Raw genomic sequence first — 230,686 nt, forward strand, 5'->3', positions numbered from 1 at the left:
TGAAAACACGTACCAGTCGATATTCAAATTGTGCTCAATGCGCAAATGATAATAATCTACAATTTTAGGTAAAGTTTTCTTTACGTAATCCAAGTACTTTGTGTCTTCCGTAATGAGGTAGAGCATCGCTACTTGTGATATTTTACTCACTATCACACTGTTGTCAAAAGGAGTTGTTACCAAAGGATTGTCAAAGTGAAAAGGTTCTGTTATGAACTTATCCATATCCTTTTTAGTCTGATTAAAATACTCTAAGTTAGAGGTTTGTGCTCGATTCTTGATTGCGGGTATGTCCTCTTTGGTAAGGAATAGACGCGGGTGTTCTGGGCGAATTTGCCCGATAATATGTTCAGGGACAGTGGGTTCACTATCTTTTCGGCAAGATACCATAGTGAACATACACAACGCTAAAAAAACTACTTTTTTCATAATGATTATTATTTCTTTCTAAAGCTACGAAATTACAACATAATTTGAAAATTAGCAAAGTTTTCTATCTAACAACTACTTTCAGAATTCTTTGAGTGTTTTCAGTAATTTTAAAGCGCTCATCCAAACGCTTGCCTATAACCCATACAATGTCTTCTCCACTGCACAATAACCATTGGTTTTCACGTGCTACCTGACTGTATTTTTCATCGATAAAAAACTTGCTGAGTTTCTTCTTTACTCCCAAACCTATGGGATAGAAAAAGTCACCCGCTTGTTTTTGTCGGAGGGTGAGGGGAGCGGTGAGTTTATCGGCATCGATAAAAGCAATATTGGGGTCACCTTTGGTGATGTGGAATGGGGGAGTGAGTTCCTCATAAGTAAGTGTAGGGGGAAGACTTTCAGCAGTGAGTTCTTTTAGCCAAGCACCTTTACTATCTTTTACGAGAGAGTGAGTAGCCGAAAGGAGTTGTTTGCCCGCTTCGGCATTGAAGAGGAGATTTTTTAGGTCTTTTACATTGCCAAAACCATAAGGATAGAAGAGTTTGTGAAGCACCAAATCAATTTCGGGGGCTGTTTGTAGTTTTTTGGTATTTACAAATATAGGTTGAGAACCTTCTAAACAAGATTTTCTCCATTCTTCTATATAAAAGTCAATAAATCGCGCCGATTGATGTAAATATTCCTGCGTTTGGTTGAAATTCTCTAAATAATTAGGGTGTACCGCCGCCATTTGTGGGATAATCTCGTGCCGAATGACATTGCGTACATATTTATTGCTCGCATTACTGCTGTCCTCACGCCATTGTAGTCGATGTGCTTCAGCATAATCGTATATCTGTTGGCGTGACCATTGCAGTAGCGGACGCACAATTTTATCGGTTTGCTGCGGGATGCCCAACAGTCCGTCCAAGCCACTGCCACGAGAGAGGTTTATCAAAAAAGTTTCGAGGTTATCGTTTGCGTGATGTGCCGTAGCAAGGGCATCACAATGATGTGTTTCCAAAAGCTCATAAAACCATTCATAACGCAACTCACGGGCAGCCAATTGGGTGTTGAGTTGGTGTGCTATGGCGTACTGATGAGTGTCAAAACGCTTTACTTCCAGCGGGATGCCGAGCGTTTTAGCAAAGTCGTGCACAAAAGCCTCATCGCCGTCGCTTTCCTCCCCACGCAGTTGGAAATTGCAGTGGGCTAATAATAATTCAGTACTGTGAGAATGTAGCAAATGCGTGAGTACCACGCTGTCAATACCGCCACTAATAGCGAGGAGTATTTTTTTATTTTTTAGCTGATTTAGGGTGTTCATAGGGTAGTTTTATCAACATTAGTTTCTTCCACCACTGTTGCCAATCCTTTTTAGTGGGGTTTTCTGCTAAGGGTACAATATCTCCGAAAAAAAACTTTACATTTTTCATTTTCATTTTAGCTAAATCTGAAAGTGCAATCATATCAAGCTCTTCTTCAGTTCTTTCAGTGTCATCGGTGAGATAAAGTCTTCGAGTGCGGGTGATAGGTACTTTCTTGTCATTGTCTAAAGCTTCAATCCACTCAGGAAGATCGCGAAAATCATAGTCATTTCTTTCAAAATTCTCTACTGAAAAAACTTCTACTTGTTTGATTTTATTCATTGTTGAAAGAGGTAAGTTTTGAGGATAAGTAGAAGACTTTTGATCACAAGAAGCCTTTTTGCTGTAGTAGCAATCAGGCAGATTAGGGATAGGAAGCAATTCTAAAGTGATGGGAGTGTTGTATATAAAGGTGATTTCTCTATCAAAAAAAGGATAAATCAAAATAACTTTTGCGCCTAATTTTTTAGCATCTTTATCAGAAAGTTTTAAGAAATACATTCGGTCAAATAGCATTCCCTCAGGAAAGTATATGTCTCCTTTTTCCAATACAAAAAGTGTTTTTCGCAATTGCTTAGAAGGTTCTTTTGTAATAAAATCTTCTTTAAATTCTCCAGTAACAGTAATAGATTTTTGAGCTGATACACTGAGTGTTAGAATGCTACAGAGTATTAAGACGATGTTTTTCATATACAACTCACAATTAAATTCATTAACTTATCTCTTACCTCTTAACTAACTCCAAATCTCGCACTGGTATTCAATTTTCCTATCAAACTTTTTGCTACCTCACAAGGATACGCTTTTTTTCTATATTGGCGAATAGGCTGTATCCCCACAATGCTATTGGTAAAGAAAAGCTCATCGGCTTTTTGGAGTTCAAAAGGCGAAATAGAAGTCTCTACCACCTCGTAATCTTTGGTTTTACCAAGGGTTTTGATGAGCATCTTGCGGGTGATACCATTGAGAGCGCCATCGGTGAGAGCAGGGGTTTTGAGGGTATTGCCATTTACTACAAACAAATTGCCGTCGAGCATTCCTGCAATACTCTTGTTGCTATTGAGCAAGATACAATTATGATAGTCATTTTCGTCGGCAAAAATGCGCCCCAATACATTTGCGTTGCGGTTGAGGTGATTTACATTAGCAAGCAAGTCGGGTTGTACGAAGAAATCTTTGAAGAGTTCTACCTCGTAGGGTTCTTCATTTAGTACGTAGAAAGGGTTTTCAATAACTTTGGTTTCAATGAGATAGTCAATTTCATTAGAAGTTCCCTCTTTGCGGAAGATGCTCAATCGCACTTTTGCAGGTTTGGATTCTATACCATTGGCTTTGATGAGGTTGAGTATTTCTTCTTCGAGGAATTCCATAGCAAAGCTCATTGGGATATTCATACGCAAAATGCGCATTCCGGCCATTAGTCGGAGGTAGTGTTCTTCCCAAAAGATGAGTTTTTGGTAGCTGTATTTACAAATGTCGTACACGCCGTCGCCATAGCGAAAAGCGCGGTTGTGGATGGTGAGAATAGGGTCATTCTCACCGATAGTATTACCGTTATAATTGATCTTCATTGTTATTTGTTACTAATACCTAACACTTGAAAGCTAATATCTAAACAGCTCCTATTTTAGCTTTGAGGTCAGTTATTTGCATTAACCATAATTGTTTAGCTTCTTCAATTTCATCGGAGGGAGCGAAATCGGTAATGGCGAGAGAAACCTCTTGAGTGAGATCGTTCACTCTAATTCTAATTTCAAAATAAGTAGCAGCCTCTTCATCTTCTTTCCAATGAAAGCGGATGTGGTCATCTAATTTTTGGCGTAGTAGTTGGGCAGTTTCTTCAATGCCATTCCACACAAAAGTATAGGTATCCTCGTTAGCACGGACATCATCGGCATACCACGATGCGAGTCCGGCGGGGGTAGCAATATACTGGTAAATCAGTTGAGGAGAGGCATTTACAGTCACTTCCAATTGATATTTTTCTTTTGTTTGCATAGATGATAGCAGTTTATTGGGCGCAAAGTACAACATTTTTTTGAAATAGCAAAATTTAGAAAGAGTTAGTTGTTAGAAGTCAAATTATAACACTAAAAGTTTTTACTCTCTTTTAACACTTGTTATGAATGTAATATTTTTATTCTCAGTCACTAATATTTAAAAGAATTACGACGAATAACAGAAGCGAAAAAACTTTAAAAAAACAGGAGTTTTTAGACTTTAAAAGTAGATTGTAAAAATGTTAAATATTTAAAAATGAATATAAAAATTTAATTTGGAAAAAAAATTCACAAAAAGATTTGTGTTCTATCAAAAAAGTTATACTTTTGCGCCCGCTTATTATGTTTTATATCCAACAACAATATTTTCAATAACATATCAATATCTCTATTAAATAGAAATTAATAAAACCAATGGATCGACAAATGATGTCAAAAATCTTTTTTAAGTGGGTAATGTTTACCCTTTTAATTCTTCCAATAGTAGTAACAGGGCAGGTTATCAGTGGGATTATTCCTCAGAGCCCTGTACATTTTGCTAATAATGCTGATTTTTCGGTAGGTACACTCACTATTACTTTCAATATGCCTGCAGGTAAAACTACAGGTGAGTTGGAGGTAAGACTTGCAGCTGGTATTGAGTATATCTCTGGTTCTGTGGCGGCTACGGGGGGCACTATAGCTCTCAAAGCGGGCTCTACTAATGCCAATAAACCAGTGTTTACTATCAATGCTGCTGGTGGAGCTACTGTAGTAGTAAGCTTAAAGCGTAAGGCTACTAAAGCTGTGCTTACTAATTCTGAACTTGCTACAGGTTTGTTTGATGAAGCTGTGCTTACCATTGGTGGTGTCTCTACTAATCCACCCGCTAAAAATACACAAGGTTACAATTTACCACGTCCTACCCTTACAGTACAACAACCTGAAGGAACACAAGGGAATGCGGCGGGAACACACAACAAAGAATATGAAATTCAAAATACAGGGAATGGAATAGTGCGTGATGTGTACTTTTCTATTGCTTATCCCTCAGGAGTAACAGGCAATTCGGTAGCCTATAAAATAGGAAGTGGTACTTATACTGCACTCACTCAGGTAGGTACGGTACCTATTGGTTTCCCTAATGCAGGCAAACCCTTGTACAAAGCACCTGCGGTACATTTGGCTAAAGGGCAAAGTGTGAAGATACGCGAAAACTATACCGTTACAGGTTGTACCAGTGGGCGACAAATAATGTACTACGCCTATTGGGGTGTAGCCTCTAATAACCTCTTTGAGAGTAGTCCAGTAGCCAGTAAAACCCTTAATATCGATTCAGGTAAGCCGTTAATTGATTTAGATAGAAATAATTCTAACAACACCTATTTTACTTGGGGCGATGGGCTTTCAGGCAATAAATTAGGTACTTATACGGTTAGATATCATAACATAGGTACAGGTTTGAACCCTACCGCTTCTAAGATTAGAATTAAACTTTTTGAACGACATATAGGTGTTTTTCGTTCGCATAAACCTACTAACTTCCGCTTAGTATATACTGATGGAGGAGTGGAAAAAGAGATTCCCATTCCTGCGACAGCTATTAGTCAACCGGTTGCTAATCAAGCAATAACTATCAGTTTTGACAATATGCCTGAACTATTGGCTACTCACACTACTTATGGCAGCAAAAATATAGGTTTTACTGATGAAGATGGCGATGGCTATCGCGATGAATTAAAAAAGAGTGCAGGCTTTACTCTTCGTTTTGACTATGTAAAGAATAACGGTATTACTTGTTTATCTTCAGGTTTTAAAGAATTCCTTATCAACCCAAGTTCTGAAATGTACTGTGAAAATGTTTGTGGCGTCCCTGGAGATAATGGGGGTGCCTATCTGCACGAACAGACTTTTGAACGTTTTGTAAATGGAGTGTCTGACGGGTCTTATTTTCCTAAGCAATTGGTAGAAAATGTATCTAAACAAGGTTATCTTATAGCCAACTTCAATGTTTCGGGCTACACCCATAACCAACGCCTTAAAGGAGGTGCTTCTCTTCAAAATCCTCGTTTGTATAAATATAAAATAAAACTACCTTCTGGAATAGAACTTAAAAATGTGAAGTTTCACAAAGGATTTAAATACGGTACAGCTACCGAAGCACCCACCTCTTTAGGTAATGTGCCAGCAGGAGGAGAACTTACTTATACTACAACTACTACAGCTTATGGTTATATCACTTTTGATATACTACTAACTAACTGTTCGGGTACCAATGCTAGTATAGATTATAGTGTTTCGTATTTAGATAAAAATGGGGCTACCAATACCTATTCTGAAATACCTTATGTATGTAATAGTACGGTGATTAATACCGTTTGTACTACTTCTTGTACGGTAGATGGCCCTACGATGCTTAGCACTAAGATAGAACGTGCTGATAACTCTTACGGTTGGAAAAATTATACAATGGCAGTACGCCAAACTCGCGACCAAGTGTCAGAACTACAACGCCAGCGTGCACTGTATTTAGACGATATAGAAGTGATTTCTACCGGTAAAGAGCTAAACGTACCGACTAACAACCTTTATTATCACGCTTCTTTTTCAAAACGACCAGGGTTAAAACCTAAATCAATTGTCTTTACAATGGGTACCCATTCGGTTACTTTAGCGGGTACTACTGCCGTTAAAACAACGGTAGGCGATAGAGATAATTTCCGCTGGGATCTCACTTCGGCACTACCTACAGGAGGTATCCCTGCTAACGGTACTTTTACGGTAGTAGCTACCTATCAGGTTACTAATAATAGCGATACCGATAGAGCTAGTTCTCACGACATAGAATCAGGTGGTGAAAACTTCTTCTATCGCTTAGATAATCCAGCTACCGATACCGCCCTTAACGCACAAGGCTATCATATAGCCCAAAAACACTGTGGGGTAAACCTATATGCTACTTTCTTTTACGCCAACTTGTGGAGCCACCTCAATACTAACACCTATTATGTAGATGGTTGTACCCCAGCAGCTATAGGAGCAAGTAACCAAGTGTTTGCAGGACGTCGGTTTGATTCAGGAGGTAACTATTTCCTCGATGAGTTTCGTCCGTCACGTTTGATAAAAAAACTGACCTTTAAGATACCGAGTTCAATGAATTACGTAGCTAATCCAACCTATGTATACCGACAAAAGTATGGTACAGAATCATCACCTATTCCTTTTGTCCTTACTTTGGTGTCAGATGACGGTACCTATAAAACCTATACCTATATAAACCCTGCTAAAGGACAGCCAGGGCACTTACCTGCGGGTGAAATATCAGTAGAAAACTTCTACGATAGCTATATCAAAACTGCCTTACAAGCTACCTGCAAAACAAAAGTGTGGGATAACTTTACAAAATCAAAAGCTAATAATATGCTGGTGAAATCGGAAATACAATACGAAGATTTCTACTATCATTACGCCGCACAAGGAGGCTCTGATGTCAGAACCTATGCAATGCCTGAAGGACAAACAGCTGTATTCCACCGCTATAAACCTGATGTAACTCTTACCACTCTTACCCCACTAACGGTAAAAGTGAACAAGCGCGAACAAGATCTGCGTTTTAGCTTGGCAAACTCTACCCAATCTGATGCGCCTTATAGCTGGGTGTCTATTCCTGATGTCACAGGGGTAGAGATACTTTCGCTTACCGAAATAGATAACGTAGGGGCTCACGTGCGCACCTATACTGCCCAAACTAGCATTTCGGGCGAAAAGATGTTCTTCTTAAACCAAGGAGGTGCACCTGGTACGATTGCTAAAAATGCCACTCGTTATTTTAAGGTAAATTACAAGATTACCAACTGCAATGCCAACTACGCGCTAAAAGTATACGCGGGTTGGAATTGTAACGAAAACCCTATTGGTGGCTATAAAAGTACTTGTAGCGATAAATCTATCACCTATAATATTTCGATAGCTAAAAGCAAAAAAGAAATAGCAGCCGACCCATCTAACCCTGGTTATCACGATCCTAACAAAGTAGGTAGTATTTCTATGTGTGCTAAAACACCTTATAGTTATATTATCAATAGTGCCGATGAAGGAGATATTTATGATGCTAAATTGGTAGTTACACAAGCAGCTGGTATTACTTTCCACGATATAGAAGTGGAATATCCGCTTGGTAGTGGTGTTAAATATAATACTACTACCCCTGTAAATGGTAAAAAAATAGGACATACTATCACAGGTAGTAAACATACCTTTGATATTAGCGCCATCTTGCCAGGAGGTAGCTTGCCAGGGTCACTATCAGAGCCAACAATAGCTGCTAATCGTCAGCTCAAACTTACCTTTAAGGTAATGCCTGATTGTGATTTCTCAGCTGGTTCTTCTTTTGATATTGATATTGAAGGCAATGACCTCTGTAGCAACCCTGCTTCTGGCGATAAAAGCCGTGCTATCATTGCGGGTATCGCTGGCGTAAATGTTAATAAATATAATATTACCCTTGATCCTCTTACCTATGTAAGTGGTAATGGAACCCAATGCGATTCGGGGGTAGTTTATAAAACAAGGGTAACAGTAAACAGTAGCGACCCAACTTTTGCAATGGGTAGTAACGCCCGTTTGAGATTTACCATCCCTGAAGGCTATGAGTTAGCACCTTCTTATTTAAATAGCTTTAATAGAACACCTTACGGGCCTGGAGCACATTGGTCTAATCCTGTCAGAAAACAAGCTGAAGAACGCACTTTAGCCAGTGGTAGTGAATTGGTATTAGATATTCCTGCTGGAATGTCAAACGGACAGTTCTTTGAGTTGAGTATTAAGATAGTACAAAAAACTAATACACTTATAGATTGTGGTACTCCTAAAATCCTAAAAGCATTCACTACCGATACGGTTACAGGCGTAACTTGTAGTCTTTTATCACCTCCAAGTACTTGTCCTGCACTAACGGTAGGAACTTCGCTCGAAAGAACAATACAAGTGAAGAGTGACCGTCCTGAGTTGTCGTTTAAAGATATAAGCACCTCTTCAGTGATACAAGGAGGTAAGGAAAAACTTACTATCAAATATAAGATAACCAATGCAGCTACCGCTTCAGCTACACTTACTGCGCGTCCTGTAGTGGCAAGCCTTTATTACGATGCTAATAACAACGGTCAGGTAGATAGCGGCGACACTAAGCTCACTACCTATACCGCTACCGAAACTTTGAACAAAGGAGTTACTTCACCTGAAAGAAGTTTTGACTATTTAGCAGACCAAAATAAAGTATGTCGCTTGCTCTTGGTACTCAAAAATGAAGATAATGTATGCCTCTGCGGTGATGTAGCTACTAAAGTAACGGCTCCTACCGAGATTAACGGATTGGTGAATAGCCTTACTACTTGTGCTACCGATAGTGTAACCTTCCAATATAGTACACAAGCACCTGCTTATGCGGGCTACGAGTGGAAGGCGGTAAGTCCAGCAAATGCATTGGGCTACTTAAATAACATCAATACGCCTACCCCTACCTTTGCTTATACGGGAACTCCACTTAGCAGTGCGCTAACCGTTACTTATAACTTAGTAGTAAAACGCACCAACGGTTGCGAAGCTACTCAAACGGTAACGGTATTGGTGAAAGCGGTACCTGCACCTGTGCTTACTGTATCACCTACCTTAGTAGTAAGTTGTAAGGCTTCTAATGTAACCACTGCTATCAGCAATTGGTTGCAACAAGCAGCTACAGCTACTGTTAGTGCACCTTGTGCTACCATCGCGACCCTTACTCATAACTATGAGAGTGTGAAACCTGCCAACCTTTGCGAGGCTACTGTTGTAACAGTTACCTATACCGCTAAAGATAATTTTGGCAATACCACTACTAAAACCACTACAATTACTATTGTAAGTGTAGAGGCTAATAGTGAAACAATTACAGTAACTCACGGAGCTATGGCTACCACCACTACCCAAACGGTACTCACTAACGACAAGGCAAACACGCGCTCTGCTACTACAAGTACGGTCAGCTTAACGGTTACTACCCCTGCAGTAGGGGCAACCGGCAGTGCTACACCTACGCTCAATAGCAATGGTACTATTACTGTACCAGCAGGTACTAAGTCGGGTACTTATCAAATAGGTTACCGTATTTGTACTACGCTTGCAGCAGTTACCGCTTGTGATACAGCTACTGCTACTATCGTAGTAGGTACTCCAACGATTACCGCATCACCAGATACCTTTACCTTAACTACGGGTACCAGCACCAAGTCAGTAATTGACAACGACCATATCGGCACCGCTACCACTACAACCCACACGGTAACTATAGGTGTAGTCACCCCTGCAACGCCAAAAGCCTCCGGCACCGCTACACCAACGCTTGACACCCATACAGGTAAGATTACTGTGCCTAACAACACTCCAGCAGGTACATATACGATTGTATATCAAATTTGTGAGAAGTTGAACCCAGGTAATTGCAGCAGTGCCACAGCAGTAGTAACAGTAGCAACTCCAACGATTACCGCATCACCAGATACCTTTACTTTAACTACAGGTACCAGCACCAAGTCAGTAATTGATAACGACCATATTGGCACCGCTACCACTACAACTCACACGGTAACTATAGGTGTAGTCACCCCTGCAACGCCAAAAGCCCCCGGCACCGCTACGCCAACGCTTGACACCCATACAGGTAAGATTACCGTGCCTAACAACACTCCAGCAGGTACATATACGATTGTATATCAAATTTGTGAGAAGCTGAACCCAGGTAATTGCAGCAGTGCCACAGCAGTAGTAACGGTAGCAACTCCAACGATTACCGCATCACCAGATACCTTTACCTTAACTACAGGTACCAGCACCAAGTCAGTAATTGATAACGACCATATTGGCACCGCTACCACTACAACCCACACTGTAACTATAGGTGTAGTCACCCCTGCAACGCCAAAAGCCCCCGGCACCGCTACGCCAACACTTGACACCCATACAGGTAAGATTACCGTGCCTAACAACACTCCAGCAGGTACATATACGATTGTATACCAAATCTGTGAGAAGTTGAACCCAAGTAATTGCAGCAGTGCCACAGCAGTAGTAACGGTAGCAACTCCAACGATTACCGCATCACCAGATACCTTTACTTTAACTACAGGTACCAGCACCAAGTCAGTAATTGATAACGACCATATCGGCACCGCTACCACTACAACCCACACGGTAACTATAGGAGTAGTCACCCCTGCAACGCCAAAAGCCCCAGGCACCGCTACGCCAACACTTGATACCCATACAGGTAAGATTACCGTGCCTAACAACACTCCAGCAGGTACATATACGATTGTATACCAAATCTGTGAGAAGTTGAACCCAGGTAATTGCAGCAGTGCCACAGCAGTAGTAACAGTAGCAACTCCAACGATTACCGCATCACCAGATACCTTTACCTTAACTACGGGTACCAGCACCAAGTCAGTAATTGATAACGACCATATCGGCACCGCTACCACTACGACCCACACGGTAACCATAGGTGTAGTCACCCCTGCAACGCCAAAAGCCCCCGGCACCGCTACGCCAACACTTGATACCCATACAGGTAAGATTACCGTGCCTAACAACACTCCAGCAGGTACATATACGATTGTATACCAAATCTGTGAGAAGTTGAACCCAGGTAATTGCAGCAGTGCCACAGCAGTAGTAACGGTAGCAACTCCAACGATTACCGCATCAGCAGATACCTTTACTTTAACTACGGGTACCAGCACCAAGTCAGTAATTGATAACGACCATATCGGCACCGCTACCACTACAACCCACACGGTAACTATAGGTGTAGTCACCCCTGCAACGCCAAAAGCCCCCGGCACCGCTACGCCAACACTCGACCCGCATACAGGTAAGATTACCGTGCCTAACAACACTCCAGCAGGTACATATACGATTGTATACCAAATTTGTGAGAAGTTGAACCCAGGTAATTGCAGCAGTGCCACAGCAACTACAGTAGTTCACAGAACGCCAGCGCTAATTCCAGCAGCTGCAAATGATGAGGCAACAACCCCTATTAACACCCCTATTGTAATAGATGTGTTGCACAACGATACCCCTCACGGTACGGTTACCCCTCATATTACAACTATACCAACAAAAGGCACAGCTGTAGTAAATCACGACAATACAGTAACATATACTCCAAATACTAATTTTGTAGGTATAGATACCTTTGTGTATGAAATCTGTAATACCGATGGAGTATGTGTGAGCGCTACTGTAACCGTAAAAGTGACTAACGGTTTAACCATTTATAATGCTATAAGTATCAGTGGAAATTCTCAAAATGATCACTTCCACATCGGTGGTATTGAAAACTATCCTAATAATACAGTACGTATTTTCAACCGTTGGGGCGTAAAAGTATTTGATACAGAAGGTTACGACAATGTGCGCAATGTATTCAAAGGCTTCTCTAATGGTAGAGTAACGGTAGAAGGTAGTGAAAATCTTCCACAAGGTACTTACTATTATATCATCGAATATATAGATGAAAATGGTCAAAAAGAATCTAAAGTAGGTTGGTTATACCTCAAGAAATAGAAATTAGAAATTAAAAAATAGAAAATAGTAGTTGGTTATCAAAAAAACTAACTACTATTTTTTATTAACAAATCAACTAATTGACTAATTGACAAATTATTTGTACCTTTGCCCCAAGATTAATGAACCTTATAAAAACAAATAAAAAAATGAAACCTTATCTGTATCTTTTGCTATTCTTGCCTTTAGCAATTTTCTCTCAAAACCTCCCTTATGAAACACCTGCTTTCAAAGCAATTGAAAAAAAATTCAAAATCGAAAAACGTCAAGTTTATTGGGACTTCTATAATACACAAACTGTACAAGGCGACTCTCTGTATCAGCTCATCACCTTTCCAATTGTTAAAAGAGAACAGGGCGCTGTAAAAATAGATTTATATGTGATAAACTACCATACAGCTAAACAGAAAATAAAATCCTATTACAAAGGTGAAAACCAATGGTCTATAGCCGAAGACAACGCTTTGAGAGGCTTGGAAATAGTACCCCACCCCCAACAACTGAATACTAAAACTCCCGCTTACCAACTCAGAGCTTTCTTTTCTAATAGTGTGCGCTATAACCCTACCGGACGAGAAGAGCTACTTTGGTTGATACCCAAAGGTAAAAAACTTCATAACATATTTACAGCCAATGTAATGACTTATTCAGGAAAGATAGAAGGTGGTGAACTTAGTGCGGGGCACATCCCTTGTAATGGCTCTAAAGAAGAAACTACCAGCCATTTTAGCATTCTACCTCATAAGGTATACGGTTTTTTTGCCCTGATGGAACACCGTACTACCAATCAAATACATATCGTTCCCGATGCCGAAGGTTTTTGCAATGAAGAACTCTCCGCCAAGCAAGAAACTATGATAGAATGGCAATACAACAAAAAAGAAAAACACTACAAGCCTATTAACGAATTGGCAAATTAACAAATTATTACTAACTTTGCACGCTCAAAAAAGACTTACATCATTATGCCACGCATTTACTATAGAGAAAAGAAACTACACGATGTACCCCTGAAAAACGAGGTCATTACAGTCGAATTATTTGATAAAATTATAGCACTCAGCGCCTTCATTCCCGAAGATGCGCTCCAAATTTTTGAGCTCCCTCAAAAAAAATCTACCTTTGCTTTTTGGAATAACAACAAACCTTTTAAACACGCTGTGGTTTGGAATACCGAAAAGCCTCATACTACCTATGAATACGGCGATTTCTACCTCCCTAAAGCTATCGTTTTCTTCGATGTGAAAGATGCCTATTTCCCCTCCGATTACTACTTTATAGTAAATATCAACGGACAGTTAGAACTCGGCTATAGCCGCGCTGGCGCAAGTACCGCTTGGTATGAACAACCCCAATTGTGGCATAAGGTTACCAACCCTAAAATCATTAAACGATTTGAAAAAAGCATTCAAGCTCTTTACAACTATTTAACAAAAAATCAATAATGGGTTTTGTCGCTACTATCCCTTTTTGGGCACTCTGCATAGCAACGGGTTGCTATTTTTTCAATAGAAAACCCGATAACAACTTGCACTATAGCAGTCCGCGTTATATGCCCGAAAAACGGAAGCTGTACATCGCTAAATTAAAGAAATACGTAGGGGTAGTATCAGTATCCATAGGGCTATTGTTTTGCCTAATTTTTTGCCCTTTTCTACTTTTTGAGTTGTTGGATATGCCTCATTCTTTTTATGAAAATTTACTTCTCTATACCCAGCAGCATCCTTTTATAATCTACCCTACTGCAGCAGGATTTTTAGGATGGTGTATAGCCTTATATTTTCACGATAGTCGAAATATTAAATACTTACAAAAGCTATTAGAAGAAATGAGTGATGCTGATTACGAGCGTTTTACCCAAATGATGCAGTTGATAAACTTCGCTCAACGCTATTCTCCTTTTGTAGTGATTTGCCAAGAGAAAGCCTACTTTATGTCGAATCTTAGTGAGGGAATTCCGCTGACAGATATAGTGCATTTAGAATGGAAATGTCGGCAAGAACACCACAGTCGTTCAAAAAAAGGTAATAGACTAATAGAAGAAGCCTATATCTACACCCGCCAGCAACCCAATACCCCCATCACTGTAACGATGCCCAAAAGCCAATACCGCTTCTTAGAGTGCGCTTACCGCGAGGTAAATTGTTAATTATTAATTGTTAATTGTCAATTGTTTTGTACCTTTGCCGCCTGAAATTATAGGCAATCAAAAATGGTTGGCAAATTTTTTGTTGCTACACTGATAATCACTCTTTTTTAGAGTATGTTGTAGGGGCGTTTTGCAAACGCCTACCTCAATAAAACTTTTTGAACACTCCCATTACCAAATCGACAAATTTACAAATCGACAAATGTTTACAACTGAATATGATGTGATAGTAGTAGGCGCAGGGCACGCAGGTGCCGAAGCTGCTGCTGCCGCCGCCAATATGGGCGCACAAACCCTCCTTATTACTATGAACCTCCAACATATAGCCCAAATGAGCTGCAACCCCGCTGTGGGAGGCATCGCCAAAGGACAAATAGTGCGTGAAATCGATGCGCTAGGCGGCTATATGGGTATTATTACCGATAAAACGGCTATCCAATTTAAGATGCTCAACCAGTCCAAAGGGCCTGCAATGTGGAGTCCGCGCGCACAATCCGATCGTATGCGCTTTTCCGAAGCTTGGCGCTTACAGCTCGAAAGTCTCCCTACTCTCGATTTCTTCCAAGGTATGGTAAACGACCTGCTTATCGAAAAGGATAGGGTAGTGGGGGTACGCACCTCTTTAGGGGTTACTATCAAAGCCAAAAGTGTGGTGCTCACCAATGGTACTTTCCTCAATGGGGTGATGCACATAGGGCTCAAACAGTTCGGCGGCGGTCGTGTAGGCGAGCCTGCTGCTCACGGACTTACCGAATGTCTCGTGCAACACGGTTTTGAGGCTGGTCGTATGAAAACCGGTACACCACCTCGTGTAGATGCTCGTTCTCTCGATTTCAGCAAGATGGTTCCTCAACCAGGTGACGAGCATCCTCAAAAATTCTCTTTTTCCTCTGAAACAAAACCTCTTGCCGTGCAAAAAGATTGTTATATGACCTACACCAGCGAGCGCGTACACAATATCCTTCGTACGGGCTTTGACCGCTCGCCTATGTTTCAAGGAATTATACACGGCGTAGGCCCTCGTTATTGTCCTTCAATCGAAGATAAAATCAACCGTTTTGCCGATAAAGAGCGTCACCAGCTGTTTGTAGAACCCGAAGGCTGGCATACGGTCGAAATGTATGTCAATGGTTTTTCAACCTCTTTGCCAGAAGAAGTGCAATATGCTGCCCTTAGTCAGGTGGCTGGTTTTGAGAAAGTGAAATTCCTCCGCCCTGGTTATGCCATTGAATACGACTATTTCCCACCTACCCAACTCAAACATACACTCGAAACAAAACTGATAGAAAACTTATACTTCGCCGGACAAATCAACGGAACTACAGGCTATGAGGAAGCTGCTGCTCAAGGATTGATGGCAGGCGTGAATGCTGTATTAAAAGTGCGCGAACGCGAACCTTTTATACTAAAACGCGACGAGGCTTATATAGGAGTTCTCATCGACGACCTTATCACCAAAGGCACCGAAGAACCTTATCGTATGTTCACCTCACGTGCCGAATACCGCACCCTCCTCCGTCAGGATAATGCCGATAGCCGCCTTACTCCTCTGGGATATGAAATAGGCACCGTAAGTGAAGAGCGTTACCGCGCTTGGGAAACCAAAAATCGCAAAGTAAACGACTTTATTACCTATATAAAGGAATTGAGCGTTACCCCCGACGAAGTGAATCCTATTCTCGAAAAATACGATTCATCACCAATGAAACAAGGTGATAAACTCCAAAAAGTACTCTCACGCCCCGATGTAACACTCGCCGATTTTGAGTCTATAGATCGCATCGCAAGTTATATAAAGGAAAATAACCTTAATGAAGAAGAAAAGACTTGTGCTGAAGTAGAAGTCAAATACGCAGGTTATATAGAGAAAGAACGCAATAACGCCGATAAACTGAACCGCTTAGAGAGCGTGCGTATTCCCGATAATTTTGATTACGATAAAATTATCTCCCTCTCTTTTGAAGGACGTGAAAAACTAAAGAAAATACGCCCTGCAACCCTTTCTCAAGCCTCTCGTATCAGCGGTGTTTCTCCCGCCGATATTAGTATCCTATTGATATATATGGGAAGATAAAGTATTGCTAATTTAGGATTATTCAAAATAATTTTCGTACCTTTGCCTCCGTTATTCTAAAAACAGAGATACGATAATGTTTTTATCACCTAAAAATATCACCTTTTTATTAGCGTCATTTTTTGCAACTCAACTCTTTTCTCAACCTGTAGATGAAGAAGTTACGCAACTCAGTGAGGTTGTGCTCACAGGGCAATCACCTATCAAGCAAGTGCAAAAAGCAGCTTACAACGTGGTTGCTATCGAAGCCCAACAGCTCCGCAATCTCAACAGCAATGCTGCCGATATGCTTGCTCGTGTATCGGGGGTGAAGATGCGCGAAACTGGTGGGGTTGGGGCTGAGACAGCAATCAATCTCAATGGCTTTACCGGTCGTCACGTGCGTATCTTTATCGATGGGGTACCTATGAACGAAGCGAATGCCTCTTTTCGCATTAACAATATTCCCGCTGAACTTATCGAACGTATCGAAATTTACAAAGGTGTGGTGCCTGTTACTTTTGGTGCCGATGCTCTTGGGGGCGCTATCAATGTAGTAACGCGCAAAAGCCGATACAACTACGGCAATCTTTCCTATACTTTTGGTTCTTTCAACACCCATAAAAGTACCTTAAACCTCGGGCAATTCCTCACCGATAACATCAGTGTAGAACTCAATGCTTACCAAAATTACTCCGATAACAGCTATAAAGTATTTACTGAATATCTCGACCTCCAAACAGGCTCTTACTCTAAAGAAAAACGTTGGTTCAAACGCTTTCACGACCGTTATCACAACGAGGCTATCATAGGTCGTGTGAATATCTTCGATGAAAAATGGGCTGATAAACTTTCTTTTGCACTTAATTATAGTCAAGAGAATAAACAACTCCAAAACGCCAACCTAATGCAAAAAGTCTTTGGAGGTAAGTACCGCAAATCTCATAACTATTCATCTTCAGTAGAATATGAGAAAAAGAATATCCTCAACGGTCTCTCTTTCTTCCTTACAGGGCGTTATGATTTTACCACCACTCAGAATGTAGATGAAGAAGCTCGCCGTTATAGCTGGACGGGTGAGTATGAACCAATGGTTACTCGTGGTGAATCACAACTTCAGAATACTATTTTTGAAGGTAAAACGGGGTACATCACTTCACACATAGACTATCAACTCAATGAAAAACACTCTTTTCAACTCACACACACCTTCAGTAATTACACTCGGCGTAACAAAAATATGCTCATTACCAACTATACCCTCGATTCCGATTTTATGAGGCGTGTCAATAAGAAAAATATCTCTGGATTATCATATAAGTTCACCCCCTCAGAACGTTGGAATATATTAGCTTTCGGTAAATATTACAATACAGCTGTAACAGGTCCAGTGATTGTTACTGGATATGGAAGTCGCGCGGTATATGAAGAAGAAACTCATCACACTCAGGCTTGGGGTTATGGTGGGGCGACTACTTATCAGCTCTTAAAGCCTTTACAAGTCAAACTCTCTTATGAAAAGAGCTTCCGTCTACCTACTGATACCGAACTCTTTGGCGATGGCGATTTAGAGATTGGTAACTATAAACTCAAACCCGAAAATAGCGATAACCTGAATGTAAATCTCTCTTATCAACCTGCGTTCAAAGTACATTCATTCTTAGTAGAAGTGGGTTTTGCCTATCGTTATATCAAAGATTATATCATCAGAAGTATTATCAGTGCAGGAGCTAATGAAGGCTCCGCAGGAAGCCGAAATCACGGTAAGGTACTCAATATGGGAGTCGATGCTACCCTGCGCTATTTCTTCTATAAAGATGCATTTTCAGTAGGTGGCAACTTGTCTTATATGAACTTGCGCAACAAAGAAGAATTTACTGAAACAGGTCGCCCTTCTGCTATCTATAACGACCGTTTGCCCAATATGCCTTATCTATTTGGCAACGCCGATGCTACTTGTAATATAGAAAGCCTGATTGCTAAACGCGACAGACTATCACTAAACTATAATCTCTTTTTCACCGAAGAGTTTTTTACCTCGTGGCAAAGCGAAGGAACAAAAATTAAAGTCCCTCGCCAACTTTCTCACGACGTGAGTCTTACCTACTACACCCCTAACAAACGGTTAAGTCTTTCCGTAGAAGCCAAAAATATCACCGATGAATTGTTGTACGATAACTACAGCCTCCAAAAAGCCGGTCGCGCTTTCTATGCCAAACTCTCCTACCGATTCTACTAACCCCTAATTTCTAACAACTAATTTCTAAATATATGTATATCAATTTTCAAACATTCAAAAAAACGCTACTTGTAGGCTCATTAGTTAGCTTCGTAGCCCTTACGTCTTGCAAAAAAGACGATAATACTCCAGTTCCTCCTCCTTCTGCCGAGGGAGCTAACTTCTTCATCGATGCTGGAGGTGATCAAAATAAAACTCGTTATCTATTGGTCGCTAAAAACGTAGAAAATGGTGAACTCCCTCTTTCTGCTAACCAAGAACAATTCAAAGAAGCTAATGGCTATTTCTGGCAGTTCAACAAGAACACAGCAGTAGGTCTATCCTATGGCTTTAAAGGAGCTGGTATCGGTATTTCTTACGAAAAAACAGCTCAAGGTGTAAAACATCTTACTGATTTTGACGTAGCCGAACGTGCCACCACTTTCGGTTTCTTCAGTGATTATTGGATAACTGTAGTAGGCGGACAAGAATACGAAGGCAAAAAGGACGGCGCAACCTTCAACTTCCGCAATGCCAACAATTATACCAAAGCTTTTACCAAAACTATCCATACAGCAAATCTCCTTCCTGAGATGAACACCTCCTCTTCTACTCAAGAAATCGTGTCGTTTGCTGGTATCTTAGACAATGGTAACGGTGAGTTCTTCAGCGGTATGATAGTTTCTGATTACAAAGATGTGCAAGTAGCTCAAGGTTCAAGCACTGGTAAAATCCACAATCCCGATGTGGTATATGTAGGGGTACTCGATAAAGACTTGAACCTCAAACGTAGCTATAAAAGCGATAAGCTCAGCTATAGCGCAGGTCGTTTCAAATCTCAATATTTGTTAGAAATGGGTAAAGCCGATAATGGCGATGTATATGTATTTTCAGGAGCAATTGCTAAGAATCCTCCTAAAGTAAAAGCCCCTCAAACTCCCGATGTTGCTTCAACAAAACCTGCAGGTGCTTTGCGTATCAAACAAGGTGCTACCGACTTTGATAGTTCTTACTTCTTTGATATTTCAGCAGTATCCGGTAACGGAATCTTTCGTCGTGTATGGCATATCACCGGTAATAAGTTCTTGCTTGAGTTCTTTAATGATGCTTCAAAAGCTGCCCTCAATGGAGTAGATGTAAACCGCTTTGCTATTGTAGATATGGAAGCTAAATCTTTCAACTGGGTAACCGGACTGCCAGCTCTCTCTGATTTTGCCAATATGACGTCAAACCCCGTAGAACTTACTGTCTATAATGGTAAAGTCTATCTACCAGTAAATGTAAAAAACAGTGACCCTGCTATCTATGTAATTAATCCTGCTACCAATGTAGCCACCAAAGGTCTCACTGTAAAAGGAGCTTCTTTCATCAACGCTATCGGTCACTTCAAATAATAAAACAAAAAGGTGCTTGGAAAACAATCTCTCTAAGCACCTTTTCTATTTTCACTTTTCACTTTTTACTTTCTTCAGCCATTTCTCGGTATTTCTCAAATACTTCTCACTCGGCACAAACTTATAATGTAACCTTTTAGAAAGCGCCTCATACCGCTGCTGGATAACTGCTGGATTCTCCTCAATATCGTTGCGGTCGATGAACATCTCTGCAAAAAGCCTCCGCATCAAATCCATATTTCCTACCACTTGTATTGTGCCGTGATTCTCGTTGGGATATTCAACAAAATAAGTCTCCAAATTCTTAAAAGCTCCCTTTGCAGCCATTGCCTGTACCGCCTCTATCGCCTCCCGATGCCTACTGCGTCCATTGTTGCGCACCTTCTTCCCCGAATACGATAAATAAAAAATCCGATGTTTAAAATCCTTTCCTTTATTCGCTTCAAACAACCGCTCTCCATCGTTTTTCCTCCACCACAAACTTGGGTCGTGTGCAATATAAGCATTAAATAGCTCTGTATGTTTGTTAAGAGCTGAAACCACCGCCAATCCACTTAATGAGTGACCCACTAAAATGCGAAAATCACTACATCTGTATTGCTTTTTAACCAAAGGAATAAGCTCATCAGCCATAAACTGCCAAAAACGGTCACTATCGCTCCCAAAATCCCTTTCGCGCTGTGTGTTTTCAATTCCAATGACAATCATTTCAGGTACATTAGGAATCCCTTGAGCCAGTTTTTCCATCAAAGTACTAAAATAATTAAAATTCGTCTCCCCATCCAGCAGATACACCACCGGATAATCCGTTGCTTTCAAGGTAGAATCATAATATGAATCAGGCAAATACACACTTATAGAGCGTGTTTCACCTAATGTTTTAGAAGAAACCAATAGTCGTTCACCTATACAAATAGAATTCTGCCCTTGAACAAAAGAGCAAGCTAATAGCCAAAATATAAAAACTCTTTTCATTATTGATTTATATAAATATAGGTGCAAAGATATTAAAAAATATCAATTACTCAATTATTCACTCCCCAAAACTCCCCCCCAAAAAAAAGAACTCCACCACTTCCATCACCACCAAATCCCATCACCCCCCTCTCTTTCTCTAAATCCCATAGCTCCCACCGCCTCCCACAACTCCCATCACTCACATCCCCCGAAAAAACTCTCACCCCTCCCATTCCCTCCGAGTTTCTCCCAGTCCCTCCGAGTTTCTCTCTCACCGCTCCCACCCCATCCTCGCCCGCACAGCTCGCACCCCTCCGACACCTCGGAGTCTCACCGAGATTCTCTTTCAAATCTCTATTGATTCTCAATCACTTAAAAAATAAATTAAAAAAATCATAAAAAAAGTTCACAAAAAATTTGCTAGTTTAAAAAAACGCCGTACCTTTGCACCCGCAAATGAGACAAAACACGGTCTCAAACTAAGAAACAACACGTACATTGACATAATGTTGTACAGCACAAAAAAGATTTAAAGAATCGAGTGAAACCTGAAGTCAATTCGTAGGGGCGTATGCTATACGCCCGCTACAAAAAAACAAATCGGTTAAAGAAATAAAAGAATTTAACGATGAAGAGTTTGATCCTGGCTCAGGATGAACGCTAGCGGCAGGCCTAACACATGCAAGTCGAGGGAGAAGCCTTCGGGCTGAAACCGGCGCACGGGTGCGTAACGCGTATACAATCTGCCTTTTATCCGGGGGATAGCCCGAAGAAATTTGGATTAATACCCTATGGTATAAGAGCACGGCATCGTGCACTTATTAAAGCTACGGCGGTAAAAGATGAGTATGCGTTCTATTAGCTAGTTGGAGAGGTAACGGCTCCCCAAGGCGACGATAGATAGGGGTTCTGAGAGGGATGTCCCCCACACTGGTACTGAGATACGGACCAGACTCCTACGGGAGGCAGCAGTGAGGAATATTGGACAATGGTCGGAAGACTGATCCAGCCATGCCGCGTGCAGGATGACGGCCTTATGGGTTGTAAACTGCTTTTGTAAGGGAAGAATAAGGAGTACGTGTACTTTGATGACGGTACCTTACGAATAAGCATCGGCTAACTCCGTGCCAGCAGCCGCGGTAATACGGAGGATGCGAGCGTTATCCGGAATCATTGGGTTTAAAGGGTCCGTAGGCGGGCTAATAAGTCAGGGGTGAAATCGTTCAGCTCAACTGAGCAACTGCCTTTGAAACTGTTAGTCTTGAATAGTTGTGAAGTAGTTGGAATGTGTAGTGTAGCGGTGAAATGCTTAGAGATTACACAGAACACCGATAGCGAAGGCATATTACTAACAATTGATTGACGCTGATGGACGAAAGCGTGGGGAGCGAACAGGATTAGATACCCTGGTAGTCCACGCTGTAAACGATGGATACTAGCTGTTTGGACGCGAGTTTGAGTGGCTAAGCGAAAGTGATAAGTATCCCACCTGGGGAGTACGTTCGCAAGAATGAAACTCAAAGGAATTGACGGGGGCCCGCACAAGCGGTGGAGCATGTGGTTTAATTCGATGATACGCGAGGAACCTTACCAAGGTTTAAATGGAGACTGACAGGGGTAGAGATACCTTTTTCTTCGGACAGTTTTCAAGGTGCTGCATGGTTGTCGTCAGCTCGTGCCGTGAGGTGTCAGGTTAAGTCCTATAACGAGCGCAACCCCTGCCATTAGTTGCTAACGAGTAAGGTCGAGCCCTCTAATGGGACTGCCGGTGCAAACCGTGAGGAAGGTGGGGATGACGTCAAATCATCACGGCCCTTACATCTTGGGCTACACACGTGCTACAATGGCCGTTACAGAGAGCAGCCACTGCGTGAGCAGGCGCGAATCTATAAAGACGGTCACAGTTCGGATCGGAGTCTGCAACTCGACTCCGTGAAGCTGGAATCGCTAGTAATCGGATATCAGCCATGATCCGGTGAATACGTTCCCGGGCCTTGTACACACCGCCCGTCAAGCCATGGAAGCTGGGAGTACCTGAAGACGGTCACCGCAAGGAGCTGTTTAGGGTAAAACTAGTGACTGGGGCTAAGTCGTAACAAGGTAGCCGTACCGGAAGGTGCGGCTGGAACACCTCCTTTCTAGAGAAAACCGAAATTTAAAGACAAAAGGAAGAATATTAATTGTTAATTATTAATTATTAATTGATTCTTTAAATCTTGCTGACAACAAAATAAAATTTGCAAATTTGCTAATTTACAAATTTGCTAATTAGAACAAAGTCTCATAGCTCAGCTGGTTAGAGCGCTACACTGATAATGTAGAGGTCGGCAGTTCGAGTCTGCCTGGGACTACAAGCTAAAGAAGGAAATTCTAGGAGCTGAAGAGAGACGAATAGCGTAAATCGTAATTCGTAATTCGTAACTCGTCATTAAGCACGGGGAATTAGCTCAGCTGGCTAGAGCACCTGCCTTGCACGCAGGGGGTCAAGGGTTCGAATCCCTTATTCTCCACAACAAACGTACATTGACATATTGGGATAAAAAGCATAAGAGATCAATAATAGATTATTGATAATCTAACGAAAAATATTAAAAAGAATCAAAGAGAACGAGGTATTTATTTAATTGATAATAGATAATTGTTAATTGAATAAAACTACAAGCGCGAAAAGTTATGTAAGGGCGTATGGGGGATGCCTAGGCTCTCAGAGGCGAAGAAGGACGTGATAAGCTGCGAAAAGTTGCGTGTATTGGCACATACGAGATGATACGCAAATATCCGAATGGGGCAACCCAGTACATTGAAGATGTACTACACCGTAAAGGTGAGCAAACCCGCTGAACTGAAACATCTTAGTAGGCGGAGGAGAAGAAAACAAAAGTGATTCCCAAAGTAGTGGCGAGCGAAATGGGAACAGCCCAAACCCGTATTGTTACGGCAATGCGGGGGTAGTAGGACCCTGATATAGGTTGTAGAGCTGGATTAGAAGTGTTTGGAAAGACACACCATAGAGAGTGAAAGTCTCGTATAGGCACAGCGATATAAACCTTAAGGGAATCCTGAGTAGGTCGGGGCACGTGGAACCTTGACTGAATCGGCCGGGACCATCCGGTAAGGCTAAATACTCCTGAGAGACCGATAGTGAACTAGTACCGTGAGGGAAAGGTGAAAAGAACCGTGAATAACGGAGTGAAATAGCCCCTGAAACCATACGCTTACAAGCGGTTGGAGCAGCTACGGCTGTGACAGCGTGCCTTTTGCATAATGAGCCTACGAGTTACTGTTACCAGCGAGGATAAGTATTTCAGATACGAATCCGCATCGAAAGAGAGTCTGAAAAGGGCGCAAATAGTTGGTAGTAGTAGACGCGAAACCTGGTGATCTACCCTTGGGCAGGTTGAAGCGCTGGTAACACAGCGTGGAGGACCGAACTGGTTGTCGTTGAAAAGACTTCGGATGACCTGAGGGTAGGGGTGAAAGGCCAATCAAACTGGGAAATAGCTCGTACTCCCCGAAATGCATTTAGGTGCAGCGTTGGTGTGAGTTTAATAGAGGTAGAGCTACTGATTGGATGCGGGGGTTTCATCGCCTACCAATTCCTGACAAACTCCGAATGCTATTAAATGCTCATCAGCAGTGAGGGTATGGGTGCTAAGGTCCATATCCTAAAGGGAAAGAACCCGGACCATCAGCTAAGGTCCCCAAATATATGCTAAGTTGACCAAACGCGGTCTGACTGCACTGACAGCTAGGATGTTGGCTTGGAAGCAGCCATACATTTAAAGAGTGCGTAACAGCTCACTAGTCGAGCGGTTGGGCATGGATAATAAACGGGCATAAGCATATTACCGAAGCTATGGGGTTATTACTAAGTAATATACCGGTAGGGGAGCATTCTATAGGCGTGGAAGCTAAAGGCGTGAGCCATAGTGGAGCTGATAGAAAAGAAAATGTAGGCATAAGTAACGATAAGGCAGGCGAGAAACCTGCCCGCCGAAAGATCAAGGTTTCCTCAGCTATGCTAATCAGCTGAGGGTTAGTCGGGGACTAACGCGCACCCGAGCAGGGGAAGTGGATGTACAACAGGTTAATATTCCTGTACCATTAATCTAATAAAAGTGACGGAACGAGATAACTACCGCGTACTGACGGAATAGTACGTTAAAGGAGCAGTTATAGCTTTAATAGTACACTGAAGCTTCGGCCGAGGTGATAGAGTGGTGACAACGTTTCCAAGAAAAGCGAAGATTAATGCCCGTACCGTAAACCGACACAGGTGATTGGGATGAGAATTCTAAGGCGCTCGAGAGATTCATGGCTAAGGAACTAGGCAAAATAGACCTGTAACTTCGGGAGAAAGGTCGCCTATCTAGCGATAGGCCGCAGTGAAAAGGTCCAAGCGACTGTTTATCAAAAACACAGGACTCTGCAAAATCGAAAGATGAAGTATAGGGTCTGACACCTGCCCGGTGCTGGAAGGTTAAGAGGAGAGCTTAGCGTAAGCGAAGGTTTGAATTGAAGCCCCAGTAAACGGCGGCCGTAACTATAACGGTCCTAAGGTAGCGAAATTCCTTGTCGGGTAAGTTCCGACCTGCACGAATGGTGTAACGATTTGGACACTGTCTCGGCCATGAGCTCGGTGAAATTGTAGTATCGGTGAAGATGCCGATTACCCGCAGTGGGACGAAAAGACCCTGTGCACCTTTACTATATCTTCGTATTGGTCTTGGATAAGTGATGCGTAGGATAGGTGGGAGACTAAGAAGCGGCTATTCCGGTAGTTGTGGAGTCATTGTTGAAATACCACCCTTTGCTTATCTGAGGTCTAACCCTGCAGAGTGCAGGGGACAATTCGTGGAGGGTAGTTTGACTGGGGTGGTCGCCTCCAAAAGAGTAACGGAGGCTTCTAAAGGTTCCCTCAGCACGCTTGGTAACCGTGCGAAGAGTGCAATGGCATAAGGGAGCTTGACTGAGAGACCCACAAGTCGATCAGGTACGAAAGTAGAGCATAGTGATCCGGTGGTTCCGTATGGAAGGGCCATCGCTCAAAGGATAAAAGGTACGCCGGGGATAACAGGCTGATCTCCCCCAAGAGCTCACATCGACGGGGGGGTTTGGCACCTCGATGTCGGCTCGTCACATCCTGGGGCTGGAGAAGGTCCCAAGGGTTGGGCTGTTCGCCCATTAAAGTGGCACGCGAGCTGGGTTCAGAACGTCGTGAGACAGTTCGGTCTCTATCTACTGTGGGCGTTAGAAATTTGCGTGGATCTGACTCTAGTACGAGAGGACCGAGTTGGACGCACCACTGGTGTATCTGTTGTCTTGCCAAGGGCATAGCAGAGTAGCTAAGTGCGGATGGGATAAGTGCTGAAGGCATATAAGTACGAAACCCGCCACAAGATGAGATTTCTTTTAAGGGTCGTGGGAGATGACCACGTTGATAGGTTACAGGTGTAAAGGTGGTAACATCATAGCCGAGTAATACTAATCACCCGTAGACTTTTCGCGCGTAGAGATTCTTTTTTACAAAAATGTTAGTCACAACAATTGTTAATTATTAATTGTCAATTGTCAATTGAAAAAATATGTTTTTTATCCCTATATGTTAAAAATATAAGGTTACAGGTATTAGGTTATAGGCATCAGGGATTACCCTGAAACCTACCCCCTAACCCCTGACACCTAAAAAGTTTAAGGTGGTTATAGTCAAAGGTCTCACCTCTTACCATTCCGAACAGAGCAGTTAAACCTTTTAGCGCAGATGGTACTACGGTCACGTGGGAGAGTATGTCGCCGCCTTCTTACAAAGAGCAATTCTGATAAAGAGTTGCTCTTTTTTTATTTCATACCTACCTAACCCTACCCTCGCACCCCCTCCGATTCCCCCCGAGATGCTCTGAGATTCTCCCATCATTCCCACCAATCGCCCGTGAAAATCATAAAAAAATTTTACGCTTATATTTGTGTAGTATTTTTCTTTTTTGTACTTTTGCCCTATAAACTAAAAAAAGAAACAATGAGAAAAATTTTAACTACTTTAGCGGTAATTGCTCTTACTCTTGCAAGTTGTAGCAAAGAGAAAGAAAATTGTAATTGTAATAATGGTGGAACTACTACCCCAACAACTACTATCAAACCTAACCAGATAATGTTAGGTTATCCTAAAGACTTTAAAAAGTTTAATATTACTGAAACTATTCCTAATAATTACTCTTTTTACAATGACGAAGGATGTGCCATTGCCAATATTCCTTCTTCACTAGAATTTGCTAATAAACACTTGAATGCCTTTTTTGAAAAATTTACAATTGTAGATAGTGAAGGCTTTGAAATTACTCATACTGAAGATGGCCATCCTTTTGTTAATGAAAAAATGCGAAAATGGACTCTACAAAAACCTTATGAAATTGAACCTATTTGTACAGGGACAGACTCACCAACATATTCTTATTACGAACTTTATGGTTTGTATGAGAAAGAGAATATTGTAGTGTTTTATAAGGCTAAACCATTTAAGGTTTTTGGAATTTATAGAGGAGGTGAATTTGAATATGATGCAATTAATTTTTATAAATTTCCGAACAAAGAAATTTATAGGAATTACGTAAATATGCTTAAGAATATTTATACTAATAATTTTGAAAAATATGCCTTTTATGAATTACCAGTGCAACCGTTTCCTCTTATCTATTGTGGTAATGTCAGTAGGATACCTTCTGCATTAGGAGATAGAGGAATTCCTTCTTTTATTCCTAAAACTATTGAACATGAAAAAGTGACTAAAAAGAAAAAAGACGGATTTCTTGATCTTCCTTTTAATTATTATAACTCTCACAAGTCAATGAGAGAGCTTAATCAGCAATATGCAAGAGCTTGGATCGGGAAATATCGTTTTGAGATTTATTATAAGTCTGAATATACAGATGTTGGAGATTTTGCGATAGAGCCTTTTTATTTTTTAAGAGAAGAATGGGGGCAGAGGTTACTAAGTATTAAAATAGGAGGGAAAAGGTGTTTTAATCATACAGAACTATCTGCTTTGATTATTAAACCTATGCCTGAACATAGAGCTATTGCTTTTTATAGATTTGAAACCTTAGAAGCTTTTCTGTTATTTCCTAATGATCAGTCATACAATGAATATATGGCTATGTTAAAAGATATTTTTAATACTCCAGAAGCACAGGAAAGTATCTTTCTAAATTTTTAGAGAGCCCTCTATAGTTAAAATAGAAAAGACTTTGATAAAGCTGAGGCTTTGTCAAGGTCTTTTTTGTGCTTGAATGTGTAAAATAATATCAATTTAATTTACGATTTCATTTAGCAGTATATTTTGTGAAATCTATCAATGAGAGTTTTAAATTTATAAGATTTGTGAGAGAAGCCTATCATAATAACTTGGGTTAAAATATATTTTTTTAATTATTAGATTTCTTTTTCTTATCAAAGCTATACTTTTTCTTTATAATAATTAATCTTGAAGATTTTCTATTTTTAACGTCCTTTTATAAAATAATAAAAAATTTTTACGCTTATATTTGTGTAGTATTTTTCTTTTTTGTAATTTTGCGCAATGTATAGTGCTTTGTAAGCACATTTCTTATAGCAATGTTTTTTTTAATTTTTAAATGAAATGAAAGTAAAAAGTTTTTTTAAATACCTTGTGTTGTTTTTCTTTCTCTTCTCTGGAGCACAGGAGCTATATGCTCAAATACAGGGTAGGTTTAAATATGCAAGAAGGCAATTTGGGAATGCTTGCATTGCCCCTGGTTATAATAATTGGAGTGTGAATTTTTATTGGGATCCTCCTTTACCTAATGCCAATAATGTGTTTTATATAGAGTTGTCAGATGCTAATGGAAGTTTTGATAACCCTATTATTCTGAAAACAATAACAGGTCAAAATTCTAAATTTGATTTTAAAGCTCCACAAACTAGTTTTTCTTTTCCCGCTAATACTTCTGGTTCAAATTTTAAGATAAGAGTAAGAAGTACCAGCCCTGCTGCAGAAATAATTGCACTCAACAGAGATGCTACCGTTGGGACAGAAAGTTTTAAAGCCATTTGGTTGGAAGTTAATCGTGTAACTGTTGCTCCTCAAAATGTAACACTTTGCCCTGGTCATACTCAAGAATTAAAAGTGATAGCTCTTAATGATGGGCTACCAGTGTCCAATTATCGTTATGTATGGGGTAAAAGGGTAGGTTCCCAACGTATTCCTATCCAAAGAGATGCAGGCCCTACCTTTACAGTCTCTGAACCAGGTGAGTACTATGCAGCTATAGATTATAAAACAGATTGTCCTCATAGTGCTTACTCTCCTTCTATTGAAGTAAGAATGTCTGGAAGCCAATCCGTTACACTCACTTCCTCAGCTTCCGAAATATGCGAAAGCGAATCCTTTACCCTTACAGCTACTCCCGCCAATCCTTCCGCTAAGTTTATTTGGTATCGTGATAATACCAAACTAACTGAAACCCAAGGAGTGAATACCTATACTGTTCCCGTTGGGCAAAACCTCGCTGGTAACTACTACGTACAAGTAGGGAGTGGCGGTAGTTGTGATGTACAATCTAACCGAGTAACGATCAAGCGAAAAGATAATATCACTGCATCTATCAGTACCACGGGAGGCACTGTGCTAATGCCAGGTAAAAACCGTGTTTTTACTGTGAGCACCACCGCCCAAAGTCCTCAGTACAAATGGTTCAAAGATGGTGCAGAAATTACAGGTGAAACAGCAGCTACCTATACTGCTAATACTGCGGGCACCTATAAAGCCCAAGTAGTGCAAACCGCTGGCTGTGCCGCTACTGTTACTACTAACGAGATTACTCTTAAAGCCCCCGATAGCTTTAAAGTGGCAATCAAAACCAAAAACGCTTTTCAACCCTGTACTACCAACGCCGTTACTTTGGCAATCGATAAAATTACTGCCGTTGCTGGGGGTACCGAACTCACTGTCGACCCTTCCGATTATACCACTTTCTCCTTCCAGTGGCAAGCCAATCTCTCAGGTACTTATCAAGATTTAGCAGGAAAAACCCAAAGCGAACTGCCTTTGAATAGCGCCTTAGAAAACGGTAAATACAAACTGAAAGTTACTGCTACAGGCTTCTCTATCCCCGATTCTAACGAATTAGACATCCGGCTACAAGATGCCAATGCCCTAAAAATTAACGGTGGCAACAATTCATTGGAATTCTGCGATGGCGTCGCAACCCTCACCATTACTACGGGTGCTTCTGCTTCAGCCACCTACACTTGGTTTAAGGACAACGTGAAGGTCGCCGAAGGAGTAGGCAAAACCGAATATGCTGCCGAGGGCTCTGGCGTATACTATGCTACTGTAGGAGCAAGCTCTGGAGGATGCCCAGCTACCTCTAATTCCGTAGTGGTAAAGAAAACTACTATCACAGCCCGTTGGGCAGATGATATCAACACCCGTGAAATTTACTATCACGGCAAAACAAATGTCTTGCAAGTCTCTCATAATATGACTTCTCCTACTATCGAATGGAGCAAAAATGGTACAGTACTTTCTGGCGAAACAGGTACCCAACTCACCATCTCATCGGCTCCTACTTCAGTAGATATCTATACCGTAAAACTCACCGATAACGGCAATTGCGGCACTGTAAAAACCCTCGATCCTGTCTATTTCGAAACCATTGCCGATATCACCGAAGTGAAAGTAGGTACACTCGCTATCTCCTCTACCGATTGCGAAACCCGCTCTCAAACTACCCTCGAAGTACAAAAAATAAAAGTAAAACTGAGTAGTAGCGGACAAGAAGTGGAAGTGAAACGCGCCGACTATCGTTATTTCAATTTCCAATGGTCGAAAGATGGTAACGATATCTTAGGCGAAACACGTCACCAATTGATAGTATTGCGCGCTGGTAATTCCGAATCAGCTAAATATGCTGTAAAGGTTACTTACAACACCAGCATCATCAAAACCTCTGCTGAGCGCGCTATCGCCTTTACACCCATCCCCGATTTCGAGATTTCATCAGCCGATGGCGCCAAAGGAACTGTTTATCTTTGTCAAGGTGGTTCGGTTACCCTAACCGTCGCCGCCGATAGTTTCGACCCCAATGCTACCCTTGCCGATAGCTTTTCTTACAAATGGTACAAAGTAACCAGTGCTAACTATACGAACGACACACCGCTGGGCAGTGAAGCCCCTACCGCAAGTGTAGATGCTATAGGAGAGTACTATTTAGAAATTAACAATGGCGGTTGCCCTAAACGCGCTCATATAAAAGTAGAAAACTACCGCTTAGGCCTCTTTGAACTCGGCTTTAAAGGAAGCGATAACAACAGTACAATTTCTAAAATAGGACAAAACAATTCCCCTAAAATAAAAATAAGTGCTCAAGTAGGCGAACATATTGTAGTACTTAAAAAAACAAATACTAACAACGAAATAGAAATCGCAGGAGGTAACTTCGTATGGGTGAAAGATGATGGCACCGAAAAATATGGCACATCACTTGATATCACTTCCGAAGATATGGCAGGTAATTACACTCTAAAAGAAATATCTTGCCCCGCTATAGGCGAAAATGCCATAAGTTTCCAATTGGATATTTATAAAGTAGATAAAGTACCGAACATTGTAACCCCTAATGGCGACCATTTCAACGATACTTGGGAAATCCCAGCTAAATATACTAGCCCCAATGTGAAAGTAACCATCTATACAGTCGAAGGTAAAGAAGAATATTCCGGCACTAATTACAAAAATCAGTGGCCTTCAGCTAATTCTAATGCTTTTAAAGACCTTGGCAAACGTGCTCTTATCTATATCTACACTATAAAAGGTGAATATACCGAAAATGGTCAAACAAAAAGCGTAGATTTGAAAGGTACAATTACCATACTAAAATAAAAACGAACAATGAAAAGTAGATTACATATACTCATTATAGCGTTTGTGCTTGCTGCCTACTACAGTTGGGCTCAAGGCGATGGTAATTATTTGCCCTATGAAATGCCTGGACATACAGCCGTAAAGTACAACACTTATCTAATGAACCCCGCATTTCCTATCTTTAGCAAAAACGAATCCCAAATCACCTTCTTCCATCGCAACCAATGGATGGGCTTTAAGGACGATAAATTCAATACCTTTGGTCTTTCTTATGGCAAAAAATGGGGCGGTGATGCAGGTCGAAAAAAAGATTATTACGACGGAAATAATATGGCTCACGGAATGGTCTTCCAGCGTAATGTGAGCTTCTTCTCCAATGTAGGTGTCTTAGGAAACTACGTACACCAAGTTGAAATCTCAAGAGATAACTATTTGCGCTTGGGCTTGAATGTGGTCTTCGCTCGCAGCAGTATCGATAAAAACAAAGTGCGTTCAAACGTACAAGACCCCTTAGTTGAAAATGCCAAACCTACCAGTATCATCAACCTCCAACCTGGGGTAGATGTAAACTTTGGCTATTGGCACGTCGGGCTTACCGCCGAAAACCTCTTAGACTATTCTTTCTCAGCAGGTGAAATGGCTGTGCCTTTCAACGAAAAATCGCTCACCGCTCACGTGATGTACCGCAAAGAGCTACAAAGCAGAAGCGACTTTTTAGAAGATGGATTTTTCAGCGTAATGGCTAAAGGCAAAAAAACAAAAGATAACTTCCAATTTGGAGGCCATCTAATGCTCGATGTAAATATGGGCTGGGCGTATGCTGGTTATGACCAAAAATACGGCGTTTTTGGAGGAATAGGCTTCAATGTAAGCAACCATTTTAGCATTGGCTTTGGTTACGAACAGAGTATAGCCAACTATGTAGCCGAACAAGGTGGTAGTTACGATGTGCTACTCTCTTATCAATTCGGAGGTAAACATCATATCAAAAAACCAAAACAACCACCAGTTGTAAAAACTCCACCAGTAGTAAAACCACCTGAACCTAAGGTGGTAACACCTACCGTTACAGTTACTCAAACACCTACTACGCCACCTCCTCCTAAGCCTAAAACTCCTATGGATGACTTAAACAAACGTATCAAAGTAGTAGAGGACGATATTGATAATATTCCTCCAGGATACTATGTAATCCTTGGTGTATACAATAGCCCAGGGGGTGCTTACAGAATGACTAATGAAATCAGACAAAAGTTAGAAGTAGAGGTAGCTACCTTTATGCACCCTAATAACAATTTAACCTACATCTATGCCGATAAACCTTACGAAACACGAGGTGAAGCAGGCGAACGCCTTATCAACATACTCCGCCGCCCAGAGTTTAAAAACTCCAAAGCGTGGATACTAAAAGTAGGTAACCAATAAAGTATTTTTATAAAGACTGTTCAAAATAGTAACTACAAAATAACTCTTTTTTGAACAGTCTTTTATTTTTTAAAAAGAAAACAAGATGAAAAAATTAATTCTTTGCTTGATAGCACTTTTAGCTTTACAGTCCTGTGCTACTATCGATCACCAACGCACAACACGTTCACACGCAAAAAAAACTGCCCCTAAAGCAACAACCAATATAAAAACAGGCGTTTATAAAACCGACGTCACTGCAACCTATTACCACGACAAATTCAACGGCAAAAAAACAGCCAGCGGTGCCGTATTTAGTAATAGTAAGCTCACTACTGCACACCCCTCTTTGCCTTTTGGCACCCAACTAAAGGTTACCAATCGCGCAAATGGCAAATCTGTAGTCGTGACCGTTACCGATAGAGGCCCCTTTACCAAAGGTCGCGAACTCGACCTCACCAAACGCGCCTTTATGGAAATCACCGATAACAAAAACAAAGGATTGATTCAAGTAGATATAGAAATCCTAAAATAAAAACAATAAGCCAATTTGCTAATTCTCTAATTTGCCAATTTGCTAATTCTCTAATTTGCTAATTTGCTAATTTGCTAATTATATACTACCTTTGCCCCCATTATGAAAATACTTTATTTACACGGGCTTGATAGCTTTTTACAAGATGATAGGCGCGCTGTGCTTTCCCCTTATGGTGAAATCTTCGCCCCTACCATCAACTATCGTAACGCCCCTAACCTCTTTGATGAACTGCAAACCCAATACTCCTCTGCCGATGTACTCATCGGGTCAAGTTTGGGCGGACTCGTAGTTTATTACCTCGCTCAAAAATTAGGCAAACCTTGCTTGTTGTTCAACCCTGCGCTTACTCACCGTCACGAATTACCTTTCAACACCCAGCCTAACTCTAATTATACCGCTTATATGCAGGTAGTTATAGGCTTGCAGGACACCGTGATTGCCCCGTGGGAATCGCTTGCCGTACTCCGTGACGATATGCGCAGCCTGCCAAATGTTACCATCCATCTGCTCAACACTATGGAACACTCTTACCCCATAGAAATTTTCGAGAATGAAGTAAAACACTTTTTTGTTAATTGTAAATTGTTAATTGATTAAATATGTTCCCACTCAGAAGAAACCGCCGTTTGCGCGTAAGCGATACAATACGTAGTTTAGTAAAAGAAACTATCGTTACCCCCGATGATTTCCTCGTACCCCTCTTTGTAGTCGAAGGTACAGGTGTAAAAGAAGAAATTGCCTCTATGCCAGGTTATTATCGCTATAGCCTCGACCTCTTGGCAAAAGAAGTAAAAGAACTTTGGAGCTTAGGTCTCAAATCAGTTTTACTATTTGTAAAAGTCCCCGATAACCTCAAAGACAACAAAGGCACTGAAGCTGCCAACCCTAACGGTTTGATGCAACGCGCTATCAAAACCGTGAAAGAAGCAACTCCTAATATGCTTGTAATGACCGATGTAGCCCTCGACCCTTATTCTATCTATGGGCACGATGGCATTGTAGAAAATGGCAAGATTGTAAACGATGCTACGGTTGATGCCCTTTGTCGTATGGCTCTCTCACACGCCGAGGCTGGTGCCGATTTCATAGCCCCCAGCGATATGATGGACGGCCGCATTGTCGCATTGCGCGAAACCCTTGAGGATAATAGTTTTGAACACGTAGGAATAATGTCGTACAGCGCCAAATACGCCTCAGCTTTTTACGGCCCTTTCCGTGATGCCCTCGACAGTGCACCTGTAGATCAACAGGATATCCCTAAAGATAAAAAAACTTATCAAATGGACTATCACAACCGCCTCGAAGCCTTACGCGAAACCCGTATGGATATAGAAGAAGGCGCTGATATTGTAATGGTAAAACCAGGACTTTGCTATTTAGATATCGTGCGCGAGGTGAAGAATATGAGCGAAGTACCCGTAGCGGTATACCAAGTATCAGGTGAATACGCAATGCTCAAAGCCGCTGCTGCCAAGGGGTGGCTCGACCACGATGCCGTGATGATCGAACAAATCGTGAGTATCAAACGCGCTGGTGCCGACATTATCGCAAGCTATTTTGCAAAAGAAGTTGTAAAACTCTTGTAAAAATAAAATTGTCTTCGTGTCACTACACTTTGTCAAAGTCCAAGGACTTTGACAAAGTCTATTATATTGCAAACGCCTAAACAAAAGATTTTCTATGAAAAAACACTTTTTAATATTCACAACTTTAACACTCCTAACCGCTTGTGGTGGCGGCACTAATAACAATAATAATAGCAACGATACCACCACCCCCGAAACTACTGCGCCTCAGGCAACCACTACAGCCACTCCTGAACCCGATTTTCCCGATTGGCAAAACCAAAAAGGGGTAAAACCCATCACCCTCAACCCGCCTTTAGCCGATACCCCCGATGCGGCAATGGCTGCCAAAGGTGAAGAAACTTTTAACAATCTTTGTGTTGCCTGCCACCGCCCTAAAAAACGCTTGATAGGCCCCGCAATGATTGGCGTAATGGAACGCCGTACCCCTGAGTGGCTGATGAATATGATTCTCTACCCCGATGCAATGGAAAAACAAGACCCTATCGCTAAAAAATTAGTAGAAGAGTACCAAAGCCTAATGCTCAACCAAAACCTCACCCAGCAACAAGCCCGAGAAGTGCTTGAGTATTTGAGAACAATAAAGTAAATCCCAAATTTGCTAATTACCAAATTTGCAAATTCGCTAATTAATCCGTACCTTTGTAGCTTGAAAATATTATTTATATATACAATATATGAAAACCATAGACAATTTTAACTTTGCAGGCAAGAAAGCCTTGATTCGTGTGGACTTCAATGTACCATTAGACGAAAATTTTAAAGTAACCGATAACACTCGTATTGAGGCAGCTAAACCTACTATCGAGAAAATCCTTAAGGACGGTGGAACCGCTGTTTTGATGAGTCACTTAGGTCGCCCAAAAGGTGAACGCAACGATAAGTATTCTCTCCGCCATATCGTTAGTGAAGTAGAAAAAGTATTAGGCAAAAAAGTAATCTTTGTAAACGATTGCGTAGGCGAAGTAGCCGAAAAAGCTGTAGCTGCAGCTCCTGCGGGTAGTGTAGTGCTCCTTGAAAACTTGCGATTCCACAACGAAGAAGAAAAAGGCGACGAAAACTTCTCTAAACAATTGGCTAAACTCGGCGATATCTACGTGAACGACGCTTTTGGTACTGCTCACCGCGCCCACGCTTCTACTACTATTGTAGCTAAATTCTTCCCTAACAACAAATGCTTTGGTTACCTCCTCGCTAAAGAAATTGAAAGTATCGACAAAGTGATGAGATCAGGTGAAAAACCTGTAACAGCTATACTCGGCGGTTCTAAAGTTTCCTCTAAAATCACTATCATCGAAAATATTTTAGGAAAAGTAAACCACCTTATCATCGGTGGAGGTATGGCATATACTTTTATCAAAGCACAAGGCGGTAAAGTAGGAAACTCTATCTGTGAAGACGATAAACTCGACCTCGCTCTTGATATCCTTGCTAAAGCTAAAGCTAAAGGCGTAGAAGTTCACTTGCCTATCGATGTGGTAGCTGCCGACGCTTTCGACAACAACGCTAAAACCCAAATAGTACCTGTAAATGCTGTTCCCGATGGTTGGGAAGGTCTCGATGCAGGCCCTAAAACACTCGAAAATATCAAATCGGTATTGCTCGCTTCTAAAACTATCTTGTGGAATGGCCCTATAGGGGTGTTTGAAATGCCTAACTTTGCCAAAGGTACTATCGCTGTAGGTGATTATGTTGCCGAAGCTACTAAAAAAGGTGCTTTCTCACTCGTAGGAGGTGGCGACTCGGTAGCTGCTGTTAAACAATTTGGCTTTGAAAACAAAGTGAGCTATGTTTCTACCGGTGGTGGCGCTATGCTCGAAAGCCTCGAAGGATTGGTACTCCCTGGTATCGCTGCTATCAATGAATAGACGATAAACAATTAGGTGAAAAATGACCTTATTTGTTGAACATATCAATTTGCAACAATTCTCCACACCCATAAGTGTGGAGAATTATTGTATATTTATGTTTGAAGGATCAGGCTCTTTTACAGTAGATGCTACTCCGTATACTTATAAGGGTTTCACCTTGCTTTTTCTCTCTCCTTTTCAGCACTTTCAGTGGCAAGAAGCAAGCATTACAACCGCCGAACTCTTGCAATTTCACGGTGATTTCTATTGTATAGAATACCACAAAAAAGAAGTCGCTTGCAATGGTTTCCTCTTTAATGCACTGTTTTTACAACCTCACATTGCTGTGGGAGAAGCTACTTTTGTAGAAGTAAAAAATCTATTTAGAAATATAACTGCTGAACTTACCGAAAATAATCCTTTTTCAGAAGCGGTATTGCGCTCTTATCTTCAGCTTATTTTAGCCCTTTCCAGCAAGGAAAAGAGCCTATTACTCACTGATACTCCTCCACAAACCGACCATACTTTAGCAACCGACTTCCAAGAACTTTTAGAAAAACACTTCCTTAGTGAGCGCAACCTCTCTTTCTATGCCGAGGCGCTTTCCCTCACCCCCGATGCTTTTAGCAAAAAACTCAAAAAACTCATCGGGAAAACACCTTCTAAACTCCTCCAAGACCGATTGGTGTTAGAAGCTAAAAAACAACTGCACCTCACGCATAAGTCTATCAAAGAAATAGCCTTTGATTTGAATTTTGAAGACGAATTTTACTTCAGTAGATTCTTCAAAAAAAACGTGGGACTCTCGCCTAAACACTTCCGCGAAAGCGTAGGTATTTCAATAGTTGCCAACGAAACACACTAAAATGTCTATGCAATCACCTTTTTTATCCATTTGTATTTGCTAAAAAAGACGTAATTTTGCACCCTGAAATTTAATACAAATTACTATGCAAAAGTTATTATCATTTTTAGCAGGAAGCGAACGTTGTTTCGTGAATTTTATCAGGGTTGCTATCTTCATCGTAATGGCGTGGATAGGAGGCTTGAAAGTATGTCAGTATGAAGCCGATGGCATTGTACCTTTCGTGACTAACAGTCCGTTTATGAGTTTTTTCTATGCTAATTCAGGTAAAACCGCAATCGATGAGAACGGTGTTACAGGTGAAGCTAACAAAGGCAAAGAAGTAGCACAATACAAATTGCACAAAAACCCCGAAGGTAAGATGGTGAAAGCCAATATCGAATGGCATAAAGAGAACAATACTTATACTTTCTCTTATGGTTTAGGGGCTTTCATTTGCTTGATAGGTTTACTTACCCTTTTAGGTATTTGGTCACCTAAAATAGGGGTGATAGGAGGTTTACTCACTTTTGGTATGAGCATTGTTACACTTTCTTTCCTCATCACTACCCCCGAGGTGTATGTACCTAATTTAGGTGGTGATATGCCTACTCCAGCTTATGGTTTCCCTTACTTATCGGGAGCTGGACGCTTGGTATTGAAAGATATTATAATGTCGGCAGGCGGTTTGATCGCCGCTTCCGAAGCTGCAAGACGAATTTTAGCAGCTAAGAAATAAGAAATAAAAAGTAAGAAAAAAAGGCAACTGTAAATCTTCTCAGTTGCCTTTTTTTTTGGTATTGCTACACTTTGTTAAAACTTATACGACATTATTCTGTATATTTTTTGATAAGACGAATCATCAGGTTGCTGAGTTTTTCGACTTGATACTCCCCTACACTGGGTTCCAAATGGGCGTTACCTATACCGCTGTCGTCGGTGATAAATACATAGGTGCCATTGGTATACATTGCCATAAAGCGCATTAAGAACTCGGTGGGTTTATCGATACCGCTAGCCACGATGGGGATGAGCTTGATACCTTTCTCGGCAGCGGTTTTTACAGAGGCTTGTACGCTTTTGAGTACCTTATCTTCGTGATGTGGAGGGGCATCGAGTACTAAAAAGGCAATACGTGTGCGTGCCTCGGCGTCCCATTGGAGTTTGTTGAGCTCATTGAGGGCGGTATGCACGGCTTCGGGGAAGTCGCCTCCACCATCAGCTTTTTGGCTATTAATAAACTGAATGGTTTTATTGATATCCTTAGTAAAATCGGAGTGTTTGACTACATAGTCGTCACCTTCGTCGCGGTAAAATACGGTGCCAGTACTGATTTTTAGGTTTTTATTACCTTCTTCAACTTTACTAATTACGTTCTTCAAGTCCATTTTTAGGAACTCTAACTCATCACTCATTGAGCCCGTAGCATCCACCATAAAGGCAATTTGTACTTCGTTTGAAGTTTTTTCTGTGTTGTTTTTAAGGGCAATACGATTGAGGGTCGTTTCGCTAATTGGATTTTCAGTGCTTATCCATTCGTTATTGACTTTTAGGCGCAAATGCTCGGTGTTAAGCTCTTTTTCTTTTTGGAAGGCACTCACCCATAGTTCAGCTTTACCCGTGTTATCGGTTTTAGCTGTCCATAGCAGGGTATTGTTACGATAGAGCGCAACGCTGGCGTTTACAACAGGTTTGCTATTAGCGGTTAGAAGCACAGCAATGCGGTGATTGGTGTACATTTGCCAGTATTCGGGGAAAGAAGCAAATTCATTTTTATTGAGCGTTTTTTGATAGAAATCCCAACTATTAAGGTCGTTCCATTCACCAGCAGTTACCAAACCAGACTGCGGTTGAGGGTCGCTTTCAGGGCGACATTTAGGGTGCTTAGGTTCAGTGCGTTTTGCTGGTTTGCTGGTTGCTACATCTTTTGCTACCGACATTTTAGCTGACATTGTACTTTCGTCATTTCTGATAACATCGACTGTTGTTTTAGAATGTTTTCTCTTAGTGCTCTTTTCGCCGTAGCCAACTACGGCTATCTCGGCTAATTCGCCACTACTTTCTTCTCGGTAATCGCCGGAAGAGCTTTCATCTCGGTATTCGGTGATACCTCCATAATCGCCTGTGCTACTTCCGCGATCAGCGGGTTTGTAAGCTTTTCGGTCGCCACAAGCGCATACGAGTAGGACAAGGCACAATAACAAAAAATAAGATAGGTTTTTCATTTTGGAATATAGTTTTTGTGTTTCTAAAAGAAAACATACGAAAATAATGCCAAATGTTTAATAGTTAAGAGAGTGTCCGAAAAGTTTTGTTTTTTATTGATTACACACTTCGAACTAAATACAAAAGAATTTTACCATTTATCTTCTTAAAAATATATGTAATGGTATAGCCTCCTATAACATCATTTTCTAAAAAACCAATATCTATTTGGAAAGAATTTTCTGATAAAAAGGAAAAATCAATATTTGTAGTTTTTTCCTTATTCCACCAACTAAAAATCCTATTTTCAATAATATTCTTTGTATCCAACTTTTGGAAAAGCAAAATATACTTCTTAGTGAATAATTTATCAAAGATTTTTATAAAATCTTCTTTTCCAATAGGTTTGTCTTTTGTCGTAAAACCTTCTTCATAAACTTTATCGCCATATATCATCTCATAAAGAGGACCTTCATCTTCAAGTGGATAATTTATCATATTGTTGGCGATTTTCGCTATTTGTTTTTCAAACTATTGCAAGAACAAGTGAAGACTAAAATGAGTATTAATTTAAGTAATATTCTTTTCATAATTAGCTACGCAAAAATCACAAACACAATTCATTAGAAAGGAAAATAAACTTTTGTTTTTTATACTTCCACTTAATTTTATCTTTCTTCTTGCTCTGCTTCATTTTTATGGAAGAGACTAAAGAGTCATCGTATATATATTTCTTTTTTACATCTATCTTTTTTAAATTACAATCAAAATTCTCTACAGAATAGTAATACAATCTTGTAAAAGAGAGCGGTAGAAAAATGTCTAATTTATATAGCTTATTATTTTTGTAATATCTAATAAAATTGAAATTATCGGCTTCATTCAAAGATTTCAAACCTTGCTGAAAATACAGTGTATAAAAACAATGCTTCTCTACGATTACTTTATAAAAACCATTTAGTGGTTGGTTCGTCTGTTTTGAAATATATTTCTTAATCAAATCATACCCCCCTCGGACGTCTTGATGATTATAGACTTGTTTTTTTACAATTTCTATGTCAGATTGATTTATAGTAATCGTATCTTTTTGTGAATATACAAGATGAGTCAAGAGTAAAACGCATATTGCTATAAAATATCTTATTCCCATTCTTCTTCTATATTTAACTTGAGTTTGACGTAAGTAATTATTTAACAATCAGTAAAATATTTTTAAACTCCCACAAAGCCAGCGAGTTGGCGCAGCTGGGTATGTGAAACACGAATTTTCACGAAATTGAGACACTTTTTAGGATTATTGTTAGTTATAGGACGAGGCAGACTTGGCTGACCTGCAATGGTATATTGCTAATTTATAATTGTAAATTAGGGTACTATTATAATAAAAGTTTTTTATTTCTTTACTTCTACACCATTTTTGTAATAGACTTTATCAATAACTCGTTCTTCTTGTCCTTTTTCATTGATGATTTTCAAATCTATATCTTCTATTGTCCAGAGTCCGTGTTTCTCACCGTGTTTGTATCTTCCTTTTGCTACATTACTAAATACTCGTTCTTCCCACAGACCTATTTTTTTATCATTTTTATAATGACCTTTTGACACTTTTTCTTCTTCTTTTATATGCCAATACCCATTTCTTTTTCCTTTTTTATAATATCCTTTCCTTACAAAGGAATGGTTGTCTGTTTCGAGATAAAAACCATCTAATAATTCATTTTTATAATTTTCTACCTTTACTAAATCTAATCCGCTAAGGCATTTTTCAAATGTGAGCACTTCTGTTTTATTACCCATAAATCTCTTAATCCAAATGTAGTTTACGTCTTGATGTATTGATTTGACAGTATATTGATTTTTTCTTATAGGTTCTTCTGCTGAAACACGTAGGTACTCATCTTTAAAATCCTGAGAGAAAAGGTTTAGAGTAAAAAGGAGAAAAAGTATTTTAAATATTTTATTTTTCATTGTGATAAAGTTTTATTTCTTCTTGCATTTTTAACCATTGCCATTTCCAAAAAGATTTTTGAGGCGCTCCTGCATTTGTAGATTCCATAAAATTATCTGTTTGAAAAGGTTTAAATACATGCTTAGGCAATGTGTTTAATTCTCTCTTTTTTATATCTAAAAATTGCTTTATTGGGTATATTCTTCCTCCATAATTAATTTCTTTTGGTGGATTATTTTTATATTTATTAAGAGTTTCTTTTATATTTTTTTCATTTTCTTTACCTTGAAAAGATGAATGAAATAAACCTAAAACATGCCCCAATTCATGTGCTATTGTTAATGAATTTGTAAGTGAAGTTGGTATAATAAAAACATAGTGAGTATCTAAAGGAAATACTTTAGCATGACCTTCTGTTATATCATTTTCATTTATTGCACTTAAAAGAATTACAATACCTTTAAAACCTTTAAAATATTTGTTAAACACCTCTTCGTCAAAATTTTTTAACGCTCGAACTATAGATATTTCTCCCATCTCATCTTGATGAAAAGAAAGCACTCCCTTTTTCTTAAATTCATCTATATCTATAACCACTTCTTTTATAGGTAGAAATTTTAAATGAATTAAAGGTTGATTATAATATTTATTTTGTAGTTCTTTTTTAAGTATTTCAATATTAGAAGGCGATAATTTTCTAGAAGCCTCTTCATTATCTCCTTTATTACCTTTATTTGTAATTATTTTTACAAGCTGTATTGGTAGGTGGTAATTTCCGTTATTCTTTATAATATTAAGCTTCCCTACTTCTATATTATTTTTATCTATGGCAGTAATACATATATCCCTTTCTAAAGGTTCTTTACAAATAACCTCAATAGTTGTGTTTTTATTTATTTCAGATACTTTAATTTTATTAGGGTTAAAAATAACACCTGCTTTTGAAGGAATTTCTATGTAATCATCATCTTGTATTTGATAATTATTTAATTTTTCTACTTCTATTTTTAGCTTTACCTTTTGTTTTAGTTCAGATTTTTCTTGTTCAGGAAATATACTCAGCCAAGGAACGAAATATTCTTTGTTTTTTGATAATTCTACTTTTTCATTTTTCTCACAATCATAATATTCTTTTTTCAATTTTTCGTAATCACTGTCAATTACAGTGTTATCGTGGTAATTATCACGCATCCAATCAAAACCAAATTCTCCATAATAGTCTTCTGGTCTTCTGAAGTGGATAAGGTAATCAGGTTCTTTTTCTTCATTAGGATTGTAAACCCATAGTCTGGCTATGGATTGTTGTCCTGTTTCTTTTAGTGTTATTCTTATCCCTGCCATAGTTTAGTTGTTTTTTTGTTCTATTATTTTTAGTTTGATGTGCTCTATTTCATTGTTTTGAAAAATGTATCCTTTGAGTATGTCGTCTTCTAAACGTTCACCCTTGTATTCAAAATCTATTTCATTATCGGTTAGGTCTAAATCAGCTTCTTTTTCTGCAAGATTTATACCTTCTACTACTAAGTAGACTTCTTGCCCTATGTTACCTTTTTCTATGATGTCTCCATTGAGGTCGGTATAGTAAGTTTTTTTGATTTTAGAGGCATTTTCATCTTCTTCTTTCTGTTCTACTTTCCATTCTACTTGTACTTGGTTATCCTGTACAATACCTTTTAGTTCGGTTAGCATAGAGCTGCCGCCGTCTTGTTCGGGTGTGTGGACTTTTACGGTTACTTCTTCGCCATTGGGGATGTTACGGGTGTCGGCAACTAAGGTTACTACTTTTTCTATTTTACTATTACGAATGATTTGTTCTTCTTTTACCCATTGCAGATTGTAAACTGCGGGTTCACCCTCAGCTCCTGCTTCTAAAACTGAAGTATTTTTGCTAATAATCACTGCTCCTGGTACGCCTGCGGGTATCGTGCCGCCGTGTGCTGTAGGAGAGCCTTGTAGGGCTATAGGTACACCGTTGATGGTAGCGGTGGGACAGCCTTGTAAAATCACATCTTGTCCTCCTGCAGCACATATACATTTATCTCCTTGCAAAGCTATAGGAATGCCGTTGAGTGTTGCAGTAGAGCACCCTGGACCAATGATAGGTCCTCCTACGTGGGGTGTGTTGCCCGTGGTCATTGGGCAAGTGTGCATTGTATTGATGGTTACTATTTGTCGTTCGTCCATAATAAGTTAAAAGAAGATAGATAGTTAAAAAACAACTCCAAAAGTACATTTTTTTTCAATTTACCAAAATTTGGTGATGAAAATTGTGTTTTGCTAATTCACTAACATAAGTATTACCTATTTAATGTGAGTTCGAGGTAAGGAAAATATGATTAATTACTTATTAGTCAAATAAATAGACAACTTTGTTGTAAAAGTCTCAAAGCCTGCGAGGGCTCACAGCTGGATATGTGAACACGAATCACACAGATTTAACACGGATTACAATATAAATGTAAATCGGTGTTTTGTTATATAAAACTGACGTTAAATTACAGATTTACAGAAAAATAATACAATTTATTAGCTTACGCGACAAAGATATAAAAAATTTATTAAAATCCAAAAAGTTTGTTGTAGAGGCTGTTTGTTTTTTTGATAGCCTTTGCCAAAGGTGCGAACCGCACGGGCGATTGAGGACTTTGGCAAAGTGTACTGATTTTCTTCTTACCTCTTATCTCTTACCTCTTGTTGAAGATTGATAAGGTTTATTTTCTTCTTTTTGTTTTGTTGTTTTTGATATTCGTCAAACTGCATTAACAGGTTATTGTTAGCCCTGATAAGCGCATTGGTTTCGAGCAAAATACTGAAGTACAATTTGGTGGTTTTATGACTGGTTTCAGTCGTACGAATACGGTCGATTTGCTTTTGAACCATTTTAGAGACTTCATCTTTCAGCACTTTGCAATCTTCAAAGATGATGTGTAACTTGTTATAGTCTGAACCTTTAAATATTTCGGCTTCTGCTCTAAACACTTCTTCCATCTTGTCGGAAATGTATTTTAAATCTCTCAGCTGGTTGAACTTGAGGTTCTTGTGGTTGTTATTCACGTGCTCATAGCTGTTGAGGGTAATAGCGGTGAGACACTGTGCCATATCCTGCAAGTAATCCAAAATGAGAATGTAGAACTTGCTGGAGGCTACTGAGCTCTCATTCAGTGATTTGATAAAGTAATATACATTGCCTTTTAATTCGTCGAGTTCTTTTTCGAGTTTTTTAGCGTTCTTCTTGTTTTTGGTGAGTTTGCTCAAATCTTGTGTACCGAGGTTTTTCACCACCTTGCTATAGAGCTCATCAATGCGGTAAATCGTTTCGGATACATAGTTAGAGCTTTCTTTTATCACTCCACCGATAGTCGCCAAGTCGGCGCGTTCAAAGCGTTTGCCTTGGGCTTTAGCTTTCTGCTTGTTGCGGTAAATCACGGCATTGCGGATGAGCACGAAGCCTACCACCATAATCATCACGATAAGACCAATTACACTGCCATAATACAGCACGCCAGCCACAATAAAAGCACCGATAAAAGCCACAATAGCAGTTAAGAACCAACCGCCAATTACGTTTAGCACCCCAGCCACACGATATACAGCACTGTCGCGCCCCCAAGCCCTATCGGCGAGAGAGGAACCCATTGCCACCATAAAGGTTACATAAGTGGTAGAGAGCGGTAATTTGAACGACGTACCAAAGGCAATCAAACTACTCGATACCACAAGGTTGATTGCAGCGCGCACAAGGTCGAAAGCGGGAAGGTCTTCTTCTTTTACATTAGGGTCGCGTTCAGGTTTTTCAAAACGGTGATCTATTTTACTGCTGAGCGATTTAGGCATTATAAATTCCACCGCATTGGCGCAAATCACGGTAATACGCACCAAAAAGCGCGAGAGGAAATTAGAAGAGAATTTTTCTTCACCGCCTTCATTTTGGCGGGAGAGGTTCACCCCTGTATCAATCACGTGGCGTGCTTTTTTGGAGAACCAAAGGGTGAGAATCATCACAAAGCCTGTGAGCAGCAATAGGAATGTAGGGGTACTCATTTCGCTATCGGCTAAACCCTTCATCAGCAGGCTGTCGTGAGCCATTCCTGAGTTGTGCCATATTCCGTAGGATTGATAAGCAGCCATAGGCACCCCGATAAAGTTCACCAAGTCGTTGCCCGCAAAAGCCATTGCCAAAGCAAAAGTACCACTGAGGATAATTACCCTGAAAATGTTTACTTTCATACGGATAAGCATCTGTGAAAGCACCGAATAGAAAATAAAACAGCCAAAGAGCAGTAGTACAATATTTGTATCTATCCACGCAATGGCTTCTTTAGGGATGAAAGCGACGTCCTTGAGACCTTTAAAGATAATGAAATAGGAGAGCCCCGTGAGCGACAAGCCGCCAAATACGCCTCCTACGTATTTTATATTGTCTTGATATTTAAATGAAAAGACCAATCGAGCTAAGTATTGTACGATAGCTCCCACTGTAAAAGCGATAGCTACCGAGGTAAAAATACCCGCAATCACCTTGCCTACCTCTCCTTTGTTGATATAGTCGAAAGCAGTAGTTAGTGGAGCGCCACTCATAAAAGTTTTGATGGTAGCCACACACATTGCTGCTCCGAGGAGTTCAAAAACCACAGAAACGGTAGTGGAAGTGGGCAAGCCGATAGAGTTGAAAAGGTCGAAGAGGAGAATATCGGCGAGGATAACCGACATAAAGATAATCATTACCTCATCAAAGTAGAAGAGCTGGGGGTTGAAGATGCCTTTTCGGGCAATTTCCATCATTCCACTGGAGAAGATAGCACCGATGGCTACCCCCACGCTGGCGACTATCATAATAGTGCGGATAGTAGCCACTTTAGAGCCAACGGCTGAGTTGAGAAAGTTGGCTGCATCGTTGCTTACGCCCACTACTAAATCGATAATAGCGAGCACTAAAAACACGAACAGCATAAAAATGTAAACCTGTTCCATAACACTTATACTGGTTTGAGGGGACAAAGGTAGTGTATAATTAGCAAATTAACAAATTAGCAAATTAGAAAATTGGCAAACACTTTCTGTTATATTTTAGTAGAACCGAAAAATATTACTACCTTTGTATTTTCAAATAACTAAAAACTCGTAAAAACATTTTGTAATTATGGATTATCTTACTGCTAAATGCATCCATATCATCTTTGTAGTGAGCTACTTCGCTGGACTTTTCTATATGGTGCGCCTTTTTATCTACCACACCGAAGCCTTGGAAAAAGAAGAGCCTGAACGTTCTATTCTTCACAAGCAATTCAGCTTTATGGAAGAGCGCTTGTGGAACATCATCACTGTTCCCGCCCTTATACTAATGACTACCACCGGACTTTATATGCTCTATGACGGTGGAGAATGGACATTTATGAGACAAGGCTGGATGCACGTCAAACTGCTGTTTATCGCCTTTTTGCTATGGTATCACTACTATTCGTGGCGCATAATGAAACGTTTGCAAGCAGGGCAGGCAACCCTCACTTCTGTGCAATTGCGAATGCTCAATGAGGTGGCGACTATTATTCTATTTGTTGTGGTTTTTGCTGTTGTCCTCAAAGGTGTTTTTGTTGCCTATTGGTATGCCTCTTTGTTAGCTTTCGTTGCGATGGGTGTACTGATTATGTTGGTAGTAAAATTAGTGAATAAAGGGAAAAATTAGCAAATGAGATGACTATACAACAGCTTAGAAATACTCCTATAGCAGCACTTCCTACACTGGCACAACAAATCCGTGAGCGCATTATAGAGGTTATCGCTACAAGGGGCGGACATTTAGGTGCGAGTCTCGGGGTGGTGGAACTCACTATCGCACTGCACTATGTGTTCAACACCCCCGACGATGTATTAGTATGGGATGTGGGACACCAATGTTACGCCCATAAAATCCTCACGGGTAGAGATGCCGCTTTTGCACACATACGCGAACGGGGCGGCATCAGTGGGTTCCCTAAACGCTCAGAAAGTGAATACGATGCTTTCGGCACGGGACACTCGTCTACCTCGCTTTCGGCGGTTTTGGGTATGGCAATGGCATCGGCTTTGGAGGGGAATACCCAGCGCCAGCACATAGCTGTGATAGGCGATGCTTCAATTGTGAGCGGTATGGCTTTTGAGGCGCTGAACTACGCCGGCACTACCGATGCTAATATGCTTATTATCCTCAACGACAACGCTATGGCTATCGACCCTACCGTGGGGGCTCTCAAAAATTATTTCGAGCAGTTACGCCAAAGAAAAGGTGCTGATGAAACTTTCTTCAACGATTTAAACATCACTTACAAAGGTACGGTAGATGGGCATAATCTCCCTGAATTGCTCAGATCTCTTGAAGCAGAAAAAAATGAGAGAGGCGTGCGACTCTTGCACGTGCTTACCACCAAAGGCAAGGGATTTGCTAAAGCTGAAGCTCAACAAGTGAGTTACCATTCGCCCGCCCTATTTGATAAAATTACGGGAGAACCGCTGCCCGAAAACCGATCTCTACCTGCGAAATACCAAGAGGTGGTAGGGCAGACCCTCACCCAGCTTGCCGCACTCAACCCTAAAATTATAGCCATTACCCCTGCAATGAGTAGCGGTAGCGGACTTACAGCTATGCACCAATCTTTCCCCCATAGAGTGTTTGATGTAGGTATTGCCGAACAACACGCTGTAACCTTTGCAGCAGGTTGGGCTGCGCGCGGTTTTATCCCTTATTGTGTGATTTATTCCACTTTCTTGCAACGCGCCTACGACCAACTCATTCACGATGTAGCTCTACAAAATCTCCCCGTGGTATTCTGCATCGACCGCGCGGGACTTGTAGGTGAAGATGGTGCTACCCATCACGGGGTGTTTGATATGGCATTTTTGCGTCCCATTCCTAACCTCATTATCGCCTCACCGCGCAATGCTACCGAGTTGCGCCACCTGCTTTATACCGCCCAGCAACCATTAGAACATCCTATTGCCATTCGCTATCCGCGCGGTAGATGTAATGAAAAACATTGGCAACAACCTTTTCAGGCATTGCCTATTGGCAAGGGCGAGCAGCTAAAAGAAGGTAGCGAAATAGCGGTACTTACCATTGGTGCTATCGCCGAAGAGGTTGCCGAGCAAATCCAAAAGAGTACTACAGCTGAAAAATACGCTCATTACGATATGCGTTTTCTCAAACCTTTAGATGAGGAAATGCTGCATCACATCTTCCAAAAATACAAGAAAATTATCACCGTAGAAGAAGGAGTTACAGGTGGTCTTGGCAGTGCTATAGCCGAATTTGCTACGCAACACAATTATACTATCCCTTTGAAAATCATCACACTTCCTAATGAGTTTATGGGGGTAATGAGCCGATTTACCGATTTGTCAATTGGCTAATTGCCAAATAATCCCTACCTTTGCACCCCGAATCATTTAGCATCACTTTTAGTATGAAAAAACTTATTATCGCACTCCTTCTTTGCAGTGTTACAACGTGGGGACAAGTGCGCAAGGCTAAGGCTTTTCAAGCCGATGTAAAAAGCGATACCATCAGGGTAATTGAAGACCCCGAAGCTCTTAAATTTACCTTCAACCGATACCAACAAGCACAACAAAAATGGTTTAAATTCAACCAAGTAGGGTTGAATATGAGCGAGGTAGCTTTCTCCAATTGGAATGCAGGGGGGGAATCCTCAATTTCGGGTATTATGAATGCCAAATTCCGCCGCCGTTATACAGAACGCACTTTCTTTTGGGATAATGAACTCGAAATCAACTATGGTATCAATGCCCAAAAAGGACGCGAAGTGCGCAAAACAGATGATAAGTTGTCGCTCATTTCTTCATTTGGCTATCGCGGCGACTCTCAGTCGTTTTGGTATTACACCGCACGTTATCAGTTTTTATCGCAAATCAGCAATGGGTATAACTATCCCGATTTAGAAAAACCTATCTCTAAATTCTTAGCGCCAGCTTACATTACCTTCGGTTTGGGAGCTGAATACGCACCTGCTAAAATCAATTTCAACCTCTTTCTTTCACCTATTACCCTCAAAACTACTGCTGTATTCAATCAGCGTTTAGCCGATGACGGTGCTTTTGGGGTAGAAAAAGCCCAGCGCGCCCCCGATGGTACTATCCTCAAGAAAGGAAAACGCACGCATAATGAGCTCGGTTTTTCAGTATCAGGGCGTTGGGATAAAAAGATAATGGAAAATATGATGCTCAACACCACCTTTAACTTCTATGGCGACTATCTCAGAAACTTTGGGAATATAGATGTGGATTGGGAAACCAACCTCAACCTAAAGGTGAATAGCTATGTACAAGCGCGTATAGGGGTGCATATCAAATACGACGACGATGTGAAATTCTATTCGTACACTGCTCCTAATGGAGAAAAACACAACTATGGAGCACGCACTCAGCTCAAACAAATTTTGGGAGTAGGGGTATTATATACTTTTTAAGCGATGTTTTTAGAAAATACAGTAAACAACAACGAAAAAGCGGGTTGGATAGAAGTGATTTGTGGGTCGATGTTCTCGGGTAAAACCGAAGAACTGATTCGCCGATTGCGCCGTGCTCAATTTGCTAAACAGAAGGTAGAAATCTTCAAACCTGCCTTCGATACTCGCTATGACGATAACAATATCGTGTCACACAACGCCAATGAAATCCCCTCAACTCCTGTGGAAGCCGCTTCTAGTATTATGCTCTTAGCCGATGGTTGTGATGTGGTGGGCATAGACGAAGCACAATTCTTTGACGATGAAATCGTGAATGTGTGCAACGAACTCGCCAATCGCGGTATGCGTGTGATTGTAGCGGGACTCGATATGGACTACAAGGGCAGACCTTTTGGCCCTATGCCTTTTTTGATGGCAACTGCCGAATATGTTACCAAGGTGCACGCCGTTTGTACCCGCACAGGCAACCTCGCCAACTACAGTTTTCGCAAAGTCGCTAACGACCAACAGAGAATGCTGGGTGAAGCCGATAGTTATGAACCTTTGAGTCGCGCAGCTTTCTATAAAGCGATGAAGTCAGGGGGGAGTAAAAAATAGAGTTTAGATGATTTGTTGGAATAAAAAATTGTATCTTTGTAAAAAAAATAATAGAATTATGAGTATTGCAGTATTAACACAGAATCCAAACATTCAGTTTATAACCGATAGTAATGGAAGAACAGTATCAGCCATAGTTCCTATAAATGAATATAATACTATGTTGAAAATCATAAAACAATATGATTCCGATGATGAGTTTACAGAAGAAGAACTAAAAAGAATAGCTTTATCACATCAGCAAGCTAAAGAAGGAAAAATGGTAAAGAGTGAAGAAGTTTTTAAAATGCTAAGGGCTGAGTATGGAAATTAATTGGACTAATGAGGCTATTGAAAGCTTTAGAGATACACTTCGCTATTGGAGTAAACGAAATTGTAATAACGATTATTCCAATAAAATTATTGATGAGGTAGAAAAAACAGAAGTTTTTCTAAAAGAAAATCCTATGTTACTTTCAAAATTTGTAGAAGAAGTTAAATTATATAAAATACTAATTATGAAAGGGAAGTTTGCTTTGTATTATGATTTTATAGAAGAAGAAAATCTAATTGTAATAATTTTTTTTAGAAGCACCAAGCAAAAACCTTTAGAGTAGTTTTTTTAGTTGCAAAATGAAAATGATTACGGCAGAATTTAGCTAATCACTACAATGTAAGTGCCCATTCGTTAACTCACAGCATTAACACTCCTGATATAAAGAAGTTCTTTTAAAAATAGTAGATTAACAAAATAATTTTATGACCGAATCCTTATTTTTTACTTGTGAAGAAATAGACCTCAACCCTCGTGCATCTTGGGCAGAGCTTTTGCAAATAACTTTTGTAAATAAGGAGCAATATTTTTCTATAAGTAGATTAGCTTATGAAGAAGAACTCTATTTTGAATACAATGAGCAAACTCACTACATTTATGCCTTGTGCCAAGATGTAGAGTTTAATTTGAAAGCCAATGTCTTGCATATTCATATCACAAAACCCCTAAAAAGTAATTGCCCTTTCAGTATTACAATACAATTACCTTCTTTTTCTGTTGATTTAGAAGAAGTGTTACAAGAATTAAAAAAGAAAGTCCGATAAAAGAATTATCGGACTTCTTCATTAACCAACCAAAACTTTAAATTATGAAAACTATTATTTGAAGTTTACAATGAGCTACCACCCTCATTGCGATGCAAAGGTACGAATAAAACAGTACCTGTCAAGCGTATTTTTAAGTTTAACAAAAGTTTAATATAAAAGGGGCTTATAGCGCCCCTTTTTAGCGTAATTTTAATACTTAAAGCACTTATTTTTTTAAGATTTTGTTTACCATTTTTATTCGGCATTACGTGCTTCAATCCACTTGCGGGCATTGATAAAGGCCTCTAACCAAGGACTAACCGCTGTTTTTTCACTCGGATAGTATGCCCATTGCCAAGGGAAAACTGAACGCTCTATGTGAGGCATCGTTACCAAATGGCGCCCTGTTTTGTCGCATAACATAGCCGTGTTGTAATCAGAACCGTTAGGATTGGCAGGGTACTCCTGATAAGCGTATTTACCTACGATATTGTACTGATTTTCTGCCAATGGTAAGTGGAATTTTCCTTCGCCGTGTGATATCCATACCCCTAAAGTACTACCTGCAAGGGTGGAGAGCATCACCGAGTTGTTCTCTGGAATGGTAACCGATACAAAGCCACTTTCGTGCTTGCCACTATCGTTATGCCACATTTTTCCGTGCTCTGCGTGCTCAGGGTTGATGACTTCTAATTCCATAAACAACTGACAGCCATTGCAGATACCTACTGAAAGGGTATCGGGACGAGCAAAGAAGTTATCCAATGCTTTTTTAGCCTGCTCGTTGTAGAGCAAAGCCCCTGCCCAACCTTTGGCACTGCCTAACACATCGGAGTTTGAGAAACCACCTACAGCCCCTATAAATTGTACATCTTCTAAGGTTTCACGTCCGCTGATAAGGTCGGTGGTATGCACGTCTTTCACATCAAAGCCTGCTAAGTATAGGGCATTTGCCATTTCGCGCTCGGAGTTGCTACCCTTTTCGCGTATCACTGCCGCTATAGGGCGTTTGCCTGCGGGGCGTGCGGGTTTTTCGCCTGTGAAATGCGCTGGGAAAGTGTATTGTAGAGGCTGTTCGGAGTAGTTTTGATAACGCTCGGTCGCCTTGTCATTTTTCGTTTGTTGTTTGTCTAACAAATAAGAAGTGAGATACCACACATCGCGCAATTCGGGGATGTTGAAATGGTACGATTTTCCGAAATGGTGAATAGTAAGTTCTTGAGAAGTAGTTACTTCGCCTATATTAGCCCATTCTAAGAAGTGTTCTTCTAAAGTAGCTTCAACACTGCTATCGGCTTGTATTACTACCCCTGCGTTTTCGGCAAAGAGGGTTTTGATAAGGTCTTCACCGAAAAAGAGCTCGCTGAGATCAATATTTGCTCCTAAGCCGTTTTCGGTAAAACACATTTCTAAGAGCGTTGTGATAAGTCCGCCGCTACCAATGTCGTGTCCTGCTTGTATTTTACCTTCTTTTATCAGTTCTTGGAGTGCATTAAAGGCGTCTTTAAAGTAGGTAGCATCTTTGATGGTAGGGGCTTCCTCGCCTATACGGTTGAGGATTTGGGCAAAAGCTGAACCTCCTAATTTAAAACTATCGTCTGAAAAGTTGATATAGTAAATATTACCTCCGTTCTTTTTGAACACAGGCTCTACTACTTTTTGCACGTCAGTACAATGGGCAGCCGCCGAAATAATCACCGTACCTGGGGCAATCACATCACCACCTTCGGGGTATTTTTGTTTCATCGATAGGGAATCTTTACCAGTAGGGATATTGATACCCAATTCAATCGCAAAATTAGAAGCTGCTTCTACGGCTTCGTACAAACGCGCGTCTTCTCCTTTATTACGGCACGCCCACATCCAGTTGGCGGATAGCGATACACTTTGCAAGCCGTCTTTTAGTGGCGCCCAAACAATGTTAGTCAGTGCTTCGGCAATAGCATTGCGACTACCTGCAGTAGGGCTGATGAGTGCCGTAAGAGGCGAATGACCAATACTGGTAGCGATTCCTTCTTTGCCATTATAGTCCAAAGCCATCACCCCAACGTTGTTCAAAGGGAGTTGTAGTGCGCCTGCACATTGTTGTTTGGCGACTTTGCCCCCTACACAACGGTCTACCTTATTAGTAAGCCAGTCTTTACAAGCCACACTTTCTAATTGCAGTACTTGTACCAAATAGTTCTGTAACTGACTTGCATAGTAGTGTAACTCTTCGTAGTTAGTAACTACTGTTTCATCGGTCATTACAGTTTTTGGCGAACTGCCAAAGAGCGCGCTGAGGTCTAAATCCATTGGGTGGGTACCTTTCTTTGCGGAGGTAATGCTGAAATGCTTGTCATCAGTAACTACACCCACCTCGTACATAGGCGCACGCTCGCGGTCGGCAATGGTTTTTAGTTTGGCAATAGCCTTTTCGGGCAATACTAATCCCATACGCTCTTGTGATTCATTACCTATAATTTCCTTGTCCGATAGGGTAGGGTCGCCTACGGGTAGTTTGTCTAAGTCGATTTTACCACCGGTTTCTTCTATGAGTTCCGATAAGCAGTTGAGGTGTCCGCCAGCCCCGTGGTCGTGTATAGAAACGATAGGATTCTCGTCCGATTCTACCATTGCGCGAATCGCGTTGGCAGCGCGTTTTTGCATCTCGGGGTTAGAACGCTGTACGGCATTGAGCTCGATACCTGCGCCAAAAGCGCCAGTATTGGCAGATGATACGGCAGCACCTCCCATACCGATGCGGTAGTTTTCACCGCCTAAGATAACGATTTTATCGCCTTCCTTGGGGGTGTGTTTTATAGCTTGTGAGGCTTTGGCATAACCCACACCTCCTGCTTGCATAATCACTTTGTCAAAGCCTAATTTGCGTCCGCCTTCTTCGTGTTCAAAGGTGAAAAGCGAACCCGTAATGAGCGGTTGCCCGAATTTATTACCAAAATCACTTGCCCCATTAGAGGCTTTGATGAGGATATCCATTGGCGTTTGGTACAACCATTGGCGTTCTGCCATTCCTTTTTCCCAAGGGCGGTCTTCTTCTAATCGGGGGTAAGCCGTCATATATACCGCCGTACCTGCCAAAGGCAAAGAACCTTGTCCGCCCGCGAGACGGTCGCGTATTTCACCTCCCGAACCTGTAGCCGCCCCGTTGAAAGGCTCTACCGTAGTGGGGAAGTTGTGGGTTTCGGCTTTGAGTGAGAGCACTGCCTCAAAAGGTTTTATCTCGTAGAAATCGGGTTTATCAGCACTTTTAGGTGCGAACTGGTCGACGGTAGCCCCTTTGATGAAAGCTACATTGTCCTTATAAGCCGAAACAATGCTATTAGGGTGTTCTTGTGATGTCTTTTTAATGAGTTTGAAGAGGGTAGAAGGTTTTTCCTCACCGTCGATAACAAAAGTGCCGTTGAAGATTTTATGGCGGCAGTGTTCGGAGTTGATTTGCGAGAAGCCAAACACTTCCGAGTCGGTGAGTTTGCGCCCGAGTTGTTGAGAGAGATTTTGCAGATAGGCAACTTCTTCGGCGCTTAGCGCAAGTCCCTCTTGTTGGTTATACGCCTCGATATCATCAATTTCGAGTGTTGTTTGCGGTTGAATGTTGATAGTAAAGCTCTCTTGAGTAAGCCCGTTGTATCGCTCAAAGAGCATAGGGTCGAAAGGCGTATTGGGGTCGGTTACCTCGTGAAACTCCTCGATGCGGGTAATCCCGTGAATATCCATATTTTGGGTGATTTCCACCGCATTGGTACTCCAAGGGGTAATCATCGCCGCGCGGGGTCCGATGAAAGTACCGCTAAGGGTAGGGGAGGGGAGTTGCTGGGCATTGCCAAACAGCCATTTCAGTTTGTTGAGGTCGGTCTCAGTAAGGGCAACTTCGGTAGCTACCACATAGATAGTGTTTTTGGGGTTTTTAAAGAAAAGAAGCATCTTTTTCAATTAAGAATTGACAATTAATAATTCACAATTAACCTATTCTTCATCTAATAAGTCACAAAACATTAAGCGGGTATATAATTTTCGTGGATTGGTCTTTCTTTCGGAACGTTCATTTTCGTCTTTAGGAGGCTTAGTGTAAAGATCCTCATCTATTTCGTGTGGAAATAGAGTTTTAAAGCTATTTCTTTTATAAAAATGTAAAATATTAGGTTCATTTTTGGCGTCTACTATGGCAAATCGACAACCTGTTTTGTTTTCATCATTTAAGAACCACATTTTAATAAAATCTAACACTTCTGAACCTATCCCTTTATTTGAGAATTTGGAAGCAACTGCTAAACGACCTATGAGTACACCTGGGTAACGTGTAAGCATTTTTTCGCGATGCGTAATTCCCCACATTGCGTTAGGTAAATCGTAAATGCGAATACTATCATTTGATACGGTAAAACAAGCTACAATTTGCTTTGTGTTTTCTCTCAGTCTAAAACAATAAGTCTTACCCATTTTATATTGAGTATAGGCGATAGCTTCATTTTGAAAAAAGTCGTCCATATCATCATCACCACAAATAAAAGGGTAACTTTCAGATAAAATGTTATCAGTTAAAACTTCAAGAATACAATTTTCTTCAAGAAATGTCATTATTTATTGAAAATAGGAGATTTACTCAAAATGTTTTGCATCGCTTTATAGCGAGGGTCGGTAGTAATATCTTTTTTGGTACGCAAATCATATTTACGTTCACTCTCTTCCGCCATTTTGCGAAAGCGACGTGCTTCTTTACCATATAATGTGGGTATTGCTTTGATTTCTAATGCCATAATATTATTTTTTTAATCAACTTAGCCAAAATCTTAACCTTTGGTTAAGTGTAGAGATACATCAATATTGGCACAAAGGTATAAACTTTTTTTCAATTGGCAATAAAAACAAAAAACTCCCTCTTATTTTTTCAGATAAGAAGGAGTTTGTATTTTTTACATTTTAGATTTTTCTCCCTTGTACGCGACTTTACCATCAATGGAAAGTTCTTGCGTTTTAGGGTTATAAGCGTATTTACTATTTTTGTAAGTGCCGTCTTTCTGTTGTTTTAAGAGAGGATTGGTCTTTTCTGTAGTGATGAATAACTCTACTTGGCTGTTGTCATCGGCTTTGCTCACAATAAAGGCACTGATTACGGCCACTTCTTCCTTCTCTTCCACAGGATTGAGGCGTGTACCTACTTCAAATACTTGTATACAGTCTTGCAGGAGCTCGCTCCACGATTGTCCTGCACTGCCTATACAGCCGTGAGTGTCTCTATTACCTCCTACGGGTGGCATCTCTTCTGTAGCAGAAGGTGCTACCTCGGTGGTTTCTGTTTGGGTAGTTTGCATTGAATTGGTGTTGTTGCAAGCTACCATTGCTATTGCCATTACGGCTACGATACTTAATTTTTTCATTTTTTTTAATGATTAAAGATTAGACAAAGGTATAAAATAATTAGCAAATTAGCAAATTAATACCCGTAGCGGTCGCCCCATAGTTTTTTGAGGTAGTCACGCAGCGCATTTTCACGTGGATTATCGGAAGGTTCGTAGAAGGTTTCTCCTTGCAATTCATCAGGGAGGTAATCCTGAAAGGCAAAATTGCTCTCATAATCGTGAGCGTATTGATAGTCTTTGCCATAACCGAGTTCTTTCATCAGTTTGGTAGGGGCATTGCGCAAGTGGATAGGCACGCTGAGGTCGCCTGTTTGTTTTACCACTTGTTGGGCTTTGTTGATCGCCTTATAAGAAGCATTGCTCTTAGGCGAAGAAGCGAGATATATAGCGCACTGACTGAGGATAATACGCGCCTCGGGGTAACCAATAGTGGTTACTGCTTGAAAAGTGTTGTTCGCTAAAATCATTGCCGTAGGATTCGCATTGCCTATATCTTCCGAAGCGAGAATGAGCATACGACGTGCGATAAACTTCACATCTTCACCACCTTCAATCATTCGTGCCAACCAATAAACAGCCCCATTAGGGTCGCTACCCCGTATCGATTTGATAAAAGCCGAAATGATATCGTAGTGTTGCTCACCCGTTTTGTCGTATAGCACAGTGTTTTTCTGCACGAGGTGCAACACACTATCGTTGGTAATAACAATAGGTTCGCCGTCGGGGGTAGCGTTTATAACCAGCTCAAAAGTGTTGAGCAGCTTGCGACCATCACCGCCAGATAGTTTTAGTAAGGCTTCGGTTTCTTGCAGTTGGATATCTTTGGTTTTAAGAATGACATCTCGGGTAATGGCATTGTGTAGCAGTTGTTCTAAATCTTTGCGTTCAAAAGCCCTGAGGATATACACTTGGCAACGAGAGAGCAGGGCGGGAATCACCTCAAAACTGGGGTTTTCGGTAGTTGCTCCAATGAGGGTAATCCACCCCTTTTCAACAGCCTGCAAGAGGGAATCTTGTTGGGTTTTGTTAAATCGGTGAATTTCGTCGATGAAAACGATAGGATTTTGGGTAGTGAAGAGTCCGCCACTTTGCTTGCTTTGGTCAATTACTTCGCGCACATCCTTAATCCCTGAACTAATGGCACTCAGGGTATAGAAAGCGCGATTGCTTTGGTGCGCAATGATATTTGCCAACGTGGTTTTCCCCGTACCTGGGGGACCCCAAAAGATGAGCGATGGCAAAAGACCACGTTCTATCTGTTGGCGCAAAGCTCCTTGAGCTCCTACTAAGTGCTCTTGTCCCACATATTGTGCAAGGGAAGTGGGGCGCATACGTTCTGCTAAGTTTTCCAATTAACAATTAAAAATTAATAATTAACAATTGCCCCCGACTCACTTACTCGGCAATTGCCGACAACCCCGAAGGGGGACAATCCGTAAAAGCTACTTTTTTGATGAGAAAAACATCTAAAAAGGGGGGGGTAAAAGGTTTTGTTTTATATGGGCGTTTGCAAAACGCCCGTACACAACATACTCTAAAAGAGTTGATTTTCATTTATAGACTTTGCTAAAGGTCGTAGCACGACGAGCAATTAAAACTTTGGCAAAGTGTAGCGACGCAAAAGTGATTTTGAGACTTTTTGGACAGCCTCGTAACGATGTACAATAATTCGTCATTTGTCATTCGTCACTCGTCATTACTGAGTGATATTCGCGCCAGAGGCAGAGCCGATACCTACTACTTCGTCATAGAGAGCGCCAGGAGCGCGGTAGTATACAAGCACGAGGTAAGTGTTTTCTGTCTGTTGAAAATTACCACTTATCTCATTAAAATCAATTGTGTTGCCTGATTTGGTGGCAAACTTATAGTTGTAAAACCCTTGTTTGAGGAGTACTTTTCCTTTGAAAAGTCCGTCTTTTTCGTCATAGGTGAGTTTGTACTCATCGCGGAGTTCGTAGTTACTGAACTTGCCATATACATACACTTCTTTATTCCAAAAAGTAGATTTGCCTTCTAAGGCGAAATGCACTTGGGTGTAATCAGCTTCGTTCGCAGGGTTCATTCCGTTGAGCGTACTAACTAAGAAATCGCCATTGATATCGGGATAATAGGTATAGACATTGCTCGCACGGCTTACATTAGGGAAGAGGTAGCTGTTCACCCATTTGCTACGGTCGATACGCGAAATACCCGATGCAGGCACTCGTATATCCTTGCTATCAAAATAGAAATACTCATTACCACCCCAAAAAGCTGTTTCGCGGTCGTAGCGATACACGAGGTCGTTGCCCATTACATACTGAGGTTTTACGCCCGTGATAGCCGTATCCCAACGGTAGTTTTGCAGGATAGCTACTTTCACTGCTACATTGGGATTATCAAGTCTGAAATCTTTCTGCCGAATGGTGAACTGCACCACTTGTTGGGTATCGAAGTATTGCAAATCGCGAGCGCGTTTTACTTCGGTGAGTACGTTCACTTGGGGGGTATAAAGTACAAAACGGCGTGAAAAGAGTTCTGTGCCATAACTATCGGTGATAGAGAGCATATAGTTGCCACTAAGAGTGATTTTGGTGAGTTCGTTAGGGAAAGTAAGGCGGTAATGCGAATAGCCTTGCAGGGTACCGTAGGAGTTGCTCTCGGGCTGTAGCGGTTGGTTATCAATACCTTTGAGGTATTCGCTTTTCAGTAGAGAAGAGGCAGACCAATCGGCATTGCAATGGGTGATTTTATAGTAGTAAGTTTCCTCATTTCCCTCGAGGTCGTCGAACTGCAAGCTAAATGACTCGTTACGGCGCACGATAGGAAATTGATTCTTATCATTGCCATCGGCTTTAAAGATAATCGTTTTGATATAGTCGGGTGGGGTTTTCTCCACCAATGCTTGTGCTTGCAGGGCTAATGGGAATAGGAGCAAGAAGAGGAGTTTTTTCATAATGGATAGTGTTTATTTTCTGTCTTTTAAGATTAATTCAAGGAAGGGCAAACCGCCTCTTTCCTGATACCGTAAAAACCAATCTTTCTGGTCACGGTATTCTTCGGGGACTTTTTTGAGAAGTTCCCCCTCTTTTCGTTCGGGATATTCACTTGGAGTCTTAGTCCGTATAAAGGTTTTGCCTTTGGTAGTGTAATCAGGATAGATGTATTCTATATCTTCTGTTTTATCGCTTTTATCGCCTATCCATTTCATCTTGTACAAGCCTGATATTCCTCCAAAACCAGCCTCTACTCCTCGTATGATTTTTTCTTTGGGGTAAAAAGTAGCGTTATCAAACTCGTAAGCAGTAGAAAATTTTTCGGTTTTAGGATCGAACAGATAAATATAGATAATGCTGGAACCAAAAGCACCTGTTGTCCACCAATCTATATTAAAATCATTAATACCATCGCCGTTGGCATCGAAAACAGAATCGTGCACGGCATAAGTGAAGTCGTCTATATACGAGAGTTTCTTTCTAAAAGTGCGGTTTTTTTCTATTTTGTACACTTCTACTAATGATTCTATTATCCTATCATCAATATGAACCACTACATAAGGTTGGTTGTTAAAGAACTTACCTGCTTTGATAGTAGTTTTGGCTATGCTGTCTTTAGAAAAGTAAGTATACTGCCAATTTTCTTCTCCTTTGTAAAGAGAATCGACTTTTTGTAGGGCATCTTTCACAATAGCAACAAGCTTAGGGTTAGGATCATCAGTTACCACGTTTTCAAAATTGGAAGAGGTGAGCGTTTTAATGCTATCTTGCAGAATGGTAATGCCTTCTTTTTCTTGTTTATCGCTTGTGGAGATATTTTTACAAGCGGATAAAGCTAAGAGAGTGAATGTTATGTAAAGAAATTTTTTCATATTTTGTGAATTTACGAATTTACGAATTTGCTAATTAAGTGCGTAGGCAGTCCCATTACGTTGTTATAAGAACCTTCGATAGCGGTAACACCTATATGCCCAATCCATTCTTGGATACCGTAAGCTCCTGCTTTGTCGAATGGTTGATATTTAGTTATGTAATAGCTGATTTCGTCGTTAGAAAGTTCTTTGAAAGTTACTTTGGTGATGCAGTGCTGGGTAACTTGCTTTTCATCGGTGGTAAAGCATACGGAAGTAATTACCTCGTGGGTCTTGCCAGAGAGCGAATGCAACATTGCAAAGGCATCGGCAGTGTCTTTAGGTTTGCCCAAGGCTTTGCCCTCGTGCCATACGATAGTATCGGAAGTGAGGAGCACACAGTTAGCAGGTATTTCTCCTGCAAAAGGTGTGGCTTTTAGCTCAGCCAAATAATCAGTGATTTGCTCGCGCTGCAGGTGTGCAGGGTAAGTTTCGTCTACGGGTTTGAGAATGACCTCATAGGGGAGGTCTAACTCTTTTAGGAACTGCTGGCGGCGCGGTGAGCCTGAGGCAAGGATTATTTTTTTCATATTTATTGATTTATAGAGGCAAGCAGAATCAAATCAGTAAATAGATTTCTATTAATAAACTATTTTCTTTTTTCCATTGAATCTAGCCTTTCTCATTTGTACTGTTATCACTTTGTATTTCAATCCAATCTTTTTTCACTACTATTATATTGAATGTCGCATCGGTATCTTTTAGTTTAATGATTTTCGACTTTTCAAAAGGTTCTTTTCGCAAGGGATTTTTGCTCCAATCTAAATTGGAAATTCCTGTAGTATTTTTTAAGAAATCTTCCCAAGGTATAAATTTTGTTTGTGCTTTGGATACTAAATATTCTTCACCATTCGCCGATAAAACTTTATAGTATTCTCTTTGGTCACCGAGACAAACGATATAAAAAATATTATATTCAGGTTTGAAGAATATTGGTACTATATATTTAGGAGTGTATATATATTCGTTTAAACTCTTGTTAAGAGCTTGATTTTTAATAGTTATGATATCACTTTCTACTTTCACTAAACCAATTCCGAGGCTCTTTGTTTTATTATAAAACTCATAGCTCGAACTTTTTTGTGCATTTCCTATAAGAGATAAAAAGAAAAATGTACAAAAAGAGAACAAATATATGTGATAGCGATATTTTTTCATTTTTAATATAACAACTAATGAGGTATCAAATCTTTATCAGTATATTTTTGTAGGTATTTGAGTTTGTTTTGTAAGAAATAGTCGGCATATCGAGTGTATTGTTCTGTTTCGTAGAAGTATAAGAGCCCAGAGCGATAATCGTTGATATCTAGATTGTTAGTAGAGAATATAGGGATGATATCTTCATTCATTAGCACAACGCTTTCGGTAAGGCGAGCAGTTCGTTTGTTACCATCGATAAAAGGTTGCAACTTGGCTATATTGCAATGCAGATAAACGGCTCTCTCTAATGGATTGGAGAGGTTTGCTTGCTGCGTTATGATATGGTCTAAACTTTCTTCTATTGCTGTAGGTGAAGCCAGTGGAACGTAATCGCTACCCGCTATGCGCAGGGCTCTTTTTCTAATAATGCCACGCTCGCGGTCGTCAACTAACTCATCGAGGAGTTGCGAGTGCATTTGCATTAAGAACCTCTTGTCTATCACCTCTTTATTGCCACTTTTTATATGTTGTAATTCAGCTATAAAGGTGTTGTACAAGTTCTTGAGCATCTTGGCATCTTCAAATTTTTTTGCTGAGGTAATACCGTCTTTGAGCAAGGTTTCAGTTTCTACGAAACTATAGGTATTGCCTTCTATTTTTCCGGAATAATAAGACCACACCACGGCTAACTCTCTTATTTCGTTGGAATAGAGTTCACTCAAAGGCGAGATGGCGTTATTCTCTAAAATAATATCTGATAACTTTTTTTGATAGTCGTTGAATATTAGTTTCATATTTATTTCATTTCATCGCAATAATATACTGAGATAAAATTGCTAATAGTATCTCTTTTGTCTTGGCTACCCAAAATTTTTGTCTTTTCTTTTGATGATAAATATATCCAACCACCAGCATTTACTTCGTATTCATAAATATGATTCTTATAGCGCAAAGACCCTTTTACATTAGACTGAAAAGAACCATAACACGTATGCCATTCTTGTGTAGATATTTCAGGAAGTCTTTTTAAAAATGTGATTATAGCCTCTTTAGTAGGCACTTTCCAACCAAATTCTACCTCTCCCTTATCCTCGTTAGGAATATAAGAAAGAATTTCATCTTTCCCTTTTGAAGACTGTGCATTTCCTCTATCCCAAAAGATAAAAACTACTATAAATAAAAACGCTATTTTTCTCATAAAAAATACAATAAATTAATGATTATGAAATATTTTCAGTAGTATCAATCTTTAGATTAAGAAATATAACTGTCAAGGTAAGTATACATTAAAGGAGCAATATACACCTTACTGATTGATATAGAATTTTTGCCCTAAATAAGGTTTTAGGTATTCGTGTTCGAGGCTTTTTTCGAGCATTTGGCGTTCGAGGTCACAACGAAATACTTCACCTTTGAGGTATTTTTCAATCATTAGGGAGGCGATAGGTCCGGCAACACGAGCTCCGTAATAACCATTTTCTACAAATACGGCGATAGCTATTTTAGGGTCTTCTACAGGAGCAAAAGCGACGAATATAGAGTGGTCAGTAAGTTGCATACGTTTGCCATTGACCCTGATAAAGTTTTCGGCTGTTCCTGTTTTTGCCGCAATATTGATGCCATCAATTTGAGTACGGCGCGCAGTACCAGCTAAATAAGCCATATTCATTCCTTTGATTACGGGCTCGAAGTGTTTAGGGTCTATAGTGGTGTGCTTGGGCACAGTGTATTCTTGAAAAGGGGTTTGCTTGTTGTCGATTTTTTTTACAATATGAGGAGTGTAGAAATAACCTTTATTGGCGATGGCAGCCATTACATTGGCGAGCTGTATGGGGGTGGTGAGTATTTCACCTTGCCCAATAGCGTTGGAAATGTTGCTTGTGCCGTTCCATCGTTTAACGCCATATTGTTTGTCGTACAGAGCGGTATTAGGCACTTTGCCCGCACGCCCTGTAGGGAGGTCACATCCGAGGAAGCCGCCAAGTCCAAAACTGCGCACGTGAGCGTTCCATTTGTCCATACCTACTGCTGAGGTGGTTTTCATATCGATGGCGCGCTTGTAAGTATTGGCAAAATAGGCATTACAAGAGAGTGCGATACCATGTAAAAGGTCGTTAGAACTACGCCCACAGTGGCAGCGCATAATATGTCCGCCATAGCGATAGCCCCCGCCACAGCTGAACACACTTTGAGGAGTGATGACCCCTTCCTGCAAGCCGATGAGCGCATTTATTACTTTGAAAGGAGACCCTGGGGGATATTCGGCGAGTAGTGTACGGTCGTAGAGAGGTTTGGCGATAGAATCGTTGTAGAGAGCGGTGTAGTTTTTGGAGCGTTCGCGTCCTACTAACAAGGCGGGGTCGAAAGTAGGGGCGGAGATGAGAGCGAGAATTTCACCTGTTTTAGGTTCAATGGCAACAATACCGCCGTGTTTGTGTTGCATCAGTTGTTCGCCATAAGCCTGCAGGCCTATATCAATAGTGAGTTGTAAGGGTTGCCCCATAATAGGCAGGGTATCCATCGCGCCATTTTTATAACGTTCGATAGCAGCGTTGTGCTTGTCCTTTTGGAAGTATTGTACTCCTTTCTTGCCGCGCAAAAACTCTTCGTATTGTTTTTCAACTCCGCTACGCCCGATGAGTTCACCAGCGAGGTAGTAAGGATTTTTTTTGAGTTCCCATTCGTTTACTTCACTTATGTAGCCCAATACATTCCCTGCATTGTGAGTGAGGTAACTGCGAAGCATACGTTTCTGTATATAAAAACCTTGGAATTTGCGCAGTTTTTCTTGGAGTACAGCGTAATCGTCTTTGGAGAGTTGGTGTACGATTACTGATGGTTTTTTGCGCGAATAGTCGCGAGCTTTTTGGAGACGTTCTCTAAAGTCGTTTTTTTCGAGTTCTAACAAGCTACAGAGTTCGAGAGTATCTAAATTTTTCACTTCGCTGGGAATAACCATCACGTCGTAAGCGGGTTGATTAGAGACCAAGAGTTCGCCGTTGCGGTCGTAGATATAGCCGCGTTCGGGGTAGTCGTAAACAGTTTCGATAGCAATATTATCGATGTTATTGCTATCGTCGTGGAAGACGATTTGCAGGAAGAACAATCGCAACAAGATTACGACGGCAGTGAATATGATAATGATGGGTAGCAGGAGTTTTCTCATTTCTTATTTTTACTAAACAGATAAATAGTGAGCAAGCAAACGATGATAGTGAAGATAGATGCCCCTATAATTTTAGTAAAAGTAAGTAGCAAATGGTTGAAATTGAATATTTCTAAGAAATAGAATAGGGTGTGATGCACTACCACCATTAGGGTTGTATAACTAAAGATTTTGGTGAATGGATAGCTGGCTAAGTCCATTTCTTGATACTCAAAATTCCTGCCAAAGACGATGAGTAAGATACTTTTTCGGCAGTAGGCTATCAATACACAACTAGCGGCGTGCAAGCCTCCAGTGTTAGAAAAAATATCTATACAGAGACCTATAGCAAAGGCAGCTAACAGATAGGGTACTTGGTTTTCACGATAAGGAGCTACCAAAAGGAACACGATGTAAATCATCGGGTTTACATAGCCCCAGTACTCTATATGATTGAAAATAAGCACTTGCAAAAGTACTAATGCTATGAATAGAAAGGTATTTTTTACAAGTGGGTGCGTCATTTTGGGTTTTGTTTTTCTAAAGCTGAAATAGTATCTTTATCTTTGTTTTCAATGAGGTATACATAATCGAGGTTAGACATATCGGTAAAGAGCCATACATCGATGATGAAGGTATTATCGAACTTGCTTTTCTCGAAATGTACAATTTTACCAATAGGGATTCCTTTAGGGAAAATGTTAGACATACCACCTGTTACGATGGTGTCGCCGTTTTGGATAGGGGCGATATTCGGAACTTCGAGTAATTGTACTTTGTTTACTTCTTTGGTATTCCAGTGTAGAGAACCGAAATGCTGGGTGCGTTTTACCATTGCATTGAGGGCTGAACGGCTGTTGAGCACGCTCTGTACAGTTGCAAAATGACCTGAAGTGTTTTCTATAATTCCTACGACACCTCGTGGTGAGAGTACGCCCATATCCTGTTTTACGCCATCTTTACTACCTTTATCAATAGTGAGGTAGTTTTTTTGGAGGCGGAAACTGTTATTGATTACATTAGCTTTTAGGACTTTGTACTTCAGTGAATCGGTGGTGGTGAAGCCGAGGCTATCAATACCTTTTGTTTGTCGCAATTGTTCTTGCATTTGGAGTACTTGGTCGCGCAAGCTACGGTTTTCTTCGGTTAAGGCTTCATTTTGGCTTTTCAAACTGAAGTACTGCGCCCAATAGTTAGAAAAAGCATAAAGTTTCCCCGATAGGGCATTTGCCGAATTGATATAGGCACTTTGAGGGTAATAATTACTTCTAAAAACCAAACCAATAGCGCATAGAAACAGCAGGAGGAACACGAAAAAGTTCCTCGTTCTAATGAAAAATTGGATGATTTGGTTCATAGTTATTTAGCTAAGAAGTAAGAGGTAAGAGATAAGAAGTGAGGTTCCGTTTCTTATCTCTTATCTCCTACTTAAGTAGGATGCTTCTAAATTTATTGATATTTTTTAGGGTGATACCGGTACCACGTACAACGGCGCGCAAAGGATCTTCGGCTACGTATACGGGGAGGTCGGTTTTCATAGAGATACGCTTGTCTAAGCCGCGAAGCATAGAGCCCCCACCAGCCATATAAATACCGGTATTGTAAATATCGGCGGCGAGTTCAGGAGGTGTTTGAGAAAGGGTTTCCATAATAGCGTCCTCAATACGCAAAATAGATTTATCGAGGGCTTTTACCATTTCGCGGTAAGATACTTGCACTTGTTTAGGTTTACCAGTGAGCAAGTCGCGCCCTTGTACCATAATGTCATCGGGTGGAGCATCGAGGTCTTCGGTGGCAGCACCTACGGTGATTTTGATATTTTCGGCGGTACTTTCACCCACGTAGAGGTTGTGCTGGGTGCGCATATAGTGAACGATATCGGAGTTGAAGATGTCCCCCGCGATTTTCACTGATTTGTCGCATACGATACCTCCGAGAGCAATGACAGCGATTTCGGTAGTACCCCCACCTATATCGATAATCATATTGCCTTTAGGTTGCATAATGTCGAGCCCAATACCGATAGCGGCGGCCATAGGTTCGTGCACGAGGTAGATATCCTTACCATTTACGCGTTCACACGATTCGCGAACGGCACGAGTTTCCACTTCGGTAATCCCTGAAGGGATACACACCACCATACGCAATGATGGAGAAAAGAAGCGTTTGCGCAAAGCGGGGATGCTTTTGATGAGCATACCAATCATTTGCTCGGAAGCGTCGAAGTCGGCAATTACCCCGTCTTTTAGGGGGCGTACGGTAGTGATGTTAGGGTGAGTTTTCCCTTGCATCAAGCGAGCTTCTTGCCCGACGGCTATAATTTTTTTGTTTGTTCTATCTAATGCTACAATAGAAGGGCTATCGACTACCACCTTGTCATTATGAATGATAAGTGTATTGGCAGTACCCAAATCTATTGCTATTTCTTCTGTTAAGAAATCGAAAAAACCCATATTTTATTTCTTTCTGTTGTATGTTTATCTTAAAAATCAATTAGATAAGTATCTGAAAGGATACTTTTTTAGCGGGTGCAATTTTACGAAAAAAAAATAAGGTGAGCAAATAATTGAGTAAAAAAAATAAAAAATTCAAATAATAGGGAGTGTTCTATAATTTGAATTTTGAGTTATAAAGGTAAGATTTTTAATGTTTTAAGTGAATTATAAAACAGGAGTTTCTTATATTTGTTGAGAGGTTAAAAAAACCATATATCAAATTTTTAAATAGAGTGCTTGGCTAATTATTTCTACAAAGTAGGTAAAATGACTGATTATTAAGGTAATCATTACTATGTGGGCGTTTGCAAAACGCCCCTACAAAGTATGACACAAAGGCTCTTATTGATTATGCAAAGTTAGCAGGAAAGCATATTCTTTTGCGGTTTCTTTTAGGGCTTCAAAACGTCCTGAAGCACCGCCGTGACCAGCTTCCATATTGGTGTCTAAATACAGCGGATGGTCGTCGGTTTTGAGTTCACGCAGTTTGGCTACCCATTTGGCAGGCTCCCAGTACTGCACTTGTGAGTCGTGCAAACCGGTACTCACGTACATTGCAGGATAGGCTTGGGCGCGCACTTGATCGTAAGGCGAGTAGGAGAGCATATACTCATAGTATTCAGGCACGTTAGGATTTCCCCACTCGTCGTATTCGCCCGTAGTGAGTGGAATACTGTCGTCCAGCATTGTGGTTACTACATCCACAAAAGGTACAGATGCGATAATGCCCTTATACAATTGCGGTGCCATATTCACCACAGCACCCATTAGCAAACCTCCAGCCGAGCCACCTTCGGCAAATAGATGTTTGGGAGAGGTGTAGCCTTCGGTGATGAGGTACTGAGAACAAGCGATAAAATCGGTAAATGTGTTTTTCTTTTTGAGGAGTTTGCCATCTTCATACCATTGGCGACCTAAATACTCTCCCCCGCGGATATGTGCAATAGCATAGATAAAACCGCGGTCTAACAAGCTCAAACGGGTGGTAGAAAAATAAGGATTGATGGTTACTCCGTACGAGCCATAACCGTACAGCAATAAAGGATTTTGCCCATTTTTCACTATGTCTTTGCGGTAGACGAGCGAAATAGGGACTTTCACTCCGTCAGGGGCAGTTGCCCAAAGGCGTTCTTCTATATAATTATCTTTGTTGAAGTTCCCGCCTAATACTTCTTGTTCTTTTAGTAGGCGCTCTTCGCCAGTGCGCATATTATATTCTATAATAGAAGCAGGAGTTGCCAATGATTGGTAGTTATAGCGTAGCCACTCGGTGTTGAAATCTATATTTTGGGTAGTATAGGCAGTATAGGTTTCGCTATCAAAGGGGAGGTAATGCGTTTTTGAGCCGTCCCACGAGCGTATTTGTATGCGTTCTAAGCCATTGTACACTTCTTCGACTACCAAGAAATCTTTAAAAATTTCTATATCGTTGAGGCGTACTTCGGGACGATGGGCTATTACCTCTTCCCAATGCTCAGAAGTTGTAGCACTTTCGGGGGTGCGCATCAGTTTGAAGTTAGTTGCACCATCTTTATTGGTGAGGATATAAAAATACTCCTCATAATGAGCGATATCGTACTCCAAGCCACGTGTGCGGGGTTGGAATACTTTGAAAGTCTCGTGAGGAGTATTGGCATTCAAGATTTGATATTCGGATGTAAGGGTACTCTCGCTTCCTATCACAAGGTATTTGCGAGATTTTTCGCGGTAGACAAATACATCGAAAGTATCGTCTTTTTCGTGGAAAATCAGTACATCGTCTTTGGAGTCAGTACCTAAAATATGACGGTATACTTTGAAAGAGCGCAGGGTTTGGATATTGTTCTTCACGTAGAAAATGGTACGACTATCGGCTGCCCAAATTGCTTGTCCGTTAGTATTTTTTATTTTATAAGGCAGTATTTCACCTGTGCTGAGGTTTTTGATTTGCAGGGTATATTGCCGGCGAGATACCGTATCTACCCCAAAAACCGCCCACTGGTTGTCGTCGCTTATGGCAAAGCTATCGAGGTGAAAGTAGGCTTTGCCTTTAGCCATCGCATTACAATCGAAAAGCACTTCTTCGGGAGCTTTGATCGTTTCTCTGTAGCGCACATAAATAGGATAATCTTTACCTTCTTCATAACGGGTTTGATACCAATAACCGTTGTAAAAGTAAGGTACAGAACTGTCGTTTTCTTTGATGCGGCTTTTCATTTCGGCAAAGAGCGTTTCTTGCAAAGGTTTGGTGTGTGCTGTTTGCGCCTGATAATAGGCGTTTTCGGCTTCTAAATAAGCAATGACTTCAGGGTTTTCGCGCTCGCGCAGCCAATAGTAATTATCGGTGCGCTTATTGCCAAATTCGGTGAATATATGAGGTATTTGTTTAGCTTTAGGAGGGTGTGATTGAGGTTTATTCATTTGATATGATATATGTTTTTTTGTCAATTCCGATGCCTTTTAAAGTGATTTTTTTCCAATGTGTAGGCATTACAGTTTTCAGTTGTTGTATGCCTTTTTCTTCGGATATATCTAAGCCTCCAAAGCCCATCATCACCGTTTGTAGTACGCCTCCTGCTCCAGTGAGGAAATAAGGAGTCTTACCATTTTTGGTTTCAGCCATTACTCTAAAAGGAGGTAAGAGGTTAGGGTGATAGGCTTCAGTAAAGTACTTATAAGCCTTTTCGCGGTCGCCTAATCGGCTGTATAAGAGAGAGAATATAGCCTGAGTCATCGCAGGAGTATCGTTGTAAGGCACTTTGTCTTTGTAATACTCTAAATCTTTGTGTATTTGGTTTTTGTCGGTAATTACTTTTAACGGATAAGCTAATAGGTTTACATCGGCTTGCTTGATTGCTTGCCCCGTATAGCTATCGTGTTCACGGGTTACGCCATTATCCATTGTGCTGAAAACGAGCTGTTCGGCTATGCTTTTCCATTGAGGGTTAGCTTTTATCCCTAATACTTTGGCAGCAGCAATAGCGTAGAGCAAATTCAGTTTAGCAGCTGCATTGGTATAGGCGTTGTTATCTACATTTTCAGCCCATTCATCGGCACATACTACGTTTTTAATTTGATAGGGAGCTTGTTCACTCACTCGGCTTTGCCAAAAGGTAGCGGTACTTTCTAAAATGGGATAGCCAATGCGACGCAACCACTCTTTATCTTTAGTTACACAATAGTAATTCCATACAGCTATAGCTACATCGGCAGTGATGTGGTGCTCGTAAGTACCTGTGAGTGCCCACACGGGGGTGTCTTCTTCTCCTGATGTGGCACTTTCCCAAGGAAACATCGCTCCTTGATAACCGTGTAGAGCAGCATTGTGTTTGGCGCGTTCCAACCTTTGATAGCGATAGTTGAGGAGGTTTTTAGCTATTTCGGGGTGCAATAATAACAAAGGGGGATACATCCACATTTCGGTATCCCAAAATATGTGTCCCATATACCCTGTGTGGCTTAACCCATAAGGAGAAAGAGAAAAGGAATGGAGTTCACTTACCGAAGCGTATAAGTGGTATAACATATTGTGGATGTCCTGATTAGCCTGTGCATCTCCCTCAATCTCAATGTTGCTTTCCCAGAGTTTTGCCCACTGTTTGTTATGTCCTGCAAGTAGCGCCTCGTGTCCCTGCAAGAAAGCGTAAGTACAGAGTCTTTCGGCTTGGTTGTAAGGGTCGGCAGAGTGCTGAGAGGTTATTAGGTTGCCAATTAGTGAGAAAGAATAGGTTTCGCCTGCTTTTAGCTTATGAGTGAATTGCATTAGGTGACTATTGTAGTCTCTCATTTCGTGCAATATTTGGGGAGCGTTACCGTATTTTTTATCGAAAAGAAAAGCGTTACTCACTGCTACTTGGGCATTTTCTGCAGGTGTTTGAGTTACCGTAGTGAGCAATGGGATATGAGCGTGAGGCGGATTGATTTCATTGAAGTAGTTTTGAGGGTTGCGGAAGCCATCGGGGGTGGTTAGAATGTTCTCTGCCAGAAGTGTAATATCGCGCAAAGGGGTAATGCTGATGTCTAACAGTAAGGTGTGAGGCAAGTGCCTCAAGGCATAATAAGTGTAGGTAACTTTAGCTTTATCTTTAAAATTGAAGTGACCTGAGAACGCCCCATTGCGCAATTCTAACTCTTGAGTGAAATCACTAACAGAATGAGCGTTGATATCCTCGTAATCAATAGCCATTCGCAGTTGTAATGGATTGATATTAGGCATAGCCGAAACTACCCTACTTTTGTCGTAATCGTACACCCCTGCTATGATTACTTGGTCTATTTGTAGGGGTACAGCAGAAGAACGCATCCCTATCATTCCATTGCCTATTGTAACCCCGTAATAGTTGGCAGGATTGATACTTTCTGCTTTTAGTACCCACGGGTCTTGGGCATTCAGTGAAACGCAGCAAATAAAGCCTATAATGAAAAAGAATTGTTTCATAATCACTTGATACTTATAGCCAAGCCACCACTGGGGGCAAGGCGTTGTTTGAGTTTGGTTTTTTGAGTTACTTTCATTGTTTTGATGGAGTAACTATTGGGATTGGTACGCCAATCGGCATTTTTACCGTCGGTGTAGAGGATAGCGGTATAGGTTTTTCCTTTGGGTAGAAAACTGAAATCAACGAGAGCTTCACGGGCGTTTTCATCGGTGATAGCGCCTACAAACCACTCGTTTTTACCTTTGGCTTTACGGGCAATGGTGATGTAATCGCCGGGTTCGGCTTCTAAAATGTAAGTATTATCCCAGTCGGCTACTACATCTTTGATAAATTGGAAAGCATCGAGGTGTTTTTCGTAGTTCTCGGGCAAGTCGGCTGCCATTTGCAACGGACTGTACATTGTTACGTAAAGCGCCAACTGCTTCACAAGGGTAGTACTACGTTTGGCTTTGTTGTTGCCATATCGGCTCAAATCGCCTTCAAAAATACCAGGGGTATAGTCCATAGCGCCACCCATCAAGCGGGTAAAGGGGAGGATAGTAGTATGTTCGGGGCGATTGCCGTTGAACGACTCAAATTCGGTACCGCGTGCACTCTCTTGGGCTACCCAGTTAGGGTAAGTACGGCTCATACCGGTAGGTCGCACCGCCTCGTGAGAATTGACCATTATGCGGTACTTAGCAGCGGTTTCGGCTACATAGTTGTAGTGGTTTACCATCCATTGTCCGTCGTGGTATTCGCTGCGCGGAATGATAGGTCCAACATAACCTGTTTTCACGGCGTCGTAACCATTGTCGTTCATAAAGCGGAAAGCCTCGTGCAGGTGTCGTTCGTAATCAACTACTGAGGAGGTAGTTTCGTGGTGCATAATTAGTTTTACTCCTTTGGAAGCGGCGTATTGGTGTAGTGCTTTCACATCAAAATCGGGGTAAGCTTTGGTAAAGCTGTAGATGCGCTCTTTGTCGTAAGCATAATTATCTTCCCAACCCTCGTTCCAACCTTCCACAAGAACGGCATCAAAACCGTGTTGAGCGGCAAAATCGATGTATTGTTTTACGTGCTCGGTATTAGCACCGTGATGTCCGTTAGGTTTTAGTTTTGTATAATCGGTAACGCCAATGGTAATATCGCGGTCATCGGAGTAAGCCCACGTACTACCGCCTCCTATGAAATACTCCCACCAAACGCCTATGTATTTAGTAGGGTGAATCCAAGAAGTATCGGCAATTTTACAGGGTTCGTTGAGGTTGAGGATAAGGTTAGAAGCCAAAATATCACGGGCATCATCGCTTACTACTATCGTACGCCACGGCGTTACGCTACCTGTTTGAATATAGCCTTTTACCCCATTCTTATCGGGGACTAAATGAGCTGATAACTGATGTTTGGTAGCACTGACGTTGAGCATCATCGCAGGGTAATTCACCAAAGCAGCTTCGTGCAGATTGATGTACAATCCATCATTTGATTTGAGCATCAAAGGCGTTTGTACAGCTACATTGGGAGTAGGTGCTTTGGCAGCCAAAGGCTCTTCGCGCACTTTGTCGATAAGTTTAGGAATTTCTGAAATAGCAGAAGTGGTAATAGGAAACTCGTTTGTATCGTAGTCAGCGGGAATCCAAAAAGCCTTGTGGTTACCCGAAAGTTGGAAAGTAGTAAGCTCTTCTTGAATTCTAAAGTGACGAAAGTTAGCTTGCACTGGAAATTCATAACGGAAACCTAAACCATCGTTGAACAAGCGAAACCGCAAGTACAATTGTCGTCCGTTGTTTTTCTGAGTGAGACGGACGAACATTTCTTTGTGATGGTCGCGTATTTCTTTGTTTTCGCCCAATACGGGTTGCCATACACTATTAGCTTCAGCAAATTGAACATCTGTGATTTCAAAATTGCTGTTGAAATCCTCCTTTTGGTTGATTACAAACCCCAGAGCACTCTCGCTGATGACTGTTTTGCCTTTGAAAGTTAAGGCATACATAGGCGTACCTTTTTCAGTAAGCTGAAATGAGAGTTTGAGGTTCCCGTTAGGAGATGAAAGAGTTTGCGCAAAAAGAAGAGGCGCAACACACAACATACATACAATAGTGATAATAAACTTTTTCATTGGTTAAATATTTTTGTTATTATTTCTTACCTGATAAAAATTCTTGTAAGATAATGGTAGCACTTATTTCATCGATGAGCGCCTTATTTTGGCGTTGTTTTTTTTTTAGTCCGCTATCAATCATCGTTTGGAAAGCGAGTTTAGAGGTAAAGCGCTCGTCTTGGCGATGTATAGAGATTGTAGGGAATTCTTTTTGTAATTGTGTTATAAACTGCTGAATGTGAGTTTCTACGCTGGAATCCTCGTTGTTGAGTCGTTTAGGTTGCCCAATCACAAAGGCTTCTACGGCTTCCTCGGTAGTGTATTGTTTTAGGAAAGCGAGTAGGGTAGGGGTTTCTACTGTGCAAAGCCCCGAAGCGATAATTTGCAGGGGGTCGGTTACAGCAATACCTGTGCGTTTGGTTCCGTAGTCTATAGCTAAAATGCGCATAATTAATTTGTTGATTTGTCAATTTGTCGACTTGCTGATTTCACCAATCGAATGGCAATAACTGTTTCTAAGGCTATAAAATAGAAAGTAGGTAAGGCTATAAAAAGTAGTTCGTATAGGGGTTGAGAGTTTGTGAGTTTTTCTAAAGGTAAACAGAAGAGAATCACAGCTATAAGTCGCAGTACAAAGCCCGCTACAAAGGCAAAGGCAGTGTATTGGGGGCGTTTTAGGTGTACCATAAGAATGATGATAAACACTAAAACTGAAATGCCACAATGAAAAAGCAATAACTTATCTAATGAATAGAACAAGCTAACACCTTGTGATTCTATACTATAGTTGTAGCAGCTGTACAAAGTACCAGTACCTATTGCCCAACCTGCCAAATACCAAAAACTACAAATGGCTATACGCATAGCCATTTGTAGTTTTGCTTGTGAGGAGTTACTCTGCTTATTTATTGACTTTTTCAAGGGGTTGAGGTTTGTTGTCATTTACAAAAGATTTAGCCCCTTTCATTGTACAAGTTACGTTGAATACAGCACCTGGTTCGATAGCAAGTTTATCGACGTGTACTTCACCTTCTACCACAGCGGTTGATTTTAAGCTGAGTACACTACTTACTTTTAGGGTACCAGTTACTTTGCCTTCGATATCGGCGTTTTCGCAAATCACAGTGCCTTTAATTACACCGGTTCTGCCTATCACCAATTTACCAGAAGTTTCAAAAGTACCTTCTACTTCTCCATCAATTCTAAAATCGGATTTAGAGTGGATTTCTCCTTTGAATTTTGTTTCCGCTACGATGCGGTTGCTGCTTCCTAATGTATTGTCTGCTGCCATAATGTTTCTATTATCTCTTTCTTTGTTGTTAAATATAGCCATTGTATTTCGTTTTACAAATACAGAGACAAAGGTATAATAATTTTTTTGAAACTACAAATTTTTAATATTGTTTTATTTTGTTATATTCTGTAAAGTATTATTTTATAGAATGTTATGTGATAAAAAACTTTGGTAAATTTTATATTGAAACCTGACGCCTAATTCCTATTTCACTCCGTGCATCAGTTTTTTCACAAATGGATTGATGAGGATGATGAGCACTCCTGCTACGGCAGGCACGATGGTGAATATCAAGAAAAAGGTAGAGAGGCTATATTCTTTGGTGATATTCTCTATTTGTCCGCCCACCACAGCTGCTAATTTATGGCCAATAGCGACGGCAAGGTACCATACGCCAAACATAAAGGCAATCATTCGAGCAGGAACGAGCTTAGAGACGTACGAAAGTCCCACAGGGGAAAGGCAGAGTTCTCCCATTGTGTTGAACATATAGGCAAATACGAGCCATAGCATACTCACTTTTATCCCTTGGGTAACGCCATACGCCCCAATAGCTAACAAGCCGAACCCAATGGAGAGCATCAGTAATCCGAGTCCGTATTTTACGGCTGCAGGAGGGTTGAAACGGCTATCCCACCAACGAGAGAATATGCTTGCTAAAGCAATGATAAAAAAGGAGTTCAGTATAGAAAACCACGAAGTAGTAGCCTCTACCCAGTTGTCGCGTTCTTCTTTTACTTGAGCGACGATGAGTCCGTTATCGGTATTGAGAGTTGTGCCGCGTTGTTTAGCCCATTGTACTTTTTCGGTATCGGCATAGGCGAAGGAAGTATTCTTGTTGTTCTTGCTGAGTAGTTTGATTTCTTGCCCTACGTTTAGACGAGCATCGGTTACACCTATAATGGTGGTGCGCTCAACGATTTTCAGTTCGGGGTGGGCGTTGCGGTTTTCCTCTGTAATAGGTATATAGGTGGTGTGGTTATCAGCATCTACTTGTTCGTAGGCTTTATACGCCACACTATAAGCTGTGGTTTTGAAATCGCGGTTGAGCATCCACACGGCGATACCCCACACGAGAGTGAAGCACACCAAGAGCACAATTACTGCGGGGAATATCTTTTTGTACGTTTTCTTTATCAGCAGGAAAAGCACATAGGTGATGAGCAATAGCGGAATTACGGTGAGTAGTGCATTAAAAATGTTGTAAATTGTTGCCCAATTGCCGTGCAATTCACGCTCTACATTGTCGCGGGCGAAAATTACTAATGAGGAAGCTCCTTGCTCGAAAGCGAGCCAGAAGAAGACTACAAAGAAACCAAAGATAACCACGGTGAGCATACGGTCGCGCACTATGGGAGTGTAACGTACGATACGACTGCCTATCAGGTAAAAGAAGGCGATGACCCCTATAATTACCATCACGTATTGCCCTTTAAGTGCGGGCATTGAAGCCCACGCAAAGAGGTCGATGTTCCATATTTTGGAAAGAGGGTCGTTGAGGGCATAGCCAATTCCTATGATTGCCGCGAGGGCTATAAGGATTTTATCAACGGTAGTGAATGGGTTGCGTTTATCTTCCTCGTTGTGTGTTATTTCTTGTGGGGTATCAGTTGTAGTTTGCGGTTTGCTGCCTATATCACCAAAAAGCGGTTTGGCAAACCAAAACTGTATGGTACCTAAAAGCATAAAGACTCCCGCTAAACCGAAGCCCCAATTCCAGCCAATGCGTTCAGCTAAGTAGCCACAGAGCATCATCCCGAAAAAAGCACCCGAGTTTACCCCCATATAGAAAATCGTATAAGCAGCGTCTTTCTTTTCAGGGAGATCTTTGTACATCTGAGAGACGAAAGATACCATATTAGGTTTGAAAAAACCTGTGCCGATAATCAAGAGGGTGAGACCTAAGTAGAGTGAAAATTCAGTCTCAAAAGCCATCGATACGTGTCCTAAGGTGATAATTACTGCTCCTATGATTACAGCCCAGCGGTAGCCGGTAATTTTATCGGCAATCATACCGCCTAAGATAGGAGTAAGGTAGAGGAGCATCACATAAGTACCGAAGAGTGCCCCAGCATTTTCGGTGCTCCACGCCCAACCAGGATTGTAGCCTATGAGGGTCATTGTGAGGAAATTGATGAGAAGTACGCGCATCCCGTAGAAGGAGAAGCGTTCCCACATCTCAGTAAAGAAGAGCACGAATAGCCCCGCAGGGTGTCCTAATACTTGTGTGTCGAAAATTGTCTTTTTTGTCATAAAACTTGTTACCTATTAACTGAAGATATCCCACTTGATGCCTAACCTGATAATAAAATCTCTGTACGGCTGGCGTGGAGCTGAATAGTAGTTGTAAGGATTTCCCATTTTTAGCCAATTGCTCACGGGCACCTGCCATTGTTCTAAGGAGAAGAAAATACGCATTGTGCGTACTTTGGCGTTGAAGAAGAAATCAAACATCGGGAAACTACCTGTTTTTTCGGTTGTTTGTACCGCAAATTCTCCTAATAATGGGTTGTACTGATTGGCGTAGTATTTCGTAAAATAATTGAAACCTATACCCGTTTGTAAGTACATTGCCTTGTTGAACAAGTGTGAAGCGAAGTAAAAACTATTGCGGGTTACGAAAGTAGGCACATTGAGGATGTCACTATCTTGCACTACTTGTTGGTAGAGCATTGTATTATCCAATCCCCATTTGCCAAATTTGAACTCTTTTTGTACTTTTAGTTGCAAATATTGAATGTTACCACTGTACTGCTCAGGGCGTACTTGTCCTAAAGTTTCTACTTGAAAATAAGTGTAATCGTTGAGGTTGGTGAGACTTAGTGAAGCATTTCCCCATTGAGTTTTCAAATCGCCATAGAGCGTTTGGGTATTCTGTTTTTTAAACGATGAATAATTGTCCCAATTAAACTGTTTGTAGTCGCTTTGGTAGAGCAAATAGTTGAAATTAGGCATAGCCGAATGTAATTCAGCACCAGCAGTAATACTGTTCTTATCGTTGAAAGCATAAGCGAGTTTGCCGCTGAGTTTAGTACCCGTCATTTTGCCTATAAAGGTTTGTTCTCCTTCAGCTTCTATGCTAAAACCGCCTACTTTTTTGTGCCATTGTATCCCTAAACTCAGGTCGGTATCCTTGATTTGGTGGCGTTGTAACACCCCCGATACGAAGTAAGCATTTTGGAAGTAATAGTTATAGAAATAAGCATTCCCAAAGAGGAAAGTTCTGCCCAAATACGGCAATTCAAGTTCAGCCCCTGCGCGGTTGGTCATTCGTTGCAAGCGTGCTTTGTCGTGTAAGTTTTTGGGTACGTATGCTTCTCCAAAATAATTGCTACTTTGAGTTTCGTCATAAGTATAGAACTCAGTTTCGTAATTAAACAAATGGCGGAAGCGTATTTGCTTGTATGAAGCTAACGAATCGCGGTTGCGCAAAAAAGCGTAGTCGTGTTGCAAAAAATAGCGTTTGCTCTCGCGAGAATTCTCGACATAGAGCAATTGCACATCTATGGTTGCTCGATTTTTAAACTGCTGTTCACCGCCTTCAAACTGCTCAGGCGTTACAATGCCTCCATTCTCCTGACTGGTGATATCGTGAGAGGCAAAATGCGCAAAAGCGGTGTATTTTTTGTTAGGTGATACGTACGAAAATCCTGCCCTAAAATTGCCATTGCTCACTAATATACGTTGATATTTACCGAGCGAACGCAAACCTTTGTAGGCGATGAAGAAATTGAAATTTGGCTGTAAGTTTATGGAAAATAGGGTGTTTAGAAACTGACCTTGCTCCATACCGCTTTTGTAAGTGAACTCGGTAAGGGGGGTAGGCAAATGGTAGTAAGTAATCTCCTCGGGGGTGAGGTAGAGTTGTTTTTTAGCTTCAGCTCCCATTGAAGGTACATAATCCTGACGGCGGAAATCGTAAGCCATAGTGTTATAAGGTTGCCCCATATTAGAGAAAGGCATCTTGCCAAACATATCCTTGCCCCATTCGTTGTTCAGGTAATACTTTTGCATAGAAAGGGTAGTATCCACCGAAGTTGTATCGCGGGTATAGGTGATGATTTTGTAGTCGAGAGCGGTGAAAGTGATGCTGTCTTTCTTCTTTTTAGGGCGCAGTGATTTGAAGGTTACGCCCCCCTCTTTGCCATTAGGAGTTCCCTCCTCTTCTTGAGCAAAAGAGAGTAAAGGAAATAGTGCCCCAATGAAGAAATATATAAAGTGTTTCAAGGTCATTCTTTTCTATTTGGGGGCAAAGATACAAAAAACAATTAATAATTGATAATTAACGATTAACAATTAATGATTTTTCACTTTTCATTCTTCACTTTCCACTAACCCCATTGCCTCTTCAAACAAGGGTTTGTAAAAATCGGGTAGAGGTTCGTGGTATTTGTTTTCGTATACGCGCTGTAATACCTCATAAGGCTGTAAGTCGTTGAGGGTGAGTTCGCTTTGTAAAACTGTTTGTTGAGTTTTGTTTTGTTGCTGGTAGCGCACATCAATACGCGCTAAGCGCACGTGCTTGTTAGCAATAGTTTTTAGAATGCTATTTTTCAGTTCGGGAGCGGGCTCTTTGAGCAGTACTTTCACTTCTAAATAAGGCGCTGCACTCTCACTTGTTGCTTCGGGTAAAGCTGTGAGAAGATGTAAAACCTCCTCAGGAGGAAGTGCGCGCTCAGGAATACTGAGCAAAGGGATGTGGATAGGTAGAGGAATAGGTTTGATACCTTGTACTTGTCCGTTTTCTATAGAAAAAGTTACAACTTGGTGGGTATAGTGTTTTTCAGAAAATGAAAGAGGGATAGGACTTCCTGCATAACGTATATGTGTATCGCCCAAGGCTTGTGCTTTGTGAATATGCCCTAAAGCAATATATTGGAGTGCTTTTGGAAAACTTGAGGGAGATATACTCTCCATTCCCCCAATGATAGGACGTTCGGCAGTATCTTCTTCGCTGAGTTCAGCCCCCGAGGCGTGTAAGTGTCCCATAGCAATCAGCGGTTTACCGTTGGCAATAGCCAAAGCTCTTTCGGTAATTTCTTGGTAAAAAGTGGCAATTCCCTTACCGTAATCCGAAAAATCATCAGTTTTAGGTGTATCGCCTAAACGCAGAAAAGGCACAGCAAGACAGTAAGCTACAATCTCGCCTTTGCTGTAAAGTGGAAGGATAAGAGCATCGTAGTCAATTTCGTGAATTTCGTTTCGCTTGATGTGTCCTATTAAGTGCACTTGAGTATTTTCTAAAAGAGGCTGAGGCATTTCAAGCCGCACGGGAGAATCGTGATTACCTGCAATAGCAATAATTTGTAAGTGGGGGAAACGTTCGGTAGCTTGGTGTAAGAAGTGATAGAATTGTTTAGTAGCAGCTACCGAAGGGTTAGCAGTATCGAACACATCACCACTGATAAGGAGTACCTCAATAGCTTCAGTTTCCAGTAGTTGTAGGAGAGTGTTTAGGAAAAATTGCTGCTCTTCGTAACGGTCGTATTGGTAGAATGTTTGTCCTAAATGCCAATCGGCAGTATGTAGAAAGTTCATTGTTTCTTTTTGTAGAGGTGTTTACTTAATTCTTCAATAGAAATAAAGAAATGTCCATACCCTTTTTCAGTAAGTCTATTTCTTAGAAAATTGTCCATCGTCCAGATTTTGTGTTTAATCTCTAAATGTAGAGCTATAAAAGGATAATCATTGTAGTCGATATCTTTAGTTATCTCTTCAGCTTTCAAAATAAGATCTTTACTAACTTCTTTTTTTATATTCACAATAGTGATACCTTCTAATAATTGTTTAAATTCAGCCAATAATTGTTTCTTAGTCTTATTATTTTTGAGACGAGGTACAATATCTGTTATATGTTCAGTAACTTCTTTGATAAGGTAGTCAGGTGCTATGTATTGTATTTTTTTTCTCTCTGCTAAAATATTAGCTACAAAACCATTAGGAGAGATTAAAGCACTCATAAAAATATTACTGTCGGCAATGATAATCATAGTTTTCTAACCTTTGTAAGGTATATTAAAGTCTTTACACATTCTTTTAGCAATGCCGCGATTAACCTTTTTAGAAATAATCATAGTAAAAGCATAGTCTTCAGGAGTCATTTGGTATTCTTCAGCGGCTGCTATAATTTCCTCTGGAGTCATTTTTGTTGCTTTAGAGGCTTCTAATACTTCCTCAGAAAAAATAGGGGTAACCTCTGCAAAATCAAAGGTTTTGATGTAGTTTACAAGGTTTTGAGCTTGTACACTGTTGCTATTGATAGTGATAGTGTAACACATAATATTCCATATTTTTGGCAAAGATACTACATAATTAGCTAATTAGCAAATTTGCCAATTCAAAAAAAAGTATTACATTTGTCGCCTGAAAATAATTGTTGATGAGCAATCGGCAATTGTTAGTTGAACATTACCAGCAATATGGAAAAAAATTATAAAATGGTAGCCAAAACTTTCTTCGGTTTTGAAGATATATTGGCTGACGAACTTCGCAATTTAGGTGCTATGCACGTAACTAAAGGTGTGCGCAGCGTGCAATTTGAAGGCGATAAAGGTTTTATGTACAAAGCAAACCTCTGTTTGCGCACCGCCCTAAAAATCCTCAAACCTATCCACTCTTTCTACATCCACAACGAAAAAGAGTATTACCAAAAACTTTACGACTTCAACTGGCAAGAAGTTTTGGATCTTAGCCAAACTTTTGCTGTAACAGCTACCCTGCAAACCGAGATATTCAACCATACACAATACGTCGCTCTCAAAGCTAAAGATGCTATCGCCGATGCTTTCCGCAACACTACAGGGCGTCGCCCCAGTGTAGATGTGCTCCACCCCGATGTGGCAATTCACATTCATATCCAGCGCAATGAGGTGATTGTATCGCTTGATAGTTCAGGCACTTCTCTCCATCAACGCGGTTACCGTACAGCTACTAATATAGCGCCTATCAACGAGGTATTAGCGGCAGGCATACTGATAATGAGCGGTTGGCAAGGGCAATGTGACTTCCTCGACCCTATGTGTGGTAGTGGTACTTTCCTTATTGAGGCAGCGATGATTGCTTGTAATATCCCTGCAAATGTACACCGCAAAGAATTTGCTTTTGAACGTTGGAAAGATTTTGATGAGAACCTCTTCAATCTTATTTTTGGTAGTTGTATCAAAAAAATACGTGAGTTTCACTATCAAATTGTAGGCTATGACAAGGCGCCTTCGGCAGTAGCCAAAGCAAAAGATAACCTCGCAAATGCCGACCTTGGTGACTATATTCAAGTATTCCAAAAGGACTTTTTTACAACCGAAAAAGAAGATAAACAAAAACCCTTGCATATAGTGTTCAATCCGCCTTACAACGAGCGCTTGCAAGCTGATACTGAACAGTTGTACTCTTCTATAGGCAACACTCTCAAACGCAATTACCCCAATACCGAAGCGTGGTTTATCACCGCTAATTTAGAGGGAATGAAATATGTAGGTTTGCGACCCACCCGCAAAATTAAACTTTTCAACGGTAAATTAGAAAGCCGATTGTTACAGTATAAAATGTATGAAGGAAGCAAAAAAACAATGAATAAAGAATAATTAACAATTGATAATTAACAAAAAAAAGCTGTCTCAAAAGACAGCTTTTTTGTTATATCACTAATTTCTAATTTCTAATTTCTAATTCCTAAAGAATATAATCTGTATTGATGAAGTTAGACGCACCAGTACGCAATAAATTCTCTACTATCTTGTCGTTGTAATCGTTGTTTTGGAACGATACAAAGGTACGGATAGAGAATGAGCGCAAGGCATCGTGTACGCTTAATGTACCCACAGCCGAGTCTTTTCTACCAGTGAACGGGAATACATCTGGACCTCGCTGACATAAACTGTTCAAATTCACGCGGCAAAGCATATTCACTAACATATCAATTAGTGGGGAAAGCTCGTGAGGGTCTTCTCCAAACAAACTGATTTGTTGTCCGTATTTAGAATCCGAAATCTCATCAATAATCTCATTGATGTTAGAGAAAGGTTTTACAGGTACAAGTGGGCCAAATTGCTCCTCATTGTACACTCTCATATCCTTAGAAACAGGATAGAGTACTGCTGGGAAGATAAAATTATCCGTGCGTTCACCGCCTTTTTTGTTCTGAATGGTAGCCCCTTTAGCAAGCGCATCATCTATGAGTTCTTGTAAGAAAGCAGGTTTTTCTACCTCGGGTAGGGGAGTGAGGGCTACTTTCTCTTCCCACGGATTACCGAATTTAAGGGCATCTACTTTTTCAGCAAAACGCTTCAAAAACTCATCTTTTATTTTAGCGTGTACATAAAGAATTTTCAATGCTGTACAACGCTGTCCGTTAAACGATAAGGCTCCTTTTACACATTCGTCTACTGCTAAATCTAAGTTAGCATCGGGGAGGATGACTCCTGGGTTTTTAGCTTCCAAGCCAAAAACAAGGCGCAAACGGTTTTTCTTAGGGTGCTGGTCTTGTAGTGCAATAGCTGTTTTGCTGTTGCCTATAAGCGCCAATACATCCACTTTGCCACTTTGCATAATAGGCGGAGCTACTGTGCGACCGCGCCCATAGAGAATGTTGATTACCCCACGAGGAAAAGAATTTTGGAAAGCTTCTAACAGAGGCGTGAAAAGTAATACCCCGTGTTTAGCAGGCTTGAAAATAACGGTATTACCCATAATAAGAGCGGGAATGATAAGCGCAAAAGTCTCATTTAGTGGGTAGTTGTAAGGACCTAAACAGAGCACAACTCCTAATGGGCCACGACGAATAAGAGCATACACCCCATCACGGCGTACAAATTTAGACGATTCGTTGTCAAGTTCCTTATAAGCGTTGATAGTGTCATAGATGTATTCTACCGTACGGTCAAACTCTTTGCGAGAGTCATCTAAATTTTTACCAATTTCCCACATCATCAGTTTTACCACCTCATCGCGTTGTTTTTCCATCTGTTTTACAAACTTGAGCATAGCGCTGATGCGGTCTTTCACTTTCATTGTAGGCCATAAACCTTTGCCCTTGTTATAAGCCTCAGTAGCCGAATGTAAAGCTTCTAAAGCATCGCTTTCACCCAGCGAAGGTACACTGCCTAAGAGAGTGTGTGCATACTTTTCAGTAGATGAAATAGTGGAATAAATATCAGTGAACTCACCTTTCCACTCACGGAGTTCGCCATCAATGAGATAAGTCTCTTGGCGAAACGGTTTTACTTGAAATTGTTCTGGAATCATATTCATTTGTCGATTTGTAAATTTGCCAATTTGCTCATTGACAAATTAGCTAATTATTACACTCTTCCTTTAAGGGCATTGAACACCCACGCAATAGCGAAGAAACCAATGCCTACAGCTCCAAAGCCAAAGCCTGCAACTTCGTTGTATTTAAAAGCTCCCAAGGCGATAAGCCCTAAGCCTACTACAATCATTATAAGGGTTGCCCACCCCAAAACTGTATTCTTATTCATAGTATGATATTCTATTATGTTGGTTACAAAACGCAAAGATACAGATAATTAGTAAACCAACAAAAAAATATTCAAACAACACACGGCGTTTGTATTTAAAACAATAACTTATATGTCTTGGAAATAAAGGCTATAATAGTAAGAAATATTAGATATTTTTTCAGAAAAAGTTCCAAAATCGTATTTATGTCCTATACTTTGGCAAAGTATCACACTTTACTAAAGTTGATTATTCTGATAATCAATCATTTTTCAGACTATGTTGTGTAGGAAAGCCAGCGATAGCTGGGTATGTGCTGCAAACGCCCTTAAAGAAAAAAACTTTTTCAGATAAACTCCGAATAGAAGTAAATTTCCAAATTTGCTAATTTCCAAATTTGCTAATTTCCAAATTTGCTAATTTCCAAATTTGCTAATTTCCAAATTTGCTAATTGACAAATTATTCTTACCTTTGCCCCAAAATAATAGTACTCCTTAGTATTAAAGGATTTAAGAATGAAACGCTTAGTAATATTAGGCGGTGGTGAGAGCGGTGTAGGTACCGCAATTTTGGGTAAACAAAAAGGTTGGGAGGTATTCCTTTCCGATAAAAATTCCCTTAAACCTCACTATCGCGAAACCCTCACTAACAAGGGAATAGAATGGGAAGAAGGTACCCACACCGAAGAGAAAATCCTCTCTGCCGATGTGATTATGAAAAGCCCTGGCATCCCCGATAAAGCCCCTATCGTGAAAAAAGCTCGCGAAAAAGGTATCCGCATTATCTCGGAAATTGAATTTGCCAGTGAGTATACACATAGTCTCATTGTGGGCATCACCGGCAGTAATGGTAAAACCACCACTACCTTGCTCACTCATCACATCTTTAAAGAAGCAGGTTTGCAAGTAGGCTTAGGCGGCAATATAGGCTATAGCTTTGCCGAATTGGTAGCTACCGAAAATCCACCCTATTATGTACTTGAAATTAGTAGCTTTCAGTTGGATGGCATTGAGCATTTCGCCCCTCATATCGCAATACTGCTCAACATCACCCCCGACCATTTAGATCGCTACGACTACAAGTTCGAGAACTATATCGCCTCTAAATTCCGCATCGCGATGAATCAAACCGAAAACGATTACCTCATCTACGATGCCGATGACCCAGTGATTGAAGAATGGTTACAACACCATACCCTAAAAGCTAAACTCATACCCTTTTCCATAGAAAAAGAACTCCCCTACGGAGCTTTCCTAAAAGATAACAAAATACACATTATGTTAGAAAATCAAACTGCTGAAACTACTGAAATCGATGTAGAAGAAATCAGCTTGCGTGGTAAACACAATATCAAAAACACAATGGCTGCAAGTGTAGCAGCCCGCTTGGTAAATATTCGCAACAACTCTTTACGCGACAGCCTCAAAGGATTTAAAGGTGCCGACCACCGCCTCGAAGAAGTAAAAGTGGTAGACGGCGTTACTTATGTAAACGACTCTAAAGCAACCAATGTAAACTCAGTGTATTTTGCCCTCGATACGATTAAAACCCCTATCGTATGGATAGTAGGCGGTCAAGACAAAGGCAACGACTACAACGCCTTGCTACCCTATGTACACGAAAAAGTAAAAGCTATCGTGTGCTTAGGCGTTGATAACGAACCTATCTTGCGCTCTTTTAGCAATAGCGGAAAAGAAATGATAGAAACCCAATCTATGGACGAAGCCGTGAGAATCGCCAAAAAGTTTGCTGCCGAAGGCGATACCGTACTGCTTTCTCCAGCTTGTGCAAGTTTTGATTTATTCAAAAGCTACGAAGATCGTGGCGACCAATTTAAAGCAGCTGTAGCTCGCTTGTAATCTCTGTTTAGGTGATGCAAGAATGGCTCTCTACACACATCAAAGGAGACCGAGGACTATGGGTAACTATCCTGCTCTTCACACTCGCTTCCCTCCCAGCAGTCTATAGCACTAGTACAAACTTGGTGTATGTTGTTGGGAAAGGAACAACTATAGGCTATCTCGTCAAACATTTAGTTTTTGTTGCAGGAGGTTATACAATTCTTTATTTGGTACACAAGCGCCCTTATGCTCAATTTCGCGTTTGGTCAAAATTACTACTTCCAGTTGTGGTGCTTCTCTTGCTTATCACACTCCTCAAAGGAACTACTATCGAAGGTGCTAACGCCAGCCGTTGGCTCAGTGTCTGGGGAATTTCATTTCAGCCTTCAGCACTCGCTTTAGTCGTTCTTATGGCTTATGTAGCTTCCTATTTAGCTAAGAATTACGGCAAAAAACTCACCTTCAGAGAAACTTTCTTACCCCTATGGGTACCGGTAGGACTCATCTCAGGCTTGATTATGATATCTAACCTCTCTACCGCCGTACTCATACTCACTTCGGTGGTAATTCTATCGTTCTTAGGTAAATTCCCAATGAAACACATACTCTCGGCTATGCTTATAGCTATTGCTTTTATGGGAGTTTTCTTCTTGTTTGTAAAAGCTTTCCCCGAAGTAATGCCTAATAGGGTCGATACTTGGATGAGCCGTATCGAATCCTTTACCGCTGGTGACGACGAAAAAGAAGGCTACCAAATTGAACGCTCTAAAATGGCTATAGCCAAAGGAATAGGGTTAGGTCAAGGACCTGGCAAAAGCACAATGAAAAACTTCCTCCCTCAAAGCTCCTCCGACTTTATCTTTGCCATCATCACCGAAGAATGGGGAACTGTAGGAGCTATATTCATAATGTTACTCTACATACTATTGCTCGTTCGCATTGTAGCAATTTCACTCAAAGCACCCACCCTATACGGTCAGTTGTTAGTGTTAGGCTTAGGCATCCCTATACTCCTGCAAGCAGTTATCAATATGGGAGTAGCAGTAGAACTCTTCCCAGTTACAGGGCAAAACCTCCCACTTATCAGTAGTGGAGGAACTTCATTTTTAGTAACTTGTATAGCTTTAGGATGCATACTTTCCGTAAGTGCTCAAAAACGTAAAGACGGCAAAATGGAAAAAGACAAAACTGAAGCCGATATAGAAGAAGAACTCGCCGAAAGCGCTCTCCGCCAAATGAAGAAAAACACTAATGATGAATAAACATTTTCACTTTTAACTTTTTCACTAACTAAAAAATGTCTAAAAAAGGAGTATTACTCGTAAATGTAGGGTCGCCTGATTCCCCTGCTGTAAAGGATATCAAGCGATACCTAAGAGAATTTTTAATGGACGAACGTATAATTGATTTGCCTTATCTATTGCGTTACACTTTGGTGAATGGCATCATCCTCAATACACGTCCGCCAAAAACAAGCAAAGCTTATCAAAAAATATGGTGGAACGAAGGTTCTCCCCTTATTGTGATTACAAAACGACTCACTGAAAAAATACAACAACAAGTCTCAGTACCTGTGGTAATGGCTATGCGCTATGGCAACCCCAATATAGCCAGCGGCCTCCAACAATTGTACGACCAAGGAGTAGACGAGGTGCTTTTGATGCCCCTTTACCCTCAGTATGCAATGGCTACCACTCAAACTATTGAGGTATTCGCTCAGCAATTGGTAAAAAAGCAATTCCCAAAAATGAAACTTATAAAATTCCCTGCTTTCTTTCATCGCTCCGAGTATATAGAAGCATTAGCCGAAGTAACCCGCAAATACTTAGAAAACAACCCTTGCGACCATCTGCTGTTCTCTTATCACGGAGTGCCCGAACGCCATTTGCGCAAAGTTACCCCTACACCTGCCCACAAAAATATATTGGAAGGCACAACTTGTTGTGACCCTTATAGTGAGGAAGGAAAATATTGTTACCGAAGTCATTGTTTTGAAACTACACGTTTGTTAGTAGAAAAATTAGGCTTGCAAAAAGGAACTTATTCACAATCATTCCAATCGCGTTTAGGCAACGATAAGTGGATAACCCCCTTTACTGCCGATAAAATAGCCCAACTCGCTCAACAAGGCGTGAAAAAATTAGCGGTTATTACCCCAGCTTTTGTTACCGATTGTGTAGAAACACTCGAAGAAATTGAAATGGCTGGAGGCAAAACTTTCCGCGAAAATGGCGGAGAAGAATTCAAAATGGTTCCCTGTCTCAACGACTCCAATTTGTGGGTACACGCCCTTAGCAAATGGATTAACGAATACCTAACACCTAACATCTAACAAAAATGAGTATTATTATTGCCATTGATGGCTATTCCTCAACAGGAAAGAGTACTACTGCCAAAGCCGTAGCCAAAGCGTTGGGCTACGTCTATATCGATACAGGTGCGATGTATCGCGCCGTTACCTATTTAGCCTTAGAAAAAGGCTATGCCTCTACCTCAGGAATTGATGTAAAATCCCTGATGAAATCCCTGCGAAAGTCGGAAATAAAGTTCGTATACAACCCTGAGTTGGGATTTTCTGAAATTTATTTAGACGGTAAAAATATCGAAAACGAAATACGCGGTATTGAAATAGCCAATTGGGTGAGCGAAGTTGCCAAACAACCTGAAGTCCGCACTTACTTAGTAGACTTACAACGCAAAATGGGTAAAGACAAAGGTATTGTAATGGACGGACGCGATATAGGTACAACGGTATTTCCGAATGCTGAACTTAAAATATTTATGACCGCTAGCGAACAGGTGCGCGCCCAGCGCCGTTATAAAGAGTTACAAGCCAAAGGCGATAAAGCATCGTTCGACGAAGTGCTTGCCAATATCCAGCACCGCGACCATATCGATACCACCCGCAAGGAGTCACCTCTTAAAAAAGCCGATGATGCCATAGTTATCGATAATACCAATCTTACTATAGAGGAACAAGTACAAAAAATCTTAGCAATGGTTAAAAGTTAATATGGCTTTACACACTTTCGTAATTCGTAATTTGTCATTCGTAATTAATTTACTACCTTTGCCCCCGAAATAAACAAAAGAAATATGTGCGAAAATCAACATACGTGTGGCTGTAGCAATGCCGAAACTCGTCATAATTGGACGAAAGAAGAAATAATGGCTATTTACAATAAACCCCTAATGGAGTTGCTCTACGAAGCCGCTACCGTGCACCGTAAATATCACGACCCTAACTCGGTACAAGTCTCTACACTACTCTCTATTAAAACCGGAGGTTGCTCCGAAGACTGTGCTTACTGTCCGCAATCAGCGCGTTACGAAACCGAAGTAAAGATAGAAAACGCCGATATGATGAGTGTTACTCACGTAAAAGCCCAAGCCCTTCGTGCTAAATCAGCAGGAGCTTCACGTGTGTGTATGGGGGCAGCGTGGCGTAACGTAAAAGATGGTCCCGAATTTGAACAGGTGCTCGAAATGGTGCGCACTATCAATAAGCTGGATATGGAAGTGTGCTGTACACTCGGTATGCTTACCGAAAATCAAGCCAAACGTTTGGCGGAAGCAGGCTTGTATGCTTACAATCACAACCTCGATACGTCAGAAGAATACTACAAAGAAATCATTTCTACCCGTAGTTATGACGACCGCCTCAAAACGATTGACAACGTGCGCAAAACCAATATCACTGTGTGCAGTGGAGGGATTATTGGTATGGGTGAATCACTCGAAGACCGCGCTGGAATGCTCGTAGCGCTTTCTACGCTCAATCCACAACCCGAGTCGGTGCCTATCAATGCCTTAGTGCCCGTAGAAGGAACGCCTTTGGAAGACTGTGAGCCCGTAGATATCTTCGAGATGGTGCGTATGGTAGCTACCGCGCGTATCGTGATGCCACAATCGCAAGTGCGCCTTTCCGCAGGTCGTACCCAAATGAGCCAAGAAGGACAAGCTCTCTGTTTCTTTGCGGGAGCCAACTCTATCTTCGCAGGCGATAAGCTCCTCACCACTCCTAACCCCGATATCAATGAGGATATGCAAATGCTCGGCGTACTTGGTATGCGTATTCAGAAACCTTTTGAAACGCATCCACAGCCTCAAACGGTAGAAGCAGAAGATTCTCAATATCACTCCTTAGGTGAAAACCCTAAATGGACGCGCCCTAACCATAAAATAGAGCGCAACGAAGAAAAGAGAAAAATGGTTAAAATAGCACATTAGTAAATCTGCTAATTTGCTAATTATCTAATTTCCAAATTTTCTAATTCTATGTCTCCCGAAATTCTCAAAGAAATCATCACTACTCCTATGCCTTATGGCAAGTACAAGGGTACTATGATTGCTGATTTGCCTTCCTATTACCTCGAGTGGTTTAGCACTCAAGGATTCCCCAAAGGAAAATTAGGAATGCTATTAGCTACTACTTTCGAGATAAAAACTAATGGTCTACAAGAGATAATCGATAAACTAAAAGAATATGTTAGTCAAGAAAGTTAACGGAAAGCAACCTACCTTTGGGGAAGGTTGCTTTTTTGCTGAAAATGCTACCCTTACCGGTGATGTGCACTTAGGCGACCGCTGTACCGTGTGGTATAATGCGGTTATTCGTGGCGATGTAAACACTATTTGCATAGGTGATGACACCAATATTCAAGATGGTGTAGTGATTCACGCTACCTATCAAACACACCCCACAACCATTGGCAATCGCGTGTCCATAGGGCATAACGCTATTGTACACGGTTGTACTATCGAAGATGATGTGCTTATAGGTATGGGAAGTATCGTAATGGACGGATGTGTAGTAGAAAGCCATAGCATTGTAGCTGCTGGAGCCGTAGTACCTCCTAATACCCATATAGAAAAAGGGAGCCTTTATGCTGGCGTTCCTGCTAAGAAAATCAAAGAAGTAACCGAAGAACAACGTGCTCTTATTGAGCGTACCGCCACCAATTACCCCAAATACGCCAGCTGGATAGACAACTAATTTTATAGATTTGACAATCTACAAATTTGCTAATTAACAAATTATTCGTATCTTTGCCATTATTTTTTAAACTAAGAATATCGATGAAAAAAATTATTGTAGCTGCAATGCTTGTGTTTTTCTCAGTAAAAACATTCGCGCAAGACCGTCAACATCAAGTAAATTTAAACATCTTGAACGCCATTTGGTTAGCATCAGTTGAAGTAGGTTATGAACACTTTATAGCCGATAACCAATCTATCGAAGGTGAATTGTTTTTCAACGACCGCTTTTCAGTGATTCCTAAAGGTAGTGGGAAATTTAATGCTACTAGTATAAAAGTAGGCTATAACTACTATTTTGAAGAAGATGGAGGTACAGGTCTCTATATCAATCCCTTTATAAAACAACGTTTTGGTAATTATAAATACGACGATGGTTCCAAAACAAAGTTAGATAGCTTTATCTTAGGAATTGGTGTAGGTTACCAATGGAACTATGAAGATACCTTTGTTGTAGCTCCTTATGCGAATATTGCTCGCAACTTCGGTAAAGGCGTAAACGACGACAAAAAATTCTGGGCAATCGAACCTAATTTTGGTATCAAAATAGGTTATAGATTCTAATCACACAATTGCTAATGAACAATTGGTAATAACAATCAAAAAACAGGTAATAAACACTATTACCTGTTTTTTATGCTCTTAACCCCTGAAACCTATCACCTGACCCCTGTCACCTGAAAACAGTGTTTTCCCTCCTCAAAAGTGTAATACACCTTTAAATGATAGCGCTCTGCAATCGATTTTACTATAGCTAAACCCAAACCCGTTGAAGTAGCATCCTGCTCTCCCTTGTGGAAACGTTGGAAAATCTTAGAAGGGTCTAAGCGCATTATATCTTTGGCAGTATTTTTTACTTGAAAACGATTCTCTTCTATCAATATTTGTATATTGCCTCCCTTTTCAGTATATTTTATAGCATTGCGCAATAAGTTTGAAACGAGTACCCTTGCTAAATCAGGATTCATCTCTACTTGAAAATCACTTATTTCTTCTATGTTTACTTCCAATGATTTAAAGGCTATCAAATCACTCAAGTCTTCTATAATATCAGTAGTAAGAGTTTGAAATGAAATATATTCTGCTTGCTTGTATTGTTGATTTTCTATACGAGTGAGCATCAGTAGCGACTTGTTTAGGTGGGTCATTCGCATCAACGATTGTTTTACCTCACTCAGTTGCACCAATTGCTTCTCAGTCAGCGACGAATCATTGCTGAGCAGTTCCAATTTGTTGAGTGTGATAGCCAAGGGCGTTTGTAGTTCGTGTGAAGCATTCTCAATAAACACCTTTTGTTCCTCAAACATCACCTCATTACGCTGCCACATCTGTTGGATGTTGTCGTGCAGTATGTTGAACTCTATAACCTCAGTAGTGATAGGTTGTAGAGTAGTTTTACTCCCCACCTCATATTGTCTAATTGCAGAGACAATTCCCTTAAAAGGCTTCCATATTTTGTTGATTACTAATAGATTGATAAGATACATCGAAAACACTAACACCACATAAAGCACCCCCAAGGCAACCGCCAAGTTGAATAATAGGTCATCTTTTTCCACTGTCGAAGTGCGTATCTCAAGCGTATAAGGGTTCATATCGCGGTCGTAAAACCCTGTTTTTAGCACCCTATAAGGCTCATCTTCATCGTCAAAAGGCATATAGAAAAATGCATTGCTAAGGATATTGCGGTCAGAAAAATCTTCTTGTGAAGGGTAGACCCTAAAATCCTCTATACCAAACTCATTCACTTGCAATAGTTCGGGGTGGCGGAGGATATTTTGGATAATAAGCGTCTTTTTATCCTTAAGTCCATCGTCTATATTGTCGTACACTTCATCTAAAATATAAGCGTAGAATACAACTGCCCACACCGCCAAAATCAGTAAAAAGGCAAGTGTAAGGTAGCGCAGAGTGTAGTTTTTCAATGATATTTTCATCCTTATACCAATTTGTAACCAATGCCGTAAACTGCTTGTAAATCTATCTCAGCTTCAGCGGTTTTGAGTTTTTTGCGGAGGTTTTTTATTTGCGAATAGATAAAATCAAGGCTATCTACTTGGTCTATATAGTCACCCCACACAGCTTCAGCGAGTGTCATTTTTTCCACCAATCGATCAGGGCGAATCATAAAGTAGTATAATAGGTCGTATTCTTTGCGATTGAGAGTCAGAGTCTCCTCACCTACCTTCACAGTACGTGTTTCCGGGAAAAGACGTACGTTTTTAAGATGAATCACCTCCTCACCTTGTTGGTTTTTTCGTCGTATAATCGATTTTATCCGAGCCAAGAGTTCTGCCAGGTGAAACGGTTTTGCCAGATAGTCGTCAGCTCCTTTTTCAAGTCCTAACACCTTGTCTTCCACCGAGTCTTTCGCCGATATAATGAGTACCGAGTGGTTCTTTTTCATCGCTTTCAGCTCGTCTAAGAGCTGCATACCACTGCCGTTGGGCAGCATAATGTCCAACACTATACAATCGTAGTCGTAATCAGCGAGTTTAGAAAGACCAGAGGTATAATCTTTCGCTGTTTCTACTAAAAAATGCTCTTCTTCAAGAAACTGTCGCAGGGTAAGTCGCAGTTCTTTTTCGTCTTCTATTATCAATATTTTCATACGGGGGCAAAGATAAAGATAATTAGTTAATTAAGCAATTTGTCAATTAGTAATTTTAGTTTGTTATTTTTATATTATTCATATACGTAAGACGAGTAGTTATTAAAATATTTTAAAAAATATCGAAAGATTATTTTTGTCTCAAATACCCTTGTAAAGCTTCATTACTCCAAATTTAACAATAAATTAACCTGAACTTCATTTTTAGTAAAAATAATATCTTAAATCTGATGTTTTTATGATTTTAATTTGGTAAAAAGTAGAAAAACAATTCAATATTCATTTTTTTACAGTTAAAATTTGCAAATTTAGAAAGTGAATAAAATAAAAAATAATCTTATTTAATTTCGTTTGATTATCAAACTACTACATATTTTAAAAAGAAAATATATAAAAAACGAAAAAAATATTGCTCAAAAAATTTGCATTATGTTAATGTATTCATAACTTTGCCCCAAAATTAATTTATTTCAATAAAGTAATGAAAGTAAAAATATCAATGCTGATTTTCGTTTTTGCATTGTTTAGCGGTGCGCTAATGGCACAAACGAAAGTAACAGGTACAGTTACTGGCGGTGATGGAATGCCACTGCCAAGTGTGAGTGTTGTCATTAAAGGTACAACACGTGGAGTTTCTACCGACTTTGATGGGAAGTATGAAATTCAAGCAAATGCAAATGAGACCCTTGAGTTCATCTCATTAGGGTATGCTACTCAGCAGAAAAAAGTAACTCAAGCTAAAGGGCATCTCACCCTTAATATAGTAATGCAAGAAGAAGCATTACAACTCGGTGGGGTAGTGGTAACCGCTTTGGGTATCAAACGCCAAGAAAAAGCCTTGAGTTATAACGTACAACAAGTAAAAGCCGAGGAACTTACAAAGGTGAAAGATGCAAACTTTGTAAATACTCTCAATGGTAAAGTTGCTGGGGTAGATATCCAGCGTAGTTCTGCTGGAGTAGGTGGAGCTACTAAAGTAGTAATGCGTGGTGCTAAATCCATTAGTGGTGATAACAACGTGCTTTATGTAGTGGACGGGGTGCCTATTGGTAACCAATCCGATAGATCAGGTGATGGTACTTCTTTTGGTTCAGGTCGAGCTTCTGGTGAAGGTATTGCCGACTTTAACTCCGAAGATATCGAAAGTATCAACGTACTCACAGGTCCTTCAGCAGCCGCTCTTTATGGTGCTGCAGCTGCTAATGGGGTAATCCTTATCAATACTAAAAAAGGTCAAGAAGGGAAAATGAAACTTAATGTTTCTTCTTCTGTAGAACTTACGAATCCTCTAATAATGCCAGAATTTCAAAATACCTATGGAAACAAAGCTGGCGATTATAACTCTTGGGGTGATAAACTCTCTACACCTACTTCTTATGACCCTAAAGATTTCTTCAAAACAGGGCTTACGCTTAATAATGCAGTAAACCTATCGGTAGGAAATAAGAATAATCAAACTTTTGCCTCAGCTTCTCATATACAATCGGATGGGATAGTGCCTAATAGTGCTTATCACCGTTATAATATGACTATTCGCAATACTTCATCTTTCTTAAACGATAAGCTGGAACTTGATTTATCAGCAAGCTATATTCGTCAATACGAACGCAATATGGTTAGCTATGGTACTTATTTCAACCCTATTGTAGGTGCTTATTTATATCCTCGTGGTAATGATTTCGAGCAAGAAAAGTACTTTGAGCGTTACGATGTAGGAGCAGGTTATGCAAAACAATATTGGTCAGTAGGTGGTTTTGGAGCTGATATCCAAAATCCTTATTGGATAGCTTATCGCAATATACGTCCGTTAGCGAAAGATCGCTATATGTTCTCAGGGCAACTCAAATACAATATTTTGAAAAATTTGAATGTAGCCACTCGTTTCCGTATAGATAATACTTATACTGAGAAAGAAGATAAACGTTATGCAGGTACTATACTTACCTATGCCAAAGAAAAAGGTTTTTATAGCTATGCACAGGAAACTTTCCGTCAAAAATATGTAGATATTATGTTGAACTATAATGCTACATTCAAAGAAGATTATAGCCTTTCTGCTAACGTGGGTTCTTCATTTGAGGATTATGATACCAAAGGAAGAGGGTATGGAGGACAATTGCTCCGTCTTGCTAATAAGTTTACTTATAACAATATCGACCCTAATAACTCTGTGCCTATAGAAACAGGTGGTGACAGTAGAAAACGTAACATAGCAGTCTTTGCTTCTGCTGAATTAGGATGGAAATCTTTAGTATATCTTACCCTTACAGGGCGTACCGACTGGCCTTCTCAACTCGTAAACACTAAAGAAGAAGCTATTTTTTACCCTTCTGTAGGTCTTTCAGGAGTACTTACTGAATTGCTCTCTTCTGAACAACGCCAAAAACTATACCCAGTGTTAAGTTTCGCTAAAATACGCGGTTCATATACTGAGGTAGGTTCTCCTATCGCCTATACAGGTCTTACCAAAGGAACTGAAACCAGAGAACTCGTAGGGGGGATACCTCAAGCCTATAAGTATTATCCTCTTCCTGATTTTAAAGCTGAACGTACTCGTTCTTATGAAATAGGTTTAAATACCAAATGGCTTAAAAATACCTTGTCATTCGATGTTACAGTGTATCATTCTAATACCTATAACCAATTGCTCAAAAGAGAATTGTCAAAAACATCAGGATATGACTATATGTTCTTACAAGCAGGTAATATCCAAAACCGAGGTATTGAAATGACTTTAGGTTATAACAAAGAGTTTGAAAAAGGATTCAATTTTGCTACTCATATTACTGCATCAGCAAACCGTAATAAAATTATAGAATTAGGTTCAAAAGTTCAAAACCCTCTTAATCCAGCAGAAACTCTTGACTTTTCTGAAATACAAGTAGGACGCTTCCGCTTGCGTGAAGGAGGTGACATAGGTGATGTATATGATAACAAACGAATCAAACGTGATGCTAATGGATTAGTAGACTATGGTAGTGGTACACTACTTACTGAAAATACTGAACCCTACAAATTAGGTAGTGTAAATCCTGATTGGACTTTAGGTTGGAGTGGTAATGTAGGCTACAAAAATCTCTCTTTGAGTTTCTTGTTCAAAGCACGCCTTGGAGGTATTGTTATTTCCGAAACTCAAAAATGGTTAGATCGCTATGGAGTATCTAAAGCTACTGCCGATGCTCGCGACCTCGGATATGTACAAATGGGTAATTTCAAAGTAAAACCTGAAACTTACTATCGTGCTATTTCTGACCCTGGTATGAACTCTTACTATGTCTATTCAGCTACCAATGTACGTTTGCAAGAAGTAGCTCTTACCTATAGTTTCTCTAAAGAACAATTAGGTAAATCTCTTTCAAATTTGAGTATTTCACTCATTGGTAATAACCTTTGGATGATTTATAACAAAGCTCCTTACGATCCAGAACTTACAGCAACTACAGGTATCACAGGTCAAGGTTATGACAATTGGATGTTACCAAGTTTAAGAGGCTATGGTGTAAGTGTGAAGTTTGGCTTTTAATAATTAAAAAAACGATAATGAAAAAAATAATTATAAACTCACTATTGCTTATAGGTCTTTTTACCACAGCAAGCTGTACAAAAGATTATAAGGATATCAATAAAAATACTTATGGCGTAACCGATGAAGAGTTAGCCAAAAGTGGCGTAGTAGGCTACGGAAATAGCTTCCTACAAATGCAACAATATGTAATTCCTATTGGAGCTCCAGTCAAAACTACTGGACCTGGTAATGATTTACAAGTCACTGACCTTATCTCCTCAGGAAACTACATAGGTTATTTCGGAAATAACAACAATTGGAACTTCAATATTGAAGCTACTTGGAATTTCAACGATGGTAGAATGTCTTATGCTTATGAATGCTTTTACACTAAGTTGTTTACTGAATGGAATTCTATCAAAAATGCCATAGGTAACACTGAAGACATACAACAAAAAAGAGCCTTAGCTCTTGCTAATATTATCAAAATTACCGCTTGGCTTCGCGCTACCGATGTTTTTGGACCTATAGTGTACACCAATGCTGGTAAAGGTGAATTAGCTCCGTCATTAGATAAACAAGAAAATGTCTACAAAGCTATGTTACAAGAACTTGAGCAATGCTTGGCTATACTGGATAATGGAACTACGGTAATGGCCGATTACGACCTTATTTACGGAGGCAACATTGCCAAATGGAAAAAATTTGCAAATTCTCTGATGTTGCGTATGGCTGTACGTGCACACTTCAAAGATGCAGCTTTAGCTAATACTTATATAGCTAAAGCTTTGGCAGGAGGAGTGATGACTGAAGCTGCCGATGAAGCTAAAATAGCAAACTCTCCTAAACAGCCACTTAAAAACTCTATGATAGCTTCTATAGATTATTCCGAAACTCGTATGGGGCTTACAATATGGTCTTACCTCAAAGGATATAACGATCCTCGTATAGCTGTCCTTTTCAAAAAAGGAACCTATAGAGATGTGGAAGATTATTATGCAGTAGCTCCTACAGCAAGCCTCCCTAAATATGAAGGTATTCGTAATACGGCTTTCTTCGCTTCCAAACCTAACGTAGACGATAACTCACCTTTATCTTGGATGCGTACCTCTGAAGTGTTATTTTTGAAAGCTGAAGCTGCTTTATATGGTTTAGGAGGACTTTCCGCTTCACAAGCTCAAGGCTTCTACGAAGAGGGCGTGAGGATGTCGTTCCAAGAAATGGGTACCTCTATGCCTTCTAATTATTTGTCAAGTACTAATAAACCTCAAGAATTAAATTCTTATTGGTATGCCCCTTATACTTATGACTTAGTAACTAACAATATCTCACCTAAATGGAATGATGTACAAACAGGTAAAGAAGAAGAACAACATCTTCAAAAAATTATTACCCAAAAGTATTTGGCAATGTATCCTAATGCAGTAGAAGCTTGGACTGAGTACAGACGTACAGGCTACCCCTTGGTTATGAAATACCAAGACACCGATGCCCCTAACCGTATAGGTTGCCCTACCTGCTTTGTGCCTGAACGCTTTAAATATTCTGCTAAAGATTATTTAACTAATAATAAGTTACAAACAGAAGTGCCTACTTTGTTAGGAGGACCTGATGTAGGATCTACTCGCTTATGGTGGGTGCGCCCTAATAGACCACAACAAAATTAACCTTAAATAATAAGAAAAATGAAAAAATATAGTTTTTTATTCTCCTTAGTTATTGCAGCTTTTGCCGCAGTAGGATGTAGTAAGTGGACAGAAACTGAGCGCCTTACTTACGACAACCAAGATGTACAAAAATTAGTATATCTAATTGAAGCGCAAAAAGAGTCTGATTTAAATCCTCACATGCGTGAGTATTACAAAAAGTTGCGCGAAGAGTACCGTACAAAACCTCATGTAAAAGGTTTCGGTTGGTTTGGTAACTGGACAGGTAAAGGCGATAACGCCCAAAACTATTTGCGTTGTTTGCCCGATAGCGTAGACTTTGTATCATTATGGGGTACAAGAGGTAAACTTTCCGAAGAACAAAAAATAGATTTGAAATTCTTTCAAGAAGTAAAAGGAGGTAAGGCCCTTTTGTGCTGGATAGTACAAGACCTTGGAGGGCCTTTAACTCCAGTAGGTAAAGACCGTATTCAGTATTGGAAAAACGAAAAAGGCGGTGGTAACTTCAACGAAGGAGTAAGAGCTTACGCTAATGCTATCGCTGATACCATTGAAAAATATAACCTCGATGGTTTTGATATCGACTTTGAACCTCGTTATGGACATAGAGGGGATCTATCAGATGTAGATTACTTGGAAGATATACAAGGAGATCATCCTATGCAAGTGTTTATAGAAACCCTTAGTGCAAGGCTACGCCCTAAAGGACGTATGCTCGTAATGGATGGAGAACCTTATTTTCTTTCCAAAGAAACTTCTAAATTAGTAGATCATTATATCTATCAGGCTTATTGGGAAAGAAGTACCAATGCTGTAAAAAGGAAAATCCAACAAGGAAACTTAGATAATTGGGAACGAAAAACCATTATCACAGTTGAGTTTGAGCAGACTTGGCGTACCGGAGGCGTTTCAGGATATGAAAGTGTACGTAGTGAGTTGAATAGTATGCAAGGTACTCAAATATTGGATTACGCTACTTTCGATTTGCCAAATGGTAAACGCATTGGTGGAGTAGGTTCTTATCACATGGAGTATGACTATGCTAACACTCCTGAGTACAAATGGCTCAGAAAAGCTTTGTATTACGGTAATCAAAAATATCCAGGCAATTATCAATAAAACTACTAAAAGTATACAATAATGAAAAAAATAATAGCAGGGCTCGCTATACTAAGTACCTTAGTAGCTTGCCAAGATGAATTATACGACAATGACCTCAAAGAACACAAAGCTGACCAAGCGGTGTATATTGATGGAGGTACCAGCCTTACGGTAAACTTAGCTGAAAACACTGAGTATATAGTGAAAAACTTCTCAGTAAAATTGGTAAGCCCCTCTACAGGAGGTGAATCTGCTACTCTCGAAGTAGGTAATGAGGCACAACTAAAAGCCTATAATGAAGCTAATGGTACTTCTTATGTATTATTACCTTCTTCAATGTATGAAGTAAATAAAAATGTTACTTTCAAAGTATCAGATGCCGTAGGGAATGTCTCTTTAAAACTAAAAAATGTACAATTCCCTTTAGGAAAATCATTTGCCCTTCCTATTAAATTGCGTGGTAATGGTATCAAAACAATTAAAGGACAAGATACTTTTATCATCTTAATAGAACAAGAATTGATAACCAAAGTGTTGAGAATATCAGGATCTGGATCTGAAAAAACTGATGTCTTTCCTAATACTCACACAGTAGATCAATGGACTTTAGAGGTAATGGTGAACCGTAGTGCTTATAATCAAAACAACCGTTCTATTGTAGGTACTAAAGCTGTAGGTGAACCTCTTAATGAAATATACACTCGTTTTGGTGATGTAACTATCCGTCCTAATCAATTGCAAATCAAAACCGGAGCTTCACAAATAGACATCCCTGCTGATAAACTTTCAGCTAAACCTGGTGAATGGTATATGCTTGCTTTTTGGTATGATGGTAAAACCACCAAAGTATTTGTGAATGGAGTAGAAGTAGCTTCTCGTGAAATACGTACGGGGGCTTATTCTGTTACAGGTTTGTGGATTGGCGGTAGCAACGAACTGATACGTGAAGTACGTTTCTGGAAAAAAGCTGTAAATCCTACTGAAATTAAGAAAAATATGTGGAAAACTATCGACCCTAAATCAGAAGGATTATTGTTCTACTACCCACTTAACGGTAAAAAATACGATAGAGCTACCGGTACTATAACTGACGACGAAACTAAACTTTGGGACTGGTCTGCCACTGGAGCTCATATGGCTAAACCAAGCACTGCTACTTTTGATAACAATAGTGGTAATGGTTACGTATTCCCACCAAGACAAAACTAATCTTATCAAATAATAAAGAATAGTAGTATTTTTATACCTCACACCCTTTGCCAAAGTTTATAGCATAAAAGCTATCAAAACTTTGGCAAAGGTTATTTTTTGACACATCCCCCTATCAACACATAAATTGCAGCTTGTCCCTCTCACTTGCAGCTTGGGGCTCAACTCTTACCTATTACCTATTACTTGTCCCTCCCACTTGCATCTTGGAGCTCAACTCTTATCTCTTACCTCTTACCTCATCACCTGTTACAAACTGTTAAATTTTTGTATACAAAAAGTTAAAATATAAAATATAAACAACTGCTGATAACCCTGTGTAAGAAAGTTTAACTATATGCTATTTGTTTATAAATGATACAGTTGTATAATTGTTGCTGCATTAATTAAATAAAGGTAGCCCCTTATAAACACCCTATTAGTTTTAACATTTAACAAAAATAGATTTTGCAGTTTCGTTGGAAATGTGTACTTTTGTGCATTAAAGTACCGTTGTGTACTATCGTTTCAAAATAGCATTTATAGCATTATGAAAAAGTTTTTTCTAACAATTTTCTTACTACTTATGGCAATGGGTGGGCTCAGTGCCCAAGCATTGAACTTAAACAACTTCTCAGCCATTGGTGAAAATGGCCAATGTAGTTCTGATGGCAAAATAAAAGTATCCATACCTGCAGGTATGGGGCCTACAGGCACTAAGTTGCAAGTGAAGTTGGATATCCCTAACGACCCAACAGGTCGTACCTGGCCTCTCGAAATAGGCGTAACAGGTAAAGATAGCTACGAATTTACTACTCTCAAAGCCGGTACCTATACCGTTACTATGATAGAAGTAGCTACTAATAAAAAATCTACAAATCCAAAGGTGATAACCATTACTTCTACCTATGTACCACCCCTATTTGTAGCAAATACTCTAAAATCTAACCCCCCAAGCTGTACCGGTGCAGGTAATGATGGAAGCGTCGCTTTTACTATCCAGCCCGGCGCCAAAGGCCCTTTTGTGGTAAAACTCACCAAAGGAGGCACCTTAATATATAGTGGTAACCATACCAAAACTACCGCTTCTCAGTCTCTACCTATTACTATTCAAGGAGGAGCAACTCACCCTATCACTGTCGGTAGTGACTATGAACTCTCTGTAGAAGATTTAGCCGGAGGAGTCCCTAACTGTGGAGATACCAATAAAACCAATATCACCATACTCCAACCCTCTCTCTCTTTAGCCTGCTTAGATTTAGAACTCAATTTCCTTAATTCAGGCATACGAATGAATGAAAACTGTAAGATAGGTCTTTCTTTTCAGTTGCTTCGTAAAGATAATGTAACACTTTCTAACTTCCAAAATCAAATAAAAACTTCTAATGCTGTATTCGTAAAACGTTACGATTCAGCAGGAAATTTCATTGCTTCCTATCCCATAGCCTCTACTTTTGATATGGCTTGGCGTGGAGCTCAGATAGCTAATTCTTCATCTTTCACTACCCCTTATGTGTTTCAAGAAAACGATATAGTAGAAATAATAGTAAATATAGGAAAAAACCCTATTAAAAGAAAATTTAAACTCGATGGAAGTATCTTAAATGTTATAAACAATACTGCAAGTACACCCGCTTATTCTAATCAAGATGTTTTTAGAGATACTTCTGGTTCAAGAGTGATTGAAGCTCTAAACCGTTCAGACTTGAACGTAAACCCTTCAAAATTATGTACCGACCCTACTCAAAGATATTTATACGTCGATAACTATTGGCGCTCCGTGCGTTTGCCCGATGCCGATGATCCTACCAAAACATTAAATTTTGGTACTTATTATTGGTATAACGGCTTAGTAGGCAAATGGCACCCTAACGCTTCTTTCTCAGGCGCAGGATATTATTACGAAATATATAAATTTATAGGTACAGGATTCCCCGGTTGGAATAACGCTTATACTACCAACCAAATGGACGAAACCGATACTTCTAAATGGTCAAATGAAAGCGGAAACGTAATTTGGCTCAACGAAAACTATGCCGACCTATCCGGATTACCCGATGGTTACTATATGGTCAAGTTTAAAGCTAAAAAAGCAGATGGTTCTTCTTTCTGCTACGAGCCTAAACGCGTTGTCGAAATAAAAGCTAAACCCAATGAAATAGCAAAACAATTCCACGGAATTGAGATAAATAAAGGCGTATTCAAAGGAACCGTATCAATACGCAAATGGCTCTCCCCCGAGCAATTTAACTATCCCGTAACTGTATCAATCGATTACTTAGACGACCCAGGAGCTGGAACAGGAAATCGTACCTACAATTTCCGCACTTCTATGCCCTTCGAAACCTCTCAGCGTACAGTTACTTATACATTCCCTATCGTAAGAACTTTGCTCAACCCTCAAACAGCACCTCCTAATACTGGGCTCTTCCAATTCGGAGACCTACCAGCTGGTAATTATCGCATTACACTTACCGATAACTGTAATAATACTACTTCCAAAGAGTTCTATTTCGATACTCCAATGCAGTACGATAGAGATCAAGTAAAAGTAGAACAAGGTTGTGCAGGCTCTTCTAAAGTAACTTACGACATAAGTTCCTCTCCTATAGGAACTATACGCGATGCTGTCTATACCTTATATAGAAAAAGCCCCTCTGGTAATTACGATATAGTGGTTGCTACTTCAAGAAACCCTAATCATACTTTCAACAACCTCCCTGAGGGCGACTACTTATTCGAAGCCAGAGGTTTCTACTATATGCGTATGAAACAAGGCGTATGGAAAGATAGTGCCCAATCAGGAAGTACAGGAATAATGAATTGGCAAAACCTTACCGACCCTAATGGTGTCGTAAATGGTTATAGTATGATCAATTCTCCTGACATCATAAACCCTTCCGATCCTCAAACCAACGGTACTACTGCCCTCCATAGAAGTAGAGTTTATCTCACTGTGAAACCAACAGGAGAACTCCAACGAAATGTAGTAGGTACCTCTTGTAATGGATCTGCAGGTTCCGGTATCGTAGCAGTTGGTATTAAAAACCCCGACTATATCCGATACCCTCTTACCTTTACCCTTAAGAACAAAGTTACCAATGCTCAGGTAGGAACAGTAACTTTCGGGGCTACCTCCACCGCTACGAACCACGTGTTCAAAAACGTAGCCAATGGCACCTATATAGTTACTACTTCCCACGCTTGTGGCGTCTATACCGATGAAGTCCTCGTAAATACCGATAGCTATACCTCCCCAGGAATTAGTTATGTTGCCCGCTCTACAAACCCTTGTAACGGCGACGTAGTCGATCTTACCTTCGGTGGTTCTACACAGCTCTTCGATATCGAGTGGTTCCGTATAGAAACTAATGGTACCGAAACCGAATTAGGCTTCGCTCAAACAATCTCCGATACCGTAACCCGCGATACTAAATATGTCGTGCGTTACAAATTGCAAGACCCTAACTTATGCGTAAATCGCAACGGTGAAGCCTCTATTACAATTCAGTTCGCTAAAGATACAACCCCTCCAGTAATTACAGGTTGCCCTACTGGAACTATCACCGTTGAAGCTATCTCCGGACGTTGCTATGGTGTACCTACTTGGGGTGTTGTAACGGCTACCGACGATTGCCGTATCGGTACTTGGAGCCAGTCACACCAAAGCGGACAACGATTCGATATCGGTACTCACACAGTTACCTATGTATTCAAAGATACATCGGGTAATACCGCTACTTGTACTTTCAATGTAGTGGTGAACTCACGTGCCGTAAAAATGAAAGTGGATAACGACTATGTAGATGCTTCCGGAAGTCCTATCAACCGCGAATTAGGTCTTACCGAAACATTCTACTACCGATTGAGATATAAAAACGAAGGTACAGCCAATGTCGCTACTGCTACCTTGCAGATTACATTGCCTAATCACCCCAATATCACAATAGGTACCCCCGATTTCAGTAAAGCTAAACAAACTATCTACCACCCTACAGTGGTAGCTAGCACCGCTAATACTTTTACAATCGATATACCTAAACAAACCCTTACCCCTGGAGCTAATGAGAGAACCATACTCATCCCTATCACTCTCAATGGCGATTGTACCCAAATAGGTAAACCTTGTATGAACTTGCTCACTTCTACCTATTCATTCACCTATGTAGGTGGTTTGACTGGCTGTACAATCCCCGAGCAAACAGCTACAGGATCTAAAACAATCGCTATCTCTACACAAAACTGTATGCGTAACGAGTTAGCTTGTAGCAACGGTTCTGGCATCAGTACCTTCCGCATTCAGGCTATACCAGGTTTCCTTGAATACAAATGGTATAAAAATAACATCTTACAACCTAACCCTAACAACGATTCTTTCTTTGATGCTACACAAACAGCTACCTATAAAGTAGAAAAAATAGCAGTGTGTGGCGGGGTAACCTATACCACTACCGAGATAATACAATTGCAAACCCCTGAAGACCTCGCCGACCCTATCAAACCGCAGTCTAACGGAGGCGATTTGTGTGCCGATAACAACATTTGGGTAAGTCACTTCATCTTGTGTAACCAGCCCTCACGCAATATAGTAGTAAACTTTAAAAATAGCAACTTCGTATGGCAAAAACTCAAAGCGGGATCTAACCCTACCAGCTTGAACTGCCCTAATGTCGATGATGCTGCTTGGGAAGATGTACATTCTAACCGTACTTTCGTCGCTAATGCACAAGGCCATTTCCGATTGAAAGTAACTAATCCTGAAGGTTGTGATGCTAAATTCTATTTTGATGTATTCACCAATTCTCTCAACGGAAGAATCCTTGACCACGGCGATATTACTAACTATCAACAAGGTTATATCCACGTACAAATGGCTACAGCTGGTATTACCTATAAATATGTACTGAAAGATGCTTTTGGAAACGTAGTAAACCAAAACGGTCAGCCTTTTGTCAATACTACTCAATTAGAGTACCGCGTTCCTGTTACTACACCAGGAACCTATACTGTAGAAATAACCTCTCCAGCATTACCCGATAGCTGTAAGTTAGTATTAACTCAAGAAATTAAAAAAGTTACTACTCTTAGCGCTAAAGCTATTGCTAAAGCTTGGAAAGGATGTAACCTCCGCTCAATGCGATTTGAAGCTACCGGCGGTAAAAACCCTTATCAATTCGCAATATGGAGTATAGACGGCATCGTACAAAACGGCTATTCCGACTATGCTTCCGTACCAGCTTCTGCCTTTATATCAACTATTCCCGTAGGTTCTAGCTTCGTCGAAAGCGATATACATATCGATCAACCTGGTAAGTACATCTTCATTGCTAAAGATGATACAGGGGCCTATGCCCTTACCCCCGAAGTAGAAATCTATCCCGAAAGCTTCTTGGGCTACACCATCAAAACACGCGATATTCTTTGTGGTTTCGCCGATAATACCGGTCAGATTTCTGTAACTTACAACACTATACAAAATGTAAAAACTACCCTCTATAAGTTCGATAACTTCGGTGGTAAAACTTATATTGACGAAAATGGTACTGGTTTCTTCGATAACCTTACTGCTGGTAAATATGAAATAGAAATAAAAATTAAAATGGGTTCTTCTGCAAGTGCAACTTGTACCTATAGAAACCCTAATATCGTAATCAACAGTATAGAAAGTACTTTGCGTGCCTATGCTGGTGTGATCGAAGATATCTCTTGCGATACCGCTACTCCATCACAGTACAAAGTACGTGTCAACAACGTTAGTGGTGGTACAGGTACTGGCTACGAATATAGTACTAACAACGTAACCTATAGCACTAACCCTGTACTAATGGTAGGATCTACAGCTAGTGTGGTATATGTACGCGATAGCAACAAATGTACCCTCGAAATCCCTATCACTATCCGCCCAATAGTACCCCCTACCGTTACCGCTACTACAGTGAGCTACGATTGCGAAGGTAAAGGTACCTTCACCGTAACTGCTAATCCAGCAGGTAACTACGAATATCGAATCATAAAAGACGACGGTACCCTTAGCGAAACTCGTACCTCTAATGTCTTTACACTCCCACCAGGCGTATATAGCATCGAAGCTATTTATACTCCTGCTACAGCTACAGGTACCACACCTAACATCTTGTTCAAAGAAGACTTTGGCAAAGGTAATGATACTTGTGACTCACAATCAGTATTTATCACTTGTGCCGCCGGCGCAACTACTTTGGGTGATAACCAATATATGATCACTCGCCAAGTACCTACTGGCGGAACCAATTGGGTAACTACCCCTCCTTCCGATGCCTCTGGCGTTACCGATGGTCGCTACTTAGCTATCAACGGCACTTCTCCAGATAACGATAACGGGGTAATCTATAGACATACAATTAAAGATATAGTCCCTAATACCGAACTAAAAGTTGCAATGCAATTATTCAACCTATTGCCACCTACTTTTGTCGGAGGTGCTAACCCTAACATATTGGTACGCCTATATACACCAGGTAATCCTGCTATCGGCGTACAACGATCATTAGGTGAATTGCAACGTATGGCTGCTTGGGAACAAAAAGAAATAACTTTCCCCGACACTGATATTACATTCAATACCGCTGTACTCGAAATTAGAAATACTGCAGCCGCCTCTACAATAGGTAGCGACTTAGCTATTGATGATATCGTAATTTCACAACCTACTAAACTATGTGCCGTACGCGCCGAAAGTATCTCAGTGAAAGTAGATAACAACAGAGCATTTACAGTACAAGCTACTGCCTACGACGAAAAATGCGGAAAAGACGATGGTTCTATCTATTTAATAGTCAATAACCCCGCTGGTAACTCAGTACAATATCACGTCGCTGGTGCTACCGTTTGGACTCCATTAACACTTACACCGCTTACAGCTACTCAAGGAGTCGCTACAATCACCGGTCTTAGTGCAGTAAACAACGGAACGCTCTTTGTACGTCGTACTTCCGAACATAATTGCGAAACAAGTGTCGACTATACAATTAAAAAACCTATACCACTCACCGTTACGGCTACCATTACAGCGCCTGTAACTTGTTTGAATACTTTTGCTTCTGTACGATTTACTGGCGATGGAGGTGCAAAACCTTATAGAAAATTCAGTTTCTCACCTATTACAGGTACAACACCAGCTGATAATAAAAACGCAGTAAATAACGAAGCCGACTTCAACCTCTCTAAAGGTACTTACCTTATACAGGTGGAAGATAAGAACGGTTGTACTACTACCGCTACCCTCGAGGTTCCTGATGTGAAACCTTTACAAGTAGAAGTAGTCGACTTAGAACCTTGCTTCCGAGGAAATAATACCGGTCGTTTGCAGCTAAAAGTCCTCAACGGTAATGGCGAGTATAAATTTAGTAAAGATGGTGGTGCTACCTTTGAAAATGGCTCTGTTGCTGGTGGTACATCTCATATATTCGAAAATCTTACCGCCGGTCAATACAACTTTGTAATTAAAGATGGCGCTGATTGCCAAACTAATACTACCTATACTATCGAAAACCCATTGCGTATACAAGTAACTGCTGTAAATGCCTTGAGTTGTGTCGCAAATAGCGAAGCCGAATATAAAATTACTTATACAGGCGGTAGAGTAGGAACTCGTGAATTCTTGTGGAGTCATAGCCCTACCACTGGATTTACTGCCGCTGTAGGTACTGGTATGACCTTGAGCCAATCAGCAAATGTGTATACATTCAAAACCAAAGTAGAAGGCGACTACTACTTTAGAGTCCGTTACCTAATGCCTAATGGCGACTATTGTAATGTTACCTCTGATAAACAAGTAGTAAAAGTAGTATTACCTTCATTTGCAGTAAGTCCTACTGTCGAAGATGTGAGTTGTGCAGGCGCCAATACTGGTAAAATACACATCAACCCTGCCAGCGTAACTGGTGGAGTTCCTCCTTACACCTTGTTAGTAGACGATGGACTCACCACACAATCACACCCAGTAGCCGATATCACTGGATTGCAACCTGGTACTTATACCATCACAATTCAAGATGCTATCTCTTGTAAATCAATACCTGTAGGATTTACTGTTTCCCAAGTAACAGCTATGGTAGCAACCGTTACTCACACGCCTATACGTTGTGCCTCTTCAGGTACCCAATTGGCAATTGCCGAAGCAGTAGTTACAAAAGGTGGTACAGCTCCATACAAATTTACTTTAGTGAAAAATGGCGTTGATGTTCAAACTCAAAACAATGTTACTCAAAACACAATTGTTCCTTACAACAATTTAGACATCGGTAACTACCAAATAGTAATAGAAGATGCCAAAGGTTGTAAGTATACTCACAATTTCGTCGTAAATTCCGAAGCCAATGGCTTAGATGTACGCCCAACTGGCGTTACAGGTTGTGCAGGAAATAGCGGTGAAGTAGCAATCTCAGTATACGATAAGAGTGGAGGAGTAATCCAAGACGGACAGTACATAGCTGTTTACCACGAAGGTATGCAAATCCCTTATGGAGCAACCGGAGGTGTAAAACCAATGCCTGATGGCCATACTTGGTATCGCGGTGGAGCAGTAGTCTCTACTACCCTTTCCGATGGTACAGTAGTACAAGCCTCTACACACACCTTCACTGGTTTGGTACCAGGGGTTACTTACACCTTTATAGTGTACGATGCTAATACCCAATGTACCTTCACTAAAGAATCAAACATCCACGTTCCTTCACAATCTAATTTGAAGATAACAATCAATGGAACAGCTTCTACTACTTGTGCCGATGCAAATGATGGTAAAGTATTTGTAAACTTGAAAAACTGGAGCGCGGGAACAACTTCCGTGACCTATAGAGTTTATCGCTATATACCATCTCTCATTCCAGGACTTTTAGATCCTACCATAGGCCCTGTAGGTGGAAATATCCCAGTGTCAGGTACAGAAACTGATGTTACAATTACAGGAGTTCCTGCGGGTCGTTACTTTATACTCTTTACCGATGGTAATAACTGTACAATGGGTAGCAAAGAGTTTACCATAGGTAAATCTACCTCATTGCTCACCGTTACAGCCACAGTAACCAAGTTAGCAAACTGCAAACAGCCTGCTAATGTAGGTTTGGGTAGAATAGCAGTAGAAGCTGAAGGTGGAACAGCTCCTTACCAGTACTACTATCACAATTTGGCTACTCCAGCCCCTACAGGTAATGCTTTAGACAATGCACTCGCAAACTCTATTGATCGTGTCGCTAAAGATGTACCTTCAGGTAATTGGCAAATATTTATAAAAGATGCCAATGGCTGTCTCACTAATACTACAGTAGTAGTAGGAATGGATCCTCAACCTTCTATTGCTTCAGTAACAGTACTCGATGCTTGTAGCGACAATGCCGATTATCCTATAAGTGTACTGTTCAACACTGTAGGTATAGGTCAAAACCAATACAAAATTGATGGTATTACAAACTGGCAAAATATCACAGTAGCTACCCAAACTACTTTGCCTATACGCTTAGCGCCTAACGCATCACCTTACACTATTTCGTTCCGCGATGCCAATGGTTGCGAAACCAGCACTACTTTCAGAGTGAACGAGATGATTAAATACGATGCTTCTCATACACCTATGTATTGCGGCGGCTCAGCTACTACTACCATCAGTGTAACAAATATTACTGGAGGTTCAGGTTCTTATAAAATAGGATTGTATAGAATCGTTGATAAGGGTACTCCTAACGAACGTGCCGTAACTATAGTGCCTCCTGGCACTGCAGTACCAGGTAACTCTTACAGTGTACCTACCGGCTATGGTATTGGAGCTTATCGCATCCACGTATACGATGCCACCACTTTTGGTACTTCAGCCGAATGTGCAAAAATAATGGATTTCAACGTAGTAGCACCAGAAGTACCTCAACTCGAAATACTCTCAGTTTCAACACCTACTTGTGCTAACGAAACAGCAACAATCCGTGTGAAAGCTACTCCTGTGGGTATTGCTCCTTATACATTTAATATTGTAGATAAAACTACAGGTCTCACACCAGCAGGTGTAACAAGCATTACCAATGTGAACTACATTACATTTATAGGAGTCCCTTCAGGGCCTAAGATCACCGGTGGAATTGACTACTATATCTCTGCTCAATCAGTATATAGTTGTACAGCTACCATCACTGTAAATGTAACCTCTCCCGATGTAGTAACTGTTACAACAGGCGCTCTCACTAAAGAAGAGTACCAATGTATATTAGATGATGAAGGTTATCTCACAGGCGAAAGTGCTAATCCTAAACTCCACTTTGATATCACTGGAGTTTCAGGAGGTACCGGTAAGTATACTCGAGTAGAATTTAAAACCGCTTCAGGAACTTTAGTCAACCAGCAACAAATTGAAGATGGCGTAACTAAATATACTTATACTTTGCCTAATTATCTCACTGCCGCAACTAGTTATTATGCCGAAGTATTCGATACCAATGGTTGTTCAGCTTCTACTACTGTAGAAACTATTTCACCTACCCTGATAATGAGTAGCTTGATAGCAAACCAAACACAAACTAAAACTTGTGTTCAAAACGAAGTGTTAAGTATAACAGTAAGCACTACTACTGTATACAGCAATGAACCTATTGAGTATAGCATTATTAAAGTAGGTTGGCCAGGAACTGTTGGTTCGCCAGTAATACTCAACTCTCTCACTTGGTCTGCTACAATCGCCGACCCTGGTAACTATATCATTAAAGCAAAGAATATGGTTACTAATTGTGAGATTACAGCTAACTATAGCGTGTTAGAACCTAACACCCTATTGCTCGAAGCTAAAAATCCTAAACGTATCACTTGTAAAGGCGGTACTGGAGGTGAAATCACCTTAGAACTCACCGATACCCGTCTTTCCGATGGTGACCAAGTGGCAAATGGTTTCAACTATGTGATAACTCCATTACCTACAGGAACACCTATCACAGGACCATTCTCACCATCAGGTTCTATCGTTCACACAGGATTACCAGCAGGTCACTACAAAGTAGAAGCAACCTCTCCAATTACAGGTTGTAGCGCTGTAGCTACCTTTGAACTCGTAGAAGCTGCCGAACCTATTACCGTGTTCGCTAAAGAAACACGAAGTGTAACCTGCGATAACAACCGTGGCGAAATACTCGTTACCGTATCAGGTGGTTGGGCTCCTTATACAGTAAATATACAAGGTGGTGCTATCACTAAACAGAAAAACATTACCTTAGATGGCGATAGCGTATTGTTTAAAGAGTTAGGTGCTACAGGTACCCCTGGCGGATCGCTTACTTACAACATCACTATCACCGATGCTTGGGGTTGTAACGTAGCTTCAGGTACTACCAGTGTAACCTTGTTAGACCCCGATCCTATTGCAGCAGTAGTTACTGTTACCCAACATCCTACTTGTGTAGGCAGTGTTGATGGCGTTATCACCGTATCTGGTACTGTAACAGGTGGATCTGGTAATTTCTACTATACACTCCTAAATGAAGGAACAGGAGAAATATTAGGTCCACAACGCAATGAACCTAAATTCGATAGACTATCACCAGGTTTCTATACTTATGAAATTATGGATACTTGGGGCTGTAGCCTTATAAAATCACAATTAGAGGTGATAGAACCTAAACCTATAAAAGTATCGATTGTTTCTGCTACCTCCGAATTGCAAGTATGCTATGGCGGTGCTGATGCGGCTATTGACTTTACAGTAGAAGGAGGTCGCCCTCCTTACACTATAAAAGTATTGAATAAATACACTAATAGTCCTCATCTCCTATTAACAAGCGTAACTCCTACTACAATTCCTTTCCGTGATACTGGACTTGGAGCAGGTGAATGGAGAATAGAAGTAACCGATAGTAGCCCTAATGGTGGTTGTACAATGTCACCTACATTCGAGTTTACCGTAGATTCAGCACCAGACCTTAATGTAGACCTCGAAGTGATTAGTTCTTGTAAAAACAATAACCCTTATACTCAGTTACAAGTGCGTTTCAAAGACCAAGTTGATGTGAATAAAGTAACATATAGACTCAACGGAACTGGAACTCCTAAAAACTTTGTAGAAAGAGGTAACGGAGTGAATGTATGGTATATCTCCCCTCCAGATTTGAATACCAATATCCGAACTCAAACCATAGAGCTTATCTATACCAATATACACTCTATCACCCAAACCTCAAAAACTTGTAGCATTACACTCGCAAATGCATTTGAGGTGAAAAAAGTTGAAAAACTTAAACTTACAAGAACCCCTACTACAGTAGTGAATACCTTGCAAGTAGAAGGTAAAGATGGAGTTAAACCATATCGTTACGTATTCAACGGTCAAGATTACGATACAAATAATGTATACGAACTCAAAATCACCGATCCTGATTATGTAGACCCAATAAGTGGAAAAACTAAGAAGAAAGTAGAAGTACAAGTAATCGATGCTTCAGGATGTATAGCCTCTGATACTATATACGAAGAATATTTCGATGTGATGATACCTAACTTCTTTACGCCTAACGGCGACGGTGTTTACGACACTTGGGCTCCTATGCACGTTGAGAAATATCCTTTCCTACGCGCTACTATCTTCGACCGTTTCGGTCGCCGACTCAAAGTGTTGAGAGCTGGTGAAGCTTGGGATGGTAAGTATGAAGGTAGAGATATGCCTACTGGCGACTATTGGTACATCGTCGAACTCACCGACGAGTTTGATACCCGTATCTTCAACGGTAACTTCACCCTTTATCGTTAATGATAAAGTAAATCATAACAAAACAAAAAAGCTGCCTTTTTCGGGCAGCTTTTTTGTTTACCTCTTACTTCTTATCTCTTACCTATAAAAAAAAGGCCGCCCAATCTCTTAGGCCGCCTTTTTGAATTTAATAATAAAAAAGAAAACTTAAAAATAAAAATTATGAAAAAAACTTTTTGTTTTACGCTTTATCTTTTTACACACAATTGTATTTTGGTTTCTATGGCTATGAAAAAGTCACTATTTCTTTCATTTCCTTTTCTTGACGGCACAAAGGTACAATAAAATTATGAACTACCAAACTTTTTCTTAAAAAATATTTAAAAATATTTAAAAGGATTATTAAAAATAATGATTTTTAACTACGGAAAATATATTAAAAACTCGCTATCATTGATTTTTATACAATAAAATTCTTTTTCCTTTACAAAATATCTAAAGATAATGTTAAAATAATGCCAAAAATTGAATACTGTTAAAAAGTGTCTTTCATACTTTTTCACTTCTTATTTTTAGCACTTTATAGAATAATACAATAAAAAAGATTTTAAGCACTTTTATTATCCAAATACTTTTCGTATCTTTGCACCCTAAAATTTAATTCACTATGAGTATATCAACAAACAAAACCATTGGCGAAATCGTTGCCGACGATTTCCGCACTGCCGCTATATTTAAAAAACACGGTATCGACTTTTGCTGCAAAGGAGGTCGCTCCATAGAAGAGGCTTGCGACAAAAAAAATATAGATAAGCAAGCCCTTATCAACGAATTAGAAGCTCTTCCTAAAGGCAATAGCAACGAAGTAGATGTACGCGATTGGCCTCTCGACCTTTTAGCTAACTACATCGTGCGCATCCACCACCAATACGTGCGTGACAAAACCCCTATGCTCTTGCAGTTCTTAGACAAACTATGTCGTGTACACGGTGAGCGCCACCCCGAACTTTTTGAGATCAATCGTATTTTCAATGAGAGTGCACAAGACCTTGCATCTCACTTTGTAAAAGAAGAAAACGTACTTTTTCCTTACATCGAAAATCTCGTGAAAAAACAACAATCAGGTGAGCCTCTTGGCGAAATACCTTTCGGTACAGTAGAGAACCCTGTAGCAATGATGATGCAAGAACACAGCGTTGAAGGTGATCGTTTTGAAGAAATCGTAAAACTTACCGATAACTACACACCTCCTGCCGACGCTTGCAATACTTACAAAGTAACCTATCAAATGCTCCAAGAGTTTGAAGCCGATTTAAACCGCCATATCCACCTCGAAAACAATATCCTTTTCCCTAAAGCCATCGCTTTAGAAAAACAACTAAGAGGCTAATAACAAAAAAAGCTGTTCAGCACCCGCTGAACAGCTTTTTTCTTATCTCTTATTTCTTATCTAAATCTAATATTTACCCCTACTAACTGATAGCCGTCCCAAGTATTGGAAGTACTGAATTCCCAATGATATTTTTTAGGGTTGAGAGCATTCACTTCTTCTGTTTTTACTTTAGTAATGCGTCTGTTAGCAATCGTCTTACCGGTAATATAGCCCACAAATAGGGCAATAGGGTAATCGGAAGCCCAGTGTACTTTACTTTGCATCATCTCGTAGCACATCAAACCTAAAGCTGTGTAACCTACGGGCTTTATCCATTTGTAGTCGGGGTAGTTTTCGGCAATCACTGTGAGTGCCGACATTGCAGTAGTGAGGTGTCCAGAGGGCATAGCGTCATACATAGGGGTATCCTCTTGGTAAGCTTTAAAGCTGGGAGCAAACGTCCACTGACTGTGCCAACGCCCGTCGTCTGCCGTTATAAACGGACTCTCGCGCCCTGTGAGTCGCTTGATAGGTTGCACAAATACCCCCGATACAATGATGCTTTCCAATATCTGCATAGCAGTACTTTTGGCACGATAATCACCTGTGATAAGACCATAAGTAGCCATTCCCCCACTGATGATAATAAAAGTCGTACCATTGCCAATAAAGTACATTGCTGAGTTTACATCGGCGGGAATAATCTTCAAAAAACCTAACTTCTTATAGGTATGTGCTTCATTTAGTCCTAAATTCTCTCCCAAATTTCTACTCTCTCTAATGAGCCAAGGGTCGGCAGGGATAAGAGCAGCAGTAGCACCAATAGCTGCCAATCCGTAAGGATAATTCGGTTTAGACACCATCTCCACTGCCGATTTACCTATGTTGCGTGGTATTTTGTTGAAGATATCCACAAAACGCGGTTTTTGGTATACATAGGTTAGATTATCATTGATTTTATATTGTTTGCCTGATAAATCTGCTTCAGATGGGTGTGAGCCTTGCAGAGCATTTGCAATGCTGCTATCCAATGTAGTTTGTGGAATAGAGTCGTTTTCCTGCGCTATAGTAGGGGAGAGAGGAAAGAGAAACAGGGGAAGTAAAAAGTATTTCATTTATTTATAAAAGTTTCTTTAATTCTTCAATAGGAGGGAGGGTTTTACGCAATTTTTCAGGCATTTCGTCTGCTGTTTTAAAAGTAGCAACCCCCATTGGCTTGTCGTAATTGCGAACAATATATTGCACATAAGGCTGGTCAGCTTTACGACAAAGGATAATACCAATGCTGGGATTTTCGTTAGGTTTGCGGACGAAATCGTCTAATACAGTTAAATAGCCATTCATTTGTCCTAAATAAGCTGTTTTGAAATCACCTGTTTTCAGTTCAATAGCTACCAAACAAGCAAGTTCACGGTGGTAAAACAATAAGTCAATAATATGTGTATGTCCTAAGGCTTCTACTCTAAACTGATTGCCTAAGAAAGCAAAATCATAGCCAAAAGCCATTATAAACTGTTTTACGTTTTGTACAATCTGTTGTTCTACAACGCGCTCATCTATATCTTCAATATCTCTAACCCCTAATTCTTCTACATTGATAAAATCCAATAAATAGGAGTCTTTAAACATACTCACAGCTTTGAGTGCCTGTTGGGCTGAAGGAAGTGTTTGTATAAAATTATTAGGCAGAACACCTCTATGGTGAAATTCATCGGATTTAATAGCTTTTTGTAAGGCTCTTACAGAAAGTTTTTCTTTAATAGCTAATTCTACATAAAAAATACGCTCATCAGGCTCTTTAACCATTGCTAAAAGGTATTTGTGATGAGTAAAACTGAGGTTTAGAAAAGCCTCGACAAACCATTCTTTGTAATTTGGTACTTGTGAGTACCGAATTGAAGATAACAAAATGTCTAATTCATTAATATTAATAGAGGTATTAATATTTGCTAATTCGTCACTCACGAGTGACGAATTGTAATCAGTTGATTTACAAAATAGTGTGTTTTGCCATTCTTCATAAAAGATTCGCATCATCTTTAAATTGGTTTCTGAAAAACCGCGTAGCCCAGGTAGTTCGCGCTGTAGTTGTTCGCTGATATAGGCTAAAGCTCCTGTACCCCAAAAATGAGTACGGGTATTTTCGGAGATGTATCTACCTATAGCAAAATATAAAGAGAGCTGTACTCGGTTTACTTCTTTTGCTGCTATGTATTGGCTTTGCAAAATAGCTGTCTTGATACACTCGATGGCTGTGGGTTGGATGGTTTCTTCTTTCATTTTTTAGGTTATCGAATCAAATCATTCAAAAAGCTATCGGTGTTTTTGTTGTTATAGAAGGCTTTGATTTCTTCGGCGTTTTCTTTGAGCAATTGGCGAATGAAAGCATCGTAGGTAGTTTTACGGTCTTCTAAAAAGCCGTTGAAATAGCGTTCACTTACTTCCAAACCATTGGCTTTTTCTATCTTTAAAAGACGTTCGTACAAAGGGGCTATATGCTCGCTAATGAGTACTTTAGGCAAAGCTTTGCGGTGTGATACAAAAGCAGTAATCTCATCTTGCTCATTGCGTACTATTTCAAAATTAGTAATCACCCAATAATAGCGCCCGCTTTTAGAGAGGTTCTTGATGATAGCGTGGAAATTATTATGCCCTTTGAGGTTTTCCCACAGTATTTTGAAAACTACTTTGGGCATATCGGGGTGGCGGATAAGGCTATGAGGCTGGTCGTATAACTCAGCCTCAGTATAGCCTGATACTTCTTGAAATGCCTTATTGGTTTCCATTATATGTCCGTGCTTGTTGGTACGACTCATCAGGGTAGTGGTTTTATCCCACAACACTTCTTCGTCTATGGGCACGGGACGTTTGATTGTTGGAGTTTCAGTCATTTTCTTACCTCTTATCTCTTACTTCGTATCTAATTTGTGAAGCCAATTGCGCATATCCACTTCTTTGGCAATAGTGTTGCGCAATTCAGGAATGGCAATGCGCACTTGCTCCATAGTGTCGCGGTGGCGTAAGGTAACGGTGTTGTCTTCCAAAGTTTGGTGATCGACGGTTATGCAGAAAGGTGTACCTACCGCATCTTGGCGGCGATAACGGCGACCTACTGCATCTTTTTCGTCGTAAGCTACATTGAAATCGTATTTTAGCTCGTTCACGATTTGTTCGGCAACTTCTGGAAGTCCGTCTTTTTTGAGCAATGGCAATACGGCTACTTTGGTAGGAGCCAACACAAAAGGCAAGCGCAATACGGTACGGGTATCTCCTCCTTCTAACGCTTCTTCTTGCAATGAGTTAGAAAATACCGCAAGGAACATACGGTCGAGCCCGATAGAGGTTTCGAGTACGTAAGGAGTATAGCTCTTGTTTTCTTCAGGGTCAAAGTATTGCATTTTTTTACCTGAATACTTTTCGTGATTACCGAGGTCAAAATTAGTACGAGAGTGGATACCTTCTAATTCTTTGAAACCAAAGGGGAAACGGAACTCGATATCGCAAGCAGCATCGGCGTAGTGGGCGAGCTTTTCGTGTGGGTGGTAGCGATAGTTTTCCTCTCCCATTCCTAAGGAAAGGTGCCATTTGAGGCGGGTTTCTTTCCAATACTCATACCATTGTTGTTGTGTACCCGGTTTGATGAAGAATTGCATTTCCATTTGTTCGAACTCGCGCATACGGAAAATAAACTGACGCGCCACAATCTCGTTGCGGAAGGCTTTACCCGTTTGGGCGATACCAAAAGGTATTTTCATACGTCCAGATTTTTGCACGTTTAGGAAGTTTACGAAAATACCCTGAGCGGTTTCGGGACGTAGGTATAAATCCATAGAGGCATCGGCAGAGGCGCCTATTTTGGTGCCGAACATTAGGTTAAACTGTTTTACATCTGTCCAGTTGCGTGAACCTGTTTCGGGGTCGGCAATTTCGAGTTCTTCGATAAGGGCTTTTACATCGGCGAGGTCTTCTTTCTCAAGCGATTTGCCCAAGCGGTGTAATATTTCTTCACCGCGTTGTTTGTATTCTAACACACGAGGATTGGTAGTTACAAACTGTTCGCGGTCAAAAGCATCACCAAAACGTTTTTGAGCTTTAGCGATTTCTTTTTCAATTTTATCGTCGAGTTTGGCTACATAATCTTCTACGAGCACATCGGCGCGGTATCGTTTTTTAGAGTCTTTGTTATCTATAAGTGGGTCGTTGAAAGCATCTACGTGTCCAGAAGCCTTCCACGTAGTAGGGTGCATAAAGATAGCAGCATCGATACCCACAATATTCTCGTTCATTTGCACCATTGCGCGCCACCAATATTCGCGGATATTCTTTTTTAGTTCAACGCCATTTTGCCCATAATCGTACACAGCACCAAGTCCGTCGTAGATTTCACTGGATGGGAAAATAAAGCCATATTCTTTGGCGTGAGCAACAACTTTTTTGAATTGATCGTCTGTATTTGCCATATATTCAATTGATTTTCAGTTATTAAAATAGATTAAGTTTCGTTTCAGTTTAAAAATAATTGGACAAAAGTACTATTATTTTTTGGAAAAAGGAGTATCTTTGCCGAAAAAGTTGTTGTAATTGTGTTTTTTAGGTAGCCAATCACTAATAACAAATCATTAAACCTAACAACTAAAACTATGATACTATCAGATTTATTATCAGTTTTTACCCCTCATTATTGTAGGTCTTGTGGCAAAATGTTGAAAGAAGAAGAACACTTTTTGTGTCGCGATTGCAGCAGAGATTTGGAAGAGACTCATTTTCACTTACAAGCAGATAACGAGGTAATGCAATTGCTTTCACTACAAAATGATATTACAGCCGCAACCACATTATTTTATTTTCAGAAAGGCAGTGTGGCACAAGATTTGATACATCACCTCAAGTACAGAGGTGAAGAACAAATAGGAGAGTGGCTCGGCAATTGGTTGGGTACCCGTCTCTCACAATCGCCTCTCTATCAGTCAGTAGAAGTGGTAATACCTGTGCCTCTACACCGCGATAAACTAAAGAAAAGAGGCTATAACCAAGTGGCTTTATTAGCTAAAACAGTGGCTAAAGTGTTAGGCGTGAGCTATATGGATGATGTATTGCTAAAGGTGAGCGCCAATACTACTCAAACTAAAAAAATATCGTGGCGACGCTTGGAAGAAAGCGAACATATATTTGTATTACAACAACCTGAAAGACTGATAAACAAACAGATATTACTCATCGACGACCTTATCACCACGGGGGCTACCCTCTCCCATTGTTGCGAGCAGTTATCCACTATCGAAGGAGTGAAAATTGCTGTAGCAGGAATAGGTTTTACCACCCGCTCTTAACATTAAAAAAGAAAATTAATAACTAAATAAATATTTTTGTATGAAAAACACTTTTAAATTAATGCTTGTAGCATTCGCTATGTTCGCGTTCAGTGCAAACGCAGGGGCTATGACCCTTAATCTCAATAAAGTAGCTAAATCTCTTATCGTTGACCAAGATGGTAACGGTGGCGTGAAAGTGAAAAAGTCTTGCGATAAAGACGGCGAGAAAAAAGAATGTAGCAAAGACGGTAAGAAAAAATCTTGCTGCAAAAAAGACGGTAAAGAAGCCGATAAAAAAGAGTGCAGCAAAGATGGTAAAAAGAAATCTTGCTGCAAAAAAGACGGCGAGCACAAAGCCGAAAATGCAGAAGCTAAATAGTTTCTCATTATATAAATTTTAAAATTACTAGAAAACCTTAGCAGTTGCGCTGAGGTTTTTTGCTATTGAATCTAATGAAAACACTTATTTACAGTATTTTAATCCTTATAGGGGCATTGGCGGTAGCCGCTTGTGCCAACGATGTGTTGCCCAAACCTAAAGGTGGACTCCGCTTAGATTACCCTCAAGCAGCTTATAGCAGAGTTACCGACTTGCCTAACTGTCCGTTTACTTTTGAGGCAAACACTCTTTCGGCTATAGAACACAAAGCCAACTCTTGTGATGTGAATATCAATTATCCCACAATGAAAGCAACGATTTACCTCACTTACAAAAATGTAGATGGCAATATACGCAAACTCCTCACCGATGCACAAAACTTTACGTACAAGCACACCGTAAAAGCCGATAATATTGCCGCAACCACTTTTGTGAACGATACGACCAGAGTGTACGGTATGTTCTATCAAGTGTATGGCAATGCAGCTTCACAATCACAGTTTTACGCCACCGATAGTGTAAAACACTTCATTTCGGGCTCTATTTATTTTAATGTAGAACCTAACTACGACTCGGTACAACCAGCGAGTAATTATTTGCAGAAAGATATGCGCCGCATAATGGAAACCCTTCGTTGGAAATAAAAATAGGGGAGAAGTGTTGGCAAATTAGAAATATTGCTTTACTTTTGCCCCACAAAACACTAAATGAATTATGAGTTTACAAACTAAAGTAATGGAAGCGCTCAAAGAAGCGATGAAAGCCAAAGATACCGTAGCTTTAGAATCGCTAAGAGCCATTAAATCGGCTATATTGTTAGCCAGAACCGAAGCAGGAGCCTCTGAAGAACTATCAGAAGCCGACGAGCTCAAACTCTTGCAAAAATTAGTAAAACAACGCAAAGATAGCGCCGCGCTCTATACCCAGCAAGGTCGCAATGATTTAGCTGAACCTGAATTGGCACAAATGGCAGTAATAGAAAAATTCTTGCCAGCCCAGCTCAGTGAAGCCGAAGTAGAAGAAGCGTTGAAAGGCATTATCGCCCAAGTAGGAGCTACAAGCTCTAAAGATATGGGCAAGGTAATGGGCGCAGCTACTAAGCAATTAGCAGGCAAAGCCGACGGCAAATTGATTTCGGATATTGTAAAGAAATTATTGTCATAGTAGTATACATTTTAAAGAAGGCCGCATAGTTCAATGGATAGAATGTCAGATTCCGGTTCTGAAGATAGAGGTTCGAGTCCCCTTGTGGTCACAAATTATTTTACAAACGGCATTACCATTAAATAAAAATTGAGGTATTGCCCTAATAATATAAGGAGAGCTGTTCCAAAAAGGAGCAGCTTTTTTTGTTTGGCTCGTGAGGAAAGCAAGATGAGAAAAGGTAGTACAAAACTGAGAATGAGCATTGCTACAATAGCCTCTCCATAGCCTTTGCTAAGAAGGGTTTGGTAATAAATAGTTTCTTCAGGGATATTGGCGTACCATATCAGCATATATTGTGAGAACCACAAATACGCCCAAAAAATAGAGAATCCAAAGAGGTATTTTCCTAAATCGTGATAGTGCTCTGGCTTGCTAAAGAGGGTAACAAGCGCAATGCCTGAAAGCAGAAAACTGCTGAGCAATTGCCACGCAAAAAGGGTACTATGCCATTCGGGAGTAAGACTCAAAAACCAATCCCACGCCATTGGAGTTTCGGTAAGAAAGAAAATAACTAAGAATAGTACGTGAGGCGTTAAGCTCTTAAACTTTTTTAAAGTATGGCAATACCCCACCCATACTGCCATATAGCCCACAGCACGCAACAGAAAATAAGGTTCGCGATGCACTATATACAACACCCCTAACAAAACTAATAACACTAACCATAAAGGTGTTGTGATACGCTTCATTATAGGGTACAAACTCATAGCCCACTCAGCGTGTGTGACTTTATTGATAGCATAAAATACCAATACCCCTACCGATGTAAGCGCTACAAACAACAAAGTGAATAGTGAATAGTGAATAGTGAATAGTGTCATACCTTTACCTGTTACTTGTTACCTGTTATCTGTTCTACGTACATTGTTACTTGCCAGCGTTCTTTCTCACTGAGTTGAGTAGCAAAGGCGGGCATAGCATTGCGTCCGTAGTAAATTACGTGATAAATACTTCCCTCCGTAAAATCTCTATTTTTATAATTAGGCACTCCAAAAAATTTCTCCCTTTGCACTAAAACTCCTTTGCCGTCGCCTTTCTCACCGTGACAGAGCCCGCAATAGATGGCGTAAAGTTCTTTGCCATTGGAGAGGTTTTGAGTTTGTTGTAGGGTATCGGTTGCTAAGGGGTTGTGCAATTGAGCTTTGGCTTGCTCATACCCTTCAATAGTATTAGGGTAGCTATAGGGCAACTCACCTCTTTTTACAGTGTGCTCAGGAGGAGAGAGCGGTGCGACTTCATAAGTTTTATAAGCAGGACTCTCATACATATCGGGCATAAACTCAATATTGCGCTGTTGCTTGTTCCTACAACCAACTACCAATAGCATTAGTAATACATACATTAGAGACTTTGACAAAGTCTTAAACTTTGTCAAAGTGTAGTGACAAAAAATATATATTATATGAATATCAACATATCCCATTATTTGTTAATTGTTATTTCTTAATTGTTAATTGTTATCTCTTACCTGAATTACAAATTTATCATCACTACTTCTCTTTATAGGATTTTCAGCTTTTTTGAATGGATATAACCTACTTCTGATAAAGAAACTAATCACCAATAGATGCGCTGCAAAATATACAACCAACTCGAATATTACGGGTACAAAAGCGGGGAGATTTTGCCAGAAAGTGGCATTAGGTTTTCCACCAATATCCATTGGCCAGTCTTTTATCATTGTGAAATAGGTAAGCCAACACCCGAAAAACAAGCCTATAAGTCCGTATAGAAAAGTGGCTTTGCCTAAGCGAGTGCGCTTAAGCCCTAAGGTTTCGTCTAAACCGTATACATAGAAAGGCGTATATACTTCTTGAATTTCCTTGCCTTCTGATTTTAATTCTTTTATTTTATCTAAAAGCTCTTCAGGAGAGGTAAGAGTTAAGAGGTAAGAGTTAAGAGATTCCTGCCTGCTAACATCTGTCCCCTGACATCTGTTCCCTGACACCTGTCCGCTGACACCTTTCACTTCTGCTTGTGCAATCATCGGGAAACTTCTTGCATATAATAAGAACAACAAAAAGAAAAATCCCAAAGTGCCTACAAATATCCCTATATCCACCCACGTAGGACTGAACATCGTCCACGACGACGGCAGATAACCGCGGTGTAGTGAGGTAACGATAATCACAAAGCGCTCGAACCACATCCCTACACATACCACCAAAGCAACACCTACAGAGAAAGTGATACTACGTCGTAACTTTTTGAACCATAGCAATTGGGGGAGGACTATATTACAAATAATCATCGTCCAGAATGCCCACGCGTAAGCACCTGTAGCACGATTGTGAAATACGTATTGTTCAAATTCTGAGTGAGAGCGCATTGCCATAAAAAACTCGGTGAGGTAAGCAACCGCTACAATACTACCAGCCACTAACATCACAGTGTTCATCAGCTCAATGTGTTTCAGGGTGATATAAGCTTCTAACTTACATACTTTGCGCAAGATAATCAGTAGCAAACTCACCATTGCAAAACCCGAAAAGATAGCTCCTGCTACAAAGTAGGGTGGGAAGATAGTAGTGTGCCAGCCAGAGAGCACCGAAGTAGCAAAATCAAAAGAGACAATAGTATGTACCGAAATGACTAACGGAGTGGCAATACCTGCCAAGAGCAACATTGTTTCTTCCATACGTTGCCAATCTTTAGCGCGACCACTCCACCCAAAACTCAGCAAGCTGTAAATCTTCTTCTGAAAAGGCTTGAGAGCATGGTCGCGCAACATAGCAAAATCGGGAAGTAAGCCCACCCACCAAAACACTAAGGATACCGAAAAGTAGGTAGCAATAGCAAAAACATCCCATAGCAAAGGCGAGTTGAAATTGTCCCACAACGAGCCGTATTGGTTAGGAATAGGAAAGTTGAAATGCAATAACCACGGTCTGCCCAAATGCAGGATAGGGAAGATACTTGCTTGCAACACCGCAAAGATAGTCATTGCTTCAGCCGAGCGATTGATAGCTACCCGCCACTGTTGGCGAAAGAGCAACAATACTGCTGAAATGAGTGTCCCCGCGTGCCCGATACCTATCCACCACACGAAGTTGGTGATGTCCCACGCCCAGCCTACGCTTTTGTTGAGCCCCCACGCGCCTATACCGTCGCGTAAGGTTACCCATATTGCCCATACCCCCCAGAGGGTTGCAAGGAGGGTAATGCCAAAGGCAATCCACCACGCACGCGAAGCACGACCTTCGATGGGGCGCGCTATATCTTCACTGATGGTATGATAGGATTTATTTACCATTTACTTTTGATTTTTCACTTTTGATTTTTCACTTTTCACTATTCACTACTTTCACTTGATACACCACATTAGGGTCTGTTCCCAGCTCTGCTAAAAGCTGATACATACGATCACTGGCACTGAGTTGGGCTATTTTGCTTCCTTCTTCGTTAGCATCGCCAAATACCATAGCCCCTGTATTACAAGCCGCGGCACAAGCTACTACATTGTTGAACTCTCCTGGGGCGACCGCACGACCTTCTCTTTTGGCTTTTAGTATTACCGCTTGGGTATTCTGGATACAGAGAGAACACTTTTCCATTACCCCTCGTGAACGTACCGTCACATCGGGGTTGAGCACCATACGCCCTATTTCGTTGTTCATATTGTAGTTGAACTGCTTGTTTTCACTATACTGAAACCAGTTGAACCTACGCACTTTATAGGGGCAGTTGTTGGCGCAATAACGCGTGCCTACACAGCGGTTGTAAGCCATTTGGTTTTGTCCTTGCTGTCCGTGAGCGGTAGCGATTACAGGGCAAACAGTCTCACAAGGAGCATTATTACAATGCTGACACATCACGGGCTGAAAGCCTACGCACCTTTGTTCGTTTTCTCTTGATTCATAGCGGTCGATGCGCAACCAGTGCATATCGCGCGAGCGGCGCACTTCTTCTTTGCCTACTACGGGCACATTATTCTCGGCGTGGCAAGCGATCACACAAGCCGCACAACCCGTGCAAGCATTCAGGTCGATAGAGAGTTTAAAGTGATGTGGGGTAGTAGGGTCTTTCTTGGTTTTAGGAGGTTGAGGATTCCACACTTCGGCAGAGGAGTTTAAGAAAGTATCTAAACTGATTTCTTTGAGGATATTTTTACGCCCTACCAATTCATTTTGCAGTTGCAAGCAGGCAAATTCGTGTGTGCCGTCTGCTTTTTCTATCTGTACGCCTTGGTTTTTACAATGGTCTTTATAAAGAGGAAAGGCATTCACGCCTATTTGCATTTCGGTTTGTATACCTGCCTTGCGCCCATAACCTAAGGCAAGCCCCACACTGCCTTGCGCTTGTGCAGGGGTGATGAGTACGGGAGCAATGATACTTTTGCCGTTACCACTGATTTTCGCCTGATGCCCGTCCAAAGCACCATCAGCAGTATGCCAATTCTCAATACTTAGACGTTGGGCATCGCTGGGGTGCATCGTGAGGAAGTTATCCCACGTAGTGCGGTGGATAGGGTCGGGGAGCTCTTGTAGCCAAGGATTGTTAGCCTGCTGCCCATCTCCCAAAGCGGTGCTGGTATAGAGGCTGAGTTCAAAAGGTGTTTCTACTAATTCTCTGGGAAGTACTGTGCCTATTAGCCTTAAAGTTTCCTCACGTGTGAGGGTCATAGGCGGTTTCCTCAGTGAAGGGATTTTTTCTTCTTTCGGCAACTCAAAAGATTTTATATCTTCTTTTACAAAAGTGCCATCGTGCAGGGCTTGTTCCCAAGAAAATCCTTTTAAGATATGGGTTTCCCAATGAGCTTTGATAAAATCGTAATAGCTCTCCTTGTGTCCTATCCATTGCAAAAAGCAGTCTTGCCATTGGCGGGTGTTGAAAAGCGGACGTATACAAGGTTGCATCAGTCCGTAGTGCCCGTATTTAAATTCTACATCGCCCCACGACTCTAAATAATGCGGTTGAGGCGCCCAAAGGGTCGTTTGCTGGGCAGTTTCATCAGCGCGTATCGCAAAGGATACCGAAAAAGGTACTTTCTTCAAGCCTGCGGCAAACACTTCGGCGTTAGGCAAACTATATAAAGGGTTGAGATTGTTGATAAAGAGAACGCCTACCTTGCCTTCGTTTATATCGGTGAGTAGCTGTTGTAGAGCTTTAACATTACCTTTACGGGTAAGCACGGGAGTTTGAGGCAAGAAAGCTTCACTTTGGAGATGTTCATTGATAGCAAAAGCGATTAATTGAGCTTCAACGCTATCAATACCTGTTACTATTAAGGCTTTGCTACCCGCTTTTTTGAGTTCGGAAGCTATTTTCTTTATTTTGTCTTCAATAGTAACTTTATTCTCCTCTTTTTCTATAATAGAGGTTGGAAAATGAAATTGTTCATTCTCCTCAAAACCTTTTAGGTATTGGAAACAGTAAGCTAATGCTTTTTTCACTTGGTCAGGAGTGAGTGCGATACGTTCATCGGCATTAGCGCCTGTAAGGCTGAGGTTGGCTTCTAACTGAATATGGCGTGACATTCCGTTTGCTTTGCTGGGGATACGCCCTTGCGCATAGCCTGCTTCATAGCCTCCGCCATTCCAATCGCCCAAGAAATCGGCATCAAAGGAAACGATAAGCTTTGCCTTGCTGAAATTGTAATCAGGCATTGCACGCAATCCATAGCGCCATTCAAAAGCGGTGAGAGTAGCATCTTCTGATACTGTATCGTATTCAACGAGCTTAAAGGTAGGGTATTTTTCTTTTAGGAGTTCTATTAAGGCATAACTCGACGGACTTGCGAGTGTTTGACTGAGCATCACTATTTGCTTCCCTTCAGCTTTTGCTTTCTCTAAGGCAGAAAGGGTATCGGTCTTAATTTTCTGCCAAAAGCCATCCCCTGCAATGGTGCGAGGTTTCCTATGCTCGTCATACAAACTCAACACCGATGCCAATATCCTTGCATTCACTGCCCCTCCTGCTTTGGCTTCGGGGTTGCGCAATACAGCAATGGGTCGCCCTTCGCGAGTTTTCACCAGTACGCTGGCAAAGTCAAAACCATCGGCGATGCAAGTAGCGTAGTAATTGGCCTCACCTGCTACAATGCTTTCGGGTTGTATTACATACGGAATCGTTTTGTGTACCGCCCCTTCGCAACCTGCTAAGGCAGCCACCGCTGTAGAAAAACCTAAGAATTTTAGGAAATCCCGCCGTGATATTGATATATTATGTATATTCTCATTCGTCATTCGTAGCTCGTAATTTGTAACTCGTCATTCGTCATTCGTAATTATCAATAGTGACATTTAGCACATTCTAAGCCTCCCATTTCGGCAACGGTTAGTTTGCTAACATTTAGCTTTTTAGCCAAAGCCTTGTGCACTTCTTCATAGTGTTGATAATAAGGGTTGTTAGCATTCACAGGCATTTGGCGGTGGCAGTTTATACACCACCCCATCGTAAGAGGAGCGTACTGCTGTACCACCTCCATTTGTTGTACTTCACCGTGACATTTCTGACATTCCAATCCACCCACTGCTACGTGCTGACTGTGATTGAAATAAGTAAAGTCGGGGAGTTTGTGAATGCGTATCCACTGCACCCCTTTAGGAGTGCCCGTATAGCGAAATTTCTGCTCGTCCCAGCCTACTGCTTCGTATAATTTCTTGATTTCTTTGGTGTAAAATTCTTTAGTATAACCATTGGCAGTGTCCTCCTCACCCTCATATTCCGAGATAGTAAGATGGCAACCCATACATACATTCAGTGAGGGCACGTCTGCTACTGCCGAAGTCCGCGCTCCTGAGTGGCAATATTTACAATCGATTTGGTTATCACCTGCGTGAATTTTATGAGAGAAGTGAATAGGTTGTATAGGTTCATAACCCTCGTCTACCCCTATCTGCATCAGAAAGGCGTAAAGAGCGTAGGTAATGCCCAAAAAGGCAATGATAAGGGTTGATATAATGATAATTTTTTTCAATTAACAATTTATAATTAACAATTAACAAATGTTGTTGTGTTACAAACTTTCGTCATTCGTAACTCGTCATTCGTAACTCGTAACTCGTCATTAATTCTCTTTACTTGTTCTTTGGCACTTTCTAAATCTACGTTTTCAATCACCGCATTTGAAAGGGCAATGCGCTGGGTATCACTCCATTGTTGTGCCATACGCGCTCGCACTTGGGCTTCGGTGCAATGATCGCGCGCCATTACGCGGGCAATGCGCACCTCCTCAGGTGCTGTAACCGTGATGATATAATCACAATCCTTATAGCTTCCACTTTCAAAGAGGATAGCGGCTTCTTTCAGTACATAAGGTGAAGTTTGCTTCTTTGTCCACTGTTTAAAATATTTTGCAAGAGCAGGATGTACAATGCCGTTGAGTATCGCCAATTTCTCAGAATTGTTGAACACAATTTGGGCGATATAAGCGCGGTTATATTCTCCATTTTGGTAAGCCTCCTCACCAAAAGCAGCGATAATGCGTTTCTTTACCTGCGCATTGTTAGCGATGAGCGCTTTAGCTTCTTCATCTGAATTGAATACCGCGATGCCTAAGGCAGCAAATGCTTTGGCTATCGTACTCTTGCCACTGCCAATACCTCCTGTAAGTCCTACTACCATCATTCTTTGCGTATGAGAAAATCAACCGTTGTTTCGTTCATTAGTACCACCTTTATCCGTCGTTTATGAGTGCTGATTTGTAGTGGAATATGCCCTGCGTTAGCCTCGCACATATCAGCAGTTACTTCTATATCGTTAGGAGTGAGTGTTTTAAGTAGGTTTAATTCCCCCGTACAGAGCACGCTTACCTCATCGGGAAAAACTTTTACTTGACTGTTTTTTGATACGCCCATCACTTTCACAGGTACTCGTAACTCTTGTTCGCTTACCTTATCTACAAAGGCCTGCATCGCTATTTTATGAGCGTTGAAATGTACCAAAGGGGTGCTTTTAAGGGTGTAAGTATCACTAAAATTATCCTTTATAGGGCGTTTGCTATGATAGTGAAAAACAACCTGAGAGAGTGTGTCTATTACTTTTTGGCTACCCGAAGCCACTACCGAATCAGGAGAGAGCCTTAATTCTGTAAGTTGGTATTCTTTAGGGTATTCCACGTTTAGATGTACCACTACGGGGATTTTTTTAGTGTGTTTAGGCGCTAAATACAGTTGTAGTGTATCGGAGACTACCGAGCGTATTTTGAAGTTTGCAAGATAAGTATTGCTCAGTTTGTCTTTACTGTTTTTAGAAAGTGTATAAAAGTGTTCGCCTACCTCTTGTAGGTCGGTAAAATCTACAGTAAGGGTAGGGTTTTGTCGGTAGGATTTCAGTAGAGAAAAGCCATTGCCTTCAACTATAATTCTCACGAAGTTAGGGGCAGAAGGCAGTAATACCTCGTTGGTAGGAGGATTGATAACTATCACAGGGATAGATACTTCTCTAAGTAAATTTTTAGAAAGTTTTACTAACGACCAGATAAAAACCGATAGGATGAGGCATATTATAAAAGTGAGATTGCGGCGGTTCATAGCAACAATAAATTACGAGTAACCTAATAATGAGGGCAAAGATATGAAATGATTGCCAAATGAGCAAATTTGGTAATTTGGAATTTTGCAAATTATTTTTTACTTTTGTGCTTTCATTTTTCATTTTTAACTATGAAAACACTCCGAAATATCCTTATAGCCTTGGGCGTTACTTTCACGGCTTATGTTCTTATAGAAGGCAACAACCCTACTTTCTCACTTCCTGATTGGGATTTAGATTCTTTTTTTACTGCTGATGATAGTGATAATAGTGCTCTTTACAATCAAGAAATGGAAGATGAAGAAGTATATATAAGCAAAGAAAATGAAGATCTTGCAATTATCAATTTTTATAATTTTTGCAATACTTTAGTGGCAGCTTGCTATAATGAGGCAGCTGCTCCTGATAAGTTGCGAGAAATTAACAGTGCTTTAGAAGCAGTGAAAAAAGGCAAAACACCCCCTGAACTTTCTACTAAAAATACTCTTCTGAAAAATCTCAAAAAAGACAATCTTTCACAAGGAGTGCCTAATATATTAGGTTTTGAAAAGCGCGATGTAGAGAACGCATATAAAGCACTAAGAGCCAATGTAATTGCTATAATGGAAGCGCGCGAGAGTATTATTGCTGATTTCAATAAACCTCTGCAAGGTAGCTTTGTTGAACAAAAAATAGGCAACTTTGAAAGGCGTGCTAACCACCTTCTTACGATGCAATCACGGCTAAATGCACTCTTGCAAAACAGCATCATCGCTGCTGGTGACCATTTGATGGAAGACAATAGACAAGCTACTACTTTCTACGACTATCAAGAGATGCTCAAAACTTTTGAAAACCTTCTCAACCTCTTGGAAAGAGCCGAAGCTGGTGAAACTGTAGATGTACAAGAAGCTAAAAAACTCTATAACAGTTTTATAGAACAACATACAGCCCTAAAAAGCAAACCTCTTGGGCGTAAACATTTTATCAATACTGATGTCTTTTTGGTATTAGAACTCGAAAAACCAATTTTTCCCTCTTTGAGCCAACTCATTTATCAACTCACTAACTCTCAAAAAATAGACTCGGCTACTTTTTGGAATGTGCGACATCTGGCACAACCCCTCCTAAATCCTTATGCCCTATTTGATACTCGCAACGTCTCATACTACGAATACGATTTGTAACGCACTCATTTTTAACTATTCACTTTAAACTATTCACTTTTGAAAAAAGCTGTTATGATAGGTTTAGGGCTCATTGGGGGCTCCTTTGCCTTAGAATTGAAAAAACGTTTGGGGTACACCATTGCAGGCATCGACCTCAATCCCGCTCATATACAAAAAGCCTTAGATTTAGGCATCATCGATGAAAGCACCGATTACGACCACCTCACCGATGCCGACCTCGTACTCATAGCTGTACCCGTGAATCACATTCACAAAGTATTGCTACAAGTGCTCGATAAAATAGGTGAACAAACCCTTGTAATGGATGCTGGTTCGGTGAAATCGCATATTTGTGAAGCAGTAGCCACTCATCCTCATCGCCAAAATTTTGTCGCGGCACACCCTATGGCAGGTACAGAGCATTCAGGACCTGAGGCAGCGCTCTACGACCTTTTCGACGGCAAAGTAATGGCACTTTGTGAAGTAGAAAAAAGTAATTGGCGATTGTTAGACCGCGCTTTAAGCATTGTAAAAGCATTGAATATGCGCGTGAAAATGATGCAACCCGCCGATCACGACCTCCATACCGCCTACGTGTCGCACCTTTCGCACGTAAGCTCCTTTATGCTGGGGAAGACCGTTTTAGAAATTGAAAAGGACGAAGCTCAAATATTTGATTTGGCGAGTACCGGTTTTGCCTCTACCGTGCGTTTGGCAAAGAGCGATGCCCAAATGTGGTGTCCTATCTTTTTGGAAAACAAAAACAACGTACTTAAAGCGCTGAATGAGTATATTAAAAACTTAGAAGCCTTTAAGATTCTTATTGAAACTGAACAAGCCGAAGCGCTTACTCAAAACATACACGAAGCCAATTACATTAGAAAAATATTGAAATAATGTATCTTCGTTTTTATATTGAACAAATTAATTATTATATTTATATGAAAAACTTTACTTTTTTATTTGCTCTATTATCCTTTATAGGTACAGCAACCGCACAAAACACAAACATCGAAAGCCGACTCTATTATCAGAAATTAGATAATGTCGCTACTTATGGAGCTGGAAAATACCAACTCAGATATACCGACGTAGAGGTAGATGGCGTAATTACTAAGAATTTGCCAAAATTCATTCGAGGATTTGCTCACGACAAAGGTTTTACCGACAGCATTCCTAAAATAAACCCAAAACTGAATATATCTCACTATTATGTGAGCACCCACGAAAAGGTAAAGGATGGGCTTTGGAATAACAATATTTGTTATTTCATCTACGACAAAAAACAACTCCAAAAACCCATTAGAATGGTGCTTTTAAAATCAACCACTGCTGCAAAAAGCAATGCAATAGATGAAGAGATGCTAAAAGCCGTAATGAGTGGTAAATACCAAAAAGACCTCGAAAAAAACGCTTTAGGCGGAAAAGAATTCGATTTTTTAGGTAGAAAAATAATTTTGGATGACGAATGCTTTTGGGGAGATTTGGGTCTTGTGCGCTGTCCTACTAAGGGCGAAATGAATTGGAGTTTGTACCGCACTTTAGCAGAGGCTCAAGAGTCTGTTTTTTTGCAAGCAAAATCTGGAGAAGTATTGGATGCAATGGAAATCCCTGAAAAAGATGCTACTTTTAATCGTGTAGGAGATCGCGAAATTGAACTAATTTTTGAAGGGAATCCTACAAAAGCAAGAGAGATTACTTACCTATTGCACTACCAGAAATCTCAGGACATTGATAAAAAACTCATTGTTTACTATATTGCTACTACTGTACGCGGATATCATATCGCTTGTGTGCTCAGCTATTGGGACGATAGCCCTAAACTCCCCAACACTCAGCTGCCAGCCTTTATCTCAGAATTTATGCAATTAAAATAAACTGATATCCAATGAAAACACTGATTCCTAAAACAACCGTATGGTACATTTTTGTCGCTCTTATAGCATCCAAATTACTATTGGATTTGTATTATACATTATACTATGAAACCTCATTTTTTTTTAATGCGATGGGAAGAAAATAGTATTTTTTTACTTAAAAGTTTTGTGATAAGCTATAGTGTAGGGCAATTTGTACCCTTTGAAAAACTTTCTAAAGGCGGAATCATTGCTATAGCATTATTGTGCTTACTCATATTGCCAATTATAAACCTCTATAATTTTTGGCGTATTTATGGTGAGTTTAATATTCAAAATTATTTAGGTTACTTAGGTTTAAATATCATTATAGGAATATTATTAGGAGTGATGCTACACAGAATTGCTAAAAAAGAAGAACCTATTCTTCCGATGAATCAAATTAACCCAAGAATAAGGGCAATTCTTTACATTGTTTCCTCTTTTTGGATAGGAGCTATTATATTAATGATCATAATGGGAGTTTATTATTCAGGGTCATTGGATTCATTTTCTGTGGTTGTTTCAATAGCAGGTATATATACCGTTTTGGGAGCAATTTTAGCACTATTCATTCCTTTTACACATTATACTAAAAGTACAAATTTCAAAATAGGCTGGTTTATTACAATTATTGTTTGGGTACTTCCGCCTTTAGTTCTAATTTATATAATTAGCCCTCCCTATATTAATGAAACAAGAATATTAGTTGCTTATACTTGTTTCTCCTTTTTCCCAGCTCTGATAAGCGGTTTTTACTTAGCCAAAAAGCTCCAAAAATTAGGAAAAACACCCTAAAAACCTCTTACCTCTTACCTAATACAAAGTGTTCCCACACTATGGATTTCACTTGGTAATAATTGGTAATGAGCTTTGAAGGTCGTTTCTTTTTAAAGAAGAAAAATTGTTTATAAAAATGAAAATGCGCTCTTATTACTTCCCACGTAAAACGCGGCTTGCCTTGTAAAAGGAAACGCACTCCTGCAATGCCGTCCAATACCATACGTAAGAAAATTGTAGTATAGAGCCCTTTAGCGGGTAGGTTTTTCAGCAACATAAACAAACTATTGCGGAAGTTGAGGTAGGTTTTTTTAGGGTTGGCTGTGGTGAGTGTTGCCCCTCCTACGTGATAGACAGTACTCTCGGCGCTATACACCACTTGTTTGCCAAGATGGTGCACTCGCCAGCACAAATCTACTTCCTCTTGGTGGGCAAAGAAATCTTCGTCAAAACCTCCTAACTGGTGGAATACTTCTGCACGTATAAAAAAGCACGCCCCCGATGCCCAAAAAATGGGTACGGGGGAAGGCTCGTTATACTGACCTTTGTCCTCTTCTATCGTCTCAAATACCCTTCCTCTGCAATATGGGAACCCATATCGGTCGATAAAACCACCTGCTGCACCGGCATATTCAAAATACGTACGGCGTTTTTCATCTTTAATTTTAGGCTGTACCACTGCAATGCGTTCCTCTTCAAAAGTGCGCAAGATAGGGGAGAGCCAACCTTCAGTTACTAACACATCCGAGTTCAGCAGGCAATACACATCAGCTTTAATATGTTGTAAAGCGCGATTGTAACCTCCCGCATAACCGCTGTTGGTGGGGTTTTCTACAATATGTATTTCAGGGAAGTGGGTGCGCACGAAATCAAGAGAATCATCGGTAGAGGCATTGTCTACAATATAGAGTTGTCCTTCGGGTGAGTAACGCACTACCGACGGGAGGAATTGTTCTAACAGCTTTTTGCCGTTCCAATTGAGTATTACGATGGCAAGAGTCATTGTGAGAGGTCGTTGTAATGAGGGAGTTCTTTTAAAAAATGATATTGATTGTGCTGGTAGTCCATTTGGCAATAGTAATGTGTAATGCCGTTGGTAACCATTAGATATTGAGCGTTTAAGGTAAGGTTGTAGCGTGCAATTTGGTCGAAAGTATGTTGGGTAATAGGTACATTCGGCGCTTTGCATTCTACCGCTAAGAGCACTGTTCCTATTTTAGCATACACTACCACATCGTAACGCTTGGTGAGCCCATTGATAGAGAGTTTTTTCTCCACATTGATAAGCGATTTAGGGTAACCTTTCTCCTCAATGAGAAAATGCACTACGTGTTGGCGTACCCATTCTTCGGGCTGTAACACCACATATTTGCGACGAATCACATCAAATATCCACAGTTTCTCATCGGCTACTTTAGTGCGAAAAGGGTAGTTTTTGAAATTTAATACTTCCATACTGCAAAAGTAGAATATTTTTTGTATTTTTGCACTATGAATGAAGTAAAAACCATTGTAGGCAACATAAAAAAAGGCATCATCGCTCCTATCTACTTTTTGATGGGCGAAGAACCTTATTTCATAGATATAGTATCCAATTACATCGAAGAGCACGTGTTGCAAGAAGACCAAAAGGGTTTCGACCAAATCGTGCTTTATGGTCAAGATGTAACGGTGCCTACGATTATTGATTATGCGCGCCGTTTTCCGATGATGAGCGACCGCCAAGTGATTATCGTTAAAGAAGCACAAAACCTCAGAGCGACCATCGACCAGTTAGTGCCTTATGTAGAGAACCCTACCCCTACAACGGTTTTGGTATTCTGTTACAAATACGAGAAGTTAGACGCACGCAAAAAACTGCTAAAAACCTTACAAAAGAACAAAGATTGCGTACTACTCGAAAGCAAAAAACTTTATGAACCCCAAGTAGCCGCTTGGTTACCCGATGTATTGAAGAAAAAACACCTCAGCATTCAGCCTAAAGCCATACAAATGTTAGTAGATTTCTTAGGTACCGACCTGAGTAGGATACAAAATGAGGTGAATAAATTAGCCCTTATCGTCCCTGAAAATACCGAAGTGACCCCCGAAATTATAGAGAAAAATATAGGTATTAGCAAGGAGTTTAACAATTTTGAGCTCAAGAGTGCTATTGCCGCAAACGATGCCTATAAGGTAGCGCGTATCCTTAAACACTTCGCTGATAATCCTAAAGATAACCCTTTAGGTGGAACTATCACTGTTCTCTATAACTATTTTCAAAAGTTATTGCTATTTCATGGTCTCACAGACCAAAGTGAAAAGAATGTAGCGGCAGTATTGAAAGAAAATCCTTATTTTATAAAAGAGTTTTATTCGGGGGCACAACACTACCCTATGAAGCGCGTGAGTGCTATCATTGCTACGCTGCGCCAAATCGACCTAAAAAGCAAAGGGGTAGGCGCTACCAATAACCTCACAGAAGCCGACTTTCGCAAAGAACTGATTATAATGTTACGAGCGTAATTTGAAAATCTTTTTTGTAGCTTAAAAAATAATATCATACCTTTGCAAAAAATAGAAATGTTATGCAAACAAATGTCATACCTTTAGAAGAAAATACGGACTTTCAACCTTGCCAATTAATTGAAAATGAAGAAGATTTCTACTATGAGCTAACAGCCGAAGACCTACGTAAATTAGCTATAGCTGAAAAACAATCACAATTAGGAATGTTTACTGATAGTTCTGAAGTACAAAGAAAAGCCCAACAGATGATCAACCAATGGAAATAAAATGGATTTGCGACGCTGAAGAAGACTATTACAACACCCTTGCTTATTGGTATAAACATAATAGGAGTTATACCTATTCTGAAAAAATAATGAAAGCAGTAGAAGTTTTACAAAGAGAAATAGCAAAAAATCCTTACTTCTTAGCAAAATATAGTGAGCATTTAGGAATGTATCGAAGAAACTTTTTAGATAATAGGTTTGTAATTTACTATAAAGTTATAGAAGATAAAAATAGAATAGAAATACACTATTTTAGAAGTACTAAACAAAGACCTTTATAAGAAAAAAGCTGTCTAACATTTTACTTTGTTAGACAACTTTTTTGTCATATCAATTGTTTTAAAATCGTGTAGAAGCGCCACCACCACCAGAGCGTCCTCCTCCAAACGAACCGCCAAAACTGCCGCCTCCTCCAAAGCTACCACCTCCAAACGAACTACCTACCCCAAAGCCAATGCCTCGTCGGTAATTACGGTTGTGTTCAATCTTGAAACTCTTTTCCTCTGTATGCAGGTGGTTGCAATTTTTGCAACGAAATTGCACTGTAATTTTTATGTAATCACCTATTGTATCTCGGGTTACTTTTTCGACAACAGTGGTGCCTGTGCGCTCACATTCTTCGCAAATCATCTCGGCGAGCAATCGCTTTTTGAGTCGTTTGCAATAAAAATACCAATAGATTCCAAAAGGTAGGGTAGGGAAGAAGAGTATGAATAGAGGAATGTATTTTTTTGAGATACTTACATTTTCTATAGTTAGATACTTCACATAAGGCGATATAGCAGGATTAGCCATTTGTTCTTTTATTTCTTTTCTAGTCTTTCCAAAAATCATAAGAATAAAAAAGAAAAAAGCTATAGCGCTGTAGAATACTCCAGAAAACATTTCTTTTATTTCTTCCCACCAACTTGAATTTTCTTGTGCTTCAAGTAGTTGTGGTAGATCGGAATCGCCTGAGATGACTTTTCGTATTTCTTCAGCTCCTGCTATGAGCCCTGCACCGTATTGTCCTTTCTTCATCAGAGGAGTCATCGTGCGCGTTTGTATGAGTTTGCACAAGCCGTCGGGTAGAGTCCCTTCTAAGCCATACCCCACTTCTATAGAGATAGCTCGCTGCTCGGGGTCGGTGATCAAGAGCATTAGTAAGCCGTTATCTTGGTCTTTTCGTCCTAATCCCCAATGCTCAAATAGTTGGAATCCAAAATCGCGTATATCGGCATAATCGTCGGTAAAGCGAGGCAATACTACCACTGCCATTTCCACTCCTTTTTCAGCGCGCAAGTCTCTACAAATAGCATTGAGACTATCAACTTCAGTAGCTGTGAGCAAATGCTGAGGATCGGTAGTATATTGCCGACTGTCCTGCAATTGTACATTAGGTACACTTTTTACAGTATAAGCCTTTTGAGCAGAGGTGAGCCCAATGCCAATGAGAAAGGAAAATAGTAGGGTTAATAGCTTGTTATTCATTTTTTTAGAAACTTACTTTAGGAGCTTTTTCGCTACCTTCATCGGCTTTAAAATAAGCAACTTCACTAAATCCAAAGGCTGAAGCAAAAAGGTTGTTAGGAAAACGTCGACGTGAAGTGTTGTAATTTTTAGCGGCATCGTTGTAACGCTTGCGTGCTACGGCAATACGGTTTTCACAACCTGATAATTCGGCTTGTAAGGCTGTAAATTGTTCACTTGCTTTCAGGTCGGGGTAGGATTCAGTAACCATTAGCAAACGACCGAGGGCTTGAGAGAGTTCTCCTTGTGCTTTATTGTATTGGGCTAACGATTCAGCATCAAGTCTGTCGGGGTTGATGTTGATTTGAGTCGCTTTGCTGCGTGCCTCTACAACCTCTTTCAAGGTGGTACTTTCGTGTTTGGTATAGCCTTGAACCGTTGCCACAAGGTTAGGGATGAGGTCAGAACGGCGCTGGTATTGAGTTTCTACCTGTGACCACTCGCTGCGCAATTGTTCTTGTTTGTTTACCAAGCCATTATAGGCTGAGATCGCGTATATTACTATAAGTGCAATGACACCAATAAGGATAAGAGTTGATTTTTTCATTTGTTTTTATCTTAAAAAAATTAATTCTGGCGCAAAGATAGTAATAATTTGTCAATTAACCAATTATCAATAGTCAATTGATATTCTGATATTCAAGCATTTTGCTTCACTGAGGTTGGGAAAATTCACAACTACCATAAGTGTATCGTTAGTATTAGTGTAGTGTGTTTGCAAAATTTGCCTGATAATCGTTTCACTTTCAGGTTCAAAACTCGATTTTACAATAGCCACTTCTTTTGGGAAAATCACTGCGGTTGCCTCTTTGCATAAATTGTAGTCGGAGGAGGGGCAATCTTCTTCTAAAAAAGGTTTTTTGCAATGCAATAGCTGAGTGTATTTATCTATCAGTAACCGTTTGTTGAATACCTCTTTTTCTATAAAACTATCGTTTTTGTATTGATATATCACATCAGTTTCATAGTCTATTTTGCTAAAGGACATTATCGGGTCTATGGCTATATTGGCATCAGAGAATAGGAATTTTGCAAAGGTAAAATCTTCAAAACTTACAAAATTTTGTGATGATGCGTATCTTTGGTAGGCAAAACCTTCTTCTTTGGGGTAATATACGATTTTTTCGTTTTTCAGCAATTCGTATAGTTCAGGGTCTTTGCGTGATAGAACTTTTAAAAATTCAGTAGCCGAAAAACGTTTGTTATGAGCGTAGTAATAATCGTAGTAGTAGCGGTAGAGTCTGCTTTCTTTTTCAGCGTAATAAACAGCTGTTTTCTGTTGGGCATATTTAACAAAAAGGAATCCTGCTCCCGCTAAAAGAAGCAAAATGATAGCAACAATAGTGATGACTTCTTTTCTCATAGTGTAGCCATTTCTTCGTTTAGCCAATCGGCAAAAGACAGTAATTCAGTGTCTTCTTCCCAGCATTCAAGAGGAATATCCGAATAAAATGTGCCAAAAGCATCGGGTTGGGTAGTGATAAATCCCGCTTGATGACCGACATTAGGGTAACACACTAATAAAACTTTTGGGAAGAGATATGCACCAGTTCCTTCAAATACTTCAGCTGAAAAGGCTTCCCATTGATTTGGAGGAAAAAACTGATAGGCAAAACCTAGTTCGTCTTCAAAAAGGGTGCAAGCTCCCAAGGTAATGAGGAAAGTTTTGAAAGTTTCGGGCAGCTTGATGTGGTGCTGAGCTTCAAAATCAGCTATTTCTTCAGGAGTAACAGTTGCTTGTTGGGTAAAACGATATTGTTCATTGCCAAAATGCATAAAAGCACCATTACTTTCTGTAAGGAGCTTTTGTAAGGTTGCTAAGTTTTTAGTGAAGTGTTCCATAGTTTTGAGGGTTCTTGTTCATTTTTATCATCAAAAAACTTCACAAAGATAATGCTATTATTTTAATTAGCAAACTTTGCAATACAAAAAAGCACAATAACTAAAATGATTAGCTATTGTGTTTTTCTTATTTTTTACTTCTTACCTCTTATCTCTTACCTAAGCGAAGGATTTCTCCTACCCAAAGTACTACACTGGTAGCACCAATGATAATTGCCCAGTCTACCAATTTGAGAGGCGTTACATTGAACATCTGTCCACCAAAAGTAGTGATGAACACCTGTCCTAATACAATGGCTAAGGCGATGAGCATAAATCCTTGACTCTTACCGAGGTTGTTGAATGCGCTCTTACCAGTACGGTAAGCTTTGGCATTGAACATATTCCAGAATTGCAAGAATACAAATATGGAGAAGAACAAGGAAAGTTCATAAGCTGATAAATTGCCTTCGGGAGCTCCAAAATGGAAGAAATGACTGAAATAATCAGTAATTGAGAAGTCGGTGAGACTCTCTATATTTTCATTCTTAAAGTACTGAATAAAACCAAAGAGCAACAATACAAAGAATCCTCCTACCCCAAAGATGCCTTTTGCCATCGGAGAGCTGATGATATTAGCGCCACGCGCACGAGGTTTGTCGTTCATCACGCGGTTGCTCGGTGGCAATGATGCCAACGCCAAAGCAGCAAAGGTATCCATTATAAGGTTCACCCAAAGCATTTGGGTTACAGTAAGCGGTGATTCTACCCCTAAGAAAGCCCCAATAAGTACGATGATACACGCCGCTACGTTGATAGTCATCTGGAAGAGGATAAAACGCTGAATGTTCAAATAGAGCGAGCGTCCCCACATTACGGCTTTACCAATACTGCTGAATGAGTTGTCCAAAATGGTGATATCTGAGGCTTCTTTAGCTACTGAGGTTCCATCACCCATTGAAAGACCTACTTGTGCGGCTTTGAGGGCTGGAGCATCGTTAGTACCATCTCCTGTTACGGCTACTACTTCACCTTTTTGTTGGAGTAAGTTTACTAAGCGTGCTTTGTCAAGCGGACGTGCACGCGAAATCACACGTAGGTCGCCTATGCGGTCTAAAAGTTCGGTATCGCTCATTGCAGCAAACTCTACACCAGTAATTTGGTTGCGATCGGTGCAAGTATCGTCCCACAAACGTATTTGGCGAGCGATTTCTCTTGCGGTACCAGGGGTATCTCCGGTTACAATCTTCACCTGAATGCCTGCGTGCATACACTCTTCAATAGAAGCAGGTACATCAGGGCGTACGGGGTCAGAAATAGCAGTGATACCTATAAAGTGCAAGCCGTTTACTACGAGCTTTCCGTTTTCTGAGATAATCGCTTTAGGGTCGTCAATCACTTTATACCCAAAACCGATAGTACGCATCGCTTGGTTTTGGTATTGCAAAAGTTTAGCCTCAAAATCGGCTTGTGAAATATCTGAAAGGAATTTACCGCCTTCGTGGCAGAAAGTCATTACTATTTCAGGAGCTCCTTTTACGTACAACATGGGCTTGCCAAGTGTAGGCGATTGTACCAAAGTAGCCATATACTTGCGTTCGGTAGAGAAGGTGAGTTGTTGTAATACTTCGCTCTCTTCGCGTATTGGCAAGTAGTTAATGCCTTTGCCATAGAGCCACAAGAGGAGGGCTCCTTCGGTAGGGTTACCCAATACGCTGGGTTTATCTTTATCGGTGAAATCAAGATAAGCGGTAGAGTTTACCGCCATAGATTCGGCTATGAGTTTCTCATCAATACCCGCGTTGAAAAAAGTTTCGTAGATGGTCATTTGGTTTTGGGTGAGCGTACCCGTTTTGTCAGTACAAATCACGGTAGTAGCTCCCATCGTTTCACAAGCGTGCATCTTGCGCACGAGATTATTAGTAGCCATCATACTGCGCATACTATATGCCAAACTGAGGGTAACACTCATTGGCAAGCCTTCGGGCACGGCAACTACTACTACGGTAATGGCAATCATCACGGTGTTGAGTAGGTAACCTCCAAACGATACCCAGTCGATTGTGTCTAAACTATGGTCAGCACTGGTGAAATACACGATAAGGCGACCTACAATCACCAAAGCAGCAATGGCATAACTGATTTTGGTAATCATTCCTGCCAAATGGTCTAATTGCTCGTTGAGCGGGGTTTTTACGCTATTGTCTATTTGTACACCTTCAAACACTTTGCCGTATTCGGTAGCATCACCCACTTTTTTCACCTCAAAAATACAATGTCCATCGGATACTGAAGTCCCGCGACAGATGTAGTTAGAGGGGTAAGTAGCTTCGGCTTCAAAATCGGCAGGGTTAGTAGTTTTGTGTACCATAGGCTCTCCAGTGAGCGTCGATTCGTTCACGTGCAACGATACTGCTTCAAGGAGTTCTCCATCGGCAGGTATCTCTTCCCCTGTTTCTAAGATAACCACATCACCTACTACGATATCTTTTTTGAGCACTTGGGTAATACGCTCATTGCGAATAACTTTATAGTAGATATCGTCGTTTACTTGATTGAGGATTTCAAATTGTTTATTGGCTTTCTGTTCAAAATAGAAAGCCACTCCAGTAGCCAAAAGTACGGCAAAGAGGATACCTACAGGCTCTAAAAAGGCGTGGATACCCGTATTGTGTACTGTAAATTCATAGGTAGATACCCCAAATGAGAAGACGAGGGCTACCAGCAGAATAATGATAATAGGGTCAGTAAATTTCTCTAAGAATTGCTTCCAAAGAGGTTCACCCTCTACTGATGAGAGTGAGTTTTCGCCGTGTTTGGCACGACTTTCAAGAACTTGCGCATCGGTAAGTCCTTTGTAATGGTGTTTTTCTGCCATAGTTATTTAAAATGATTAAAGTGCAAAGATAGATATAATTAGCGAATTTGAGACATTAGTTAATCATCATCGCCCCAGCTGTGATGGTGACCACCACTCGAACCACCTGAGTGTATTTCGGAAGCGTGTGCCTCGTTATAATCGATAAACTTTTTAATTGAGATGCCTGTGCCAGCCATAGAAAGTGATAGCGCTGCAATGAGTAAGGCTTTACCTATACCATATATAGCTGCAAAGTACAAACCAATGGCTGCCAACAGAATTACTACGGCACCTCCTATAAAAGCAATTTCACCAATTATAGGAATAAAAGAAGCGATAAGTACAAAAATTGCCAAAACGAGGGTAATCACTCCTAAGAGGTTGATGATGGTTTTTTTTACACTTTGAGGGCGCTGAGCTTCAAAAGTGTTGTTTTTTTGATATGTATTCATTCTAATAATAATTTTGGCGACAAAAATAAGAATAATTTGTTAATTAGCAAATTATACAATTCATCGCCAATACTATAAAAATCCTAAAACTACTACAAAAATAGAAAATACTAATACTACACCATCTAAAAAAATAATACTTTTCAGCTGATGAGGCTTGCGATATACAATTAAACTGTGAAGAATGCGAGTGACGAAAATTAATGCAAAAGCTGTAAAGTAATAATAGGAAGCAGGGTTGAGAGGGGAGTGAAAATCTAAGGAGAGAAATTGTGAAAAATCACGTGTAAGCCCACAAGTAGGGCACTCAAAACCGTAATGAGATTTGTAATAGCATTGTATTTTGGCAGGAAAATATTTTAGATATAGTATTCCCCAAAAAAATAATGCTATTAATATACTATTTACTAATAGGTACTTATGTGAATTAGTGAGTTTCAATGTTAATCGTCGTCGTAATCTCTGTTATAAGAAGAATCAGTATCTAAGCTGTCGTTTTGTATTCTTTGAGAATTTTCGATAATAGCATCTCCCATAGCTTTAAGTGTAAAAAGTTGTACACCAGAGATGATAGTTCCTACTAAGGAAATTACTAAAGCTGCTATGAGCATATCTTTGTTTACTTGATTTTTATAGGCTAAATAAAGCCCTATGCACGAAATAATAAGACTAATAACCCCAATGAAAAAAGCGAAAGCTCCAAAACAAGGGATGAAAGCGATAGCAACGGTAAGAATTGCTAACACTAATCCTATTATACTTAAGGTGGTTACCATCGGATTGTCGTTGCTGTAGTGTTGCTGCTGCTGAGGTTGGAAATAGTTCTGAAAATTGTTTTGTGAATTGTCCATTTTTATTTATTTTTTATAACAGTCCGCAAAATAAGTAAGAAAAAGTAATATACGAAAATTTTTTTGTGTATTTTTTAAAATAGTTGTATCTTCGCCTCGTTATTCGTTATTCATCATTATGAAGAAAAACATACTCCTTGCCCTACTTTCAGGGGCTTTACTCGCAAGTGCGTGGGTAACCTATGGAATTACTATCTTGATATTCATTGGCTTTGTTCCTTTACTGCTGATGGAAGCGCGCATCCGTCGCAACTATCGCCATACCAAACGCAAAGTGTTTGCGCTCTCTTATTTAGCATTCCTCACTTGGAATATTCCTACTACTTGGTGGATATGGTATTCTACCCAAATAGGGGCAATTTTCGCTATTTTAGCAAATACGCTACTAATGACCCTTACTTTCTTCCTCTATCATATTGTTGCCAAACGAATGAACCGCAAGGTATCGCTCATCTTCTTAGTTGTAATATGGCTTTCGTTTGAGAAATTCCACCTCACGTGGGAAGTTTCTTGGCCTTGGCTGAATTTAGGTAACGTTTTCTCCGAACAAATTACGTGGATACAATGGTACGAATATACGGGTACTTTTGGGGGCTCTTTATGGGTGTGGATTGTGAATATCATCTTATTTTTGGCTGTCGAAAACTATCTTACGACTAAAAACCGCAAAGTTCTTGCTCAAAAAGTGGGCTTGGCAATGCTCTTTTTTGCTGTGCCTATAGTGATTTCGTATTTTCAATACCTCAATTATAGTGAAACAGGCAAGAAAACAGTTGATGTGATAGTCTTGCAACCTAATATCGACCCTTATGCCGAGAAATATGCACTTTCTAATCAAGAAGTAAGCAATCTGTTGTTGCAACTCACCGCTGATAAATTAGATGATAAAGTAAATTTCGTCCTTACCCCCGAAACGGTCTTTGCTGAGAATATCAAACTGAACGAATTATCATATACCCCAGAGATAGATAGGTTGCGCACTTCTGTAGCGCGCTATCCTAAACTCAATTGGGTAGGAGGCACTGCAATGATTGAGTTTGTGAGAGATGAAGCACATACTACTTCTCAAAGCAACTACCTCTCTAATTATGGTATTTGGTACAACGATTACAATTCGGCTTTCTTGCTCAATCGCAATCCCAAAATGCCACTCTATCACAAGAGTAAATTGGTAGTAGCTGTCGAGAATTTTCCGTATCAAAATATACTAAAACCTATATTGGGCGAAACGCTCATCAATCTTGGCGGTACGGTAGCGCTGAAAACTACCCAACCTGAGCGCACAGCTTTCGCAGGGGTAGACACCGAGGGCAAGGCAGCACCTATCATCTGTTACGAAACGATTTACGGTGAGTTTGTGACGGGCTATATCAAGAAAGGGGCTAACTTTTTGGCTATCCTTACTAACGATGCGTGGTGGCGTAACACACAAGGGCACAAGCAACTCCTCAGCTACACCCGTTTGCGCGCCATTGAAACCCGCCGGAGTGTAGCCCGCAGTGCTAACACGGGGATTTCGGCATTTATCAACGGTAGGGGAGAGGTGCTCAAAACACTTCCTTATGGTACTCAAGGCAGTTTGAAAGGTACTATTGCTCTAAACGATGAAGTAACTTTCTATGTGCAAATGGGTGATTACATCGCCCGAATTGCGTATTTTTTGGCGTTTTTTGTGTTTTTGTATGCAGTATTAAGGAAACGTGAAACCATCTAAAAACTAACGACAAATGAAGAAACCTAATATATTTTTAGCGATTTTAACGGGCATCGGCTTTATAGTGCTTTCTATTATTTGCGGGTTAGGGTCTTCCTTATCCTTAAGAATTATTGATGTACTTCTGTTATTTACACCTATAATTTTTGTTTTAGGGCTGCTTTGTTATTATAGTTTCTATTATAAGTCTGTCAAAAAAATATTTTGGGTAAGTGTTTGTCTTACAGTATTAACAATGCTTTATACTTATCACAAAGACGAAATAGAAGAATCTTATACAGTATGGCAATCACAGCAGTTCCTTCCTAAAAATCTCAAAAACTACCCTGAACTTTCATCAAAAGAGCTTACACAAGGTAAAAAGACAATTACTCCGCTTTATGAAAGAGGAGGGTATTCGCTTAAGAAAAAGTTCTTCAACGATCAATATCAGTTAGTAACACTTTATAATAAATCAAATACTTCGTTTTATTTTTTTAAATTTGATACTTCAGGAAAAATAATTGACAGTTTGCCTCTCAATACAGCCGAGAAACAGAAACGAGAGTTTCATATCAAAGACAAGTATATCATTGATACTTATACACTTTCTTACAGTACTTGGGCTATAGATGGCAACCCCGAATTTCGTCCGATGAAAGCCATTGAGGGTACTGATTTTTGGAAAGAAAACGATGTGAGAACTTATATATCCAAAAACCATCTACCCACGCCTACTTGTTATAAAATAGGAGTTAGAAACATAGAATGGCGCCCCGATAATCAAAAGTACTATACTACTTTTAATTATGAGAGTATTGTAGTGTTTATTCAAGACGGGATGCCTCATTATATTTGTTCTACTAATTACATTTACTCTTTTCAAAATACTCTTTTTGATAGGACTTCTATATTCCCTCTTTTTATGAAATTGGGTGCTGACGATTTTTATTATAGTGACTTTCAAAGCACTTATACACGCCGTAAGATATTACCTCAGTATTTTTTGATAGAAGAAACTCTTGATAAAGGGGGAGAAGGAAAGCTATTTATGCAACTGCGTTTAAACAATGCTTCTATCTCCTTTAAAGTTGATACTTATACGTTGACATCTGAAGGTGTTGCTCTAAAAACCCCTACTTATTACCTTACCAAAGGCAATGAAGAACTCGAAAAGTTTGAAAAAGTAGATCTGTATAGCAACAAACTGCTACAATATCAATTGTTATCTATAAAAGGGCGACTATATATGGTAAAGTAGCTCGTTTTTAACCCCCTAACCCCTACCTCCTAATATGGAACACTATATTTCTAACGAAGTCCTTCTTTTAGAACAGCTTATTGCAATTGTAGAAGGCGATACACAACTAAAACTCTCGGAAGAGGCGGTGATTAATATCGAAACGTGCCACCGCTTCCTCAGCGATTATTGTAAAAAAGCCCCTGAAATTCTAAACCGACTTTCAGTGGGCTCTATATCATTGTTGCGCCACTATGCTTGTGGTATAGGCGAGCGTATCCCCAATGAGATTGTCAAACTGATGCTCTTTCTCAAAATACAATCGTTTTCCTATGGCTATAGTGGGGTGCGATTGGCTTTGGTGCAACGCCTCATCGACTTTTATAATCAAGAGGTCTTTCCGGTGGTGTATTCTAAAGATATCCCCGATGAACGCATTGCTCTGGCACACCTCGCTTTACCGCTCTTTGGTGAAGGCGAAGTGTGTATACACAACAAAATCTATTCAGCTCAAGAGCTGGAAGCTAAATACGGTTGGCAACCTCTATCCTTGGAAATGCGCGAAGCCGATGCCTTGCTCAACGGCACTCAGCTCACCACTGCTTATGGCATCTACAACCTTAGTAAATCGCTGAAAATCATCCAGTGGGCAGACTTTGTATCATCGGTTTCTACCCAAGCCTTTGGTGGTAACCTCTCGGCATTTTCGGAGGCTATGCAAGTAGTACGCCCCCATAAGGGACTTGTGGAAACGGCTCAGCACCTGCGCACCCTATTAAAAGATAGTACCCTCGCTGCACAACCGCAAGCCTTCTCATCTATGCCCGAAGCTTTTTGCTCTATTCCTCAAATACACGGAGCTGTTCGCGAGTCGATTGCAGCCATTCGCAAGGTGATTAAAACCGAGATGAACTCAGTTACCGATAACCCTATTCTCTTCCCTGAGACCCAAGAAATTATCTTTGGAGGCAACTCACATACCCTGCCCCTCACCTTGGCAATGGACTTTTTGGCGATTACCCTCACCAGCTTGGGCAATATCAGTGAACGGCGTGTGTTCTACTTGCTTTCAAATATCGGCAAAGAGATAGAAACTGAAATAGATTACCCTATTTTCCAGCGTATTATAGAAGGAATATTGAATGAAAATCGTCGTCTTTCCATTCCTGCGAGCATCGAAAGTCCGATTTTATTTGAAAAAACAATAGATATTAAAGGAATGGGAGGTAGTTCGGCTATCAAATGCGAACAAGTAGTAAAGAATATAGAAGAAATATTAGCCATTGAATTGATTTTAGCTACTTCGCAGTGGAAAAAGAAGCAATTTGACTACCATTCTGCTTTGTTTAAAGAATATCTCAGCTTTATAGCAGAAGAGGAAGTAACTACCCTCAAGAAACAAATAGAGCACACCATACAATTTTTTAATAGCACACAAAATTAAAACTTATGAAGAAATTACAAACGTTTTTGACTATAGTCTTTGCACTATTAACATTCATCACCTTTGCCCAAGATAATAACTTGATGATGTATATAGGCACTTATACCGAAGAGAGTAATTCTAAAGGGATCTACACCTATCATTTCAATCAGGAGAACGGTACTTTTGAACTGCTGAGCAGTGCCTCTGCTCGGAATCCTTCTTTTGTAACCTTATCGCCCGATGAAAAACGCCTATATGCCGTAAGCGAGTATAACGACGGGCGACAAGGAGCCTATTCTTTTGATGTGAGTGAAGATAAAGTACAGCTAAGCAATCCTATATTCCTGCCTACGGCTCCTAAAGAATCCTTGCCTCGAGCAGGAGCTGACCCCTGCCATATCGTAACCGACGGTAAATACGTCATCACAGCAAATTATACAGGGGGCGACATCAGTGTTTTCTCGCTGGATGCAGAAGGTAAATTAAAAGCAGAGACACAACATATTGCTTTTGTAGGAAAGACACCCAAGCGCGTAGCACATATCCACTGCATTATTCCTACTCCTGATAAAAAGTATATATTAGCAACTGATTTGGGCAACGACCGCGTGTATCGTTTTCGTTACAACAAGAAAGCACGTAAAAACGCTGAGGTACTGACCGCTCAGCGAGTAGCTTATGAGGTGAGTGACGGACAAGGCCCTCGCCATCTTACTTTTAGTAAAGACGGTCGTTTTGCCTATCTTATCAACGAATTAGGAGGTGAATGTGTGGTGCTCAGCTATCGCAAAGGCAAACTGAAAGAAGTACAGCGTATAATGGCTGATGAAGGTGGCGGGCGTGGTAGTGCCGATATACATATCAGCCCCGATGGGCGTTTTCTGTACACCTCTCACCGATTAAAGAAAGATGGTATTGCAATTTTTGCTATCGACCCTGAGAAAGGTACTTTAACCAAAATAGGCTACCAACTCACGGGTATTCACCCTCGCAATTTTGCTATTACTCCCAATGGAAAATACCTTTTAGTAGCTTGCCGAGATGATAATAAAATTCAGGTTTTTGAGCGTAATCAAGCAACTGGAGAACTGACTGAAACGCCAGAAGAGATTGAGATAGATAAACCTACTTGTATTGTGTTTGGAAAATCCAACTAAAAACACTACTTTTGTCGCACAAAATTAAACAAACCAAAAAAATGAAATCTTTAAAAGATAAAGTCAAAGACTTTATAATGTATTTATTTGATAGTGAAGCTGTTTAAACTTTTTCCTATAATAAAATAAAAGTTCCCGAAAATTAGTAATTTTGTGTTTGAAAAAAAAAGAACACCAAAATTCAGGAACTTTGTGCAAAAATACAATAAATAATTGGATTATTCCCTTTTTAAGTGTAGGAAAGTAAAGATGGTAGCTTTCAGCGAGTATGGTTGAATCTATTAAGCAAGAAGAAAAGAAAATTAGATATGTCTTGCGTTCAATTGGATGGTAGTCATACACGTTGTCGGCAAAAAGGAGAATCTACAGGCTATCAAGCAAGAAAAAAATCCGTAACCACAAATAGCATTTTTTTGTGTGATAATAAAGGGTAAATGATAGCAATGGGGAGTCCTAAAGCTGTAAATCACAATGACTTATATGAAATAGAAGAAGTACTAAAAGAAATCTTAGCTTTATTAGAAGAAGCAGGAATAGAACACAAAGATCTATTTCTCAATGCTGATGCAGGATTTGATAGCAAATCTCTTAGAGAGTTTTTAGAAAACAAAGAAATTATAGCAAACATTAAACCTAATCCCCGAAATGGAGAGCAACCAGATGTTTATTTTGATGAAGAATTGTACAAAAATAGGTTTAAAATTGGACAAGCAAATGGTTGGCTTGACGGATATAAAGGTTTGATAATGAGATACGAGTATCTTGATGTAACTTGGATTGGAATGCTTTTATTAGGGTTTATCTCCAAGTTCCTCAAAAAAGTTTAAACACGTTTATTGATAAAATAGGGAGAGAGGTTATTCCTACAAGATATTTTGATGCAAAAAGTTTCTCAGGAGGAGTAGCTTTAGTTCGCCCCACTAAACTTGATAGATGGTTTGAAATAAACAAGAAAGGTGAGTGTGCAGAGTTTTGTGATGAAGCCCCAGCAGGACACCCCATAGCCAAATAATTTTTAAAAATATTACAAACATGAAAAATATATTACTTTACACTCTATTACTAACTGCTACCCTAACCTATGCGCAAGGTCTGCTACCTGAAGAAAAGGTAAAAAAAGAGCCGTCTGCCCAGCCTGTGCAACAAACAAAGAAGTACGCTTGGAAAGATGAATATTATGAAGGATTAGCAATGGTAAAATTGGATAAAAAATATGGTTTTATAGATAAAACAGGTAAAGAAGTTATTCCTATAAAGTATGATTATGCTTGGGGTTTTTCAGAAGGATTAGCAAACGTTAGGCTAAATAACAAATGGGGTTATATAGATAAAACAGGTAAAGAAGTTATTCCTATAAAGTATGATTATGCAGATAGATTTTCAGAAGGATTAGCTTTAGTAATATTAGATAAAAAATATGGTTTTATAGATAAAACAGGTAAAGAAGTGACTCCTATAAAGTATGATAATGCATATAGTTTTTCAGAAGGTTTAGCTACTGTGAAATTTAATGGTAAATGGGATTTTATAGATAAAACAGGTAAAGAAGTGACTCCTATAAAGTATGATGATGCAAAAAGTTTTTCAGAAGGATTAGCAAGCGTGAGTTTGAATTATAGATATGGTTTTATAGATAAAACAGGTAAAGAAGTGATTCCTATAAAGTATGATTATGTTTGGGATTTTTCAGAAGGATTAGCAAACGTTAGGCTAAATAACAAATGGGGTTCTATAGATAAAACAGGTAAAGAAGCGATTCCTATAAAGTATGATGATGTATATAGTTTTTCAGAAGGATTAGCAAACGTTCTGCTAAATAACAAATGGGTTTTTATAGATAAAACAGGTAAAGAAGTGACTCCTATAAAGTATGATGATGCGAGTAGTTTTTCAGAAGGATTAGCAAGCGTGAGTTTGAATGGAAAATATGGTTTTATAGATAAAACAGGTAAAGAAGTGATTCCTATAAAGTATGATGATGTTTGGTATTTTTCAGAAGGATTAGCAGCCGTAAGTCTAAATAACAAATGGGGTTTTATAGATAAAACAGGTAAAGAAGTGATTCCTATAAAGTATGATGATGCTGAAAGTCCTTCAGAAGGATTAGCTAAAGTAAAATTGAATGATAAATATGGCTTTATAGATAAAACAGGCAAAGAAGTGATTCCTATAAAGTATGATTATGCAGAAGGATTTTCAGAAGAAGGATTAGCACAAGTAAAGCTAAATAACAAATGGTTCTATATAAACCAAAAAGGAGAATGTGTGAAAGACTGTAATAATGCCCCTGCCGACCACCCCATAGCCAAATAACTTTTAAAAAATGAAGCTGTTTAAACTTTTTCCTATAATAAAATAAAAGTTCCCGAAAATTAGTAATTTTGTGTTTGAAAAAAAAAGAACACCAAAATTCAGGAACTTTGTGCAAAAATACAATAAATAATTGGATTATTCCCTTTTTAAGTGTAGGAAAAAGAGGATTTAAAAGTAATTTTGATTTGGCTACAATATTTTTATTGATTGGATATAAAGTTTTGATAATGAGATACGAGTATCTTGATGTAACTTGGATTGGAATGCTTCTATTAGGTTTTATCTCCAAGTTCCTAAAAAAAGTTTAAACACGTTTAGTGTAAAACAAAACAAGATAATTTCTAAAGACTACCTTATTGCAGAACTTACACCAGATGCTATGGTGGTGTTACAATCAATATCTGACATATGGTAAAAATGAGAAGGCTCCACAGCAAGGGAAACCACTCACAGATACAGACATTTCTCTTATTGTAGATGTTTTGGATAAACCTGATAAACTTATTTCATTAGGACATATAGAAAAACATCAAGCTGAAACTTATTTATTTTTGAAAAAGAATGAAGATAATACGGTTGTAATTATTGAAGTATTTGGTAGTAAAAATAATAAATTACGGTTAAAAAGTATGTATAATAGTGTTAAATCAGAAGAGAAGATAATAGAAGATGAGTTAAAATCCTTACTCAACACGCCCGATAACGCTTCTAGGTTATTAGCCCAGCGAGTCTATGACTTTAACTCATCTTCGGGTACAAAAGTACAACATCTTTTGCAATTTACCAAAGAATTGTCAATAAAATAAAACCACTCCACAAAATTATCAATTGTTTATGACCGACTTAGAAATCGCCCAAAAGGCACAGATGCTCCCTATCAGAGAGGTAGCTAAAAAATTAAACATCAGTGAGGACGACCTCGACCCTTACGGGAAATACAAGGCTAAACTACCGTTGCACCTCATCGACGCTGAGAAGATGAAAAACAGTAAGTTGGTGCTCGTTACGGCTATTACCCCTACCCCTGCTGGTGAGGGCAAGACCACGGTGAGCATTGGTCTGACGGAAGGACTTAACAAAATAGGCAAAAAAGCAATTGCCGTACTGCGTGAACCGTCGTTAGGGCCTGTTTTTGGTATTAAAGGAGGGGCTGCTGGTGGAGGATACTCACAAGTGGTGCCTATGGAGGACATCAACTTGCACTTTACGGGCGACTTTTCGGCTATTGAGAAGGCTAACAACCTATTGGCGGCTGTCATTGATAATAATATCCAAAGTAAAACACACTCTATTGGCATCGACCCACGCACCGTAGTTTGGAAACGCGTAATGGATATGAACGACCGTGCACTACGCCATATAGTGGTAGGTTTAGGCGGTGCTACTCACGGAGTACCTCGCGAAGACGGTTTTAACATCACTCCTGCTTCTGAGATTATGGCAATACTATGTCTTGCCGAAAGTTTTTCTGACCTAAAAAGGCGCATTGGTAACATCTATGTAGGCAAAAAGTTTGACGGCACCCCCGTATTTGCCCGCGATTTAAACGTGGTAGGGGCAATGGCGTTACTGCTCAAAGAAGCTATCAAACCTAACCTCGTGCAAACGCTTGAAAACAATCCCGCTATCTTGCACGGCGGTCCGTTTGCCAGCATTGCACAAGGTACGAACACTGTATTGGCTACCAAAATGGGACTATCGTTGGGTGACTACGTGATTACCGAAGCAGGTTTTGGCGCTGACCTTGGGGCTGAGAAATTCCTCAATATCAAATGTACTTCAGCAGGATTAGCTCCCGATGCAGTGGTGATTGTAGCAACGATTCGCGCCTTGCGTCATCACGGAGGGGCTAAAAAAGAAGAGTACAACACTCCTTCCTTGCAAAAAGTGAAACTCGGTATTGCCAATTTGGAAAAACATATCGAGAATGTGCAACTTTTTGGTCTCAAAGCAGTAGTAGCGATTAACTATTTCCCTAACGATAGTGAGGAGGAAATCGCCTATGTAAAAGAAGTATGTGTTCAAAAAGGAGTACAAGCTATTGTGAGCAAAGGGTTTAGTGAAGGAGGTAAAGGTACTGAAGAGCTCGCCCACGCGGTGGTTACTATAGCCCAAAGTGGTGAGAGTCATTTTAGTCCGCTATACAGCAATGAAGCGAGTATAGAAGAAAAAATAACAGCAGTAGCTACTAAGATTTACGGAGCGAGCAAGGTGAATTACAATAGTAAAGCCGTAAGTCAGTTAAAGCAAATCAAAACATTAGGCTTTGATAAAATGCCTATTTGTATAGTCAAAACCCCTAAATCGCTCAGTGATGACGAGAAGAAACTCGCCCGTCCTACCGATTTTGAGGTAACCGTGCGAGAGTTTGAGTTTGCCTCAGGGGCGGGCTTTGTAATCCCAATCTTGGGCGATACGGTGCGTATGCCGGGACTCCCCAGTGTACCTGCCGCCGAAGGTATGGATATAGATGACGAGGGCATCATCACGGGACTCTCGTAATTCGCTAATTCTCAAATTTGCAAATTACCTAATTATTATTATCTTTGCACCGTATTAATTAATAAAATAACAAACTCTTCAATTGGCTAATCTGCTAATTGACTAATTAATAAATTATTTTTATGGCAATCAACTTACAAAAAGGACAACGTATAGACATTGGTCTACAAAATTTAACTATAGGATTAGGCTGGGACCCTAACGAGGGTACTGGCTACGATTTCGATTTAGATGCCTCTGCTTTTATGATAGATGCACAGTGCCTTATCCCTTCTGAATCTTTCTTTGTGTTCTATGGCAATACCGATTCTCCCGATGGTGCCCTCCACCACACAGGCGACGACCCTACAGGAGGGAACAGTGCCGATGGCGACGACGAGAGTATACAAGTAGACCTCGCTAAAGTAGATCCACGAGTAACCGAAATTCTTTTCGTGGTAACCATTCACGATGCACTCAACCGCAAACAAAACTACGGACAAGTGCGCAATTCGTACATCCGCATCGTCGATAACGCCAACGGTGAAGAGGTAGCTAAATACGAATTAGGCGAAGATTTTTCTATAGAAACGGCTGTAGAATTTGGTCGTCTCTATAAACACAATGGCAAATGGAAATTTGAAGCCTCAGGCATTGGCTACAAAGAAGATTTAGCATTTTTCCTTTCTAAATACTACAAAGGCGAAATCATTAAATAACTTAACAACACTTTGTAAAAGTCCTTAATATTTGTGTCGCTACACTTTGCCAAAGTTTTAATTGCTCGTCGTGCTACGACCTTTGGCAAAGTTCATTGTCTTGACAATCTAAACAATTCACCGTCAGGTGAAAATTCGTGAGATAATAAAAAAATAAAGACTTTTATGCACTCCCAATTTCGTGAAAATTCGTGTAATTCGTGGGAAATTAAAAATATTTTTTACTGATTGTTTAATAATTACTTACGCCGAACTCACGTTAATTAATAATTCATTTGTGAAATTCGTGCGAGTTTTTAATAACTCACATCAAAATATCTTAAACATTATGGAACAAACTTTAGAACTACAAGCACTCGATACAAACGCTCAAGTAATCGATAAGAACGGCAATGTAACCCTTCAAAACCTTACACCTGCCGATACCTCTAAGTACGAACTCATCGCTGCCAATATAGAGGAAACAAACCCTAACTCGGTAATCAACTTTGGTGCTGAGTTACAAAATACATTGGCTTCACAAAGTGATAGTTTTTTAAACAATGTACGCCGCTCTAATGCTGGTGAGGTAGGCGAGCTCATCAATAAATTGCTCATAGAACTCAACTATGTAGATGTAGATGAACTCGAAGGTAATAGCTTTAAAAAATTCTTGCGCAAAATACCGCTCTTGGGGCGTATGGTAACTACAGTAGATAATATTTTTGCCAAATACGACAAAATAGTGAACAACATCACCGATATTTCTAATAAGGTGAATGCAGGTATCATCAATTCTACTAAAGATAACGCGGTGTTGCAAACCATTTTTGGTAGCAATGTCGATGCCATTAAAAAGATTGAAGAGTACATCATTGCAGGTAGTTTGCGTTACGAGAAAACCAAACAAGAACTCGCTCTGATGGAAGCAAACCCCGATGCGTATCAAGATTATCAAATTTCCGATAAACGCGACTTCGCCAACCGCTTAGACCGCCGTTTAGCCGATTTGAAAGTCGTGCGTTTCATTATGTTGCAATCGTTACCTCAAATCCGATTGATACAGAACAACAACGTGTCTATAGCCGAAAAAGCACAAACCATCCTCACTACTACTTTGCCTGTTTGGAAAAACCAACTTACGCTGGCTGTAGCTTTACACCGTCAGCAACAACATATTGAGGTACAACAACGCGTATCGCAAACCACCGAAGAAATTTTGCGCAAAAACGCTCAGCGTCTCCAACAGAATACAGTGAATGTCGCTCGTGCTAATGAACAAACAATTGTGTCTATCGATACCTTGCGTGAAACTACCACTTCACTCATCAACACCCTCAACGAGGTAAAACAAATCCAACAACAAGGAGAGCAAAGTCGCCGCTTGTTGGACAACGAATTGCAAAACTTAGAAACAACCCTTAAAAACCAATTGCAAAACAGAAAGTCATAACACTTGGGAACAGAAACAAAAATACTGAATGATAGCAAACGGAGGTTGCAAAAACTTAAAATATTAGAGAATTTTTTCAAACAACCCGACTTGGTAGGTATAGTGGTACGTACCGAGATTATCCATTCATTTTTTGAAAAAAATGCCGAAGCCTTAGATGTGAACAAGTTGGAACTGTTCCACTTGCAGTATACCGATAGCCTTATCGAGCTACTCACCAAACTCAAAAAGCAAAAAGAAGCTGCCATCATCAATATTGATACTGAAATTACAGCCCATCAGGATTATATTGCTCAGCTGGCACGCCAAGGCAAAGCCGAAAACCGTTTTGAAACCGACCAGCGGTATCACGAGGCTGAGGTATCGGCGGTGTTTCAAGCCGCTTATAGTACCCTCACAGGTAGTTACAAGCCTTACAATCTCACGGCTATCCGCAGTTTCCCTAACCTCTATGCCGAGGAATATTTTCGCGACGACGATGATATCACACACCTATTAGTAGTGCCAGGAACGAAACTCTACACCTTGGAAGGGCTGAGTATCGAGCGCCTATTGCTCTCCCGTTTGGCGAGCAAAAACTTCAAAGTGCGTTTTAAGTGTGGTTTCAATGTAGATTTCCAACTCTTCGAGCTGTTTAGAATCCTCGGCTCCGATGATGAGTTTATTTGGAATCTGCAAACCAATGGCTTCTATTTGCTAAAAGATGCCTTCAAGCACCAACTGAATCGCGAAAAAAACGTGAGTAATGGTCATTCGTTAGTGGGGGAATTGGAACGCAAAATAAGAGACTTAGAAGAAAAACGCAAAGAGATACGTAACAGTTTCCCCGAGGATATAAAAGAACTTTTGGCAAAGTACCGTGAAACCATCGACAACAACAACCTTACTGATGAACAATTGAATATAGAGGAAGAAAAAAACATCCTCACCTCTATGCTTGATTTAAACCTAAACAAGTAACACCCCAATTAGCAAATTTGCTAATTGACTAATTAATAAATTAATTTTATGGCAATCAACTTACAAAAAGGACAAAGAGAGAGCATCAATGCTCCTAAATTTACTGTAGGTCTGGGTTGGGATACGAACAGCTCTACTACAGGTACTGATTTCGATTTAGACACCTCGGTATTTATCTTAGGCGAAAACAAAAAATTGTTGTCAGATAGCCACTTCGTGTTCTACAACAATCTCAAATCACCTAATGAAGCAGTAGTGCACACCGGCGACAACCGTACAGGAGCAGGCGAAGGCGACGACGAGCAAATCCTTGTCGACCTCTCTAAAATAGAACCTAATGCAGCCGAAATCTGCATCGTGGTAACTATTCACGAGGCTGCTCAACGCGGTCAAAACTTCGGGCAGGTACGCAATTCATTCATTCGCATTTTCGATTCGGTTACCAATCAAGAAATGCTAAAATACGAATTAGAAGAGGATTTCTCTATCGAAACAGCCGTAGAGTTCGGTCGTATCTACAAACGCAATGGCGAATGGAAGTTCGAAGCTGTAGGTATGGGTATGAAAGGCGGTTTGGAAGATTATCTCAACAAATACAATTAACTGAATTATAAACCTCTCAATTGGCAAATCTGCTAATTGATAAATAAATTAAATTTATGGCAATCAATCTACAAAAAGGTCAAAAAATCGACCTTCGCAAAGAATCTGGCGAAAAGCTACAAAACTTCTGTATTGGAGTGAACTGGGGCGCTATCGAAACTAAAGCTCTCTTTGGTTTGATGAAAAACAAACAAGATGTCGATTTAGACCTTAGTTGTATCCTCATCGACGACAATAACAATGTGTGCGACCACCTCTATTCTCCTTTGTATAACCCTCAAATCTTACAACAATTTGGGATTCCTAAAGGAAAATTAGATTCCAATGACGGCGCTCTTCACCACACTGGTGACGATTTGCAAGGCGATAAAGGAGGTGACGATGGTCTTGATAACGAAATTATCACTGTAAACTTAGATCGTGTAGCTCCTAATGTATCTAAAATTTTCTTCTTCCTCAACAACGTAGGTAAAGAAGACTTTTCACAAATCCCTTATGCTAAAATTCGTATGTTCGAAGGAACACCACAGCGTGTAAACTCTGTATTTGCCTCTTACAACGTAGCTGCCGAACCTGCTTACGCTGGTAAACGCGCTCTTATTTTGGCGAAACTCTACAAGAGAAATGGCGAATGGAAATTTGATGCTATCGGTGATCCTGTCGACGATTCTTTCCTTGGTCAAACCATTCACCGTATTGTTCAAAGCTATTTATAATCTAATCTAAAAGCTTTTGTATCATAAACTTTGTCAAAGTCCCAAAACTTTGACAAAGTCTATGAATCTGATTATCAATAGCTTTTGAAGTATGCTATGTAGGGGCGTTTTGCAAACGCCCATTGCAAACGCTCGTACAAAAATCTTTTTGAACAATCTCTTAAAATATGTAATACAATGAGACGACTTCCCGTATACCTCCTCTTAGATACTTCCGGATCAATGACCGGCGAACCTATAGAGGCAGTGAAAAATGGCGTGCAGATGATGGTGCACTCACTGCGCCAAAACCCTCAGGCTATCGAAACCGCTTTTGTGAGCATCATCACTTTCGATTCCGATGCTAAACAACTTATCCCTCTTACCGATTTAGCTTCTTTCCAAACGGTAGACCTTAAAGCTGCTGGCACAACAGCTCTCGGTGCAGCTCTAAGCCTCCTCGCCGATAAATTGGAAAATGAAGTTACCAAAACAACTCTCGAACAAAAAGGCGACTGGAAACCTATCGTTTTTATTATGACCGATGGTGTCCCTACCGACGATTGGCAAACGGGATTCCAAAAACTCAAAGCCGTAAAAAAAGGATTGATAGTGGGATGTGCCGCTGGTAATAACGCCGACGATAAAGTGCTCAAGGAAATAGCCGACCAAGTAGTACGCCTTAGCAATACCGATGCCGATAGCATTGGCAAATTTTTCCAATGGGTATCTGCCTCTATTGCCACTACCTCTACCAAAGTAGAAGAAACAGGTATCGACCTTACCAAAAAAGACCAACTCCCTCCTCCACCAAGTGAATTAGTAATTGTTTCCTAACGATGAACAGACGACTCTTAGCTTATTTTCTTTTAGACACTTCAGGCTCAATGAGCGGTGAACCTATCCAAGCCCTCAACAACGGCTTCTATGGGCTCATCAATATGCTACGCAACGACCCTCAAGCAATGGATTCCCTCTATTTGAGTGTCATTACTTTCGACCGTGAAGTGCGCAATATCATCCCGCTGATAGATTTAGCTTCTTTTCAGCCTATCGAAATCAAATGTCCCGAAAGTGGACCCACTCACACAGGTGAAGCTCTTGAAATGGTGTGTGATTTGGTAAAAACTGAACTCATCAGAGGTTCAGCGCAGCAAAAAGGCGACTGGAAACCGCTTTTATTTATCTTTACCGATGGCAAACCTTCCGATATACAGAAGTATCGTGAATATATTCCTAAAGTAAAAGCCTTAGATTTTGGTGTGATTGTAGGTTGTGCCGCAGGACCAAAAGCCGAAGTGTCCTACCTCCAAGAACTCACCCCCGATGTGGTAAAACTCGATACCACCGATGCCAATATGCTCACTACCTTTTTCAAATGGGTAAGTTCATCTATAGAAATGGGCGGCAAATCACAAGGCACCGGTGAATCTATGACTCTCCCACCTCCACCCCGTGAACTCAATTTGGTAGTATAGAAAGGATTATGATTAAGTAAATAATTCTCATTATTAATTTAAAATTCATCAAATGAAAACTCTTGGTCTTATCAAAAAAATATTCCTCCTACTTATAGCAACTGTTACATTGGTAGCTTGCTCTAAAGGTAGTGATAACAACGAGCCTACTCCTAAACCAGATCCTAAACCAGACCCCAAACCTAATCCTGAGGTTAAAATTCTTGATTTAGGATGGGCAATCAATCCTAATATCAACCAAAAAGAACAGCACTACATCACTTTCTACACCCAATCCACAAGTGCACAGATTGAGATAAATGCTATCGGTAAAGGATGGGTAGACCTCAATAACAACGGCCTTCAGGATGACGATGAGCAAACCCAAGTGTTTACTAATTCCCCTAAAAACTATACTTTCAAAAGTGCGGTGGTAACTTTCTATGGAAACTTTACCCATTTTATAGCAAACAAAGTTAAGATAAAAAATATTGATCTCTCTCATTCTCCAGCTTTGAAAACCTTATCTCTTGAAAGAAATGAACTCGCACACTTAGATCTTAGTAAGAATATTGCTCTCTCTGAAGTTTGGATCAATAACAACCAAATTAAAGAAGAAGCTATGCTTGCAATTGCCCAAAATATTCCTAAAAAAGAAATTAACAACAAGGCTACTATCTTTCTGCAATCTTTTAAAGAAGGTACTTCCGAAGCAAATAAAATTAACAAACAGGTGTTAGACCTATTAACTGATAAAAACTGGGAAGCAAAGTTTTATGAAAGAGATGAGTACAAGGAATCTTATGATGACGACCCTTTCCCTATGGAAAATATCCCCACAGGTGATTATGGCATCTATATAGGTAATAAACAACTTACAGCTACCAATTATTGGAAGATTACCTCTGAGAACTTCCCAGCTCTTGAATCTGGTGTTATTCGCTATAAACCCAAAAAACGTATTCTTATTCTCAATGGAGCCTCTATTAAAGTTACAGAGGATACAGATGGTATTTCTCAAACAGAAAAAAAATCCGCTGATCTTACCATTGTACTACAAGAGAATAATAAAATCTATTCTAAAAATCATTCTGCTATTGCGGTACTTAATGGAAGTTTAAAAATTACAGGAAATGGTACCCTCAATTTATTTACAGAAGCATATCTAATAAGAAATATCAATGTAATAAAGGATCTTACCATAGAAGGAGGGTGCTCTATTGAATCAAATAGTCAAATAATTGCAGAAAAAACACTTGTTGTTAATCGTTCAAATGTCTATGTAAAAGGAACAAGTCAGCCTGTTATGGTAGGTGTTGAAGCTCTCAAACTTCTAAATTGCAGAGTAGACTCTCCAAAAGGAACTTCTATAAAAAAATGGCAAGATTATTTCTTTACCTTTATGAAATCTAATAACTACGACTATTGTACAGAAATTAAAATAGTAGCAAACTAAATCTATCTAAAAAAACTTACGTTAAGTAACATTACAAAATTAATAAAACTACATAAATATGAAAAAAATAATTTTATTCAGCATCGGAGTTTTCTTTTTGATAACAAAGGCATTAGCTCAAGATATAAAAATAAAAAAAGGAGAATTACTCATCGATGGTACTCCTATCGCAAAAATAAGCAGTAAGGATAAAGTGGTTAGCTATTCCGATTTGTCAGGCAATTTCTTGTTTACTGCCGAAGCCCCTTATGCTACAGTTTCTGGCAACAGCACTCCCGAGAGATGGTTGCGCTTTAAAGGTGCTAACAACAATGTAAGAGAAATATCTCTCCCTTACTCCTTTAAACTTACTTTTTCAATAGAAAAGTATGTTACAGATGCTATCTTAAAAACAATCCCTGAATTACTCCCTCTAAAAGGAGCAAATAACCAGTTTATTAATCAGTTTTTCGCTTCTCAAGACCAGCCTTTCTCTGATAGATGGGACGCTATTTACGAAGAAGAACGCGAAGCTACCAGAACAGAACAAGAGTTAGCAAATGCCGATAAATTAAGAATAGAACAAAACAATATACTTAAGGACGGCAATAAAATAGGAACTATTTCTGCAAAAGTTTCCAAAATGGATAATTTTATGAACAAACCTGTTGCCTACAAATATACTGTAACCGATGAAAACGGAGGTCAGGTTGCTTCTTTAGAATATGAAGCAAAAGCTGATGGCTTTTACATCATAAAAACTTATGACCAAAAAGAGTTTAGCATATTGTCAAAACTTATAGAACCACAACCTGATAAAGCTCCTGGCTATGACCCTTTAGCTAAACGTATTGTACAACGTTTATATGCTAATGGTTATCCATTTGGCGATATGACTGTAGCTTTTGAACAGTTTTTAGAAGCTAAAAAACAAGAAGCTAAAAGAAAATACAATGAAAAAAGAGAAGAAGCTAAAGTTGGTTCAATGAATTTATACAATGTAGCTGGCTATGTAATCGATAAAAACAATGAGAAAAAAGAAGGTGCTTTGACCATCGAATTTGAGTCAATTGAAAAAAGAATGGGCGCTACTCTCCCCGATAGATCTACACTCGGAAGACTTCTTAAACTAAAAGACCAAGCAGGTAATGTTATTACTTTTAACGCTGATGACAAAGTGAAATTCTGTGCTGAAGGTCATTGTTATTTAGGAGTAGAACCTCTCGAAAACGATTATATGAAAAGCAGTAGCTTCGCCGACCCTTATACCTATCAGTTCTTTGAAATTCTATATGAAAAAGATGGAAATTACGTATTGAATCACATCGCCTATCCCGATGATTATTTACTGAAAGTAAAAGGTAATGACAAAGCTATTTATTTAGGTGAAAAAGGAATTTTCCGCACTAAAAAACCTGAAAAAATACAACGTTTGCTCACTAAATACCTAAATTGCCCCTCTATGGATCCAACAAAATATAACACCTTCACAAAAGAAGGACTTATTGAAGTGATTCAAGACTACCAAAAAAACTGTCAATAACTCTTATCTAAAAAAATGCGCAGACTCCCCATTTATTTCCTCCTCGACGTCTCCGAATCAATGGTCGGTGACCCCATAGAACACGTGCAAGATGGTATGGCTACAATCATCAAAGAACTCAAAGCCGACCCCTTTGCGCTCGAAACCGTTTGGCTCTCTATCATTGGCTTTGCTGGGAAAAGTAAGGTCATTACGCCTTTGCAGGATATCATCACTTTCTACCCACCTAAAATTCCTATCGGCGGAGGCACTTCCCTTGCCAGCGGGCTCAACGAACTGATGAACGCTATCGACCGCGAAGTAGTCAAAACTACCCTCGAACGCAAAGGCGATTGGAAACCTCTCATTTTCCTTTTCACCGATGGTATCCCTACCGACGACCCCGCCCAAGCTATCGAACGTTGGAATACTCATTACCGCCGTAAAGCAAACTTAGTGGTGATTTCGTTGGGTGAGAACACAAACTACAACCTCTTAGGGCAACTCACCGATCAAGTCTTGCAGTTCAACAATACCAATGCAGCTGCTTACAAAGAGTTTTTTAAGTGGATTACCGCTTCTATTAAAACCACCAGCGAGCAGGTGAACAACACCAATACCGATGCTATCAAGCTCGCCAAACCCGATCATCACCTCATCGAAAGTATCGACCTCACTAAGCGCCACGATGTCCCCGATGAAAACTTCGTGGTCATTCGCGGTAAGTGCTCTAATACCCAAAAACAATATCTTATCAAATTCCAAAAAAGCTCTCGAAGTTCGGGCATCTACGGAATGCAAACTCGTATCTATATGCTGCAAGGAGCTTATAAAATAGACGAGAATAGTTATAAAGAATTCTCTAACGAAACGAACTATGCCCTCAAAGTGTCGTCGGATGAGCTGATGGGCAACCCTTCTTGCCCTTGTTGTGGCAATGCCTACGCTTTGGCAACCTGCTCTTGTGGAGGCGTGCACTGTATCTCTGGCGAAGGCGAGAACAGCTGTCCGTGGTGTGGCTCAGTGGCTAACTACACTATGTCCGATGAAGATTTTGACATCAATAGAACCTTAGGCTAATGGACGAAATTATACAAACCATCATCAAAGGGGAACACCCTAATGGGCAACCCAATCCACGTGTAGAAGCCAAAGTGCTCTCTATACTCTCTCAGTCCGAAAAAATTAGCAGTTTAGCGCATCAACTACAAGAAGAAGTGAAAGAAAAATACCATATATATTACGAAATTGAATCTTTTTTAGATGCTCATTTGCCAATTGCCAATGCCAATGCTAAAAAAGACTATAATTTTAGCTTTAATTTAGAGGAATTTCCGCATATACACATCACTCATATCAGTCCTTTAGAAGAATTGGGGCTCATTTTCTCCCCCGATACACACACTATTATAGGAAAACCTACGATGGCAGCGAGTACCGAGTTGGAAATTCATTTCTATTGCACTCAAGACCCCGATTTGATCGAACGTGTAAAGCGAGTGCCTTTCATCATCAACCCCGACCCTAAAGACCTTTGGCAAGATATTCCTTTGGATAAAGAAGCGCGTTTCTACAAAACCGAAGAAGCTACCCTAAAAGCTTCTTTCTTAGACAAAAAACTCGTAGTTGCTTCTAAACGTGGCAGGTCACACGCTCACCAAGGAGGCGCTCGCGACGACGATTTCTACACTTTACCTTTGCCTAACGATTGGCAAGTGATAGCCGTCGCCGATGGTGCAGGCTCAGCTAAGTTTGCTCGCAAAGGCTCCGAAATTGCCACTCGTTTTATTTGTGATAGTTTTAATGATAGCGATTTTCTAAATACAATCGACCAAGAGGTGGTTGCTTATTTCGCAGTAGCCGAAGACCTCACACATAAGAGCAATATTGTAAATGCCATTTATCGCAAGCTCCGGGAACTCTTCCGTTATTTAGAAGATTTTGCTAACGCCGAAGAAATTGCGCTGAAAGACCTCCATACAACACTTATTTTTACCTTGGCCAAGAAGTACGATTTTGGCTATGTGCTACTCACCTTTGGTGTAGGCGATTGCCCTATTTGTATTCTAAACGAAGCACAAACCGAAGTGCAATTACTCAACCTATTAGATATAGGTGAATTTGGCGGAGGTACACGTTTCATCACTATGCCCGAGATTTATTCTAACGATGCCGAAATACCCGTCGGTAAACGCTTTGGCATTCATCGCTTTAACGATTTTTCTAAACTGTTCCTAATGACCGACGGTATCTACGACCCTAAGTTTGTAGTCGAAAACAACCTTACTAAAATAGAATGTTGGAATAATTTCTTAGCCGACCTCAATGGAGAGAACGACGACCATTGTCAAGTCGATTTCCAAAACGATAACCAAATAGACCAGCAGCTCCTTCAGTGGCTCGACTTCTGGAGCAAAGGCAATTCCGACGATAGAACCCTCGCGATTATTTACTAGTTTTATGTCAGTTCGATATAGCAGAAAATTGATTTACAGCAATATAACACAATATATTTACAAAATAATTCACCGTCAGGTGAAAATTCGTGAAATATAACAATACAAAGAGTTTTATGCAGACCTAATTTCGTGAAAATTCGTGAGATTCGTGGGCACTTTCTCTTAACAAATTAAATAAAGAAGTCATAATGAACACCAGTTCCATATAACAAAGCACTGATTGTCATAATTCACCGTCAGGTGAAAATTCGTGAAATATAACAATACAAAGAATTTTATACACTCCCAAATTCGTGAAAATTCGTGAGATTCGTGGGAGTAAAAAATAAATAATGATGAATACAATCACTGTAAAATCAATTATAGATACTTCCAAATCCTACCAATATGTAGATGATGGCAACCCCAAACGTGGGGGAGTGAAAGATGTGTACTTCTCTCCCGATCGTCGTTATGTGGTAGCTTTCTTCCGTGAACCCTTAGATTTTAACCAAAAAGAACGCATCAAGCGCATCGTCTCTCTGTATTTAGAGAATATCAAAAAAGGTAATGCCCCCGATTATTTTCTCAACGAGATTTTTCGCTGGCCTTACGATGCCGTCGAAAAAGACGGTAAAACAGGCGTGATTGTCCCTATCTACGACCGTAAATTCTTTTTTGCCAAAGGACGTATTGCCGACGACGGACTCAAAGGCGAAGAAAAAAAAGGTAAGTGGTTCACTACCCCTTCCTTTCGCGACCCTCAGTATCCCCTTTGCTTAGATCCTTCAGAGTTAGGCGATTGGCTTAGCTATTTCCAAATCGCTATCAATATCTGTCGTGGCATTAAGAAAATGCACCAAATGGGGCTCGCCCATTCCGACCTCTCTTACAACAATATCCTCATCGACCCCGTAACCAAATCAGCAAATATCATCGACTTAGATGGTTTGGTAGTACCTGGAATGTTTCCTCCAGAGGTCATCGGTACCGCCGATTTTATAGCCCCCGAAGTGCTTAGCACCAAACATTTAGACTTCAAAGATCCTAAACGTGCACTGCCTAACCAAAAAACAGACTTGCACGCTTTGGCAGTACTTATATATATGTATCTCTTGCGACGCCACCCGCTCAAAGGTAGCAAAGTATGGGATTTAGATGCCGAAAAAGACGAGTTGTTGGCGATGGGGGAGAAGGCTCTCTTTATAGAACACCCCACCGATGCCACCAATCGCGTAAAACCCGACCAGTTGCGCAAGTGGGACGCTTTTTGGGGTGACCCCGCCAAATTGCCTTATACCGTTACAGGACCCTACCTCACCGAACTCTTCAATCGCGCTTTCATCGACGGATTGCACAACCCAATGTTACGCCCTATTGCTAACGAGTGGGAAACAGCCCTGCTTAAAACTGTAGATTTGATACAACCTTGCAGCAATCCAAGTTGTACACAAAAGTGGTATGTATTCGATAATACCGCTCGCCCTAAGTGTCCGTTTTGTGGTACCCCTCACCGTGGCAGCCTTCCTATCGCCGACTTGTATTACAATGCCGGCAACAATGTGTGGAAGCCCGAAAACCATCGCCTGATGATATACCACAACCAATACCTTTTCAAGTGGCACGTATCGCGCAAGCTCATCCGCAACGAGAATCTCACTAACGACGACAAAAAGCCTGTAGGTTATTTCACCTTTTACCAAAACAGATGGGTACTCGTCAATCAATCCCTTCCCGATATGAAAGACGTTACCGAAAACAAACCCATTCCCATTGGTACAATGGTAGAACTCACCAATGAGAAAAAAATAAAGCTCTCAAACGACGAAGGCGGCAGATTACTTTACATCACCTTAGTAAATTAATTTCCCCAACCACCCAATCCCATCACCAAATCCCACCACCACCCTCTTTTTCTCTAACCCCCACAGTTCCCACCGCCTCCCACCACTCCCATCACTCACATCCCCCCCGAAAAAAACTCTCACCCCTCCCATTCCCTCCGAGTTTCTCCTAGTCCCTCCGAGATTCTCTCCCAAAAATCCGCCCCACCCTTGCAATTCATATTCCTGTCCCCCCACCCCCCCGAAAAAAACTCTCACCCCTCCCATTCCCTCCGAGTTTCTCCCAGTCCCTCCGAGTTTCTCTCCCACCGCTCCCACCCCATCCCCGCCCGCACAGCTCGCACCCCTCCGACACCTCGGAGTCTCACCGAGATTCTCTTGTAAATCTCTATTGATTCTCAACCACTTAAAAAATAAATTAAAAAAATCATAAAAAAAGTTCACAAAAAATTTGCTAGTTTAAAAAAACGCCGTACCTTTGCACCCGCAAATGAGACAAAACACGGTCTCAAAACAAGAAACAACACGTACATTGACATAATGTTGTACAGCACAAAAAAGATTTAAAGAATCGAGTGAAACCTGAAGTCAATTCGTAGGGGCGTATGCTATACGTCCGCTACAAAAAAACGAATCGGTTAAAGAAATAAAAGAATTTAACGATGAAGAGTTTGATCCTGGCTCAGGATGAACGCTAGCGGCAGGCCTAACACATGCAAGTCGAGGGAGAAGCCTTCGGGCTAAGACCGGCGCACGGGTGCGTAACGCGTATACAATCTGCCTTTTATCCGGGGGATAGCCCGAAGAAATTTGGATTAATACCCTATGGTATAAGAGCACGGCATCGTGCACTTATTAAAGCTACGGCGGTAAAAGATGAGTATGCGTTCTATTAGCTAGTTGGAGAGGTAACGGCTCCCCAAGGCGACGATAGATAGGGGTTCTGAGAGGGATGTCCCCCACACTGGTACTGAGATACGGACCAGACTCCTACGGGAGGCAGCAGTGAGGAATATTGGACAATGGTCGGAAGACTGATCCAGCCATGCCGCGTGCAGGATGACGGCCTTATGGGTTGTAAACTGCTTTTGTAAGGGAAGAATAAGGGGTACGTGTACTTTGATGACGGTACCTTACGAATAAGCATCGGCTAACTCCGTGCCAGCAGCCGCGGTAATACGGAGGATGCGAGCGTTATCCGGAATCATTGGGTTTAAAGGGTCCGTAGGCGGGCTAATAAGTCAGGGGTGAAATCGTTCAGCTCAACTGAGCAACTGCCTTTGAAACTGTTAGTCTTGAATAGTTGTGAAGTAGTTGGAATGTGTAGTGTAGCGGTGAAATGCTTAGAGATTACACAGAACACCGATAGCGAAGGCATATTACTAACAATTGATTGACGCTGATGGACGAAAGCGTGGGGAGCGAACAGGATTAGATACCCTGGTAGTCCACGCTGTAAACGATGGATACTAGCTGTTTGGACGCGAGTTTGAGTGGCTAAGCGAAAGTGATAAGTATCCCACCTGGGGAGTACGTTCGCAAGAATGAAACTCAAAGGAATTGACGGGGGCCCGCACAAGCGGTGGAGCATGTGGTTTAATTCGATGATACGCGAGGAACCTTACCAAGGTTTAAATGGAGACTGACAGGGGTAGAGATACCTTTTTCTTCGGACAGTTTTCAAGGTGCTGCATGGTTGTCGTCAGCTCGTGCCGTGAGGTGTCAGGTTAAGTCCTATAACGAGCGCAACCCCTGCCATTAGTTGCTAACGAGTCGAGTCGAGCCCTCTAATGGGACTGCCGGTGCAAACCGTGAGGAAGGTGGGGATGACGTCAAATCATCACGGCCCTTACATCTTGGGCTACACACGTGCTACAATGGCCGTTACAGAGAGCAGCCACTGCGTGAGCAGGCGCGAATCTATAAAGACGGTCACAGTTCGGATCGGAGTCTGCAACTCGACTCCGTGAAGCTGGAATCGCTAGTAATCGGATATCAGCCATGATCCGGTGAATACGTTCCCGGGCCTTGTACACACCGCCCGTCAAGCCATGGAAGCTGGGAGTACCTGAAGACGGTCACCGCGAGGAGCTGTTTAGGGTAAAACTAGTGACTGGGGCTAAGTCGTAACAAGGTAGCCGTACCGGAAGGTGCGGCTGGAACACCTCCTTTCTAGAGAAAACCGAAATTTAAAGACAAAAGGAAGAATATTAATTGTTAATTATTAATTATTAATTGATTCTTTAAATCTTGCTGACAACAAAATAAAATTTGCAAATTTGCTAATTTACAAATTTGCTAATTAGAACAAAGTCTCATAGCTCAGCTGGTTAGAGCGCTACACTGATAATGTAGAGGTCGGCAGTTCGAGTCTGCCTGGGACTACAAGCTAAAGAAGGAAATTCTAGGAGCTGAAGAGAGACGAATAGCGTAAATCGTAATTCGTAATTCGTAACTCGTCATTAAGCACGGGGAATTAGCTCAGCTGGCTAGAGCACCTGCCTTGCACGCAGGGGGTCAAGGGTTCGAATCCCTTATTCTCCACAACAAACGTACATTGACATATTGGGATAAAAAGCATAAGAGATCAATAATAGATTATTGATAATCTAACGAAAAATATTAAAAAGAATCAAAGAGAACGAGGTATTTATTTAATTGATAATAGATAATTGTTAATTGAATAAAACTACAAGCGCGAAAAGTTATGTAAGGGCGTATGGGGATGCCTAGGCTCTCAGAGGCGAAGAAGGACGTGATAAGCTGCGAAAAGTTGCGTGTATTGGCACATACGAGATGATACGCAAATATCCGAATGGGGCAACCCAGTACATTGAAGATGTACTACACCGTAAAGGTGAGCAAACCCGCTGAACTGAAACATCTTAGTAGGCGGAGGAGAAGAAAACAAAAGTGATTCCCAAAGTAGTGGCGAGCGAAATGGGAACAGCCCAAACCCGTATTGTTACGGCAATGCGGGGGTAGTAGGACCCTGATATAGGTTGTAGAGCTGGATTAGAAGTGTTTGGAAAGACACACCATAGAGAGTGAAAGTCTCGTATAGGCACAGCGATATAAACCTTAAGGGAATCCTGAGTAGGTCGGGGCACGTGGAACCTTGACTGAATCTGCCGGGACCATCCGGTAAGGCTAAATACTCCTGAGAGACCGATAGTGAACTAGTACCGTGAGGGAAAGGTGAAAAGAACCGTGAATAACGGAGTGAAATAGCCCCTGAAACCATACGCTTACAAGCGGTTGGAGCAGCTTTAGGCTGTGACAGCGTGCCTTTTGCATAATGAGCCTACGAGTTACTGTTACCAGCGAGGATAAGTATTTCAGATACGAATCCGCATCGAAAGAGAGTCTGAAAAGGGCGCAAATAGTTGGTAGTAGTAGACGCGAAACCTGGTGATCTACCCTTGGGCAGGTTGAAGCGCTGGTAACACAGCGTGGAGGACCGAACTGGTTGTCGTTGAAAAGACTTCGGATGACCTGAGGGTAGGGGTGAAAGGCCAATCAAACTGGGAAATAGCTCGTACTCCCCGAAATGCATTTAGGTGCAGCGTTGGTGTGAGTTTAATAGAGGTAGAGCTACTGATTGGATGCGGGGGTTTCATCGCCTACCAATTCCTGACAAACTCCGAATGCTATTAAATGCTCATCAGCAGTGAGGGTATGGGTGCTAAGGTCCATATCCTAAAGGGAAAGAACCCGGACCATCAGCTAAGGTCCCCAAATATATGCTAAGTTGACCAAACGCGGTCTGACTGCACTGACAGCTAGGATGTTGGCTTGGAAGCAGCCATACATTTAAAGAGTGCGTAACAGCTCACTAGTCGAGCGGTTGGGCATGGATAATAAACGGGCATAAGCATATTACCGAAGCTATGGGGTAGTACATAAGTACCTACCGGTAGGGGAGCATTCTATAGGCGTGGAAGCTAAAGGCGTGAGCCATAGTGGAGCTGATAGAAAAGAAAATGTAGGCATAAGTAACGATAAGGCAGGCGAGAAACCTGCCCGCCGAAAGATCAAGGTTTCCTCAGCTATGCTAATCAGCTGAGGGTTAGTCGGGGACTAACGCGCACCCGAGCAGGGGAAGTGGATGTACAACAGGTTAATATTCCTGTACCATTAATCTAATAAAAGTGACGGAACGAGATAACTACCGCGTACTGACGGAATAGTACGTTAAAGGAGCAGTTATAGCTTTGATAGTACACTGAAGCTTCGGCCGAGGTGATAGAGTGGTGACAACGTTTCCAAGAAAAGCGAAGATTAATGCCCGTACCGTAAACCGACACAGGTGATTGGGATGAGAATTCTAAGGCGCTCGAGAGATTCATGGCTAAGGAACTAGGCAAAATAGACCTGTAACTTCGGGAGAAAGGTCGCCTATCAAGCGATAGGCCGCAGTGAAAAGGTCCAAGCGACTGTTTATCAAAAACACAGGACTCTGCAAAATCGAAAGATGAGGTATAGGGTCTGACACCTGCCCGGTGCTGGAAGGTTAAGAGGAGAGCTTAGTGGCAACACGAAGGTTTGAATTGAAGCCCCAGTAAACGGCGGCCGTAACTATAACGGTCCTAAGGTAGCGAAATTCCTTGTCGGGTAAGTTCCGACCTGCACGAATGGTGTAACGATTTGGACACTGTCTCGGCCATGAGCTCGGTGAAATTGTAGTATCGGTGAAGATGCCGATTACCCGCAGTGGGACGAAAAGACCCTGTGCACCTTTACTATATCTTCGTATTGGTCTTGGATAAGTGATGCGTAGGATAGGTGGGAGACTGCGAAGCGGCTATTCCGGTAGTTGTGGAGTCATTGTTGAAATACCACCCTTTGCTTATCTGAGGTCTAACCCTGCAGAGTGCAGGGGACAATTCGTGGAGGGTAGTTTGACTGGGGTGGTCGCCTCCAAAAGAGTAACGGAGGCTTCTAAAGGTTCCCTCAGCACGCTTGGTAACCGTGCGAAGAGTGCAATGGCATAAGGGAGCTTGACTGAGAGACCCACAAGTCGATCAGGTACGAAAGTAGAGCATAGTGATCCGGTGGTTCCGTATGGAAGGGCCATCGCTCAAAGGATAAAAGGTACGCCGGGGATAACAGGCTGATCTCCCCCAAGAGCTCACATCGACGGGGGGGTTTGGCACCTCGATGTCGGCTCGTCACATCCTGGGGCTGGAGAAGGTCCCAAGGGTTGGGCTGTTCGCCCATTAAAGTGGCACGCGAGCTGGGTTCAGAACGTCGTGAGACAGTTCGGTCTCTATCTACTGTGGGCGTTAGAAATTTGCGTGGATCTGACTCTAGTACGAGAGGACCGAGTTGGACGCACCACTGGTGTATCTGTTGTCTTGCCAAGGGCATAGCAGAGTAGCTAAGTGCGGATGGGATAAGTGCTGAAGGCATATAAGTACGAAACCCGCCACAAGATGAGATTTCTTTTAAGGGTCGTGGGAGATCACCACGTTGATAGGTTACAGGTGTAACGGTGGTAACATCATAGCCGAGTAATACTAATCACCCGTAGACTTTTCGCGTAGCATTCGTTTTTACAAAAATGTTAGTCACAACAATTGTTAATTATTAATTGTCAATTGTCAATTGAAAAAATATGTTTTTTATCCCTATATGTTAAAAATATAAGGTTACAGGTATTAGGTTATAGGCATCAGGGATTACCCTGAAACCTACCCCCTAACCCCTGACACCTAAAAAGTTTAAGGTGGTTATAGTCAAAGGTCTCACCTCTTACCATTCCGAACAGAGCAGTTAAACCTTTTAGCGCAGATGGTACTACACTTGTTGTGGGAGAGTATGTCGCCGCCTTCTTATAAAGAGCAATTCTGATATAGAGTTGCTCTTTTTTATTTAATGTTTAAGTTGCGCTTTTTTGTCAAAAGGCTTTATAGTATTTTATACTTTTGAGTAGGTATAGAGTAGGAAAAATCTGGTGGCATATTTCTTGTGGGCTATGAAATGTATAGGTTGTGTGACCACACCAGTGAATTGGGGAGAAATAGAACACAAGTAACACTCTTGCGCGGAGATTTGAGAAGATTCATTAGTACATCTAAACAGTATAAAAATCAATAGATGTTATATACAATTAAACAAAAAACTAAAGGATATATAAAAATCCAGAAGAAACATCTATTCAAATAGTTGAAGATACAAAAGGTAACTATTTTAGGATAGAAGAAGCCAGTAATACAGACTACTTAACAGAAAAGATACTTCATTTAATAGAGTTAGTTATTGACTATAAAACAGGAATCTTTTTCTTTTTTGAAATTATAAGGTAATCGCTAATGTTTCAGAGGTGTACTAATATTCCAGATGTGTTGTTAAAGAAGAGTTGTTACGTACTGTGATATAGAGAGAAACTCTATCTTTCTTGGATGGGCTCAATGAAAAAGTCTTTTTTTATTTTTCTGTTGGGTTGTTTTCCACATGAAAGATGGTAGATAGTAGGTTGTATGTTAGGAGCTGATATTCTCACTCTGCAATCTCCTTTAAAGAAAAGTTTATAATAACCTTTGTCATTGGTTTTAACGTCGTACTTTATAGTGTCAGAAGTGGTTTCTATATATTCAATAGAAAGTTTATAATTTTTTATAATATTCTTCTGTTTATCATATACTGTCCCCTCTATAGTTCTTCCGCAAGGGGCTTCATATACAAATAAATAATAACTATAGGCTGCTACTATCACAAGAAAAATGATACAGAAGAAGAAAGAAATCTTAATTATTTTGTTGATTATATGATTCATAATTGATTGTAGAAGATGGTGCAATTGGTGCTTTTTTGAGTGATTTCCTGAGAGTAAAGAAAAGTGTGACTATTGGTTGAGTATATTGATATGCTTGCGCTATTCTCAAGAAATATTTTAAAATACCCCTTGTTGTTCGTTCTAATGGTGTAGGTTGTTTCACCTTCTTTATAGGATGTATTCTCTAACAGAAACTCACAATTCGTTATGGGATTATGTTTTTCATCATATACATATATTTCTATTGTTGCATCGCGAACATCCCTATCCATATAAAAGTAAACAAGAGTAAAACCCACTATAAAAAACATAGAGAGTAGATAGATAGCTATTTTAATTATGTTAATCAAGGTGTTTTTCATTTTTTCTTCAATACCTAAATTCCTCCCAACCATATTGCCAATATTTAGAATCTGGATAGAATGTTCCATCACCTCCATCAAAATCTCCAGAGCAGGGAATACGATATTCTCCCCAAGAGGCTACCGAAGTTTTTTTAGTTTTATAACTTGTCCAAGTGCCAAAAAATTGGTAATTTCTACTTCCATCACTCTGAACAAATAGCTCAGTATATACAGGTTTTTTATTTATTCCCTTATACCAAAGAACAAGCATTTCTCCCTTAAAAATACCAGTAGCTGTAAGATTCTCGTCTTCTTTTAGCGTATATGAAAAAGTAGAAAAGCCTTCTGCTTCTCCCTTTTTTAGAGGCTCATCCCCATCAAAAGCGGGTGCTGTAAGTCTGTAATGAGAAAGTAAAGAGAAAGTCCCTTTGAAAGTTCGTTTGTTTTTGTTCATCACAGTGCTAAAACCCTCTACTTCATATACATCTTTGTTTTCTTCACTCTTCTTTATGGAGGTGAAAGTGATGCGCAAGCGTTTGCGATTTACCCCTATGAATCCTAAAAAGTTATCTTTTTTACCATTTAAAACTTGCAACATATCAAGATGAATGTTGTATTTTTCATAGGGTACATTATCTGTTGTTCTCTCTATAACATCTTTGAATGTACAAGGTTGCGCATACATTGCGCTACATAGCAGCACTAATGTATAACAAAACCATCTGTTTAGTGCGGGGAACAATAATTTCTTCATATTTTATACTATGACTTTTTTGTATTTCTCATAGGAGATTTTACCTCTTTTTTATTCTACTCTTGTGAATATAGCCTATTTCATTGTCTTTTGTCATTACTTGCCACCAATTTCCTGTGGTATCTAGTACCTCTATTTTTTCACCCGATTTTACTGTGCCTAAAATTTTAGATGAAGCACTCTTGTCTTCTCTCACGTTGGTATAGCCATCTGGGTCTGAAATGTAATAGAGAGGATAAGCCTTTAAGTATACTTCAATCCTTTCCTTGTCAGATTTTGATATTTTAGGGTCTTTGAGAATTTTTAATATGATTTTTTTTACTTCTAAATTCCCCTTGTCTACAAGAAAAGAAAATCGAGGTCCATCAACATAATGATATTCTTGATATTCATCTTTAACATCTTCTAAAGCATATTCATATAGGGAAATACGAGCTTCCTCTAATTCCTTTAATTTTTGATTGAGATTTTTGTCGTTTTTGAACAATATCTTCATTTTTTGCTTTAGAGTAGCATTATCTGAATCCCAATTCCACAACTCATCAAAATAGTAACTAGGTGCCTCCTTAACTTTATTAGAATTCTTATATAAAAACTCTAATAAATCTTTATCGGATTCACTTATGGAAAGCTCCTTATGCTGTGCCCTGCATTGGAGCGTACAGCAAATAAATAGTATTAATAGTATTTTTTTCATTTTATTTTCAATTCTTTTTAATACCTAAACTCTTCCCAACCATATTGCCAATATTTGGGATTAGGGATAAAATCACCTACTCCTTCATCAAAATCACCTGAGCAAGGAATACGATATACTCCCCAAGAGGCTACCGAAGTTTTTTTAGTGGTATAACTCGTCCAAGTGCCAAAAAATTGATAATTTCTTTCACCATCAGTATAAAAGAATATATTAGAATATATGGGGTTTTTATTTATTCTCTTATACCAAAGAACAAGCATTTCTCCTTTAAAAATACCTGTTGCGGAAAGTTTTTCATCTTCTGCTAATTGGTATGAAAAAGTAGAAAACCCCTCGATATCTCCATTTTTAAGAGGTTCTTCAAAAGTAGGTTCAGTAAATTTGTAATGAGACTGCAAAGAGAAAGTCCCTTTGAAAGTTCGTTTGTTTTTATTCATCACAGTGCTAAAACCTTCTACCTCATATACATCTTTGTTTTCTTCACTCTTCTTTATGGAAGTGAAAGTGATGCGCAAGCGTTTGCGATTTACCCCTATGAATCCTAAAAAATTATCTTTTTTACCATTCAAAACTTGCAACATATCAAGATGAATGTTGTATTTTTCATAAGGTACATTATGTGTTGTTCTCTCTATGACATCTTTGAATGTACAAGGTTGCGCATACATTGTGCTACATAGCAGCACTAATGTATAACAAAACCATCTGTTTAATAATTTCTTTATATTTTTCATTTTATTTATTTTTCTGATAAAAGAGAATTTATATATTTTTTACTTGATAAGAGAGAGTCGTCTTCCGCATTTTTTACCTTCTTTTCAAATAGAAACTGCCATTTTCCACTCTTCTTTTGATAATATTTTCCTATAAAAGGGAATGAGATGCTAAATTCATCATCACTATCTACACTTACATATTTCATAGGTACAAAAAAACCTATTATCCCCCAGTTTTTCTCATTTTTTATCTTTTCTTTCAGTATTTTGTCAATTTTCTTATTATCAGTGTCTGAAAAATAGTGGTAATCATACAATTCATTATATAATGGCTTTAGTTGGTTATTTTTCTCAAAATTCTTCAAATAATCAATATCTGATTTTAATCTTGGTATATAATAAATTGTAAAATGTCCTACTTTTGGAATCATATAAGATGACATAGGTATTTTATCAGAGATATCAAAATAGATTTTTTCTTCTTTATTGAAGTATCTTGTTATACTATTGTTATTTTCTTGTGCTCTACAAGAAAATAATATGAAAAATATACAGCTTACTAAAAAATACCTTGTTTTCATTTTCTTTATTTTCTAATAAAAGATTTAAAATCATAGACTTTGCCAAAGGTCGTAGCACGACAAGCAATTAAAACTTTGGCAAAGGTGCGAGCCGCACAGGCAGAGGACTTTGACAAAGTGTTGTGACGCAAATTTTGCAAACTAATTCTGATTGACTATAAATTTATTCCCGAAATCGATACTCTTCTACTAAACTATCGATATATTTATCCTGTAATCTATGGATTTCTTGTTCTATTTCATCTGTAATAGTATATGTTTTTCTTATCGACCATTTTCCATTTTCTAAAACATAAGCATCTTCCTTATAAGGATATTTAGGATTATAAGAAGTCTCTAAATGTGGCGTGTATTTCAAATATTTTTTACCTATAATGAAGATAACTGCATTGAAATGCTGGTTGAGCTCTTCTATCGATAACGATGATATTTCTTGTCTTACTTTTTCCCAACAAGGCTCATTATCACTGCATTTAGATGTAATGGCATAGGTATCAAACCTTTTTGTCTTGGGAATTAGAATGACATTCGCATTTCCTAATTCATTCCCTTTGTAAGGACAACCATAATACGGAATTTGATAATAGCCCTCTCTGGGATAAAACTCATCATATTTAAAGATTTTATATAACTCTTTTCTATTTATATTGGTTGTATCATTTTTATTTTCTATAAATGCTTGGTAATCCAGATTTATTTCAGGAGTATTTTCCTGAGGATTTTCTTCAGAGATGATATCCTCATTTAGCGGAACTTGCTCCTCAAGAGGCGCGTCTGCTTTATTATTTTGTTGAGAATTACGGCAAGCCACCGCAATTATTAAAATTAGTATAATGATTTTTTTCATCTTTAGGGAGTTTATTTAATTCTCTTATTTCTTAATTGTTCCAATCGGAATTCTTTAAAATTCTTGTAGAAAACGAAATCTTCAGGGAGCAGTTGGTATTTAATATTCCATACAATAGTATCTTTCTGCCTAAAAAGAAGGAAACGTTCATAGCTGCGATTATAACTATTTTTAAAATTTAGAAAAGGATATACTTTAGCATTATTGAGAAATGCTTCAGGTATTGATGAAAAAAGACTATCTGCATTGAAAGGGATATCCACTATAATAGAATTTTTAAGCTGAACGCCCTCATTATAATTTTCTTTATAGATTAAATATCTATTTTTAGTAATTTCAACTCTCTCTAATGCTACTTTACCAACATTTATAGGAATGTCAGGTTTCACATAAAAATATTTAATTTTCAGAATTTCATTTTCATTGGATTTTTGTGCTTTCTCTATGGTATTTTTGTTGCTTTTCTGTTGTTGGGTAGAGCAAAAAAAGAATGAAAAAGCGATTAGTAACAAGTAAAATCTCATCTGTTTAGGAATTTAAAAGCTAATATGCTGACAAAGGTAATGATTTTTTAGTGGAAATCAAAAAAAATTAATGTGAAGAGCTAATTCAATTAACAATTGACAAGTAAGAATTAACATAAGATGGTGCGGAGGGATTGGCGGCTGGCGCTGCTGGGTTTTGTGGATTGTGAGGCTAAATAGGGGTAATTTATAGAGATAAGCTCCCACAAAGCCAGCGAGCTGGCGCAGCTGGGTATGTGAAACACGAATTTTCACGAAATTGGGGGTGTATAGAACTCTTTGCTTTGTATTATCTCACGAATTTTTACCTGACGGTGAATTAAAAGTCTTAATCAACTTTGCCAAAGGTCGTAGCACGACAAGCAATTAAAACTTTGGCAAAGTGTTGTGACGCAAATTTTGTAATCGAATTTGGTAATTGTCATTTACTTTTTGAGTTTGCTCAGTGGGAATTTCATTGGGATTTTGTTTTCTCCTCTCCTTAAACATTCGTTGATTGGGTATGGTGTATAGAGAAAATTCACAAAAAAAGCTTATTAGAGAGAGAATTAGCAATACAATTATCTTTTTCCATCCCATTTTCATAAAAAATATAGAAAATAGAAGAATGAAAGGATACACTAATATTATCCAAAAAAAACAAGCGAACAATACTGTCATTATAGCTGAAAATAGATAATCAAAACTGAAAGAAAAATTTTCATACCACATTCTATTGAAAAAGCGATGTGCTTGTGGATAGTTGTAATATACAGCAGTTAGAAATATAAATACCAGAAATAACACTACTTGTGCTTTGTATATATTGTGACTGTATTTTCTTAAAAACATAAATACTCAGAAATTATTTGAATGAAAAAGCTGCTAAAATTCAGGGAGTTTGGGCAAAGATACAAAAATAAATGGATTATTTGCTTTTTTGTATGGGAATAGGTAGTATGCGGAATTTTAACGGCTGAGGCTGTCCGAAAGGTTTTATTTGTGTAGGTGTTGCAGCACATACTTAGCTATCGCTGACTTTCCTACATAATATACTCTAAAAGTGATTGATTATCAGGGTCATAGACTTTGTCAAAGTTTTGGGACTTTGACAAAGTTTATGATGCAAAAGCGATTTTTAGACTTTTCGGACAGCCTCTTTTTTTTTGTTTTTTAGGAAGTTTTATTGTTTTCTTTCTAAGATAAAGAAGTGATAAGTGGTTTTGAAAGGATTTTCTACGGTGATTTCAATAGGCTCAAGATAATTACTTTCAGATTCTAAAGATTTGAACTGTTTTTCAAGAAGTTCTTTCCATTGAGAATCTTCGGAATATCTGCTACCAAACATGGTTTTAATTCCCCAATCTGCCTCATAAGCATTCCGTGTTTTTTCTTTACCATTACAAATAATTGAGATTAAATAGTTGCATTCTATTCTTTTTTCAAAATAGTTTCTAAGTGATTCTTCTCTTATTTGAGGATCATTTGCAAAATGGTATTTTAACTCAATTAGTATTTCTTCATTTTTATTTTTTAGGGCTAAGTCTATGCGAATATTTTTATTGGAAGCTTTTTTATTAGGAACCCGATATTCTGCAATAGCTCTTTCTTCTCCCTTGAAATCTCTATTGAAAAGCTCTACTAACAAGTTCCTAATTTGAATCTCTTGTTTTAGGTTAAAAAAATTGTCGTTGAGTTTAGCTAATTTTCTTTTAAACCTTTTTGATTTGATAATCTTTATTAGACTATCAAACATTTCTTCTTTTGTTCTGATACTATCACTCATTTTCTAATGGTTTTAAGATTAATTTCTACTTTAAAAACTTTTTAGTTTCTTTAACAATAGCAGGTATTAGTTCTCGAGAAAAGCTATTGCTTAATTGTCGGGTGTGGATAAGAATACGTTTGTTATCCTTACTAAAGTGTAAGAAATAGCGGTCTCTTCCTACTTTTATTTCCTTTTGAAAAACGATATCAAAAGTTTGTTCTAAATTAATGTGGTAACAGCTTGGATAATTACCAGCTGCTACAATTACAATAGGAAAATCTTTAAAGAAAGACATTGCAAAGAGAGGTTTACGCTCTTCTATAGACTGTTTTCTAAGGGCTTCTATATCCTCCTTTTTATAGCTTTCTTTAGTAGGGTAGTCGCTGAACTCGGTGATGAAAAACTCCTTTAGAAAGTTGATTTTCTCAAGTTTTTCTCCCTGTAAAAATAGCTGTTCGTAGAGCTTTTCGTAGTTTAAATAGGTGCTACTTGTACCACCATTGTAAGGTTTTCCTTCTTTCCTTATATCCCTTTTGTTAAACTGATTGCCATAAGCATATAAGGGATTTTCGTGAGAGATGGGGCGCTGACCATCGTAGTTAGGTACTTCATTGGTAGAGAGTATGTGTTCCCATTGAGATACATTACTTTGGAAGAGTTCTTCTTTCTTCTTTTCTAAATTCTCGGTAGTCTCTTTTTGGGGAATGTGTGCAGCTTCTTTGCCGATTACTAAAACTTTACCATTAGGGTTGCCATACCCTACAAATAGATTGTTGGCTTTACAGTAGGCTACTGCCTCTTTAAAATGCTGTGTATACATATAATTTAAGTTTTTTATAGTTTTTTAATTTCTTCAATTAGCATTTGTTCTGAAATGTCAAAATCACCATCGGAATTAGCGATTTTTTCTAATGTTTTTATTACCTCCAGCTTAGTTTCTTCACTGCTGAACGCTACATCCTTATTAGTTAATTTTGGTAAGGTTTTAGCATTCATCAGTTTAAAAAACTCTTTTTTCTCTGAATTAGTGAAGTTAGCCAAAGAAGTAATTTTTGATGATAAAAATTGCTTTTCTTCCTCAGCAATCACACCGTCGGCTTTTATGAGGTATATCATCAACTTGATTTCTTTTCGTTTGTCTTCTTTCTTTTTATAGGCTTCGGTGTTAAACCATTTAGAAAAAGTATTACTGATATACTTAAAGGCGCTTTTTATATCAAGCGAGACCTTTTCAGCATTAGTAGGCATTACCAATTCAGGATTGTCCCAAAAATCAATAATGATGAGTTTATGTATTTCGTTGGTTAAGAAATGTTTGTACTCTATTTCTACTATAGGAATTACTTGATAGTTGATGTATGCTTTTAGCAGAAGAGGATAGTTTACTTCTGAAAGTTTTGAGTTTTCCTCGTGTTTAATTAACAAAGTTTTGCTAATACTGTCAGTAAGTTTTTTTATTGAGCCATTGATGTTCTCATAAATCAGCTCATTTTGGCTTTTTAGCGATACGTGTTTATGAATGGCTTCTCTTTTTACAACAGTAGTAGTACTTCCTATTTCTGTAGATAAGTCAGATTTGTGATTACTTATTTTGGTGGTTAAGTACTTTATTTGTGCTATACGTCCAGCAGTATGGCAACGAGGGCAATCAATCATACCTCTTCTATGAGGGTCGCCATAACAATGTTCACAAGTAATAATGCCATCACCTCCACATTTATCACATCTTACTTTACCAGAGCACTTACATTTAGAACAAGGAATCTCACCATTACCTGCACATCTACTACACTGTTCTCTTATTGTATAAGGTTTCCCATTTCTATACTCAGTTTTTTCTGTTCGTCCTTTTCCATCGCATCTTGAGCAACGATTTTTTCCACTGCCATTACATCTTGGGCAAGCTACTTCTCCACTTCCGTTGCATTTGTTGCATTTCCATTCGTGTCGCCCTTTACATTCTTTATCTTTACAAGTAACGTATTTATACCCATTGCAATCGGGGCAAGCTTCGCTGAAAGTTTGTTTAGGGAAAAAGAAAATAGGTTGTTTTTGGGCAAAACTATCTCTTTCTATATCAAAAGGGAATAAGGATAGGTCTAAGTGAGTATTCACTGTTTGTTCTTCAACTTTTGCGTGTTCAAGATTTTTGAAGTTCTTAAGAAGAGATTCGTCTTTGACAACAGCTTGCTCTTGAAAGCGCTCGGCTCCGTCTGTAAATACACGAAACTGATTTTCGTATTTTTCCTCTAAAGGGAAAACAAGTGTGTTAAACTTCCTTTCAGCTTTTGTGTATTCTAACTGAGAGGCATAGTAGTCTTTTCTTTTTACGATAGCATTGTCGTCAATAAGCATTTTAGAATACTCATTTGGGTAACGATTTTTTAAAAGAAGTTTAATGTCTTTTGCATTAATTTCTTTTAGTTGATTTTGGGCTTTGCTTAATAAATTCATAATTTATTTTGTTAAGATAATTATTCCTGAAATAATCCAAAGATATCAACAGATATCCACATAAATGTTAAAAATAGTACTATGATTATAAATACAATAAATGGTAAACATCCAGCACCTTCTTTAACTTCTTCTTTTTCAACATTTTCTCTTCTCATAATTAAATATAGTTTTTAGTGAGTGCCTACTCTATATGGTTTTCGGCTTCCCCAATGTTTTACAAAAATAGTTTGCGGGCATCCCGTTTTACTTAGCTCGTTGCCCGACCAAAGGCATAGTGTAAAGCAAAAGGAACGCCCGCATACGCGAACGCTTCCGTCTTTACTTTCTGTACACTATTGAAAAATTGGTCGTATTTCGAGCTTAGAAAATAAAAGCGAAACGCTACTAATATGTTTATTTTGTGTTTATCTGGTTTTTACTATAAAATATGTTTTATGAGTTTCTGCCAGCAAATATACAAAATAAAATGATAAGTACGTCCTTTTGCCTTGTTTTTTTATTTCGGGGGCAAAATTAATACCTGCATAGGCTCTAACTTGTCGTTTTAAAAAAATCTTTGTAGTTTTGTAAAAAAAATTGAATATGAGTTTAGCAAAAACGTTTTTAAAACACCGTTTTATTATTGAGCAGTTGCGTCGGAGACCTCAAAAACTCATTGAGTTAAACGCTACTTGGAAAGATAGTGAAGATAACGTTGAAGGAGGAGAACTTTTACAACGTACATTGCAACGCGATATTCACGTTATTAGAGAGGTTTATAATATAGAAATCAAATGTAATAGGTCTACTAATGAATACGAAATCACAGAAGATAACGACCTCTATACTCAGAATTTATTAGAAGCGTTTGATGTGTTTAGAGCGTTGCAGAATTATGGCAATCTTTCTGAGGTTATTCAGTTTGAAAAGCGATTGCCTGCGGGTACGGAATATTTGTCGCCGCTGCTTAGGGCTATCAAAGAAAAGCGGCAGGTAGCGTTGCATTACTATAAGTTTTGGGATAAAAACAAACAGCCGGTGGTGCGCACGATAGAGCCTTATTTGCTGAAAGAAGCGCAAAGGCGTTGGTATGTATTAGCGTGGGATGTAGAGAAAGAAGCGTTGCGGGTGTTTGGCTTGGATAGAATTAAGCACTTAGACGATGAGCGGGGGGTGAAGTTTCAGCATCCTGTACCGGAGGGCGTAGAGCACTTTTTTGACGATAGTTTTGGGGCGTGGGTGGACAACGATCGTACACAAGCTGAAGAGGTGGTGCTCGCCTTTAAAAAGTTACCTACCGACTCGCCTTTTGTGCCTAACCCCGCTGAATACCTCAAAGCGATGCCTTTGCACTCTTCGCAAGAAGTGATAAGTGAAACTGACAATGAAATTGTGCTCAAACTGCATTTGAAAATTACTCCCGATTTTGTAAAGGAAATACAATCGTACGGCAGTAGGGTAGAGTGGAGGTAAGCAATTGTACGAGTGGCTCAAACTGCCAAAATGGCACTGTTTTTGTAAATGGCAAATTGTTTGCTATCGAAATACGAAATAAATCTAATAAGAATCATTATGAGTACTGAAGATATTAACAAAGACGATTTTGAATTTGAACAAGACCCTGTGGATTACACTCCTGAAGAGGATATGTACGAAACAGTAGAAATTCCTGAAGATGAGGACTTTTACGACTCCGATGAGGACGAGATGCCTTTTGACTTAGAAGACGACGACGACTCTTTTGAAGAAGAAGAAGAACCTGAAACAGAAGAAGAAGAGGAAGAGCCTGAAGCAGGAGAAGAAGAAGACTCCGAAGAAGAAGAAGAGCCGGAAGAAGAACCTGAAGAAGAGGAAGAAGAACCTGAAGAAGAGGAAGAAGAACCTGAAGAAGAGGAAGAAGAGCCTGAAACAGAGGAAGAAGCGCCTATAGAGCAACCTCCGGTAGAGGAAGATCCTGTTCCAGTAGAGGAAGAACCTATTGAACAGCCTCCATTAGAAGATGAACCTGCTCATACTTCAGAACCTACTGATGAAGAGCAGATTATGTATAAAGACCCCAACGAACCTGAAAAAACGGATGAGTATTTCAACAAGGAAAGAGATCGCTATTTGCGTTTGTTTGCCGAGTTTGACAACTACCGCCGTAGAACTATTAAGGAACGTGAGGAGTTAATCGCTACTGCAGGAAAGGACATTTTGTCAGCTATGTTGCCTATAGTAGATGATTTTGACCGTGCTTTGGTAGAACTCTCTAAAACAGCAGATGAGAAAACGCTACAAGGGGTGAAACTCATCTACAACAAACTTATCAATACACTAAAATCTAAAGGTTTAGAGCGTATGGACGTTGCTCCAAACGATGTATTCGACAGTGAAATTCACGAGGCAATTACGCTCATTCCTGCACCATCGCCTGAGTATAAAGGCAGAATAGTGGATGTAGTGCAAGCAGGCTACAAATTAGGTGATAAAATAATACGTTTTCCTAAAGTAGTAGTAGCACAATAAGAAGGTTAAAATGAAAAGAGATTACTACGAGATATTAGAAGTACAGAAAACAGCTACGGCTGCCGAAATAAAAAAAGCATACCGCAAACAAGCATTAAAATATCACCCTGACAAGAATCCTGGAGACAAACATGCTGAAGAGAATTTTAAATTAGCTGCTGAAGCCTACGAGGTGCTCAGCGATGAGAACAAACGCGCTCAGTACGACCGCTTTGGTCACGCTGCCTTTGAAGGTGGTATGGGAGGCGGTGGTTTCTCAATGGACGATATATTCAGTCAGTTTGGCGATATATTTGGTGGTCATTTTTCAGGGAATTTTGGTGGTTTTAGCGGTTTTGGAGGCGGCAGTCAGCAGGTATATGTGAAAGGTGAAAACTTGCGTATACGTGTGAAAGTTACCTTAGAAGACGTTGTGAAAGGTACTGAGAAGAAAATAAAAGTACGCCGCAAAGTAAAAGCTGAAGATACAACTTACAAAACTTGCCCAACGTGTAATGGTCGCGGACAGGTGGTGCGACAAGTGAATACAATGCTTGGTATGATGCAAACGGCATCTACTTGTACTGCTTGTGGCGGCACTGGTGAGGTGATTGATAAACGCGGAGCTGATACTGATTCACAAGGTTTGAAAACGGTTGAAGAGACTATCTCTATCAATATCCCAGCAGGGGTGATGGAGGGTGTTCAACTCAGTATGAGTGGCAAGGGGAATGAAGCTCCTGTGAAGAATAGTGTGCCTGGTGACCTTCTGATTCTCATTGAAGAACAAGAACACGAAACCCTTAAACGCGAAGGGGATAACTTGCATTACGATTTGTATATCAGTTTTCCTGAAGCTGTTTTAGGAGCTACTAAGGAAATAGAAACGGTAACAGGCAAGGTGCGCATCAAATTAGAAGAAGGCATACAATCGGGGAAAATACTGCGTTTGCGCGGTAAAGGTATCCCTAACTTGCAAGGACGCGCAACAGGTGATTTGATTGTTCACGTGAATGTATGGACTCCTAAACACTTGAACGACGAGCAAAAGGCTTTCTTTAAAAAGATGCAAGAGGATGAGCATTTCAGTCCTAAACCTGATAAGAACGATAAGTCGTTCTTTGAGAAAGTAAAAGAAATGTTTTCATAAGTTATAGATTTTATTAAATCCAAAAAGGGACTACTCCGCACGGGGTAGTCCCTTTTTGTTATTAAAGTGAAGAGTGAATGACGAGAGACGAATGACGAGAGACGAGGGAGGAAAATCTCGGAGAGACTTGGAGGGGCTCGGAGGGGGCTCTGAGAGTCTCGGAGGGGGATTAGAAAATTAGATGTAATGAATAAAAATGAGGTTACCTATTATTTTAGATAACCTCATTTTATTTTTTATAAACTTTTTAGAAAAGTTACGTCTATAAAAACTTGTTAAATTCTTAGAAGAAGTAACGTTTGAAAGCTTCGATAGCGGCATAGTCGGCGAAGCCTAAATTGCGGTAACGACGAGCGGTTTCGCTGTTACGAGCTTCGGCACGTTGCCAGAACTCACGCAAGTCGTCTCCTTGGAACATAGCACCGTCTTTTTGAGATTGGTGGAAGAAGATGGCTTGACGTTTTTTGAGTACTTGTGCGGGACTCATAGGTACAGCCATTTCGATTTCGTGGATGTCCCATTCGTGCCAAGCACCGCGGTATAACCATACCCAGCAGTCTTTCATATAATCTTTGTGTTTTAAGTTTTTCAAAGCAGCAAAGATAGCATCGAGACATACTTTGTGAGTTCCGTGAGGGTCGGCGAGGTCACCAGCGGCATAGATTTGGTGAGGTTTTACTTCTTCAATCAAATCCATAATGATTTTGATATCGGCTTCCCCTATAGGGTTCTTTTTCACGCCACCTGTTTCATAGAAAGGCAAGTTGAGGAAGTGTACGTGTTTATCAGGAACTCCTTCGTAGCGTGTAGCAGCCAATGATTCGTGGCGACGGATGTTGCCTTTGAGTTGGCGTACGAGGAGGCTATCGATTTCATTGGATTTTTTGTTGGTGATGTTGCTAATAATCTCGTTGATTACGGCTACTTCGGCTTTGTTTTCTTTGGCTATATCTTTGAATACTTCGGCGAATTTAAGAGCTTCGTGGTCGGATACGGCAAAGTTACCGGAAGTTTGGTAAGCGACGTGTACTTCGTGACCTTGAGAGACTAAGCGGTCGAAAGTACCACCCATAGAAATCACGTCGTCGTCGGGGTGAGGGCTGAAGATGATTACGCGTTTTTTGTGAGGATGTTCGCGTTCAGGGCGGTTTGTATCGTCGGCATTAGGTTTACCTCCTGGCCATCCTGTAATGGTGTGTTGCAAGCGGTTGAACATAGCGATGTTCAAATCGTAAGCAGGACCTGATTCTGCCAAGAGTTTTGACATACCGTACTCGTTGTAATCGGAATCGGTGAGTTTGAGGATTGTTTTATTAAGATGTTCGCAAAGCCAAACGATAGCTTTCGCTTTGAGGTCTTCGTTCCACTGTACATCGGTAACGAGCCAAGGGGTTTTGATGCGGATGAGGTCGGAAGAAGCTTCTTCGTCTAATACAAAAGTAGTGTTTTCGTGGAGTTGTAGGTAGCTTGAAGGTACTTCGGGGGTGATATCGCCTTCGACGGCTTTGGCTACGATAGAGGCTTTGCTGCTACCCCAAGCAAGCAATACGATGCGATGAGCTTTTAACACGGTGCGTATACCCATTGTAATGGCTTGACGAGGTACATTGTCGATGCCGTGGAAGGTTTCGGCGGCGTCGGCGCGTGTGATATGGTCGAGGGTGATGATGCGGGTACCAGAATTGCGGTTAGAACCAGGTTCGTTGAAGCCGATGTGGCCTGTACGACCGATACCGAGGAGTTGGAAATCGATTCCGCCGCAATCTTGGATTTTTTTATCGTAATTAGCGCAGTAGGCTTCTAACTCGTCGTGAGATACGGTTCCGTTAGGGATATTGATATTTTCTTTTGGGATATCAATATGGTTGAAGAGGTGTTCGTGCATAAAGTACCAATAACTTTGTATATCCTGTTTTTCCATTGGATAATACTCGTCTAAGTTGAAGGTAATTACGTTTTTGAAGCTAAGGCCTTCTTCTTTGTGCATACGCACAAGTTCGTCGTAAACTTTTACTGGAGAGGATCCAGTGGCTAAGCCTAATACGCATTTTTTGCCTTCGGCTTGTTTCTTTTTGATAAGGTCGGCGATTTCGTGTGCGACACTAATTGAAGCGGTTACTGAGTTCGAGAAGATGATGTTGTGGATTTTCTCGAAACGAGTTTCCTCAACGGAGCCGGCGGGCTGATGAGCGATTGATGAAACTTCTTTTCTGATATGTGTTCTCATTTTTTATTGATAAATGATGTTATAATAATTTCAGATTTGACCCTGCAAAGGTATATCTTTTTTATGATTTATACAAAAAAAATTAACATTTTATTATAATGACGAGGAGCGAATGACGAGGAGCGAATGACGAATGACGAGGGCCCCCGAACCCCCGAAGGGGGACAAGCCGGAAAGGGGGGTGGTGGGAGGAGGTGCGAGCCGCACGGGCGATTAGTGGGAGCTGTGGGAGCAGTGGGAATGGTGAGAGGGGTGGGAATGGTTAGAGGGGTGGGAGCAGTGGGAATGGTGGGAATGGTGAGAGGGGTGGGAGCAGTGGGAATGGTGAGAGGGGTGGGAATGGTGGGAGGGGTGGTTGTTTTTGATGTGAAATGAAAAACTTTGCCAAAGGTACGAGCCGTACAGTCAAGAAACTTTGGCAAAGGTGCGAGCCGCACGGGCAGGGGATTGGCGATGCAAATTTTGTAAAGCAATTCTGATTGACTATAATTTTGATTATAAGTGAGGAATGGGGGACTTTAGCACTGAGATTTATTCTTGTTTGGGGTGATCGGCGGGGGCATTGTAGCAGTTTTGTTGGCATACTCCCCAATAATCGATGTAGAATTCACCATAAATTACCCCCAAAACTTTACTGCTATTTGTGGTTACTTTTATAAAATTGTTATCGTGACTTATGATTCTGTCATAGCGAGGGGGTATTTCTGATCCATCTGGTCTCACAAAACCCCACCTGCCACCTACAAAAAAAGGTATAATCTGGTTAATACCCAACCCTGAGTTAAAATCCATTGTTTCATTGGATAGGACATCGTATTTCAAAGAAGTAATGGCTTTTCCGTTTTTATCGATGAGCTGCCACTTATTTTTCTTTCGCACGGCAAGATATTTTTGCCACGCCCTTTTTTTGGTGTTGAAAGTAATTTTTTGTGTAGCATAATTGATACTTCCTTTTTCGTATCCAGTTTTTATTTTATCTTCATTAATTTTTTTGATATCATCGTATATAGGCGGCAATATTTCTTTTCCTTCAAGGTTGATAATACCATAGCTATTCTTTACTTTTACGACACTAAGTCCGCCGTAACTGTGGCTTATTTCATCGTATTTTATAGGAGTAAGTTCTTTTCCTTGGTTGTTTACCCAGCCGTATTTGTTATTTTTCTTTACTGTAAAAATTTGGTAATAAGTTTCATCAAAAAAGGTGTACTCAAAGGTGTCTTCATTTTCACCTTCGGATGTTTCATATCCTACATTTAATCCTTCTATTGCATCATAAATAGGTTCGGTGAGGGATTTTCCAGTTATTTCGTTGATGATTTGCCATTTTCCTGCTGTTTTAGCAAAAGCAAACCCTTGGAAATCTCTTTTTAAATCGTCGTACAGTGGAGTTATGAGGATATTTTTGTCGGTTATAAGTCCTTTTTTACCATTTTTTGTTATTAAGAATCGATGATGAGCGCAATGTCCTAACGAATCGTACTCAAAGGGTATCACTACTTGTTGTTTGCGATTGATAGCACCCCACTTTCCTTGTTTTTTTACACTTGCGCAATTGTTGATGAAATAAAGGGCTTCCTCATATATAGGATTGATGAGCACTTTGTACGTGATGGCATCGGCATAGCCTTGTTTGCCGTTTTTCCACAGTTTTAGTAGCTCATAATTTTCGATTGTTTGTATGCTATCGTAAATGGGAGGGAGTAACACTTCATTTGTAAAGGTTTTTACAATGCCCCATTTGTTTTTTTGTTTTACAAAAAAGGCTTCATTATCATCGTCTTCAGAAAATCCATAGAAAAAATCTTTGATATCTTCATATTTTGGTGGCAAAGCCATTTTTCCTTCACAGGTGAGCAATCCCCATTGATTATCTTTTTTCACCTTTCTGTAATAATGATTATCGAGGTTATTTACAATAGCTTCGTATACAAACGGAATGGCAATATTCCCGTCGGTATCAATGGCACCCCATTTATTTTGTAGGCGTGCTATGGCTATTGCTTTTTCCTCACCGAAATCTTGAAATGTTCCGAGTGTATCGTATTTTATAGGGATATATTCTTCGCCTTTGGTATTGAGGTAGCCCCATTTGTTGTTTTTCTTGACGCGAGCGCATTCGTAATACTCATCATAGGCATCAAACAGCTCGTATTCATTAGGAATGCTATCTTGGGTTTTGAGGTTGAAAGCTCCCCACTTATCATTGTGCATAAAAGGAATGATACCGCAATTAGGGTCGGCAGGCTTTTCTTCAGAACTGATAAACTCGGTTCCCCACCAATTATATACCTCCCAATGATGGTTCAAATAGCCATACAACAAAGTATCTTTAATTATAAGATCTTCGTACAAAGGAGTTAATAATTCTGTACCTTCCAGATTAAAAAGGCTAAAATAATTCTTTTCATTTCGTGCAATTATGATGCCTAAACGGTCAGAATCATTCACAGACGACTGAAAGTTATAAGCAAAAGGAGCCATCTCAGTTTTATCACAATTGTGGTAATGATCACAATTTGATGGCCAAACCCTATACAAAGCTTCTTTGCCGTTAAGAGTAAGGATTGCAATTACCGGATTGATAATATTTTCAACTTGTTTGTATTTAGCAACTGTAATACGTATATTATCGTACTTAGGAGGAAATATTACCTTGCCATCATACCTTGCTAAGCCCCATTTATTACCTTTGTTTATATAGACAAGTTGCTCATCTTCATCGGCTATTCTTATTTCATCGTATTGAGCACCCCAATCGTTGATGGTAAATTCGGATTGAGGTGTGTTGCTGTTGGAAGGGTGGCAAGCCCAAGCTAATGTAAGTAAAAATAGAGCAAAGAGTTTCATTTTTTTTAGAAATTTGGTTTTAGTTGTTGTTTGTTGAAATAGAAGTCTTCGATGACTTTAATGACTTGGTCTTCGGTGTCTACCAAATGGAACAAATCTAAGTCTTCGGGACTGATGTTGTTGAATTTTTCTAACAATATTGTTTTTATCCACTCTACAAGTCCGCTCCAATAGTCTGTGCCTACTAAAATGATAGGGATTTTGTCGATTTTATGGGTTTGCACGAGGGTGAGGGTCTCGAAGAGTTCGTCGAGGGTGCCAAAGCCGCCTGGCATAGCGATGAAGGCTTTGGAGTATTTCACAAACATTACTTTGCGCGCAAAGAAATAGTTGAATTTGATGTTCTTGTCGTGGTCGATATAAGGGTTGTTGGTTTGCTCGAAGGGCAGGTCGATATTGAGTCCGGCAGATACGCCTTTGTTGAGGTGCGCGCCTTTGTTTCCGGCTTCCATAATGCCGGGGCCTCCTCCGGTGATGATGCCAAAACCTTCGTCGACTATTTTTTGGGCAATGCGTACGGTGAGGTCGTAGTAGGGGGTTCCGGGATTGATGCGTGCAGATCCGAAGATGCATACGCAGGGGCCTATGGAGCTCATTTGTTCATAACCGTGAACAAATTCACCCATTATTTTAAAAATAGACCAAGAGTCGTGTGTTTTGGTTTCGTTCCAAACTTTAGAATGTTTTTTCATTTGAATTTTGAATTAAGTGTTAAAAGTTAAAAGATGGCCCCCCACATACTCTGCTCTCGCAGACTTCCCCGAAGGGGGACTAGCCGCAAAAAAAATATTGAATATCAGTGTAATCAATGGAGTTTTCAGAGGGACTCTGAAAATTTCCGAGTGACGAATGCCGAGTGATGTTGGGTAGCTGGCGCTGCGAAAGTTTTTTTGCCCACGAATTTACACGAATTTTCGCCTAACGGCGAAGGGAGTGAAAAGTGAAAAATCTGAGGTCTCAGAGAGGCTCTGAGAGACTTGGAGAGGAGCTGTGGGGAATTAGCAAATTAGTTTATAGTTTCATTGTTTTTACTTTCAAATTTTTTGAGGTCGTTGCCTTTGAGAGCGTTTTCGACGAGCTCGGGGAGGCGATCGGGGGTGCAGGCGAAACAGGCGATGCCGAGTTTGCTGATTTCCTTGCCGAGTTTTTCGTCGTAATCGGGACGACCACTATCGGAAAGGGCTAAGAGTACCAATACTTTTACACCGTCCTGATGCATCTCGTTTAGACGACGTAGGAGTCCGGAGCGCACGCCTCCCTCATAGAGGTCGGATATGAGGATGAACATCGTTTTGCGGGGGTTCTCAATGAGTGTTTGGCAATAGGCTACAGACTTATTAATGTCGGTTCCTCCACCCAATTGCACGCCAAAGAGCATATCGACGGGGTCTTGACGGCAGGCTTCGGTGAGGTCGGTTATTTCGGTGTCGAACACTACTACGTGAGTATCGAGGGCGGGCATACTTGCAAAGATAGAGCCCATTACTGATGAGTAGATAATGGAATCGCACATAGACCCACTTTGGTCGATGTCGAGGATTACCGTCCAGTTTTTCTGTTTTTGAGTGCGCTCAAAGAAATAGAATTTTTCGGGAATGATGCGCTTGGTGGCGGTGTCGTAGTTTTTGAGGTTGCGCTGGATGGTTCGTTTCCAGTCGGTTGATGAGAAATTGGCGATGGGGGTATGTGCTTTTTTGTTGAGAGCGCCGGTAACGGCACGGCGGAGGTCTTGCTCCATACGTTTCATTATCTCATTGACGACTTCTTTGACTAACTCGCGGGCGGTATCTTTGGATTTGGCAGGAATCTGGTCTTTGAGTGCCATTAGGGTGCCCACCATAGAGATGTTGGGTTTTACGTTTTTGAGGGTTTCGGGTTCAAAGAGTAGTTTGGTGAGACCTTTGCGTTCGATAGCATCGGTTTGAATGACGCTCACTACATCGGGGGGGAAGAAGGAACGTACATCGGTGAGCCACTTGGCTAAGTTAGGAGCGGAGTTGCCCAAGCCTGCCGAGCGTTTGCCGCCGCCGTTGCCATTGCCGTCGGTATCGTCGTAGAGGGCGGCGAGGGTAGCATCCATCAGTGATTGCTGTTCGTTGAGCGATACCTCGCCCAAAGCATTTGCATCTTGACCCAAGATGAGTCGCCAGCGTGTGATATTTTCGTCCATTAGAGTATATAAAAGATGAGACCTATTTGTAATACATTAGAACTGAGGCTTGTGCCATCGGTAGTTTTTGCGTCCTTTAGCAAAGGAGAGAGGTTGTACTGCACAAAGAAATTCAGAGCATTATAGCCAAAAGCGGCAAAGGTTTTTAGTTGGAATTTTCTAACGATGTCGGGGTTTTGGAAGGAGGTGTCGATATCATTAGCGGTGTACAGGCTTCTGCCGCCTAAGAGATAGGCGATGCGCATTCCTGCGTATACTCTCCAGAATTTGTGAGATGTGGGGGTGGAGGTACGGAATCGGAATTCTAAAGGCATTTCGATGGCGTGGGTTTTGAAATAGTTTTTGCTGATGTTCAAATCGCGGAAATGTTCGACTATTTCGTAACTGACACCTGTTGTGGTTTTGTTGGCTACCATATTATTATACACCACATCGTAAGCATAACCTAATCCGATGCCAAAGCCGAGATTTCGTTTTTGGTTGATGGGAAGGTCGCGGATGAAGCCTAAGTGGATGCCGTGGGAGAGGTTGTGCTGCACGACACTGCTGGCTTTGCCGGCGAGATAATCGTAGGTGAGACCGACATAGAATTGGTCTTCGAGATAATGAGTATCGACCGTTGAGGGGTTGGCAGTTGAGCTTTGTGTAGAGCCAATCAAGCCGTCGTCACTATTTTCTTGAGCATAAGTGAAGAGGGAGAAGTGAAGGGTAAGGAGTAATAGGATGATATTTAGTTTGTTCATTTTTTTCTTTGGGTTTATATTTTTTGGCAAAGATAAGAAATAATTACGAATTACGAAATACGAAATACGAATTACGAAATACGAATGACGAATGACGAGGGACGAATGACGAGGGACGAATGACGGTGCGAGCCGCACGGGCGATTAGTGGGAGCGGTGGGAATAATGGGAGGGGTGGGAGTAGTGGGAGGGGTGGGAGTAGTGGGAGGGGTGGGAGTAGTGGGAGGGGTGGGAGTAGTGGGAGGGGTGGGATGGCCCCCGACTCACTTACTCGGCAATTGCCGACAACCCCGAAGGGGGACAAGCCGCAAAAGTGATTGCTATTTGTTTTAGTGAGAATAAATGAGGAAAGACTAGGAGGGAGTATCTAGGAGGTGCTCTGAAGGTCTCAGAGGGGGTGGGAGGTGCGAGCCGCACGGGCAGGGGTGGGAGGAATGGGAGGGGGGAGACTCTCATGGATTGCACAGATAAAACAGATTTTGATGCTTTTTAGGATTTTGGTGCTACGCTTACGATTTTGCGAAGTTTGCCAAAAGTGAAAACTCCTACAAATTTTACGAATTTTCACCTGACGGTGAATTGTTTTGTGAGTATATAAATTCTTTGACTTAATGATTTTTGGAAAGGTGTTCTTTTAGGGCTTGTTCATTATTACCTATTCTCATTGTGAATTCTTGGAAGCTCTCAGTTTCTTGAGGAATATGCAATCCTATTTTTTCTAAAATTCTATTTTTTACATTCCCGTCTATATAGAGTTCTTCAGAAAAAAATGGTTTATCGCTATCTATTTTGCTACAAGGATAAAGTAGAAAACCTCTATTTGTTTCAAAACGGTACATATACGTAATCGTTTTGTAGTAGATGCTCGTCGCTTTTTCTGAATCGTCCTCGTAAAATTTGTGTCTATCTAAAGGTATATATTTAGCATCTCCTACAAGTTTTGGAGAGTCACTTCTGCTGATAAAATCGGGGTAGATAGGTTGTTTGCTATTTTTAAAAAGGTATTTTTTTTCTTTACCTGTGAGATTTTCAGGATGTTCAAAACCTTCGTTTAAAAAAGTATTTAGGTATTCTTCCCACAGCCAAGCGCCGTCAAAAAGGAGTCCGTGTATTTTATCTTTTTCTTCGCCGAATGTCAGTTTTTCGTGGTTTAGGATGTTCAAACATATTTTTTGCAGAGGAGCATACTCTGTAAAATAAGGATGTACAAAGGGCTTGGCATTTGCCATTATCACTTTACGCCGAGCATTTTTGTTATAGGTGTTTTGAGTGTGAAAAACAAATTGGCTAACCATAGTGCGCATTTCGGCATCTGTATTCAGCAAGGCATTGCCTATAGGATGTGTTCTTAGGTACTCAATAGTATGGCGGATGAGTTGCGATAGAGGATTATCATAGCTATGTTCTTTGGTTGTATAAGCTATTTTGCCTGCAAAAGGTAGGTTTTTAAGTAGATGACGTTTTACATCTATAGTTCCTTTTACATTTGTATCATTATATTGCTTGCGTTGGTAAGCTTTATAAAGCCCTAGTATGGCGGATGAGTTGCGATAGAGGATTATCATAGCTATGTTCTTTGGTTGTATAAGCTATTTTGCCTGCAAAAGGTAGGTTTTTAAGTAGATGACGTTTTACATCTATAGTTCCTTTTACATTTGTATCATTATATTGCTTGCGTTGGTAAGCTTTATAAAGCCCTTGTGCATAAGCTTTTTTTAAGCAAAAAGGAAATAAGTAGAGCCAAAAATCCCAAATAGTTTCTTCGTTGTTAGGGCTCTGTTCAAAATTAAAGATGTTAGTAGCTAATACTTTTTGCAACATATAGTGCAAAAAGAAATCATTCTTATCATCTTTTGCAAAACGGGAAGTGATAGTAACCTTACTTGTGTTACGCCCTACAAATCCCATTATGTTGTTAGTATACAACTTGTCTCCTTCAATCTTGAAAATAGGTTTGTTGAGATATTTTTCCAAAGACTGAGGGAAAACTAACAAATTAGGATTTTCACTCAGTAAGTGTGTTATACTATGATTGGCAATAGGGGTTAGGTGCGCTATATACTGAGAATTAAGCTCTTTTCCCTTATAATTATTGTCCGTTATCCTCATTACCAAAGAAAGCATTTTTTAATTTTTCTAACTCGTCTTTTCCATTAGGCATACCACGTAAATATTCCTTTAGTAAAGGTTCTATGCGATAGTCCCATACGTTTTCTAATTCTTCATCTTGAATACAATTGCCATCAGTATCAAGAAAATAAGCACCCCCTATATGGTAGGCACTGCTGAAGCCTGCTATATTCTCAATAGCCTCATTGAGTTTTTTCATAGCTTTTGTTATTGGTTCAGTCAGTCCCATATTTATAGCGCTTTCTTCGGCAGTAACTTCTATCCAAGTGAAGCGGCGGCGCATAGCAAAATCAAAACTTTCGACACTTCGGTCGATATCATTCATACAGCCGATGATATAGACGTTTTCGGGCACGTAGAAAGACTCGTCATCACCTTGCATATTTGCATATTGAGTTTTGACGGCTCCTTTTACACCTCTGTAAATAGGGTCGATACTAAAAAAGAGCTCTCCAAAAATTTTAGAGATTTCACCTCTGTTGATTTCGTCGATTACAAAAATGTAGTTTTTATCATTTCCTATTTTTTCGGGTTTGAAATTATAAGTATTTTTGAAATACTCTGCTACCGATACTAAATAAGGTTTCCAATCTCTTATCACACCATTGTAAAGATAAGCTGCTATCATTTCTTTGGTGATTGATAGACGTGTGCCAACTTCTGTTTGAGGAATAGCCACACAAGAGTTTTTACTATTAGCTTCTAAGGTAAAAGGCTTTTTTTGGGTTGGTGTTGAAAGTGTTATAGGATTTTGTAATAAATCGTCTATAAAGTTGTTATACAACACATCAAAGTTATCTTTCTTTTTATTAGCTTGTTGGCAGAATTTTTTGAAAATGCCGTCTTTTTTGTCAAAATTACGAATAAAAAGCAAAACTACAAAAATAATGTAATTAGCTCATACAAAGAGGATTAATTTTTTGACAGGAAGATAAGAGAAGACAGAGTCTTAGATGTTTTAGATAGGTTTTTTCAAAATTAGGTTTCTAAATCGTTACCTAATACATTGAAAAATATTTTTTATTAATAGGTTATATTTCAGTGTTTTACACCTTTTTTCATATTGTACAGTAACTTGATAAAAGTACTTTCGCAAATTAAAAAATTAGAGTATGAAAAAAGTAAAACGCTCAACCTTTAAGGTATTGTTTTACCTTAAAAAGAATGCCCCAAAGAAGAACGGTAAGGTTGCTATTATGGGGCGTATTACCATTGACAATCAGGTAGCTCAGTTTAGTACCAAACTTGAAATCCTTCCACAGAAATAAGATTTGAAGTACGGAAGGGTAACAGGTAAAACAGAAGAAGCTACCCAACTTAATCGCAAGCTGGAAGAGATTCGCTCACGTATCATTACTCATTATGAGGAGTTGATGAAGTACGAGGGAGTGGTTACTGCTCAGAAGCTAAAAGCTACTTTTCTAGGCATAGGAGTAATGGAAGATTCCTTGCTAAAAGTCTATGAGAATTTCAAAGAAGGCTTTGCCTTGATGGTAGAAAAAGGTGTTAGAAGTTACAGCACTCTTAACAAATATGAGAATGTATATACTCATTTGAGCGAGTTTATCCAGTATAAATACCGCAGAAGTGATATTTCTTTCAAAGAGCTTACAGAAGACTTTATCAACGATTTTGACTTCTATCTTAGAGTTAATAAAAGTCTTACTCACAACACAATATGGGTTTATATGATGCCCCTTTGTAAAATGGTAGAAATAGCCATAGATAAAGGAATTATCTATCGCAATCCTTTTTAAGAATTATATAAGTTCTATGGAGGAGAAAGATAGAGGCTATTTGCTTAGAGAGGAAGTAGAAACTCTTTTACAATATCACCCTAAGAGTGCTTCTGCTGAATTAGTACGAGACCTATTTGTTTTTAGTTGCTTTACAGGCTTCTCTTATATTGATATCAAACAACTTAAAAGAAGCCACTTACAATCGTTCTTTGACGGCAACAAATGGCTTATCAAACGCCGTCAGAAATCTGATGTACCCTGTAATGTACGTCTGTTGGATATAGCCGAGAAAATTATTGAAAAATATGAAGGTACGACTCGTACAGAGGCATTGTTTCCTACACCCTCCAATGCTAATTGCAACCTCTTAATCAGAAAGATGATGAAAGATTGTAACATCATTCGTGAAAAAACCATTTCATTTCACTGGGCACGCCATACCTTTGGTACTCTGTTCTTAACAGAAGGGGTTCCCTTGGAAAGTGTTAGTAAGATGATGGGACATAAGAATATCAAAACTACCCAGATTTATGCTAAAATCACCAATGAGAAGATCAGCAAGGATATGGAAATTGCTGCCGAACGATTAAAAAACTTAAAGATAGGATAACTAACAAATTTCTTCTTAGAATTAAAATCCATTGATAACATTTCAAAAAGAGATGTGTCGATGGATTTTTTTGTTGCCTTACAAAAAGCTATCTCACAAAGATAAGAGTGTTATTAAGACTTACCTATTTTCCCTGTTTTAAACACTTAAGGCACGTAATGGCGGTTCGTTGTTCGAGTGCAAAGGTATTTCTGTGTTCTTAACGCTTCTTGCAAGGTCAAGCCCGATGGGTTTTCAAAAAAATCTCCAGCCCTTGTCCGTTGTCCTGCGGGTAGTATTTTTTTGAAAAACCTTGCAGAAGCTAAACACAGACCTTTTATGGCACTCGAAACGAAACCAGCTCATTCCGACCTTTAAGCGAATAAAAAAAATGTCTAATATGAGAAAAATGCCGCTTCTTATAGATTGTTTTTTGAAACGAATACCGCTTTTCCTCCCATTGTCGAATAAAAAAATTTCAAACTATGTAGCTACCTAATTACGTTTTTACCTTCGTACGTACTTGCTTACGTTGATACGTAAATGCAAAGTAATGTACAAATATACATATAGCTTTACATAGAATTGTAAATAACTTTGTAAGTAAGTGATTGGTTAAATATATTACTAATATGCCCTAAATCACTTTATGAGCTTGTAGTGTTTATCTTCTTTTCTTATGGTTAATTAAAATTTGACCTTTAGGGAGAATTTTCTGTTCACCGGAACAGAGCAAGTTGTGTTTTGAGCAGCTGAAAACCTTTTAAGCTGCTCAAAACTACTTGTGCGCAAGGGAGCGCAGAATGTAGCACTCCGAAGTCGTGAGTTTTTATTGTAAATTATAGTTTAAAAAGCGTATTGTAACGATGTCCTCATAGAAGAACTCAATGGGTTATTTGTGGTTGTTGTTGAAAACAAATACGACACATCGAACTGGAACGAACGGAAAGCAAACCCACATCCAACAGTCAAGTATTGTCTATCGCCTTTTAGTTTGTGCTGATGAAAATAACCCGTACGCAGGAAAAGCTGCTCATCAAAGGCGTATTCTGCTCCTATTGCCCAACTGATCTCGTGAAGCTCTTCCTTAAAGCCGTTAGGTGCATCACTAAACGAAGTGAACATACCTTCGATAAAATCTTTGTTCTCATCACTTTCTATGGGTACTAAAAGTTTATTAGCCTCTGTAAGTACTGAAAAGCGGTTATAGCTATCCACTTGTAGGTTATAAGCTGCACCGAGTTTTAGGTTGGTCGGCAAAAAGAACGATTTGCCTAAGTCGTCGTACTTTACTTTTGCCCCAATATTAGAAAGCTGAAATCCAAAGCTATAACTTCCTGTGTAGTTCCCTATCAGGTGAAACGCAGAAGTGTAATAGCCCGAGATATCAAAGCCTAATCCGCGTGCTACTGCCTTGTCGTCTGTGGGCAATTGTAAGTTAGAATTGAGATAGCGCGCCGCCACACCCATTGCAAAGTGCTCGCTGAGCCTGAGATTGTACGAAAGGTCAAAGGTAAATTCAGTAGGACGAAAACTGCCCAGCACGGTAGCACTTCCACCGAAATCTTGAGTGAGACTCACATCGCCGATACTAAAATACGTCAGACTTGCGCCCCACGCGCTACGTTGTGTACGTTTATAATAGGTGATATTCCCCAGAAAAATGTCCTTTACAAGTTTATTGAGATAGGGTGTATAACTCACCCCAACGCCCGAGGTGTTTTCCGCAAAAATATACTTAGCAGCGTTGTTACGTTGCGCAAAAACGTTTGGCTGCGAGCACACCCCCACCTCGCCCATACCCGCAACAGCGGCATCGGTGTTAATAGACAAAAACGGAAACGCCGTAGTGATAGGTCTTTCTTCCTGCGCGTGGAGAAATACGCTGATTAATAAGGATGTAAGGAGTAAGTATTTCATCTTAAACTCATAATTTTCTTTGGTATCTTATCATACAATTTCTCAATGTTGTATTCCTTAAAGAGATATGTCTCATTAATAAGAACATCCCTTTTGTCTCTATAATTTTTTCGATAAAATAGGTGAATAGAAGATGAATCAATTACTTTTCCTTTTTCTTCTATTAAATAATAATTACCAAATACATTATAAAAATATTGAATTGTGATAATGTCATTTCTTATATTGTATTTTCCCCAATTCCATAAAAAGATATTAGATGTTCCTTGTTTCGAAGTGTCTAAAAAAACATCCATTTGCTCATTTAGCATTTTTTCAGACTTTTGAATAGAACAATCTATGGTGGCAATATTGCCATCACATTTATTTCCAAATCCATTCTGCACATAGTACATATATCCATTATTTAGAAAAACACGCATATGTATGAATTTTCCTCCATCACAATCTATACATTCCTTATTTGTGTATATACTATAATAATATCCTTTGTTTTGTATTCTATCAATTTTTATATTTTCTCTTAACGTGAAATATATTTTATTGTGCCATATACTACAAGAAATCAGAAATATAGAAAATAATATTGCGAATAGTTTTCTTACCATAATGTATACTTATTAGGGGTTAAATATTGATAATAAGAATTCCATTTTCTATCTATCATCCTAAAACCTGCTTGAGGAGTTACTATTTTATGTGCAAAGTAATTTTGAAAAGCATTTCTTATATGTTCTGAATTTGTTCCAATTTTGTAGCCTCTATATCCTATGCTGAGAGCTCCTAAACGATACATATCTGCCTCACAATTATCCCAAACTCCAAGTCTTTTTCCTTTTTTTAAATAACCTTCAGAATAAGATATTTCATCACTTTTATTTGCATCTTTACCACTTTTTCCTGTAAACAAATTCATTTGTAAAGAAAAATCTCCTATACTGATACTTGCTGCTGCTGTTCTGAACATATCTGTATCGTTACTTAGAATTTTTCCAGCATAATTAAAAGGACTCCCATCGTTTTCATACGAAGCTTTAAAATCCCCTATATGAATTCCAGCAATGGTTGTTCTCTGTTTAAAGTCTCCTCCCCAAAAGTTAGTTCCTAATGAGAATCCTGTTTTTCCATCATCCCAAGAAGCCATAGCAGAATAGCGTGTTTCAAAAGAATTGTTGCCAAAACCATTGTAATTATTGTATCCCATAAGTCCTACACCTCCCGAAATAGAGAAATTTCCGCTTTGGTAACCAGCTCCTAAATTGACTCCCATTCCTGCAGCATTTCCATAAGCAACTGCCAAAGAAAGCCCTATACTAAAATCACCGATAGATACATTATAACTTGGCATAAGGACAGAAGAAGCCCCTGTAATAAAACCATTGACAATACTATCTCCTGTAAGTGAAGTTGCCACTGAAGAACCACCAATAGCACCCATAACAGCTCCTCCTAAGGTTGACCAAGCAAACTTTTCCCACGACCAACTATCATTCATAGCTGCGCTGGTAGCATAGCTTGTTGCTCCTATGATAGCACCAACAATAACAGCTGCCCAAATGATTTCTCCATTGGGGTCTGTATATTTTAGCGGATTATTCAAACAATACCCATACCTATTAAAATTCTGAGTGTTGAATGGGTCTTGGATATAGTTATCAGGCATTAAGAAGCGATGTAGGGCAGGGTCGTAGAGACGTCCATTACAATGGATTAAGCCTACACTTGCTAAATGCTCGTGCCCTGTATAACCTCTGTCAAGAAGCAACTTATCTAACTTGTTGCCGTTGCCGTCAGTGATGCTCAATACCTTGCCCCAAGCATCAAAATGGCGGGCTTCTACGAGCTTGCCGTTAAGGTCGGTGATGGCTACAATACTACCAAGCTGATCACGATGTAGGAATAATAATTTACCTTCCTCACCATTGCTATTGTATACCGCAGGAGCACTATACGGGTCGCCACCGAGGTAAAATAGAAAGTCAATACTTCCTTTTGTTTTATTCTCTTTGATTTCTACACTGCCATCGGCACTGTAATGCTTATGAATAGGACGTTTCTCTTTTTCGGCTTCCGCATTGCCATAGAAGCTATGGACACGACTGCCAAAGGCGTTGTATAAGTAGGTGATACGCTCTTTGTCCTTCACGTATATTTGCTCAGGGCTTATTTTTTTTCAATATTTTAATGTACTTAAATCACGATGCAGAGATACAAAATATTTTTTTAATCTTGCCTATATACATTATTAAAATATATATTTTTAAATCCTGCTTTCTTTAACTTATCTGCAGTTTCTAACCCAACTACAAAGAGATAGCTCTTATTGGAAAAAGAAGCAAATCTGTACTCGCTTCTACAAATAAAGTCATCTGTATCCATATAGAAATCTTGTTTACAATACCTGGGTGTTATTACAGTTTCATCATAACTTCCACAGCAATCTCTATAATTCAGAAACAAAGACTCTTTATAATCTAATTCATAGATATTATGAACTATAAAATAATAAAACAATGGAGATTTAGGAAGTTGAATAAACTCTAATCCTTCATAATGATTTTCCTCACAAAAATCTTTAAATTTTTGTGATACAAAAGTATAGTGATCATACGATACTAAAAAATTTCCTTTTTTATTTTTCACTTTATAATCTAAATTTGCAACATCAGCTATCCTATTTTTACAAATAGGGCATATATCTGTTCTTTCCTGAACTTTAGGGTATACAAAACCCTTTTCATCTGTTCCTACAATTATTTTTGCCACCATAATATTAAATTTAAATTGTTATTCTTGCTATAAATCATTAGTTGGTCTATATACATTAGTAAAATATATGTTTTTAAATCCTGCCTTTTTTAACTTATCTGCTGTTTCTAAACCAACTACAGTGAGATAGCTCTTATTGGAAAAAGAAGCAAATCTGTACTCACTCCTACAAATAAAATCATCTGTATCCATATAAAAATCTTGTTTACAATATCTGGGTGTTATTACAGTTTCATCATAACTTCCACAGCAATCTCTATAATTCAGAAACAAAGACTCTTTATAATCTAATTCATAGATATTATGAACTATAAAATAATAAAACATAGGAGACTTAGGAAGTTGGATAAACTCTAAACCTTCATAATGATTTTCCTCACAAAAATCTTTGAATTTTTGTGATACAATGATATAGTGATCATAAGTACCTAAAAAATTTCCTTTTTTATTCTTTACTTTATAATCTAAATTTGCAACATCAGCTATCCTATTTTTACAAATAGGACATATATCTGTTCTTTCCTGAACTTTAGGGTATACAAAACCCTTTTCATCTGTTCCTACAATTATTTTTGCCACCATAATATTAAATTTAAATTGTTATTCTTATAAAAATCCCATCGGGCATCCCAATATTTTATCCAATTTTTATCATAGAATTGCTTCATTGCTTCAAATCTCTGTGTTCTGTTAAAATTGGTTCGTATTTGTAAGCCAGAATTTCTTGGTTGAGGTCGCATATGCTGTCCTAAAGCATTCTTTTTCTCTACCAAAAAATTGTTGAGGTCTTTGTGCAATTCCTGATGTCGAGAAATACTCATTGGGGTTAATTCCTGATCAGGAGCTCCTCCCATAAAAACAGGATCTGAATGATGTAGTTGTGTCTTTTCTCCTGTCCAAGGGCTCAATTTATTTTCCTTTGCATATCTATACCCGCCTATAGCACCAGTAGTTAATCCTATGCCAGCACCCATAAGACCGCCTCTAACTCCTTCTGAAAAAGCTCTATCAAAATCTTTATATTGTATATAGGAAACTGCTGTTCCAATTGCAAAACCTGATACAGCGCCTCCTACACTATTAACAGCAGCTTGTCTTAGCACAGGACTACTAATAGAAGAAAATATACCTCCTAAATTTTTTGTTGCCCATCCTCCAATCTTTGCCCCTGCCCACGAAGTAGCGGCACCTATAGCTGTAGCAGTTACACCATCATCAAAATTAAGACTACTCCAGCCACCCTGTGAGACTTGTGTAGTTATATAGTTTCCTAATCCTGAAATAGCTCCCACTGCGAATGGCCCTACATAAAGAGAAGCCCAACCTGAAACCGCTCCTACTCCAAAATATCCCAATGCACTACCCCAAGAGGTTACATTTCCTTGTATAGCATTTACTGCCAAGTTAATAACACCTCCTGCAACAGCAGCTATCAAATCATCTATGCCAAACCATTCTCCTGTAATGTCATTATACACCAGCGGATTATTCAAGCAATACCCATACCTATTAAAGTTCTGTGTATTAAAAGGGTCTTGGATATAGTTATCAGGCATTAAAAACCGATGCAAAGCAGGGTCATAGAGGCGTCCGTTCATATGGATGAGCCCTACGCTTGCCAAATGCTCGTGCCCTGTATAACCGCGGTCTAATAGGGTGAGTTTGTCTAAGGTGTTACCTGCACTGTCTTCTACTTTTATGGGTTGTCCCCAAGAGGCAAAGTGTCTTCTTTCAGCGATGTTGCCGTCTTCATCGGTGAGCATTATAATGCTTCCGAGATAGTCGCGGAGCAAATATAGTTGTTATTTCCTTTTCTTCATATATTTTTCATATTCTTGAGAATTACACCAAAACCATTTTTTACGTTTAAGCCATACATCTGGTGTAACGCTTATATTTTTTTCAATAAAATGAATAGAGGGTTCATTATAACTTGCCATCTTATCGTGAGTATAACTTTTTCTAAAAACTGTTTTTAAAGTATCACCTGAAATAATATACCAATATTCAGAATGATACCAATAAGGATTAGGCCATACTTGGTCATTAACAGTCATCATTTTTATAGTATCTCCTGAAATTTTATAAAGACCATAAAATTCATTTACATTTTTTGATACAGTATAAGCACTATTTTCTAAGTTAAAAACACACAAAGTATCATTATCTACTATCAATTCTTTTTCAAAATTGAGATTATGAGTTATTCTTGAACTTGTAGCACAAATACCATTAGGAAAGAATCTCATATACTTAAAAGAGCAATTTTCATTGCATTCTATAGATATAGAATCGCAGTAACAAATCTTATAAATTCCATTGAATTTCACAAGAGAATTTTTGCTATAATCCGTATGAGGGTCGTAGCAATAGGAAAAATTCTTGCTTACTCTTTTAGGGATATAATCGGCACAAGAGACAAGCAGTACGCAAGCAATTAATATTTTAAATATCTTTACCATAATGAATAAGGATTGTTAAAACCAGTGTAATTATAAAAGCCTTTCTTAAACTCATCATATCTATTAAAGAAATGAGTTCTAGCAAACCACACCCATTTATGAGTTACATTTTGTGTCCTATCTTGTACCATTGGGTGGCTATAACCAAAACGATAAATAGTAGAACCAGTTCCTTTTACTCCAATCCATAAAGGACTTGAATAAGTTTGTCCTTCTTTCCAAGCTCCCATTTCCTGACCTTTAAATGGACGATTAGGTTTTCCATTAAGCATTGTTCCTTTAACCCATTCAGCATTTTCTCCTACATCATTATTATATAAATTAGACCCTAATGTAAAGTTACCTACAGTCAGTTCAAAAGCATTTGAACGAAAACGATCGTGTCCATCGCCAAAAAAGTCATTTTCCAGACGGAAAGAAACATCTCTAAAATATAGTGAGACACCTCCTACCACCTGATTGTCAGCACTTGAATAATTAGTTCTAGTGTAACCTAAGCCCCAGCCTTTATATCTTGCACTTGCTCCCCAACCAGAATAATCTCCTGTACTTCCACTTCCAATACCCCAGCCTAAAGATGTCGAAAAATCACCATTTGTATAATTTAAAGAAGTGTTCAATCCCAAACCTAATGTTCCACTACCAAATCCTAATCCTAAAGAAGCTGAAAAAGAAAAATTATTAGATATAGGAATATTAAAACTTGGCATAAAACTGTTAAATGTAGAGGATAACATATAATTCCCTGCAAAAGATAATCCACCAGAAAGACTTCCACCTGCTGCGAGACTAAATCCTCCCATTGTATAGTAACTTAACAAGGCAGTTCCAGCACCTAGTCCTCCTGCTCCAACGGCATTCCAACCCCAATCTCCCGTTGTAATTCCGTGATAAACATAACCAAAAGCAAATCCTGCTACACCAACAATTAAATCATCTAGTAGAAATAGTTCCCCGTTTTGGTCAGTATAGAGTAGCGGGTTATTCAAGCAATAGCCATATCTATTAAAGTTTTGGGTGTTAAAAGGGTCTTGTACAAAGTTATCAGGTTGTAAGAAACGGTGTAGCGCAGGGTCGTACAACCGTCCGTTCATATGGATAAGTCCTACAGTTTGCAAGTGTTCGTGCCCTGTAAAGCCTCGGTCTAATAGAGTGAGTTTGTCTAAGGTATTGCCTGCGCTGTCTTCTACTTTTATGGGTTGTCCCCAAGGGTCAAAATGTCTGCGCTCGGCTATATTGCCGTCTTCATCGGTGAGCATTACTATAGAACCTAAATAATCTCTATGTAAGTAATAGAGTTTTGAGGCTTCACCGTTTGAGATGAGTATTGCAGGGGCACTATAGGCATCACCGCCTAAGTAAAGTATAAACTTGGTGCTGTTATCGGTTTTGTTACATACTATCTCTACACTACCGTCGTGGCTGTAGTGTTTAAGCAGTGGGCGTTTGGCTTTTTCTACTTCGGCATTGCCGTAATAGCAATGTGAACGCTCGCCAAAGGCGTTGTATTCATAGCTTATTCGCTCTTTATCTTTTACATATATCTGCTCAGGAGCTTTGAAAGCGTTATACCTTACAGTGGGCAGTGGGTATTTTTCTAAATAGGTTTCGCCTGCTTCGTTGGTGATAGGTTACAAAATCATCTCATTAAAAAAAAGATGTTGTTTAATAGTTTCATCTTTTACATTAAGTACAAGGATAAAATAAGCATTATCCTTTTTGTATTCTAAAATGTATTTAATAGCTCTTTTAGCACTTCTCAAAGCATAATCAGCATCAGACTCATTTTTTTTCTTTCGCAACTCCAATTGTCATAATTATGTTCAAAATAATTATTTTTATACTCTACTACATCCCCTCCAAAAACTGTAATTTTTAGTTTTAGGCATTCTTCTAAAATCTCTAAGGCATCATTTTTTGAAAAAGATTTTTGTATTGTTCCATATACTGGAGTTCCTCTTTTTAGTAGTGCTATTAATTTATCTGTTAATTCCATATTATTTAACGTGAGTTCGACGTAAGTAATTGTTTAACAATCAGCAAAATATTTTAAATCTCCCACGAATTTCACGAATTTTCACGAAATTGAGACTGTATAAAACTCTTTACTTTATATTATCTCACGAATTTTCACCTGACGGTGAATTATTTTGTGAATATATTATGTTACAAAGCTGTAAATCAATATTCTGTTATATCGAACTGACGTTAATTATTATGACCATCAAAAACAGAACAACTGTATATAATTATCACAAATAAGCTATAAATAATTTTTTTTTTACCATAATGTAAATCCATTTCGTGTTTTGAATTGATAATAATCATCTCATCAGGAAGAGATATATTACCAATCAGGAGAATATATTAACCAATCCTTAGGTATTATTTTTTTCTTATACACAATAGTATCCTTATTAAAAATTCCTTCTCCTATGGTAACTAACAAAGTATCTTCTATATTTATACTTTTTTCTTTTAACAGAAAACGACCTACTTGAGAATTTCTTGCTATAAAATTCATATAAATTTTCCCATTTTTTAGCTCGAATTTTCCCATTAGAGCCCTTCTGGGGTCTATTGTTGTTTTGTCAGTAGAATCAACATAAAAAAAACAACCAACTTTTCCATCTTTATAAAACTTAATAGCTTTTTTATATTTATTTGAGCAATCTTTATAAAGAACTGTAGTATCTATTTTACTATAAACCGAGTTAAATTCTAAAGGTTTAATAATGTTTCTTTTTTTTAATCTAACCATTCCGTATTCATTCCTAAAATAGCATTGTATATTGAACAGAATAAATAACATTAATATTATCTTTCTTACCATGATGTAAAAGGATTATAAGTTCTATACTGATAAAAAGAATCCCATTTCCAAGATTGATTCTCAAATCCTGCATCTTTTATAATTCCATGTATTACCCTATCTTGTATAGCATGTCTTACTTTTTCACTATTTACTCCTGCACGATAGCCACCATATCCAAAGGTTAAAGAGCCTAATCTATATTTCTTTCCTATTTCATCTACATAACCTCGGGGAAATTTTACATTAAAATCATCAACCACTAAATTTTTAGGATAGTAAGAATAATCTTCAGGCCTTGAATAAATTCTTTTCCCTGTAAACAAATTAAACCCAGCAGAAAAATCTCCAACAGATACATTCAAAGCTGCAGTTCTATAACTATCTCCTCGATCTCCTAATCTAAGATGTTTGATACCAAGTCCTCCATCATTCTCATACATAGCTCTAAAATCTCCACTATGAAATCCTATTACTCCTGTTCTTTGCTCAAAATCACCTTTCCAGATGTTTGTTCCAAGAGACAAACCTAATTTACCATCATCCCAAGAAGCCATAGCAGAATAGCGTGTTTCAAAATTGTTCTTCCAGAATCGATTGTAATTAACATACCCCATAAGTCCTACGCCTCCCGAAATAGAAAAATTTCCACTTTGATAACTAGCACCTAAGTTAACCCCCATTCCTCCAGCGTTACCAAAAGCAATAGCTAAAGAGAGACCTACACTAAAATCACCTATAGATACATTGTAGCTTGGCATAAGAGCAGAAGATGCCCCTGTGATAAAGCCATTTAAGACACTCTCTCCCGATAGTGAAGTTGCCACTGAAGAACCACCAATAGCACCCATAACAGCTCCTCCTAAGGTTGACCAAGCAAATTTTTCCCACGACCAATTATCGTGCATAGCTGCGCTAGTAGCATAGCTTGTTGCTCCTATGATAGCACCAACAATAACAGCTGCCCAAATGATTTCTCCATTGGGGTCTGTATATTTTAGCGGATTATTCAAACAATACCCATACCTATTAAAATTCTGAGTGTTGAATGGGTCTTGGATATAGTTATCAGGTTGTAAGAAACGGTGTAGCGCTGGGTCGTAGAGACGTCCATTACAATGGATTAAGCCTACACTTGCTAAATACTCGTGTCCTGTATAACCGCGGTCAAGTAGTAAGTTTTCTAACTTATTGCCATTGCCGTCAGTGATGCTTAGCACCTTGCCCCAAGCATCAAAATGGCGGGCTTCTACGAGCTTGCCGTTAAGGTCGGTGATGGCTATAATACTATCAAGCTGATCGCGGTGTAGGAATAATAATTTGCCTTCTTCACCATTGCTGCTGTATACCGCAGGAGCACTATACGGGTCGCCACCGAGATAAAAGACAAAGTCAATACTTCCTTTTGTTTTATCCTCTTTAATTTCTACACTGCCATCGGCACTGTAATGTTTATGAATAGGGCGTTTTTCCTTTTCAGCTTCAGCATTACCGTAATAGCAATGTGAACGCTCGCCAAAGGCATTGTACTTAATTTTATTTTTCTTCTATAAACTGAGAAGGCACTATTTTATCTAAACAATTATTCACAAAGTACTCCCATTCATACACTTCTATTTCTCCACCAAAAGTACTAATAACACATAGTTTACTTTTCTTTATAGCTGTAAAATATCCATAAACTCCTCCCATATAGAAAAGCATATCAAACTTCTTATCAAAAAGAAATTTAGCTAACTCATTTTCTGGAAGAGATGATTTATATGCTCTTGAGTTTGAAATAAATCTCACATCTCCTGTCGCAACTAACTCACCTTTACTATCAGTAATATAAGTACGAGTATATAAGTAACTTTTCCTTTTCTTAAAAAGTCCTTGAGGTTTTATGTTATAATAGTTAGGCATTAAGTAGCAGACAAAAGAACCGTCTAAATACTCCTCTTTATAAGCCTTATAGTTTGGCACTCTAAATAAAATATTATACAATCCAAATATATGAAATTGCTTGAGTTCTTCGGTTTCATTTACTATCTTAGCTTTTCTCACAAGATACTCTATTCTATCCTCTAACTCTTTCAGTTCTCCCTTGATATGCAACCTATCAATCATATTGATAGTATCTTGAGAGTACAAAAAGCACCAAGAAGAATTCAATACTATAATAATAAATAGCCTCCTCATTATCATTATCTTGATATATAAAAAATATTATAGGAATTTGTGATTTGAGTAGCATCTATTTTATGAAAACTACCGCCATTAGCTGGGTTCATAACATAATAGAATGTTTTTTGTATAACACTTCCATTAAGCTTTATAATTGTTTTTTGAACAATACGTTGCATAATCACACTATGTCCAACACTTTGTCCCATATTCATATTAATAGCTACCCTTGCTCCTCCTTGCATTTTAGATAATACTGTTGGTAAAGATATAAGTTTAAAATGTTCTCCTGCTACAGTATGTCCAGAAGCATTTGCATAAGCACCCCAAAGTCCCACATCATCTAAAGGAACTATATTAGGGTCACTTCCGAAATTAACTAAATCTCTTATTTGTTCCTGAGTCATATTTCCTCCAAAAGACTTGTCTACAGCTTCTGCACTGGCTGGTAAACAATTATTATCACCTACTTGTCCAACTTTAGGAATATTTTGTTGAGCTAATATGTTTTTTTGCACAGTAGCTCCATCCCAAAAACGTCTTCCGTCAATAGCGGCATCTATACCTCCTGAGAGACCTCCTATAACACCTCCCATTGCCATTCCTATCAATCCATTAGTTATACCACTACCAAAAGCTTGTCCGATATTTTGCCCTCCTACCAATCCATTACCAAAGCCTCCTACAAATCCAGCACCTAAGCCAGAGGCTGCCCCTATAGCAGCACCATTTATAAAACTCGAAGAAACCGCCACTGAGGTACTCATAAACCCTCCTGCAAACGTACCTCCAGCTAATGAAGCACTCACTCCAGAACCTATACCAGCCCCTACAGCCCCTGCCACAGCTCCTACTGCGAAATAGCCAAGTCCTTTAGCATCAAGACGTGCACCATTTGAAATCCAATTTATCACTCCTCCTACGACAGCGCCTATGACTAAATGCCAAAACTCTCCATTTTGGTCTACATATACCAGTGGGTTATTCAAACAATATCCATACCTATTAAAGTTCTGGGTATTAAAAGGGTCTTGTACATAGTTATCGGGTTGTAAGAAACGGTGTAGCGCTGGGTCGTACAAACGTCCGTTCATATGTATTAAGCCTACGGTTTGCAGGTGTTCGTGTCCTGTAAAGCCTCGGTCTAATAGGGTGAGTTTGTCTAAGGTATTGCCTGCGCCGTCTTCTACTTTTATGGGTTGTCCCCAAGGGTCAAAGTGTCTGCGCTCGGCTATATTGCCGTCTTCATCGGTGAGCATTACAATGCTTCCGAGATAATCGCGGTGTAGATAATAGAGCTTTTGAGTCTCACCGTCTGAAATGAGTATCGCAGGAGCGCTATACACATCACCTCCTAAGTAAAGTATAAACTTGGTGCTGTTATCGGTCTTGTTACATACGATTTCTGTACTACCGTCGTGGCTGTAGTGTTTAAGCATTGGACGTTTGGCTTTTTCTACTTCAGCATTGCCGTAATAGCAGTGTGAACGCTCGCCAAAGGCGTTGTATAAGTAGGTGATACGCTCTTTGTCCTTTACGTATATTTGCTCAGGACTCTTGAGCATATTGTAGCGTATCACAGGCATTGGTGCCTCTTTATAAAAGGTTTCGCCTGTAGAGTTCAATACTAACTTTTCTTGGTCATAACCCTTAGCAGGGTATTTATAAGTACCCAAAAGACTATTTTCAGTAATGCGCCCGCGCTCATCGTAGCTATGGGTTTGCGGTGGGGTATTGGCATCGCCCCAAGCGGTCAGGCGGTCTAAGTTATCATAGCTAAAATCCTCTTGTTTACCCCAAAAGCTGTATTGACGGCTGTCTAACAGTCCTTTTTGAGGGTTAAACTGCCACGTAAGGGCACCAATTGCCTTATCCTCACTTTGCAAGAGCTGACTTACAGGAAAACCTTTGTCGTAAGTATAGGTCTCTTTTACATTGCCTTTATGGCTTACAAGGGGTTGCCCATAGGGGTTCTCACTGCTGAGTTTCCAAAGGGTTATGCCCTTGTCGTCCTTCATTTCCACGAGTTCACCATTTTGATAGCGGTATTGCACCATTGCACTCGCGCGTTTGCCTGCTGCCTCTGCGGTGGTCATTTCCTTTTGTACCCGACCGAAAAGGTCATAAGTATAGGCTTTGGTATACTTTGCCCAAGGGTTAGTCTCGCTGCTGGTAAGTAGCTGGCGGTTGTGGTTATAAGTATAGGTGTAATGATCGCTATTGCCGTCCTGGTTCTCATTGTCTATTTGGGTCAGGAGCTTTTCGGCATTATAGGTATAGCGGATGAGCATATCGGTATGGTCGCCTACTAAGTGCTTGCTCTTCAAGCGGTCGCTGTTGGGCTCGTAGGTAAGCGTAGTTTTACCCTTAGGGGTAGTCTCCTCAGTAAGACGCCCCCAGCTGTCGTAAGCGTAGCGATAAACACCTGCGGCAGGGTCGGTAATGCTTGTTTTTCTGCCCCAGCCATCTTGGGTTATCTTTTGTATGGCACCTCCATAGTCGGCTGTTTTTAGGCTACCGTTGGCAAAGTAGGTATAGCGCACGGTACCCCCTGTATCTTGGTGTTCTACGATATTACCTTGCGCATCGCGAGTGCTTATCACTTGTTGCTGTCCGTCATCGGCAGTGGTTTTGAGCTTGTCGTAAGTAAAGCGGGTTATTTTACCTTCCGGACTGGTGATAGTGGTAGGTCGTCCATATACATCGTATTCTGTCCTCTTCGCCTTTTGAGAAGCACCTCTTGTGGGGTGAGGTGTGCTTACAGCTACTTGTTGCCCTATACCGTCGTACTCGTAGCTAATTGCATAGCGGTTGTTGAAAGCATCATTACTTTCTTTTTCTAACAACCAGCCCAAAGTGTTATAGCTCTCTGCACTGTAAGCACCTTCTTCGTTTTCGGTAATGGTTTTAAAAATACTTCCGTTAAATTCATAATGTTCGGTATGAGTCGTTATAAAACGGTAAAAAACTATATCTTGGACTGTGTATCTTACTTTTCTAATATTAGTTCTCATAGTAAAATTTATCTGAGAGGCTTAACACTCTAAAGTGAGGTACGTCTCCCATTCTATCGTGAAAACCATTTTGTATAGGACCTCGTATATTGCGTTCACTGTTATAGCCTATACAGTATTTATGGTATGTACACGCTGGTACTATCTGGCTTAGGACTAAATTTTTTAAACCTAAACTTAGCATTCCAATACTCCTCTCCTCCATTAAATCCTACAAATTTTCTAATTATAAATGTAGAATCATTAATAATTTCTCCATAGGTATGATAGGTATGTTTAAAGCCTCTTCCTACAAAATTCTCCATCTCAAGAGATTTATTGTTAATAGTAAAAACACCTACACCATAGGGTTCATTCCTTATTTTAGAAAGAACATCTTGATTATAAAGAAACTTTTTTTCAATAGATTGAAAAATATCTTGTTCTACATATATAAAAACCAATATACTCACTCCATCTCTATAGAAAATTGTAACAGCTATCGTTTTATCCCATATAGGTTCAGAATAATAATAACCATCTATTTTTAAATCTGTTCCTAAATAAGGTCTTCGTTGCATTCCTAAATCTGCAACGATTTTACTACATCCTATCATTACTAATAATAGAATACAAAATACTACTAATATTGCTTTTTTTGTTACCATAATGTATAAGGGTTTGATGAATAAATTCCGTAATAAAATCTATCAGAAAGACTTAAAACTCTAAAGTGAGGGACTCCCATTCTATCGTGAAAACCATTTTGTATAGGACCTCGTATATTGCGTTCGCTGTTATAGCCTATACGGTATTGGTTATAGCCTATATAAATGACTCCCATACGATAATCATCTGCTGTACCTCCTATGTATGTACCACTTCTAATGTTCTCTGCCTTACCTGTAAAAATGTTTAGCCCCGCATTTAGTCCTTTTAGTTTACCTCCTGTGATATCAAAACGCAAAGCAGCAGTGCGGTATTTGTCTTTCTCGTAAGTACCTGGCGTAAAAAGTCCTGGTACAGGTGCCCAGGTATCGTTCTCATAGGTAATTTTCCATTTTTCTCCACCTCCGTAGAAAAAACCTGTTTGTTGTGTGGTTTCACCACTAAAAAAGTAAGTAGAACCTATACCCAATCGAAATTTGTAACGGTAATTTTGATAATCAATACCATAACCTGTTCTTAGTTCCCAGCCACTCTCACCTGTACCTATTGCACTTAGGTAATAAGTAGCTCCAAAATTCAGACCTATATTTAATCCATTTAATATAGCGTAACCAAAAGTAACATTTACTCCTACCCCTATTCCATCACTACCTAATGACAGTTGAGGCGTAATACCTATAGTAAAACCTGTTTTTCCTAAGGCATAAGTGGCACCACTGAGTTGAGCTAAATAACCATTGGCAGCTCCCATTATTGCTCCCCCTAATATACTACCCCAGCTATCAGAGTAATTCCATTTGAAAAGGTTGTATTCTCCATTATTAGCGGCCACTCCTGAAGAATAAGCACCTAAGAGTGCTCCTGCAAGAATAGGAAGCCATTGTATAATTTCACCATTCTCATCTACATACACCAGCGGGTTATTCAAGCAATACCCATATCTATTAAAGTTCTGTGTATTAAAAGGGTCTTGGATATAGTTATCGGGCATTAAGAAGCGGTGTAGGGCAGGGTCGTAGAGACGTCCATTACAATGGATTAAGCCTACACTTGCTAAATACTCGTGCCCTGTATAGCCGCGATCTAACAATAAAGAAGTTAGTTTATTCCCGTTAGCATCTGTAATACTCAACACCTTGCCCCAAGCATCAAAGTGCCTTGCTTCTATGAGCTTGCCATTAAGGTCGGTGATGGCTACAATACTGCCTAATTGGTCTCTATGTAAAAAGAGTAGTTTTCCTTCTTCTCCATTGCTGCTGTATACCGCAGGAGCACTATACGGGTCACCACCGAGATAAAAGACGAAATCAATAGTGCCTTTGGTTTTATCCTCTTTGATTTCTACACTGCCATCGGCACTGTAATGCTTATGAATAGGACGTTTCTCTTTTTCGGCTTCCGCATTGCCATAGAAGCTATGGACACGACTGCCAAAGGCGTTGTATAAGTAGGTGATACGCTCTTTGTCCTTCACGTATATTTGCTCAGGGCTTATTTTTTTTCAATATTTTAATGTACTTAAATCACGATGCAGAGATACAAAATATTTTTTTAATCTTGCCTATATACATTATTAAAATATATATTTTTAAATCCTGCTTTCTTTAACTTATCTGCAGTTTCTAACCCAACTACAAAGAGATAGCTCTTATTGGAAAAAGAAGCAAATCTGTACTCGCTTCTACAAATAAAGTCATCTGTATCCATATAGAAATCTTGTTTACAATACCTGGGTGTTATTACAGTTTCATCATAACTTCCACAGCAATCTCTATAATTCAGAAACAAAGACTCTTTATAATCTAATTCATAGATATTATGAACTATAAAATAATAAAACAATGGAGATTTAGGAAGTTGAATAAACTCTAATCCTTCATAATGATTTTCCTCACAAAAATCTTTAAATTTTTGTGATACAAAAGTATAGTGATCATACGATACTAAAAAATTTCCTTTTTTATTTTTCACTTTATAATCTAAATTTGCAACATCAGCTATCCTATTTTTACAAATAGGGCATATATCTGTTCTTTCCTGAACTTTAGGGTATACAAAACCCTTTTCATCTGTTCCTACAATTATTTTTGCCACCATAATATTAAATTTAAATTGTTATTCTTGCTATAAATCATTAGTTGGTCTATATACATTAGTAAAATATATGTTTTTAAATCCTGCCTTTTTTAACTTATCTGCTGTTTCTAAACCAACTACAGTGAGATAGCTCTTATTGGAAAAAGAAGCAAATCTGTACTCACTCCTACAAATAAAATCATCTGTATCCATATAAAAATCTTGTTTACAATATCTGGGTGTTATTACAGTTTCATCATAACTTCCACAGCAATCTCTATAATTCAGAAACAAAGACTCTTTATAATCTAATTCATAGATATTATGAACTATAAAATAATAAAACATAGGAGACTTAGGAAGTTGGATAAACTCTAAACCTTCATAATGATTTTCCTCACAAAAATCTTTGAATTTTTGTGATACAATGATATAGTGATCATAAGTACCTAAAAAATTTCCTTTTTTATTCTTTACTTTATAATCTAAATTTGCAACATCAGCTATCCTATTTTTACAAATAGGACATATATCTGTTCTTTCCTGAACTTTAGGGTATACAAAACCCTTTTCATCTGTTCCTACAATTATTTTTGCCACCATAATATTAAATTTAAATTGTTATTCTTATAAAAATCCCATCGGGCATCCCAATATTTTATCCAATTTTTATCATAGAATTGCTTCATTGCTTCAAATCTCTGTGTTCTGTTAAAATTGGTTCGTATTTGTAAGCCAGAATTTCTTGGTTGAGGTCGCATATGCTGTCCTAAAGCATTCTTTTTCTCTACCAAAAAATTGTTGAGGTCTTTGTGCAATTCCTGATGTCGAGAAATACTCATTGGGGTTAATTCCTGATCAGGAGCTCCTCCCATAAAAACAGGATCTGAATGATGTAGTTGTGTCTTTTCTCCTGTCCAAGGGCTCAATTTATTTTCCTTTGCATATCTATACCCGCCTATAGCACCAGTAGTTAATCCTATGCCAGCACCCATAAGACCGCCTCTAACTCCTTCTGAAAAAGCTCTATCAAAATCTTTATATTGTATATAGGAAACTGCTGTTCCAATTGCAAAACCTGATACAGCGCCTCCTACACTATTAACAGCAGCTTGTCTTAGCACAGGACTACTAATAGAAGAAAATATACCTCCTAAATTTTTTGTTGCCCATCCTCCAATCTTTGCCCCTGCCCACGAAGTAGCGGCACCTATAGCTGTAGCAGTTACACCATCATCAAAATTAAGACTACTCCAGCCACCCTGTGAGACTTGTGTAGTTATATAGTTTCCTAATCCTGAAATAGCTCCCACTGCGAATGGCCCTACATAAAGAGAAGCCCAACCTGAAACCGCTCCTACTCCAAAATATCCCAATGCACTACCCCAAGAGGTTACATTTCCTTGTATAGCATTTACTGCCAAGTTAATAACACCTCCTGCAACAGCAGCTATCAAATCATCTATGCCAAACCATTCTCCTGTAATGTCATTATACACCAGCGGATTATTCAAGCAATACCCATACCTGTTAAAGCTCTGTGTATTAAAAGGGTCTTGGATATAGTTATCGGGCATTAAGAAGCGGTGTAGGGTAGGGTCGTACAAACGCCCATTCATATGAATAAGCCCTACGCTTGAGAGGTGTTCGTGTCCTGTATAACCGCGGTCTAATAATAAAGAAGTTAGTTTATTCCCGTTAGCATCTGTAATACTCAACACCTTGCCCCAAGCATCAAAATGGCGGGCTTCTACGAGCTTGCCGTTAAGGTCGGTGATGGCTACAATGCTGCCTAATTGGTCTCTATGCAAAAAGAATAGTTTTCCTTCTTCTCCATTGCTATTGTATACCGCAGGAGCTGAATACGGGTCGCCACCGAGGTAAAATAGAAAGTCAATACTTCCTTTTGCTTTATCCTCTTTGATTTCTACACTGCCATCGGCACTGTAATGTTTATGAATAGGGCGTTTCTCTTTTTCGGCTTCCGCATTGCCATAGAAGCTATGGGCACGACTGCCAAAGGCGTTGTATAAGTAGGTGATACGCTCTTTGTCCTTTACGTATATTTGTTCGGGGCTTATCTTCAATATTTCAATGTACTTTAATCACGATGCAAAGGCAGAAAAAAATTAGTACCATTTATTAATCCTATCTGAAAAGTAATTGTAATTATACATTTTTAAAAAGAAACTTATAGGTTTTGCTTCATTTTTCATACTATAATACTCCACAGCAAAGTCATTTGTTTTGTAATATAATCGCACCTTATCTTCAAGGAGCTTATAAACTGTGTGCAAATCATTTTTAGTCTCCTCATAATTATATTCTATATATTGATTTTCAATCATCTGAATATACTTTTCTAAGGCAGTGTATATTAAGGGATCTTGAGAAATACCCTTATCTTTATCATATTCACTGCCATAACCAAGATTTTTTGCTTGTGAAAAATCTCTTGCAAAGCGATAGTACTTTTCTCTTTCCTTATAGAAAGTAACAAACCCATTATTACCCTCCTCTTTGTAGTTGAGAATAGAATAATACAACTGCTTGATGATCAAAAAGAAAAAGAAAGAATCTGTCTTATCCCTTCCATTTTCGTATGACTCAATAAGATACTTCGGAGTGCCCTTATACTCTTGAATAGCATTTAATACATCCTTACAGTGCATTTCTTTGAGTAATGCATCTATTGGAAAAGTTTGCATTGGCACAAAATAGTTCTTCCCAAAGTAATGTACTTTATCTATATATTTTTCCTTGTAAAAAGGTATTTTTGCATGGGTAAGATAGCTGTATACGTTCCTAATAAATACCCATAATTCTCCTCTTGTAGTCCTATCTAAAATAGTTTTATCGGCTAATGCACTTAGGTATTTATCTAATACAAAATACAGTAAAAGCATATCAGTGGTAGAGACACATTGCTTTAAAAAGAAACCTTTTTGAGCTTTCTGTGAGTTAAGTACTTTGATTTCTAAGAGGTGTAAGGCGTAAGAATAGTACTTTTCATTCTCTTTAAAAATTGCATAGTATTCCTCTATCTCATTTTCTGAGAACCTATCTATAGAAAGAAACATCTGTCTATAAAGCAATGCTAAAAATAAAGTTTCTTGTTTAGTCATTTTTATCTATTGTAAGTTGCGTTTACCTATGTAATAATCCCAGATACGTTGGAAACCTCGCTTTTTACATATACCTTCTAAAAATACTTCAAATGTATCTGTTATGTTATCTTTTATAAGTAATAATCCTGCTAAGTATTCTATTTCGTCTAAGAGATCATATATTTCTTCATATTCTCTGCGTTGGCTTGTAAAAACTCTCGCTTCAATTACTAATTGTTGTATAGCTAAAACAGCATTGTCCCTTTTCTCTTCTCGTATCATACTTACTTCATTCTATTTCATTAGCATATCTTATAATGCGTTTGCCTGTGTAATAATCCCAAATACGTTGAAAACCACGCTCATCACATATATCTTTTAAATAATTTTCAAACATATCCGTAAGATCTTCTTTAGCAATGGTGAATCCTAATAATCGATGTATTTCATCCAAGAAATCATATATTTCTTCATTTGTAGCCATATTAGCTGTCATAACTCTTGCTTCAACTACCAACCAATGAATTGCTAAAATAGCATTGCCTTTTTTATCTTCTTGTATCATAGACTTAATTTTATATTTACTTTAAAATCTTTCACTTTAATACCTATATCTTGATTAATAGGAGAAATGAAGATAGGTATATACTTATTATCGTTAACTAACTTAAATAGAGATCTATAACTATTAATCTCTGATTGACGAGTTAGATTGATCTGATCTTTTAAAGTAATTCTCAGATTTTTTATAGGAACATCAAATGTACTATTTGTGCTACTATCTTCAGCTCTTATTGTTTTCATTCCTAACATATCAGCAACTTTAGCTCTTTTAATTCCATCTGATATTTGATATAGTGTTTCATTATTTAAATTCCTTCCTGTCCAAGGGCTCAATTTATTTTCCTTTGCATATCTATACCCGCCTATAGCACCAGTAGTTAATCCTATGCCAGCACCCATAAGACCGCCTCTAACTCCTTCTGAAAAAGCTCTATCAAAATCTTTATATTGTATATAGGAAACTGCTGTTCCAATTGCAAAACCTGATACAGCGCCTCCTACACTATTAACAGCAGCTTGTCTTAGCACAGGACTACTAATAGAAGAAAATATACCTCCTAAATTTTTTGTTGCCCATCCTCCAATCTTTGCCCCTGCCCACGAAGTAGCGGCACCTATAGCTGTAGCAGTTACACCATCATCAAAATTAAGACTACTCCAGCCACCCTGTGAGACTTGTGTAGTTATATAGTTTCCTAATCCTGAAATAGCTCCCACTGCGAATGGCCCTACATAAAGAGAAGCCCAACCTGAAACCGCTCCTACTCCAAAATATCCCAATGCACTACCCCAAGAGGTTACATTTCCTTGTATAGCATTTACTGCCAAGTTAATAACACCTCCTGCAACAGCAGCTATCAAATCATCTATGCCAAACCATTCTCCTGTAATGTCATTATACACCAGCGGATTATTCAAGCAATACCCATACCTATTAAAGTTCTGGGTATTAAAAGGGTCTTGTACATAGTTATCGGGTTGTAAGAAACGGTGTAGTGCTGGGTCGTACAACCGTCCGTTCATATGGATAAATCCTACAGTTTGCAGGTGTTCGTGCCCTGTATAGCCTCTATCTAATAAAGTTAAACCTTGTAACACTTTTCCCGCTCCATCTTCTACTTTTATGGGTTGTCCCCAAGGGTCAAAATGGCGTCTTTCAGCTATATTGCCATTCTCATCGGTGAGCATTATAATGCTTCCGAGATAGTCGCGGTGTAGGTAATATAGTTTTGAGGTTTCTCCGTCCGAAATGAGTATCGCGGGAGCACTATAGGCATCACCACCTAAGTAAAGTATAAACTTGGTGCTGTTATCGGTTTTGTTACATACTATCTCTACACTACCGTCGTGGCTGTAGTGTTTAAGCATTGGGCGTTTGGCTTTTTCTACTTCGGCATTGCCATAATAGCAGTGTGAACGCTCGCCAAAGGCGTTATACTTAATTTTACTTCTTTTCTATAAACTGAGAAGGCACTATTTTATCTAAACAATTATTCACAAAATACCCCCATTCATACATCTCTATTTCTCCACCAAAAGCACTAATTACATAGAGTTTGCCTTCCTTTATAGTTATAAAATATCCATAAATCCCTCCCATATAAAAAACAAAATCAAATTTCTTCTCAAAAAGAAATTTTGCTGTTTTTATCATTAAAGAATATGATGCAAATGCTATTGAAACAAGTCTTGCATCTCCTGTTGCAATCAAATTACCTTTAATATCCATAATATAGGTAGAAGTATCTAAATAGTTTTTCCTTTTTTGCCAAAGTCTTTCGGAACTAATTTTATAATAGTTTGGTTTCAAATACTGCAAAAAAGAACCATTCAAATATTCCTCTTTATCTGCTTTGTAATTAGGTATAGCGAATAAAGTATTTTTTAAGAAAAATATATGAAACTGTTGAATTTCTTCTGTTTTACTTACTATCTTATCCTTTCTCACAAGATACTCTATTCTACCCTCTAACTCTTTCAGCTCTCTCTTGATATGTAACCTATCAATCATATTGATAGTATCCTGAGAGTACAAAAAACCTTGAGAATAAATAAATATTATAAAAATTATACCTCTGTAATGCATATTATCATTCAAACTTTTCTGAACTATTTAACCAACTACAATCTTTTATTTCTGATAAAGGAGTAGATATTAATTTTTCATTATCATCAGACAAATATATTACAAATATTTCACTATCCTTATAACAAAAATACATTGGATTGATAGTAGGGCTATCTATATTATAAAAAATGTATTCAGGTTTTAAATAAGTAAAAAAGTCAATATATAAGTATTCTTTATAAAATACAGAATTGAAGTTTTTCAGGACTCTATCTTTTTCTGTAGTTGCTAAGATACAATTTTCCTCATCATAGATATAACACTTGAAAGGTTTATTTCTACTCAGTGAAAAGTGTTCTAATAAATCAGTACTTGAACATTCTTTATTTTTTTCTGTCTGATATTGAAAAAACACTATAAAGTAAGCTAATGCTCCGATTGTTGTTTCTTTAGATATTCCTAACTTCTTTTTAGATGATTCTATAGCTTTTTGCTCTATTTTCTTTAGATCATACTTTGCAACTTTTGAAAGAATATTTTGTGATATTCCTTCAACAGCATAACAAAATAATAATATTATAAAAAAAATCTTTTTCATAATTTATCAAATAACCCTTCTGATGCGTTTAACCAATCACAATCTTCTATATCAGATAGTGGCTTACAAATTATCTTTTCATTATTATCTGATAAATATACTATAAATATTTCATTGTCTTTATAACAAAGATACATTGTGTTTTTTGTACGACTGTCTAAATTTAAAAATATGTATTGAGGTTTAAATTCAGTAAAAAACTTTATATATAAATACTCTTTAAAATAATCAGGACTGTATTCTTTAAAAACATTTCCTCTATAGCTTGTTTTTGCTAATATCACATAATTATTTCTGTTATAGACAAAACCGATAGGATTAGTTTCTAATTTTAGGTATTTAAGCAATTCATTACTTGAACAAGGATTCCCTTTTCTCATATGTTCAGAAAAAGTAACTACAAAATAATGAATTGTACCTACTGAAAGCTCTTTAGGTAATCGCAATTTCCGTTTCACCTTTCTTATAGTTCTTAGTTCCACTTCTTTTAAATCATATCTTCTAAGCTCTGAAAGGATTCTTTGCGCTTGCCCTTCTATAGTATAAAAAACACAGAAAAGTAATATTAAAAATATTTTTTTCATACAATTAAGGTTGTATTTTAAATATATATTTCATAGAATTAGCCTTAATAGTCGTATAAGCTCCAATAGCAGGATCCATCGCTTGATAAATCACTTTATAATAAAGACTGCCTGATATCCTTTGATAAGTTTTGAGAAACACACTATTTAAAGCTGTTGCGTGAGTAATACCTGCTTGTGAACTATTAGAAATCAAATAGAAATGATTGCCTCTGTTCATCATTCCTGCTATCTGTTCTGCTCCAATTTTGTCTTTAGGTAAATAATTTGTAAACCTAACAACATTTCTACCTGTTTCACTTTTTATCGCATTATTGAAACTATTGACATCTATTGGTGTTGTATTAGGATCGCCATGTAAAATAGTACGATATCTTGTTTGTGATATACCTGTTGTAGATTCTCCAGTAGCAGGTGCACAATTATACTGTCCTTGTTGTTTTACTAAAGGCAATTGTTGATTTGCCAAGTATCTTTCTTCCAAAAGTGTAGCACCGTCCCAAAAACGTCTTCCGTCAATAGCGGCATCTATACCTCCTGAGAGACCTCCTATAACACCTCCCATTGCCATTCCTATCAATCCATTAGTTATACCACTACCAAAGGCTTGTCCGATATTTTGCCCTCCTACTAATCCATTACCAAAGCCTCCTACAAATCCAGCACCTAAGCCAGAGGCTGCCCCTATAGCAGCACCATTTATAAAACTCGAAGAAACCGCCACTGAGGTACTCATAAACCCTCCTGCAAACGTACCTCCAGCCAATGAAGCACTCACTCCAGAACCTATACCAGCCCCTACAGCCCCTGCCACAGCTCCTACTGCGAAATAGCCAAGTCCTTTAGCATCAAGGCGTGCACCATTTGAAATCCAATTTATCACTCCTCCTACGACAGCGCCTATGACTAAATGCCAAAACTCTCCATTTTGGTCTACATACACCAGTGGGTTATTCAAACAATATCCATACCTATTAAAGTTTTGGGTGTTAAAAGGGTCTTGTATGTAGTTGTCGGGTTGTAAAAAGCGATGTAAGGCTGGGTCGTACAAACGAGCATTCATATGGATAAGTCCTACACTTGCCAAATGCTCGTGCCCTGTATAGCCGCGGTCTAATAATAAAGAAGTTAGTTTATTCCCGTTAGCATCTGTAATACTTAGCACCTTGCCCCACGCATCAAAATGCCTTGCCTCTACGAGTTTGCCATTAAGGTCAGTAATAGCTACAATACTACCTAATTGGTCGCGATGTAGGAATAATAATTTACCTTCTTCACCATTGCTATTGTATACCGCAGGAGCACTATACGGGTCGCCACCGAGGTAAAATAGAAAGTCAATACTTCCTTTTGTTTTATCCTCTTTGATTTCTACACTGCCATCGGCACTGTAATGCTTATGAATAGGACGTTTCTCTTTTTCGGCTTCCGCATTGCCATAAAAGCTATGGGCACGATTGCCAAAGGCATTGTATAAGTAGGTAATACGCTCTTTGTCTTTTATGTAAATCTGCTCAGGGCTTTTAAGCATATTGTAGCGTATCGCGGGCATTGGGGCGTCTTTATAAAAGGCTTCGCCAGCGTCATTTAGCTGTAACTTCTCTTGGTCGTAGCCCTTAGAGGGGTATTTATAAGTGCCCAAAAGACTGTTTTCAGTAATACGCCCGCGCTCGTCGTAGCTATGGGTCTGCGGTGGGGTATTGGCATCGCCCCAAGCCGTAAGGCGATCTAAATTATCATAACTAAAATCCTCTTGTTTACCCCAAAAGCTGTATTGACGGCTGTCTAATAGTCCTTTTTGAGGGTTAAACTGCCACGTAAGTGCGCCTATAGCCTTGTCCTCACTTTGCAAGAGTTGACTTACAGGGTAGCCTTTATCATAGGTATAGGTCTCTTTAATGCCTCCTTTATGGCTTACAAGGGGTTGCCCATAAGGATTCTCACTGCTGAGTTTCCAGAGGCTTATGCCCTTGTCATCCTTCATCTCTACGAGTTCACCATTTTGATAGCGGTATTGCACCATTGCACTCACACGTTTGCCTGCTGCTTCTGTGGTGGTCGTTTCCTTTTGTACCCGACCGAAATTATCATAAGTATAAGCTTTGGTATACTTTGCCCAAGGGTTGGTCTCGGTGCTGGTAAGCAGCTGGCGGTTGTGGTCATAAGTATAGGTGTAATGATCGCTATTGCCGTCCTGGTTCTCATTGTCTATTTGGGTTAGGAGCTTTTCGGCATTATAGGTATAGCGGATGAGCATATCGGTATGGTCGCCTACTAAGTGCTTGCTCTTCAAGCGGTCGCTGTTGGGCTCGTAGGTAAGGGTAGTTTTACCCTTAGGGGTGGTCTCCTCAGTAAGACGCCCCCAGCTGTCGTAAGCGTAGCGATAAACACCTGCGGCAGGGTCGGTAAGGCTTGTTTTGCGACCCCAGCCGTCTTGGGTTATTTTCTGTTCGACCCCCTCGTAGTTAGCAGTTTTAAGTGTCCCATTGCCAAAGTAGGTGTACTTAATCGTGCCTCCTGGGTCGCTTTGGCTTATGGTTTTTCCGATAGCATTTTGGGTAGTGGTGATTTGTTTAGAGCCATCGTCTACAGTGGTCTTTAAGCCATCGTAAGAGGTGCGAATGGTCTTGCCGTGAGCGGTAGTTACTTGCACAGGACGCCCATAGCGGTCGTACTCAGTGCGTGTCCAGCCCTGTGGACTGCCACCAGCAGCAAAAGGTTCACTTTTACCTATGGTTCTTCCTAAGGCGTCATACTCATAGCGCACAGCAGTAGCTCCCAAGGCAGTAGACGCTTCACTTTCCAAAAGCCAACCGAGTGCGTTGTAGGTTTCACTTGTATAGCTGTCGTCATCACTATCCGAGCGGATGTTGTATTTGCTGCCATTTGCTCCATAAGTAGTGCGCAGGCTTTTACCTAAGTAATCAGTTACCTTTATAGGGCGATTCCAGATATCATATTGGTAGGAGGTAGACTGCCCCCAAGGGGTAGTTTCTTTGCTTAGATTGCCGCGCTCATCATACACAAAGCTCGTTTTGAGCCCTTCAAAATCGGTATGGGTTGCTATAAAGCGGTGAGTAGGGTCGTAGGTGTATTGCTCACTGCGCTTTTGTCCGTCTTCAGCAATAGTTTCCTTTTGGGTTATATTGCCATAGGGGTCATAACTAAATTTTTCGGTGTGCTCGCCTGTGCCGTTGCCTTTTGTTTTGGCAGTGCTGATTAACCCATTCTCATAAGTATAGCTTTCCTCAGCCGTAAAAGTATCACCGTCCAAAGTGCTTGCTGTGCGTTTATGAGCTAATAGTCCCATACGGTAGGGACTGCTTTCTTTTGGGGCGTATTGCAGTTCCTGTACTTGTTTATAGCCCTCAGTCTCTGTGGTAATCTGTGTAGGGTTGAGATTAGCATCATATACAAAGGCTTGGGTAGTAGTAATGCCTTTGAGCTTATCCTCAGTAACTTGCTTGTCCAACTGGAGTTTAAAGCACTTGTTAGGGGCTTCGGAGTGGGAGTAGGAGTAATGAACTGTACTTACTGCATCAAAATCAGGATTATAGTCCATAAAATAACGCACTCTATAGGGTGTGATATATTCATCTGTTAATACCCCCCTAAGCTCGTAATTTTGTGTCTTATAGGAATATAAATATTGTGATTCTTTTTTAGAAGGTTCATACCAATTAGTCTGCATTATAGCCTTAAATCCTAAGAATCCTAAACCTTGTAAATGGGTAACTGCCGCAAAATAATCAAATATTTTTTCAGTTGTTTGCTGGTAATATTTTCTTTCTATTTTTGAAACCAAGGATAGTGTAGGGATTGCTTCTATATCTGCATACGGATATTCTTTTAGTTTATATTGCTCTTTGAGGTAAGTAGGGAATCCTTCATCTTTTTGTGATACCATTGAATTATATGTAATCTGATGAGACTCCTCACCTTTACTTATTGCCTGCAAAATAATCTCTTTTTTATTGTCTTGTTCCAAAGAGTATCCTTCGATAGTATTTCCATATACTAAAGCGATATCCATAAACATATTACGCTTATCAGGAGGAGAAAAGAGTAAATGACCAGCTCTTCCTACGTTATAACTCTCATATTCTGAATTGTTTATTTTTACAAATAACTCATTAGCATCTTTCCCATTTATATTCTTAAAGACACTAATTCCTCTAAACATCTGATTTATTAGATCTGAATCAAAAGCAGTACGATACTCTACAATATCAGATTTTCCATCATTATTCATATCTATTGCTATAGGAGTAGACTGAACTGGTCTCCTACCATTTGCCATATGAGCTTCATATTTAAAAGGTAGTATTTTTGTTTCAGTAACAAACCCCTTACCTGTATTGTAGAGTATATCATATTGATTAGTAGGATTATCTCTTGGCAACATAAAATCAAGCAGTCCATCTCCATTGAAGTCACCTATAATGGGACGTATCAAATCAAGGTTACTATTAATATTATCTATAAGAGGATGCTTTCTCCTGATAAGTAAATAAGGATTGGCGTGCTTTACTAATAAATTGAGATTATAGTTACCATCCATTTCATAAATAAACAATTTCCCTTTAGTGATATGTAAGAGATTTGTTTTACCATTACCATTCATATCAATAGCTTGCAACAAATCATCATTTTTAACCCTTACCTCTAAACTTCGTAAAGATTTTATGTAATCAGATGTTTTTCTTCTATCTAA

At 39.6% G+C, this 230,686-nt stretch carries 183 protein-coding genes, 5 tRNA genes, 6 rRNA genes and 1 pseudogene (2 of these 195 only partly in view); 86 read left to right on the plus strand and 109 right to left on the minus strand.

All coding sequences use genetic code 11. The features are described from left to right. The 5 genes from CBG49_RS04695 to CBG49_RS04715 all read right to left on the minus strand — a co-directional run. Positions 1-429, minus strand: partial view of a heparinase II/III family protein gene (locus CBG49_RS04695; protein WP_088593584.1) — the start only. It extends 1,710 nt beyond the left edge of the window; only the first 429 of its 2,139 coding nucleotides appear in the window; the start codon lies at positions 427-429; the stop codon falls past the left edge of the window. 64 nt (positions 430-493) lie between these two features. Beyond that, on the minus strand, positions 494-1,738 hold the full coding sequence (tilS, locus tag CBG49_RS04700) for a tRNA lysidine(34) synthetase TilS (protein ID WP_088593585.1): 1,245 nt from the start codon (positions 1,736-1,738) through the stop codon (positions 494-496). After that, positions 1,710-2,468 carry a hypothetical protein gene (locus CBG49_RS04705; RefSeq protein WP_088593586.1) on the minus strand — a complete coding sequence of 253 codons (759 nt, stop codon included), beginning with the start codon at positions 2,466-2,468 and terminating at the stop codon, positions 1,710-1,712. Before CBG49_RS04705 ends, tilS begins: the two co-directional genes overlap by 29 nt. 41 nt (positions 2,469-2,509) lie before the next feature. Continuing rightward, complete coding sequence (locus tag CBG49_RS04710) at positions 2,510-3,349, minus strand: aminotransferase class IV (protein WP_088593587.1); 840 nt, start codon at positions 3,347-3,349, stop codon at positions 2,510-2,512. 40 nt (positions 3,350-3,389) lie between these two features. Beyond that, positions 3,390-3,776, minus strand: coding sequence for an START-like domain-containing protein (locus tag CBG49_RS04715; protein WP_088593588.1), 387 nt, complete (start codon positions 3,774-3,776; stop codon positions 3,390-3,392). Positions 3,777-4,234: 458 nt separating this feature from the next. On the opposite strand from CBG49_RS04715, the gene CBG49_RS04720 reads away from it, so the two are divergent. The 7 genes from CBG49_RS04720 (at position 4,235) to CBG49_RS04750 (ending at position 20,175) form a co-directional block, all read left to right on the plus strand. Further along, a complete protein-coding gene (locus tag CBG49_RS04720; protein WP_157668365.1) occupies positions 4,235-12,361 on the plus strand; it encodes a T9SS type B sorting domain-containing protein in 8,127 nt (2,708 codons plus the stop codon). Positions 12,362-12,510: 149 nt separating this feature from the next. Continuing rightward, positions 12,511-13,281, plus strand: coding sequence for a hypothetical protein (locus tag CBG49_RS04725; RefSeq protein ID WP_227002959.1), 771 nt, complete (start codon positions 12,511-12,513; stop codon positions 13,279-13,281). A gap of 45 nt (positions 13,282-13,326) precedes the next feature. Beyond that, complete coding sequence (locus tag CBG49_RS04730; protein ID WP_009751187.1) at positions 13,327-13,806, plus strand: hypothetical protein; 480 nt, start codon at positions 13,327-13,329, stop codon at positions 13,804-13,806. Continuing rightward, positions 13,806-14,510, plus strand: coding sequence for a signal peptide protein, YSIRK family (locus CBG49_RS04735; RefSeq protein ID WP_088593590.1), 705 nt, complete (start codon positions 13,806-13,808; stop codon positions 14,508-14,510). The genes CBG49_RS04730 and CBG49_RS04735 overlap by 1 nt, the downstream gene beginning before the upstream one ends. Before the next feature lie 202 nt (positions 14,511-14,712). Next, the gene (gene mnmG, locus CBG49_RS04740; protein WP_088593591.1) at positions 14,713-16,584 is read left to right on the plus strand and encodes a tRNA uridine-5-carboxymethylaminomethyl(34) synthesis enzyme MnmG; all 1,872 of its coding nucleotides are present in this window, start codon (positions 14,713-14,715) and stop codon (positions 16,582-16,584) included. 76 nt (positions 16,585-16,660) lie between these two features. Beyond that, entirely contained in the window at positions 16,661-18,802 is a 2,142-nt protein-coding gene (locus CBG49_RS04745) for a TonB-dependent receptor (RefSeq protein ID WP_088593592.1), read from the plus strand. A gap of 32 nt (positions 18,803-18,834) precedes the next feature. Then, positions 18,835-20,175 carry a DUF4374 domain-containing protein gene (locus CBG49_RS04750; RefSeq protein WP_088593593.1) on the plus strand — a complete coding sequence of 447 codons (1,341 nt, stop codon included), beginning with the start codon at positions 18,835-18,837 and terminating at the stop codon, positions 20,173-20,175. A 51-nt stretch (positions 20,176-20,226) separates the two neighbouring features. Here CBG49_RS04750 and CBG49_RS04755 read toward each other — a convergent pair whose 3' ends face one another. After that, positions 20,227-21,150 (minus strand): alpha/beta hydrolase, encoded by a 924-nt coding sequence (locus tag CBG49_RS04755; RefSeq protein WP_088593594.1) that lies wholly within the window; start codon positions 21,148-21,150, stop codon positions 20,227-20,229. Positions 21,151-21,757: 607 nt separating this feature from the next. On the opposite strand from CBG49_RS04755, the gene CBG49_RS04765 reads away from it, so the two are divergent. From CBG49_RS04765 to CBG49_RS04835, 15 genes are all read left to right on the plus strand, one after another. Further along, positions 21,758-23,270: ribosomal RNA gene (locus tag CBG49_RS04765) — 16S ribosomal RNA — on the plus strand. A gap of 139 nt (positions 23,271-23,409) precedes the next feature. Then, positions 23,410-23,483 (plus strand) — tRNA-Ile (locus CBG49_RS04770). Between the two features lie 85 nt (positions 23,484-23,568). After that, positions 23,569-23,642, plus strand: a tRNA-Ala gene (locus CBG49_RS04775). Positions 23,643-23,796: 154 nt separating this feature from the next. After that, positions 23,797-26,640 (plus strand): 23S ribosomal RNA (locus CBG49_RS04780). A gap of 184 nt (positions 26,641-26,824) precedes the next feature. Then, positions 26,825-26,934, plus strand: a 5S ribosomal RNA gene (gene rrf / locus CBG49_RS04785). Together the 16S, 23S and 5S rRNA genes with 2 tRNA genes alongside form the textbook arrangement of a ribosomal RNA operon. A 214-nt stretch (positions 26,935-27,148) precedes the next feature. Then, on the plus strand, positions 27,149-28,342 hold the full coding sequence (locus CBG49_RS04790) for a hypothetical protein (RefSeq protein ID WP_088593596.1): 1,194 nt from the start codon (positions 27,149-27,151) through the stop codon (positions 28,340-28,342). Positions 28,343-28,765: 423 nt separating this feature from the next. Further along, positions 28,766-32,029: an Ig-like domain-containing protein gene (locus tag CBG49_RS04795; RefSeq protein WP_088593597.1), complete on the plus strand. Its 3,264-nt coding sequence runs from the start codon at positions 28,766-28,768 to the stop codon at positions 32,027-32,029. Positions 32,030-32,038: 9 nt separating this feature from the next. Then, positions 32,039-33,436, plus strand: a complete 1,398-nt coding sequence (locus CBG49_RS04800) for a PorP/SprF family type IX secretion system membrane protein (protein WP_088593598.1) — start codon at positions 32,039-32,041, stop codon at positions 33,434-33,436. Positions 33,437-33,521: 85 nt separating this feature from the next. Then, positions 33,522-33,950, plus strand: a complete 429-nt coding sequence (locus CBG49_RS04805) for a septal ring lytic transglycosylase RlpA family protein (protein WP_088593599.1) — start codon at positions 33,522-33,524, stop codon at positions 33,948-33,950. 102 nt (positions 33,951-34,052) lie between these two features. Next, positions 34,053-34,550, plus strand: coding sequence for a YqiA/YcfP family alpha/beta fold hydrolase (locus CBG49_RS04810; RefSeq protein ID WP_088593600.1), 498 nt, complete (start codon positions 34,053-34,055; stop codon positions 34,548-34,550). A gap of 2 nt (positions 34,551-34,552) precedes the next feature. Then, complete coding sequence (gene hemB, locus CBG49_RS04815; RefSeq protein ID WP_088593601.1) at positions 34,553-35,539, plus strand: porphobilinogen synthase; 987 nt, start codon at positions 34,553-34,555, stop codon at positions 35,537-35,539. A 94-nt stretch (positions 35,540-35,633) separates the two neighbouring features. Further along, positions 35,634-36,128: a c-type cytochrome gene (locus CBG49_RS04820; RefSeq protein ID WP_088593602.1), complete on the plus strand. Its 495-nt coding sequence runs from the start codon at positions 35,634-35,636 to the stop codon at positions 36,126-36,128. Between the two features lie 88 nt (positions 36,129-36,216). Further along, positions 36,217-37,407 (plus strand): phosphoglycerate kinase, encoded by a 1,191-nt coding sequence (locus CBG49_RS04825; protein ID WP_009413426.1) that lies wholly within the window; start codon positions 36,217-36,219, stop codon positions 37,405-37,407. Between the two features lie 22 nt (positions 37,408-37,429). After that, positions 37,430-38,254 carry a helix-turn-helix domain-containing protein gene (locus tag CBG49_RS04830; protein ID WP_088593603.1) on the plus strand — a complete coding sequence of 275 codons (825 nt, stop codon included), beginning with the start codon at positions 37,430-37,432 and terminating at the stop codon, positions 38,252-38,254. An 85-nt stretch (positions 38,255-38,339) separates the two neighbouring features. Continuing rightward, on the plus strand, positions 38,340-38,972 hold the full coding sequence (locus tag CBG49_RS04835; protein ID WP_009413424.1) for a DUF417 family protein: 633 nt from the start codon (positions 38,340-38,342) through the stop codon (positions 38,970-38,972). A 91-nt stretch (positions 38,973-39,063) separates the two neighbouring features. On the opposite strand, the gene CBG49_RS04840 is transcribed toward CBG49_RS04835, so the two are convergent. The 7 genes from CBG49_RS04840 to CBG49_RS04870 form a co-directional block, all read right to left on the minus strand. Further along, positions 39,064-40,458, minus strand: coding sequence for a vWA domain-containing protein (locus tag CBG49_RS04840; protein ID WP_088593604.1), 1,395 nt, complete (start codon positions 40,456-40,458; stop codon positions 39,064-39,066). 100 nt (positions 40,459-40,558) lie between these two features. Further along, positions 40,559-40,936 (minus strand): hypothetical protein, encoded by a 378-nt coding sequence (locus CBG49_RS04845; protein WP_193433077.1) that lies wholly within the window; start codon positions 40,934-40,936, stop codon positions 40,559-40,561. A 109-nt stretch (positions 40,937-41,045) separates the two neighbouring features. Further along, a complete protein-coding gene (locus CBG49_RS04850) occupies positions 41,046-41,588 on the minus strand; it encodes a hypothetical protein (protein WP_088593605.1) in 543 nt (180 codons plus the stop codon). A gap of 242 nt (positions 41,589-41,830) precedes the next feature. Next, positions 41,831-42,406: a hypothetical protein gene (locus CBG49_RS04855; RefSeq protein WP_088593606.1), complete on the minus strand. Its 576-nt coding sequence runs from the start codon at positions 42,404-42,406 to the stop codon at positions 41,831-41,833. After that, entirely contained in the window at positions 42,396-43,727 is a 1,332-nt protein-coding gene (locus tag CBG49_RS04860) for a zinc metalloprotease (protein ID WP_088593607.1), read from the minus strand. The genes CBG49_RS04855 and CBG49_RS04860 overlap by 11 nt, the downstream gene beginning before the upstream one ends. Positions 43,728-43,730: 3 nt before the next feature. Beyond that, entirely contained in the window at positions 43,731-44,570 is an 840-nt protein-coding gene (locus tag CBG49_RS04865) for a PAAR domain-containing protein (RefSeq protein ID WP_227002960.1), read from the minus strand. A 486-nt stretch (positions 44,571-45,056) separates the two neighbouring features. Then, a complete protein-coding gene (locus tag CBG49_RS04870; RefSeq protein WP_088593608.1) occupies positions 45,057-47,357 on the minus strand; it encodes an inorganic phosphate transporter in 2,301 nt (766 codons plus the stop codon). Positions 47,358-47,523: 166 nt separating this feature from the next. On the opposite strand from CBG49_RS04870, the gene CBG49_RS04875 reads away from it, so the two are divergent. The 7 genes from CBG49_RS04875 (at position 47,524) to CBG49_RS04905 (ending at position 52,516) form a co-directional block, all read left to right on the plus strand. Then, on the plus strand, positions 47,524-48,069 hold the full coding sequence (locus tag CBG49_RS04875; protein WP_088593609.1) for a CopD family protein: 546 nt from the start codon (positions 47,524-47,526) through the stop codon (positions 48,067-48,069). 14 nt (positions 48,070-48,083) lie between these two features. Further along, on the plus strand, positions 48,084-49,769 hold the full coding sequence (locus CBG49_RS04880; protein WP_088595265.1) for a 1-deoxy-D-xylulose-5-phosphate synthase: 1,686 nt from the start codon (positions 48,084-48,086) through the stop codon (positions 49,767-49,769). 53 nt (positions 49,770-49,822) lie between these two features. Next, entirely contained in the window at positions 49,823-50,842 is a 1,020-nt protein-coding gene (locus CBG49_RS04885; protein WP_088593610.1) for a DUF3078 domain-containing protein, read from the plus strand. Positions 50,843-50,845: 3 nt separating this feature from the next. After that, the gene (locus tag CBG49_RS04890) at positions 50,846-51,439 is read left to right on the plus strand and encodes a thymidine kinase (RefSeq protein WP_088593611.1); all 594 of its coding nucleotides are present in this window, start codon (positions 50,846-50,848) and stop codon (positions 51,437-51,439) included. Positions 51,440-51,497: 58 nt separating this feature from the next. Next, entirely contained in the window at positions 51,498-51,752 is a 255-nt protein-coding gene (locus CBG49_RS04895) for a hypothetical protein (protein ID WP_015782430.1), read from the plus strand. Further along, complete coding sequence (locus tag CBG49_RS04900; RefSeq protein WP_088593612.1) at positions 51,742-52,035, plus strand: type II toxin-antitoxin system RelE/ParE family toxin; 294 nt, start codon at positions 51,742-51,744, stop codon at positions 52,033-52,035. The genes CBG49_RS04895 and CBG49_RS04900 overlap by 11 nt, the downstream gene beginning before the upstream one ends. Before the next feature lie 142 nt (positions 52,036-52,177). Further along, positions 52,178-52,516, plus strand: a complete 339-nt coding sequence (locus CBG49_RS04905) for an ACT domain-containing protein (RefSeq protein WP_088593613.1) — start codon at positions 52,178-52,180, stop codon at positions 52,514-52,516. 237 nt (positions 52,517-52,753) lie between these two features. Here CBG49_RS04905 and purL read toward each other — a convergent pair whose 3' ends face one another. The 26 genes from purL to CBG49_RS05040 form a co-directional block, all read right to left on the minus strand. After that, positions 52,754-56,422, minus strand: a complete 3,669-nt coding sequence (gene purL, locus CBG49_RS04915; protein ID WP_088593615.1) for a phosphoribosylformylglycinamidine synthase — start codon at positions 56,420-56,422, stop codon at positions 52,754-52,756. A gap of 42 nt (positions 56,423-56,464) precedes the next feature. Then, on the minus strand, positions 56,465-57,076 hold the full coding sequence (locus tag CBG49_RS04920) for a GNAT family N-acetyltransferase (protein WP_088593616.1): 612 nt from the start codon (positions 57,074-57,076) through the stop codon (positions 56,465-56,467). Further along, positions 57,076-57,255 (minus strand): hypothetical protein, encoded by a 180-nt coding sequence (locus CBG49_RS04925; protein WP_009414160.1) that lies wholly within the window; start codon positions 57,253-57,255, stop codon positions 57,076-57,078. Before CBG49_RS04925 ends, CBG49_RS04920 begins: the two co-directional genes overlap by 1 nt. 156 nt (positions 57,256-57,411) lie before the next feature. Next, positions 57,412-57,876, minus strand: coding sequence for a hypothetical protein (locus CBG49_RS04930; RefSeq protein ID WP_088593617.1), 465 nt, complete (start codon positions 57,874-57,876; stop codon positions 57,412-57,414). A 56-nt stretch (positions 57,877-57,932) separates the two neighbouring features. Then, positions 57,933-59,189, minus strand: a complete 1,257-nt coding sequence (locus CBG49_RS04935; protein WP_162613460.1) for a replication-associated recombination protein A — start codon at positions 59,187-59,189, stop codon at positions 57,933-57,935. A gap of 365 nt (positions 59,190-59,554) precedes the next feature. Next, complete coding sequence (locus CBG49_RS04940) at positions 59,555-60,793, minus strand: type IX secretion system plug protein (protein ID WP_088593619.1); 1,239 nt, start codon at positions 60,791-60,793, stop codon at positions 59,555-59,557. 12 nt (positions 60,794-60,805) lie between these two features. Next, the gene (locus tag CBG49_RS04945) at positions 60,806-61,705 is read right to left on the minus strand and encodes a hypothetical protein (RefSeq protein ID WP_088593620.1); all 900 of its coding nucleotides are present in this window, start codon (positions 61,703-61,705) and stop codon (positions 60,806-60,808) included. 11 nt (positions 61,706-61,716) lie between these two features. Beyond that, entirely contained in the window at positions 61,717-62,274 is a 558-nt protein-coding gene (locus CBG49_RS04950; protein ID WP_088593621.1) for a Maf-like protein, read from the minus strand. Positions 62,275-62,356: 82 nt separating this feature from the next. Beyond that, on the minus strand, positions 62,357-62,902 hold the full coding sequence (locus tag CBG49_RS04955; protein ID WP_088593622.1) for an SH3 domain-containing protein: 546 nt from the start codon (positions 62,900-62,902) through the stop codon (positions 62,357-62,359). A gap of 14 nt (positions 62,903-62,916) precedes the next feature. Continuing rightward, the gene (locus CBG49_RS04960) at positions 62,917-63,678 is read right to left on the minus strand and encodes a Fic family protein (protein WP_088593623.1); all 762 of its coding nucleotides are present in this window, start codon (positions 63,676-63,678) and stop codon (positions 62,917-62,919) included. A 2-nt stretch (positions 63,679-63,680) separates the two neighbouring features. Then, entirely contained in the window at positions 63,681-64,082 is a 402-nt protein-coding gene (locus tag CBG49_RS04965; RefSeq protein ID WP_088593624.1) for a hypothetical protein, read from the minus strand. A 108-nt stretch (positions 64,083-64,190) separates the two neighbouring features. After that, complete coding sequence (mrdA, locus tag CBG49_RS04970; protein ID WP_088593625.1) at positions 64,191-66,050, minus strand: penicillin-binding protein 2; 1,860 nt, start codon at positions 66,048-66,050, stop codon at positions 64,191-64,193. Then, positions 66,047-66,553 carry a rod shape-determining protein MreD gene (mreD, locus tag CBG49_RS04975; RefSeq protein ID WP_088593626.1) on the minus strand — a complete coding sequence of 169 codons (507 nt, stop codon included), beginning with the start codon at positions 66,551-66,553 and terminating at the stop codon, positions 66,047-66,049. Before mreD ends, mrdA begins: the two co-directional genes overlap by 4 nt. After that, on the minus strand, positions 66,550-67,386 hold the full coding sequence (gene mreC, locus CBG49_RS04980) for a rod shape-determining protein MreC (protein ID WP_088593627.1): 837 nt from the start codon (positions 67,384-67,386) through the stop codon (positions 66,550-66,552). Before mreC ends, mreD begins: the two co-directional genes overlap by 4 nt. Positions 67,387-67,453: 67 nt before the next feature. After that, positions 67,454-68,482 carry a rod shape-determining protein gene (locus CBG49_RS04985; RefSeq protein ID WP_002680118.1) on the minus strand — a complete coding sequence of 343 codons (1,029 nt, stop codon included), beginning with the start codon at positions 68,480-68,482 and terminating at the stop codon, positions 67,454-67,456. Positions 68,483-68,866: 384 nt separating this feature from the next. Further along, positions 68,867-70,924 carry a S9 family peptidase gene (locus CBG49_RS04990; RefSeq protein WP_088593628.1) on the minus strand — a complete coding sequence of 686 codons (2,058 nt, stop codon included), beginning with the start codon at positions 70,922-70,924 and terminating at the stop codon, positions 68,867-68,869. Then, a complete protein-coding gene (locus CBG49_RS04995) occupies positions 70,917-72,941 on the minus strand; it encodes a glycoside hydrolase family 65 protein (protein WP_088593629.1) in 2,025 nt (674 codons plus the stop codon). Before CBG49_RS04995 ends, CBG49_RS04990 begins: the two co-directional genes overlap by 8 nt. A 2-nt stretch (positions 72,942-72,943) precedes the next feature. Continuing rightward, a complete protein-coding gene (locus CBG49_RS05000; RefSeq protein WP_088593630.1) occupies positions 72,944-75,046 on the minus strand; it encodes a glycoside hydrolase family 97 protein in 2,103 nt (700 codons plus the stop codon). A gap of 19 nt (positions 75,047-75,065) precedes the next feature. After that, positions 75,066-75,476 (minus strand): Holliday junction resolvase RuvX, encoded by a 411-nt coding sequence (gene ruvX, locus CBG49_RS05005; protein ID WP_088593631.1) that lies wholly within the window; start codon positions 75,474-75,476, stop codon positions 75,066-75,068. Positions 75,477-75,478: 2 nt separating this feature from the next. Continuing rightward, the gene (locus CBG49_RS05010; RefSeq protein WP_227002961.1) at positions 75,479-75,970 is read right to left on the minus strand and encodes a hypothetical protein; all 492 of its coding nucleotides are present in this window, start codon (positions 75,968-75,970) and stop codon (positions 75,479-75,481) included. Then, positions 75,930-76,361 carry a bactofilin family protein gene (locus CBG49_RS05015; protein ID WP_002680142.1) on the minus strand — a complete coding sequence of 144 codons (432 nt, stop codon included), beginning with the start codon at positions 76,359-76,361 and terminating at the stop codon, positions 75,930-75,932. Before CBG49_RS05015 ends, CBG49_RS05010 begins: the two co-directional genes overlap by 41 nt. A 165-nt stretch (positions 76,362-76,526) precedes the next feature. Next, positions 76,527-78,575, minus strand: a complete 2,049-nt coding sequence (locus CBG49_RS05020; RefSeq protein WP_088593632.1) for a peptide MFS transporter — start codon at positions 78,573-78,575, stop codon at positions 76,527-76,529. A gap of 15 nt (positions 78,576-78,590) precedes the next feature. Then, entirely contained in the window at positions 78,591-80,555 is a 1,965-nt protein-coding gene (locus CBG49_RS05025) for a putative porin (RefSeq protein WP_088593633.1), read from the minus strand. Between the two features lie 81 nt (positions 80,556-80,636). Beyond that, positions 80,637-81,860 carry an exonuclease SbcCD subunit D gene (locus CBG49_RS05030; protein WP_088593634.1) on the minus strand — a complete coding sequence of 408 codons (1,224 nt, stop codon included), beginning with the start codon at positions 81,858-81,860 and terminating at the stop codon, positions 80,637-80,639. Beyond that, positions 81,857-82,312, minus strand: coding sequence for a PIN domain-containing protein (locus tag CBG49_RS05035; RefSeq protein ID WP_088593635.1), 456 nt, complete (start codon positions 82,310-82,312; stop codon positions 81,857-81,859). Before CBG49_RS05035 ends, CBG49_RS05030 begins: the two co-directional genes overlap by 4 nt. Before the next feature lie 6 nt (positions 82,313-82,318). Next, positions 82,319-82,600 carry a hypothetical protein gene (locus tag CBG49_RS05040; protein WP_088593636.1) on the minus strand — a complete coding sequence of 94 codons (282 nt, stop codon included), beginning with the start codon at positions 82,598-82,600 and terminating at the stop codon, positions 82,319-82,321. Positions 82,601-82,741: 141 nt separating this feature from the next. Between CBG49_RS05040 and CBG49_RS05045 the strand changes: the two genes are divergently transcribed. Continuing rightward, positions 82,742-83,902 carry a THUMP domain-containing class I SAM-dependent RNA methyltransferase gene (locus CBG49_RS05045; RefSeq protein ID WP_088593637.1) on the plus strand — a complete coding sequence of 387 codons (1,161 nt, stop codon included), beginning with the start codon at positions 82,742-82,744 and terminating at the stop codon, positions 83,900-83,902. An 88-nt stretch (positions 83,903-83,990) separates the two neighbouring features. Here the strand turns inward: CBG49_RS05045 and CBG49_RS05050 are convergent, their stop codons facing one another. Then, a complete protein-coding gene (locus tag CBG49_RS05050; protein WP_009414130.1) occupies positions 83,991-85,568 on the minus strand; it encodes an NADP-dependent glyceraldehyde-3-phosphate dehydrogenase in 1,578 nt (525 codons plus the stop codon). Positions 85,569-85,618: 50 nt separating this feature from the next. Further along, entirely contained in the window at positions 85,619-85,795 is a 177-nt protein-coding gene (locus tag CBG49_RS15850; protein ID WP_009414129.1) for a CAL67264 family membrane protein, read from the minus strand. 496 nt (positions 85,796-86,291) lie between these two features. On the opposite strand from CBG49_RS15850, the gene murD reads away from it, so the two are divergent. The 8 genes from murD (at position 86,292) to CBG49_RS05095 (ending at position 93,218) form a co-directional block, all read left to right on the plus strand. Next, entirely contained in the window at positions 86,292-87,635 is a 1,344-nt protein-coding gene (gene murD / locus CBG49_RS05060) for a UDP-N-acetylmuramoyl-L-alanine--D-glutamate ligase (RefSeq protein ID WP_088593638.1), read from the plus strand. Positions 87,636-87,649: 14 nt separating this feature from the next. Beyond that, complete coding sequence (locus tag CBG49_RS05065) at positions 87,650-88,879, plus strand: FtsW/RodA/SpoVE family cell cycle protein (RefSeq protein ID WP_088593639.1); 1,230 nt, start codon at positions 87,650-87,652, stop codon at positions 88,877-88,879. A 35-nt stretch (positions 88,880-88,914) separates the two neighbouring features. Further along, complete coding sequence (gene hemH, locus CBG49_RS05070; protein WP_088593640.1) at positions 88,915-89,949, plus strand: ferrochelatase; 1,035 nt, start codon at positions 88,915-88,917, stop codon at positions 89,947-89,949. A 5-nt stretch (positions 89,950-89,954) separates the two neighbouring features. Then, on the plus strand, positions 89,955-90,629 hold the full coding sequence (gene cmk / locus CBG49_RS05075; protein WP_088593641.1) for a (d)CMP kinase: 675 nt from the start codon (positions 89,955-89,957) through the stop codon (positions 90,627-90,629). Positions 90,630-90,713: 84 nt separating this feature from the next. After that, complete coding sequence (gene bioB, locus CBG49_RS05080; RefSeq protein ID WP_009417015.1) at positions 90,714-91,847, plus strand: biotin synthase BioB; 1,134 nt, start codon at positions 90,714-90,716, stop codon at positions 91,845-91,847. A gap of 48 nt (positions 91,848-91,895) precedes the next feature. Further along, positions 91,896-92,123 carry a DUF3820 family protein gene (locus CBG49_RS05085; protein WP_009414122.1) on the plus strand — a complete coding sequence of 76 codons (228 nt, stop codon included), beginning with the start codon at positions 91,896-91,898 and terminating at the stop codon, positions 92,121-92,123. Next, entirely contained in the window at positions 92,104-92,613 is a 510-nt protein-coding gene (locus CBG49_RS05090) for a gamma carbonic anhydrase family protein (protein WP_009414121.1), read from the plus strand. Before CBG49_RS05085 ends, CBG49_RS05090 begins: the two co-directional genes overlap by 20 nt. A gap of 83 nt (positions 92,614-92,696) precedes the next feature. Then, positions 92,697-93,218 carry a porin family protein gene (locus CBG49_RS05095; protein ID WP_088593642.1) on the plus strand — a complete coding sequence of 174 codons (522 nt, stop codon included), beginning with the start codon at positions 92,697-92,699 and terminating at the stop codon, positions 93,216-93,218. Between the two features lie 95 nt (positions 93,219-93,313). Here the strand turns inward: CBG49_RS05095 and CBG49_RS05100 are convergent, their stop codons facing one another. Both CBG49_RS05100 and CBG49_RS05105 read right to left on the minus strand, forming a co-directional pair. Further along, complete coding sequence (locus CBG49_RS05100; RefSeq protein WP_088593643.1) at positions 93,314-94,591, minus strand: sensor histidine kinase; 1,278 nt, start codon at positions 94,589-94,591, stop codon at positions 93,314-93,316. A 2-nt stretch (positions 94,592-94,593) separates the two neighbouring features. Next, on the minus strand, positions 94,594-95,265 hold the full coding sequence (locus CBG49_RS05105) for a response regulator transcription factor (RefSeq protein WP_088593644.1): 672 nt from the start codon (positions 95,263-95,265) through the stop codon (positions 94,594-94,596). A gap of 481 nt (positions 95,266-95,746) precedes the next feature. Between CBG49_RS05105 and CBG49_RS05110 the strand changes: the two genes are divergently transcribed. The 6 genes from CBG49_RS05110 (at position 95,747) to ric (ending at position 116,813) form a co-directional block, all read left to right on the plus strand. Continuing rightward, on the plus strand, positions 95,747-98,788 hold the full coding sequence (locus CBG49_RS05110) for a SusC/RagA family TonB-linked outer membrane protein (protein WP_088593645.1): 3,042 nt from the start codon (positions 95,747-95,749) through the stop codon (positions 98,786-98,788). Between the two features lie 17 nt (positions 98,789-98,805). Next, positions 98,806-100,437: a SusD/RagB family nutrient-binding outer membrane lipoprotein gene (locus tag CBG49_RS05115; protein WP_088593646.1), complete on the plus strand. Its 1,632-nt coding sequence runs from the start codon at positions 98,806-98,808 to the stop codon at positions 100,435-100,437. Between the two features lie 18 nt (positions 100,438-100,455). Beyond that, positions 100,456-101,556 (plus strand): endo-beta-N-acetylglucosaminidase family protein, encoded by a 1,101-nt coding sequence (locus tag CBG49_RS05120; protein WP_088593647.1) that lies wholly within the window; start codon positions 100,456-100,458, stop codon positions 101,554-101,556. Positions 101,557-101,577: 21 nt separating this feature from the next. Next, the gene (locus CBG49_RS05125; protein ID WP_088593648.1) at positions 101,578-102,747 is read left to right on the plus strand and encodes a DUF1735 and LamG domain-containing protein; all 1,170 of its coding nucleotides are present in this window, start codon (positions 101,578-101,580) and stop codon (positions 102,745-102,747) included. 529 nt (positions 102,748-103,276) lie between these two features. Further along, a complete protein-coding gene (locus CBG49_RS05130) occupies positions 103,277-115,483 on the plus strand; it encodes a T9SS type B sorting domain-containing protein (protein WP_088593649.1) in 12,207 nt (4,068 codons plus the stop codon). A gap of 607 nt (positions 115,484-116,090) precedes the next feature. Continuing rightward, a complete protein-coding gene (ric, locus tag CBG49_RS05135) occupies positions 116,091-116,813 on the plus strand; it encodes an iron-sulfur cluster repair di-iron protein (protein ID WP_009414110.1) in 723 nt (240 codons plus the stop codon). Positions 116,814-116,869: 56 nt separating this feature from the next. Here ric and CBG49_RS05140 read toward each other — a convergent pair whose 3' ends face one another. The 4 genes from CBG49_RS05140 to CBG49_RS05155 are packed head-to-tail and all read right to left on the minus strand — an operon-like array spanning position 116,870 to position 121,255. Beyond that, positions 116,870-117,910, minus strand: a complete 1,041-nt coding sequence (locus CBG49_RS05140; protein WP_088593650.1) for a phosphatase PAP2 family protein — start codon at positions 117,908-117,910, stop codon at positions 116,870-116,872. 4 nt (positions 117,911-117,914) lie between these two features. Continuing rightward, positions 117,915-119,075, minus strand: a complete 1,161-nt coding sequence (locus tag CBG49_RS05145) for a PDDEXK nuclease domain-containing protein (protein ID WP_009414108.1) — start codon at positions 119,073-119,075, stop codon at positions 117,915-117,917. 8 nt (positions 119,076-119,083) lie between these two features. Continuing rightward, positions 119,084-119,686: a PAS domain-containing protein gene (locus CBG49_RS05150; RefSeq protein ID WP_088593651.1), complete on the minus strand. Its 603-nt coding sequence runs from the start codon at positions 119,684-119,686 to the stop codon at positions 119,084-119,086. An 18-nt stretch (positions 119,687-119,704) separates the two neighbouring features. Then, the gene (locus tag CBG49_RS05155; RefSeq protein ID WP_088593652.1) at positions 119,705-121,255 is read right to left on the minus strand and encodes a glycine--tRNA ligase; all 1,551 of its coding nucleotides are present in this window, start codon (positions 121,253-121,255) and stop codon (positions 119,705-119,707) included. 180 nt (positions 121,256-121,435) lie between these two features. On the opposite strand from CBG49_RS05155, the gene CBG49_RS05160 reads away from it, so the two are divergent. The 5 genes from CBG49_RS05160 to CBG49_RS05180 all read left to right on the plus strand — a co-directional run bounded on the left by CBG49_RS05160 (position 121,436) and on the right by CBG49_RS05180 (position 123,741). Beyond that, on the plus strand, positions 121,436-122,125 hold the full coding sequence (locus CBG49_RS05160) for a ComF family protein (protein WP_034555927.1): 690 nt from the start codon (positions 121,436-121,438) through the stop codon (positions 122,123-122,125). Between the two features lie 40 nt (positions 122,126-122,165). Further along, entirely contained in the window at positions 122,166-122,486 is a 321-nt protein-coding gene (locus CBG49_RS05165) for a hypothetical protein (protein WP_088593653.1), read from the plus strand. 74 nt (positions 122,487-122,560) lie between these two features. Continuing rightward, positions 122,561-123,130, plus strand: a complete 570-nt coding sequence (gldD, locus tag CBG49_RS05170) for a gliding motility lipoprotein GldD (RefSeq protein ID WP_088593654.1) — start codon at positions 122,561-122,563, stop codon at positions 123,128-123,130. Between the two features lie 70 nt (positions 123,131-123,200). Continuing rightward, positions 123,201-123,650, plus strand: coding sequence for a GatB/YqeY domain-containing protein (locus CBG49_RS05175; RefSeq protein ID WP_088593655.1), 450 nt, complete (start codon positions 123,201-123,203; stop codon positions 123,648-123,650). A 19-nt stretch (positions 123,651-123,669) separates the two neighbouring features. Further along, positions 123,670-123,741: transfer RNA gene (locus tag CBG49_RS05180), tRNA-Arg, on the plus strand. 4 nt (positions 123,742-123,745) lie between these two features. Here the strand turns inward: CBG49_RS05180 and CBG49_RS05185 are convergent. The 7 genes from CBG49_RS05185 to CBG49_RS05215 form a co-directional block, all read right to left on the minus strand. Then, positions 123,746-124,513: a hypothetical protein gene (locus CBG49_RS05185; protein WP_088593656.1), complete on the minus strand. Its 768-nt coding sequence runs from the start codon at positions 124,511-124,513 to the stop codon at positions 123,746-123,748. A gap of 11 nt (positions 124,514-124,524) precedes the next feature. Further along, on the minus strand, positions 124,525-125,034 hold the full coding sequence (locus tag CBG49_RS05190) for a c-type cytochrome (protein WP_088593657.1): 510 nt from the start codon (positions 125,032-125,034) through the stop codon (positions 124,525-124,527). A 108-nt stretch (positions 125,035-125,142) separates the two neighbouring features. Further along, positions 125,143-126,945, minus strand: coding sequence for a quinol:electron acceptor oxidoreductase subunit ActD (locus CBG49_RS05195; protein WP_088593658.1), 1,803 nt, complete (start codon positions 126,943-126,945; stop codon positions 125,143-125,145). A gap of 28 nt (positions 126,946-126,973) precedes the next feature. Then, positions 126,974-129,877 carry a 4Fe-4S dicluster domain-containing protein gene (locus CBG49_RS05200; RefSeq protein ID WP_088593659.1) on the minus strand — a complete coding sequence of 968 codons (2,904 nt, stop codon included), beginning with the start codon at positions 129,875-129,877 and terminating at the stop codon, positions 126,974-126,976. Between the two features lie 44 nt (positions 129,878-129,921). Continuing rightward, a complete protein-coding gene (locus CBG49_RS05205; protein WP_088593660.1) occupies positions 129,922-130,611 on the minus strand; it encodes a cytochrome c3 family protein in 690 nt (229 codons plus the stop codon). 14 nt (positions 130,612-130,625) lie between these two features. Next, on the minus strand, positions 130,626-131,261 hold the full coding sequence (coaE, locus tag CBG49_RS05210) for a dephospho-CoA kinase (protein ID WP_088593661.1): 636 nt from the start codon (positions 131,259-131,261) through the stop codon (positions 130,626-130,628). Beyond that, positions 131,258-132,166, minus strand: coding sequence for a YbbR-like domain-containing protein (locus tag CBG49_RS05215; RefSeq protein ID WP_088593662.1), 909 nt, complete (start codon positions 132,164-132,166; stop codon positions 131,258-131,260). The genes coaE and CBG49_RS05215 overlap by 4 nt, the downstream gene beginning before the upstream one ends. Before the next feature lie 132 nt (positions 132,167-132,298). Here CBG49_RS05215 and CBG49_RS05220 point away from each other — a divergent pair, with 132 nt between their 5' ends. The 4 genes from CBG49_RS05220 to CBG49_RS05235 all read left to right on the plus strand — a co-directional run bounded on the left by CBG49_RS05220 (position 132,299) and on the right by CBG49_RS05235 (position 136,008). Continuing rightward, positions 132,299-133,333 (plus strand): hypothetical protein, encoded by a 1,035-nt coding sequence (locus tag CBG49_RS05220; RefSeq protein WP_088593663.1) that lies wholly within the window; start codon positions 132,299-132,301, stop codon positions 133,331-133,333. 39 nt (positions 133,334-133,372) lie between these two features. Beyond that, complete coding sequence (locus tag CBG49_RS05225) at positions 133,373-134,212, plus strand: prephenate dehydrogenase (RefSeq protein WP_088593664.1); 840 nt, start codon at positions 133,373-133,375, stop codon at positions 134,210-134,212. A 44-nt stretch (positions 134,213-134,256) separates the two neighbouring features. Then, complete coding sequence (locus CBG49_RS05230; RefSeq protein WP_157668366.1) at positions 134,257-135,192, plus strand: hypothetical protein; 936 nt, start codon at positions 134,257-134,259, stop codon at positions 135,190-135,192. A 105-nt stretch (positions 135,193-135,297) separates the two neighbouring features. Then, the gene (locus tag CBG49_RS05235; protein ID WP_227002962.1) at positions 135,298-136,008 is read left to right on the plus strand and encodes a hypothetical protein; all 711 of its coding nucleotides are present in this window, start codon (positions 135,298-135,300) and stop codon (positions 136,006-136,008) included. Between the two features lie 7 nt (positions 136,009-136,015). Here the strand turns inward: CBG49_RS05235 and CBG49_RS05240 are convergent, their stop codons facing one another. Next, complete coding sequence (locus CBG49_RS05240; RefSeq protein WP_088593666.1) at positions 136,016-136,993, minus strand: glycosyltransferase family 2 protein; 978 nt, start codon at positions 136,991-136,993, stop codon at positions 136,016-136,018. Next, positions 136,990-137,445, minus strand: a complete 456-nt coding sequence (locus CBG49_RS05245; RefSeq protein WP_009414087.1) for a type I restriction enzyme HsdR N-terminal domain-containing protein — start codon at positions 137,443-137,445, stop codon at positions 136,990-136,992. The genes CBG49_RS05240 and CBG49_RS05245 overlap by 4 nt, the downstream gene beginning before the upstream one ends. A 36-nt stretch (positions 137,446-137,481) precedes the next feature. Between CBG49_RS05245 and holA the strand changes: the two genes are divergently transcribed. The 3 genes from holA to CBG49_RS05260 all read left to right on the plus strand — a co-directional run bounded on the left by holA (position 137,482) and on the right by CBG49_RS05260 (position 139,045). Continuing rightward, positions 137,482-138,495 carry a DNA polymerase III subunit delta gene (holA, locus tag CBG49_RS05250; protein ID WP_088593667.1) on the plus strand — a complete coding sequence of 338 codons (1,014 nt, stop codon included), beginning with the start codon at positions 137,482-137,484 and terminating at the stop codon, positions 138,493-138,495. 62 nt (positions 138,496-138,557) lie between these two features. Next, on the plus strand, positions 138,558-138,764 hold the full coding sequence (locus tag CBG49_RS05255) for a hypothetical protein (RefSeq protein WP_009414085.1): 207 nt from the start codon (positions 138,558-138,560) through the stop codon (positions 138,762-138,764). Continuing rightward, complete coding sequence (locus CBG49_RS05260; RefSeq protein WP_088593668.1) at positions 138,755-139,045, plus strand: plasmid stabilization protein ParE; 291 nt, start codon at positions 138,755-138,757, stop codon at positions 139,043-139,045. Before CBG49_RS05255 ends, CBG49_RS05260 begins: the two co-directional genes overlap by 10 nt. Before the next feature lie 58 nt (positions 139,046-139,103). On the opposite strand, the gene CBG49_RS05265 is transcribed toward CBG49_RS05260, so the two are convergent. The 8 genes from CBG49_RS05265 to CBG49_RS05300 all read right to left on the minus strand — a co-directional run bounded on the left by CBG49_RS05265 (position 139,104) and on the right by CBG49_RS05300 (position 146,257). Beyond that, on the minus strand, positions 139,104-140,234 hold the full coding sequence (locus CBG49_RS05265) for a TPM domain-containing protein (protein WP_088593669.1): 1,131 nt from the start codon (positions 140,232-140,234) through the stop codon (positions 139,104-139,106). 4 nt (positions 140,235-140,238) lie between these two features. Continuing rightward, complete coding sequence (locus tag CBG49_RS05270) at positions 140,239-140,820, minus strand: LemA family protein (protein ID WP_088593670.1); 582 nt, start codon at positions 140,818-140,820, stop codon at positions 140,239-140,241. A gap of 66 nt (positions 140,821-140,886) precedes the next feature. Then, positions 140,887-141,636 (minus strand): hypothetical protein, encoded by a 750-nt coding sequence (locus tag CBG49_RS05275; RefSeq protein WP_088593671.1) that lies wholly within the window; start codon positions 141,634-141,636, stop codon positions 140,887-140,889. Beyond that, positions 141,633-142,115, minus strand: coding sequence for an SMI1/KNR4 family protein (locus CBG49_RS05280; protein ID WP_088593672.1), 483 nt, complete (start codon positions 142,113-142,115; stop codon positions 141,633-141,635). Before CBG49_RS05280 ends, CBG49_RS05275 begins: the two co-directional genes overlap by 4 nt. Before the next feature lie 148 nt (positions 142,116-142,263). After that, a complete protein-coding gene (locus CBG49_RS05285; protein WP_088593673.1) occupies positions 142,264-144,972 on the minus strand; it encodes a calcium-translocating P-type ATPase, PMCA-type in 2,709 nt (902 codons plus the stop codon). Between the two features lie 59 nt (positions 144,973-145,031). Next, positions 145,032-145,406, minus strand: a complete 375-nt coding sequence (locus CBG49_RS05290) for a hypothetical protein (RefSeq protein WP_088593674.1) — start codon at positions 145,404-145,406, stop codon at positions 145,032-145,034. Positions 145,407-145,478: 72 nt separating this feature from the next. Further along, positions 145,479-145,847 carry a DUF2752 domain-containing protein gene (locus tag CBG49_RS05295; RefSeq protein ID WP_088593675.1) on the minus strand — a complete coding sequence of 123 codons (369 nt, stop codon included), beginning with the start codon at positions 145,845-145,847 and terminating at the stop codon, positions 145,479-145,481. 2 nt (positions 145,848-145,849) lie between these two features. Continuing rightward, positions 145,850-146,257 carry a hypothetical protein gene (locus CBG49_RS05300; protein ID WP_009413189.1) on the minus strand — a complete coding sequence of 136 codons (408 nt, stop codon included), beginning with the start codon at positions 146,255-146,257 and terminating at the stop codon, positions 145,850-145,852. Positions 146,258-146,375: 118 nt separating this feature from the next. On the opposite strand from CBG49_RS05300, the gene lnt reads away from it, so the two are divergent. From lnt to rrf (CBG49_RS05445), 25 genes are all read left to right on the plus strand, one after another. Continuing rightward, the gene (gene lnt / locus CBG49_RS05305) at positions 146,376-147,971 is read left to right on the plus strand and encodes an apolipoprotein N-acyltransferase (RefSeq protein ID WP_088593676.1); all 1,596 of its coding nucleotides are present in this window, start codon (positions 146,376-146,378) and stop codon (positions 147,969-147,971) included. 235 nt (positions 147,972-148,206) lie between these two features. Then, positions 148,207-149,211 carry a hypothetical protein gene (locus CBG49_RS05310; RefSeq protein WP_227002963.1) on the plus strand — a complete coding sequence of 335 codons (1,005 nt, stop codon included), beginning with the start codon at positions 148,207-148,209 and terminating at the stop codon, positions 149,209-149,211. Between the two features lie 34 nt (positions 149,212-149,245). Further along, complete coding sequence (locus CBG49_RS05315) at positions 149,246-150,634, plus strand: aromatic amino acid ammonia-lyase (protein WP_088593678.1); 1,389 nt, start codon at positions 149,246-149,248, stop codon at positions 150,632-150,634. Positions 150,635-150,639: 5 nt separating this feature from the next. Continuing rightward, complete coding sequence (locus CBG49_RS05320; RefSeq protein ID WP_088593679.1) at positions 150,640-151,773, plus strand: lactonase family protein; 1,134 nt, start codon at positions 150,640-150,642, stop codon at positions 151,771-151,773. Between the two features lie 434 nt (positions 151,774-152,207). Beyond that, on the plus strand, positions 152,208-152,600 hold the full coding sequence (locus CBG49_RS16045; RefSeq protein WP_088593680.1) for a transposase: 393 nt from the start codon (positions 152,208-152,210) through the stop codon (positions 152,598-152,600). 205 nt (positions 152,601-152,805) lie between these two features. Then, on the plus strand, positions 152,806-154,086 hold the full coding sequence (locus CBG49_RS05340) for a WG repeat-containing protein (protein WP_088593682.1): 1,281 nt from the start codon (positions 152,806-152,808) through the stop codon (positions 154,084-154,086). Between the two features lie 374 nt (positions 154,087-154,460). Then, the gene (locus CBG49_RS05350) at positions 154,461-154,892 is read left to right on the plus strand and encodes a PBECR3 domain-containing polyvalent protein (RefSeq protein WP_227002964.1); all 432 of its coding nucleotides are present in this window, start codon (positions 154,461-154,463) and stop codon (positions 154,890-154,892) included. Between the two features lie 28 nt (positions 154,893-154,920). Beyond that, a complete protein-coding gene (locus tag CBG49_RS05355; protein ID WP_088593684.1) occupies positions 154,921-156,588 on the plus strand; it encodes a formate--tetrahydrofolate ligase in 1,668 nt (555 codons plus the stop codon). Between the two features lie 122 nt (positions 156,589-156,710). Continuing rightward, positions 156,711-157,286: a TerD family protein gene (locus CBG49_RS05360; protein ID WP_088593685.1), complete on the plus strand. Its 576-nt coding sequence runs from the start codon at positions 156,711-156,713 to the stop codon at positions 157,284-157,286. Positions 157,287-157,614: 328 nt separating this feature from the next. Beyond that, positions 157,615-158,718, plus strand: coding sequence for a toxic anion resistance protein (locus tag CBG49_RS05365; RefSeq protein ID WP_088593686.1), 1,104 nt, complete (start codon positions 157,615-157,617; stop codon positions 158,716-158,718). A gap of 3 nt (positions 158,719-158,721) precedes the next feature. Then, positions 158,722-159,678 (plus strand): hypothetical protein, encoded by a 957-nt coding sequence (locus CBG49_RS05370; RefSeq protein WP_088593687.1) that lies wholly within the window; start codon positions 158,722-158,724, stop codon positions 159,676-159,678. A 48-nt stretch (positions 159,679-159,726) separates the two neighbouring features. Continuing rightward, entirely contained in the window at positions 159,727-160,281 is a 555-nt protein-coding gene (locus tag CBG49_RS05375) for a TerD family protein (protein ID WP_088593688.1), read from the plus strand. 56 nt (positions 160,282-160,337) lie between these two features. Continuing rightward, positions 160,338-160,997 (plus strand): TerD family protein, encoded by a 660-nt coding sequence (locus CBG49_RS05380; RefSeq protein WP_088593689.1) that lies wholly within the window; start codon positions 160,338-160,340, stop codon positions 160,995-160,997. 177 nt (positions 160,998-161,174) lie between these two features. Next, a complete protein-coding gene (locus CBG49_RS05385; RefSeq protein ID WP_088593690.1) occupies positions 161,175-161,813 on the plus strand; it encodes a vWA domain-containing protein in 639 nt (212 codons plus the stop codon). 2 nt (positions 161,814-161,815) lie between these two features. Next, complete coding sequence (locus CBG49_RS05390; RefSeq protein ID WP_034555552.1) at positions 161,816-162,454, plus strand: vWA domain-containing protein; 639 nt, start codon at positions 161,816-161,818, stop codon at positions 162,452-162,454. A 52-nt stretch (positions 162,455-162,506) separates the two neighbouring features. Beyond that, complete coding sequence (locus CBG49_RS05395) at positions 162,507-163,889, plus strand: hypothetical protein (RefSeq protein ID WP_088593691.1); 1,383 nt, start codon at positions 162,507-162,509, stop codon at positions 163,887-163,889. Positions 163,890-163,947: 58 nt separating this feature from the next. Further along, entirely contained in the window at positions 163,948-165,411 is a 1,464-nt protein-coding gene (locus CBG49_RS05400) for a hypothetical protein (protein ID WP_088593692.1), read from the plus strand. A gap of 15 nt (positions 165,412-165,426) precedes the next feature. Next, positions 165,427-166,470, plus strand: a complete 1,044-nt coding sequence (locus CBG49_RS05405) for a TerY-C metal binding domain-containing protein (protein ID WP_088593693.1) — start codon at positions 165,427-165,429, stop codon at positions 166,468-166,470. Further along, the gene (locus CBG49_RS05410; RefSeq protein ID WP_088593694.1) at positions 166,470-167,846 is read left to right on the plus strand and encodes a PP2C family serine/threonine-protein phosphatase; all 1,377 of its coding nucleotides are present in this window, start codon (positions 166,470-166,472) and stop codon (positions 167,844-167,846) included. The genes CBG49_RS05405 and CBG49_RS05410 overlap by 1 nt, the downstream gene beginning before the upstream one ends. Positions 167,847-168,184: 338 nt before the next feature. Beyond that, positions 168,185-169,693, plus strand: coding sequence for a helix-hairpin-helix domain-containing protein (locus CBG49_RS05415; protein WP_088595267.1), 1,509 nt, complete (start codon positions 168,185-168,187; stop codon positions 169,691-169,693). A gap of 638 nt (positions 169,694-170,331) precedes the next feature. Continuing rightward, positions 170,332-171,844: ribosomal RNA gene (locus CBG49_RS05425) — 16S ribosomal RNA — on the plus strand. A 139-nt stretch (positions 171,845-171,983) separates the two neighbouring features. Next, positions 171,984-172,057 (plus strand) — tRNA-Ile (locus CBG49_RS05430). 85 nt (positions 172,058-172,142) lie between these two features. Next, positions 172,143-172,216: transfer RNA gene (locus tag CBG49_RS05435), tRNA-Ala, on the plus strand. Positions 172,217-172,370: 154 nt separating this feature from the next. Further along, positions 172,371-175,215: ribosomal RNA gene (locus CBG49_RS05440) — 23S ribosomal RNA — on the plus strand. A gap of 181 nt (positions 175,216-175,396) precedes the next feature. After that, positions 175,397-175,507: ribosomal RNA gene (gene rrf, locus CBG49_RS05445) — 5S ribosomal RNA — on the plus strand. Positions 175,508-176,063: 556 nt separating this feature from the next. On the opposite strand, the gene CBG49_RS05450 is transcribed toward rrf (CBG49_RS05445), so the two are convergent. From CBG49_RS05450 to CBG49_RS15755, 11 genes are all read right to left on the minus strand, one after another. Then, positions 176,064-176,450, minus strand: a complete 387-nt coding sequence (locus CBG49_RS05450) for a carboxypeptidase-like regulatory domain-containing protein (RefSeq protein WP_088593696.1) — start codon at positions 176,448-176,450, stop codon at positions 176,064-176,066. 369 nt (positions 176,451-176,819) lie between these two features. Then, positions 176,820-177,548 carry a hypothetical protein gene (locus CBG49_RS05460; RefSeq protein ID WP_227002965.1) on the minus strand — a complete coding sequence of 243 codons (729 nt, stop codon included), beginning with the start codon at positions 177,546-177,548 and terminating at the stop codon, positions 176,820-176,822. 40 nt (positions 177,549-177,588) lie between these two features. Further along, positions 177,589-178,245, minus strand: coding sequence for an SH3 domain-containing protein (locus CBG49_RS05465; protein ID WP_088593699.1), 657 nt, complete (start codon positions 178,243-178,245; stop codon positions 177,589-177,591). 17 nt (positions 178,246-178,262) lie between these two features. Continuing rightward, a complete protein-coding gene (locus CBG49_RS05470; RefSeq protein WP_227002966.1) occupies positions 178,263-178,982 on the minus strand; it encodes a hypothetical protein in 720 nt (239 codons plus the stop codon). A gap of 5 nt (positions 178,983-178,987) precedes the next feature. Further along, entirely contained in the window at positions 178,988-179,545 is a 558-nt protein-coding gene (locus CBG49_RS05475) for a hypothetical protein (protein ID WP_088593701.1), read from the minus strand. A 163-nt stretch (positions 179,546-179,708) separates the two neighbouring features. Continuing rightward, entirely contained in the window at positions 179,709-180,392 is a 684-nt protein-coding gene (locus CBG49_RS05480) for a hypothetical protein (RefSeq protein ID WP_227002967.1), read from the minus strand. An 11-nt stretch (positions 180,393-180,403) separates the two neighbouring features. Beyond that, positions 180,404-180,916, minus strand: a complete 513-nt coding sequence (locus CBG49_RS05485; RefSeq protein WP_088593702.1) for a hypothetical protein — start codon at positions 180,914-180,916, stop codon at positions 180,404-180,406. A 1,162-nt stretch (positions 180,917-182,078) separates the two neighbouring features. Continuing rightward, positions 182,079-182,681, minus strand: coding sequence for a hypothetical protein (locus CBG49_RS05495; RefSeq protein WP_088593704.1), 603 nt, complete (start codon positions 182,679-182,681; stop codon positions 182,079-182,081). A 25-nt stretch (positions 182,682-182,706) separates the two neighbouring features. Then, complete coding sequence (locus CBG49_RS05500) at positions 182,707-183,483, minus strand: hypothetical protein (RefSeq protein WP_088593705.1); 777 nt, start codon at positions 183,481-183,483, stop codon at positions 182,707-182,709. Positions 183,484-183,497: 14 nt separating this feature from the next. Next, positions 183,498-185,117: a TerB family tellurite resistance protein gene (locus tag CBG49_RS05505; protein ID WP_088593706.1), complete on the minus strand. Its 1,620-nt coding sequence runs from the start codon at positions 185,115-185,117 to the stop codon at positions 183,498-183,500. Between the two features lie 20 nt (positions 185,118-185,137). Beyond that, positions 185,138-185,275 carry a hypothetical protein gene (locus tag CBG49_RS15755; RefSeq protein ID WP_009414072.1) on the minus strand — a complete coding sequence of 46 codons (138 nt, stop codon included), beginning with the start codon at positions 185,273-185,275 and terminating at the stop codon, positions 185,138-185,140. A gap of 427 nt (positions 185,276-185,702) precedes the next feature. Between CBG49_RS15755 and CBG49_RS15925 the strand changes: the two genes are divergently transcribed. The 3 genes from CBG49_RS15925 (at position 185,703) to dnaJ (ending at position 188,736) form a co-directional block, all read left to right on the plus strand. Beyond that, the gene (locus tag CBG49_RS15925) at positions 185,703-186,572 is read left to right on the plus strand and encodes a helix-turn-helix transcriptional regulator (RefSeq protein WP_193433078.1); all 870 of its coding nucleotides are present in this window, start codon (positions 185,703-185,705) and stop codon (positions 186,570-186,572) included. A 570-nt stretch (positions 186,573-187,142) separates the two neighbouring features. Beyond that, a complete protein-coding gene (locus CBG49_RS16355) occupies positions 187,143-187,607 on the plus strand; it encodes a nucleotide exchange factor GrpE (protein ID WP_335582329.1) in 465 nt (154 codons plus the stop codon). A 10-nt stretch (positions 187,608-187,617) separates the two neighbouring features. After that, on the plus strand, positions 187,618-188,736 hold the full coding sequence (gene dnaJ, locus CBG49_RS05520; RefSeq protein WP_088593708.1) for a molecular chaperone DnaJ: 1,119 nt from the start codon (positions 187,618-187,620) through the stop codon (positions 188,734-188,736). Between the two features lie 283 nt (positions 188,737-189,019). Here dnaJ and nagB read toward each other — a convergent pair whose 3' ends face one another. Continuing rightward, complete coding sequence (nagB, locus tag CBG49_RS05525) at positions 189,020-190,963, minus strand: glucosamine-6-phosphate deaminase (RefSeq protein WP_088593709.1); 1,944 nt, start codon at positions 190,961-190,963, stop codon at positions 189,020-189,022. Between the two features lie 225 nt (positions 190,964-191,188). On the opposite strand from nagB, the gene CBG49_RS15760 reads away from it, so the two are divergent. Next, the gene (locus CBG49_RS15760) at positions 191,189-191,338 is read left to right on the plus strand and encodes a hypothetical protein (protein ID WP_157668368.1); all 150 of its coding nucleotides are present in this window, start codon (positions 191,189-191,191) and stop codon (positions 191,336-191,338) included. A 156-nt stretch (positions 191,339-191,494) separates the two neighbouring features. On the opposite strand, the gene CBG49_RS05530 is transcribed toward CBG49_RS15760, so the two are convergent. From CBG49_RS05530 to CBG49_RS05560, 7 genes are all read right to left on the minus strand, one after another. Beyond that, positions 191,495-193,813 (minus strand): WG repeat-containing protein, encoded by a 2,319-nt coding sequence (locus CBG49_RS05530; RefSeq protein ID WP_088593710.1) that lies wholly within the window; start codon positions 193,811-193,813, stop codon positions 191,495-191,497. A gap of 5 nt (positions 193,814-193,818) precedes the next feature. Continuing rightward, positions 193,819-194,505 carry an LOG family protein gene (locus CBG49_RS05535; RefSeq protein ID WP_009414064.1) on the minus strand — a complete coding sequence of 229 codons (687 nt, stop codon included), beginning with the start codon at positions 194,503-194,505 and terminating at the stop codon, positions 193,819-193,821. Positions 194,506-194,819: 314 nt separating this feature from the next. Beyond that, positions 194,820-195,983, minus strand: coding sequence for a VWA domain-containing protein (locus CBG49_RS05540; protein ID WP_088593711.1), 1,164 nt, complete (start codon positions 195,981-195,983; stop codon positions 194,820-194,822). Continuing rightward, positions 195,983-196,726 (minus strand): outer membrane beta-barrel protein, encoded by a 744-nt coding sequence (locus tag CBG49_RS05545; protein ID WP_088593712.1) that lies wholly within the window; start codon positions 196,724-196,726, stop codon positions 195,983-195,985. Before CBG49_RS05545 ends, CBG49_RS05540 begins: the two co-directional genes overlap by 1 nt. A 608-nt stretch (positions 196,727-197,334) precedes the next feature. Continuing rightward, on the minus strand, positions 197,335-198,291 hold the full coding sequence (locus CBG49_RS05550; protein ID WP_227002968.1) for an McrC family protein: 957 nt from the start codon (positions 198,289-198,291) through the stop codon (positions 197,335-197,337). Further along, entirely contained in the window at positions 198,245-198,835 is a 591-nt protein-coding gene (locus tag CBG49_RS05555) for an McrC family protein (protein ID WP_227002969.1), read from the minus strand. The genes CBG49_RS05550 and CBG49_RS05555 overlap by 47 nt, the downstream gene beginning before the upstream one ends. Further along, a complete protein-coding gene (locus CBG49_RS05560) occupies positions 198,816-199,730 on the minus strand; it encodes an AAA family ATPase (protein ID WP_088593713.1) in 915 nt (304 codons plus the stop codon). Before CBG49_RS05560 ends, CBG49_RS05555 begins: the two co-directional genes overlap by 20 nt. A 238-nt stretch (positions 199,731-199,968) precedes the next feature. Here CBG49_RS05560 and CBG49_RS05565 point away from each other — a divergent pair. Continuing rightward, a pseudogene (locus tag CBG49_RS05565) lies at positions 199,969-201,205 on the plus strand (site-specific integrase). 825 nt (positions 201,206-202,030) lie between these two features. On the opposite strand, the gene porV reads toward CBG49_RS05565, so the two are convergent. The 26 genes from porV to CBG49_RS05700 form a co-directional block, all read right to left on the minus strand. Beyond that, positions 202,031-203,104: a type IX secretion system outer membrane channel protein PorV gene (gene porV / locus CBG49_RS05575; protein ID WP_088593714.1), complete on the minus strand. Its 1,074-nt coding sequence runs from the start codon at positions 203,102-203,104 to the stop codon at positions 202,031-202,033. Next, positions 203,101-203,712, minus strand: coding sequence for a hypothetical protein (locus CBG49_RS05580; protein ID WP_088593715.1), 612 nt, complete (start codon positions 203,710-203,712; stop codon positions 203,101-203,103). Before CBG49_RS05580 ends, porV begins: the two co-directional genes overlap by 4 nt. Then, complete coding sequence (locus CBG49_RS05585) at positions 203,706-205,250, minus strand: polymorphic toxin type 23 domain-containing protein (RefSeq protein WP_088593716.1); 1,545 nt, start codon at positions 205,248-205,250, stop codon at positions 203,706-203,708. The genes CBG49_RS05580 and CBG49_RS05585 overlap by 7 nt, the downstream gene beginning before the upstream one ends. Before the next feature lie 77 nt (positions 205,251-205,327). Beyond that, the gene (locus tag CBG49_RS05590; protein WP_088593717.1) at positions 205,328-205,873 is read right to left on the minus strand and encodes a hypothetical protein; all 546 of its coding nucleotides are present in this window, start codon (positions 205,871-205,873) and stop codon (positions 205,328-205,330) included. 27 nt (positions 205,874-205,900) lie between these two features. After that, positions 205,901-206,455 carry a hypothetical protein gene (locus tag CBG49_RS05595; RefSeq protein ID WP_088593718.1) on the minus strand — a complete coding sequence of 185 codons (555 nt, stop codon included), beginning with the start codon at positions 206,453-206,455 and terminating at the stop codon, positions 205,901-205,903. Beyond that, a complete protein-coding gene (locus CBG49_RS16050; protein WP_227002970.1) occupies positions 206,440-207,666 on the minus strand; it encodes an RHS repeat domain-containing protein in 1,227 nt (408 codons plus the stop codon). The genes CBG49_RS05595 and CBG49_RS16050 overlap by 16 nt, the downstream gene beginning before the upstream one ends. Positions 207,667-207,675: 9 nt before the next feature. Continuing rightward, positions 207,676-208,335, minus strand: coding sequence for a hypothetical protein (locus CBG49_RS05605; RefSeq protein WP_048747028.1), 660 nt, complete (start codon positions 208,333-208,335; stop codon positions 207,676-207,678). Beyond that, positions 208,329-209,774 (minus strand): polymorphic toxin type 23 domain-containing protein, encoded by a 1,446-nt coding sequence (locus CBG49_RS05610; protein WP_088593719.1) that lies wholly within the window; start codon positions 209,772-209,774, stop codon positions 208,329-208,331. The genes CBG49_RS05605 and CBG49_RS05610 overlap by 7 nt, the downstream gene beginning before the upstream one ends. 320 nt (positions 209,775-210,094) lie before the next feature. Then, positions 210,095-210,331: an Imm40 family immunity protein gene (gene imm40 / locus CBG49_RS16055; protein ID WP_227002972.1), complete on the minus strand. Its 237-nt coding sequence runs from the start codon at positions 210,329-210,331 to the stop codon at positions 210,095-210,097. Positions 210,332-210,682: 351 nt separating this feature from the next. After that, complete coding sequence (locus CBG49_RS05620; RefSeq protein WP_157668369.1) at positions 210,683-211,096, minus strand: hypothetical protein; 414 nt, start codon at positions 211,094-211,096, stop codon at positions 210,683-210,685. A 65-nt stretch (positions 211,097-211,161) separates the two neighbouring features. Further along, on the minus strand, positions 211,162-212,682 hold the full coding sequence (locus tag CBG49_RS16060) for a polymorphic toxin type 23 domain-containing protein (protein WP_472266233.1): 1,521 nt from the start codon (positions 212,680-212,682) through the stop codon (positions 211,162-211,164). Position 212,683: 1 nt separating this feature from the next. Continuing rightward, positions 212,684-213,256: a hypothetical protein gene (locus CBG49_RS05630; RefSeq protein ID WP_227002973.1), complete on the minus strand. Its 573-nt coding sequence runs from the start codon at positions 213,254-213,256 to the stop codon at positions 212,684-212,686. A 77-nt stretch (positions 213,257-213,333) separates the two neighbouring features. After that, the gene (locus CBG49_RS05635; protein WP_227002974.1) at positions 213,334-216,327 is read right to left on the minus strand and encodes an RHS repeat domain-containing protein; all 2,994 of its coding nucleotides are present in this window, start codon (positions 216,325-216,327) and stop codon (positions 213,334-213,336) included. 119 nt (positions 216,328-216,446) lie between these two features. Next, positions 216,447-216,974 (minus strand): hypothetical protein, encoded by a 528-nt coding sequence (locus tag CBG49_RS05640; RefSeq protein WP_088593723.1) that lies wholly within the window; start codon positions 216,972-216,974, stop codon positions 216,447-216,449. Further along, positions 216,968-218,449: a polymorphic toxin type 23 domain-containing protein gene (locus tag CBG49_RS05645; protein ID WP_088593724.1), complete on the minus strand. Its 1,482-nt coding sequence runs from the start codon at positions 218,447-218,449 to the stop codon at positions 216,968-216,970. The genes CBG49_RS05640 and CBG49_RS05645 overlap by 7 nt, the downstream gene beginning before the upstream one ends. 77 nt (positions 218,450-218,526) lie before the next feature. Further along, positions 218,527-219,072 carry a hypothetical protein gene (locus tag CBG49_RS05650; protein WP_088593717.1) on the minus strand — a complete coding sequence of 182 codons (546 nt, stop codon included), beginning with the start codon at positions 219,070-219,072 and terminating at the stop codon, positions 218,527-218,529. A 27-nt stretch (positions 219,073-219,099) separates the two neighbouring features. Then, a complete protein-coding gene (locus tag CBG49_RS05655) occupies positions 219,100-219,654 on the minus strand; it encodes a hypothetical protein (RefSeq protein WP_088593718.1) in 555 nt (184 codons plus the stop codon). Next, positions 219,639-221,138, minus strand: coding sequence for an RHS repeat domain-containing protein (locus tag CBG49_RS05660; RefSeq protein WP_227002975.1), 1,500 nt, complete (start codon positions 221,136-221,138; stop codon positions 219,639-219,641). Before CBG49_RS05660 ends, CBG49_RS05655 begins: the two co-directional genes overlap by 16 nt. Positions 221,139-221,180: 42 nt before the next feature. Next, entirely contained in the window at positions 221,181-222,176 is a 996-nt protein-coding gene (locus CBG49_RS05665; protein WP_088593726.1) for a hypothetical protein, read from the minus strand. A 6-nt stretch (positions 222,177-222,182) separates the two neighbouring features. After that, positions 222,183-222,440, minus strand: coding sequence for a GTP-binding protein EngB (locus CBG49_RS05670; RefSeq protein ID WP_088593727.1), 258 nt, complete (start codon positions 222,438-222,440; stop codon positions 222,183-222,185). A 7-nt stretch (positions 222,441-222,447) separates the two neighbouring features. After that, the gene (locus tag CBG49_RS05675; protein WP_088593728.1) at positions 222,448-222,723 is read right to left on the minus strand and encodes a hypothetical protein; all 276 of its coding nucleotides are present in this window, start codon (positions 222,721-222,723) and stop codon (positions 222,448-222,450) included. After that, positions 222,720-224,090, minus strand: a complete 1,371-nt coding sequence (locus tag CBG49_RS16065) for an RHS repeat domain-containing protein (RefSeq protein ID WP_227002976.1) — start codon at positions 224,088-224,090, stop codon at positions 222,720-222,722. Before CBG49_RS16065 ends, CBG49_RS05675 begins: the two co-directional genes overlap by 4 nt. Positions 224,091-224,166: 76 nt before the next feature. Beyond that, positions 224,167-224,733 carry a hypothetical protein gene (locus CBG49_RS05685; RefSeq protein WP_088593729.1) on the minus strand — a complete coding sequence of 189 codons (567 nt, stop codon included), beginning with the start codon at positions 224,731-224,733 and terminating at the stop codon, positions 224,167-224,169. Positions 224,734-224,812: 79 nt separating this feature from the next. Beyond that, positions 224,813-225,388, minus strand: coding sequence for a hypothetical protein (locus CBG49_RS05690; RefSeq protein ID WP_088593730.1), 576 nt, complete (start codon positions 225,386-225,388; stop codon positions 224,813-224,815). Then, a complete protein-coding gene (locus CBG49_RS05695) occupies positions 225,385-225,972 on the minus strand; it encodes a hypothetical protein (RefSeq protein WP_088593731.1) in 588 nt (195 codons plus the stop codon). Before CBG49_RS05695 ends, CBG49_RS05690 begins: the two co-directional genes overlap by 4 nt. 4 nt (positions 225,973-225,976) lie before the next feature. Then, on the minus strand, positions 225,977-230,686 hold the 3' portion of the coding sequence (locus CBG49_RS05700; protein WP_088593732.1) for an RHS repeat-associated core domain-containing protein. 309 nt of this gene lie beyond the right edge of the window; 4,710 of the gene's 5,019 nt are visible here — the last part of the coding sequence; its start codon lies off the right edge, out of view — the gene reads right to left on this strand; its stop codon occupies positions 225,977-225,979.

Source organism: Capnocytophaga endodontalis, assembly GCF_002209445.1.
Taxonomy (GTDB): domain Bacteria; phylum Bacteroidota; class Bacteroidia; order Flavobacteriales; family Flavobacteriaceae; genus Capnocytophaga; species Capnocytophaga periodontitidis.

What these genes read in the sequence shown, in the direction of transcription:
- CBG49_RS05150 (WP_088593651.1), bottom strand. Translation starts at nt 119,686, where the DNA reads ATGACTGAAACTCCAACAATCAAACGTCCCGTGCCCATAGACGAAGAA.
- CBG49_RS05105 (WP_088593644.1), bottom strand. Translation starts at nt 95,265, where the DNA reads ATGAAAATATTGATAATAGAAGACGAAAAAGAACTGCGACTTACCCTG.
- CBG49_RS04745 (WP_088593592.1), top strand. Translation starts at nt 16,661, where the DNA reads ATGTTTTTATCACCTAAAAATATCACCTTTTTATTAGCGTCATTTTTT.
- CBG49_RS04795 (WP_088593597.1), top strand. Translation starts at nt 28,766, where the DNA reads ATGAAAGTAAAAAGTTTTTTTAAATACCTTGTGTTGTTTTTCTTTCTC.
- CBG49_RS05045 (WP_088593637.1), top strand. Translation starts at nt 82,742, where the DNA reads ATGGAAAAAAATTATAAAATGGTAGCCAAAACTTTCTTCGGTTTTGAA.
- nagB (WP_088593709.1), bottom strand. Translation starts at nt 190,963, where the DNA reads ATGAGAACACATATCAGAAAAGAAGTTTCATCAATCGCTCATCAGCCC.
- CBG49_RS04705 (WP_088593586.1), bottom strand. Translation starts at nt 2,468, where the DNA reads ATGAAAAACATCGTCTTAATACTCTGTAGCATTCTAACACTCAGTGTA.
- CBG49_RS05285 (WP_088593673.1), bottom strand. Translation starts at nt 144,972, where the DNA reads ATGGCAGAAAAACACCATTACAAAGGACTTACCGATGCGCAAGTTCTT.
- CBG49_RS04840 (WP_088593604.1), bottom strand. Translation starts at nt 40,458, where the DNA reads ATGAAAAACCTATCTTATTTTTTGTTATTGTGCCTTGTCCTACTCGTA.
- CBG49_RS05655 (WP_088593718.1), bottom strand. Translation starts at nt 219,654, where the DNA reads ATGGTGGCAAAAATAATTGTAGGAACAGATGAAAAGGGTTTTGTATAC.
- CBG49_RS05320 (WP_088593679.1), top strand. Translation starts at nt 150,640, where the DNA reads ATGAAGAAATTACAAACGTTTTTGACTATAGTCTTTGCACTATTAACA.
- CBG49_RS04825 (WP_009413426.1), top strand. Translation starts at nt 36,217, where the DNA reads ATGAAAACCATAGACAATTTTAACTTTGCAGGCAAGAAAGCCTTGATT.
- CBG49_RS05390 (WP_034555552.1), top strand. Translation starts at nt 161,816, where the DNA reads ATGAACAGACGACTCTTAGCTTATTTTCTTTTAGACACTTCAGGCTCA.
- CBG49_RS04855 (WP_088593606.1), bottom strand. Translation starts at nt 42,406, where the DNA reads ATGAAAAATAAAATATTTAAAATACTTTTTCTCCTTTTTACTCTAAAC.
- CBG49_RS04710 (WP_088593587.1), bottom strand. Translation starts at nt 3,349, where the DNA reads ATGAAGATCAATTATAACGGTAATACTATCGGTGAGAATGACCCTATT.
- CBG49_RS04845 (WP_193433077.1), bottom strand. Translation starts at nt 40,936, where the DNA reads ATGATAAATTATCCACTTGAAGATGAAGGTCCTCTTTATGAGATGATA.
- CBG49_RS05545 (WP_088593712.1), bottom strand. Translation starts at nt 196,726, where the DNA reads ATGAACAAACTAAATATCATCCTATTACTCCTTACCCTTCACTTCTCC.
- CBG49_RS05185 (WP_088593656.1), bottom strand. Translation starts at nt 124,513, where the DNA reads ATGACACTATTCACTATTCACTATTCACTATTCACTTTGTTGTTTGTA.
- CBG49_RS04965 (WP_088593624.1), bottom strand. Translation starts at nt 64,082, where the DNA reads ATGAGAAAAATAGCGTTTTTATTTATAGTAGTTTTTATCTTTTGGGAT.
- gldD (WP_088593654.1), top strand. Translation starts at nt 122,561, where the DNA reads ATGAAAACACTTATTTACAGTATTTTAATCCTTATAGGGGCATTGGCG.
- CBG49_RS04750 (WP_088593593.1), top strand. Translation starts at nt 18,835, where the DNA reads ATGTATATCAATTTTCAAACATTCAAAAAAACGCTACTTGTAGGCTCA.
- CBG49_RS05395 (WP_088593691.1), top strand. Translation starts at nt 162,507, where the DNA reads ATGAAAACTCTTGGTCTTATCAAAAAAATATTCCTCCTACTTATAGCA.
- CBG49_RS05100 (WP_088593643.1), bottom strand. Translation starts at nt 94,591, where the DNA reads ATGAAAATATCATTGAAAAACTACACTCTGCGCTACCTTACACTTGCC.
- CBG49_RS05310 (WP_227002963.1), top strand. Translation starts at nt 148,207, where the DNA reads ATGCTTTATACTTATCACAAAGACGAAATAGAAGAATCTTATACAGTA.
- CBG49_RS16065 (WP_227002976.1), bottom strand. Translation starts at nt 224,090, where the DNA reads ATGCTTAAACACTACAGCCACGACGGTAGTGTAGAGATAGTATGTAAC.
- CBG49_RS05580 (WP_088593715.1), bottom strand. Translation starts at nt 203,712, where the DNA reads ATGGTAAGAAAACTATTCGCAATATTATTTTCTATATTTCTGATTTCT.
- bioB (WP_009417015.1), top strand. Translation starts at nt 90,714, where the DNA reads ATGTGCGAAAATCAACATACGTGTGGCTGTAGCAATGCCGAAACTCGT.
- CBG49_RS05415 (WP_088595267.1), top strand. Translation starts at nt 168,185, where the DNA reads ATGAATACAATCACTGTAAAATCAATTATAGATACTTCCAAATCCTAC.
- CBG49_RS04950 (WP_088593621.1), bottom strand. Translation starts at nt 62,274, where the DNA reads ATGAAAAAAATAATCCTTGCCTCAGGCTCACCGCGCCGCCAGCAGTTC.
- CBG49_RS05470 (WP_227002966.1), bottom strand. Translation starts at nt 178,982, where the DNA reads ATGAAAAATATAAAGAAATTATTAAACAGATGGTTTTGTTATACATTA.
- CBG49_RS05050 (WP_009414130.1), bottom strand. Translation starts at nt 85,568, where the DNA reads ATGAATATGATTCCAGAACAATTTCAAGTAAAACCGTTTCGCCAAGAG.
- CBG49_RS05175 (WP_088593655.1), top strand. Translation starts at nt 123,201, where the DNA reads ATGAGTTTACAAACTAAAGTAATGGAAGCGCTCAAAGAAGCGATGAAA.
- CBG49_RS05540 (WP_088593711.1), bottom strand. Translation starts at nt 195,983, where the DNA reads ATGGACGAAAATATCACACGCTGGCGACTCATCTTGGGTCAAGATGCA.
- CBG49_RS05530 (WP_088593710.1), bottom strand. Translation starts at nt 193,813, where the DNA reads ATGAAACTCTTTGCTCTATTTTTACTTACATTAGCTTGGGCTTGCCAC.
- purL (WP_088593615.1), bottom strand. Translation starts at nt 56,422, where the DNA reads ATGCTTCTTTTCTTTAAAAACCCCAAAAACACTATCTATGTGGTAGCT.
- CBG49_RS04900 (WP_088593612.1), top strand. Translation starts at nt 51,742, where the DNA reads ATGGAAATTAATTGGACTAATGAGGCTATTGAAAGCTTTAGAGATACA.
- CBG49_RS05340 (WP_088593682.1), top strand. Translation starts at nt 152,806, where the DNA reads ATGAAAAATATATTACTTTACACTCTATTACTAACTGCTACCCTAACC.
- CBG49_RS04985 (WP_002680118.1), bottom strand. Translation starts at nt 68,482, where the DNA reads ATGGGTTTTTTCGATTTCTTAACAGAAGAAATAGCAATAGATTTGGGT.
- CBG49_RS05350 (WP_227002964.1), top strand. Translation starts at nt 154,461, where the DNA reads ATGCTATGGTGGTGTTACAATCAATATCTGACATATGGTAAAAATGAG.
- CBG49_RS04930 (WP_088593617.1), bottom strand. Translation starts at nt 57,876, where the DNA reads ATGAAAAAATTAAGTATCGTAGCCGTAATGGCAATAGCAATGGTAGCT.
- CBG49_RS05620 (WP_157668369.1), bottom strand. Translation starts at nt 211,096, where the DNA reads ATGGTTAGATTAAAAAAAAGAAACATTATTAAACCTTTAGAATTTAAC.
- CBG49_RS05200 (WP_088593659.1), bottom strand. Translation starts at nt 129,877, where the DNA reads ATGACGAATGAGAATATACATAATATATCAATATCACGGCGGGATTTC.
- CBG49_RS05650 (WP_088593717.1), bottom strand. Translation starts at nt 219,072, where the DNA reads ATGGTGGCAAAAATAATTGTAGGAACAGATGAAAAGGGTTTTGTATAC.
- dnaJ (WP_088593708.1), top strand. Translation starts at nt 187,618, where the DNA reads ATGAAAAGAGATTACTACGAGATATTAGAAGTACAGAAAACAGCTACG.
- CBG49_RS05010 (WP_227002961.1), bottom strand. Translation starts at nt 75,970, where the DNA reads ATGACAACAAACCTCAACCCCTTGAAAAAGTCAATAAATAAGCAGAGT.
- CBG49_RS05465 (WP_088593699.1), bottom strand. Translation starts at nt 178,245, where the DNA reads ATGAAAAAAATACTATTAATACTATTTATTTGCTGTACGCTCCAATGC.
- CBG49_RS05280 (WP_088593672.1), bottom strand. Translation starts at nt 142,115, where the DNA reads ATGGAACACTTCACTAAAAACTTAGCAACCTTACAAAAGCTCCTTACA.
- ruvX (WP_088593631.1), bottom strand. Translation starts at nt 75,476, where the DNA reads ATGCGCATTTTAGCTATAGACTACGGAACCAAACGCACAGGTATTGCT.
- CBG49_RS05675 (WP_088593728.1), bottom strand. Translation starts at nt 222,723, where the DNA reads ATGATACAAGAAGATAAAAAAGGCAATGCTATTTTAGCAATTCATTGG.
- lnt (WP_088593676.1), top strand. Translation starts at nt 146,376, where the DNA reads ATGAAGAAAAACATACTCCTTGCCCTACTTTCAGGGGCTTTACTCGCA.
- CBG49_RS05300 (WP_009413189.1), bottom strand. Translation starts at nt 146,257, where the DNA reads ATGGACAATTCACAAAACAATTTTCAGAACTATTTCCAACCTCAGCAG.
- CBG49_RS05000 (WP_088593630.1), bottom strand. Translation starts at nt 75,046, where the DNA reads ATGAAAAAGTTTATTATCACTATTGTATGTATGTTGTGTGTTGCGCCT.
- CBG49_RS05385 (WP_088593690.1), top strand. Translation starts at nt 161,175, where the DNA reads ATGAGACGACTTCCCGTATACCTCCTCTTAGATACTTCCGGATCAATG.
- CBG49_RS04755 (WP_088593594.1), bottom strand. Translation starts at nt 21,150, where the DNA reads ATGAAAAGAGTTTTTATATTTTGGCTATTAGCTTGCTCTTTTGTTCAA.
- CBG49_RS05630 (WP_227002973.1), bottom strand. Translation starts at nt 213,256, where the DNA reads ATGATTGATAGGTTGCATATCAAGGGAGAACTGAAAGAGTTAGAGGAT.
- ric (WP_009414110.1), top strand. Translation starts at nt 116,091, where the DNA reads ATGAGTATATCAACAAACAAAACCATTGGCGAAATCGTTGCCGACGAT.
- CBG49_RS15755 (WP_009414072.1), bottom strand. Translation starts at nt 185,275, where the DNA reads ATGAGAAGAGAAAATGTTGAAAAAGAAGAAGTTAAAGAAGGTGCTGGA.
- CBG49_RS05030 (WP_088593634.1), bottom strand. Translation starts at nt 81,860, where the DNA reads ATGAACTTTCTACATACTGCCGATTGGCATTTAGGACAAACATTCTAC.
- CBG49_RS04895 (WP_015782430.1), top strand. Translation starts at nt 51,498, where the DNA reads ATGAGTATTGCAGTATTAACACAGAATCCAAACATTCAGTTTATAACC.
- CBG49_RS04860 (WP_088593607.1), bottom strand. Translation starts at nt 43,727, where the DNA reads ATGGCAGGGATAAGAATAACACTAAAAGAAACAGGACAACAATCCATA.
- CBG49_RS05220 (WP_088593663.1), top strand. Translation starts at nt 132,299, where the DNA reads ATGAAAACACTCCGAAATATCCTTATAGCCTTGGGCGTTACTTTCACG.
- CBG49_RS04835 (WP_009413424.1), top strand. Translation starts at nt 38,340, where the DNA reads ATGCAAAAGTTATTATCATTTTTAGCAGGAAGCGAACGTTGTTTCGTG.
- CBG49_RS05495 (WP_088593704.1), bottom strand. Translation starts at nt 182,681, where the DNA reads ATGAGTGATAGTATCAGAACAAAAGAAGAAATGTTTGATAGTCTAATA.
- CBG49_RS05110 (WP_088593645.1), top strand. Translation starts at nt 95,747, where the DNA reads ATGAAAGTAAAAATATCAATGCTGATTTTCGTTTTTGCATTGTTTAGC.
- CBG49_RS05355 (WP_088593684.1), top strand. Translation starts at nt 154,921, where the DNA reads ATGACCGACTTAGAAATCGCCCAAAAGGCACAGATGCTCCCTATCAGA.
- CBG49_RS05165 (WP_088593653.1), top strand. Translation starts at nt 122,166, where the DNA reads ATGAAAAACACTTTTAAATTAATGCTTGTAGCATTCGCTATGTTCGCG.
- cmk (WP_088593641.1), top strand. Translation starts at nt 89,955, where the DNA reads ATGAGTATTATTATTGCCATTGATGGCTATTCCTCAACAGGAAAGAGT.
- CBG49_RS04925 (WP_009414160.1), bottom strand. Translation starts at nt 57,255, where the DNA reads ATGGCATTAGAAATCAAAGCAATACCCACATTATATGGTAAAGAAGCA.
- CBG49_RS05040 (WP_088593636.1), bottom strand. Translation starts at nt 82,600, where the DNA reads ATGTGTTACACTATCACTATCAATAGCAACAGTGTACAAGCTCAAAAC.
- CBG49_RS05275 (WP_088593671.1), bottom strand. Translation starts at nt 141,636, where the DNA reads ATGAGAAAAGAAGTCATCACTATTGTTGCTATCATTTTGCTTCTTTTA.
- CBG49_RS05360 (WP_088593685.1), top strand. Translation starts at nt 156,711, where the DNA reads ATGGCAATCAACTTACAAAAAGGACAACGTATAGACATTGGTCTACAA.
- CBG49_RS04960 (WP_088593623.1), bottom strand. Translation starts at nt 63,678, where the DNA reads ATGAAACTAATATTCAACGACTATCAAAAAAAGTTATCAGATATTATT.
- CBG49_RS04720 (WP_157668365.1), top strand. Translation starts at nt 4,235, where the DNA reads ATGTTTACCCTTTTAATTCTTCCAATAGTAGTAACAGGGCAGGTTATC.
- CBG49_RS04800 (WP_088593598.1), top strand. Translation starts at nt 32,039, where the DNA reads ATGAAAAGTAGATTACATATACTCATTATAGCGTTTGTGCTTGCTGCC.
- mreC (WP_088593627.1), bottom strand. Translation starts at nt 67,386, where the DNA reads ATGAACCAAATCATCCAATTTTTCATTAGAACGAGGAACTTTTTCGTG.
- CBG49_RS04850 (WP_088593605.1), bottom strand. Translation starts at nt 41,588, where the DNA reads ATGGGAATAAGATATTTTATAGCAATATGCGTTTTACTCTTGACTCAT.
- CBG49_RS04935 (WP_162613460.1), bottom strand. Translation starts at nt 59,189, where the DNA reads ATGCGCCCCACTTCCCTTGCACAATATGTGGGACAAGAGCACTTAGTA.
- hemH (WP_088593640.1), top strand. Translation starts at nt 88,915, where the DNA reads ATGTCTAAAAAAGGAGTATTACTCGTAAATGTAGGGTCGCCTGATTCC.
- coaE (WP_088593661.1), bottom strand. Translation starts at nt 131,261, where the DNA reads ATGATGGTAGTAGGACTTACAGGAGGTATTGGCAGTGGCAAGAGTACG.
- hemB (WP_088593601.1), top strand. Translation starts at nt 34,553, where the DNA reads ATGTTCCCACTCAGAAGAAACCGCCGTTTGCGCGTAAGCGATACAATA.
- CBG49_RS16355 (WP_335582329.1), top strand. Translation starts at nt 187,143, where the DNA reads ATGTATAAAGACCCCAACGAACCTGAAAAAACGGATGAGTATTTCAAC.
- mnmG (WP_088593591.1), top strand. Translation starts at nt 14,713, where the DNA reads ATGTTTACAACTGAATATGATGTGATAGTAGTAGGCGCAGGGCACGCA.
- CBG49_RS05160 (WP_034555927.1), top strand. Translation starts at nt 121,436, where the DNA reads ATGATACTATCAGATTTATTATCAGTTTTTACCCCTCATTATTGTAGG.
- CBG49_RS05155 (WP_088593652.1), bottom strand. Translation starts at nt 121,255, where the DNA reads ATGGCAAATACAGACGATCAATTCAAAAAAGTTGTTGCTCACGCCAAA.
- CBG49_RS05120 (WP_088593647.1), top strand. Translation starts at nt 100,456, where the DNA reads ATGAAAAAATATAGTTTTTTATTCTCCTTAGTTATTGCAGCTTTTGCC.
- CBG49_RS04940 (WP_088593619.1), bottom strand. Translation starts at nt 60,793, where the DNA reads ATGAAAAAACTCCTCTTCTTGCTCCTATTCCCATTAGCCCTGCAAGCA.
- CBG49_RS04990 (WP_088593628.1), bottom strand. Translation starts at nt 70,924, where the DNA reads ATGAATAAACCTCAATCACACCCTCCTAAAGCTAAACAAATACCTCAT.
- CBG49_RS05290 (WP_088593674.1), bottom strand. Translation starts at nt 145,406, where the DNA reads ATGAATACATATCAAAAAAACAACACTTTTGAAGCTCAGCGCCCTCAA.
- CBG49_RS05380 (WP_088593689.1), top strand. Translation starts at nt 160,338, where the DNA reads ATGGCAATCAATCTACAAAAAGGTCAAAAAATCGACCTTCGCAAAGAA.
- CBG49_RS05145 (WP_009414108.1), bottom strand. Translation starts at nt 119,075, where the DNA reads ATGAAAGAAGAAACCATCCAACCCACAGCCATCGAGTGTATCAAGACA.
- CBG49_RS05400 (WP_088593692.1), top strand. Translation starts at nt 163,948, where the DNA reads ATGAAAAAAATAATTTTATTCAGCATCGGAGTTTTCTTTTTGATAACA.
- CBG49_RS05410 (WP_088593694.1), top strand. Translation starts at nt 166,470, where the DNA reads ATGGACGAAATTATACAAACCATCATCAAAGGGGAACACCCTAATGGG.
- CBG49_RS05125 (WP_088593648.1), top strand. Translation starts at nt 101,578, where the DNA reads ATGAAAAAAATAATAGCAGGGCTCGCTATACTAAGTACCTTAGTAGCT.
- CBG49_RS05115 (WP_088593646.1), top strand. Translation starts at nt 98,806, where the DNA reads ATGAAAAAAATAATTATAAACTCACTATTGCTTATAGGTCTTTTTACC.
- CBG49_RS05665 (WP_088593726.1), bottom strand. Translation starts at nt 222,176, where the DNA reads ATGACTAAACAAGAAACTTTATTTTTAGCATTGCTTTATAGACAGATG.
- CBG49_RS05265 (WP_088593669.1), bottom strand. Translation starts at nt 140,234, where the DNA reads ATGAATAACAAGCTATTAACCCTACTATTTTCCTTTCTCATTGGCATT.
- CBG49_RS05035 (WP_088593635.1), bottom strand. Translation starts at nt 82,312, where the DNA reads ATGATTATCATTGCCGACAGTAATATTTTTATGAGTGCTTTAATCTCT.
- CBG49_RS04715 (WP_088593588.1), bottom strand. Translation starts at nt 3,776, where the DNA reads ATGCAAACAAAAGAAAAATATCAATTGGAAGTGACTGTAAATGCCTCT.
- CBG49_RS05690 (WP_088593730.1), bottom strand. Translation starts at nt 225,388, where the DNA reads ATGAAAAAGATTTTTTTTATAATATTATTATTTTGTTATGCTGTTGAA.
- CBG49_RS05450 (WP_088593696.1), bottom strand. Translation starts at nt 176,450, where the DNA reads ATGAATCATATAATCAACAAAATAATTAAGATTTCTTTCTTCTTCTGT.
- CBG49_RS05095 (WP_088593642.1), top strand. Translation starts at nt 92,697, where the DNA reads ATGAAAAAAATTATTGTAGCTGCAATGCTTGTGTTTTTCTCAGTAAAA.
- CBG49_RS05485 (WP_088593702.1), bottom strand. Translation starts at nt 180,916, where the DNA reads ATGAGATTTTACTTGTTACTAATCGCTTTTTCATTCTTTTTTTGCTCT.
- CBG49_RS05195 (WP_088593658.1), bottom strand. Translation starts at nt 126,945, where the DNA reads ATGGTAAATAAATCCTATCATACCATCAGTGAAGATATAGCGCGCCCC.
- CBG49_RS05475 (WP_088593701.1), bottom strand. Translation starts at nt 179,545, where the DNA reads ATGAAAACAAGGTATTTTTTAGTAAGCTGTATATTTTTCATATTATTT.
- CBG49_RS05375 (WP_088593688.1), top strand. Translation starts at nt 159,727, where the DNA reads ATGGCAATCAACTTACAAAAAGGACAAAGAGAGAGCATCAATGCTCCT.
- CBG49_RS05550 (WP_227002968.1), bottom strand. Translation starts at nt 198,291, where the DNA reads ATGATAATCCTCTATCGCAACTCATCCGCCATACTAGGGCTTTATAAA.
- CBG49_RS04725 (WP_227002959.1), top strand. Translation starts at nt 12,511, where the DNA reads ATGAAACCTTATCTGTATCTTTTGCTATTCTTGCCTTTAGCAATTTTC.
- CBG49_RS05635 (WP_227002974.1), bottom strand. Translation starts at nt 216,327, where the DNA reads ATGAGAACTAATATTAGAAAAGTAAGATACACAGTCCAAGATATAGTT.
- CBG49_RS05270 (WP_088593670.1), bottom strand. Translation starts at nt 140,820, where the DNA reads ATGAAAAAATCAACTCTTATCCTTATTGGTGTCATTGCACTTATAGTA.
- CBG49_RS05215 (WP_088593662.1), bottom strand. Translation starts at nt 132,166, where the DNA reads ATGAACCGCCGCAATCTCACTTTTATAATATGCCTCATCCTATCGGTT.
- CBG49_RS05230 (WP_157668366.1), top strand. Translation starts at nt 134,257, where the DNA reads ATGAAAAACTTTACTTTTTTATTTGCTCTATTATCCTTTATAGGTACA.
- CBG49_RS04805 (WP_088593599.1), top strand. Translation starts at nt 33,522, where the DNA reads ATGAAAAAATTAATTCTTTGCTTGATAGCACTTTTAGCTTTACAGTCC.
- CBG49_RS05090 (WP_009414121.1), top strand. Translation starts at nt 92,104, where the DNA reads ATGTTAGTCAAGAAAGTTAACGGAAAGCAACCTACCTTTGGGGAAGGT.
- CBG49_RS05365 (WP_088593686.1), top strand. Translation starts at nt 157,615, where the DNA reads ATGGAACAAACTTTAGAACTACAAGCACTCGATACAAACGCTCAAGTA.
- CBG49_RS04870 (WP_088593608.1), bottom strand. Translation starts at nt 47,357, where the DNA reads ATGGAACAGGTTTACATTTTTATGCTGTTCGTGTTTTTAGTGCTCGCT.
- CBG49_RS05555 (WP_227002969.1), bottom strand. Translation starts at nt 198,835, where the DNA reads ATGAGGATAACGGACAATAATTATAAGGGAAAAGAGCTTAATTCTCAG.
- CBG49_RS04820 (WP_088593602.1), top strand. Translation starts at nt 35,634, where the DNA reads ATGAAAAAACACTTTTTAATATTCACAACTTTAACACTCCTAACCGCT.
- CBG49_RS05480 (WP_227002967.1), bottom strand. Translation starts at nt 180,392, where the DNA reads ATGAAAAAAATCATTATACTAATTTTAATAATTGCGGTGGCTTGCCGT.
- holA (WP_088593667.1), top strand. Translation starts at nt 137,482, where the DNA reads ATGAATGAAGTAAAAACCATTGTAGGCAACATAAAAAAAGGCATCATC.
- CBG49_RS04885 (WP_088593610.1), top strand. Translation starts at nt 49,823, where the DNA reads ATGAAAAAACTTATTATCGCACTCCTTCTTTGCAGTGTTACAACGTGG.
- CBG49_RS05640 (WP_088593723.1), bottom strand. Translation starts at nt 216,974, where the DNA reads ATGGTAACAAAAAAAGCAATATTAGTAGTATTTTGTATTCTATTATTA.
- CBG49_RS05695 (WP_088593731.1), bottom strand. Translation starts at nt 225,972, where the DNA reads ATGAAAAAAATATTTTTAATATTACTTTTCTGTGTTTTTTATACTATA.
- CBG49_RS05405 (WP_088593693.1), top strand. Translation starts at nt 165,427, where the DNA reads ATGCGCAGACTCCCCATTTATTTCCTCCTCGACGTCTCCGAATCAATG.
- CBG49_RS04905 (WP_088593613.1), top strand. Translation starts at nt 52,178, where the DNA reads ATGACCGAATCCTTATTTTTTACTTGTGAAGAAATAGACCTCAACCCT.
- CBG49_RS05500 (WP_088593705.1), bottom strand. Translation starts at nt 183,483, where the DNA reads ATGTATACACAGCATTTTAAAGAGGCAGTAGCCTACTGTAAAGCCAAC.
- CBG49_RS05315 (WP_088593678.1), top strand. Translation starts at nt 149,246, where the DNA reads ATGGAACACTATATTTCTAACGAAGTCCTTCTTTTAGAACAGCTTATT.
- CBG49_RS05670 (WP_088593727.1), bottom strand. Translation starts at nt 222,440, where the DNA reads ATGATACGAGAAGAGAAAAGGGACAATGCTGTTTTAGCTATACAACAA.
- CBG49_RS04995 (WP_088593629.1), bottom strand. Translation starts at nt 72,941, where the DNA reads ATGAAACAATTCTTTTTCATTATAGGCTTTATTTGCTGCGTTTCACTG.
- porV (WP_088593714.1), bottom strand. Translation starts at nt 203,104, where the DNA reads ATGAAATACTTACTCCTTACATCCTTATTAATCAGCGTATTTCTCCAC.
- CBG49_RS05535 (WP_009414064.1), bottom strand. Translation starts at nt 194,505, where the DNA reads ATGAAAAAACATTCTAAAGTTTGGAACGAAACCAAAACACACGACTCT.
- CBG49_RS05015 (WP_002680142.1), bottom strand. Translation starts at nt 76,361, where the DNA reads ATGGCTATATTTAACAACAAAGAAAGAGATAATAGAAACATTATGGCA.
- mreD (WP_088593626.1), bottom strand. Translation starts at nt 66,553, where the DNA reads ATGACGCACCCACTTGTAAAAAATACCTTTCTATTCATAGCATTAGTA.
- CBG49_RS05140 (WP_088593650.1), bottom strand. Translation starts at nt 117,910, where the DNA reads ATGAAATACTTTTTACTTCCCCTGTTTCTCTTTCCTCTCTCCCCTACT.
- CBG49_RS04730 (WP_009751187.1), top strand. Translation starts at nt 13,327, where the DNA reads ATGCCACGCATTTACTATAGAGAAAAGAAACTACACGATGTACCCCTG.
- CBG49_RS04890 (WP_088593611.1), top strand. Translation starts at nt 50,846, where the DNA reads ATGTTTTTAGAAAATACAGTAAACAACAACGAAAAAGCGGGTTGGATA.
- CBG49_RS05245 (WP_009414087.1), bottom strand. Translation starts at nt 137,445, where the DNA reads ATGGAAGTATTAAATTTCAAAAACTACCCTTTTCGCACTAAAGTAGCC.
- imm40 (WP_227002972.1), bottom strand. Translation starts at nt 210,331, where the DNA reads ATGGAATTAACAGATAAATTAATAGCACTACTAAAAAGAGGAACTCCA.
- CBG49_RS05020 (WP_088593632.1), bottom strand. Translation starts at nt 78,575, where the DNA reads ATGACAAAAAAGACAATTTTCGACACACAAGTATTAGGACACCCTGCG.
- CBG49_RS04955 (WP_088593622.1), bottom strand. Translation starts at nt 62,902, where the DNA reads ATGAAAAAATATCGCTATCACATATATTTGTTCTCTTTTTGTACATTT.
- mrdA (WP_088593625.1), bottom strand. Translation starts at nt 66,050, where the DNA reads ATGAGAAAACTCCTGCTACCCATCATTATCATATTCACTGCCGTCGTA.
- murD (WP_088593638.1), top strand. Translation starts at nt 86,292, where the DNA reads ATGAAACGCTTAGTAATATTAGGCGGTGGTGAGAGCGGTGTAGGTACC.
- CBG49_RS05505 (WP_088593706.1), bottom strand. Translation starts at nt 185,117, where the DNA reads ATGAATTTATTAAGCAAAGCCCAAAATCAACTAAAAGAAATTAATGCA.
- CBG49_RS04790 (WP_088593596.1), top strand. Translation starts at nt 27,149, where the DNA reads ATGAGAAAAATTTTAACTACTTTAGCGGTAATTGCTCTTACTCTTGCA.
- CBG49_RS04810 (WP_088593600.1), top strand. Translation starts at nt 34,053, where the DNA reads ATGAAAATACTTTATTTACACGGGCTTGATAGCTTTTTACAAGATGAT.
- CBG49_RS05255 (WP_009414085.1), top strand. Translation starts at nt 138,558, where the DNA reads ATGCAAACAAATGTCATACCTTTAGAAGAAAATACGGACTTTCAACCT.
- CBG49_RS04920 (WP_088593616.1), bottom strand. Translation starts at nt 57,076, where the DNA reads ATGACATTTCTTGAAGAAAATTGTATTCTTGAAGTTTTAACTGATAAC.
- CBG49_RS04945 (WP_088593620.1), bottom strand. Translation starts at nt 61,705, where the DNA reads ATGAAAAAATTTCTTTACATAACATTCACTCTCTTAGCTTTATCCGCT.
- CBG49_RS05235 (WP_227002962.1), top strand. Translation starts at nt 135,298, where the DNA reads ATGAAACCTCATTTTTTTTTAATGCGATGGGAAGAAAATAGTATTTTT.
- CBG49_RS04735 (WP_088593590.1), top strand. Translation starts at nt 13,806, where the DNA reads ATGGGTTTTGTCGCTACTATCCCTTTTTGGGCACTCTGCATAGCAACG.
- CBG49_RS05065 (WP_088593639.1), top strand. Translation starts at nt 87,650, where the DNA reads ATGCAAGAATGGCTCTCTACACACATCAAAGGAGACCGAGGACTATGG.
- CBG49_RS05190 (WP_088593657.1), bottom strand. Translation starts at nt 125,034, where the DNA reads ATGTATGTATTACTAATGCTATTGGTAGTTGGTTGTAGGAACAAGCAA.
- CBG49_RS05590 (WP_088593717.1), bottom strand. Translation starts at nt 205,873, where the DNA reads ATGGTGGCAAAAATAATTGTAGGAACAGATGAAAAGGGTTTTGTATAC.
- CBG49_RS05085 (WP_009414122.1), top strand. Translation starts at nt 91,896, where the DNA reads ATGTCTCCCGAAATTCTCAAAGAAATCATCACTACTCCTATGCCTTAT.
- CBG49_RS05595 (WP_088593718.1), bottom strand. Translation starts at nt 206,455, where the DNA reads ATGGTGGCAAAAATAATTGTAGGAACAGATGAAAAGGGTTTTGTATAC.
- CBG49_RS05605 (WP_048747028.1), bottom strand. Translation starts at nt 208,335, where the DNA reads ATGGTAAAGATATTTAAAATATTAATTGCTTGCGTACTGCTTGTCTCT.
- CBG49_RS05130 (WP_088593649.1), top strand. Translation starts at nt 103,277, where the DNA reads ATGAAAAAGTTTTTTCTAACAATTTTCTTACTACTTATGGCAATGGGT.
- CBG49_RS15850 (WP_009414129.1), bottom strand. Translation starts at nt 85,795, where the DNA reads ATGAATAAGAATACAGTTTTGGGGTGGGCAACCCTTATAATGATTGTA.
- CBG49_RS05685 (WP_088593729.1), bottom strand. Translation starts at nt 224,733, where the DNA reads ATGATTGATAGGTTACATATCAAGAGAGAGCTGAAAGAGTTAGAGGGT.
- CBG49_RS04830 (WP_088593603.1), top strand. Translation starts at nt 37,430, where the DNA reads ATGACCTTATTTGTTGAACATATCAATTTGCAACAATTCTCCACACCC.
- CBG49_RS16045 (WP_088593680.1), top strand. Translation starts at nt 152,208, where the DNA reads ATGATAGCAATGGGGAGTCCTAAAGCTGTAAATCACAATGACTTATAT.
- CBG49_RS04865 (WP_227002960.1), bottom strand. Translation starts at nt 44,570, where the DNA reads ATGGACGAACGACAAATAGTAACCATCAATACAATGCACACTTGCCCA.
- CBG49_RS15925 (WP_193433078.1), top strand. Translation starts at nt 185,703, where the DNA reads ATGAGTTTAGCAAAAACGTTTTTAAAACACCGTTTTATTATTGAGCAG.
- tilS (WP_088593585.1), bottom strand. Translation starts at nt 1,738, where the DNA reads ATGAACACCCTAAATCAGCTAAAAAATAAAAAAATACTCCTCGCTATT.
- CBG49_RS05240 (WP_088593666.1), bottom strand. Translation starts at nt 136,993, where the DNA reads ATGACTCTTGCCATCGTAATACTCAATTGGAACGGCAAAAAGCTGTTA.
- CBG49_RS05260 (WP_088593668.1), top strand. Translation starts at nt 138,755, where the DNA reads ATGGAAATAAAATGGATTTGCGACGCTGAAGAAGACTATTACAACACC.
- CBG49_RS05025 (WP_088593633.1), bottom strand. Translation starts at nt 80,555, where the DNA reads ATGACCTTGAAACACTTTATATATTTCTTCATTGGGGCACTATTTCCT.
- CBG49_RS05460 (WP_227002965.1), bottom strand. Translation starts at nt 177,548, where the DNA reads ATGAAGAAATTATTGTTCCCCGCACTAAACAGATGGTTTTGTTATACA.